Annotated in this window: 220 protein-coding genes, 1 tRNA gene, 5 pseudogenes and 1 CRISPR repeat array (2 of these 227 cut by a window edge); of the genes and pseudogenes, 121 read left to right on the forward strand and 105 right to left on the reverse strand. The window is 67.7% G+C overall.

The features are described 5' to 3' along the window. On the forward strand, positions 1–249 hold the final stretch of the coding sequence (locus ACRXBZ_RS31800; protein WP_433882182.1) for an acyl-CoA dehydrogenase family protein. The gene continues 1311 nt to the left of window position 1, outside the view; the window shows 249 of its 1560 coding nt (coding positions 1312–1560); its start codon lies off the left edge, out of view; it ends in the stop codon at positions 247–249. 54 nt (positions 250–303) lie between these two features. On the opposite strand, the gene ACRXBZ_RS31805 is transcribed toward ACRXBZ_RS31800, so the two are convergent. From ACRXBZ_RS31805 to ACRXBZ_RS31835, 7 genes are all read right to left on the reverse strand, one after another. Beyond that, entirely contained in the window at positions 304–858 is a 555-nt protein-coding gene (locus tag ACRXBZ_RS31805) for a GAF domain-containing protein (RefSeq protein WP_433882183.1), read from the reverse strand. 32 nt (positions 859–890) lie between these two features. Next, positions 891–1463, reverse strand: coding sequence for a GTP-binding protein (locus ACRXBZ_RS31810; RefSeq protein WP_168587510.1), 573 nt, complete (start codon positions 1461–1463; stop codon positions 891–893). After that, complete coding sequence (locus ACRXBZ_RS31815) at positions 1444–1803, reverse strand: DUF742 domain-containing protein (RefSeq protein ID WP_168590268.1); 360 nt, start codon at positions 1801–1803, stop codon at positions 1444–1446. The genes ACRXBZ_RS31810 and ACRXBZ_RS31815 overlap by 20 nt, the downstream gene beginning before the upstream one ends. Before the next feature lie 2 nt (positions 1804–1805). Then, the gene (locus ACRXBZ_RS31820; protein WP_433882184.1) at positions 1806–2246 is read right to left on the reverse strand and encodes a roadblock/LC7 domain-containing protein; all 441 of its coding nucleotides are present in this window, start codon (positions 2244–2246) and stop codon (positions 1806–1808) included. A 59-nt stretch (positions 2247–2305) separates the two neighbouring features. Then, positions 2306–4207, reverse strand: a complete 1902-nt coding sequence (locus ACRXBZ_RS31825; protein ID WP_433882185.1) for a sensor histidine kinase — start codon at positions 4205–4207, stop codon at positions 2306–2308. An 800-nt stretch (positions 4208–5007) separates the two neighbouring features. Continuing rightward, positions 5008–5880: an ABC transporter permease gene (locus ACRXBZ_RS31830; RefSeq protein WP_223840323.1), complete on the reverse strand. Its 873-nt coding sequence runs from the start codon at positions 5878–5880 to the stop codon at positions 5008–5010. Between the two features lie 50 nt (positions 5881–5930). Next, the gene (locus tag ACRXBZ_RS31835; protein WP_433882186.1) at positions 5931–8756 is read right to left on the reverse strand and encodes an alpha/beta fold hydrolase; all 2826 of its coding nucleotides are present in this window, start codon (positions 8754–8756) and stop codon (positions 5931–5933) included. Positions 8757–9285: 529 nt separating this feature from the next. Here ACRXBZ_RS31835 and ACRXBZ_RS31840 point away from each other — a divergent pair. Further along, entirely contained in the window at positions 9286–10263 is a 978-nt protein-coding gene (locus ACRXBZ_RS31840; protein ID WP_433884036.1) for a TerC family protein, read from the forward strand. Between the two features lie 174 nt (positions 10264–10437). On the opposite strand, the gene ACRXBZ_RS31845 is transcribed toward ACRXBZ_RS31840, so the two are convergent. The 3 genes from ACRXBZ_RS31845 to ACRXBZ_RS31855 form a co-directional block, all read right to left on the reverse strand. Continuing rightward, complete coding sequence (locus ACRXBZ_RS31845; RefSeq protein ID WP_433882187.1) at positions 10438–11094, reverse strand: RES family NAD+ phosphorylase; 657 nt, start codon at positions 11092–11094, stop codon at positions 10438–10440. Between the two features lie 40 nt (positions 11095–11134). Further along, entirely contained in the window at positions 11135–11719 is a 585-nt protein-coding gene (locus ACRXBZ_RS31850; protein WP_168587513.1) for a DNA-binding protein, read from the reverse strand. A 371-nt stretch (positions 11720–12090) separates the two neighbouring features. Beyond that, positions 12091–12834: a glycosyl hydrolase family 18 protein gene (locus ACRXBZ_RS31855; RefSeq protein WP_433882188.1), complete on the reverse strand. Its 744-nt coding sequence runs from the start codon at positions 12832–12834 to the stop codon at positions 12091–12093. A gap of 319 nt (positions 12835–13153) precedes the next feature. On the opposite strand from ACRXBZ_RS31855, the gene ACRXBZ_RS31860 reads away from it, so the two are divergent. From ACRXBZ_RS31860 to ACRXBZ_RS31870, 3 genes are all read left to right on the forward strand, one after another. Beyond that, positions 13154–13414 carry an AMP-binding protein gene (locus ACRXBZ_RS31860; RefSeq protein ID WP_433882189.1) on the forward strand — a complete coding sequence of 87 codons (261 nt, stop codon included), beginning with the start codon at positions 13154–13156 and terminating at the stop codon, positions 13412–13414. Between the two features lie 14 nt (positions 13415–13428). Then, positions 13429–14184 carry an SDR family oxidoreductase gene (locus ACRXBZ_RS31865; RefSeq protein WP_433882190.1) on the forward strand — a complete coding sequence of 252 codons (756 nt, stop codon included), beginning with the start codon at positions 13429–13431 and terminating at the stop codon, positions 14182–14184. Positions 14185–14423: 239 nt separating this feature from the next. After that, a complete protein-coding gene (locus ACRXBZ_RS31870) occupies positions 14424–15041 on the forward strand; it encodes a TetR/AcrR family transcriptional regulator (protein ID WP_433882191.1) in 618 nt (205 codons plus the stop codon). An 88-nt stretch (positions 15042–15129) separates the two neighbouring features. Here ACRXBZ_RS31870 and ACRXBZ_RS31875 read toward each other — a convergent pair whose 3' ends face one another. Next, positions 15130–15435 carry a hypothetical protein gene (locus tag ACRXBZ_RS31875; protein ID WP_433882192.1) on the reverse strand — a complete coding sequence of 102 codons (306 nt, stop codon included), beginning with the start codon at positions 15433–15435 and terminating at the stop codon, positions 15130–15132. Between the two features lie 503 nt (positions 15436–15938). After that, positions 15939–17123, reverse strand: coding sequence for a benzoate/H(+) symporter BenE family transporter (locus tag ACRXBZ_RS31880; RefSeq protein WP_433882193.1), 1185 nt, complete (start codon positions 17121–17123; stop codon positions 15939–15941). 47 nt (positions 17124–17170) lie between these two features. On the opposite strand from ACRXBZ_RS31880, the gene ACRXBZ_RS31885 reads away from it, so the two are divergent. Next, on the forward strand, positions 17171–17734 hold the full coding sequence (locus ACRXBZ_RS31885; protein WP_433882194.1) for a helix-turn-helix domain-containing protein: 564 nt from the start codon (positions 17171–17173) through the stop codon (positions 17732–17734). A gap of 63 nt (positions 17735–17797) precedes the next feature. Here the strand turns inward: ACRXBZ_RS31885 and ACRXBZ_RS31890 are convergent, their stop codons facing one another. The 5 genes from ACRXBZ_RS31890 to ACRXBZ_RS31910 all read right to left on the reverse strand — a co-directional run bounded on the left by ACRXBZ_RS31890 (position 17798) and on the right by ACRXBZ_RS31910 (position 26241). Beyond that, positions 17798–20032 (reverse strand): hypothetical protein, encoded by a 2235-nt coding sequence (locus ACRXBZ_RS31890; RefSeq protein WP_433882195.1) that lies wholly within the window; start codon positions 20030–20032, stop codon positions 17798–17800. An 11-nt stretch (positions 20033–20043) separates the two neighbouring features. After that, positions 20044–20517: a GtrA family protein gene (locus tag ACRXBZ_RS31895; RefSeq protein ID WP_433882196.1), complete on the reverse strand. Its 474-nt coding sequence runs from the start codon at positions 20515–20517 to the stop codon at positions 20044–20046. Between the two features lie 6 nt (positions 20518–20523). Beyond that, positions 20524–21567 carry a glycosyltransferase family 2 protein gene (locus ACRXBZ_RS31900; protein ID WP_433882197.1) on the reverse strand — a complete coding sequence of 348 codons (1044 nt, stop codon included), beginning with the start codon at positions 21565–21567 and terminating at the stop codon, positions 20524–20526. 448 nt (positions 21568–22015) lie between these two features. Beyond that, positions 22016–23563, reverse strand: a complete 1548-nt coding sequence (locus tag ACRXBZ_RS31905) for a GMC family oxidoreductase (protein WP_433884037.1) — start codon at positions 23561–23563, stop codon at positions 22016–22018. A 1184-nt stretch (positions 23564–24747) separates the two neighbouring features. Next, the gene (locus tag ACRXBZ_RS31910; protein ID WP_433882198.1) at positions 24748–26241 is read right to left on the reverse strand and encodes an aldehyde dehydrogenase family protein; all 1494 of its coding nucleotides are present in this window, start codon (positions 26239–26241) and stop codon (positions 24748–24750) included. A gap of 440 nt (positions 26242–26681) precedes the next feature. Between ACRXBZ_RS31910 and ACRXBZ_RS31915 the strand changes: the two genes are divergently transcribed. Both ACRXBZ_RS31915 and ACRXBZ_RS31920 read left to right on the forward strand, forming a co-directional pair. After that, positions 26682–27257, forward strand: coding sequence for a TetR/AcrR family transcriptional regulator (locus ACRXBZ_RS31915; RefSeq protein ID WP_433882199.1), 576 nt, complete (start codon positions 26682–26684; stop codon positions 27255–27257). 270 nt (positions 27258–27527) lie between these two features. Then, positions 27528–28472: a coiled-coil domain-containing protein gene (locus ACRXBZ_RS31920; protein ID WP_433882200.1), complete on the forward strand. Its 945-nt coding sequence runs from the start codon at positions 27528–27530 to the stop codon at positions 28470–28472. Between the two features lie 162 nt (positions 28473–28634). Here the strand turns inward: ACRXBZ_RS31920 and ACRXBZ_RS31925 are convergent, their stop codons facing one another. Beyond that, positions 28635–29030: a PPOX class F420-dependent oxidoreductase gene (locus tag ACRXBZ_RS31925; RefSeq protein WP_433882201.1), complete on the reverse strand. Its 396-nt coding sequence runs from the start codon at positions 29028–29030 to the stop codon at positions 28635–28637. Positions 29031–29178: 148 nt separating this feature from the next. On the opposite strand from ACRXBZ_RS31925, the gene ACRXBZ_RS31930 reads away from it, so the two are divergent. After that, complete coding sequence (locus ACRXBZ_RS31930; protein WP_433882202.1) at positions 29179–30546, forward strand: S28 family serine protease; 1368 nt, start codon at positions 29179–29181, stop codon at positions 30544–30546. Positions 30547–30620: 74 nt separating this feature from the next. On the opposite strand, the gene ACRXBZ_RS31935 is transcribed toward ACRXBZ_RS31930, so the two are convergent. Then, positions 30621–31694, reverse strand: a complete 1074-nt coding sequence (locus ACRXBZ_RS31935; protein ID WP_433882203.1) for an acyltransferase family protein — start codon at positions 31692–31694, stop codon at positions 30621–30623. 1951 nt (positions 31695–33645) lie between these two features. On the opposite strand from ACRXBZ_RS31935, the gene ACRXBZ_RS31940 reads away from it, so the two are divergent. Together ACRXBZ_RS31940 and ACRXBZ_RS31945 are read left to right on the forward strand one after the other, a co-directional pair. Next, positions 33646–34755: an ABC transporter substrate-binding protein gene (locus tag ACRXBZ_RS31940; protein ID WP_433882204.1), complete on the forward strand. Its 1110-nt coding sequence runs from the start codon at positions 33646–33648 to the stop codon at positions 34753–34755. Then, entirely contained in the window at positions 34745–35545 is an 801-nt protein-coding gene (locus ACRXBZ_RS31945) for an ABC transporter permease (RefSeq protein ID WP_433882205.1), read from the forward strand. The genes ACRXBZ_RS31940 and ACRXBZ_RS31945 overlap by 11 nt, the downstream gene beginning before the upstream one ends. Positions 35546–35599: 54 nt before the next feature. Here the strand turns inward: ACRXBZ_RS31945 and ACRXBZ_RS31950 are convergent, their stop codons facing one another. The 3 genes from ACRXBZ_RS31950 to ACRXBZ_RS31960 are packed head-to-tail and all read right to left on the reverse strand — an operon-like array spanning position 35600 to position 39845. Further along, positions 35600–36181: a hypothetical protein gene (locus ACRXBZ_RS31950; protein ID WP_433882206.1), complete on the reverse strand. Its 582-nt coding sequence runs from the start codon at positions 36179–36181 to the stop codon at positions 35600–35602. After that, positions 36178–38667, reverse strand: coding sequence for a tyrosine-type recombinase/integrase (locus ACRXBZ_RS31955; RefSeq protein ID WP_433882207.1), 2490 nt, complete (start codon positions 38665–38667; stop codon positions 36178–36180). The genes ACRXBZ_RS31950 and ACRXBZ_RS31955 overlap by 4 nt, the downstream gene beginning before the upstream one ends. Beyond that, positions 38664–39845, reverse strand: coding sequence for a tyrosine-type recombinase/integrase (locus ACRXBZ_RS31960; RefSeq protein WP_433882208.1), 1182 nt, complete (start codon positions 39843–39845; stop codon positions 38664–38666). Before ACRXBZ_RS31960 ends, ACRXBZ_RS31955 begins: the two co-directional genes overlap by 4 nt. A gap of 170 nt (positions 39846–40015) precedes the next feature. Here ACRXBZ_RS31960 and ACRXBZ_RS31965 point away from each other — a divergent pair, with 170 nt between their 5' ends. The 5 genes from ACRXBZ_RS31965 to ACRXBZ_RS31985 all read left to right on the forward strand — a co-directional run bounded on the left by ACRXBZ_RS31965 (position 40016) and on the right by ACRXBZ_RS31985 (position 43551). After that, on the forward strand, positions 40016–40786 hold the full coding sequence (locus ACRXBZ_RS31965) for an ABC transporter ATP-binding protein (protein ID WP_433882209.1): 771 nt from the start codon (positions 40016–40018) through the stop codon (positions 40784–40786). Further along, positions 40779–42128, forward strand: coding sequence for an LLM class flavin-dependent oxidoreductase (locus ACRXBZ_RS31970; protein ID WP_433882210.1), 1350 nt, complete (start codon positions 40779–40781; stop codon positions 42126–42128). Before ACRXBZ_RS31965 ends, ACRXBZ_RS31970 begins: the two co-directional genes overlap by 8 nt. Before the next feature lie 153 nt (positions 42129–42281). Then, a complete protein-coding gene (locus tag ACRXBZ_RS31975) occupies positions 42282–42455 on the forward strand; it encodes a hypothetical protein (RefSeq protein ID WP_433882211.1) in 174 nt (57 codons plus the stop codon). Between the two features lie 62 nt (positions 42456–42517). Next, the gene (locus ACRXBZ_RS31980) at positions 42518–42892 is read left to right on the forward strand and encodes a glycosyltransferase (RefSeq protein ID WP_433882212.1); all 375 of its coding nucleotides are present in this window, start codon (positions 42518–42520) and stop codon (positions 42890–42892) included. A gap of 131 nt (positions 42893–43023) precedes the next feature. Then, positions 43024–43551: a hypothetical protein gene (locus ACRXBZ_RS31985; protein ID WP_433882213.1), complete on the forward strand. Its 528-nt coding sequence runs from the start codon at positions 43024–43026 to the stop codon at positions 43549–43551. 140 nt (positions 43552–43691) lie between these two features. Here ACRXBZ_RS31985 and ACRXBZ_RS31990 read toward each other — a convergent pair whose 3' ends face one another. From ACRXBZ_RS31990 to ACRXBZ_RS32000, 3 genes are read right to left on the reverse strand one after another with little or no spacing between them, the layout of a single operon-like run. After that, entirely contained in the window at positions 43692–44003 is a 312-nt protein-coding gene (locus tag ACRXBZ_RS31990; RefSeq protein WP_433882214.1) for a hypothetical protein, read from the reverse strand. A gap of 45 nt (positions 44004–44048) precedes the next feature. Continuing rightward, entirely contained in the window at positions 44049–44195 is a 147-nt protein-coding gene (locus tag ACRXBZ_RS31995; protein WP_433882215.1) for a hypothetical protein, read from the reverse strand. Next, positions 44192–44602, reverse strand: coding sequence for an HC3 family zinc finger protein (locus tag ACRXBZ_RS32000; RefSeq protein WP_433882216.1), 411 nt, complete (start codon positions 44600–44602; stop codon positions 44192–44194). The genes ACRXBZ_RS31995 and ACRXBZ_RS32000 overlap by 4 nt, the downstream gene beginning before the upstream one ends. On the opposite strand from ACRXBZ_RS32000, the gene ACRXBZ_RS32005 reads away from it, so the two are divergent. Next, complete coding sequence (locus ACRXBZ_RS32005) at positions 44523–45383, forward strand: helix-turn-helix domain-containing protein (RefSeq protein ID WP_433882217.1); 861 nt, start codon at positions 44523–44525, stop codon at positions 45381–45383. The two genes, ACRXBZ_RS32000 and ACRXBZ_RS32005, sit on opposite strands and share 80 nt — an antisense overlap. Continuing rightward, positions 45380–45574 carry a DUF397 domain-containing protein gene (locus ACRXBZ_RS32010; protein WP_433882218.1) on the forward strand — a complete coding sequence of 65 codons (195 nt, stop codon included), beginning with the start codon at positions 45380–45382 and terminating at the stop codon, positions 45572–45574. The genes ACRXBZ_RS32005 and ACRXBZ_RS32010 overlap by 4 nt, the downstream gene beginning before the upstream one ends. 77 nt (positions 45575–45651) lie before the next feature. Here the strand turns inward: ACRXBZ_RS32010 and ACRXBZ_RS32015 are convergent, their stop codons facing one another. The 4 genes from ACRXBZ_RS32015 to ACRXBZ_RS32030 form a co-directional block, all read right to left on the reverse strand. Then, a complete protein-coding gene (locus ACRXBZ_RS32015) occupies positions 45652–48060 on the reverse strand; it encodes a Tex family protein (protein ID WP_433884038.1) in 2409 nt (802 codons plus the stop codon). A gap of 149 nt (positions 48061–48209) precedes the next feature. After that, on the reverse strand, positions 48210–49553 hold the full coding sequence (locus ACRXBZ_RS32020) for a hypothetical protein (RefSeq protein ID WP_433882219.1): 1344 nt from the start codon (positions 49551–49553) through the stop codon (positions 48210–48212). A gap of 148 nt (positions 49554–49701) precedes the next feature. After that, positions 49702–50085 (reverse strand): hypothetical protein, encoded by a 384-nt coding sequence (locus tag ACRXBZ_RS32025; RefSeq protein ID WP_210435051.1) that lies wholly within the window; start codon positions 50083–50085, stop codon positions 49702–49704. 277 nt (positions 50086–50362) lie between these two features. Further along, on the reverse strand, positions 50363–51691 hold the full coding sequence (locus ACRXBZ_RS32030) for a hypothetical protein (protein WP_433882220.1): 1329 nt from the start codon (positions 51689–51691) through the stop codon (positions 50363–50365). 465 nt (positions 51692–52156) lie between these two features. Between ACRXBZ_RS32030 and ACRXBZ_RS32035 the strand changes: the two genes are divergently transcribed. From ACRXBZ_RS32035 to ACRXBZ_RS32060, 6 genes are all read left to right on the forward strand, one after another. After that, positions 52157–52468: a hypothetical protein gene (locus ACRXBZ_RS32035; RefSeq protein ID WP_433882221.1), complete on the forward strand. Its 312-nt coding sequence runs from the start codon at positions 52157–52159 to the stop codon at positions 52466–52468. 498 nt (positions 52469–52966) lie between these two features. After that, positions 52967–53275: a hypothetical protein gene (locus ACRXBZ_RS32040; protein WP_433882222.1), complete on the forward strand. Its 309-nt coding sequence runs from the start codon at positions 52967–52969 to the stop codon at positions 53273–53275. 106 nt (positions 53276–53381) lie between these two features. Then, positions 53382–53705: an MBL fold metallo-hydrolase gene (locus tag ACRXBZ_RS32045; RefSeq protein WP_433882223.1), complete on the forward strand. Its 324-nt coding sequence runs from the start codon at positions 53382–53384 to the stop codon at positions 53703–53705. A gap of 502 nt (positions 53706–54207) precedes the next feature. Beyond that, complete coding sequence (locus tag ACRXBZ_RS32050) at positions 54208–55377, forward strand: lysozyme (RefSeq protein ID WP_433882224.1); 1170 nt, start codon at positions 54208–54210, stop codon at positions 55375–55377. Between the two features lie 263 nt (positions 55378–55640). After that, positions 55641–57290 (forward strand): tetratricopeptide repeat protein, encoded by a 1650-nt coding sequence (locus ACRXBZ_RS32055; RefSeq protein ID WP_433882225.1) that lies wholly within the window; start codon positions 55641–55643, stop codon positions 57288–57290. A 269-nt stretch (positions 57291–57559) separates the two neighbouring features. Then, positions 57560–58801: a tetratricopeptide repeat protein gene (locus ACRXBZ_RS32060; RefSeq protein WP_433882226.1), complete on the forward strand. Its 1242-nt coding sequence runs from the start codon at positions 57560–57562 to the stop codon at positions 58799–58801. 8 nt (positions 58802–58809) lie between these two features. Here the strand turns inward: ACRXBZ_RS32060 and ACRXBZ_RS32065 are convergent, their stop codons facing one another. From ACRXBZ_RS32065 to ACRXBZ_RS32075, 3 genes are all read right to left on the reverse strand, one after another. Then, positions 58810–59121: a hypothetical protein gene (locus ACRXBZ_RS32065; RefSeq protein ID WP_168587544.1), complete on the reverse strand. Its 312-nt coding sequence runs from the start codon at positions 59119–59121 to the stop codon at positions 58810–58812. Further along, positions 59105–59338 carry a DUF397 domain-containing protein gene (locus tag ACRXBZ_RS32070; RefSeq protein WP_168587545.1) on the reverse strand — a complete coding sequence of 78 codons (234 nt, stop codon included), beginning with the start codon at positions 59336–59338 and terminating at the stop codon, positions 59105–59107. Before ACRXBZ_RS32070 ends, ACRXBZ_RS32065 begins: the two co-directional genes overlap by 17 nt. 110 nt (positions 59339–59448) lie before the next feature. Beyond that, positions 59449–60345, reverse strand: coding sequence for a Sco1979 family transcriptional regulator (locus ACRXBZ_RS32075; protein WP_433882227.1), 897 nt, complete (start codon positions 60343–60345; stop codon positions 59449–59451). A 199-nt stretch (positions 60346–60544) separates the two neighbouring features. Between ACRXBZ_RS32075 and ACRXBZ_RS32080 the strand changes: the two genes are divergently transcribed. Together ACRXBZ_RS32080 and ACRXBZ_RS32085 are read left to right on the forward strand one after the other, a co-directional pair. Then, positions 60545–61396, forward strand: coding sequence for an SAM-dependent methyltransferase (locus ACRXBZ_RS32080; protein ID WP_433882228.1), 852 nt, complete (start codon positions 60545–60547; stop codon positions 61394–61396). A gap of 113 nt (positions 61397–61509) precedes the next feature. After that, positions 61510–61692, forward strand: coding sequence for a hypothetical protein (locus ACRXBZ_RS32085; protein ID WP_433882229.1), 183 nt, complete (start codon positions 61510–61512; stop codon positions 61690–61692). A 70-nt stretch (positions 61693–61762) separates the two neighbouring features. On the opposite strand, the gene kstR is transcribed toward ACRXBZ_RS32085, so the two are convergent. Then, positions 61763–62371: a cholesterol catabolism transcriptional regulator KstR gene (gene kstR / locus ACRXBZ_RS32090; RefSeq protein WP_433882230.1), complete on the reverse strand. Its 609-nt coding sequence runs from the start codon at positions 62369–62371 to the stop codon at positions 61763–61765. Between the two features lie 163 nt (positions 62372–62534). Between kstR and ACRXBZ_RS32095 the strand changes: the two genes are divergently transcribed. From ACRXBZ_RS32095 to ACRXBZ_RS32105, 3 genes are read left to right on the forward strand one after another with little or no spacing between them, the layout of a single operon-like run. Beyond that, complete coding sequence (locus ACRXBZ_RS32095) at positions 62535–63788, forward strand: glycosyltransferase family 4 protein (RefSeq protein WP_433882231.1); 1254 nt, start codon at positions 62535–62537, stop codon at positions 63786–63788. Between the two features lie 2 nt (positions 63789–63790). Next, positions 63791–64513: a class I SAM-dependent methyltransferase gene (locus ACRXBZ_RS32100; RefSeq protein WP_433884039.1), complete on the forward strand. Its 723-nt coding sequence runs from the start codon at positions 63791–63793 to the stop codon at positions 64511–64513. Next, a complete protein-coding gene (locus ACRXBZ_RS32105) occupies positions 64500–65573 on the forward strand; it encodes a prenyltransferase (protein WP_433882232.1) in 1074 nt (357 codons plus the stop codon). The genes ACRXBZ_RS32100 and ACRXBZ_RS32105 overlap by 14 nt, the downstream gene beginning before the upstream one ends. Before the next feature lie 138 nt (positions 65574–65711). Here the strand turns inward: ACRXBZ_RS32105 and ACRXBZ_RS32110 are convergent, their stop codons facing one another. Then, positions 65712–66395, reverse strand: a complete 684-nt coding sequence (locus ACRXBZ_RS32110) for a class I SAM-dependent methyltransferase (protein ID WP_433882233.1) — start codon at positions 66393–66395, stop codon at positions 65712–65714. Positions 66396–66770: 375 nt separating this feature from the next. Between ACRXBZ_RS32110 and ACRXBZ_RS32115 the strand changes: the two are divergent. After that, positions 66771–67056: pseudogene (locus tag ACRXBZ_RS32115) on the forward strand (lipid-transfer protein); the annotation flags it as partial. 1036 nt (positions 67057–68092) lie between these two features. On the opposite strand, the gene ACRXBZ_RS32120 reads toward ACRXBZ_RS32115, so the two are convergent. After that, a complete protein-coding gene (locus ACRXBZ_RS32120; RefSeq protein ID WP_433882234.1) occupies positions 68093–69064 on the reverse strand; it encodes a helix-turn-helix transcriptional regulator in 972 nt (323 codons plus the stop codon). Positions 69065–69127: 63 nt separating this feature from the next. Here ACRXBZ_RS32120 and ACRXBZ_RS32125 point away from each other — a divergent pair. Then, a pseudogene (locus tag ACRXBZ_RS32125) lies at positions 69128–69475 on the forward strand (FAD-binding protein); the annotation flags it as partial. 130 nt (positions 69476–69605) lie between these two features. Here the strand turns inward: ACRXBZ_RS32125 and ACRXBZ_RS32130 are convergent. Then, positions 69606–69806 carry a hypothetical protein gene (locus tag ACRXBZ_RS32130; protein ID WP_433884167.1) on the reverse strand — a complete coding sequence of 67 codons (201 nt, stop codon included), beginning with the start codon at positions 69804–69806 and terminating at the stop codon, positions 69606–69608. 278 nt (positions 69807–70084) lie between these two features. Between ACRXBZ_RS32130 and ACRXBZ_RS32135 the strand changes: the two genes are divergently transcribed. From ACRXBZ_RS32135 to ACRXBZ_RS32145, 3 genes are all read left to right on the forward strand, one after another. Next, positions 70085–70498, forward strand: a complete 414-nt coding sequence (locus ACRXBZ_RS32135; RefSeq protein ID WP_433882235.1) for a helix-turn-helix transcriptional regulator — start codon at positions 70085–70087, stop codon at positions 70496–70498. Beyond that, complete coding sequence (locus ACRXBZ_RS32140) at positions 70468–70650, forward strand: WYL domain-containing protein (protein WP_433882236.1); 183 nt, start codon at positions 70468–70470, stop codon at positions 70648–70650. The genes ACRXBZ_RS32135 and ACRXBZ_RS32140 overlap by 31 nt, the downstream gene beginning before the upstream one ends. 172 nt (positions 70651–70822) lie before the next feature. Next, on the forward strand, positions 70823–72049 hold the full coding sequence (locus ACRXBZ_RS32145; protein WP_433882237.1) for a cytochrome P450: 1227 nt from the start codon (positions 70823–70825) through the stop codon (positions 72047–72049). A gap of 130 nt (positions 72050–72179) precedes the next feature. On the opposite strand, the gene ACRXBZ_RS32150 is transcribed toward ACRXBZ_RS32145, so the two are convergent. Continuing rightward, entirely contained in the window at positions 72180–72983 is an 804-nt protein-coding gene (locus tag ACRXBZ_RS32150) for a crotonase/enoyl-CoA hydratase family protein (protein ID WP_433882238.1), read from the reverse strand. 163 nt (positions 72984–73146) lie between these two features. Here ACRXBZ_RS32150 and ACRXBZ_RS32155 point away from each other — a divergent pair, with 163 nt between their 5' ends. Continuing rightward, entirely contained in the window at positions 73147–74790 is a 1644-nt protein-coding gene (locus ACRXBZ_RS32155; protein ID WP_433882239.1) for an acyl-CoA synthetase, read from the forward strand. Positions 74791–74887: 97 nt separating this feature from the next. Here the strand turns inward: ACRXBZ_RS32155 and ACRXBZ_RS32160 are convergent, their stop codons facing one another. From ACRXBZ_RS32160 to ACRXBZ_RS32185, 6 genes are all read right to left on the reverse strand, one after another. Beyond that, the gene (locus ACRXBZ_RS32160) at positions 74888–76303 is read right to left on the reverse strand and encodes a DUF2079 domain-containing protein (protein WP_433882240.1); all 1416 of its coding nucleotides are present in this window, start codon (positions 76301–76303) and stop codon (positions 74888–74890) included. A 223-nt stretch (positions 76304–76526) separates the two neighbouring features. Then, positions 76527–76955 carry a MarR family winged helix-turn-helix transcriptional regulator gene (locus ACRXBZ_RS32165; RefSeq protein WP_433882241.1) on the reverse strand — a complete coding sequence of 143 codons (429 nt, stop codon included), beginning with the start codon at positions 76953–76955 and terminating at the stop codon, positions 76527–76529. A 449-nt stretch (positions 76956–77404) separates the two neighbouring features. Beyond that, entirely contained in the window at positions 77405–78502 is a 1098-nt protein-coding gene (locus ACRXBZ_RS32170; protein ID WP_433882242.1) for an acyl-CoA dehydrogenase family protein, read from the reverse strand. An 83-nt stretch (positions 78503–78585) separates the two neighbouring features. After that, positions 78586–79764 (reverse strand): acyl-CoA dehydrogenase family protein, encoded by a 1179-nt coding sequence (locus ACRXBZ_RS32175; protein WP_433882243.1) that lies wholly within the window; start codon positions 79762–79764, stop codon positions 78586–78588. A gap of 439 nt (positions 79765–80203) precedes the next feature. After that, positions 80204–80647, reverse strand: a complete 444-nt coding sequence (locus ACRXBZ_RS32180; RefSeq protein ID WP_433882244.1) for a hypothetical protein — start codon at positions 80645–80647, stop codon at positions 80204–80206. Between the two features lie 314 nt (positions 80648–80961). Next, positions 80962–81159, reverse strand: coding sequence for a hypothetical protein (locus ACRXBZ_RS32185; protein WP_433882245.1), 198 nt, complete (start codon positions 81157–81159; stop codon positions 80962–80964). A gap of 274 nt (positions 81160–81433) precedes the next feature. On the opposite strand from ACRXBZ_RS32185, the gene dnaK reads away from it, so the two are divergent. The 4 genes from dnaK to ACRXBZ_RS32205 all read left to right on the forward strand — a co-directional run bounded on the left by dnaK (position 81434) and on the right by ACRXBZ_RS32205 (position 85971). Then, complete coding sequence (gene dnaK / locus ACRXBZ_RS32190) at positions 81434–83278, forward strand: molecular chaperone DnaK (RefSeq protein WP_433882246.1); 1845 nt, start codon at positions 81434–81436, stop codon at positions 83276–83278. A 110-nt stretch (positions 83279–83388) separates the two neighbouring features. Continuing rightward, a complete protein-coding gene (locus tag ACRXBZ_RS32195) occupies positions 83389–84036 on the forward strand; it encodes a LysR family transcriptional regulator (RefSeq protein ID WP_433884040.1) in 648 nt (215 codons plus the stop codon). Positions 84037–84258: 222 nt separating this feature from the next. Further along, positions 84259–85212, forward strand: a complete 954-nt coding sequence (gene bla, locus ACRXBZ_RS32200; protein WP_433882247.1) for a class A beta-lactamase — start codon at positions 84259–84261, stop codon at positions 85210–85212. 318 nt (positions 85213–85530) lie between these two features. Further along, entirely contained in the window at positions 85531–85971 is a 441-nt protein-coding gene (locus ACRXBZ_RS32205) for a DUF2871 domain-containing protein (RefSeq protein ID WP_433882248.1), read from the forward strand. A gap of 78 nt (positions 85972–86049) precedes the next feature. On the opposite strand, the gene ligD is transcribed toward ACRXBZ_RS32205, so the two are convergent. Further along, complete coding sequence (ligD, locus tag ACRXBZ_RS32210; RefSeq protein ID WP_433882249.1) at positions 86050–87048, reverse strand: non-homologous end-joining DNA ligase; 999 nt, start codon at positions 87046–87048, stop codon at positions 86050–86052. A gap of 322 nt (positions 87049–87370) precedes the next feature. Here ligD and ACRXBZ_RS32215 point away from each other — a divergent pair. Together ACRXBZ_RS32215 and ACRXBZ_RS32220 are read left to right on the forward strand one after the other, a co-directional pair. Next, a pseudogene (locus ACRXBZ_RS32215) lies at positions 87371–87487 on the forward strand (transposase); the annotation flags it as partial. 89 nt (positions 87488–87576) lie between these two features. Further along, positions 87577–88659 carry an AI-2E family transporter gene (locus ACRXBZ_RS32220; protein ID WP_433882250.1) on the forward strand — a complete coding sequence of 361 codons (1083 nt, stop codon included), beginning with the start codon at positions 87577–87579 and terminating at the stop codon, positions 88657–88659. 38 nt (positions 88660–88697) lie between these two features. Here the strand turns inward: ACRXBZ_RS32220 and ACRXBZ_RS32225 are convergent, their stop codons facing one another. The 5 genes from ACRXBZ_RS32225 to ACRXBZ_RS32245 form a co-directional block, all read right to left on the reverse strand. Next, positions 88698–89060 carry a DUF4440 domain-containing protein gene (locus ACRXBZ_RS32225; RefSeq protein WP_433882251.1) on the reverse strand — a complete coding sequence of 121 codons (363 nt, stop codon included), beginning with the start codon at positions 89058–89060 and terminating at the stop codon, positions 88698–88700. Between the two features lie 27 nt (positions 89061–89087). Next, positions 89088–89765, reverse strand: a complete 678-nt coding sequence (locus ACRXBZ_RS32230; RefSeq protein WP_433882252.1) for an MBL fold metallo-hydrolase — start codon at positions 89763–89765, stop codon at positions 89088–89090. Positions 89766–89814: 49 nt separating this feature from the next. After that, complete coding sequence (locus ACRXBZ_RS32235; RefSeq protein ID WP_433882253.1) at positions 89815–90309, reverse strand: DUF7144 family membrane protein; 495 nt, start codon at positions 90307–90309, stop codon at positions 89815–89817. 82 nt (positions 90310–90391) lie between these two features. Then, positions 90392–90550, reverse strand: coding sequence for a hypothetical protein (locus ACRXBZ_RS32240; RefSeq protein WP_433882254.1), 159 nt, complete (start codon positions 90548–90550; stop codon positions 90392–90394). Between the two features lie 42 nt (positions 90551–90592). Continuing rightward, entirely contained in the window at positions 90593–91372 is a 780-nt protein-coding gene (locus ACRXBZ_RS32245) for a maleylpyruvate isomerase N-terminal domain-containing protein (protein WP_433882255.1), read from the reverse strand. A 309-nt stretch (positions 91373–91681) separates the two neighbouring features. Here ACRXBZ_RS32245 and uvrA point away from each other — a divergent pair, with 309 nt between their 5' ends. Continuing rightward, on the forward strand, positions 91682–94543 hold the full coding sequence (gene uvrA / locus ACRXBZ_RS32250; protein ID WP_433882256.1) for an excinuclease ABC subunit UvrA: 2862 nt from the start codon (positions 91682–91684) through the stop codon (positions 94541–94543). Between the two features lie 118 nt (positions 94544–94661). Next, a complete protein-coding gene (locus ACRXBZ_RS32255; RefSeq protein WP_433882257.1) occupies positions 94662–94991 on the forward strand; it encodes a hypothetical protein in 330 nt (109 codons plus the stop codon). A 148-nt stretch (positions 94992–95139) separates the two neighbouring features. On the opposite strand, the gene ACRXBZ_RS32260 is transcribed toward ACRXBZ_RS32255, so the two are convergent. Further along, a complete protein-coding gene (locus tag ACRXBZ_RS32260; RefSeq protein ID WP_433882258.1) occupies positions 95140–95727 on the reverse strand; it encodes a class IV adenylate cyclase in 588 nt (195 codons plus the stop codon). Between the two features lie 12 nt (positions 95728–95739). Further along, a complete protein-coding gene (locus ACRXBZ_RS32265; protein ID WP_433882259.1) occupies positions 95740–96576 on the reverse strand; it encodes a helix-turn-helix domain-containing protein in 837 nt (278 codons plus the stop codon). A 72-nt stretch (positions 96577–96648) separates the two neighbouring features. Between ACRXBZ_RS32265 and ACRXBZ_RS32270 the strand changes: the two genes are divergently transcribed. The 3 genes from ACRXBZ_RS32270 to ACRXBZ_RS32280 are packed head-to-tail and all read left to right on the forward strand — an operon-like array spanning position 96649 to position 97456. Further along, on the forward strand, positions 96649–96819 hold the full coding sequence (locus ACRXBZ_RS32270; RefSeq protein ID WP_433882260.1) for a hypothetical protein: 171 nt from the start codon (positions 96649–96651) through the stop codon (positions 96817–96819). Next, positions 96816–97310, forward strand: coding sequence for a hypothetical protein (locus tag ACRXBZ_RS32275; RefSeq protein WP_433882261.1), 495 nt, complete (start codon positions 96816–96818; stop codon positions 97308–97310). The genes ACRXBZ_RS32270 and ACRXBZ_RS32275 overlap by 4 nt, the downstream gene beginning before the upstream one ends. 2 nt (positions 97311–97312) lie before the next feature. After that, complete coding sequence (locus ACRXBZ_RS32280) at positions 97313–97456, forward strand: hypothetical protein (RefSeq protein ID WP_433882262.1); 144 nt, start codon at positions 97313–97315, stop codon at positions 97454–97456. A gap of 138 nt (positions 97457–97594) precedes the next feature. Here ACRXBZ_RS32280 and ACRXBZ_RS32285 read toward each other — a convergent pair whose 3' ends face one another. Continuing rightward, positions 97595–98011 (reverse strand): phage terminase small subunit, encoded by a 417-nt coding sequence (locus ACRXBZ_RS32285; RefSeq protein ID WP_433882263.1) that lies wholly within the window; start codon positions 98009–98011, stop codon positions 97595–97597. A 432-nt stretch (positions 98012–98443) separates the two neighbouring features. On the opposite strand from ACRXBZ_RS32285, the gene ACRXBZ_RS32290 reads away from it, so the two are divergent. The 5 genes from ACRXBZ_RS32290 (at position 98444) to ACRXBZ_RS32310 (ending at position 100054) form a co-directional block, all read left to right on the forward strand. Then, positions 98444–98746 (forward strand): SRPBCC family protein, encoded by a 303-nt coding sequence (locus ACRXBZ_RS32290; protein ID WP_433882264.1) that lies wholly within the window; start codon positions 98444–98446, stop codon positions 98744–98746. A 176-nt stretch (positions 98747–98922) separates the two neighbouring features. Beyond that, positions 98923–99348: a hypothetical protein gene (locus ACRXBZ_RS32295; protein WP_433882265.1), complete on the forward strand. Its 426-nt coding sequence runs from the start codon at positions 98923–98925 to the stop codon at positions 99346–99348. Beyond that, positions 99345–99500: a transcriptional regulator gene (locus ACRXBZ_RS32300; RefSeq protein ID WP_433882266.1), complete on the forward strand. Its 156-nt coding sequence runs from the start codon at positions 99345–99347 to the stop codon at positions 99498–99500. Before ACRXBZ_RS32295 ends, ACRXBZ_RS32300 begins: the two co-directional genes overlap by 4 nt. A gap of 186 nt (positions 99501–99686) precedes the next feature. Continuing rightward, the gene (locus tag ACRXBZ_RS32305) at positions 99687–99845 is read left to right on the forward strand and encodes a hypothetical protein (RefSeq protein ID WP_433882267.1); all 159 of its coding nucleotides are present in this window, start codon (positions 99687–99689) and stop codon (positions 99843–99845) included. After that, entirely contained in the window at positions 99842–100054 is a 213-nt protein-coding gene (locus ACRXBZ_RS32310) for a hypothetical protein (protein WP_433882268.1), read from the forward strand. The genes ACRXBZ_RS32305 and ACRXBZ_RS32310 overlap by 4 nt, the downstream gene beginning before the upstream one ends. Before the next feature lie 80 nt (positions 100055–100134). On the opposite strand, the gene ACRXBZ_RS32315 is transcribed toward ACRXBZ_RS32310, so the two are convergent. Continuing rightward, a complete protein-coding gene (locus tag ACRXBZ_RS32315; protein ID WP_433882269.1) occupies positions 100135–102588 on the reverse strand; it encodes a type 1 periplasmic-binding domain-containing protein in 2454 nt (817 codons plus the stop codon). Between the two features lie 103 nt (positions 102589–102691). Here ACRXBZ_RS32315 and ACRXBZ_RS32320 point away from each other — a divergent pair, with 103 nt between their 5' ends. After that, positions 102692–102961 (forward strand): hypothetical protein, encoded by a 270-nt coding sequence (locus ACRXBZ_RS32320; RefSeq protein WP_433882270.1) that lies wholly within the window; start codon positions 102692–102694, stop codon positions 102959–102961. A 55-nt stretch (positions 102962–103016) separates the two neighbouring features. Here the strand turns inward: ACRXBZ_RS32320 and ACRXBZ_RS32325 are convergent, their stop codons facing one another. Continuing rightward, complete coding sequence (locus ACRXBZ_RS32325) at positions 103017–103496, reverse strand: NUDIX hydrolase (protein WP_433882271.1); 480 nt, start codon at positions 103494–103496, stop codon at positions 103017–103019. Positions 103497–103604: 108 nt separating this feature from the next. On the opposite strand from ACRXBZ_RS32325, the gene ACRXBZ_RS32330 reads away from it, so the two are divergent. Beyond that, a complete protein-coding gene (locus tag ACRXBZ_RS32330; RefSeq protein ID WP_433882272.1) occupies positions 103605–104660 on the forward strand; it encodes a DNA polymerase IV in 1056 nt (351 codons plus the stop codon). A 49-nt stretch (positions 104661–104709) separates the two neighbouring features. Here the strand turns inward: ACRXBZ_RS32330 and ACRXBZ_RS32335 are convergent, their stop codons facing one another. After that, on the reverse strand, positions 104710–104868 hold the full coding sequence (locus ACRXBZ_RS32335) for a hypothetical protein (protein ID WP_433882273.1): 159 nt from the start codon (positions 104866–104868) through the stop codon (positions 104710–104712). Positions 104869–104937: 69 nt separating this feature from the next. Between ACRXBZ_RS32335 and ACRXBZ_RS32340 the strand changes: the two genes are divergently transcribed. Together ACRXBZ_RS32340 and ACRXBZ_RS32345 are read left to right on the forward strand one after the other, a co-directional pair. After that, positions 104938–105123 (forward strand): hypothetical protein, encoded by a 186-nt coding sequence (locus ACRXBZ_RS32340; RefSeq protein ID WP_433882274.1) that lies wholly within the window; start codon positions 104938–104940, stop codon positions 105121–105123. A gap of 72 nt (positions 105124–105195) precedes the next feature. After that, on the forward strand, positions 105196–106062 hold the full coding sequence (locus ACRXBZ_RS32345; RefSeq protein WP_433882275.1) for a universal stress protein: 867 nt from the start codon (positions 105196–105198) through the stop codon (positions 106060–106062). A gap of 300 nt (positions 106063–106362) precedes the next feature. Here the strand turns inward: ACRXBZ_RS32345 and mftR are convergent, their stop codons facing one another. Beyond that, positions 106363–106929, reverse strand: a complete 567-nt coding sequence (gene mftR / locus ACRXBZ_RS32350; protein WP_433882276.1) for a mycofactocin system transcriptional regulator MftR — start codon at positions 106927–106929, stop codon at positions 106363–106365. A 155-nt stretch (positions 106930–107084) separates the two neighbouring features. On the opposite strand from mftR, the gene mftA reads away from it, so the two are divergent. The 17 genes from mftA to istB all read left to right on the forward strand — a co-directional run bounded on the left by mftA (position 107085) and on the right by istB (position 122715). Further along, positions 107085–107192 carry a mycofactocin precursor MftA gene (mftA, locus tag ACRXBZ_RS32355; protein ID WP_433882277.1) on the forward strand — a complete coding sequence of 36 codons (108 nt, stop codon included), beginning with the start codon at positions 107085–107087 and terminating at the stop codon, positions 107190–107192. Positions 107193–107194: 2 nt separating this feature from the next. Continuing rightward, positions 107195–107467: a mycofactocin biosynthesis chaperone MftB gene (mftB, locus tag ACRXBZ_RS32360; protein ID WP_168587584.1), complete on the forward strand. Its 273-nt coding sequence runs from the start codon at positions 107195–107197 to the stop codon at positions 107465–107467. Positions 107468–107631: 164 nt separating this feature from the next. Next, on the forward strand, positions 107632–108825 hold the full coding sequence (gene mftC, locus ACRXBZ_RS32365) for a mycofactocin radical SAM maturase (protein WP_433882278.1): 1194 nt from the start codon (positions 107632–107634) through the stop codon (positions 108823–108825). Next, entirely contained in the window at positions 108822–110756 is a 1935-nt protein-coding gene (locus ACRXBZ_RS32370; RefSeq protein ID WP_433882279.1) for a mycofactocin system FadH/OYE family oxidoreductase 1, read from the forward strand. Before mftC ends, ACRXBZ_RS32370 begins: the two co-directional genes overlap by 4 nt. Further along, positions 110753–112696, forward strand: a complete 1944-nt coding sequence (locus tag ACRXBZ_RS32375; protein ID WP_433882280.1) for a mycofactocin system FadH/OYE family oxidoreductase 2 — start codon at positions 110753–110755, stop codon at positions 112694–112696. Before ACRXBZ_RS32370 ends, ACRXBZ_RS32375 begins: the two co-directional genes overlap by 4 nt. After that, positions 112693–113628 carry a mycofactocin-associated electron transfer flavoprotein alpha subunit gene (locus tag ACRXBZ_RS32380; RefSeq protein ID WP_433882281.1) on the forward strand — a complete coding sequence of 312 codons (936 nt, stop codon included), beginning with the start codon at positions 112693–112695 and terminating at the stop codon, positions 113626–113628. Before ACRXBZ_RS32375 ends, ACRXBZ_RS32380 begins: the two co-directional genes overlap by 4 nt. Then, positions 113621–114925 (forward strand): FAD-dependent oxidoreductase, encoded by a 1305-nt coding sequence (locus ACRXBZ_RS32385; protein WP_433882282.1) that lies wholly within the window; start codon positions 113621–113623, stop codon positions 114923–114925. Before ACRXBZ_RS32380 ends, ACRXBZ_RS32385 begins: the two co-directional genes overlap by 8 nt. Before the next feature lie 25 nt (positions 114926–114950). Beyond that, positions 114951–115262 (forward strand): hypothetical protein, encoded by a 312-nt coding sequence (locus ACRXBZ_RS32390; protein WP_433882283.1) that lies wholly within the window; start codon positions 114951–114953, stop codon positions 115260–115262. A 16-nt stretch (positions 115263–115278) separates the two neighbouring features. Continuing rightward, the gene (locus tag ACRXBZ_RS32395) at positions 115279–115572 is read left to right on the forward strand and encodes a ferredoxin family protein (RefSeq protein ID WP_433882284.1); all 294 of its coding nucleotides are present in this window, start codon (positions 115279–115281) and stop codon (positions 115570–115572) included. Position 115573: 1 nt separating this feature from the next. Beyond that, positions 115574–116452, forward strand: coding sequence for a mycofactocin-associated electron transfer flavoprotein beta subunit (locus ACRXBZ_RS32400; RefSeq protein ID WP_433882285.1), 879 nt, complete (start codon positions 115574–115576; stop codon positions 116450–116452). Continuing rightward, the gene (locus ACRXBZ_RS32405; RefSeq protein ID WP_168587591.1) at positions 116449–117231 is read left to right on the forward strand and encodes a mycofactocin-coupled SDR family oxidoreductase; all 783 of its coding nucleotides are present in this window, start codon (positions 116449–116451) and stop codon (positions 117229–117231) included. Before ACRXBZ_RS32400 ends, ACRXBZ_RS32405 begins: the two co-directional genes overlap by 4 nt. Further along, a complete protein-coding gene (gene mftF, locus ACRXBZ_RS32410; RefSeq protein WP_433882286.1) occupies positions 117228–118583 on the forward strand; it encodes a mycofactocin biosynthesis glycosyltransferase MftF in 1356 nt (451 codons plus the stop codon). The genes ACRXBZ_RS32405 and mftF overlap by 4 nt, the downstream gene beginning before the upstream one ends. Beyond that, positions 118580–119320, forward strand: coding sequence for a mycofactocin biosynthesis peptidyl-dipeptidase MftE (gene mftE / locus ACRXBZ_RS32415; RefSeq protein WP_433882287.1), 741 nt, complete (start codon positions 118580–118582; stop codon positions 119318–119320). The genes mftF and mftE overlap by 4 nt, the downstream gene beginning before the upstream one ends. A gap of 33 nt (positions 119321–119353) precedes the next feature. After that, positions 119354–119427, forward strand: a tRNA-Pro gene (locus ACRXBZ_RS32420). A gap of 344 nt (positions 119428–119771) precedes the next feature. Next, positions 119772–120341 (forward strand): hypothetical protein, encoded by a 570-nt coding sequence (locus tag ACRXBZ_RS32425; RefSeq protein WP_433882288.1) that lies wholly within the window; start codon positions 119772–119774, stop codon positions 120339–120341. A gap of 119 nt (positions 120342–120460) precedes the next feature. Beyond that, complete coding sequence (gene istA / locus ACRXBZ_RS32430; protein WP_433882289.1) at positions 120461–121843, forward strand: IS21 family transposase; 1383 nt, start codon at positions 120461–120463, stop codon at positions 121841–121843. 20 nt (positions 121844–121863) lie between these two features. After that, positions 121864–122715, forward strand: coding sequence for an IS21-like element helper ATPase IstB (gene istB / locus ACRXBZ_RS32435; protein WP_433877708.1), 852 nt, complete (start codon positions 121864–121866; stop codon positions 122713–122715). A 142-nt stretch (positions 122716–122857) separates the two neighbouring features. Here the strand turns inward: istB and ACRXBZ_RS32440 are convergent, their stop codons facing one another. The 3 genes from ACRXBZ_RS32440 to cas4g/cas1g all read right to left on the reverse strand — a co-directional run bounded on the left by ACRXBZ_RS32440 (position 122858) and on the right by cas4g/cas1g (position 127181). Further along, a complete protein-coding gene (locus ACRXBZ_RS32440) occupies positions 122858–123268 on the reverse strand; it encodes a hypothetical protein (RefSeq protein WP_433882290.1) in 411 nt (136 codons plus the stop codon). Between the two features lie 103 nt (positions 123269–123371). After that, positions 123372–124816: a CRISPR direct-repeat array (repeat unit 36 nt; unit sequence GCCGCAAGGGAGACCGGCTCTGCGAGCCGGTGACAG). Between the two features lie 465 nt (positions 124817–125281). Further along, positions 125282–125569 carry a CRISPR-associated endonuclease Cas2 gene (gene cas2 / locus ACRXBZ_RS32445; RefSeq protein WP_433882291.1) on the reverse strand — a complete coding sequence of 96 codons (288 nt, stop codon included), beginning with the start codon at positions 125567–125569 and terminating at the stop codon, positions 125282–125284. Between the two features lie 7 nt (positions 125570–125576). Next, complete coding sequence (cas4g/cas1g, locus tag ACRXBZ_RS32450) at positions 125577–127181, reverse strand: CRISPR-associated endonuclease Cas4g/Cas1g (protein WP_433882292.1); 1605 nt, start codon at positions 127179–127181, stop codon at positions 125577–125579. Between the two features lie 684 nt (positions 127182–127865). On the opposite strand from cas4g/cas1g, the gene ACRXBZ_RS32455 reads away from it, so the two are divergent. From ACRXBZ_RS32455 to csb2, 5 genes are all read left to right on the forward strand, one after another. Further along, entirely contained in the window at positions 127866–128081 is a 216-nt protein-coding gene (locus ACRXBZ_RS32455; RefSeq protein WP_433882293.1) for a hypothetical protein, read from the forward strand. 199 nt (positions 128082–128280) lie between these two features. Further along, a complete protein-coding gene (gene cas3g, locus ACRXBZ_RS32460; RefSeq protein ID WP_433882294.1) occupies positions 128281–130836 on the forward strand; it encodes a type I-G CRISPR-associated helicase/endonuclease Cas3g in 2556 nt (851 codons plus the stop codon). After that, the gene (gene cas8g1 / locus ACRXBZ_RS32465) at positions 130833–132989 is read left to right on the forward strand and encodes a type I-G CRISPR-associated protein Cas8g1/Csx17 (RefSeq protein WP_433882295.1); all 2157 of its coding nucleotides are present in this window, start codon (positions 130833–130835) and stop codon (positions 132987–132989) included. The genes cas3g and cas8g1 overlap by 4 nt, the downstream gene beginning before the upstream one ends. Beyond that, on the forward strand, positions 132982–133962 hold the full coding sequence (cas7g, locus tag ACRXBZ_RS32470) for a type I-G CRISPR-associated RAMP protein Csb1/Cas7g (RefSeq protein ID WP_433882296.1): 981 nt from the start codon (positions 132982–132984) through the stop codon (positions 133960–133962). The genes cas8g1 and cas7g overlap by 8 nt, the downstream gene beginning before the upstream one ends. Next, positions 133959–135476, forward strand: coding sequence for a type I-G CRISPR-associated protein Csb2 (gene csb2 / locus ACRXBZ_RS32475; protein WP_433882297.1), 1518 nt, complete (start codon positions 133959–133961; stop codon positions 135474–135476). The genes cas7g and csb2 overlap by 4 nt, the downstream gene beginning before the upstream one ends. A 211-nt stretch (positions 135477–135687) precedes the next feature. On the opposite strand, the gene ACRXBZ_RS32480 is transcribed toward csb2, so the two are convergent. From ACRXBZ_RS32480 to ACRXBZ_RS32495, 4 genes are all read right to left on the reverse strand, one after another. Continuing rightward, on the reverse strand, positions 135688–136911 hold the full coding sequence (locus tag ACRXBZ_RS32480; RefSeq protein ID WP_433882298.1) for a tyrosine-type recombinase/integrase: 1224 nt from the start codon (positions 136909–136911) through the stop codon (positions 135688–135690). 152 nt (positions 136912–137063) lie between these two features. Continuing rightward, positions 137064–137405, reverse strand: coding sequence for a helix-turn-helix domain-containing protein (locus ACRXBZ_RS32485; RefSeq protein ID WP_433882299.1), 342 nt, complete (start codon positions 137403–137405; stop codon positions 137064–137066). 81 nt (positions 137406–137486) lie between these two features. Continuing rightward, on the reverse strand, positions 137487–138533 hold the full coding sequence (locus ACRXBZ_RS32490) for a TRM11 family SAM-dependent methyltransferase (RefSeq protein ID WP_433882300.1): 1047 nt from the start codon (positions 138531–138533) through the stop codon (positions 137487–137489). Then, positions 138530–139423 carry a hypothetical protein gene (locus tag ACRXBZ_RS32495; RefSeq protein ID WP_433882301.1) on the reverse strand — a complete coding sequence of 298 codons (894 nt, stop codon included), beginning with the start codon at positions 139421–139423 and terminating at the stop codon, positions 138530–138532. Before ACRXBZ_RS32495 ends, ACRXBZ_RS32490 begins: the two co-directional genes overlap by 4 nt. A 582-nt stretch (positions 139424–140005) precedes the next feature. On the opposite strand from ACRXBZ_RS32495, the gene ACRXBZ_RS32500 reads away from it, so the two are divergent. From ACRXBZ_RS32500 to ACRXBZ_RS32515, 4 genes are all read left to right on the forward strand, one after another. After that, positions 140006–140953, forward strand: coding sequence for a hypothetical protein (locus ACRXBZ_RS32500; protein WP_433882302.1), 948 nt, complete (start codon positions 140006–140008; stop codon positions 140951–140953). Between the two features lie 116 nt (positions 140954–141069). After that, positions 141070–141369, forward strand: coding sequence for a pilin (locus ACRXBZ_RS32505; protein ID WP_371812698.1), 300 nt, complete (start codon positions 141070–141072; stop codon positions 141367–141369). A 288-nt stretch (positions 141370–141657) separates the two neighbouring features. Continuing rightward, positions 141658–142371, forward strand: a complete 714-nt coding sequence (locus tag ACRXBZ_RS32510; protein WP_433882303.1) for a TrbL/VirB6 family protein — start codon at positions 141658–141660, stop codon at positions 142369–142371. Positions 142372–142397: 26 nt separating this feature from the next. Continuing rightward, positions 142398–143447, forward strand: a complete 1050-nt coding sequence (locus ACRXBZ_RS32515) for a hypothetical protein (RefSeq protein WP_433882304.1) — start codon at positions 142398–142400, stop codon at positions 143445–143447. Positions 143448–143476: 29 nt separating this feature from the next. Here the strand turns inward: ACRXBZ_RS32515 and ACRXBZ_RS32520 are convergent, their stop codons facing one another. The 3 genes from ACRXBZ_RS32520 to ACRXBZ_RS32530 form a co-directional block, all read right to left on the reverse strand. Then, positions 143477–145357 (reverse strand): recombinase family protein, encoded by a 1881-nt coding sequence (locus tag ACRXBZ_RS32520; RefSeq protein ID WP_433884041.1) that lies wholly within the window; start codon positions 145355–145357, stop codon positions 143477–143479. A gap of 9 nt (positions 145358–145366) precedes the next feature. Next, complete coding sequence (locus tag ACRXBZ_RS32525) at positions 145367–145558, reverse strand: hypothetical protein (RefSeq protein ID WP_433882305.1); 192 nt, start codon at positions 145556–145558, stop codon at positions 145367–145369. Positions 145559–145676: 118 nt separating this feature from the next. Next, the gene (locus tag ACRXBZ_RS32530; protein WP_433882306.1) at positions 145677–145928 is read right to left on the reverse strand and encodes a DUF5372 family protein; all 252 of its coding nucleotides are present in this window, start codon (positions 145926–145928) and stop codon (positions 145677–145679) included. Positions 145929–145930: 2 nt separating this feature from the next. Here ACRXBZ_RS32530 and ACRXBZ_RS32535 point away from each other — a divergent pair, with 2 nt between their 5' ends. From ACRXBZ_RS32535 to ACRXBZ_RS32580, 10 genes and pseudogenes are all read left to right on the forward strand, one after another. Beyond that, complete coding sequence (locus ACRXBZ_RS32535; RefSeq protein ID WP_433882307.1) at positions 145931–147046, forward strand: PrgI family protein; 1116 nt, start codon at positions 145931–145933, stop codon at positions 147044–147046. Further along, positions 147043–148937, forward strand: a pseudogene (locus ACRXBZ_RS32540) (VirB4 family type IV secretion system protein). Before ACRXBZ_RS32535 ends, ACRXBZ_RS32540 begins: the two are co-directional and overlap by 4 nt. A 49-nt stretch (positions 148938–148986) precedes the next feature. Then, the gene (locus tag ACRXBZ_RS32545) at positions 148987–151479 is read left to right on the forward strand and encodes a type IV secretory system conjugative DNA transfer family protein (protein WP_433882308.1); all 2493 of its coding nucleotides are present in this window, start codon (positions 148987–148989) and stop codon (positions 151477–151479) included. A gap of 78 nt (positions 151480–151557) precedes the next feature. Beyond that, the gene (locus ACRXBZ_RS32550; protein WP_433882309.1) at positions 151558–152589 is read left to right on the forward strand and encodes a replication-relaxation family protein; all 1032 of its coding nucleotides are present in this window, start codon (positions 151558–151560) and stop codon (positions 152587–152589) included. Positions 152590–152616: 27 nt separating this feature from the next. Further along, positions 152617–153552, forward strand: a complete 936-nt coding sequence (locus ACRXBZ_RS32555; protein ID WP_433882310.1) for a M23 family metallopeptidase — start codon at positions 152617–152619, stop codon at positions 153550–153552. Positions 153553–153807: 255 nt separating this feature from the next. Then, positions 153808–154533, forward strand: a complete 726-nt coding sequence (locus tag ACRXBZ_RS32560; RefSeq protein ID WP_433882311.1) for a MarR family transcriptional regulator — start codon at positions 153808–153810, stop codon at positions 154531–154533. Between the two features lie 616 nt (positions 154534–155149). After that, the gene (locus ACRXBZ_RS32565) at positions 155150–155320 is read left to right on the forward strand and encodes a hypothetical protein (protein WP_433882312.1); all 171 of its coding nucleotides are present in this window, start codon (positions 155150–155152) and stop codon (positions 155318–155320) included. Between the two features lie 70 nt (positions 155321–155390). Continuing rightward, entirely contained in the window at positions 155391–155792 is a 402-nt protein-coding gene (locus ACRXBZ_RS32570; protein ID WP_433882313.1) for a hypothetical protein, read from the forward strand. Positions 155793–155830: 38 nt separating this feature from the next. Further along, positions 155831–156436, forward strand: coding sequence for a PqqD family protein (locus ACRXBZ_RS32575; protein WP_433882314.1), 606 nt, complete (start codon positions 155831–155833; stop codon positions 156434–156436). After that, positions 156436–157476, forward strand: a complete 1041-nt coding sequence (locus tag ACRXBZ_RS32580) for a radical SAM protein (protein WP_433882315.1) — start codon at positions 156436–156438, stop codon at positions 157474–157476. Before ACRXBZ_RS32575 ends, ACRXBZ_RS32580 begins: the two co-directional genes overlap by 1 nt. A gap of 374 nt (positions 157477–157850) precedes the next feature. Here the strand turns inward: ACRXBZ_RS32580 and ACRXBZ_RS32585 are convergent, their stop codons facing one another. The 4 genes from ACRXBZ_RS32585 to ACRXBZ_RS32600 all read right to left on the reverse strand — a co-directional run bounded on the left by ACRXBZ_RS32585 (position 157851) and on the right by ACRXBZ_RS32600 (position 162385). Next, complete coding sequence (locus ACRXBZ_RS32585; RefSeq protein WP_433882316.1) at positions 157851–158204, reverse strand: hypothetical protein; 354 nt, start codon at positions 158202–158204, stop codon at positions 157851–157853. Between the two features lie 131 nt (positions 158205–158335). Continuing rightward, on the reverse strand, positions 158336–160078 hold the full coding sequence (locus ACRXBZ_RS32590; protein ID WP_433882317.1) for a VWA domain-containing protein: 1743 nt from the start codon (positions 160076–160078) through the stop codon (positions 158336–158338). A gap of 39 nt (positions 160079–160117) precedes the next feature. Beyond that, positions 160118–161332, reverse strand: a complete 1215-nt coding sequence (locus tag ACRXBZ_RS32595; protein ID WP_433884042.1) for an AAA family ATPase — start codon at positions 161330–161332, stop codon at positions 160118–160120. A 711-nt stretch (positions 161333–162043) separates the two neighbouring features. Further along, on the reverse strand, positions 162044–162385 hold the full coding sequence (locus ACRXBZ_RS32600; RefSeq protein ID WP_433882318.1) for a histone-like nucleoid-structuring protein Lsr2: 342 nt from the start codon (positions 162383–162385) through the stop codon (positions 162044–162046). A 251-nt stretch (positions 162386–162636) separates the two neighbouring features. Here ACRXBZ_RS32600 and ACRXBZ_RS32605 point away from each other — a divergent pair, with 251 nt between their 5' ends. Further along, entirely contained in the window at positions 162637–163080 is a 444-nt protein-coding gene (locus tag ACRXBZ_RS32605; protein ID WP_433882319.1) for a histone-like nucleoid-structuring protein Lsr2, read from the forward strand. A gap of 146 nt (positions 163081–163226) precedes the next feature. Here the strand turns inward: ACRXBZ_RS32605 and ACRXBZ_RS32610 are convergent, their stop codons facing one another. The 14 genes from ACRXBZ_RS32610 to ACRXBZ_RS32675 all read right to left on the reverse strand — a co-directional run bounded on the left by ACRXBZ_RS32610 (position 163227) and on the right by ACRXBZ_RS32675 (position 175158). Beyond that, positions 163227–163616 carry a hypothetical protein gene (locus tag ACRXBZ_RS32610; protein ID WP_433882320.1) on the reverse strand — a complete coding sequence of 130 codons (390 nt, stop codon included), beginning with the start codon at positions 163614–163616 and terminating at the stop codon, positions 163227–163229. Between the two features lie 223 nt (positions 163617–163839). Then, positions 163840–166797, reverse strand: a complete 2958-nt coding sequence (locus tag ACRXBZ_RS32615) for a LysM peptidoglycan-binding domain-containing protein (RefSeq protein ID WP_433882321.1) — start codon at positions 166795–166797, stop codon at positions 163840–163842. Next, positions 166794–167207: a hypothetical protein gene (locus ACRXBZ_RS32620; protein ID WP_433882322.1), complete on the reverse strand. Its 414-nt coding sequence runs from the start codon at positions 167205–167207 to the stop codon at positions 166794–166796. Before ACRXBZ_RS32620 ends, ACRXBZ_RS32615 begins: the two co-directional genes overlap by 4 nt. Next, complete coding sequence (locus ACRXBZ_RS32625; protein WP_433882323.1) at positions 167204–167638, reverse strand: TadE/TadG family type IV pilus assembly protein; 435 nt, start codon at positions 167636–167638, stop codon at positions 167204–167206. The genes ACRXBZ_RS32620 and ACRXBZ_RS32625 overlap by 4 nt, the downstream gene beginning before the upstream one ends. Next, positions 167635–168060: a TadE/TadG family type IV pilus assembly protein gene (locus ACRXBZ_RS32630; protein ID WP_433882324.1), complete on the reverse strand. Its 426-nt coding sequence runs from the start codon at positions 168058–168060 to the stop codon at positions 167635–167637. Before ACRXBZ_RS32630 ends, ACRXBZ_RS32625 begins: the two co-directional genes overlap by 4 nt. A gap of 18 nt (positions 168061–168078) precedes the next feature. Beyond that, positions 168079–168312 carry a hypothetical protein gene (locus ACRXBZ_RS32635; RefSeq protein ID WP_168588466.1) on the reverse strand — a complete coding sequence of 78 codons (234 nt, stop codon included), beginning with the start codon at positions 168310–168312 and terminating at the stop codon, positions 168079–168081. A 48-nt stretch (positions 168313–168360) separates the two neighbouring features. Then, positions 168361–169254 carry a type II secretion system F family protein gene (locus tag ACRXBZ_RS32640; protein WP_433882325.1) on the reverse strand — a complete coding sequence of 298 codons (894 nt, stop codon included), beginning with the start codon at positions 169252–169254 and terminating at the stop codon, positions 168361–168363. After that, positions 169251–170099, reverse strand: a complete 849-nt coding sequence (locus ACRXBZ_RS32645) for a type II secretion system F family protein (protein ID WP_433882326.1) — start codon at positions 170097–170099, stop codon at positions 169251–169253. Before ACRXBZ_RS32645 ends, ACRXBZ_RS32640 begins: the two co-directional genes overlap by 4 nt. Then, the gene (locus ACRXBZ_RS32650; RefSeq protein ID WP_433882327.1) at positions 170096–171481 is read right to left on the reverse strand and encodes a TadA family conjugal transfer-associated ATPase; all 1386 of its coding nucleotides are present in this window, start codon (positions 171479–171481) and stop codon (positions 170096–170098) included. The genes ACRXBZ_RS32645 and ACRXBZ_RS32650 overlap by 4 nt, the downstream gene beginning before the upstream one ends. After that, positions 171478–171801, reverse strand: a complete 324-nt coding sequence (locus ACRXBZ_RS32655; protein ID WP_433882328.1) for a hypothetical protein — start codon at positions 171799–171801, stop codon at positions 171478–171480. Before ACRXBZ_RS32655 ends, ACRXBZ_RS32650 begins: the two co-directional genes overlap by 4 nt. A 524-nt stretch (positions 171802–172325) precedes the next feature. Then, the gene (locus ACRXBZ_RS32660; protein WP_433882329.1) at positions 172326–173006 is read right to left on the reverse strand and encodes an SAF domain-containing protein; all 681 of its coding nucleotides are present in this window, start codon (positions 173004–173006) and stop codon (positions 172326–172328) included. A gap of 57 nt (positions 173007–173063) precedes the next feature. Further along, a complete protein-coding gene (locus ACRXBZ_RS32665; RefSeq protein ID WP_433882330.1) occupies positions 173064–173519 on the reverse strand; it encodes a hypothetical protein in 456 nt (151 codons plus the stop codon). A 458-nt stretch (positions 173520–173977) separates the two neighbouring features. Continuing rightward, on the reverse strand, positions 173978–174502 hold the full coding sequence (locus tag ACRXBZ_RS32670; protein WP_433882331.1) for a hypothetical protein: 525 nt from the start codon (positions 174500–174502) through the stop codon (positions 173978–173980). Positions 174503–174549: 47 nt separating this feature from the next. Next, positions 174550–175158, reverse strand: a complete 609-nt coding sequence (locus tag ACRXBZ_RS32675) for an A24 family peptidase (protein WP_433882332.1) — start codon at positions 175156–175158, stop codon at positions 174550–174552. Between the two features lie 564 nt (positions 175159–175722). On the opposite strand from ACRXBZ_RS32675, the gene ACRXBZ_RS32680 reads away from it, so the two are divergent. From ACRXBZ_RS32680 to ACRXBZ_RS32690, 3 genes are all read left to right on the forward strand, one after another. Further along, positions 175723–175968 (forward strand): hypothetical protein, encoded by a 246-nt coding sequence (locus ACRXBZ_RS32680; RefSeq protein WP_433882333.1) that lies wholly within the window; start codon positions 175723–175725, stop codon positions 175966–175968. Between the two features lie 6 nt (positions 175969–175974). Further along, positions 175975–176982 carry a ketoacyl-ACP synthase III family protein gene (locus ACRXBZ_RS32685; RefSeq protein WP_433882334.1) on the forward strand — a complete coding sequence of 336 codons (1008 nt, stop codon included), beginning with the start codon at positions 175975–175977 and terminating at the stop codon, positions 176980–176982. 457 nt (positions 176983–177439) lie between these two features. Further along, positions 177440–177778, forward strand: coding sequence for a hypothetical protein (locus ACRXBZ_RS32690; protein ID WP_433882335.1), 339 nt, complete (start codon positions 177440–177442; stop codon positions 177776–177778). 86 nt (positions 177779–177864) lie between these two features. Here the strand turns inward: ACRXBZ_RS32690 and ACRXBZ_RS32695 are convergent, their stop codons facing one another. Continuing rightward, positions 177865–178872: an LLM class flavin-dependent oxidoreductase gene (locus ACRXBZ_RS32695; protein WP_433882336.1), complete on the reverse strand. Its 1008-nt coding sequence runs from the start codon at positions 178870–178872 to the stop codon at positions 177865–177867. A 73-nt stretch (positions 178873–178945) separates the two neighbouring features. Here ACRXBZ_RS32695 and ACRXBZ_RS32700 point away from each other — a divergent pair, with 73 nt between their 5' ends. Both ACRXBZ_RS32700 and ACRXBZ_RS32705 read left to right on the forward strand, forming a co-directional pair. After that, entirely contained in the window at positions 178946–179269 is a 324-nt protein-coding gene (locus ACRXBZ_RS32700; RefSeq protein WP_433882337.1) for a transposase, read from the forward strand. Positions 179270–179355: 86 nt separating this feature from the next. Next, complete coding sequence (locus ACRXBZ_RS32705; protein WP_433882338.1) at positions 179356–180195, forward strand: IS3 family transposase; 840 nt, start codon at positions 179356–179358, stop codon at positions 180193–180195. Here the strand turns inward: ACRXBZ_RS32705 and ACRXBZ_RS32710 are convergent. From ACRXBZ_RS32710 to ACRXBZ_RS32720, 3 genes are all read right to left on the reverse strand, one after another. Next, a complete protein-coding gene (locus tag ACRXBZ_RS32710) occupies positions 180156–180854 on the reverse strand; it encodes a DUF6545 domain-containing protein (protein ID WP_433882339.1) in 699 nt (232 codons plus the stop codon). The two genes, ACRXBZ_RS32705 and ACRXBZ_RS32710, sit on opposite strands and share 40 nt — an antisense overlap. Positions 180855–181409: 555 nt before the next feature. Then, positions 181410–182231 (reverse strand): hypothetical protein, encoded by an 822-nt coding sequence (locus ACRXBZ_RS32715; RefSeq protein ID WP_433882340.1) that lies wholly within the window; start codon positions 182229–182231, stop codon positions 181410–181412. Between the two features lie 157 nt (positions 182232–182388). Continuing rightward, positions 182389–182937, reverse strand: coding sequence for a hypothetical protein (locus ACRXBZ_RS32720; RefSeq protein WP_433882341.1), 549 nt, complete (start codon positions 182935–182937; stop codon positions 182389–182391). A gap of 350 nt (positions 182938–183287) precedes the next feature. On the opposite strand from ACRXBZ_RS32720, the gene ACRXBZ_RS32725 reads away from it, so the two are divergent. After that, on the forward strand, positions 183288–183704 hold the full coding sequence (locus tag ACRXBZ_RS32725) for a WhiB family transcriptional regulator (protein WP_433884043.1): 417 nt from the start codon (positions 183288–183290) through the stop codon (positions 183702–183704). Between the two features lie 306 nt (positions 183705–184010). Here ACRXBZ_RS32725 and ACRXBZ_RS32730 read toward each other — a convergent pair whose 3' ends face one another. The 3 genes from ACRXBZ_RS32730 to ACRXBZ_RS32740 all read right to left on the reverse strand — a co-directional run bounded on the left by ACRXBZ_RS32730 (position 184011) and on the right by ACRXBZ_RS32740 (position 185787). Then, positions 184011–184469, reverse strand: coding sequence for a hypothetical protein (locus ACRXBZ_RS32730; protein ID WP_433882342.1), 459 nt, complete (start codon positions 184467–184469; stop codon positions 184011–184013). A gap of 507 nt (positions 184470–184976) precedes the next feature. Continuing rightward, positions 184977–185333 (reverse strand): hypothetical protein, encoded by a 357-nt coding sequence (locus tag ACRXBZ_RS32735; protein WP_433882343.1) that lies wholly within the window; start codon positions 185331–185333, stop codon positions 184977–184979. Between the two features lie 145 nt (positions 185334–185478). Further along, a complete protein-coding gene (locus ACRXBZ_RS32740; protein ID WP_433882344.1) occupies positions 185479–185787 on the reverse strand; it encodes a hypothetical protein in 309 nt (102 codons plus the stop codon). 536 nt (positions 185788–186323) lie between these two features. Between ACRXBZ_RS32740 and ACRXBZ_RS32745 the strand changes: the two genes are divergently transcribed. Continuing rightward, positions 186324–186611 carry a hypothetical protein gene (locus ACRXBZ_RS32745; protein ID WP_433884044.1) on the forward strand — a complete coding sequence of 96 codons (288 nt, stop codon included), beginning with the start codon at positions 186324–186326 and terminating at the stop codon, positions 186609–186611. 112 nt (positions 186612–186723) lie between these two features. Here ACRXBZ_RS32745 and ACRXBZ_RS32750 read toward each other — a convergent pair whose 3' ends face one another. From ACRXBZ_RS32750 to ACRXBZ_RS32770, 5 genes are all read right to left on the reverse strand, one after another. Continuing rightward, positions 186724–187875, reverse strand: a complete 1152-nt coding sequence (locus tag ACRXBZ_RS32750) for an NUDIX domain-containing protein (RefSeq protein ID WP_433882345.1) — start codon at positions 187873–187875, stop codon at positions 186724–186726. Positions 187876–187959: 84 nt separating this feature from the next. Continuing rightward, on the reverse strand, positions 187960–188301 hold the full coding sequence (locus tag ACRXBZ_RS32755) for a hypothetical protein (RefSeq protein WP_433882346.1): 342 nt from the start codon (positions 188299–188301) through the stop codon (positions 187960–187962). A 132-nt stretch (positions 188302–188433) separates the two neighbouring features. Beyond that, positions 188434–189018, reverse strand: a complete 585-nt coding sequence (locus ACRXBZ_RS32760) for a hypothetical protein (RefSeq protein ID WP_433882347.1) — start codon at positions 189016–189018, stop codon at positions 188434–188436. Positions 189019–189169: 151 nt separating this feature from the next. Further along, on the reverse strand, positions 189170–189562 hold the full coding sequence (locus tag ACRXBZ_RS32765; RefSeq protein ID WP_433882348.1) for a response regulator transcription factor: 393 nt from the start codon (positions 189560–189562) through the stop codon (positions 189170–189172). 763 nt (positions 189563–190325) lie between these two features. Next, the gene (locus ACRXBZ_RS32770) at positions 190326–190580 is read right to left on the reverse strand and encodes a hypothetical protein (protein WP_433882349.1); all 255 of its coding nucleotides are present in this window, start codon (positions 190578–190580) and stop codon (positions 190326–190328) included. 533 nt (positions 190581–191113) lie between these two features. On the opposite strand from ACRXBZ_RS32770, the gene ACRXBZ_RS32775 reads away from it, so the two are divergent. The 3 genes and pseudogenes from ACRXBZ_RS32775 to ACRXBZ_RS32785 all read left to right on the forward strand — a co-directional run. After that, the gene (locus ACRXBZ_RS32775) at positions 191114–192406 is read left to right on the forward strand and encodes a helix-turn-helix domain-containing protein (protein WP_433882350.1); all 1293 of its coding nucleotides are present in this window, start codon (positions 191114–191116) and stop codon (positions 192404–192406) included. 163 nt (positions 192407–192569) lie between these two features. After that, positions 192570–193871: an IS701 family transposase gene (locus ACRXBZ_RS32780; protein ID WP_433882351.1), complete on the forward strand. Its 1302-nt coding sequence runs from the start codon at positions 192570–192572 to the stop codon at positions 193869–193871. 42 nt (positions 193872–193913) lie between these two features. After that, positions 193914–194141: pseudogene (locus ACRXBZ_RS32785) on the forward strand (IS256 family transposase); the annotation flags it as partial. Between the two features lie 510 nt (positions 194142–194651). Here the strand turns inward: ACRXBZ_RS32785 and ACRXBZ_RS32790 are convergent. Continuing rightward, positions 194652–195452 carry a class I SAM-dependent methyltransferase gene (locus tag ACRXBZ_RS32790; RefSeq protein ID WP_433882352.1) on the reverse strand — a complete coding sequence of 267 codons (801 nt, stop codon included), beginning with the start codon at positions 195450–195452 and terminating at the stop codon, positions 194652–194654. Next, a complete protein-coding gene (locus ACRXBZ_RS32795; protein WP_433882353.1) occupies positions 195449–196777 on the reverse strand; it encodes a helix-turn-helix domain-containing protein in 1329 nt (442 codons plus the stop codon). The genes ACRXBZ_RS32790 and ACRXBZ_RS32795 overlap by 4 nt, the downstream gene beginning before the upstream one ends. A 416-nt stretch (positions 196778–197193) precedes the next feature. On the opposite strand from ACRXBZ_RS32795, the gene ACRXBZ_RS32800 reads away from it, so the two are divergent. The 18 genes from ACRXBZ_RS32800 to ACRXBZ_RS32885 all read left to right on the forward strand — a co-directional run bounded on the left by ACRXBZ_RS32800 (position 197194) and on the right by ACRXBZ_RS32885 (position 213081). Then, positions 197194–197616 carry a hypothetical protein gene (locus tag ACRXBZ_RS32800; protein ID WP_433882354.1) on the forward strand — a complete coding sequence of 141 codons (423 nt, stop codon included), beginning with the start codon at positions 197194–197196 and terminating at the stop codon, positions 197614–197616. Further along, positions 197613–198158 (forward strand): hypothetical protein, encoded by a 546-nt coding sequence (locus ACRXBZ_RS32805; RefSeq protein ID WP_433882355.1) that lies wholly within the window; start codon positions 197613–197615, stop codon positions 198156–198158. The genes ACRXBZ_RS32800 and ACRXBZ_RS32805 overlap by 4 nt, the downstream gene beginning before the upstream one ends. Next, a complete protein-coding gene (locus tag ACRXBZ_RS32810) occupies positions 198155–198619 on the forward strand; it encodes a hypothetical protein (RefSeq protein ID WP_433882356.1) in 465 nt (154 codons plus the stop codon). The genes ACRXBZ_RS32805 and ACRXBZ_RS32810 overlap by 4 nt, the downstream gene beginning before the upstream one ends. After that, complete coding sequence (locus ACRXBZ_RS32815) at positions 198616–198867, forward strand: hypothetical protein (protein ID WP_433882357.1); 252 nt, start codon at positions 198616–198618, stop codon at positions 198865–198867. Before ACRXBZ_RS32810 ends, ACRXBZ_RS32815 begins: the two co-directional genes overlap by 4 nt. A 477-nt stretch (positions 198868–199344) precedes the next feature. Further along, positions 199345–199809, forward strand: coding sequence for a hypothetical protein (locus ACRXBZ_RS32820; RefSeq protein WP_433882358.1), 465 nt, complete (start codon positions 199345–199347; stop codon positions 199807–199809). Between the two features lie 107 nt (positions 199810–199916). Beyond that, positions 199917–200945: an NAD-dependent epimerase/dehydratase family protein gene (locus ACRXBZ_RS32825; protein ID WP_433882359.1), complete on the forward strand. Its 1029-nt coding sequence runs from the start codon at positions 199917–199919 to the stop codon at positions 200943–200945. 32 nt (positions 200946–200977) lie between these two features. Continuing rightward, positions 200978–201949, forward strand: a complete 972-nt coding sequence (locus tag ACRXBZ_RS32830) for a thymidylate synthase (RefSeq protein ID WP_433882360.1) — start codon at positions 200978–200980, stop codon at positions 201947–201949. Next, complete coding sequence (locus ACRXBZ_RS32835; RefSeq protein ID WP_433882361.1) at positions 201946–203664, forward strand: carbamoyltransferase family protein; 1719 nt, start codon at positions 201946–201948, stop codon at positions 203662–203664. The genes ACRXBZ_RS32830 and ACRXBZ_RS32835 overlap by 4 nt, the downstream gene beginning before the upstream one ends. Beyond that, complete coding sequence (locus ACRXBZ_RS32840) at positions 203661–204701, forward strand: glycosyltransferase family protein (protein WP_433882362.1); 1041 nt, start codon at positions 203661–203663, stop codon at positions 204699–204701. Before ACRXBZ_RS32835 ends, ACRXBZ_RS32840 begins: the two co-directional genes overlap by 4 nt. A 36-nt stretch (positions 204702–204737) precedes the next feature. Continuing rightward, positions 204738–205253 carry a P-loop NTPase family protein gene (locus ACRXBZ_RS32845; protein ID WP_433882363.1) on the forward strand — a complete coding sequence of 172 codons (516 nt, stop codon included), beginning with the start codon at positions 204738–204740 and terminating at the stop codon, positions 205251–205253. Next, a complete protein-coding gene (locus ACRXBZ_RS32850) occupies positions 205250–206047 on the forward strand; it encodes a class I SAM-dependent methyltransferase (protein ID WP_433882364.1) in 798 nt (265 codons plus the stop codon). Before ACRXBZ_RS32845 ends, ACRXBZ_RS32850 begins: the two co-directional genes overlap by 4 nt. Beyond that, a complete protein-coding gene (locus tag ACRXBZ_RS32855; protein ID WP_433882365.1) occupies positions 206044–206811 on the forward strand; it encodes a phosphotransferase in 768 nt (255 codons plus the stop codon). Before ACRXBZ_RS32850 ends, ACRXBZ_RS32855 begins: the two co-directional genes overlap by 4 nt. Then, positions 206811–207458 (forward strand): histidine phosphatase family protein, encoded by a 648-nt coding sequence (locus tag ACRXBZ_RS32860; protein ID WP_433882366.1) that lies wholly within the window; start codon positions 206811–206813, stop codon positions 207456–207458. The genes ACRXBZ_RS32855 and ACRXBZ_RS32860 overlap by 1 nt, the downstream gene beginning before the upstream one ends. Beyond that, the gene (locus ACRXBZ_RS32865; RefSeq protein ID WP_433882367.1) at positions 207455–208312 is read left to right on the forward strand and encodes a phosphotransferase; all 858 of its coding nucleotides are present in this window, start codon (positions 207455–207457) and stop codon (positions 208310–208312) included. Before ACRXBZ_RS32860 ends, ACRXBZ_RS32865 begins: the two co-directional genes overlap by 4 nt. A gap of 13 nt (positions 208313–208325) precedes the next feature. Then, positions 208326–208667: a hypothetical protein gene (locus tag ACRXBZ_RS32870; RefSeq protein WP_433882368.1), complete on the forward strand. Its 342-nt coding sequence runs from the start codon at positions 208326–208328 to the stop codon at positions 208665–208667. Between the two features lie 693 nt (positions 208668–209360). Beyond that, positions 209361–210590, forward strand: a complete 1230-nt coding sequence (locus ACRXBZ_RS32875; RefSeq protein WP_433882369.1) for an ABC-three component system protein — start codon at positions 209361–209363, stop codon at positions 210588–210590. Beyond that, positions 210587–211087 (forward strand): three component ABC system middle component, encoded by a 501-nt coding sequence (locus ACRXBZ_RS32880; protein ID WP_433882370.1) that lies wholly within the window; start codon positions 210587–210589, stop codon positions 211085–211087. Before ACRXBZ_RS32875 ends, ACRXBZ_RS32880 begins: the two co-directional genes overlap by 4 nt. After that, complete coding sequence (locus ACRXBZ_RS32885; protein WP_433884045.1) at positions 211087–213081, forward strand: DUF3732 domain-containing protein; 1995 nt, start codon at positions 211087–211089, stop codon at positions 213079–213081. Before ACRXBZ_RS32880 ends, ACRXBZ_RS32885 begins: the two co-directional genes overlap by 1 nt. Before the next feature lie 13 nt (positions 213082–213094). On the opposite strand, the gene ACRXBZ_RS32890 is transcribed toward ACRXBZ_RS32885, so the two are convergent. From ACRXBZ_RS32890 to ACRXBZ_RS32900, 3 genes are all read right to left on the reverse strand, one after another. After that, positions 213095–213925, reverse strand: coding sequence for an integrase core domain-containing protein (locus ACRXBZ_RS32890; RefSeq protein WP_433882371.1), 831 nt, complete (start codon positions 213923–213925; stop codon positions 213095–213097). A 928-nt stretch (positions 213926–214853) separates the two neighbouring features. Beyond that, positions 214854–215486 carry a phenazine biosynthesis FMN-dependent oxidase PhzG gene (gene phzG, locus ACRXBZ_RS32895; protein ID WP_433882372.1) on the reverse strand — a complete coding sequence of 211 codons (633 nt, stop codon included), beginning with the start codon at positions 215484–215486 and terminating at the stop codon, positions 214854–214856. 389 nt (positions 215487–215875) lie between these two features. After that, positions 215876–216088, reverse strand: a complete 213-nt coding sequence (locus ACRXBZ_RS32900) for an MbtH family protein (protein WP_433882373.1) — start codon at positions 216086–216088, stop codon at positions 215876–215878. A gap of 227 nt (positions 216089–216315) precedes the next feature. Here ACRXBZ_RS32900 and ACRXBZ_RS32905 point away from each other — a divergent pair, with 227 nt between their 5' ends. Continuing rightward, positions 216316–217305, forward strand: a complete 990-nt coding sequence (locus ACRXBZ_RS32905; RefSeq protein WP_433882374.1) for an IS110 family transposase — start codon at positions 216316–216318, stop codon at positions 217303–217305. 240 nt (positions 217306–217545) lie between these two features. Here the strand turns inward: ACRXBZ_RS32905 and ACRXBZ_RS32910 are convergent, their stop codons facing one another. The 4 genes in view from ACRXBZ_RS32910 to ACRXBZ_RS32925 are tightly spaced (each overlapping or abutting the next) and all read right to left on the reverse strand, a layout consistent with a single transcriptional unit that may run on beyond the window. Then, positions 217546–220467, reverse strand: coding sequence for an AAA family ATPase (locus ACRXBZ_RS32910; RefSeq protein WP_433882375.1), 2922 nt, complete (start codon positions 220465–220467; stop codon positions 217546–217548). Next, positions 220464–221609, reverse strand: coding sequence for a metallophosphoesterase family protein (locus ACRXBZ_RS32915; RefSeq protein WP_433882376.1), 1146 nt, complete (start codon positions 221607–221609; stop codon positions 220464–220466). Before ACRXBZ_RS32915 ends, ACRXBZ_RS32910 begins: the two co-directional genes overlap by 4 nt. Beyond that, on the reverse strand, positions 221600–222895 hold the full coding sequence (locus tag ACRXBZ_RS32920; RefSeq protein WP_433882377.1) for a DUF2399 domain-containing protein: 1296 nt from the start codon (positions 222893–222895) through the stop codon (positions 221600–221602). The genes ACRXBZ_RS32915 and ACRXBZ_RS32920 overlap by 10 nt, the downstream gene beginning before the upstream one ends. Beyond that, positions 222892–225467 carry the 3' portion of a coiled-coil domain-containing protein gene (locus ACRXBZ_RS32925; RefSeq protein WP_433882378.1) on the reverse strand. The gene runs 547 nt beyond the window's last position, so the window shows 2576 of its 3123 coding nt (coding positions 548–3123); its start codon lies off the right edge, out of view; it ends in the stop codon at positions 222892–222894. Before ACRXBZ_RS32925 ends, ACRXBZ_RS32920 begins: the two co-directional genes overlap by 4 nt.

A 225467-nucleotide genomic window follows, 5' to 3' on the forward strand; every position in this document is an offset into this window, starting at 1 on the left:
ACGATCCTCGCCGGTCTGACCGGCGAGACCAGGCACGAGTCCGGGATGAAGGCCCACGCTGCGGCGTGGTGCGAGCGGCACCTGAGCGAGCGCCTGCGCAGCGCGGAACAGGACCTGCCCTTCGCGGATCTGCCCACTGTTGACGAGGTTGCCGGGCACATCGCCGGTTTCGCAACCGCCATCGGCGATCTCGAACAACGTCGCCCAGGAGATCAGCACGATCTCGACGTGTTGCTGCGACACGGCTGACCGCTGACGAGATAGGGCGGGGCGCGCACGTGCGCGCCCCGCCCTATCTCGTGCTCAATGACCTTGCATGTCCCGCTCGCGCTGGTGGATCAGCTCCAGGCCTTCGCTGGCGAGCGTCTTGATGGCGTGCAGGCCGTCGTGTCCCCACGGGCGCGGCTCGCTGTCGATGACGCAGAGCGTGCCGAGTGCGACGCCGGTGCGGTCGATCAGCGGCGCTCCCAGGTACGTGCGGACGTTCATCCGGTCGACGACGTCGTTCCCGGCGAATCGCGGGTAGTCGCAGACGTCCTCCAGGACCAGCGCCTTGCCCCGCGCGATGACGTGCGGGCAGTAGCCGGTACCCAGGGGAACACTGCGAGGATCGGACTCGGTCTCCTCGGACGGGATGTTCATCGAGAAGAGGCCGCCCAGGTACTGGTGTCTGTCGGTGATGAAGTTGACCATTGCGTTGGGCACGCCGAGGGTTTTGGCGACTCGCTTGGCGAAGGCGTCGAACTCTTGCTCGGCCTTGTTGCCCAATCCGAGTTGTCGCAGGCGCGCCGCTCGCTGCTGCATGTGGATGTCCACGGGGTCGAGGTGGCGGTGGCCGGCCGCGTCGAAGGTGGTCACGAAGGCTCCGTTTCCGCTGTGCGTATTTTCGTCTACAAAGGACGGTTGACGAGAACGTGCTTGGTCAGGCGAGCCAGCACCGACGCCGCTGAGCGCCGGTCGCGGGCGTCGCACGCGACGATCGGCACGCGGGGCTTGATGTCCAGCGCCTCCCGAACCTCTTCGGGCTCGTAGCGGAAGCCGCCGTCGAAGTGGTTGACCGCGACGAGGAAGTCGATGCCGCGTCGTTCGAAGAACTCGACCGCGGCGAAGCAGTCCTCCAACCTGCGAGTGTCGGCGAGCACGACCGCGCCGAGCGCGCCGTTCACCAGGTCGTCCCACATGAACCAGAACCGCTCCTGCCCGGGGGTGCCGAACAGGAACAGCACGATGTTCTGCGGGTCGAAGGTGATGCGCCCGAAGTCCATCGCGACGGTGGTGGTGGTCTTCTCGCCGACCCCGGCCAGGTCATCGGTGCCGATGCTGGCGATGGTCAGTGTTTCCTCGGTCGTCAGCGGTTCGATCTCGCTGACCGACCGGACGAAGGTGGTCTTCCCGACGCCGAACCCGCCCGCGACGAGGAACTTGAACGCGGTCGGGAACAGTTCAGAGTTGTTGGAGACCATGGAGCAACGCCTCCAGTTGTGCTCGGTCAGGCATGTCATCGGGCAGTCGGGTAGTGACGGCTCCCCAGTCGATGAGGTCGGAGAGGAGGACCTTGGTAACCACAGCGGGCTGGTGCAGGTGCGCCGAGACCTCGGCGACCGACGTGGCGAACCTGCAGAGCTCGAGCATCTTGGCGTGCATCGGCTCGATTCGTTCGGGCGTCACCCGACCGGTGGACCGGACCATCGACTGCAGCGTCAGCGTGGCGCTCGGCTTGGTCCGGCCGTTGGTGAGCGAGTACGGGCGCAGCAGCGGCCCGGCCTCGTTGTCCAGCCAGGGTTTGTCTGGCGGAATCGACATCATCACCCACCCATCTCGCCCGCGCGTGACGCGGCGGTGGGCTGCCGCATGGGCGTGGCGAGGTGGGACGGGACCTTCTTGACCAGCTGCGCGATCTCGTAACCGAGCACGCTGGCGTCGGCGTCCTGGTAGGCGAGGACGACGAGGACCGCGCCGGGACCGGCGGCCGAGACGAAGAACACGAGGTCGTCGAACTCCACCACGACCTGGCGCACCGCGTCACCCGCGCCGAAGCGCATCCCGCCGTTGCGGGCGAGGGAGGACTGCGCGGCGGCCCACGCGGCGAGCGCGTCCGCCTCGTCGGCGTCCAGGCCGTGGTAGTACCGCTTGAGTCCGTCCGTGGACGCCAGCAGGGCACAGCGGGTGTGCGGAACCCGCCGGAGCAGGTTGGCGAGCAACCAACCGAGGTCCGATGTCTGGCCAGCGGGCAGGTCATTGGCCATGGGTAAACGTCTCCTTGAGATCAATGCGGTGCGAAGGGGTGGCATTGCACCCATGCGGGTCAAGCGCTGTGGTCGCCCGGATTGTCGCCTGCGGTGCTGCCGCCTTGGACGCCTTTCCGGTAAGCCGCCCACAGCCCGGGATTCGGGCCGCCACGCGGTCCGTCGGAGTTCTTGGGCCCGCCGGCGAGCTGGGGCACCACGTACGTCTTGGAGCGGTCGCGCTTGGGCAGCGGGGGACGCTCGGGGTTGGCCGTGTTCTGGACTGGTGCATCCCCGGCCGCAGCGGTCTCGGGAACGACTCCCGTGTGCCGTCCGTACCGCGCACCGTTCAGCGCACCGTTCGACGCACTGTTCAACGCACTGTTCAACGCGCTGTTCGAAGCACCGTTCGACGCGGTGGGCGGTTCCACGTCGAGGTGGCCGAGCAGGCTGTGCGGCTCCGTGCGAGGAGCCCGGTGCACCCCGCGCCGCCCGCTGGAGCGTTCCCGGTCGAACGTCTCGAAAGAGTTGAAGGTCGCGAAGGTCTGCGTGTCCGCCCCGGACAGCGCTGGAACGGCGGCACGGCTCGGCGCCGGTTCCAGCTCGGGCTCCGGCTGCAGCTCCGTCGCCGGCTTCGGCTTCGGCTGCCGCTTCGGGGTGGCGGCCATGGGCGGTGCGGCGACCGCGCTCGGAGCGGGCTCGGCCGCCGCGGGAGCCTGCTCCGGCTCTTCTTCGACATCGCCCAGCAGGCTGCTGGGGATCACGACGTGGGCGTCGATGCCGCCGTACATGTTGTTCTCGAGCTCGACGGCGACGTGGTGCCGCTCGGAGAGCTGGGCGACCACGTACAGGCCGATTCGCCCGTCCTTGAGCCGCTCGTCGCGGTCGACCGCGCCGGGATCGCCGAGCAGGGCGTTCAACGTGGCCCGCTCGCCCGGCTCGATGCCCAGCCCGCGGTCCCGGATGTCGATGGCCAGCCCTGCGGTGACCCGCTGGGTGCTCACCGTGACCTGCGTGTCGGGCTCCGAGAAGGCGGTGGCGTTCTCGACGAGCTCGGCGATCAGGTGGATCACGTCGGCGACGGCATGGCCGTGGAGGGTGCCGCCGACCGGCGGCAGCACCTTGACCCGGGCGTAGTGCTCGACCTCTGCGACGGAGGAGCGCAGGACGGTGTACATCGGCACCGGTCGGCTCCACTGCCGCCGCGGCATCGAACCGCCCAGCACGGCGAGGCTTTCCGCCTGCCGGCGCATGCCGGTCACGAGGTGGTCGACCGCGAACAGGCCCTTGAGCAGGTCCGGGTCCTCCACCAATTGCTCGAGCTCGTCGAGCCGCTGGATCGCCCGGTGCGCGAGGGACTGGACGCGCCGCGCGATGTTCGCGAACACCGCGACGCCGGGATCAGCACTTGCGCCGGCATCGAAACCGGCACCGGAAACCTGCTGCATGCGGGCCACGGCGAACTCCGCCGCGGCCTGCGCCTGCCGGATCTCGTAGGAGAGCAGCTCGAAGGGATGGCTGCCCGCGGCGGGTTCGTCGGCCGGCCACCGCGGCGCGAGGTGCTCGCCCGCGCGCACCTGCTCGACCAGTTGGGGGAACTCGGTCTTGCCCTGCTCGACGGTGGAGCGCAGGTCGCTGATCCATTGCTGCGCGTGCTTCGTGGATTCGTCGAGCCGCCGTTCGGCGACTGCGACGGAATCGTTGGCGTGATCTTCGATCGCGTTCGCCGTGGCGCGGGCACGGAAGACGGCCGTGACCAGAATGATCACGCAACCTGCGAGCCCGCCGCCGAGCACCGAGTACTGGAGCACGGGCTCGGGGTTTGTGGTCAGTACGGCTGCGGCGGCGATCCCCAACGCGGCCATGGCGCCCAAGTGCACCATGACCAGCCGCAACAACCGACTCCGCAGGTCATCGTCCGTGCTGCGCCCCGAAGCCGGCGACTGCTCGGAATCCGTGGCGGGTAAAGGGAACTCAGACATCAGCGTCCTTGGTACGGGGGAATGATCGGCGACGGGCACAGATGCCTGTGTTGGGGGCGTCACCGTTGGGACTACTGGAGCTCACTCATTGATCAACTAATCACCGATGGTGATCCTAGCGACATCAATGGCGGCTGAATAGGTAGGGGGTTTGACCCATTGGGGCTCCGCGTATTACTGGCCGTGACATGGTGAAACTCTTCGTTGAACTGGCGGTATGTCCCGCCTCGGGAGGTTCGGTCGCGGCTTCCGCCGAAGGCCCGCGCGGTCACCGCGCGGCCCGATTGGGCGAGTCTCGTCGATGTCTCGGATTCTCCGCCGAGATGTGTCCTGACCGGCGGAGACGAGCGTTCGAGAGATCGTCCCGGCGAGCACTGGCGGAGCGACCGACTGGCGATTGTGATCTTACATTACTCCATTCGGGTGCATCTTGATCCTGCGGTCGGAACCATCGGCGCGCGGCCGGCCCAATCGGAATGATCTTTCCCGAATCGCAATTGACCCGACCCTTTTGGCGTCCTGACGGCACCCGAGTCGAGGTCGGTTCCGGCTGGTCGGCGTATGGTCTGCGCCAATTGAAGCCAATCCTGGCCGGATTCTTCCCGGACCGGTTCGGCGCCGAGTGAGATACATCCCGTCAACAGACGGAATCCCACGACTCCGCATCGCCCGACGCACGGTGCGCAGGCGCGCGCACGGGAGGAATTGGATGCAGCGATCCGCCGATCGGGAGCCGGGCCCAGTGCGGCTCGCCGGCCGTGAGGCCTCCGGGCAGCAACCAGGAGGACTCACGCCGGCGGTCAGCTGGTGATGTCCTTCCTGTGGAAGCGCCAGATCGCGAGGGTGGTGAAGACCGCTGCGTAGGCCAGGGCGGAGAAGGCCCCGTGCGCCATCGCGGTCCAGTCGACGTCCTCGCTCAGCAGGTCCGAGTAGGCCGTCGAGTAGTGCGTCGGCAGGTAGTCCCGCAGGTCTCCGAGGGCCGTGATCTGGTCCAGGATCGCCGACAGGATCGAGACCACCACCGCGCCGCCGACCGCGCCCAGCGGTGCGTCCGTGCTGACGCTCAGGAACAGGGCGAGTCCGGCGATCCAGGACAGGTGCACCGCCAGGTACGCGGTGGCCACCGCCAGGTTCACCACCCCGCCCGGGAACGGCACCGCCTCGCCGGTGGTGCTGATCAGGTCACCGCTGCCGAACCACACCAGCCCCACGCCCAGGGCGACCGCGGACAGCAGGATCAGCCCGAAACCCGACAGCAGCGCGGAAACCACGGCTTTCTGCCGTAGCAGCCGGGTGCGCGGGACCGGCGCGGCCAGCAAGAACTTCAGGCTCGACCAGGACGCTTCGCTGGCCACCGTGTCGCCGAAGAACAGCGCCACCACCACGACCAGCAGGAAGCCGGTCGACGCGAACAGCGTGAACACCGCGAAGTTCAGGCCGCTGGAGGTAGCCATGTCCGCCAGGGTCCGGCCGCCGCGCCGGCCGTCGTCACCGATCTCGAAGGCCAGCAGCAGCAAGAAGGGCAGCACCACCAGGAAACCCAGCGCCAGCCGGGTGCGGCGGCGCCGCAGCTGGCGGGCCAGCTCCACCCGGACCGGCAGCGTCCGCTTCGCGCGGTAGCCTTCGACGCTGCCGTCGGGCTGGGACGAGTGGCGGCGGCCGGAGCGGACCATCGCCGTCTCGGCCGTGTCCAACCTGACCTTGGGCGCTTCGGCGTCGTCGGTCACCGGTGATCCTCCCCGACCAGCTGCAAGAAAGCGTCCTCCAAACGCCGTCGCGGCCCCACCTGGTGCACCGCGATTCCGGAGGCGACCAGCACGTTCACCGCCACCGCAGCCGAGTGCCCGGCGAGGTCTGCGTGCACCAGGTCGCCGTCGGTCTCCACCGGGCCGAGCCCCTCGATAGTGCGCAGGGCCTCGGCCGCCTGCTCCGGCTCGTCGACCCGGAAGGTCGCCTCGCCGTCGACCGACACGATGTCGGCCACGCTGCCCGCCGTCACCAGCTGGCCGTTGCGCATGACCACCACGTGCGTGCAGGTCTGCTCGACCTCGGCGAGCAGGTGGCTGGACACCAGCACGGTGCGGCCGGTGGACGCGTAGCGGCGCAGGATCTCGCGCATCTGGTGTATCTGGGGCGGGTCCAGCCCGTTGGTCGGCTCGTCGAGCACCAGCAGCTCCGGCAGCCCGAGCATCGCCTGCGCGATCGCCAGCCGCTGCTTCATGCCCTGGCTGTAGGTGCGCGCCGGGCGACGGGCGGCCGTGCCGAGCCCGGCGATCTGCAGCACCTCGTCGAAGCGGGCCTGCAGCATCGGCCGCCCGGTCGCCGCCCAGTAGTACCGCAGGTTGTCAAAACCGGACAGATGCGGCAGAAAACCGGGCGTCTCCACCAGGGAACCCACCCGGGACAGCACCGGAGCCCCGGGGACCAGCCGGTGGCCGAACACCCGGATCTGGCCGGAAGTCGGCGTGAGCAGCCCCAGCAGCATCCGCAGCGTGGTCGTCTTGCCCGCCCCATTGGGGCCGAGCAGCCCGACGATCTGGCCGCGCTCGACGCGGATCGACAGGTCCTGCACCGCCGCGGGCTTGTCGGGGTACGACTTGGTCAGCCCGGCGATCAGCAGCGGCGTGTCGGCCAGCAGCGCGTCGACGTCATCGGTGCTCTTGCGCCGGATCAACGAAAGCACCCACGCCACCAGGGCCGCCGCGATGATGACGACGATGCCGACCAGCGGCGCCACGGGCACCGTGTTGGCGGTCGTCGTCGCGCCGCGCACCGACGGGATCGACACCGAGCTGTCGCCGGCCAGGCCGATGCGGTGCACCGCCGGTTCCCTCGGCACCGCGTACGCCTGGTCGGTGGTGGCCACCGCCAGTTCCAACCGGTGACCGGTCTCCAGCGGGTGCACCACGCCCGGCAGGGCCACGTCCACCTCGACCGGTGTGCCGTCCGCGGGCAGGTCGGCGACGTGCAGCGGGGACACGGCGTTGCCGATCAGGCTGCGCTGCTGGTCCGGGCCGACGTCGTAGAGCTTGGCGAACAGCACCGCGTCGCCGGTCGCGGGCTGGCCCGGCACCGACGCCACCGAAAGGCGGGTCCGCGCTATGCCGGAGATCAGCAGCTGGCTGTCCAGCGGATCGGTGCGGAACACCGCTACCTGTCCGGGCAGGTCGCGGGCCAGCGACCGGCCGAAGCCGCCCGCGGCGTCCAGCATCTCGCCGACGCCGGGCAGCGAGCTGGTCGCGGCCGGGCTGCCGCCCGGCGGGTTGACCACCCGCGTGACCTGGCCGCGCAGCTGCAGCGCGAAACGCGGCGTGCGCTCGGCCTGCACGCCGGGGTAGGCGGGCGCGGACACGGTGCGCACCGGGATCTCGCCGTTGCGCTGCGGCCGCCCGGCGATGTCGTAGTCGAAGCCGGTGCCGGGGTCGGGCACCGGCGGAACCCCGCCGAGGTAGAAGGCGAACCAGTCCGCGATGCGTTCGCGCAGCGCCAGGTCGGGCGAGGCGCCGTCGTGGCCGCCGGCGAACCAGATCGTCTTGACCTTGCCGCCGGCGGCGGAGATCTGCCGGGCGTTGGCATCCGACTGGTCCAGGCCGAACAGGGTGTCGCGTTCACCCTGCACCAACAGCGTCGGCACCTTGATGTTGGCGGTGACGGACTTGGGGGAGACCCGGTCGAGCAGGTCCAGCGTCGCCTGCCCGGCCTGCCCGGTCCGCGCCACCTCGGTGTAGGCCGCGCACACCTGCGGCGTGAAGTTCCCGCAGGTCAAGGGCTGGTTGACGGCCTCGCTGCGGAAGCCGACCGCGCCGCCGTCGGACGGCGATGGGGCCGGCGGTCGCGGGTCGGAGCGCTGTTGCGGCGAGCTTCCCGCCGAGAACAGCATGCCCGCCCAGGCCTGCTTGAACACGCCGTGATCCGCGGTGGCGCCGTCGGCCGGGGTGCTGCCGCCGATCCGGTCCCGCGAGGCGGCGTTGGGCAGCAGTGCTTGGCCGAGGTCGTTGTAGGTCATCAGCGGTGCGATCGCGTCGACCCGGGGGTCGGTCCCGGCCAGCAGCAGGCTCAGCGCGCCGCCGTAGGAGCCGCCCGTCACGCCGACCCGAGGATCGCCTTCGCGGTCGCGCAGCACCTCTGGCTGGCGCGCGAGCCAGTCCAGCAGCTGGCGCGCGTCGGTTACCTCGTAGGAAGGGTCGTTCAACGCGATCTTGCCGGTGCTGCGGCCGAAGCCGCGGGAGGAGAAGGTCAGCACCGTGAACCCGCGGCGGACCAGTTCCTCCGCCTGGGCAGCGGTGTCGTCCTTGCTGCCGCCGAACCCGTGCGCGAGCAAGATCGCGGGCGCCGGGGTGTCCGCCGGGGCGAAAAGCGTGACGTCGATCTGCACCCGCTCGTTGCCGCCGGGGCCGTCCAGCACGTCCACCAGCGCTTCCCGGGGAGCTTCCGGGGCGGCTGCTGGTTTTTCGTCACCGGACCAGAGGAAGGCTCCGAGCACCACGAGGGCTATGCAAGACAGGGCGATCAGGACGAGGCCCTTGCGGCGACGGGGGGATGCGGACACGCATTCGACAGTAGGGGAAGACGAAGGCACCGGTTTCGATCCAGACGCGGGCGAAGACAAGACGCTATGAAGCAGAGACCAAACAGCAACCGGACACATCGTCGTGCCCGGGAGCCGAGGCCGTGCCGCATCCCCGCGTGCGGTCCCGGGAAGCCGGGTGGTGATGATCATAACGATGATCGGGTGAGGCGCAATGATCTCGGTCCCGCCATCGGTGTGATCGCCGGTCGTTCTCATTGCCGCTCGGAAAGGCTCACCGTACGGTTCGCCGCGTGATGTTCGTTGCTTGTGCGACCCCGGGGTGGTGTTCGGGACCGTGCATAAGTGACAATCTTGGCAACGGGAGGGGAGTATTCCTTCGCGGCGGTGTCGTCATCACGGAACTTGCTCGGACAAGCCCGGTGCCGTCGACCGGCCTGAGGCCGGTGGAAGAGACCTCCGGTCCCTGGCGCATGCCCTGAACCGGAGGTGACGAATGCGTGCCGACTTGATGCTGCTCGCCCAGCAGACTCAACCCGCGACTGACCGACTGGACGTCCCGTGGTGGATCTGGGCGGCTACGCTCGGTGGCCTCGCCCTCCTGCTACTGCTCGACCTCGTGATCGTGGACCGCAAGCCGCACGAGGTGACCACCGCGGAGGCCGCCAAGTGGGTCACCTTCTACGTGGCCTGCGCGATCGTGTTCGGGCTCGGGGTCTGGTTCTTCGGCGACTCCCACTTCGCGATCGAATACTTCACGGGTTACATCACCGAGTACTCGCTGAGCGTGGACAACCTGTTCATCTTCATGGTGATCATGTCCAGCTTCGCGGTCCCGTCGATCCACCAGCACCGGGTGCTGCTGATCGGCATCCTGCTGGCGCTGGTGATGCGCGGCATCTTCATCGCGGTCGGCGCCGCGCTGATCGCCCAGTTCGTCTGGATCTTCTTCATCTTCGGTGCGTTCCTGATCTGGACCGCGGTCAGCATGGTCCGCAAGAAGGACGATGACGAGGAGTACCACGAGAACGCCGTGGTCCGCTGGGTCCGCAAGGTGTCCCCGGTGACCGACGACTACCACGGTGCCAAGTCGAGCGTGAAGATCGACGGCAAGCGCCACCTGACCCCGATGTTCGTGGTGATCGTCGCGATCGGCAGCGCGGACCTGCTGTTCGCTGTCGACTCGATCCCGGCGATCTTCGGCATCACCCAGGACCCGTTCCTGGTCTTCGCCGCCAACGCGTTCGCCCTTATGGGGCTGCGTCAGCTGTACTTCCTGCTCGGGGGCCTGGTGGACAAGCTGGTCTACCTGTCGGTGGGCCTGGCGGTGATCCTCGGGTTCATCGGCATCAAGCTGATCTTGCACGCGTTCCACGAGTACCACCTGGTGCCGGAGTGGCTGGAGATCACCAACTGGATGTCCCTGTCGGTGATCGTCGTGGTGCTGGCCATCACGACCTGGGCCAGCCTGGCGAAGTCGAAGAAGGACGCCGAATCCCAGGACGAGGAAGCGGCCGAGAACGCCTGATCCGCAACGAAAGTGCCCGGAGTTCCAAACGGGGAACTCTGGGCACTTTCGTTATTGCTGGGGCTGATGCCGAGAATATGTCTCGGCATTTGGAGCTGGGATCCCGCACAGTGGGAAGGCCTCTGTGGTTCTCCAGCGCGCACTGCCGCGCAAAACGGGCCTGGAAAACCGAAATCAGTCCAACAGCGTGTAGCTGAGTTCTTTGCACACCCGTCCCAGGGGCACGTCCAGGCCCGGGTGGCTCAGCGGGAGAAGGACGTCGGGGGAGTCCGGGAGGGCCGTTGCCGCCGGCGGATCCCAGAGGCACAGCGACGGGTTGCCCGCATCCATCGAAGAGCGGTACCAGAGGCCGTCGAGCTCCGGGTAGGCCGCGCGGATCCCGCGCGCCCACGCTTGGGTGCGCAGCTTGGGGCCGCTGCTGATGGCTTGCGAGGCACCGGCGCGGGTTGGCCACAGGCCCGTCAGGTCCAGCAGCCGGAGCGTCCGACGTGGACGGAACAGGACCAGGTGCGGGCTGCGCGTCCGGCGGTCCACTGTGGAGGTCGCCTGGTAGACCTCGGCGATGCAGGTCTGCACCGACACTGAGAAGTACAGCACGCCGTGCTCCCGGGTGACCGTCGGGCCGCCCTGGGTGTTGGGCAGGTGCGGGTCGAACCTGGCGTGCGGTAATGGGCCGGCGTAGCGGAAGCTGTTCCACTGCTGAGGGTGGTTGCCCCCGGAGGTGAACACGCGCACCAGGCGAGTGCCGGCGGGCACCGCGATCACGTCTTCGGTGCGCCGGAGCATCGCCTGCAGCGCAGCGGGCGCAGGCGGCTGTGGTAGCCGTGCCATGTACGTCCTGGGTTGGGGTCTCGAAGGTTGGGAACGGGGCTCAGGCCGGGGTGCCGATCGTGGCGGCGAGCTCGGCCACCCGCTGCGGGTCGCCACCGGCCAGTAGCCACTCGCGCGGGCTCGCCGGCTGGTCCCCGATTTCGAGGTCCTCCTGCGGCGTGGTCATGAAGTTGGCCAGCACGAGCGCCGGTTGGTCGACGGGCATCAGCGCGAGCACGACGTCCAGGCCGGGCAGCACGTCGGTGTCGCTGAACTGCCACGCGGGTAGCCGCCATCCGCCGCGATCTTTCCAGCCGATCAACCGTCGTTCGCTGATGCGGTGCCGGATCCGGCTGCTGTCCACTCCCACCCGGTCCGCGGCCTGGTTGACCGACAGCGCGGTGTCGCGCAGAACGGCCTGTTCGGCGACGGTCCGCGCGCGGGCGTCGGCTTCGGAGTCGCTCAACGGCGTCAGGTCCAGGCCTGCTTCGGTGAGCGCGAGTCGTTCCGCTTCGGTGAAGTGCGCCCCTGGGTCCACCTGCGGCGAGGTGAGCTTCTTAGCGGCGTCCTCGACCAGGGTCAGGAATTCGTTGGCGGTGACCTTTAAACCGGCCCGTGCCAACACGGTTTCCAGCGCGGCTGACATGACTCCAGGGTAGCGCGGTATAGCGGAAATGCGTGCGCGAACGTGCGCGTAGTGCGAAGAATCACTTTTCGTAGCATGTGGATCGCGCACCGTGACGGACTCGCGGCTCCGGTTGGGGTGTTCTTTGGCGTGATCGTGGATCTGAAGACCCCGACCGGAGGCGGATTCGGCTACGGCAGGCTGTCCAAATGGGTCCGAACTTGATGGACCAGGTCATCACGCCGCTGATCTCGGGGTGCGGCTGGTCCGGGGTGTACTGACCGCAGTCGTTGGCCGCCGCCAGGCAGCTGAGCGCATTGTTGACGATCGACGGATCGACGTACCCGCTGCCGGCCGCCGAGGCCGCCGCCGGCAGGCCCAGTGAAACCTGGTCAGGCCGCAGCACCTTCAGCAGGCTGCATGCCTGTTGCGGTGATGAAGTCGGCCGAGCCCTGGCTGTAGACCTGGCCGTCGCAGCCGTTCATCGAACCCGAGTTGTAGTACTGGGTGTGCACGACCGTGAGGATGTCCTTAACGTTGTCGATCAGCTGCAGGTAAGAGCCGCCGGACTGCACGTCGAGGGACTGCGGCGCCATGGTCAGCACGAAACCGTCGCCCACGCGTTCGCGTAACTGGCGGATCGCGCTGGTCGTGTTGGGGACGTTGAGTCCGCACTCCAGGTCAATGTCCAACCCATTGATTCCGTAATCCGTTAAGATTTTTTCGACCGAATCGACAAAATTTGCGGCATTCGCCTCGCTGCCGAGGTCGACGTTTCCTTTTTCGCCGCCGATTGAGAGCACGAATGTCTTGCCCTCGGCCCGCTTCGCGGCGATGTCTGATTTGAGCTGCTCGTCGCTGTAGCCACCAAGTGCGGCTGACAGCTCCGGGTCGGCGTTGAAGGTGACCGCGCCGGGTCGGGCCGAGTCGGCATTGCCGAATGCCAGTGCGATTACGTCGTAATTAGGCGAGATGTCACTGATCTTCAGCGGCTTGGCGTTGTTGACGAAGTTCTGCCAGTACCCGGTGAGCTGGTGCTTGGGCAGGGCTTGCGGGGTGGCGGCCGAGCCGGCGGGGACGAATGCGAGCGCGGCGGCGAGGACGGCCGGGGCGAGCGCGGCCATTCCTCTGGTCATGCGGGACTCCGTGGGGTGAGAGCCGGATGATGCTCTCGCAAAGTGGACTGGACCAGTTGGCTGGTCAAGGATTTGGCGAGGTTGCGAAGCGGGTTGCGCCGGTCGGAGCAAGGCGGTGCCGCCGAGGCTTGACGAGACCGGGCGTGAGTCGTTGACTGGACGTACCGACTGGTCGGTCTCGATGTGGAGGTGGCGTGTTGGGCAGCGCGCACGACGAACGACCTTTGCTGGCGCTCTACGACGGCGAGGTCGCCGCCGAGATCGAGCCGCGGTTCGACAACATGCTGTTCGCCGCTGCCACCGGGAAAACCCGGACCACATGGCCATCACCTACTGCGACGGCCGGATCAGCTACCGGGAGCTCGACGAGCTCAGCGACGGGCTGGCCGTCCACCTGGTCGAACACGGGGTCGGCAGGGGCGACCGGCTGGCGCTGTACCCGCAGAACGTGCCGCAGTTCCGGTGGTGGAGGCCTTCCGCGAGCGGGTCGGCTACGTGGTGGACCAGAAGAACGACATGCTCCGGCTTCACGGTCAGGCCGCGCGCTGCCAGCGGCGGCCGCCGCGTGAAAAACCCGTGAGAGAAGGGAAACCGATGAGCAAGCGTTTCGACGAGCGGGTCGCGATCGTAACCGGGGCGAGCCGGGGCATCGGCCTGGCCATCGCCGAACGCCTGGTGGCAGAGGGCGCGAAGGTCACCCTGACGGCTCGCAAGCCCGAGCGGCTGGCCGAGGCGGTGGAGGGCCTCGGTGGCGCCGAGAACGCGCTCGGCATCCCCGGCAAGGCCGACGACGAGGAGCACCAAGCCGAGGCGGTCGCCAAGACCGTGGAGACCTTCGGCCGGGTGGACATGCTGGTCAACAACACCGGCATCAACCCCGCCTACGGCCCGCTGATCGACCTGGAGCACGGGATCGCACGCAAGACCTTCGAGGTCAACGTGCTGGCCGCGCTCGCGTGGACCCAGCAGGTGTACCGCGCGTGGATGAAGGAGCACGGCGGCTCGGTGCTCAACGTGTCCTCCGTGGCCGGTCTGCGGCCCGCACCGGGGATCGGCTTCTACGGCGCGACGAAGGCGACGCTGGCGTACATCACCAAGGAGCTCGCGGTCGAGCTCGGCCCGGACATCCGGGTCAACGGCATCGCCCCGGCCGTGGTCAAGACGAAGTTCGCCACGGCGCTGTACGAGGACAAAGAGGACGAGGTCGCCGCGGGCTACCCGTTGAAGCGCCTGGGAATTCCCTCCGACATCAGCGGAGCGGCGGCGTTCTTGCTCTCCGAGGAGGCGTCCTGGGTCACCGGCCAGGTCCTGGTCCTGGACGGCGGCGTGACCCTGAAGGGCGGTGTGTGAGCCCGTGACGATTTCGCGAGAAATTGACCGTCACCCGGGTGAACGTCAATTTCTCGCGAAATCGCCGCTGCCGAAGGCGGAAGCAGGAACGCGCTGCGGACCGCCGAACCGCAGCGCGGGCACGCTGGCATGCGGAAACTCCGGCGCAAACTGAAGTAGGGGTGCGTGTCGCCGCCGGTTCGCGCCAAGCCGGACCGGCAGGTCGATACGCTGAGTAGGCATCGACAGGGGAGGTTGACATGGCGCGGTCGGCGAACGGTCGCACTACTGCCGGACCGGCGGTGGGCGCCGAACCGGTTCGGCAGCGGTTGCTGGCCGTGGCCACGCGGTTGTTCGCCGAGCAGGGCTTCGAGATGACCTCGGTGCAGCAGATCGTGGATGCCGCCGGGGTCACCAAAGGGGCGATGTACCACTACTTCGGCTCCAAAGACGACCTGCTCTACGAGATCTACGCGCGGGTGCTGCGCGACCAGCACGCACGGATGGAGAGCGCGGCGGCCAGCGACGCGCCGGTGCAGGAGAGGCTGCACGCGGTGGCCGCGGCCGTCGTCGCGACGACGGTCGCCAACCTCGACGACACGGTGATCTTCTTCCGCTCCATGCACCTGCTGCACGCGGACAAGCAGGCGGAGGTCCGGGCGGAGCGGCGGCGCTACCACGAGCGGGTGCGGGCGCTGATCGAGGAGGGCCAGCTCTCCGGGGTGTTTCGGTCGGACAAGCCGGCGGACCTCGTGGTCGACTTCTTCTTCGGCGCGGTGCACCACCTCGGTACCTGGTTCCGCAAGGACGGCAAGCTCACGGGTGAGGAGGTCGGCGAGCAGTTCGCCGACCTCCTCCTGGCCTCTCTGCGGCCCTGAGCGCAACCGCCGGGCGCGGTTGTGGTGGACAGCGGATTCGCGCGGACTAGCAGGCTGTCCACGATCGTCGGGTTATGCGGCGGAGTTGCTACCGCTGTAGTGGCTGTTTGAGAACTCGTTTCGTGTGCCAGTGAAACTGGTGGCCTACGGCAGTGGCGGCGATTTCGCGCGAAATCGCCGTTCGCCACGCCTGCATGGTGACGGTTTCGCGCGAAATCGCCGTTCGCCACGCCTGCATGGTGACGGTTTCGCGCGAAATCGCCGTTCGCCACGCCTGCATGGTGACGGTTTCGCGCGAAATCGCCGTTCGCCACGCCTGCATGGTGACGGTTTCGCGCGAAATCGCCCCAGCCGCACGGCCGTCATGCCGCTCGATAGCACCCGCTCGCCCCAAACACATCCCGGCGCCACCACATCCCAAAAAGCTTCTATAGCAACTGAAAGCACTCGCGGTCGGTCGCCTGTGGAACGTCTGCGCCCGTTTCGTTCGTGTTGCGCAGATCGATCAATCTGCTGCCGGGGTTGCGCGGGCCGGTTTGTCGCTAGCCGGGGCAGGCCGGGCCGCTCCGCGTCGAGGTGCGCGCGCAGCCGGTTGAGGTCGAGGCCCGGCAGCTCGCCGGGCGGCGGTTGGGCGTTCAACATCGCGTGGATCGTGGGGGTCGCGTCGCTGGAACCCATTCCCAGCACCGTACCGACTAGACGGTATGTACGCTGACTCCGCTGCTCGCCTCGGGTGGGTCACGCCGCAGGGAGAGCCGCCCAGGTAGATCGGCAGGGTCCGCTGCACGGGCTTGGGCTGGAAGTCGCCGGGGCTGATGGTCAAGAACTTGCCATGGTGCCGCGCCGGTCGGCCGCCCAGAGGCTTGCCAGCTCACCCCGTCCCCGAGCGCTCCGTTCTCAGGTGCGGGCCACCGGTTTCCTGGTGATCAGGTGGGCGGTGACCCCGGCCAGCAGGCCCCAGAAGACCGACGCGATGCCGAAGATCGTCAGGCCCGAGGCCGTGACCAGGAACGCGATCAGCGCGGCGGTGCGACTGCCCGGGTCTTCGGTGGCCTTGGCCAGTGAGCCGCCGATGGTGTCCAGCAGGCCGATCCCGGCGAGCGCGGTGATCAGCGCGAGCGGGAACGCGGCGATGAGGCTGCCGAGCATCGTCCCGAAGACCCCCAACAGCAGATACCAGGCGCCGGAGACGATGCTGGCCTTGTAGCGCTGCCCCGGATCCTCGTGCGCGTCCCGGCCCATGCACAGCGCCGCGGTGATCGCCGCGAGGTTGATGCCGAAGCAGCCCAGCGGGGCCAGCACCACGTTCACCGCGCCGGTCCAGGACAGGATCGGCGACACCGGCGTCGGGTAGCCGTGGGCGCGCAGCGTCACCATGCCGGGCAGGTTCTGCGAGGTCATCGTGATGATGAACAGCGGAACGGCCAGGCTGATCATGGAGTGCAGCGACCAGTTCGGCCAGGTCCACACCGGCGCGGCCAGGGTGAAGCCGACGCCGTCGAAGCGCAACGACCCCTGGGCGGCGGCCAGCACCACGCCGATCACGAGCGCGATGAGCACCGCGTACCTGGGAAGCAGGCGCTTGCCGAGCAGATAACCCACCAGCATCGCCAGCACCAGCCAGAACTGAATCTGCATGGCGGCGAACATGCCCAGGCCGAACTGCAGCAGTACGCCGCCGAGCAGCGCGGACGCGATCGACGACGGGATCAGGTTGACCGCCCGCTCGAACCAGCCGGTGAGCCCCACCAGCACCGTCAGCGCCGCGGCGAGCAGGAACGCGCCTACCGCTTCGGCCATCGAGGTACCTTGACCACTCGTGGCCAGCAGCGCGGCACCGGGCGTGGACCAGGCCAGCATGACCGGCGCCCGGTAGCGGAGGGACAGGGCGATCGAGGTGACGCCGATGCCCGTGCCGAGCGCGAGGATCCACGAGCCGATTTCCGCGGGGCCCGCGCCGAGGGTCCGCGCGGCTTGGAAGACGATGGCTGCGGAGCTCACCACGCCGACCAACGTGGTGATGGCGCCGGAGACCAATGTGGACATCGGCAGGGCGGTGGGGAGCTGTTGCCGTAACTGCACCGGAGCTTCCGTTCTGTTTATGGAACGACCGATGCTAGGAGGTAGCGGTGGAGCTGGTCAAGGTCGTGGGCGCGAACCTGCGCGCCGCCCGAGCGCTGCGCGGACTGTCGCTGTCCGAGACCGCCCGCCGGGCCGGCATCGGCAAGGGCACGCTGTCGGAGCTGGAGGCCGGTCGGCGCAATCCGACGCTGGAGACGCTCTACGCGCTCGCGACGGTGCTCGATGCGCCGCTGGGGCGGCTGCTGGTCGCGGAGTCCGGGGGGAGCGCGGAGGAGGCGGTGGTGGTCAACCGGGCCAGCGGCTCGGACCTCTCCGGGCGGACGGTGGACGTGCAGCTGATGGACCGGGTGTTCAGCGGCGGCCAGCAGCTGGAGGTGTACCGGCTGCACGTGCGAGCCGGGGCCCGGTACGTGTCCAGCGCGCACCGGCCGCGGGTGATCGAGCAGCTGTTGGTGCACTCCGGAACCCTCGTTGTCGGGCCGGAGTCCGCGCCGGAAACGCTCGGCCCGGGTGACTACATCCGCTTCGACGGCGGGGTGGACCACGTCTACCAAGCGCTCGAGGACGACGCCTGCGCGACGCTCGTGATGCGCTACGTCGACCCGGCCTGATGCCTGCGCAACCGTTGTACCTGGGCTGCATTTCGCCGACACGGCCACGTGGTGGATCGTCTGTTACCTGCTCGCCCTCCGCAGCGCCCCGTGGCGGTGCTGGTGGGCTTGCGCCGCCGCCAGCGCGGTGGTGGTCAGTGCGCCTAGCGCCGCGCATATGAGAGCTATGCGGATACCGGGTGGCGACCAGGAAATGCGGATGTCGGAGGAATTCGGCGCGTCGGCCGGGATGTCGACCTGGAGCAGCCCGGCAGGGCCTGCGTGGGCGGGAAGCTGTCTGTTACCCATCTTCGCGGTGTAGCCCGGCCATGCGAGTCGAGCAAAGAGGAGTTGTCCGCCTCTGCCGTCCGACCGGCTGAACGTTGCTGTTTCGTGGCGGTTGTCCAGTGCCGTGTTCGCCGTGACGCGCACGTTCGGTGATGCCCAGCTGAGCCGTCCGCTCGTGCGCGGTGCAGCGACAGTGCGTTCGAGCACGGTGATGCGGTCTGTTCGCTGCACCACGTGCCAGCCTGCTGGCACGACCGGCTCGGGAATCAGCCGCCGTTGGACGACGACGGTGTCCACCCGCAACAGGTTCGCGAGCGGCGCTTCCGTGCCGGGGACGCGCTGCCACAGAGCGGAGTAGGCATCGGCACAAGCGGAACCGTTGTAGGACAGGCACACCGTGTTCGATAGCGCGGAGAATCCCATGCCGGTGTAGGCGTTGATGCTCTCGATCCCGGTTGCTTGGTAGAAGTTGCCGGGCATGAGATCGTGCCACGCCTCGGGGCCCGGCCGTGGTGGGCCGATCCCACCGAGGTCGGATATCTGGAAAACCGCGCCCTGATAGCGGTGCGCGAAGTGAGCGCGCGCCTCGGCGATGTTGGTTGGGTAGTAGTAGGGCGGCGGCGTGTGCCCGTCGACGAACCAGTGCACTTGCAACGCGAAAGTCCCCACCGTGCCGGCATGCACGACAGCGGCCAGTCCTCGTGTGCCCAGCCGCCGGAATGCCCACACTGCCGTGCCGCTCAGCACGGCCAGGCCGAGCACGGTGAGGACTTGGCGCCGGAGTATCGAGGGGTCCGGGTTGGCGGCCCATCCGAGGTAGTAGCAGAACAGCAGCAGCGCGGTTGCGACCATCGTCCGTCGGCGCAGGTGGTCGGTGCGCAGCCCGGCGGACAGCAGGACGGCCAGCAGGACCCCGAGACCGAGGTAGCCGTAGTGCAAAAGCCGCAGCGGCCAACGGAACAACCACAAATCAGACGGGCCGATCGCCATCAGTAGAAAAATCCCGGTAAACACCAGGCAGCCGGCTAGTTCCCGACGTCGCCGGCGCACCACCGACCAGTCGAACCAGGCCGCCAGCGGGATGGCGAACCAACAGAAGAAGACTGCCGAGTCCCCGACGTTGGGGATTTCCGGGACGTAGCCGGGAAGGCTCGCATTCACGAGGTCGCTCAGGTTGGGGGTGAGTTCGCCGGTGTTGCGCGGGGCACCACCGGTGCTGCGCCATGTCACGTGGGAGCTGAGCAGAAGCGGAAGGTATACCAGCGGTGCCACCGCGACGATCGCCGCCGATGCGAGGAACACCTCACCGGTCACCCGCCAGCGCCGGTTGACGGCGGTTTCGATGAGCACGGCGAACAGTACGCCGCACACCCCGAGCATCCCGTATGGGTTGCCGGCGGTCACAGCGAGTACCCCAAGGACGAAGACCCAGACGGCGTTGCCCTTTCCCTTGGCCATTCGGCGCGTAGCCCACCACAGGTACGGGATCCACACGAACGCCAGCAGCGCGGCCGGCCATTTGACCGCGTCGAAGAAGAACAGCGATCCGCAGAACGGTAGGGCAGCGGCGGTCACACTCGCGGCCCATGGGCGCGCCCCGTACTCCCGGAACAGCAGATATGAGCCGAGAGCGATCGCCGAGAACGCCGCCGAGCGGACGACGTCTCCGGCGAGCGCCAGGTCCGGCATGACGGATACGAACACCCACACGAGCGCGTTGACCGGGTTCCACACGCCGAACAACGCCTCGAGGACGAGGTTGCCGCCCATCCACGAGCCAACGTCGAGCGTGACCGGCCAGGATCCGCCGCGGACCTGTTCGCCGAGGCGGAACCACATGGGCAGGACCTGGATCGCGGCATCGTCTGTGTAGTAGGCCAGCGAGTTTCTCAGGAGTGGAAACTGCGCCAGCAAGCCCGCCAAGGCACAGGTCAGCGCGGCGAACCCGCACCGAACGCCGTTCGGCCCGACACGCGGCGTCTTTTGTTCCACCGCAATGTCCGTCTCGTCCGGAGAAACCGTGTTCGCCACTAGCACTCCTCTCAGCAGCCGTTCCCCGAAGACCGGCTCCTCCGTGCCGCACTGCTCGGTTCCTTGCCGGCCTGTCCACCGCTGTCCGCCCTGCCCACCACGAGCGACGTCCGGGTAAGGACGAACCTGGAGACGAGGAAGGTCGCCGGCACAGCGACAACCCCGCCCGCGAATGTCGCGATCCGGGAGTCGACCCCTGCGTACTCGACAAGCGTGTAGACCGCGGCTGCGCTCAACGCGAGATTTGTCAGGTTCGACAGCGGGTACAGCAGGAACTTCAGCAGCGTGGGCGGAACGCGGAAGGTGTAGTAACAGTTCAGCAGGTATGACACCGCCATCGCGACCGAAGCCGCGAGGAGGTGCGCGACCAGATACGGCACCACGAACCACAGTGCGATGTAGATGGCGTAGTGCACCGCAGTGTTCGCCACGCCAACCAAACAGAAACGCACCAACCGCGACCCGCTCCGCCCGCCCGGCACCATTGGCCCTCAACGACCTCTGGACGCCCACTTGGCCGGGTCGTGGCCGTTGACGTTGACCGCCGTCTGTGGTCCGTCACGCTGTTGCGGTGCGTCTCGGTCGCTGATCCAGGGTGCCGACGCTGCAGCCTTGTCCACCGGCCCGGTTTCCTTGACCAGGAACGGCGGCCGTCGTTTCGTCTCGACATAGATCCGTCCCAGGTACTCGCCGATGACCCCGAGGACGAGGAGATTGATGCCGCCGAGGCAAGCGACAGCGACCACCAGCGTCGCGTAGCCGGGAACGCGCACCCCGTACACCAGCGTGTTGACGACAACGAACGTGGCGTAGCAGAACGCAAGAACCGTGATCAGTGCGCCCAAGTGGATGGCCGCCCGCAGCGGTTTGTTGTTGAACGAGAGAATCCCGTCGATGCCGTAGTTCAACAGTTTTCCGGCCGACCACTTCGACTTGCCGCCGCCGCGAACGACGTTGCGGTAGCTGACCGTGGCAGTGTCGAAGCCGATCCAGGAACACAGCCCCTTCGAAAACCGGTTGTGCTCAGGCAGTGACAGCAACGCGTCGACGGCACGCCGCGACAACAGGCGGAAGTCGCCAACGCCGTCCTGAAGGGAGACATCGACGAGCTTGTTCACAGCCCAGTAGTACAGGCGAGACAGAGCCGTCCGCGCGAACGACTCCCCGTGGCGGGTCCGCCGCGCCACCACCTGGTCGTAGCCCGAGTCCAGCAGCTTCACCATGTCGGGCAGCATTTCCGGTGGGTGCTGCAGGTCCGCATCCAGAACGGCGATACGACTGGCTGTTGCATGGCTCAACCCCGCTACTAGCGCCGCTTCCTTGCCGAAGTTCCGGCTCAGCGAGACGAACCGGAAGCCAGGATGCTCGACGCTGGCCCGGCGCGCCTTGGCGAGGGTCTCGTCGGAGCTGCCGTCGTCGACGAGGATGACCTCGTAGTCGCTGCTGATCTTGGGAAGGACGGCCGACAGCCGATCTGTTAAGTCGTCGAGTACGTCCCCTTCGTTGCAGCAGGGAACCACGATGGACAGATCCATAAAGCCTCCCCCAGCAGCTGCAGGCTTAACCCCATCCCATCCCGTAGGACACCCCAGACCGTCACGGTAGGACTGCTCTAGCAATGGCGCAGAACTACCGGGTGTCGTCCTATTGGGCGAGTGGTGCCTCGGACACTGGCCGTCGGTGGCAGATCTCTGCGAACGACGCCAGACATCCACGCACGACGGGGTGTCGGTAAGGACGGCCCGCCGGCCGCAAACGGCGACCATCAGCGCTGGTCAGCAGACGTTTAGTTGATCATTGAGAACGTCGTTGCGGTGATCGATGCGCAAACCACCGCAACATCCGAAAACGCCGGAGGTCCCTCCGGGAAGGGGGACCGGTGGGACCTTCGCAGCGTTCGGACACCGACCCGCGATCGGGGGATGATGCCGGGATCCGTGTCACGGGGGGTGAGCGGCGCGGGTGCTCCTCACCTGCACCGGATCAGCGGTTGTCCTCCTTGAGCATGTCGGAGCACTTCTCGCCGATGGCCATCGTGGTGATGTTGGGGTTCACCGCGACCAGGAACGGCATCGCCGAGGCGTCCGCCACCCGCAGGCCCTGCACGCCCTTGACCCGCAGGCGGGCGTCCAGCGGCTTCGTCGGGTCGTCGTCCGCGCCCATCGGCACCGAGGCCGCCGGGTGGTAGACGGTGTTGTGGGTGCGCTTGATGTAGTCCGCGATCTCGTCGTCGGTGCGCACGTCCGGGCCCGGGAACAGCTCGGCACCGGCCCAGCCCTGCATCGCCGGCTGCGCCACGATCTTGCGGGCCAGCTTGATGCCCTCGGTCATCACCCGCATGTCGTGCGGGTCGGTGAAGTACCGCGGGTCGACCTTCGGCTTGTCCCGGAAGTCCCGGCTGCGCAGCCGTACCGTGCCGGTGGAGCGGGCGCGGGTGACGTTCGGGGTGAGGCAGAAGCTGTTCTCCGAGGTCGGGTAGCCCTGCCGCACGGTGTGCATGTCGAAGGGCACCGAACCGTAGTGGAACATCAGGTCCGGCCGGTCCAGGCCAGGCTCGGTGGTGGTGAAGATGCCGATCTCCCACCACTGCGTGGAGTCGGTGACCATCGGCTGCTTGGCGTCCCAGCTGATCACGCCCTCCGGGTGGTCCTGCAGGTAGGAGCCGACGCCGGGGGAGTCGACCAGCACGTCGATGCCGAACTCGCGCAAGTGCTCGGCCGGCCCGATGCCGGAGAGCATCAGCAGCTTCGGGGTGTCGATGGCGCCGGTGGACAGCACCACCTCGCGGCGCGCGGTGACCGTGCGGGTGTGGATCAGGTCCGCGTCCAGGTACCGCACGCCGGTGGCCCGGGTGCCGTCGAAGGTGACCTTCTTGGCCCAGGCCTGGGTGCGGATCTCCAGGTTCGGCCGGTTCAGGTTCGGGTGCAGGTAGGACACCGACGACGAGGACCGGGTGCCGTCCTCCCGCGCGTTGATCTGGAACCAGTTCGCGCCGTGCACCACGGTCTTGCCGGAGTTGAACTCCGTGGTGGGGAGGCCTTCCTGGGCGCAGGCCTGCAGCAGCGCGCCGCCGCACGGGTCCTCCGGCGGGACGCTGCGGATGGTCACCGGGCCGCTGCGGCCGTGGTGCTCGCCCGGCCCGTCGTTGGTCTCCAACCGCTTGTACAGCGGGAAGATGTCCTTGGCGCCCCAACCGGTGGCGCCCATCGACTCCCACTCGTCGAGGTCCTCGGCCGGGGCCCAGAACGCGATGCAGGAGTTGTGCGAGGAGCAGCCGCCGAGGACCCGGGCCCGCGCGTGCCGCATGAACGAGTTGCCGTTGTCCTGCGGCTCGATCAGGTAGTCCCAGTCGTAGCCGGACTCCAGCAGCGCCATCCAGCGCTTGAGCTCCAGGATTGCCTTGTCGTCGACGTCGGACGGGCCGGCCTCCAGCAGGCACACGGTGACGTCCGGGTCCTCCGACAGCCGCGCCGCGACGGCCGCGCCGGCGCTGCCGCCACCCACCACGACGTAGTCGAACTGATCTGCCATTGGGAATCTCCGTTTCTGGAATGAACCTTCTGGTCGCCTTGCTCTGCGGTGCGGGTAGCGGAACCTCAGAAGCCCCCTCGTCTGCGGGATCCCCGATTCGCACATGTCAATACGCCACATCGGGGCTTGCCTCGCGAGCCGCCCGGGGTGCGGGGTGTCCCCGCAGGACACCGTTGAGAACCCGCGGCGGTGCCGGTCGCGTGCGTGGCGGGAAGCGGCTCCGCCGCTTGCCTGATGCCGGGTGTGCTCGAGTCCGCTGGGCACGTCATCAGCGCGGACGCTCAGGCGCCCGGGCTCGTGGCACCGCTGTCCGAAGTGGACTCCGCAGCGTGGTCGGCGAGCACGCCGACCTTGTGGCGCTGGACGAACCAGTAGTACGCGAACCCGCCTACGGCCGCGACTCCGACGAACAGCACCGAGCTGTACTTGCAGGTACCAGTGGTACGGCGGCTCCGCGTTGGAGACTTCGCGGCGCGGCCACGCCAGGTTGATCGTCATGCCCAAGCCCCAGAGCACGGCCAGGACGTTGATCGGCAACCCCAGCTTGCCCAGGCCGAACCGGCCCGGCTGCTTCGCCTCGCTTTTTGGCGCAGACCACTTGCCGCGCAGCCGCGCGACCAGCATCGGCACGGTGACCAGCAGGTACGAGATGTAGATCAGGATGATCGCCAGGCTGGTGACCGCGGTGAAGATCTGCGGCTGCCCGATGTTGACCAGCAGGGCCACCGCGAGCACGCCGATGACCACGGCCGGCACGATCGGAGTCTGGCAGCGCGGGCTGACCCGCGCCAGCAGCGAACCGGCGGGTAGCAACTGCCCGACGAACACGATCGGCCAGGACCACCAGTAGGCGGGGCCCCCGAAGGACAGGCCGAAGTAGGACAGTTGGAAGGTGCCGGTGAGCACCGAGATGTAGCTGATCCCGGCCGCGAAGGTCGCGAATCCGCCGAGGCTTCTCTTCAGTTTGTTGGTGTAGCCGAACTCGTTGAGCTCGGCGTCGTAATTGGGCGCGCTCATGCCCCGAACTCCTTTCCCGACCATGCCCGCCCGCCGGATGCGGGGAGGGGAACGAATCGGGTGGTTGCTTTGCGTCGCGCGAAGATCACCGCTTACATCGGCGGTTTCGGGCAAAGCGCGGCCCGGACTGGCCGCGCAGTTCCGGCGCGGGTAAAGCGAATTCCTCCCTATTTTCCGGAGAACCAGTTCTGTGGTGCTGGCCGCAGATTCTGGTAGACGTGCTTTGCCTCCTGGTACTCGCCGAGTCCGGCCCGGCCCAGTTCGCGTCCGATGCCGGACTGCTTGAAGCCGCCCCATTCCGCCTGCGGCAGGTAGGGGTGGAAGTCGTTGATCCAGATGGTGCCGTGCCGCAGCCGGTTGGCAACCCGCTGAGCCTTGCCCGGATCGCCGGTGAACACCGCGCCCGCCAGGCCGTAGTGGGTGTCGTTGGCGATGCGCACCGCCTCGTCCTCGTCGGTGAAGCGCTCGACGGTCAGCACCGGGCCGAAAGACTCCTCGGTGACCGCGTAGCTGCCCGGTTTGACGTCGGCGAGGACGGTGGGCAGGTAGTAGTGGCCGTCGGCGTAGCGTTCGCCCTCGGGGCGGCGTCCGCCGGTGCGCAGCACGGCGCCTTCGGCGACGGCCTTCGCGACGTAGTCGTCCACCTTCTTCAGTTGCGCGGCGGAGATCAGCGGCCCCGTCTCGGCGTCGGAGTCGAACGGGCCGCCGATGCGGATCAGCTCGGCGCGGCGGACGATCTCGTCCACCAGAGCGTCGTGCACCTCGTCCTGCACGATCAGCCGCGCCCCGGCCGAGCAGACCTGCCCGGAGTGCAGGAACACCGCGGTCAGCGCGTAGTCCACCGCGGCCTCGAAGTCGGCGTCGGCGAACACGATGTTCGGGTTCTTGCCGCCGAGCTCCAGGGCCACCTTCTTTACCGTCGGCGCCGCGGCGGCCGAGATCTTGCGCCCGGTGTGCAGGCCCCCGGTGAACGAGATCAGGTCGACGTCCGGGTGCTCGGCCAGCACCGAGCCGACCTCGGCGCCGGTGCCCAGCACCAGGTTGCCGACCCCGGCGGGCAGTCCGGCCTCGGCCAGCGCGCGCATCAGCAGGATCGCGGTGCTGGGGGTGAGCTCGCTGGGCTTGAGGACGAAGGTGTTGCCCGCCGCGATCGCCGGGGCGACCTTCCAGGCCACCTGCAGCAACGGGTAGTTCCAGGGGGTGATCATGCCGCACACGCCGACCGGTTCGTACTGCACGCGGCTGATCGCGTCCGGCGACCCGGTGTCGACGATGCGGCCCGCGTCGGTGCCGGCGATCTTGCCGAAGTAGCGGAAGCACGCGGCGATGTCGTCCATGTCGTACTCGCTCTCGACCAGCCGCTTGCCGGTGTCCAGCGATTCGGCGCGGGCGAACTCCGCCTTGTCGCGCACCAGGATGTCGCTCACCCGAAGCAGCAGGTCGCCGCGCTCCCAGGCCGAGGTGGCGGTCCAGGCACCGTCGTCGAAGGCGCGGCGCGCGGCGGCGATGGCCCGCTCGGCATCGGCAGTCCCGGCTTCGTCGACCGTGGCCACCAGCGTGCCATCGGCCGGGCAGCGGATCTCGCGGGTGCGACCGTCAGCGGCCGACGCCCACTCGCCATCAATGAACAGAGAGGGCGTCGAATTCTCAGCTTGCGACATGGCTCGTTTCCCCGTGACGTCGATTGTGCTTTTTGCGCCGGAGCCGCACCAATGCGCACTTCTGGTACAGGTGTGCGCATTGCCACGATCCGATTCGCTCCGCCACACTAAGGCGCGTCCGCCCATTGCGCCGCCGGTAACCGTGGGCGGCGCGCAATTATCCGAATGGGGACCGACAACCCGCGATTTGCGGAATTCACCTCCTGGTGGGCCATTCGGTGGCGGGTTAGCGCTTGTGTCCCGGCGCAGTGCCGCGGAAGACCCTAACATCGATCCTGTACATCTGTACATCATCGGGTGCCGGGCTTCCGGGTGAATCATCGAAAAAGCGTGATGAACAGGACGAATGCGGATCCGGTGACCTGGACCGCATCGCCCTCGCTGGTCAACGTGGCAGGCTAGGTGTCGTTGTGGAGCCCACGGGAGGAACGCCGAAGCGAATGTCGACCATCCCGCCCGCGCCCGCCGCGCGCCGCAAGGACCCGGCCCGCCGCGAGCGCATCGCCCGCGCCGCGATCACGGTCGTCGCCGAGCGCGGGGTGGAGAAGCTCACGCACCGTGCCGTGGCGGCTGCGGCGGATGTTCCGCTGGGGTCGACCACCTACTACTTCGCCACCCTCGACGACCTTCTCGCCAGCGCGCTGCGGCAGGCCGCCGAGGACGATGTCGAGCACCTCCGGCAGTGGGCCGGCCGGCTCGGACGCGACTGCGATCTGGCCGTCGCGCTGACCGACCTGGTGCTGCACTACCTCGGTCCGGCCCTGCCGCAGACCGTCGTCGAGCACCAGCTCTACATCGCCTCGCTGCACAAGCCCGCGCTACGCCAGGTCAGCCAGGAATGGGACACCGCGCTGGCCGAGCTGTTCGCCTCCTACACCGATCCGTCCACCGGGCGCGCGTTGTCCGTTCTGTTCTGCGGTTTGCTGCTGCAAGGCGTCGTCCGGGAATCGGTGCCGAGCCGAGACGAAATCGAGACGATATTCCGCCGAGTCCTCGGGGTGGGCACGAAAACCTGATTCCAGCAGGCAATTCCGCACTAGTGTATGGCCGGTCAACATCGGATGACCGTTGCGTTGCACCGGAATCCGGGGAGTTGATCTCACTCGCCGCGGCAGTGGACAATGGGGCCAGCGACCCGTGGCACCGCGCGTTGCCCGGTGCCCGGGGCTGAACAGTTCAGCCCTGCGGCGGGCATCGCGACACGCTTTTCAGGTGTACAACGGACTTGCCGCGTCGGGGCGTGGCTCGCTCCCAGGCAATGTTGATCAATCGAGCGGGGTGAGACCGTGGGACACATCGAAGACCGCGAACTGGTACCGCTGAAGTCGGATTTCGACACGGTGTGGTACGGGTTCCGGCGATCACAGGTGAAGTTCTACATCCAGCAGACCGAGAACGAGATCCGGCTCGTCACCGAAGACCGGGACTCGGCGCTCAGTCAGGTCGGCGACCTGACGGAGCAGCTGAACCAGGCGCGCGCCGAGGTGGCATCGCTCAAGCAGCAGCTCGACGAACAGGCGCGCTCGCCGATCGACGCCGCGGCGCTGTCGGGCCGGTTACGCCGGATGGTCCGGCTCGCGCAGGACGAGGCGGACGAGATCGTCGCCGCCGCGCAGTCCGCATCCGAGCACGAGTGGGCGCGGTCCGAGCAGGCCGCCACCCAACTCCGGGAACGCTACGAGAAGCTGGTGGCGGAGGCCGACGAGTGGCGCCGCCAGTCCGAGCAGCAGCGCAACGATATGTTGGCGCGCACCCGCGAGGAAGTCCAGGCGATGGCGCGCGAAGCGGAGCAGCGCCGCCGCCGGCTGGACACCGAGGCAGAGGAGCGTCGCACCCAGATCGAGCACGACTTCGAGGTGTCGATGGCGGCGCGCCGCGAAGAGGCGTCGCGCATCCAGGCCGAGCGCGAGCAGAAGAGCCGAGAAGAAGCGCAGCGGCGGGTGCGCGAAGCGACCGCGGAAGCGGAGCGGCGGATCCGGCGAGCCGACGAGTACGCCGAGACGATGCTGCGGATGCGGCAGGACGTCGCGGAGCGCGTGCGGGCCGCGCAGCAGGTGCTGGCTGCGGCGGAGCCGTTCCTGGCGGCGACGGAGGCCGGCGCGGTGAGCGAGGCATCCGACGGCTACGTCGGCGAAGTCGTCCAGAGTGGACAGATGCCGTCCGGTGACGTCAGCGTGCCCAAGCAGCGCGACGAGGAGCCGGTCCCGCAGGGGGCGGACACCGCCGCCTGACCTGAACGGGTGGTGGAGCGAACGGCCTGTTCGCGCCTTCTATCGGAGCAGGCGGTCCGTTCGCTCGGAACCGGTGTCGGGTTGCTGGAGCGAACGGCCTGTATGCGCCTTCTATTGAGGTAAACAGTCCGTTCGCTCCACCCGCACGCGCCGGACCGGCTGTCAGCCGCCCCAGCTGTGCCAGGCGTCCACCTCGATCCAGCCGCTGACCCGGGGCCGGTCGCGGACCGGGTACGGCTCGCCCAGGTAGTGCTGGGCGAGCCGGTCGAGGTCGGTCAGGTCCGGGTCGTCCTCCAATGCGGTGACGCGGCCGCGCAGGCTGACGTGCCGGTACCAGCTCGCGCCGTCCAGCACCGTCAGCGACACCCGCGGATCGGCCCTGAGGTGCTTCAGCCGTGCCCGGCCCGCATCCATGTTGACCAGCACTTTTCCGCTGTCCCAGAGGTACCAGGTGGCCACCGAGACCGGCGCGCCGGCGGCGTTAACGGTGGCGATCACCGCCGGGTTCGGGCGGGACAGCAGCTCCTGCACGTCCGGCGGCATTTCTTCCTTCGTCATCGATTCGTCCTTCCGGGAGGCGGTTCTCGTTACCTGCGGCGAGGATTCCAGCTGGCACAACAGGAAACGGCGAAAACACGCCGAGGCCTTCCCGCTGTACCCCGGCGGAACTAGGTTCGGCGTGATCTCGGGCCCAGCAGGAGGCGGAATGAACTGGCGCGGTCTCGTCACGTTTGTGGTGGTGTGCGGCATGCTCCTCGTCGGAGCCCCGGTGGGCGCGTCCCCGCTGGACGACATCCGGGAGCGGCTGGAGGCGGTGCCCGGGCTGACCGTCGTCGGCGAGCGGCCCACCGAGCCGGGGTTCCGGCTCTTCGACCTGACGTTCGCGCAGCCCAGCGACCACCGGCACCCGAAGGCCGGGGGCTTCCAGCAGCGCCTGACCCTGCTGCACCGCGACCTCGGCCGGCCCACCGTGCTCTACACGACCGGCTACGAGCTGCCGAGCAAGGTCACCCGCACCGAGCCGACGCGGCTGGTCGACGGCAACCAGGTCAACCTGGAGCACCGGTTCTTCGTCCCGTCCTGGCCCGATCCGGCCGACTGGAACGACCTGGACATCTGGCAGGCGGCTACCGACCAGCACCGGGTGATCTCCGCGCTGCAGTCCATCTACCAGCAGAAATGGATCACGACCGGGGCGAGTAAGGGTGGCATGACGGCCGTCTACCACCGCCGGTTCTACCCCGACGACGTGGCCGGCACCGTCGCCTACGTGGCGCCCAACGACGTCGACAACGACCGCGACAGATACGACGAGTTCCTGGCCTCGGTCGGCACCGACCCGGCCTGCCGGGACGCGCTGCTCGCCGTGCAGCGGGAGGCGCTGGTCCGGCGAGTCGAGATGCTGGCGAAGTTCAACGCCTACGCCGAGGCGGAGGGACTGACCTTCGACCGGATCATCGGTGACGTCGACCGGGGCCTGGAGATGGTCGTGCTCGACACGCCGTTCGCGTTCTGGCAGTACCGGGGCCAGCAGGACTGCACCAAGATCCCGGCGACCACCGCGAGCACCGACGAGATCTACGCGTTCTTCGACGAGACCGCGCAGTTCTCCTTCTACACCGACCAGGGCATCGAGCCGTACGCGCCGTACTACTACCAGGCCGGCACCCAGCTCGGCTGGCCCGACGTCTCCGACGAGCTGCTGGCCGACCTGCTGCACCACCGGGAGCTCAGCCAGCCCCGCAACCTGGTGTCCCGCGACATCCCGATGGACTTCAAACCGGGGTCGATGCGGCAGATCGACGCGTGGGTGCGCAGCCAGGGCGCGGAACTGATGTTCGTCAACGGCGAGCGCGACCCGTGGAGCGCGGAACCCTTCCGGCTCGGCCCCGGCACCAGCGACTCCTACAGCTACCTGGTCCCTGGGGCCAACCACGGAGCGAAGATCGAGGGCCTGCCCGACGGGCAGCGAGCGGAAGCGGAAGCGGCGGTCCGCCGCTGGGCCGACGTCCCGGCCCCCGTCCGCGTCCTGACCCCGCTCGACGCGGAACCCCTGACCCGCCGCCCGATCTGACGAATTTTTCGAGGTGAGGGGCACCCTTGAGTGGTTCAACTGCGGTGCAACCGCTGTGGTTCAACCGCTGTGGTTCAACCGCTCGAGGGTGCCCCTCGCGCTTCGCTGGATCGGGTGCGGCGGCGGTTGGCGAGGCCGTCGTAGGTGCGCATCAGGAACTTGTGCGTTGGGCGCTCGACGGCGTGGGTCAAGGCCCAGCCCAGCACCGTGCCAGTAACCAGCATTGCGGCCGTCTGCAGGAGGGGGTCGACGCCGATCTCGTCGAGCTCCTTCATGAGGATGTAGCCGATCGTCTGGTGCACCAGGAACACGCCGTAGGAGATCCCGGCGAACCACCGGATCCGCCCGGCCAGCCACTCCGGGAAGATCCGGTCCCAGTCCGGCCCAAAGGCCGTCAGCGCGACCACGACCATGCCGATGCACACCGCGACCGTCGAGCCCCAGTCGGCGATCAGGCCTTCCGGCGTCTCGGTGTAGTTGTGCAGCGCCTGGCCGAGCATGCAGGCCGCCAGCATCGCCGCGAAGTGCAGGAGGCCGATGCGCCGGGTCGACCACAGCCAGATCGCCACCCCGGCGACGAACAGGTGCCAGCGGTGCACGCCGATGCCGTCGACGATCGTGCGGTAGAGCTCCGACTTGTCGGCCACCCGCACCGGCCACTGCGCGATCGGCACCAGCACCGCCGCCCACAGCACCACGATGATCCGCCGCCCGTGGCCCCACCTGGTACGGAACAGCAACGCGGCCGCGGTGAAGCCCATCAGCTGCAGCGGGACCGTCCAATGTGAACCGTCGACGAACCAGTAGTCCGCCGGCTTCCAGTTCCACAGCATCAGCAGGTTCCACCACAGGTCATTGAAGCTCGGGTAGAACCAGCCTTCGATCGCCGCCCAGCGCATCACCGCGAAGATCACCACGACCGCGCCGGCGAACGGCGGGAACAGCCTGGACATGCGTCCCCACCAGTAACGCAGCACGGTGCCGCGGCCGATGGTGACGCAGGCGAAGTACGCCGAGATCACCAGCAGCAGGCTGGCGCCGACCTGGTAGGGGAAGACGACGTTTCGCGGCGTCATCTCGGGGTGCAGGTAGGTGCCGAGGAAGGTGGCGTGGTAGCACATCACGAGCAGAACGCAGCTGGTCCGCACGACGTCCCAGCTGATTTTGCGTTTGCTCCGGCCCGAGGCTTGGGTTGCACACGTAGTGGTCATCTCGGGCACGCCCGTCACCGTACCAGGGTATTTGTCAGGTTATTTCCGTATTGCGGCCGCTTTGATCAGTGCAAACGGCGTATTAGGTCGACTCGTTCGGCGGATGTCGGGTTGTTCACGGTTTCCGTGCCACGGCGGCATAACCGCGACAACGACCTCTGCACCCGCCACATCGCGCTTGCCTGCTCATCACCGGCGGCCCGAACGGTAACCGCCCGGTGTCGACGATCGCACGTGGACCCACCATCTCCGCAGGTCAGGGCGGGAGACTCCGGGCGAGGAGCGGATTACAAAAGTGACAAAAGTTTCGTTATGTCCTTAAAGGCGACAGCGGGGTGCTGGCGCGGAAGCATGACCTCACTCACGTTCCGACACCGCGACGGAGACGGATTCCCGGTGCGCCCTCCTGGTGCGCTGGCCGCAGTCGCAACCGTGCTGCGATCCCCCGGACAGCGCGGACAGCGCCGAGGCTCGTCCCCGATCCTGCGCGGCGGGTTCTTCGACGGCGTCGGTTTGTGCGGTCGGCCGGCAGCTCTGTTGCGGCTGGCGCTTCCCGAGCGATTCCGCAGCGTGGTGCGCAGGCTGCGGAATCACGGGAGGAAGAGCGGGTGGACGCCTGACACCCCCCAGGCAACCACCTCTGAGTGGCCCGGTCGCACGTCCCCCGGCGACCGGGCCACTGCTCTCCCGCGGGGCGCTTGCGTCCCCCGAACTCGGGAACCGGTTACACGGCACGGTGATGGACCCGGCGGTGGTGATCGAGTTGTGATGGCGTCTCCCACGGCAATGCCCACCCACAGGGAGGTTTTCGATGCGTCGTCCACTCGTCACTGCGCTGCTCAGCGGTCTGGTCGTGCTGTGAGCGGCCGGTACCGCTGCGGCGGCCGAGCGCCCCTCGGGGCTGGACAAGATCCTCACCGCGACATTGTTGGACGTGTCCACGCATGACGGTGAGTCCCAGAACGGAACCGCACACAGCAGTTCCTCCTCGCAGGCCGATCCCGAGCCCCAGACGAAGCCGCAGCCCCAGCCGAAGCCAGGGCTCCGGCCCGAGGCGGAGCCGCAAGCCCAGGCCGAGGCGCAATCTCAGGACTAGAGCCCGGAACTACCGCGCCGCGCCCGGCACGTACGGCCGCGGCGCGGGGCCGGTTCTGGCAATCGTTCCGAAGGTCGCGACGTAGCCGATGATCTCTCGGCGCGGGTCCACCGATTCGAACAGGTCCAGGTAGCGCTCGCCGCAGAACCGCGCCGGGGACGGTGACCAGGCCGCCGATGTTCGAGCTCGCGTCGGGCAGGGCGGCCGTGCGGGAGCGCGCACTCCGCAAGGGGCTTCGGGCGCCCCGGAAGTACCTGCCGGGGTGGCAGCCGGCCGAGCCGGGCACCAGGCTCGCGGGTTTCCGGCCCTCGACGCCGGACAGCCTGCCGATCCCCGTGAGTGCTCTTGGGCGCTGTAGAGGCTGTGCCTTGCCAACCGGTGTGGGGCGAACGGCCTGTTCACGTCGGTAGGCGGCACAAACTGTTTGTTCGCTTCACTCAACACCTTCCCAACCAACCGCTATCACACCCAAAAGTACTCACGGGGCCCGACCAGGCGAAACGTGTCGCCGCACCGAACATGTCCTGTATGGACTCGTGGCGGCTTCTCAGCGAATGGGATGTTGTTCCCTGGCCGTGGTGGACCGTTTTATCCTCGGCTCGTGATCTCGCCCAACACGTTCGTCGAACGACGCGCCATTGATCTGATGCGCGTCACGTGTTGCAGCTGTCGTTGATCTGACGGCACTTCACCCTTCGCGGCCGGTCGGCCGTTGCGCCACTGCTCCGCACCCGGGAACGTTCGCCGGGTGTCTCTCCCTGCGCTGAAGAAGCGCTGAAAAGTAGGTAGCTCATGCCTTCGTCGGCCCCTGCTGGGCGGATTCGCCCGGCTCGACACCGAAAAACCATCGCCCGAGCCGCCGCGGGCTTCGCCGCGCTGCTGGCGCTCGCCGGTTGCGCCTCCGGCGGCGGAACCGGCGGGCTGGCCGCGGATGCCCCGCTGCCCACCGAGATCCCGCCGGGGACCAAGCTCGTCGTCGCGGATCAGCAGGAGCGGTTGCAAAGCCTGTTCCGCGCCTCCGGCGAGTTCGACAAAATCCCGGTCAAGCCCGCATTCGCCAACTTCACCGGCGGCCCCGAGGTGCTGGAAGCGTTCCGCTCCGAGGCCGCCGACATCGCCATCGTCGGCGACACCCCGCCGATCTACGCCCAGGCGTCGGGGGAGGACGTGCCGATCATCGCTGCGTACCGCATCGATCCCAACTCGACCCGCTTCGCGGTGACCCCGGGCGCGAACGTCCGCACCCTGTCGGACCTGCGCGGCAAGAAGATCGCCTACGCCGAGGGCACCGCGCAGCAGTCGTCCGTGCTGCGGGCGCTGGAGAAGGCGGGCCTGAGCACGAACGATGTGCAACTCGTCCGGCTGCAGCTGGCCGAGTTCAACGACGCGGTGCGCACCGGAGCGGTGGACGTCGCGCCGCTCAACGAACCCAGGCTCACCCGCTTCCTTACCCAGACGGGCGGGCAGGGCACCACTATTCCGGTCGCCGAGACCGAGGGCACCAGCACCGGACTGAGCTTCCTCTACACGCGTCGCGCGGCGCTGGAGGATCCCGCGAAGGCAGCCGCGATCCGGGCTTTCGTCGACCACTTCGTCGCGGCCCGGCAGTGGGCGGCGACCCACCCGAGCGAGTGGATCGACTTTTACTACGTCAAGAACCAGGGCGTCACCCGCGCCGACGGCGAGCGGATCGTGGCGTCCGAGGGCGAGGTCGTGTTCCCGAAGATCGACGACGCGCTCATCGCCACGCAGCAGCACACCATCGACCTGCTCCGAGCCGACGGCGGCTTGCCGAAGCCGTTGAACGCCAACGAGCACTTCGACCGGCGGTTCGACGCGGTGGTCGACGAGTCGGTGCGCCGGATCGGTGCGAGCCGAGCGGAGAACGGCCATGGTGGCTGAGCGCCGGCGATTGGGGCCCGGCCCCAAGATCCCGTTCTTCCGGCTGCTCGGCCCGGTCGTGCTGCTGCTGGCATGGCAGCTGACCTCGAGCATCGGCCTGCTGTCGCCGCACACGCTCACGCCGCCTGCGCAGGTCGTGTCGACGGCTGGGGAGCTGCTCACCGACGGCCGGTTGCAGTCGCACCTGCTCACGTCGCTGTGGCGGGCATCGGTGTCGTTGCTGCTGGGCGTGCTGATCGGGCTGGTGCTGGCGCTGGTGGCCGGGCTCAGCCGCTTCGGCGAAGCGCTGGTCGACGGACCGGTGCAGATCAAGCGGGCGATCCCGACGCTCGCGCTGATCCCGCTGGCGATCATCTGGTTCGGCATCGGGGAGGGCATGAAGATCACGGTGGTGACGCTGGCGGTGCTGGTGCCGATCTACCTGAACACCCATGCCGCCCTGCGCGGTGTCGACGGGCGGTTCGTGGAACTGGCTGAGACCGTGCGGTTGAGCCGCTGGCAGTTCGTGCGCCGGATCGCGATTCCCGGTTCGCTGCCGGGTTTCTTCACTGGCCTGCGGATGGCGGTGACGATCTCGTGGCTGGCGCTCGTCGTGGTGGAGCAGATCAACGCGACCAGCGGCATCGGCTCGCTGATGACGCAGGCCCGGAACTACGCGCAGACCGACGTCATCGTGGTGGGCCTGGTCATCTACGCCCTGTTCGGGCTGTTGTCGGACAGCGGGATGTTCTCCGCGGGTCCGCCCTGTGGTGGAGGTCGTTTCCTCGCGTTTGCGCAGCTCAGAGGCTGATGGTGATGATGTTATTGGTGCGACAGGTGTGGTGCAAGTGGCTGCTGGGGTTGTTCACCTGTTGGTGTTGGGGGCGTTGAGGCGGGTCATGAGTTCGCGGTTGGCGGCGCGGGCGGCTTCGAGGTCCTCGTCGCGTTCGGCGAGTTGCAGGCGTAGGTCGACGACCTGTTGTTCGAGGTGGGTGATCTGCTGGTGGAGGGCGTCGATGTCGGTTGGGGTGCCGAGTCCGGATTCGCGCCAGGCCTGCTCCCCGAGGGCCTCGGAGAGCCGCTTCTCGAGGTGTTGAACTCGTGTGTTGAGGCGGGCGGCGCGTTCGTGCGCGGCGAGCAGATCGGCTTGCAGCGAGGCCCGGGTGACCGCTGGCCCGGTGCCCTCGTCGGTGGCAGGTGGCTCGGCGTCGGCGGCGTGGATCTTCTCCAGCAGGTCACGGTGTCGGTAGAGAAAACTGCGATCGACGCCCGCGGCGCGGGCGATGGCGGATGCGCCGAGCTCGGAGCCCTCGGCGACGGCGCGGTCGAGGGCGGCCAGGACGCGTTGTCGACGACGTGCGGTGTCGGCGTGACGACCGTCGCGCATCGCTTGGGTTCTCCTGCTTGCCGGCATGGTGTTGACTGGCTGGCTCGTCGTGGCGGTCATGCGGTGGCCTCCGCGGTGGTAGCCGGCGCCGGGACTGCGGCGGTCCGGGCGGTGGGCATGCCGAGGGCAACGGCGTGCGCGGCGCGGTGACGGCGCACCACCGCGACCGCGTCGTGGATGCGGGCTTGCTCGGTCTGGTCCAGGTCGGCGAGGTCACCGTTGATGCGGTTGATCAGCTGCCGGATCCGGGTGATTTCCTCTTGCGTGGGGGTGGCGTCGAGGCGGGCCCACTCGTCGACCCCGTCGACGGTGGCGGCCAGCCGCTCACGGGTGTGCAGCAGGTCGTCGAGGTAGGCCTGTAGGTCGGGCAGGTGCGCAACCGTTGTCCGGAAGTGGGAACAGCCAACACATCGGAAGCGCACCGGGCAGGCTCCGCCCCCGGCCTGCACGTTGGATGGTTCGCTGCAGGTGCCGTAGGGCACGGCAACTTCCCCGATCGCGTAGCGAGCATGTTCAGAGTCCAAAAAGGACTGCGCGTCACGCCAGATCCGGTTGCCGTGCCGGTCGAAGCTGAGCGCGGTGACCGCGTCAACGGCGGCGCGGCGCCGATCTTCCCCGATGCGGTAGTAGCGCCGAGTCGCGCCCCAGTCCCGGTGATCAAGTAGCTCAGCCAGCACGTCGATCGGCACCCCTGCATCGGCATGGCGCTGGGCATAAGAATGCCGCCAGGCATATGGGGTGATCTTGGTCTTGTCGAACTCGGCGCCCTCGCGGGTGCGCAGCATCGGCAGCGCATCAACCCATTCGCGGTGGCGGTTGTCCAGCATGTCGATGCTGATCGCCTTGCGCCCGTCGGGATTACGGCGTGGTGAGGGCAGCAGTACCAGCCGGGCCGGTGGGATAGCGGGGAAGCGGGCCCGAACCCGGTCTTGCTGCTCGGTGATCACCGCGGCGGTGGCCTGGCTGATCGGCAGACGCCGGCCCAGCCGGTCGGCCTTGTGGTTGTCATAGACCAATACGGGGCCACCGTCCTTGTCGCGGTCCAGGCAGTCCAGCGGCAGGCCGAGGATGTCTTCGGGCCTGCGTCCGGTGTCGATACCGAGCTGGGCGGCAACCCTGACATCGACGGGCTCGAGGGTGGCGAGGTTGGCGCACAACGTGGCCATGATCTCCGGCGGCAGGTCCCGGCCGGGCTCACCGCGCTCGGGTTCGGCCGGGATGTCACTACGCCCGAGGGCGAAATCGCCGGGCAGCCCCGCCGCGGGCTGACCGGGCCGGGTCAGGCCCAGGGCGCGGATCCCGGCCAGGACCGCCCGCACGTCGCGGCAGAGGCAGTTCCGGCGGTAGCGGCTGATCTGATCGCTGGATTCCAGGTAGGCCAGCCGATTGAGGAATCCCTCGACGTCCCGGCGGCCCAGCGCGGCAGGATCGCCCCCACGGTCCGATCGGCAGCCGAGATACTCCGAGAGCAGCCCCAGCGCGTTGACCTTGCTGCGGACCCGGGCGGCGCCGCGGCCACGGTGGCGGGGCAGTTGCTCGGCCGCCCACCGCTTGACGGACCGGCGCAGCCACGGCTGCCCGATCCCGAGGAACGACAGGGTTCCGCGGTGACCGAAGATCGCCAAATCCCAGACATCCTTGCCCTGCTCGACACCGGGGTCAGCCAGCGCGCGACGAACATGCTGGGTCAGCGCGGTGAGCAACACCCGAACCGGCTTATCGCGGACAACCTCACCGTCCTCGATCGAGCCGACCTGTTGACGGCGCAGCGTGTCACAGAGCACCCGCAAACTCACCTGCGGGATCTGCGCCCCGCCACGGACACGCTGCTGGATGCCGAACAGCACCTCCACGGCCACCCGAACCGGCAGCGCTCGCAGGTTCACCTGCCCAGGCTCGGCCACACCCGATTCGATGGCCTGCCACTCCCGCTGATCCAGCTCGGGGTCGCTTCCCTGGGCCGCGCGCCAGCGCTGATAGTGGGTATTGCAGTAGCCGCACGCGCCGTCCGCCGCCCGGGTGCACGCCGCCACCTGGCACGGCCGCATCGGCGGGAAAGGTCGCACCCGCGGATCAGCCAGGAACTCCTCCAGCGACCTCCGCGGCCGCCGGACACGGAACTTCTTGGCGTGCGGTTCGCACAACACCGCATGCCGCATCGTCGGCACGCACTGGCATCCCGGCACCGCGCAACGCTCCGCCCGCGCAGGCTCTCCCGGCAGCTGCGCAGCAGCAGCGATCTCCTCGGCGCTCATCCCCAGCCCGGTCAACCGGGTGGAACAGCGGTGACACACCACGCGGAACCTGCTGTGGGCGGTGCCCTCACACCCCTGCGCCCGGCAGACCCGCCTACCCAGCAGCCGATGCTCCGCGGGTGGAGACAACACCCGCATCGCCGGGTCCCACCCCGCCTCATCCAGGAAGTCGCGCTCCACCATCGAGGCCAGGCGCGCCGCCGGGCCGTCCAACTTGACCCCACCCAACACGTGCGGGAACTCACGCGCATCCTCGGCGACCGCGACGGCGCGCGCCACGACGGTGCTCACCGACCCACCTCCGCCTGCTCGCGCGGGCTGGGCACCGCGTCCACCGCAGCCCGCAGGCGGGACGGGTCAGGATGCACGTACACACTCGACGAGGAGACCGCAGCGTGCCCCAACACGTCGGCGACCACATCGATCCCGGCGCCGGCATCCGCGAAATTGCTGCCGGCGGCATGCCGCAACTGGTGCGCGCGGACCGGCCCGTCGAGCCCCGCCCGGCGAGAGGCCGCCGCCATCAGCTCCCCGACCGCGTCCGGACGCATCGGCGCGCCGAGCCGGCCACGGAACAGATTGACAAACACATGGTCACTGTTCCTGGCCTGCGGCACCCTCATGCGTTCGAACTCGTAGGTGTCGAATGCCTGCACGACAAGGAAATCCAGCGGCACCGCCCGCTGACGGCGGGACTTCGCCCACGCCCCGTTCGGATTGTCCTCCCTGCGCACCACGTGCAGATGCGACCGAGACACCTCGCACCCCAGTGCACGCGAATCCATCAGCAAGTGGACATCGCTGCGGCGCAGCCCGCACACCTCCCCACGGCGCAGCCCTGCCCGAGCCATCAACAACACGATCAGCCGGTCCCGCGCCGAGCGGCACGCCCGCAACAGCGCGACAATCTCGGCGTCACTGACCCGATCGATCGTGGTTTCCGGCTCCCGCAACCGATGCCGCGCTCGCAGCCGCCACGCCATCCGCCCCTCCGCATCCCGAGCGGCCTCCGGCAGATCACGGTCGTCGGCCACCTCATAGAGCAGCGACACCAAACCAGCCGAGGCCTGCCCGGCGGCGACCGCGTGCACCACCAAGCCCCGCACCGCGGTCAGGATCGCGTTGATCCGTGACGGGGACCGCGCCAGCGCGGCGCCAGGACCCGCGAACACCACCCCACCGCTACCGGAGGCCTCAGCGCTCGAGGTGTCCGGCCCGGCATGAGCCAGCCAGGTCATGAACAACGCCATGTGTTCGATACCGGCCTGCCAGGACCGCCCCGTGCGGGCACACCACCGCAGGAACAACGCGATCGCATGCGCATACGCCTTCGTCGTGGACTCCGCCCCGTCGCGACCGAACCGCTGCTGCCGCAGAAAGTCATCGGCGACGGCCACCACCTGCAGATCCTCATCCAGTACCGTCCAATACTGCTGGCCGGACGGCAACCTCACCCGGAATGCCCGCATGCGTTTCTCACTCTCAAGTGGACAGTGTCGTGAACGACTACCAGCCACGAGCACCACACCCACGGAGAACCGCCGCACCACCAGCAAGATCACCCGGTTCAGGCGACATCATGCAACAGGGTCAGGAACCCGGGAGAAGTTGTGCGATTCGCGGAAGGACGGGTGCTGTCATGGCGCCGAACATTGGACAGCTGACCGAGCGACCCACCGAGATCCACAGTGGACAAATCTGCGTTCGCGGACTGGTGCGCCGGTTCGGTGATCGGGCGGTGCTCGAGGGCATCGACCTCGACATCGCGCCCGGCGAGTTCGTGGCCCTGCTAGGGCGCAGCGGTTCCGGCAAGAGCACGTTGTTGCGCGCGCTGGCCGGGCTCGACCACGACGTCACCGGCAGCGGGTCGGCGACCGTCCCGGAGAAACGCGCAGTCGTCTTCCAGGACTCGCGGCTGCTGCCATGGGCCAGGGTGCTCGACAACGTCACGCTGGGCTTGTCCGGTGCCGACGCCGCAGAGCGGGGTCGAGCGGTCCTGAGCGAGGTCGGGCTCGCCGGGCGCGAACGTTCCTGGCCCAACGCGCTGTCCGGAGGCGAGCAGCAGCGCGCCGCACTAGCCCGTTCGCTCGTGCGGGAACCCGAACTCCTGCTCGCCGACGAACCTTTCGGCGCGCTCGACGCGCTGACCCGGATCCGGATGCACCGGCTCCTGCGGGAGCTGTGCGCCCGGCACCGACCGGCGGTGCTGCTGGTCACGCACGACGTCGACGAGGCGATCACGCTGGCCGACCGGGTGCTGGTGCTGGACGGCGGAACCATCGCCGTCAACCGGGAAATCGACCTGCCCGTGCCGAGATCGCACCGCGATCCGCGATTCATCGACCACCGGGACGCCCTGCTCGCGGCGCTCGGAGTGACCGAAGACGATTCGGAGAATTCCAATGGGTGAACGGAAGCTGCACCTCAACGCGTTCCTGATGAACGTCGGTCACCACGAGGCGGCGTGGCGGCTGCCGGAGAGCGATCCGGCCGCCGGCATCGGCGTGGACCACTACGTGAACCTGGCGCGGATCGCCGAGCGCGGCACCTTCGACTCGGTGTTCCTGGCCGACACTCCGGCCCTGCGCGCCGACGTCGGCCAGCGTCCGGCGACCTCGCTGGAACCTACGGTGCTGCTGACCGCGCTGGCGACGGCGACCAGCAGGATCGGGCTGATCGCGACCGCCTCCACCACCTACAACGAGCCCTACAACCTCGCCCGCCGCTTCGCGTCGCTGGACCACGTCAGCGGCGGCCGGGCGGGCTGGAACATCGTCACCAACGCGGTGGTGGAGGCGGCGCGCAACTTCAACCTGGACGAGCTACCGTCGCACCACGCCCGCTACCGGCGGGCGGAAGAGTTCGTCGAGGTGTCGCAGAAGCTCTGGGACAGCTGGGAAGACGATGCCGAGGTGCACGACAAATCCGGGGTGTGGGCGGATGACCGCAAGGTGCACGCCATCGACCACCGGGGCGAGCACTTCACGATTCGCGGGCCGCTGAATGTACCGCGCTCGCCGCAGGGCTACCCGCTGCTGGTGCAGGCCGGTTCCTCGGAGGACGGCAAGGCGGTGGCCGGGCGGTTTGCCGAGGCCGTGTTCACCGCGCAGCAAACCCTGGACGAGGGCAAGGCGTTCTACGCCGACCTGAAGGAACGCGCTCAGCAGCACGGCCGGGACCCAGGCGACATCAAGATCCTGCCAGGGATCGTGCCGGTCATCGGGTCCACCGAAGCCGAGGCTCGCAGGCTGGAATCGGACCTGCAGGACCACATCGTGCACAGCTACGCGCTGCACCGGCTGGCCACTCTGCTGGACGTCGAGCTGACCGAGGAAGACCTCGACCGACGGCTGCGGCCGGAAGAACTGCCCGGTGAGGACCAGATCGAGACCGCCAAGAGCCGGTACACGCTGGTGGTCGACCTCGCGAAGCGGGAAGACCTGACGGTCCGGGAGATCATCCACCGGCTCGGCGGCGGCCGCGGCCACCGCACGTTCACCGGCACGCCCGAGCAGATCGCCGACACCATCGAGCACTGGTTCACCTGCGGCGCGGCGGACGGGTTCAACGTGATGCCCGCGGTGCTCCCATCGGGTCTGGAGTCCTTCGTGGACCACGTGGTGCCGATCCTCCGCCGGCGAGGCCTTTTCCGCACCGAGTACACCGGCCGGACCCTCCGCGATCACTACGGCCTCCGCCGCCCGGCCAACCAGTTCGCCCAACCGGCAGCGGTGCCCGCGCAGCAGTCCTGAACCACCCGCCACACCGCCCCACCGGGCGGCGGAAACCGAGCGAAGGGCACTTCTGGCCAATTGAGTTGGCTGCCAATTGAGTTGGCAGCAGGTGTCCTTCGCGCTTCATCCGGATGGTTAAGCCGTCGAGACCTGGCGGGTCGGTGCCGTGCGGTGTTCGGCGAGTTCATCGCGGCGCTCGAACCACTGGCCGACGATCGCGATCAAACCCTCGCCGAGGTGCTCTGGCGCGTCTTGCACGGCCTGGCCGCCCTGACCTGCGGCGATCGGCTCCGCGCCAGCCACCACAAGGCCCGCCTCGATCTGCTGATCGCCCGACTCGTCTAGCCGGTTCGCCGTCGTGCCGGGCTGCCGCCTCGGAGCCGGATGTACCGCCCACCGGCGTCGGTGTGGTCGGACATACTAACGCGGTGCGAGTTCTGATCACCGCCATTGGATCGCGCGGCGATGTCGCCCCGTACGCCGGGTTAGTGTGCCGGATCCGGGATGCCGACCATCCGGTCGCCATCGCCGCGCACCGGCAGTTCGCCGGGATGGTCCGCGAGCACGGCCTGGAATTCCGCGAGATTCGCGGCGAGCTGCACGACCTGCTCCCGCAGCTGGCGGAGGACCCGATAACGAGGGCTGATGCTTCCCGCCGCGTAGCGCTGGTGCGGGGAGCCCCGGCGATTTCGCGCGAAATCGACACCTCGCCTGAAGGGCGAGCGTCGATTTCGCGCGAAATCGCCAGACCGCAGGTGCCGGATCAAGTCTCGCCGAGCTGAACCGGGAAATCGCCACCGTGCAGACGCAGGGCAAGCTCGCGCCGGACAACGCCCCGGGTGATCCTCACCGCGGCAGACCGCGTCGCCGAGGACGTGCGCACCATCCCCCGCTGCCCGAGCCCCTGCAGCCGGTGATCGTGACCGTCACCCCGGAGCCCCTGCCCGACACGCACGACGAGGGCGACTCGGCAACAACATCGCTGAAGACCTCGATGCCCTGGAACTGTTCTGGCAGCACGTCGCTTTCGGTGACGAAGCGTTGTTGTCGGCGATCCCAATCGCTTGTGGCGCTGTGGCGAACAGTTGTAGCGACTACGCCTTGGCAGTCCAGAACACCACAACAAGATCGGCGACATCGTCGAGGAGCCGAGCCTCGAACTTGCGGCGGTCACCGGCATCGCCTTCGTCGCGTCGCTGCTGAAGACGCCGATCGTTGGTATCGCGTCGAGGGCGGGGCGGGTGCCGCGGTCCTGGACGCTGCGGGCATCCGGATGGCCGCAGTCGGCACCGAATTTCTGATTACGATCAGTGGTGCAGTGACGATTGTGGCTGCTGTCGAAGCTACCGGCGTGCTCGCCATCGCCATCAACAACACACCTGACCCCAAGGTCTCGCAAACGGAATCCACCAACGTTGGTCAGTCCACGGGCGAGCGCTAGTAATGCCGAGTCGAGGCATCCATTGTGGATTCTTGGTTTGGGGTGCGGCCGGGCGGCGCCGGGGAGGGGCGGTGCGTCGCCCGGCGGCTCGGCTCGATGCCTGGGGTCGGAGGAAGTGGCATCGAGCCGGGTTCTGGGGGCTAGAGCCGGTGCAGGGCTTCCAGGACTCGGTGGTGGAGTTCCAGGGGTGGGGGTGCTTGGGGGCCGGGAATCGGGATCGTGTCCACTGCGGATGGTTCGGTTGGTTCCCGGGGTTCTCGGAGATGGTGTTTCCCAGTCGGGGTGGCGTTTCTGGTCGCTTCGGCTTCCACGTGCTCGATCAGTTGCCAGACGTTGGTCGCGCCTTCTCCTGCTCCCGTGTGTTGGGGGAGGCGCTTGCGGTAGGCGTACATCAGGGTCATGCCGAGGAGCATCGAGCACATGCAGGACAGGGCGGTCCACAGCGGTGTCATCAGGCGGTTCCTTCTGGTCGGGCGGCCGTGGTCGGTCGGTTTCCCTCAGTGGACGACTTCTTCGAGGGCTGCGGCGGTCTTGTCGATGTCCTCGGCGTCGAGGTGGCCTGCGCCCGCGTGGAACGCGAGGTCGTCGAGCAGCCATTGGGTTCGGCGCAGGAACATTGCCAGCGCGGCGGTTTTCGGGCTCACGGGCCGACACCGGCGAGTCGCCGAGCCTCCCGGTTGCAATCCGGGCAGGTCTCCCAGAGCCAAGCCAACTCGCTGTTATCGGCCAAAAGCTCCTGGCGGCACAAGGTCGTCACCTGAGTGCCGGGCGGATATGAGCAACCGCAAGGTCTTTCGTCCAAGCTCGCATGCCGCCGCCCCGCAGCAGGCACCCAATGAAACGGATACATCGGCGACCCCGTCAAAAAGGCTGGTGCATCTGGTGTGCACCAGCATGCACCAGTTCGTTTTACCTGCGCAATGCCACTATTCGGTGATCCAAAATGGTGCGTCGGAGGATAAGATTGGTGCATGACGCGCACCACTGGAGGAAGCCCAAAGGCGCGGATTGCCGGCGCTGAGCTGCGAAAAGCCCGAGAGGCATATGGCATAGGCGTGCGAGAATTGGCGCGTAGGCTTGGTATGGATCACTCGAAACTGTCTCGTTGCGAGAGTGGAAGGACTGTTGCCACACCCGAATTCGCGGCGAGTGTGCTTGCTGCCGTCGGCGTGCCAGAAGCCGAACGTGAACGGGTTATCGAGCTCGCACGTGGAGCCGAGCGGGCCAACTGGATGTCTCCTGGTGTTCCTGGCGTGCACCACGAGTTGACCACGCTGATCGAGTTCGAGAAGACTGCCAAGCAGATCACGGAGGTCTCGCCGTTTGTCATCTCTGGGTTGCTTCAAACAGCGGACTACGCACGTGCCCTGATGAGTGCGGGTGTCGGAGCACCGCCCAGCGATCTAGAAACCCGAGTGACACTGCGCATCGGACGCCGTGACGTCTTGACTCGCAAGAAGGGCCCGCGCTTCACGTTCCTTGTCCTGGAGACCGCGCTGCGAACTGCAATTGGCGGGCCGGAGGTCATGGCTGACCAACTCCGGCGGATCCTGAGCATGTCCGAGTGGCCAAGCGTAACGGTGCAGGTGATCCCAGCTGACCTCGATGTCTGGCATCCCGCGCTGCTCGGTTCCTACATCCTGTTTGAGTTCCCGAAGGCGGATCCGATTGTTCATCTGGAGCAGTACGCGTCTGCGGTGTTCCTTTACGAGCAAGAACAAACGGACGCATATCGGTCGGCTACAGATACGCTGCGCGAGTTGACGATGAGTCCGGCTGAGTCGGGCGAGCTCATCGCCAAGGTGGCTGAGGAGATGGAGAGCAGGACATGACCCGAGAGCCTACTGGCTGGCGAAAGTCGAGCCGTTCACATCAGCAGACCGCGTGCGTCGAGGTCGGCCGGGCGGAGTATGGCGCGGCGGTTCGGGACACGAAGGACCAGGCTGCCGGGTACTTCACCACGACCGCTCAGCAGTGGCGGTTATTCGTCACCGCCGTCAAGTGCGGGCGGTTCGAGCCCTGACGGTGCTGGGGTCGTGAGTGCGAAAACGGGCTACGACCCGCTTTCGCACTCACGACCACTGACCAGCTGAAACGCGCCTATTTGCCGAAGCCCGCCCGGCGGAGGGCGTCGGCCATCGATCCGGCGGGCGCGTCGTTGCGCTGACCGCGCTGGCCTCCGCGGCCCTGGCCGCCCCGGCCTTGACCGCCGCGACCCTCACCGCCGCGACCCTGACCGCCCTGACCCTGACCGCCGCCCTGACTGCCACCTTGGCCACGGCCGCCGCCGCCCTGGCCCCGGCCGGTGTCGCGGTCCTGGCGGCCACCGGCACCCGGCTCGTCGTCCAGGCGCAGCGTCAGCGAAATCCGCTTGCGTGGGATGTCGACGTCGAGGACCTTCACGCGGACGATGTCGCCGGACTTCACCACGTCGCGTGGGTCGCTGACGAAGTTCTTCGACATCGCCGACACGTGCACCAAACCATCCTGGTGCACACCCACGTCCACGAACGCGCCGAACGCCGCCACATTCGTGACCACGCCCTCCAGCGTCATGCCCGGCTTCAGGTCGGCGATCTTCTCGACACCGTCCGCGAACGTCGCCGTCTTGAACTCCGGTCGCGGGTCGCGGCCCGGCTTGTCGAGCTCCGCGAGGATGTCCGTCACCGTCGGCAGACCGAAGCTGTCGTCCACGAAGTCCTGCGGCCGCAACGACTTCAGCAATCTGGCGTTGCCGATCAGGCCGGTCATTTCACCGCCGGTGCTGCCCAGGATGCGGTGCACCACCGGGTAGGCCTCCGGGTGGACCGCCGACGAGTCCAGCGGGTCGTCGCCGTCCGGGATCCGCAGGAAGCCCGCGCACTGCTCGAACGCCTTCGGCCCAAGCCGTGCCACGTCCTTGAGCGCCGTGCGGGTCCGGAACGCGCCGTTGGTGTCGCGGTGATGGACGATGTTGTCCGCCAGACCCTCGCTGATGCCCGACACCCTGGTCAGCAGCGGCGCCGACGCCGTGTTCACGTCGACGCCGACCGCGTTCACGCAGTCCTCGACCACCGCGTCCAGGGAACGCGACAGCTTCGTCTCCGAAACGTCGTGCTGGTACTGGCCGACGCCGATCGACTTCGGGTCGATCTTCACCAGCTCCGCCAGCGGGTCCTGCAGGCGCCGGGCGATCGACACCGCGCCGCGCAGCGACACGTCCAGGTCCGGCAGCTCGCGCGACGCGTAGGCCGACGCCGAGTACACCGACGCGCCCGCCTCGGACACCGAGATCTTGGTGAGCTTCAGGTCCGGGTTCTGGCTGATCAGGTCGCCGGCCAGCTTGTCCGTTTCGCGCGACGCCGTGCCGTTGCCGATCGCGATCAGGTCCACGTGGTGCGCCTTCGCCAGCGTCGCGAGCTTCGCCAGCGCCTGGTCCCACTGCCGCTGCGGCTGGTGCGGGTAGATCGTGTCCGTCGCGACGACCTTGCCGGTGCCGTCGACGACCGCGACCTTCACGCCGGTCCGGTAGCCCGGGTCCAGACCCATCGTGGCGCGCGATCCGGCCGGCGCGGCCAGCAGCAGGTCGCGCAGGTTCGCCGCGAACACCCGGACCGCCTCGTCCTCGGCGTTCTGCCGCAGCCGCAGCCGGATGTCCACGCTCAGCCGCGTCAGGACGCGGGTCCGCCACGCCCAGCGGACCACATCGGACAGCCAGCGGTCGGCCGGGCGGCTCTTGTCGGCGATGCCGAACTGCTGCGCGATTCGCAGCTCGTAGTCGGTCGGGCCCACCTGCTCCGCGCCGTCGTCGGGCTCCAGCGACAGCTCCAGGGCCTCTTCGTTCTCGCCACGGAACAGCGCCAGGATGCGGTGCGATGGCAGGTCCGCGAACCCCTCGGAGAACTCGAAGTAGTCGGCGAACTTCGCGCCTTCCTCTTCCTTGCCCTCGCGCACCTTGGAGACCATCCGGCCGCGCGTCCACACCTTCTCGCGCAGCTCGCCGATCAGGTCGGCGTCCTCGGAGAACCGCTCGACCAGGATCGAGCGCGCGCCCTCCAGCGCGGCCTGGCTGTCGGCGACGCCCTTCTCGGCGTCCACGAAACCGGCCGCGGTCTCCTGCGGGTCGTTGCTCGGGTCCGACAGCAGCTGGTCGGCCAGCGGTTCCAGGCCCGCCTCGATGGCGATCTGGGCCTTGGTGCGGCGCTTGGGCTTGTACGGCAGGTAGATGTCCTCCAGCCGCGCCTTCGAGTCCGCCCCGTTGATCTGCGCTTCGAGCTCGTCGGTCAGTTTGCCCTGCGAGCGGATGGAATCCAGCACAGTAGTGCGCCGCTCTTCGAGCTCGCGCAGGTAGCGCAACCGCTCCTCGAGCGTGCGCAACTGGGCGTCGTCGAGGGCCCCGGTCGCTTCCTTTCGGTAGCGCGCGATGAATGGCACAGTCGCCCCGCCGTCGAGAAGCTCGACGGCTGACTGCACCTGGCGCTCGCGGACGCCGAGCTCCTCGGCGATCTTCTGATGAACAGTCGTCACGATGCTAATTCCGCCTTCTCTGCGAACTTCGCCAGATCCGACCGAGCATTCTGCCGGACACCGGTCGCGCCCGGCGTCGGCACTCACGTCGGCGTGTCGGATCCTCGCGTATTGAGACCACGCGATCACCGCGGGTCCACCGAGAAGCGGCGCTAACTGCGTTCTAGCGCGCGGCGGGCTCGCCAACTGCCGACAAATCGGACGAACTGTCGTGCCAGGTTGGTCAGGACCAGGGTGATGCCCGCCCACGGCAGCACCAGGAGGGCCAGCCGGAGCACGCCGACCGCGGCTCCGGCGGCGTCGCCTGCCTGGAGCGAGCTGCCCACGCCGTTCCACTGGAGGGCCAGCGCCTGCCACACGGTCGGCAGCACGTACGGCGCGAGGACCAGGAACGCGACGATCCAGTACGCCATGAACGGGATCACCAGCACCACCCAGACCGTGATCACCCGGCGGACCCACGGCTTCAACTCCTGCACGCGCAGGTGCGGGCGGCGGCCCGGCAGCAGGCTGCGCAGGATCGGCCCCATCCGGTCGAACAGGTCGGGAACGCCCACCAGATCGCTCAGGATGTAATAGCCGTCGAAGCGGATAGACGGCAGCAGTTGCCAGACGCTCGTCGCCTGCCACGCCAGCAGCGCGGCCAGCAGCCACGGGAAGCCGGTCTGCGCGTAGGTGACGATCATGACGAGCATGGCGATCACGTTGAAGTAGAGACCGCCGAGATCGGTGCGCAGCCGGCCGCCGCGGCTGAGGCGGTAGGACTCGGTGACCGTGCTGTACATCGCGGGCCACACCAGGTAGATGCCCACGCCCATCGCGCCCGGCCGCGCGCCGCCGTACCGGCAGGCGGCGACGTGGCCGCACTCGTGGAACATCCCGGCGACGATCAGCACGCCCACCACCAGCAGGATCTGCTCCGGCTGGTTCAGCAGGTCCTTCGCGCCCGCGACCACCTGCTCGGCGCCGCCGTGCACGGCCAACAAGACGTCGGCGACGACGAAGGCCAACAGGACGACGACCACCACCGGCGGCCAGAACAGCGGCTGGAACACGCGCGCGATGATCGCGACGGTGTGCTCGGGCACCAGCGCGACGCGGAATTTCAACGCCAGCAACCGATCCCGCCCCTTCGGCGCCGCCTCGGGAGGACGGTCGGTCTCGGAGTCGGCCGCCACGATCCCGGCGAGCCGCAACCTGTTCTCGACGAGGAAGAACACCTGCCCGGGGGTGACGCCGCGGCCCGATTCGTCGCTTAGGCGCGTCGCGAGTCCGGCGAAGCTGCGCCGCCCGTCGAGCCCCGCCGCCACCAGGTACAGCAGGTGCGACAGCTGCAAGATCTGACCATCGGGCCGGCGGACCAGGTACGGCGCTTCGCGATGCCCGGAACCTTGGTAGCGGCCGATCAGCTCGGTGCCCGGCACGAGCGCTGGCACCGCCAGGCCCGCGACGTCCTCGTCCGCCGGGGGCGACCCGGCCTGGTGCGGGGCTGCCATTGCGACTCCAGGGTATTAATCCGGTCCGGAAATGGCCGACGGGCGCGACATCGTCCCTGGTGGAGGAGGTCGCGCCCGCCGACTGTGGAGCGTTCAGTGGCTGGCCAGTGCTTCGCCATGAACGCCGTACTGCTCACATCTCTCGACGTCAGCCGGGGTTGCCGCCGCCGGTGCCACCGAAGCCGGGGCCGCCGTAGCCGTTGCCGCCGATGCCGTCGCCGCCGTCGCCGCCGTCGCCGCCATCGCCGCCGATGCCGCCGTTGCCGCCGTTGCCGCCGTTGCCGCCACCCTGGCCGCCACCGTTGCCGCCGCCGGTGCCGCCGGAGCCGCCGTTGATGTCACCGGTCGTGGTGACATTGGCGTCCCCGGACACGGTTCCGGTTTGGGTGTGCGCGGGCGGGTAGTACGGGGCCAGCACGTCTTCGCCGCTCCAGGGGAGCCAGAACGTCGACATGACGGTGCGCGCCGGGAGGAACTCGACGCGCTGGTCCGCCAGTTCGGCAGCGCTCAGCGACCGAGAGGTCTGTGGCATCTGGTGCTCCTTCGCGATTCGAGGGGATTAACAGGGAAAAACCGGGATTCGGCCACCCCTTGGATGCGCCGCGGCGGCACGTTCCTGGCGCACGGGCAGAACCTAGAAGCACCGAACGCCTGACGCACTTCGGTTCACCCCTACGGGCAAACGGCTTTCCGTCGCTCGTGGAGGTGTGCGCATCGTGCCGGGTCCGACCGTCGATCGACCACCGGACGGGGGGAAGGGGACGGCGGAGCGCGGGGCCGCCACGGTTCGTTCGGGTTCGCGACGCTCATCAGGGGTTCCGCCGAGCATCCTCAGTGGTGCCGATGTGGCCGCCGCGGCCGCCGGTGCCACCGACGCCGCCGGTGTCCGCAATGGAGTTCAGGCCGCCTTGGCCCTGGAGTCCGGGCGTGCTCCCGATGCCGTCGCCGTCGCCACCGTCGCCGCCGATGCCGCCGTCACCGCCGACGCCGTCGAGGACGTCGACCGTGGCCCTGCCGGCGCCCTCGGACATGATGTTGCCGGTGTTCGCGGCTCCGCCACCGCCCCCGGTGCCGCCGGTCCCGCCGTCGCCTTCCACGTCGACGCCCATGCGGAAGCTGCTGGCGCTCGGCGCGCCGTCACCGCCCTTGCCACCGGTGCCGCCGCGGCCGCCCTTGCCGCCTTGCACGGTGATGTCGTCGTCGCCGGTGCTGACGATCGTGCCGGTCGGGCCGTTGCCGACACCGCCGTTGCCGTTGTCGGTGTGGCGGCCACCGCCGCCGTTGCCCCCGACACCGCCGTTTCCGCTGCGGGTGTCCGCCGTGCCGGGGCCGCCGTTGCCGCCTGCGCCGCCGTCGCCGTTGTCGCCGCCGGTGATGGTGATCTTGTTGTTGCCTTCGCCGGGGTAGATGCGGCCGAGGTTGCCGATGCCGCCCGCGCCGCCGTTGCCGCCCGCGCCGCCGCGCGCGTCGGCGGGGTTGGTGCTGCCCGGACCACCGTCGCCGCCTTCGCCGCCCGTACCGCCCTTGCCGCCGGTGATGGTGATCGTGTCGTTCCCGGGTCCGCCGTTGATGATGCCGGTGGAAGTCACCGCAGGGGCGCCGCTGCCGCCGGGGCCTCCGACACCTGCGCTGCCGCCGGCCCTCGCGCTGCTCCTGGCGTCGAGACCGTTCAGGCCAGCCGTACCGCCGGTGCTACCACCGTTCTTGCCGCCGTTGGCGCCTCGATCACCGCTCCTGGCGCCGGGATAGCCGAGATATCCGTTGCCGCCCTTGCCGCCGTTGCCGCCGCTGCGACCGGTGATGATGATCGTGTCGTCGCCACCGCCCGCGTTGATGGTGCCCGCCAACGCCCCGTTGAGCACGATCCGGTCGTTGCCGTCGGTGCCATCGAGCGTCATCCCGGCCGGCACACCCCGGCTGCAGTAGATGTTCTCCCCGGAACCGTTGGGGGTCCGGGTGCAGGTGGGCGCCGCGGCGTCGGCCTGCTGGACCGCGATGAGGCTGAACGCCGCGGCGAGCATGGCGGCACTGGGCAGCGGCCACCGGTCGACCCAGCGCGTTCCCGAGATGTGACTGCCGCCGGAGAGCGCCGTGCTCGGCACCTCGGCGGGAACGGCCCGGCGTGGACGGTTACTCATCGACGCAACTCCTTTACACGATGTGATCACTGCTGGGCTAAACAGTCGCCGAGCTTAGGCCAGGAGGACTGGCATTCCTGGAATTCGAAAGAGTGATGTCGGGTGATCGTGCGCGTGCTCTGTTCGCGCCACCGCCGCCCGTTCGAGTCGATCTTCATCCGGTATTCGGCGGCGTGTCGTTTCCGCCGCGGATCTCCGCATAGCGCAGGGTCTGGGCCGTTTTGCATTGCCGGGTTTGCCCGAACCGGGTTCGCCCGACGCTCCCGGCCGCCGAAAATTACGGGACGCCTCTGGCTCCCGCTGGCGGAGATTTTCGAGATGCGACGGATTGACGACGACCCTTAACATTCGTTCGGATGCCAACGAATCTGGGGCGTTGGAATGGGGATCTTGGGGGACTTGGACCTTGTTTCGGCATCGATCTCCTCGCGCGGCTTCCAGGCCCAGTCACGAAGGAGGAAATAAGTGTTCGACGAGATTCGACTGTTTAGCGATGCGGAACTCGATGGCCAGCGTGTGGAGTTCCTGCCCGCGCGCACGGTTATGTCGACGTTCCCGTGGGGTGGCGGCTGGAACCCGATCGTCATCAACGGCGGCGGTGGCGGCGATGGCGGTGGCACCGGTGGTGGCCAGGGCGGCGGTGACGGCGGCGACGGCGGCAACGGCGGGACCCCTGGTCGCGGCGGTGACGGTGGTCCTGGTGGGCCCGGCATCGGCGGCAACGGCGTCGGTGGCGGCGGCATCGGCGGCAACGGGGACAGCATCTTCGTGCGGTAAGTCGTAGCCGGGGGCGGCGGGGCCGTGGCTCCGGCGTTGATGACGCCGGTGCGCGTCGTCCTCAGGATGACGACGTCGCGTTGCCTCCGCCCCGCGCTCCAGGCCTGGGCCGTTTCGCATCGAGGGATTCGCCCGACGCTCGCGGTCGCCGAAAATTACGGGATGCGACGTAGTGGAATACAATTTCCGCGAGAAGTTCCCGAACAAGGTTGCGACCTCGCTCCGTTCGCGGAGCGGAGACGATGTCGATCCGAATTGATCTCGTCCGCCTCTCCGGAGTGCGTTGCCGATGTCGTGGCGGATTGCGTTGGTCGGCGGTTTGCGCGTTTGCGATTCTCCTCGTCGGAGGTTTTCGGGCTGCGCTGGATCGCGGATGCTCTTACCCTCCGTGCTGATGCCAACGAATCTGGGGCGTTGGGATGGGGATCTGGGGGTTTGACCTTGCTGGGCATCGATCTCCGCGCGGCATCCGGGCCCATTCGGACGAGGGAGGATCAAGTGCCCGAAAACAGCGAACCATTGAGCTCCGCGGAGCTCGGCGACCAGCGTGTGGAGTTCCTGCCCGCGCGCACGGTCATGTCGACGTTCCCGTGGGGCGGCGGCTGGAACCCGATCGTGATCAACGGCGGTGGCGGTGGTGACGGCGGCGGCACCGGTGGTGGCCAAGGTGGCGGCACCGGTGGTGACGGCGGCAACGGCGGGACCGGTGGCAACGGTGGTCACGGTGGTCCTGGTGGGCCCGGCATCGGTGGTAACGGATTCGGTGGCGGCGGCATCGGCGGCCACGGGGACCACATCGTCGTGTAACTCTTGCTGGTCGCACCGGCGGGCCCGTGCTTGCGCATGGGCCCGCCGATTGCTGCCAGCCCTCGAAAAACCCGTCGGCGGTGGAGATCCGTCCCACGTGCGGCCGTTGAGTACCGCACGCGGATGGCTAAGTCGCGGAAGCTGGACGTCGAAACCGACCAGGGGCTGCTGGTGGTCGACCGGGCCGAACGCCGCTCTCGTACCGGACGCGCTCGCCGACCTGCGGCAGCACACCCACGCCCCGATCCGCTGGATCGTCTACAGCCACGGGCACATGGGCTACGACTACGGCGTGCCCGCGTTCCTCGCCGACGGCGAACGCCGCGGTGACGCGGGGCCGGCGATCATCGCGCAGGAGAACGTGGTCCGCCGCTACCGCCGGTACGCCGAAACGGCCGGTTGCAGGCCCGCCTCAACTCCATGCCGCTGACGCTCGGCATCACCGGCCGCGCTGGCGCCGGGTGAGACGCCGGAGGTCGACGAGGCGTGAGCTGGAGGCGGAGGTGTGCGAGCTGCGGGCGAAGCAGGCGTCCAGCCGCGTGTCCCGGAGCCTGTGCCGGATCTAGTCGGTATGGGCGTTTTGCCTGGTCAGTGCCCGTGAGTGTCGTGGTGCCATGGCGAGTCAACGCGCCTACGGCCTCTGACCTGCGGCTTTACTGTCCGGCGCTGACGGGTGTGGACCTGCGGTGCGGGGCCTGTGACATGGGCCGCTAGGATGCTGTCAATAACTCGGGGTCACTAATCGTGACGGATCAAGCGGCCGACGTAGCCTGATGGAGTCAATCCAGGTATTCGCGTACGTAAAAACCGCGATGCAGGTACACGCTCCGTGCTGGAGTGTGGGGCTCGTGAACCCCGAATCCTCCGACCAAACAAGATCCCCCGAAAACAACGATCGCGCCTCGGCCCCGAACGAGGCGACTGACCGCGGGTTGCGTTCCGCTGCGCTGCGTGCCGACCAGGCCCTGCGCACGGCAGTGGATCGTGTGCGGCCGACGGCGCACCGCGTCGGCGAGCGGGTCGCGCCCCTGATCCAGCGAGTCCTGCGGTGGCTGGCACCGCTGCTGCAGCGGATTCAGGAAGTACCCGTGGTGCGGCGTCTCCGGGAGAGGGTTGCGCCGCACGTGGAGAAGCTCCCCGAGTCCGTTCGGCGGGCTCCGCGCACGCGGTCCATGCAGGCGGGTGCCGCCATCGCCGCCGTCGGCGTGGTGGGCCTGGTGATCGGCAGCGCCGTGGCAGGCTCGGACCAGACCAAGGTCGATGACGCCGCGATGGAAGCCCCGATCCAGGCGCAGCAGGCCCCGGCGCAGGCCGGGCAGCTGATCCCGGCCCCGCCGGAGGCCCCGGCGCAGGCCGGGCAGCCGATCCCGGCCCCGCAGCAGACCCCGGCGCAGGCCGAGCAGCCGATCCCGGCCCCGCAGCAGGCCCCCGCGCCCCAGGCGCAGCCCGTCCCGCAGGCCCCGCTGGGCCCGCCGGTCGAGGGCATCGACGTGTCCAACCACAACGGCGCCATCGACTGGAGCAAGGTCGCGGCCGCCGGCAAGAAGTTCACCTTCGTGCTGGCCACCGACGGCACCGGCTTCAGCAACCCCCGCTACAGCGAGCAGTACCACGGCGCCAAGAACGCCGGCCTGATCGCGGGCGCCTACCACTTCGCGCGGCCCGGCTCGTCCTCCGCGGAGGTGCAGGCCGAGCGGTTCCTGAACATCGCCGACTACCAGGCCGACGGCAAGACCCTGCCCCCGGTTCTGGACCTGGAAGTGGACCCGAACAGCGGCGGCTGCTACGGCCTGTCCGTCGCCGACATGCACCTGTGGACCAAGACCTTCAACGACAAGGTCAAGGAGCGCACGGGCAAGGATCCGATCATCTACGCCAACCCGTCGTTCTGGCGGCAGTGCATGGGCGGCACCGACACCTTCGGTGGCCACGCGCTGTGGCTGGCGTCCTACGGCGTGGACAGCCCGGCGGTGCCCAACGGCTTCAACGACTGGGACTTCTGGCAGTACACCGACCAGGGCAGTGTCGCCGGCATCGGCGGCAACACCGACCTGAACCAGTACCAGCAAGGCTTCGAACGGCTCAAGCAGCTCGCCGGCTGACTTCCGGTTCGTGCCGGAATTTCGACGGGAGCGGGTCGTCCGCACATCGCGGGCGACCCGCTCCCATTTCTGTGCGCCGGAAGGGATGTCCACTTCGGACTCCCGAGCCGGGGCCAGTCAAGTGGGACTTGCGACCCGCTCCGCGGGTTGCCGCCGGGACGGGTGATCTTCGTCGTGCCTCCGATACAGGGGATTCACCGGAACTGTGAGTGGCGGACCGATATCCTCGCCGCGATCGATGATCACCTGATCGGAGGCGCGGCATGTCACTCTGGGAACAGCGGGTCACCCAGGCCCGGCAGCTGTGGATCAATGGTGATCATGCCGCCGCCGAGCGGGAGTTGCGCACCGTGCTCGCCGACGGCGACTTCGACAGCGCCGTGCACGCGAACTGTCTGCTCGGCGCGCTGCTGGACGAGCGCGACGACGCCGCCGGCGCCCGTGCGATGTACCAGCGGGCGATCGACTCCGGGCACCCGATCTACGCCCAGCTGGCCGCGATCTCGCTGGGCCCGCTGCTGTTCGACGCCGACGACCTGACCGCCGCCCAGGCGGTGCTGCGCTTCGCCGCCGATGGCGCACTCAAGCTGGGCAACCTCCGCGCGGAGCTGGGTGACGTCGGCGCTGCCGTCGAAGCGTTCCGCCGCGCGGAGTCGGTCGGGGGCCGGATCGAGGGTACCCACGCCACCGCCAACATCGCGGTTCTGCTTGCCAAGCAAGGCGAAGCCGCGCGGCGCGCCTTCGAACGCTTGATCGCCTCAGGTGTGCCAGGTGTGCAGGCGACCGCCGCGTTGGAACTCGGCAACATGCTGCGCGACACCGGGGACGAGGGGGCGGCGAGAACGGCCTACGAGCGAGCGCTGGAGTTCGACGAACCGGCCGTCACGCCGTACGTGTACCAGCATATGGGCGCCGAAACCGCCGAGCAACGGGGATTCCGGTTGATGAGGCAAGGCGACACCGAAGGCGCTCGGGCGGCGATCGGCGAGCACTACGGCTCGGCTCGCGTCACCGCCTTCTGGTGCGCGGCGTGGACCGGACCGGCGGCTGCGGCACCGATCCTGGGCGGGGCATCCGGAGATGACCTGCAGGTCTGCTCCGAGCTCGGGCTCGTCTTCGGCCGGGCGATGGAGGACGACGCCTCGGAGGCCCGGGAATTCTTCCGGATGGTCGCCGACCACGGTCATCCGGCGCTGGTCCCGAAGGCCCATATAGCGCTCGGCGAACTCGCCGAGCGGCAGCGGGAGAACGCGCTGGCGCTGGCCTGGTACCGCCGCGCGAGTTCAGCGGACGAGCCGGAGACCAACGCGTTGGCAGGCGTGCTGCTGGCCCAACTGCTGTCCCGGCTCAACGACCGGGAGGGCGCGAAATCCGCTTGCCGGCACGCCATCTCCGCAGGTTCCGGCGTCGCTGCCGTGGACGCGGGCCTGCTGCTCGGGCAGCTCCACCACGTCGCCGGCGACGTGGTGGAGGCGCAGGTGATCTGGGACCGGGCCGAGGAATCAGCCGAATCGCCCGAGCAGTTTGGCGTCGCACTGCACCACCGCATCGGGCAGATCGGCGAGACCGCCGACGAGTCGCTGGAACTGCTGCGCCGGTCGACGAAATCGACCGATCCGAGCACGGCGATCATCGGGATGGGATTGCTCGGGGAACGCGCCGACGACCCGGCCGAGGCCATCCACTGGTTCGGCCAGGCCGCGGAACTCGGGGTGCCAGGGCATTCCGACGCCGCGCGCGGACGGGTTCCCAGTTTCCGGAAATCGGCGGGCATCCCTCGCGAACCCCGACAGCACCAACCGCGAGCCCGGAAACGCCAGCGTGCCCGAAGCAGGCCCCGTCACCCGGGGTGGGCGCAATTTCGTGAGAAATTGCGCCCACCCCGGGTGACGGCGCATCGTTGCGCTTCGTGATCGCCGCGGTGCGTTCGTGCAGGTGGTGACAATTTCGCGAGAAATTGACCGTCACCTGGGTGAACGTCAATTTCTCGCGAAATTGCGCACGTGGCCGAGCTGCACGATGCACAACCGGCTGGCAGCTTCGACGTCCTGCTGCTCGATGTGGACAACGGAGCAGGCTTCGTCGTCTACGACGGTCTCCGCGTTCTACCGGCGAACAGCTGCTGGCGCAAGGAGATCGGGACGCGGCGCGGATCGAGTTCGAACGGGTCAGCCGGTGCGACGTGCCCAGCATCGCGGCGCGCGGCGAATTCGGGCTAGGCCTGATCCGGTACGAAGAGGACGATTTGGCCGGTGCGGTCGCGGCTTTCGTCAAGACCGCGTCCTACGCCTCGGACGACGACCTGGGCGAAGACGCGCTGAACAACGTGCGGGTCGTGCTCGACGGGCAGCGCGCCGCCGGCGACCACCTCGGCGCGGCGACCACCCTGCGCAGACTGGCCGAAGTGGTCCCGGAAGCCCACGTCGCGGAGTGGGCCTACGAGACCGCCACCGAGTTCATCGAGGCCGAGGACAACGACGCCGCGCTGATCTACCTGCGGTGCGCGGTGGAGATCGGTGCCCCGGAGCCCGCGCCGGAAGCGGTGCTGGCGCTGGGCGAGGTGCTGCACAAGCGCGGCGAGCCGGCCGGCGCGCGGCAGGCCTACGAGCGGGTGCTGGCCACCGGCGACGAATACAGCGCAGAGGTCGCGAAATACCGCCTGGTCGAGCTGATGAAGGACGACGACCCGGCCGCCGCCGAGGAACTCATGCCCGCTCCGGACGGCGTCCTGACCCCCGCGATGAAGGCGATGCTCGGGCCTAAGCGCCGCGACGAGGGCGACACCGCCGGGGCGATCAAGGCGTTCCGCGAAGCGGCGGGCAGCGACGACGACCGGTTCTCGCCGATGGCCACCTACCCGCTGGCGCAATCCCTGCGCCAGGACGGCGATCTCGACCAGGCCCGGCAGACCTACCTGCGGCTGATCGAATCCGCCCCGGAAGACCGGTACGCGGGGGAAGCGCTGCTGGAGCTGGCGTCGATGGCCTACCACGCCGGGAACGACTCGGAAGCCCGCGAGTGGAGCTTGCGGGCGTGGGACTCCGACGACCCGGAGCTGTCCGCGAAGGCCGCGATGAACCTCGGGGTGATCGCCAAGCGCCGCCGCAACCTCGACGACGCGAAGCCGTGGTTCCTGGCGCTGATCGACCTCGGACACCCGAAGGCCGCGCTCGCCGCCGCTCACCTCGCGGAAATGCACTACTGGTGCGAGGAATACGCCGAGGCGATCCAGCACTACGAGTACACGCTGTCGAACACCGAGGACGCGGAACTCGTCGCAGAGGCGGCCTTCCGGGTCGGCGAGATCCGCTACCGGCGCGGCGAAGTCCAGCAGGCGCGCGAACTCCTCGACCGGGCGGCGCGCACCGAAGAACCGTCCTTCGCCCACCAGGCAACGCAACTCCTGGCCAAGTTGAGCGGCTGAAGGCGGCGTCAGGCTTGGACCGTGATGAGTTGTTCAGGGAGGGCAAGGACCTGGTCCAGGACGTCGCACGCCGAGCCAGCCGTGCGCCAGTACGCGTCGTCGTCCCGGAGGTGGTGGTCGCGGGAGACCCGCGCGGCGCGCACGTCGTCCTCGCCGCGGAGCTCGACCACGTCGACGATGGCGCCGTGCGGTCGCACGTAGATCAACGCCATCAGCTCGCCGTCGGAGTCCCGTACCGGCGGCATCAACCGGAATCCCCGGTCCACCAGTGCGCGCAGGCGGGCGCAGGAGTCGGCGTGGCCCTCAGCTGACGAGGTCATCGAACTCACCGTCCTTGACGCCGCGCAGAAACGCGGCCAACTCGGCTCGGGTATAGATCAGCGCGGTTCCCCGCGATTGGCGCGATTGGCGCAGCGCGATGGTTCCGTCGGCCAGGGGCGCGATCTCGACGCAGTTGCCCCATTTCCCGCTGTGGCGCGACTTTCGCCAGGTCACGGCTCCCAGCGCGGCGACCGGGACCTCTAACTGGCCACTCATCGGATCTCCCTCGGTCGACTGCACATGCAATTGCATACGCCATTGCGGAGGAAGGTACCACAGCGCTACGCACATGCGCGATCACTGTGAGTAGCACGAATGATCTAGCTTCAGATGGTGGCGCGGAATTTCAGCAGCAACTGGCGGGTCTGCTCGGGAGTCCGGGCGTCCACCATCAGCCGATCGAGCGTACGGCCGTATCGCTCGATCTCTTCCAGCTTGTCCAGGTACAGCGCCCCGCTCAGGTGCTCCAGGTACACCACGTCCGGCAATTCGGGTTCGGCGAAGCGGAGCATGGTGAACGAACCCTCCGCCGCGTACCCGCTGAGCGCGAACGGCACCACCTGCAGCGCGATGTTCGGCAGCTTGGACATCTCCAGCAGGTGGTCGATCTGTGCGCGGAGCACGGCGGCGCCGCCGATCGGCCGGTGCAGCACGGACTCGTCGATGACCGCCCACAGCCTGGGCGCGCCCGGCCGCGCGAGCAGCTTCTGCCGCTTGATGCGCAGCGAGACCCGGTGCCGGGTCTCGTCGTCGGCCAGCTTCGGGTGCCCCGAACTGGCGATGGCCAACGCGTAATCCGTGGTCTGCAGCAGGCCCGGCACGAACTGCAGCTCGTAGGTCTGGATCCGGGCTGCCACGCCTTCGAGTCCGATGTAGTCCTGGAACCAGTGCGGCATCGTGTCCGCGTACCGGTTCCACCAGCCGGGCTGCTTGGATTGCGAGACCAGCTGGAGGAAGCGGGCCCGCTCGACCGCGTCCGTCACGCCGTACATCGTGAGCAGGTCCGCGACGTCGCGTTCCTTGAAGCCGACCTTGCCGAGCTCCATCCGGCTGATCTTGGACTCCGAGCCGCGGATGGCGTAGGCCGCCTCGGCGGGCGGGATCTCTGCGGCCTCCCGGAGCCGGCGCAGCTGCGCGCCGAGGATGATGCGCCGGGCCGTCGGACTGCCGTCCGGCCCGGCCGCGTCGCCGCCCGCGGATCCCGGATCTTCGTCCCGAGCCATCGTCGCACCTCCCGATCTACCGCCGTCCGATTCTCGCACCACGACCGCGGAAACAGCCGCACCGACAGATCCACCCGTTCGGATCAAGATCGACTTGCGGCTCTCACATTGATAGCACGCCAGACGTTTACTCAGAGCAACGAAGCTCGTACCCTATGCAATCCCCGAGCACCCGACCCCACGCCGTAGCGAGGACCACATGGCCGCCGAACTGACCGCGTCCGACGACGAAATCCCCATCCACATCGATACGAACAAGGCGAGCATCGCCCGCGTCTACGACGCGTTCCTCGGTGGCAAGGACAACTACGAGGTTGACCGGGAGGTCTTCCGGCGCGTCCAGGAGGTCACCCCCGAGGCTGCCCAGCTGGCGTGGGACAACCGCCAGTTCCTGATCAGGGTCAGCCGGTTCATCGCCGCGGAAACCAGTGTCACCCAGTACCTGGACTGCGGATCCGGCCTGCCCACCGCGGAGAACACCCACCAGGTGGTCCAGCGGATCAAGCCCGAGTCGCGGGTGGTCTACGTGGACAACGACCCAGTCGTCCTCGCCCACGGCCGCGCGTTGCTGGAGGAGAACTCGAAGACCCACTTCAGCCCGGCGGACATCTTCGAACCGGCGCAGATCCTCCAGGACGAGGTGGTTGGCCGACACTTGGACTTCTCCGAGCCGATCGCGTTGTTCCAACTGGGCACGCTGCACCACTACGACGGCGAGCGACCACCCGCCGACATCATGCGGGAGTACATCGACGCGCTGCCACCCGGGTCCTATGTGGCCATCAGCCACTTCCTCGACCCGGGGGCCGAAGAATACTGCGAACTCGCCCGGCGGATGGAGCAGGCGTTCCTGTACAGCCCGATGGGCACAGGAGTGTTCCGCACCCGCGCCGAGATCGAGTCGATGTTCCAGGGCTTAGAACTCGTCGACCCAGGCCTGGTGCTCTGCGCGGACTGGTGGCCGACCGGCCCGCGGCTCAACCCGCTCCACCCGGTGCAGCACTGCATCGCAGGAGCAGTGGGCCGCAAACCGTCAACTTCTCGGTCCTGAAGGGCCGAGCTTGCGGCTAGCGGTTGGTCACGGACGGCAGCCGCGGTAGCCGAGCCAGGCAGTAGCCCGCCTCACCAATCACGGCGCCACCACATCCGAAACAGGCCCAGCAGATGCAGTTTTGGAAGCTCGGCTGGACCCACCGCAACCGCAAGCTGCTCGACCTCGACCCGTCCAACCAGGTTCTCGCCGTCGGCGAGACCAACGCGCACCTGGATGTCCTTGTCACCCGTGGAATCCGGACGTCATCCGCGCCGGACGGAGTAGTGGATTACGCGGTTCCGCGCGAGGGCTGAGCCTGCGGCGGCCGTACGCCGGTGTCGTGATTCTTCTGGAGCAGCAACCCAAAGATTCACGATTGCCGGCTCACGCCAGCAGGAGGCGGACGGTGAGCTCCAAGCGGTTGGAGAGGTCGGAGGCCGACGCCCGGCGCGTCACCCAGGCGACCAGGTTGGACAGCCACACGTCGCCGATCACGCGCGCGATCGCCTTCTCCTCGTCGGTGGGCTCGTCCTGGGTCATGGCGTTGGTGAAGAACCGCTCCACCAGCGTCGCGACGGTGTCCACCTCGACGGACGCCGAGGTGTCGGCGAACATGAACGCGCGGGTCATCGCCTCGGTCAGCTGCGGGTTGCGCTGCAGCGTCCGGGTGGTGCGGTTGAGCACGAACATGACCCGCTCGTAAGGCGTTTCGCCGGGGTTCTTGGCGCGGTCCATCTTGTCCTGGGCCCGCTCGAACTCCCGGGCCAGGCCGGTTACCAGCAGGTGGATCTTGGATGGGAAATACCGGTACAGCGTCCCCAGCGCCACGTCGGCCTTCTCCGCCACGGTGCGCATCTGGACCGCGTCGTAGCCGCCCTTGGTGGCCAGTGCGATTGTGGCGTCGATGATCCGCTTGCGGCGTTCGTGCTGGGCCGTGGAACCGGTCTCGTCGTCCCGGAGCGCTTGCAGCACATTCCGCGAGGTGCTTGCCATGCAGCGTCGGTCCCCTCGAAGACTCGTTGGTCGAAAACCGCGTGTTGGTCGCCACGCGGCTCGTTGCCGCACCACCCTGGAGGGTTAAGGTGATCGACGTGGTTCGATCGAAACATGTTCCAGTCTACCCAGCCCGCCGGGCGCGGGCTGTGTGAGGTGAGCCGTGCGGATCGCGTTGCTGTCGTACCGGAGCAAGCCGCACTGCGGCGGGCAAGGCGTCTACGTCCGCCACCTCAGCCGGGGGCTGGCCGAACTGGGGCACCACGTCGAGGTGTTCTCCGGCAAGCCGTACCCGGAGCTGGATCCCGGGGTCGACCTGACCGCCGTGGACAGCCTCGACCTCTACGACGAGGCGGACCCGTTCCGCACCCCGGACTGGCGGGAACTGCGTGACGCCGTCGACCTGCTGGAGGTCGGCACCATGTGGACCGCCGGGTTCCCGGAGCCGCTGACCTTCAGCCTGCGCGCGGCGAAGCTGCTGCGCGCCCGGTCCCACGAGTTCGACGTGGTGCACGACAACCAGTGCCTCGGCTACGGGCTGCTGTCCCTGCAGCGCGCCGGGATTCCACTGGTGGCGACGGTGCACCACCCCATCACGCACGACCGCCGGGTGGACTTGGCCGGCGCCACCGGCTGGCGGCGATTAGGCGTGCGCCGCTGGTACGGCTTCACCCGGATGCAGGGCCGGGTGGCCCGCCGCATCCCGCAGCTTTTGACCGTTTCGGAGTCGTCGGCCCTCGACATCCGCCGCGATTTCGGGGTCGGCGCGCAGCAGCTTCGGGTGGTGCCGCTGGGCGTGGACGCTGAGGTCTTCAAGCCGCCGACCGCGCCCCGTGTGCCGGGCCGCATTGTGGCGATGGCCAGCGCGGACACCCCGATGAAGGGCATCGGCACGCTGCTGGAGGCGGTCGCGAAGCTGCGCACCGAACGCACCGTGGAGCTGGTGCTGGTCGCGAAGCCGACCCCCGGCGGCCCGACCGAGCAGCGCATCGAGGAACTGGCCATCGGCGACGTGGTGCGCACCGTCAACGGCCTCAGCGATGCAGCGCTGGCCGAGCTGCTCGGCTCTGGCGAGGTGGCCTGCGTGCCGTCGTTGTACGAGGGGTTCTCGCTGCCGACCGTCGAGGCGATGGCCTGCGCGACCCCGCTGGTGGCCAGCCGGGCCGGAGCGATCCCGGAGGTGGCCGGGCCGGACGGCGAATGTGCCGACCTGGTTCCGCCGGGCGATGCCGAAGCGCTGACGGCGGCGCTGGCCGGACTGCTCGACTCGGACGATCGGCGGCAGCGGCTCGGCGCGGCGGGCCGGGCGCGGGTTTTGGCGAAGTACAGCTGGAAATCGGTGGCAGCGGCGACGGTCGACTGCTACGCCGAGGCGATTGCGCGGAGGGCGCGCGCCGGGGAAGGAGCAACTTGCTGACGGTGGACTTCGACAAGCTCGGCGTGCGACCGGGCCAGCGGGTGCTGGACCTGGGCTGCGGCGCGGGGCGGCACGCTTTCGAACTCTATCGGCGCGGGGCGGACGTGATCGCCTTCGACCAGGACGTCGCGGAGCTGGAGAACGTGGCGGCGATGTTCGCCGCGATGAAGGCCGAGAACCAGGTGCCCGACGGCTCCGCCGCGCAGACCGTTTCGGGTGACGCGCTCGCGCTGCCGTTCCCGGACGAGCACTTCGACTGCGTCATCGCCTCGGAGATCATGGAGCACATCCCCGAGGACGAGAAGGCGATGCGCGAGATGGTGCGCGTCGTCAAGCCCGGCGGCCGTGTCGTGGTGACGGTGCCGCGCTGGTGGCCGGAGAAGATCTGCTGGGCGCTGTCGGACGAGTACCACCAGGTCGAGGGCGGCCACGTGCGGATCTACACCGCCGACGAGCTGATCGGCAAGCTCCGCGACGCGGGCCTGCGCCCGGCCTTCCACCACTACGCGCACGCCCTGCACTCGCCGTACTGGTGGCTCAAGTGCGCGGTGGGCACCGGCAACGACGACCACCCGCTGCCCAAGGCCTACCACCAGATGCTGGTGTGGGACCTGATGAAGGGGCCCTGGATCACCCGCACCGCCGAGCGCCTGCTGAACCCGGTGATGGGCAAGAGCATCGCGGTCTACCTGGGCAAGCCGGGAGCGGCCCGTGCCGGGGCCTGAGGTCCCGGGCGTGCTGTCCGCCGAGGCGGCCGTCCAGACCGGCAAGGCCATCGCGGCGACGCAGTTGGCATCGGGTGCGGTGCCGTGGTTCCCGGGCGGGCACGTGGACCCGTGGGACCATGTCGAGTCGGCGATGGCGATGGCCGCGGCAGGTCTGCTCGCCGAGGCCGAGTGCGCCTACGAGTGGCTGCGCGGAACACAGCGCGCGGACGGGTCCTGGCCCTTGCAGGTGCGTGACGGGCGGATCGAGGACGCCGGCGCGGACACCAACTTCTGCGCGTACCCCGCCGTCGGCGTGTGGCATTACCTGCTGATCAGCGGTGACGACGCGTTCGCGGAGCGGATGTGGCCGGTGGTGCGGGCCGCGATCGAATTCGTGCTTACCGCGCAGCGGGAGCGGGGCGAGATCGACTGGGCGGTGGGCGAGTCCGGCATCCCGACCGGCGAGGCGCTGCTGGCGGGATGCTCCAGCATCCACCACAGCCTGCGCTGCGCGCTCGCGCTGGCCGACTACCTGGACCAGCCGCAGCCGGGCTGGGAGGTGGCGCTGGGCCGGCTCGGGCACGCGTTGCGCCACCACCCCGAGGCGTTCACGCCGAAGCACCGGTACTCGATGGACTGGTACTACCCGATCCTCGGCGGTGCACTGCGCGGCGAGGCTGCGCGACAGCGACTGTTCGCCCGCTGGTCGGACTTCGTGGTCGACGGGTTGGGGGTGCGCTGCGTCGATGACCACCCGTGGGTCACCGGCGCGGAAACCTGCGAACTGGTGCTGAGCCTCGATGCGCTGGACGAGCACGACCGCGCCCGCGAGCTGCTCGCGGCGATGCAGCACCTGCGCGACCCGGACGGCTCGTACTGGACGGGCCTGGTATACGCCGACGGCAAGCGCTGGCCGGAGGAGCGCTCCACCTGGACCGGCGCCGCGGTGGTCCTAGCTGCGGATGCGCTGTCCCGCGCGACGCCGGGCAATGGCATCTTCCGAGGTGAGAGGCTCCCGACGGGCCTGCCGGTCGAGAACGTTCCCTGCTGCGAACTCGAGTACGTCCCCGGTGCCTGACCGATCGCGTACGGATCCCGTCCGCAAGTTCAATGGAAATCAGACCTCTGATTTCCATTGAACTTGCGGTGGTCGTCCACGGCCTTCGGCGTGTCGTGGTCCGACACGCCGAAGGAGTTCAATTTGATTCGCGGGATCTCACGGGAAGGAGCCCGGGGTTCCGGTGGTGCGTTGCAGGACTCGAAGGGAGCCGACGACTCGGGTTTCGCGAAACGCTCCCGTTTCCAGGGCTCGGCAGTACATGCGGTACGGCGCCTGGCCTCCGTCGTTGGGGTCCGGGAAGACGTCGTGGATCACCAGGGCACCGCCCGGCGCCACCCAGTGCGCCCAGCCTTCGTAGTCGGTGTTGGCCGCCGCGTCGGTGTGGCCGCCGTCGATGAACAGCAGCGACAGCGGGGTTCGCCAGAACTCCGCGACCGCGCCGGAGCGGCCGACGATCGCGGTCACCTCGTCCTCCAGTCTGGCCCGCGCGATCGTTCGCCGGAATTCGCCCAGCGTGTCCAGCTTCCCGACGGCCGGGTCGACCAGGTTCGGGTCGTGGTACTCCCAGCCGGGCTGGTGCTCTTCGGAGCCCCGGTGGTGGTCGACGGTGACGATCCGGCCGCCGGTGCTTCGGGCCGCTGCGCCGAGGTAGATAGCGGATTTGCCGCAGTAGGTGCCGATCTCGACCGCAAGACCGGTGCCGAGGTGCTCCAGCGCGGCCTCGTAAAGCGCCTGTCCTTCCTCGGGCGGCATGAACCCGGTGGCCTGCTCGGCGAGTTCGCGCAGATCCGCTGGGATCGGGGGGTGCTGCTCGCGGTCGGTGGCCGATCCCTGCGTCACGTGCGTCCTCCGTCTGGTCCGGTTCGGTGCCGCCGGAATACTACCTTCTGAACTGCGCAGTTCCGGTAGAACCTGTTGTCGTTCGCTCGCCTGAACGCCGCCATCATCGTTGTCATCGGCATCCGGCTGCTTGCGTCGCGGCGCACCCGCCGGGTCCTATTAGAACAAGTTTCAGTATCTGCTGGTGCTGAGGCTGGTCGGATGGAGTTCGCCTTCGGGTAAAACGCAGCAGTCGGTACAAGAACCGGCCGCCGAGGTGCTGCGACGCGGGTCGCAACAGCGATGGAACCGGTTTCGATGAGGCGACTTGGAAGGCGCTGGCCGATGCGGGGCTGCCGTCTCTAGCGGTGCCGGAGCGGCTGGGCGGTGCCGGGCTCCGGCACGGCCAAGGTCGTGGTCTGCTACCGGGCGTTCAACAAGTGGTCCGGGAGCCGGTTCGGGCAGGTGCAGGCGGCGGCAGGTGCGCCGACCTCGGCGGGGCTGGACAACTGCTGGTCCTACCCGGTCGGGGTGGCCACCTCCGGCGCGCGGGTCGCGATGTTCGCCCGCCGCTACCTGCACACCTACGGCGCGCGAAGACTTCGGCCGCGTCGCAGTGGCCGACCGCGAGCACGCCGCGAGCAATCCCAACGCCTGGCTCTACCAGCGGCCGATCACCCTGCGACCACCAGGGGTCGCCACCCCGCCGTCGCTGCGGACCGTGCCCTCGCCTCGCTGGAATCCGGTTTGGTGAGGCGAGCCAGCGCGTCTGGGTGATTTCGCTCGATGCGGGTGTCAGCAGGACGCGCCGCACTTGATGCAGATCCGGCCGCCACCGCCCTGCCTCGGCACCGGGGCGTGGCAGCCGCCTTGCGGGCATTCGTCCATTCTGGTGACTTGCGGGGGTCTGAGTCGGAGTGCGACCTGGCCGCCGAATTGCGCTGACTTGGCCCGGAACACGCCGACGCTCATGGTTCGCTCCCGCTCCTCGTACTCTAGGAGTTCACGTCGGCCGAGATCGCGTCGAAGAAAAGGTGCAATCGGTCGGTTTCCCGGGGGAAATTCGGGCACGCGCAGTGGTCACGGGCCGTGGTGCTGCGGTTTTCCCGGACGCGCTCGACCCCGGTTTAACCCCAATGCCGGTCGTTCAGATTGTCGCGTGGCCGGTAGCCTGCGCACTTGTGGTTCTCGGGGCAGGTGCGCGGGCGCGGGTGTCAGCGTGGCCGATCAGGCCGCCATCGGCGTGCTGACCCGAACGTTCCCTGTGGGAATTGGTCGATCGAGTTATTGATCAATACAGCGGATCCGCGCAATGCCCGCCCGGCTGATTTTCTACGTCACGCTGGTCTCGCGCCTGTTTCCGTCACGAGTCCTACCGGTCGGCAATGAAGGTCCGATGGAAACGGCGGTGCGCGCGGTGACGACGCCCCGCGCGCGACCGGACACGCGCGGCGCGTGGTATCAGGACTGGTTATTGACGGCGGTGGACGGGAACCACATTCAACGTGCCCGATACCGAGGACAACGATCGGGAGTTCGGTCGCCCGGGTTCGGGCCGTGGTGAGGGCAAGACCGGGGTATCCGCAGATTCAGGCGACGCCACCGCCAACAGCGCCAGGACAGCAGGCCATCCCGCTCCGCGGTCGTTATCACCGCACCCAGCAAGACCGGACACCGACCTCGACCAGCCAAGATCACTTAAACGACCGGCATTGGGTTTAACCCTGCAGGGCGTCGAGCAATCCCCGGAGTCGGGATCGCAGGTGATCGCGCAGGTCGTCCGGGGCGTCGATGCTGAAGTCGGCGTCCAGGACCGCTAGTTCGAGGATGCGGCGGATGATCGCGGGCAGCGTGTCCTCGCCGAGCTGGACGGTGCAGCTGCCGTCGTCGATCGCGGTGACCCTGCTCGGCAGCAACGGGTGCAGGTGCTCACGCACGGTTGCCGCGGAGGCCTGCACCGTGACCCGAGCGGCGTATTGGTAGGGCGCATCGATGATCGAGCGGCGCAGGTAGTCGGCGGGGCTTTCGGCCGGTAGCGGTCGCGGGTCGAAGCGGCGACCCGTGGCCAGCGGCTGGTCCAGGCGGTCGACGCGGAAGGTGCGCCAGTCGTCGCGTTCGGGGTCGAAGGCGATCAGGTACCACAGGCCGCGCACCGCGACCAGGCTGTCCGGTTCGACGCGGCGAGATTCCGTTGCGCCGCCCCGCTTTTCGTAGTTGAACGACAGAACTTCGTGGTCCCGGCAAGCCGCCGCGACGACCGCCAGCGTCCCGGCGTCGACCTGCGGTCCCTCGCGCACCAGCACGGGCACCGTTGCGCCCGCGACGGCGCTCACCCGGCGCAGCCGGGCCGGGAGCACCTGCTCCAGCTTGGCCAGCGCGCGGATCGAGCTCTCCTCGATGCCGGACACGCTCCCGCTCGCTGCGGTGAGCAGCCCGGCCGCCACCGCGACCGCCTCGTCGTCGTCGAGCAGCAGCGGCGGCAGGTTCTTGCCCGATGTCAGCCGGTAGCCGCCCGCGGTGCCGGTGGTGCTTTCGACGGGATAGCCGAGTTCGCGAAGCCGGTCGATATCGCGGCGCACGGTGCGGCCGGTGACCTCCAGCCGGTCCGCGAGTTCGGCCCCGGACCACTCCCGCCGACCCTGCAACAGCGACAACAAGCGGAGCAACCGAGCGGGGAGCGTCGTCGTCATGTTCTCCAGAATCCCACGCCTTTAGGACAAGATCTGTCCTCAAGTCGGTTTAGCGTGCTCGGCATGGCTCCGAACGAATTCGCCGCACTGACCGACCTCGTGCAAGGACCAGTATTCCTGCCGGGCGATGCCGACTACGACACGGAACGCTCCGGGTTCCAGACCTTCGGCCAACGCCGGCCGCAGGTCGTGGTGGCCGCGGTCGACGCGGTCGACGTGACAGCCGCGATCGGGTTCGCGGCGGCGCGCGACCTCCCGGTCGCGGTGCTGAGCACCGGTCGCGGTGTCGCGGCTGAGGTCGAGGGCGGAGTGCTGATCACGACCGGACGCATGTCGGATGTCCGGATCGACGGCGAGCGGCACACCGCGTGGTTCGCCGCGGGCGTGCGGTGGGGTCAGGTTGTCAAGGCCGCGGCGGAGTTCGGGTTGGCGCCGCTGTCCGGTGGTGCGCCGCACGTAGGAGCTGTGTCCTACACCGTGTCAGGAAACGTGCAAGAACGTGTCCTGACTCGGCAACTTACGTCGCCGAGGTTGACCCGAGCTAGAGCAGTGAGAGCTGTCGTGGATGCCTGGTGTGCTGGGGGCTGTTCTTCTCCACCAGCACCCCGGCTCCGCAATGCCCGCACCGGATCGGGCACAGCCCCGAGCGCAGGTAGTCGTCCCGGTCGGCGGCCGTGCTTCGCGCACCCTGGCCAACGTCTGCGGCTGGTCGGCGAGATCCGGTGCTTTTGGCCCAGGACATCAGCGCTCCGCCTTCTTCCGTGCGAGATTATCCGCGACTTCCCGCTCCCAAACCTCGTTCGCGCGACTGGTGTCCACTTCGAACTCGAACCGCGCCACCATGTCCGCGCGGATTGGGCGAAGAGGGGGTCGAGCCCGGCTTTGCGGGCCCGCAGCTGCGCCTGCGCGGATCCGCATTGCGCGTCTACCGTGGTGCGGTGGTTGCCGGGACCGATGCGGACCGGACGGCCAAGCGGCACTGGCAGTTCGTGCACGTGACCGGCTGGGTGACCCGACCTGGTGTGGCAAGCCGGAGTGCAGCCACGCCGCTACGGCGGATACCGGCTGATGCCCGGGTACAAGCTGCCGCCGCTGATGCTCACCGGCGACGAGGCCACCGCGGTGGTGCTCGGCCTGCTGACCGGTCGGCGCCTCGGCCTGCCCGGGCCGGCGGCCGAGTCCGTGCTCGCCAAGGTGCAGCGCGTCCTCCCGCCCGCACTGCGCGACCGCATCCAGTCGTTGCAGGAGATGCTCGGCTTCACCATGGGGACGCGGGAGGGTGCGGCTCAGGCGACAGCGGCGGTGCTGACCCTGGCCGAGGCGGCGCGGCATCGCCGTCGGGTGCGGCTGCGCTACTTGTCCTGGAAGGGGGTCGACAGCGAGCGCAGTTCGACCCGCACGGGTTGGTCTTCCACTCCGGACGTTGGTACGTGACCGGCCACGACCACCGCAGCGGTGAGGCCCGCACCTTCCAGGCCCGAACCCGGATCCCGCCCTTGGTGCGGGCCAGTGGCCGTGAGTGGTTTTGGTTGCCATGGCGCCCAAAACCACTCACGGATCTATTCCCGGGCACGGGCCAAAAATAGAACATGTGCTACTTATCGTGCAAGCGTGCCAATCAAGTTTGATCGAACGTGTTGGCGCTCACTCGATGCAACGATAGTTACAGGGGTTTACTGAACCTTGGAAGTGTGGTTCTCTTGTTTAGAACTCGTTTCATTTAACCGGTCGGATAACGCGTCGCTGTAGGAGGTTGCCGTGGTCGCACCGCGCATTCCGGAGGGCTTCGACTTCACCGATCCCGACCTGCTCGCCGAACGGCTGCCGCTGGCCGAGTTCGCCGAGCTGCGCAGCACCGCGCCACTGTGGTGGAACCGGCAGCCCGACCGTCGAAGTGGGTTCGACGACGGCGGCTACTGGGTGATCAGCCGGCACGCCGACGTCAAAGAGGTATCCCGGCGCAGCGCCGTGTTCTCCAGCTGGGAGAACACCGCCGTCATCCGGTTCAACGAGAGCATGACCCGCGAGCAGATCGAGCTGCAGCGCTTCATCATGCTCAACATCGACCCGCCGCAGCACACCAAGCTGCGCAAGATCGTGCAGCGCGGCTTCACCCCGCGGGCCATCAACAGCCTGGAATCGGCGCTGCGGGGCCGGGCCCAGCGGATCGCCACCGAGGCCCGCGAGCGCGGCAGCGGCGACTTCGTCACCGACGTGGCCTGCGAGCTGCCGCTGCAGGCGATCGCGGAACTGCTCGGGCTCCCGCAAGAGCACCGCAAGGAGATCTTCGACTGGTCGAACCAGATGGTCGGCTACGACGACCCGGAGTACGACATCCAGCCGGAGGTCGCCGCTGCCGAGATGCTCGGCTACTTCACCAACATGGCCGAGGAGCGCCGCGGCTGTCCGATGGACGACATCGTGACCAAGCTGGTCCAGGCCGACATCGACGGCAGCGCGCTGACCGCGGACGAGTTCGGGTTCTTCGTGATCCTGCTGGCGGTGGCGGGCAACGAGACCACCCGCAATGCCATCACCCACGGAATGCTCGCGTTCCTGGACAACCCGGAGCAGTGGGAGCTCTACAAGGAGCAGCGCCCGGCGACGACGGCCGACGAGATCGTCCGGTGGGCGACTCCGGTGGTGGCCTTCCAGCGCACCGCGACGGAGGACGTCGAACTCGGCGGCGTCGAGATCAAGCGGGGACAGCGGGTCGGCATGTTCTACAGCTCCGCGAACTTCGACCCGGAGGTCTTCGCCGAGCCGGAGCGCTTCGACATCACCCGCGACCCGAACCCGCACGTCGGGTTCGGCGGCACCGGCGCGCACTACTGCCTCGGCGCGAACCTGGCCCGCCTGGAGATTGACCTGATCTTCAACGCGATCGCCGACCACATGCCGGACATCAAGCGGATCGGCGAACCCCGCCGCCTCCGCTCCGGCTGGCTCAACGGCATCAAGGAAGTCCAGGTGCAGTACACCTGATCGGCGGGAGTACGCCCGATCCGGCGAGATCTCCCGCAATTTCGGGCTCTTCTGCTTCTTCCGTGGGTGAGTTAGGCGCGTCCGGGGAGGGGGGCGGTGGCCGCCGAGGGCGAGCGTGGCGTTGTCGGTCCTACTTGCCCCGGAAGTTCGGTTTGCGCTTCTCGGCGAAGGCGCGGGGCCCTTCCTTGGCGTCCTCGCTGGAGAAGACCTCCATGCCCAAGCGAGCGTCCACGGTGAACGCCTCGTTCTCCGGCATACCCTCGGTTTCCCGCATCGTCCGGAGGATCGCCCGCACCGCGAGGGGGCCGTTGGTGGCGATCAGATCCGCCAGCTCCAGGGCTTTGGCTAGGGCTTGGCCGTCGGGAACCACGTGGCCGATCAGGCCGAGGTCCTTCGCTTCCGGTGCGAGGATGTGCCTGCCGGTCAGCAGGATGTCGGCCGCGACGGTGTAGGGGATCTGGCGCGGCAGCCGGACCGCCGAGCCGCCCAGTGGGAACAGGCCCCACCGGGCCTCCGACACGCCGAACCGCGCGCTCTCGCCCGCCACCCGGATGTCGGTTGCCTGCAGAATCTCCGTGCCGCCCGCCACCGCGGGCCCCTCCACCGCCGCGATCAGCGGTTTCGTGAGGCGGCGGCCCTTGAGCAGGGGCTCGATCACGGACAGGTCCATACCGCGCGCGGTGTCGCCGGGGTGGGCCTGCGTCATCGCCTTCAGGTCCGCGCCGGCGCAGAACGCGCCGCCCGCGCCCGTCAGCACGCACGCCCGGATGTCGTCGTTGCGGTCCACCTCGTCCCAGGCCTGCCGCATGATCTCCAGCATCGGCCCGGACAGAGCGTTGCGGACCTCGGGTCGGTTCATCGTCACCACGAGCACCGCGCCGCGCCGTTCGACCAGGCAGTGCGGTTGCTCGACGACCTCGGTTGTCGACGTCATGGAAACCCTTCCACTGGGTGGAGAACGCTGCTTGCGTCGCGGGATCTGCGGCAGGAAAAACGACTTCGCCGGCGCTGCGCCGCGACCGACCGTCACCGACGCGAGTTGTGGTTCGGCTTTTCGGGTTCTTGCCGAGGACGATAACACGTTCTAGTTTCACGGGGTGGCATACAACATCGCAGATCTCTTCGAGCACGCCGTCGATCTGGTACCCGATCGCGTCGCCGTGGTCTGCGGCGACCGTCGCCTGACATTCGCGCAGCTGGACCAGCGGGCCAACCGGCTGGCGCACTACTTCACAGCCCGCGGGCTCGGGCCGGGCTCGCACATCGGGGTCTACTCGCGCAACTCCATCGAGGCGCTGGAGACCATGCTGGCGGCCTACAAGGTCCGCGCGGTGCCCATCAACATCAACTTCCGCTACGTGCCGAACGAATTGCGCTACATCTTCGACAACGCCGACCTCGCCGCGCTGGTGCACGAACGCCGCTACAGCGACCACGTGGCCAAGGTCCGGCCGGATTTCCCGCAACTGAGCGAGGTTCTCGTCATCGAAGACGGCACCGACGCCGATTGCACCGGGTACGGCGGCGTCGAGTACGAGTCGGTCTTGGCCGGTCAATCCGCCGAACGGGACTTCCCGGAGCGCAGCGCCGACGACCTCTACCTGCTCTACACGGGCGGTACCACCGGCATGCCCAAGGGCGTGATATGGCGCCACGAGGACGTGTGGCGGGTGCTCGGCGGCGGCATCGACTTCATGACCGGCGAAACGATGCGCGACGAGTGGCAGCAGGCTCGCGCCGGTGCCGAAAGTGGTGGCCTGATCAGGCTGCCCGCCGCACCGTTCATCCACGGCGCCGGGCAGTGGGCGAGCTTCGGCAACCTCTTCGCGTGCAGCACCGTGGTTTTCATGCCGCAGTTCGACGCGCACGAGGTGTGGCGCGCGATCGAGCGGGAGCGGGTCGACGTGCTGGCGATCGTGGGCGACGCGATGGCCAGGCCGCTCATCGAGGCCTTCCACGAGGGCGGCTACGACGCCTCGTCGCTGGTCGCGGTCTCCAGCAGCGCCGCGCTCTTCTCGCCGTCGGTGCAGCGCCAATACCTCGACGCCCTGCCCAACGTGGTGATCACCGACTCGATCGGCTCGTCGGAGACCGGGTTCAGCGGAATCGGCGTCATCGGCCGCGACAACGCGCAGACCGGCGGGCCGAGGGTCAACGCGGACGCCTCCACCACAGTGATCCGGGACGACGGCAGCTTCGCGCCGCCCGGCGAGATCGGGTGGCTGGCGCGCACCGGGCACGTGCCGCTGGGCTACTACAAGGACGCGGAGAAGTCCCGCTCGGTGTTCCGGGAGATCGACGGCAAGCGCTACGTCGCGCCGGGCGACTACGCGCGGATCGAGGACGACGGCACCGTCACGATGCTGGGCCGCGGCTCGGTGTCGATCAACACCGGCGGCGAGAAGGTCTTCCCGGAGGAGGTCGAGGCCGCGCTCAAGTCGCACCCGGACGTGTTCGACGCGCTGGTTGTCGGGGTGCCCGACGAGCGCCTCGGCCAGCGGGTCGCGGCCGTCGTGCAACCTCGGGCGGGCTCGGCCCCGGGACTCGCCGACCTCGACGCGCACGTCCGGGAATGGATCGCCGGCTACAAGGTGCCGCGCCGCCTGTGGCTGGTTGACGAGGTCACCCGCTCGCCCAGCGGTAAACCCGACTACTCCTGGGCGAAGCGGCACATCGAGACGCACGAGCCGACCGACGCGCGCGAGCCGTCGCGGCGCGAGACCGCCACCGAACCCGGCTGAACTCCTATTCTCCTTTTTGAAGCGCCGAGGGCGTTTGGCGCGCCTTTGCAGCTTGCACCGCCGCGGGTGCGGTCGACCTGAACACGCTCCGCTGAACTCAGGTGGTGCGGCCCAGGGCCCAGAATCCCGAGTCCTCCAGCAGGACTTGGTACGTGGTTCCCGGGGTCCACTCGGCTGCTTCCTCGCGCACGTCCGCGGCCGTCTTGTCCGGCTCGTAGATGGCGACGTAGTCCGGGACGATCCCGTAGGTGTTGCCGGGCCAGAAGACCCGGCATCGCCCGGTGAGGTGCGCGATCGTCGAATTGTTGGCTACGACCGTCGCGCCATCCGGGATCATCGCGAGCACCCTCGACGCGGCCTCGGGGTCCTGCTGGAAGCGGTCGCTGCCGTTCTGGAGCTGCTTGCCGATCGGAAGCGTGACGGTCAGTGCGACCGCCGCCGCCAGGACGAGCCCCGGCAGGTGCGACGCGTAGCCCCGCAACCAGGACAGGCGGGTCGCGCGCACCCGGACGATCGCGTCGACCATCGCAAAGGTGAGGATCGGCATCAGCACCGCGTTGTAGTGCCAGTCCGCGCTCCAGTAGTGCTCCTCGAGGGAGGCGAACCGCCAGCCGAGCGTCGGGAGAACGGCCAGCAGCACCGGCGACCGGAGCGCGAGCAGCCCCGTCGTCGGGATCAGGAGCCACAGCGCGGTGCTGAACTTCTCGTCCCAGCCTTCCAGCAGCGAGGCGGGGAACCCCACGTCGCCGGAGATCTTGTCCCAGTAACGGTATTCGCCTGTCGCGTTGAACGACGGGATGACCAGCAGGGTGATGCAGAACCAGGCGACGACGAACAGCACGGCGCTCACCACGGCGACCCGGGCGAACCGCTTGTCGTGCTGCCTGGCGAGCCACGCGAGCACGAGCGCGATGGCGGCGCCGGTGAGCGCGAGGTCATCCTTGACCAGCACCAGCGGTGCGGTCAGGAGGAGGGCGCGCCACCACCGCTGCGACAGCGCCGCTTCGAGCGCGAACGCGACGAGCGGGACCGCGAAGCAGATCTCGTGGAAGTCGAAGTCAACGGCCCGTTGCACTCCCCAGGCCAAGCCGTAGGCCACGCCCACGGACCGCCCCCTGGTGTCGCCGAGCAACCGCGTTGCGGCTCTGGTCACCGGAACGATCGAGAGCGCGAACAGGGCAGCCTGCGCGACGAGCAGCGTCTGCGCGGAGGGGAACAGGAAGTAGAGCGGCGCGAGCAGCGCCAGCGCGGGGCTGAAGTGGTCGCCGAAGATGACGAACCCGGGTCCCAGCAGGTCTGCCACCGGCGTCCGGCCCTCTGCGTAGGACCGCACGACCTGCTCGAAGATCCCCAGGTCGAACGACATGGACGCGTACCCGGCGTAGCGCGCCAGCGAGATCCACGCGTAGCAGGCGAAGAACGCCGCCCACAGCAGGAACAGGACCGCCTGGTTCGACACCGCGCGGCGGTCGGAGCCGGCAGCAGTGGTGGGAACGAAGGTGGTGGTACTCATCGGGACTCCGTCGGGGTCAGCGTGTTGGAGGAGGCGGGGCGGTTGCGAGGTGGACGAGGGGTGCGGTGTCCGTCATGAACCTCTGTACTCCGCCTACGACGGTCCGGTTGACCGCGCACTCTAATTTCCCGGTTGAATATGATCACTGTCACTTCGCAGGTAGGCCGCACGGCGGGACGTCCACACAAGTCCACATTGGACAGCGAGTCTGCGAGACAGGCGCTTAGTGTGGCGTGACGAGGGCTTGCAGCAGATCGCGCAGGGTTTCCTGCTGGGCTTTGGTGAGCGGGATCAGCGGGGACCGGGCGCTCAGGTGCTTGAGCACGGTGGCCCGGCTGCGCCGACCGCTCGGGGTCAGCACGATCTGCTTGGCACGCCGGTCCGTCGGGTGCGGCTTGCGCTCGATGAGGCCCTGCTGTTCGAGCTTGTCTAGCACAAACGTCGCGTTGGAGGCCTCGCAGGACATCCTGGTGGCCAGTTCGCGGGCGGTGATCGGCTCGGACAGCTCGCGGAGCGCGACGACCTGCGACGCGGTGCGGCCCAGTTCCTCGGCGACGCGGCGCACGTGGACGTCGAGGGTCTGCGCGAACTGGTGCACCAGCCTGCGCACGTCCAGGTCGATCTGGCTGCTCGCCGACGGATCCCTCGCCATGTTCCGATTCTAGCGGCGATGATTTGAACTGCGGTAGTTCTAATTCACATCATCTGAGTTCGAGCCAGTGAGGTGTCGTGCCGTTACCCGTTCTCTCCTGATGCTGGTCGTTTTCAGCTTCACGACCGGCGAATTCGTGATCGCGGGCATCCTTCCGGACGTCGCCACCGACCTGTCATGCCGCTTTCCGCGGCGGTCTGCTGGTGACGGCCTGCGCGCAAAGCATGATCGTCGGCGGCCCGGTGATCACCGTGCTGACCGCGCGGCTGGCCCGGAAGCCGCTCATCGTCGGCCTCATCGCCGTGTCCCCTCGGGAACATCGGATCGCTTCTGGCGCCGAACTATCCCGTGCTCCTGGTGGCGCGGTTCGTCGCCGGTCTCGTGGTGGCCACCCAGCTGTCGTCGGCGGCGCGGGCCAGCAGGAGCTCGGTCACCGTAGGCGTCATCGGTCAGCCCGCCAGCACATCGCCGAGCCGCCCCAGCTGCGCAGCCGCACCGCCGAGGGAGAATTCGTTCCGCTTCGCCGCGACGAAGTAGCGGTGCAGCCGGTGGTCGAGATCGATGCCGACGCCGCCGTGCACGTGGACGGCGGTGTGCGCCACCCGGTGCCCGGAGTCGGCGGCCCAGAACTTCGCGGTGGCGACCTCGGCCGCGCACGGCAGCCCCTCGTCGACGCGCCACGCCGCCTGCCACAGCGTCAGCCGCGCGGCCTCGACGTCGATGAACGCGTCCGCCAGCCGCTGCGCGACGGCCTGGAAGCTGCCGATCGGCCGCCCGAACTGGACCCGCTTGCGGGCGTATTCGCTGGTCAGCTCCAACGCCCGCTCGACAACACCCACCTGGTGGGCGCACGCACCGACGGTCGCCCGCGTGAGCAGCCAGTCCAGTACCGCCGAATCCTCGCCGAGCATCTGGTCTTCGCCGACCTGTACGCCGTCCAGCGCCAGCCATGCCTCGCTGTCGCCGTCGACGATGCGCTGTCGCTCGATCGACAGCTGCTCGGGCTCGACGAGGAACACCCTCGATCCGTCCGATGTGGACGCCGGAACCAGCACGAGGTCGGCGAAGGTGCCGGCCGGGACCGTGGTCTTGGTGCCGGTGAGCGTCCAGCCGTCGGCCACGCGTTCGGCGCGGCACGCGGGGCGGTCCGGGTCGGGGTTGTTCTCCTCGGCCAGCGCGGCGGTAAGCACCAGCTCGCCCTTCGCCGCCGGGACGGCCCAGCGCTGCTTCTGCTCCGGGGTGCCGAACTGCGCCAGCGCGGCCGCGGCCGTGGTGATCGAGGCGAGGTAGGGCACCGGGGCGACCGCGCGCCCCAGCTCGATCAGCACGGAGCACTGTTCCAGCAGCCCGAACCCGCCGCCTCCGGCCGTGCTCGGCAGCGCGGCCGACAGCACCTCGGCCTGTGCCAGTTGTGTCCACAGTGCACGGTCGAAGCGGTCCGGGTCTTGTTCGACTTCGCGCAGCCGCTCGGCGGTCGCATGATCGTCAAGGATCTGCCTGGTCAGCCCGGACAGGTCGCCCTGGGCCTCGGTGCACGAGAAGTCCATGAATCCTCCCTGGAGGTCGTTTTGCCGCGGACATCGGTGTCGTGAGCGGGAGATCCGGTTCTTACCGGAGCGAGCACTCACGACTAACGTTTCGCCGGGGGGAGGCCGAGGCCGACCGCGGCGACGATGTCCCGTTGCACCTCGTTGGCTCCGCCGCCGAAGGTCAGGATCAGCGACGAGCGGTGCATGCGTTCGATCCGGCCGCGCAGCGCGGCGCCCCGCGAGCCGCTCCGCACGTAGGCGGCGCTCCCGAGCACCTCCATCAGCAGCCGGTAGGCCTCGATGGCGAACTCCGTGCCGTACACCTTGGTCGCGGACGCGGTGGCCGGCGCGGGCTGCTCCTCGACGGTGGCGGCGATCTTCCAGTTGACCAGCTTGAGGAATTCCACCCCGGCGTGCACGCGGGCCAGGTGGCGCCGCACCCACTCCTGGTCCAGCACGCGTCGCCCGTCGGCGAGCCGCGTTTCGCTCGCCCACTCCAGCACCTCGTCCAGCGCCAGCCGCAGCGGGGCCGACGAGGTGAGCGCGACGCGCTCGTGGTTGAGCTGGTTGGTAATCAGCGGCCAGCCCTCGTTCTCGGCACCTACCAGTGCCGACGCCGGCACGCGCAGGTCCTGGTAGTAGGTGGCGCTGGTGGACGGCCCGGCGACGGTGTGCACCGGGGTCCAGGAGAAGCCGGGCGCGGCGGTGGGCACGATCAGGATGCTCAGGCCGCGGTGCTTCTTCGCGTCCCGGTCGGTGCGGCAGGCCAACCACACGTAGTCCGCGTACGAGATGAGGCTGGTCCACATCTTCTGGCCGTTGATCACGTATTCGTCGCCGTCGCGGTCGGCGGTGGTGCGCAGCGAGGCGAGGTCGGTGCCTGCCTCCGGCTCGGAGTAGCCGATCGAGAAGTGGATCTCACCGGAGGCGATCTTCGGCAGGTAGAACGACTTCTGGTCTGGGGTGCCGAAGCGCATGATGGTCGGCGCGATGCTGTTGAGCGTCAGGAACGGCACCGGGGCGCCTGCGATCGCCGCTTCGTCGGTGAAGATCAGCTGCTCCAGCATGCTCCGGTTCTGCCCGCCGTACTCCGGCGGCCAGCCCAGTGCGAGCCAGCCGTCCGCGCCCATCTGCCGGACCAGCTGCTTGTAGGCGACTCCGTGGCCGTAGTCGCCGTGCGCGGTCAGTTCCTCGCGGAGCTCCGGTGTCATGAGCTTGCCGAAGTAGCGGCGCAGCTCCTTGCGCAGCTGCTCCTGCTCGGGCGTGTAGGCGATGCGCATGCATCCCTCCTGCATCGACGGGGGAGCGTGTGGAACGTGTTTCATCAACCATAGACCGGATGCTTCGGAACGGTCGACGCGTCGCGAAGTTCCAGGTGGATTCCCGGCGGATCGGCTGGCGGGCTCGCCGGTAAAACAAGTTCTATGTCGACGTAACATCCGGATCCGCCCCGAATGGAGCAGTGACCCGGGCTACTAGTCCGGTGCTGCTCGCGTCGCTGCTGGTTTCCGGATGCGCGCCGTCGACGGTCTCAACCGGCTCTCGTCGACGCTGCGCGGGCAGACCGACGAGATCGCGGGCGCGCTCGACGGCCTGGGGCCTGGAAGTCCGAAAGGAGATGGCGGCGATGCCGGCCCCCTGCGGACCTGGTCCCAAACCTGGAATCTCTTGCCCCCTGAACGAGGTGTGATCGGCACCGAGTGGCCGAGCACCTCCCGATCAGGGCGAGGGCAGGTAGAGCACCAGATACATCGCCCAGATGAGAACGAAGATGACGGTGCCGACCGCCGCCGCGGCAAGACGTCCTCGTTTCCGCTGCCCGGCTCGCCGGGTAGCGAGTTGGTGCGCGCCGAAGGCCAGGAAGAGGGCGATCCCCGCCACCAGGACGACCGTTGCGGCAGGACTGTGCTGCCAGCCCCAGGCACCTGCCGCCAGCACGCCGGCGAACAAGGCCAGCGCCACCGACGCCAGGAGCGCCTCGGCGAGGAACTCGCCGAAAAGCTCACCGATTCTTCTCGCCAGTCGCCGCCTGCGCCCGTGGTCGGAGGAGTCGCGCCGCTGCTGCCGCAACGCACGCTGGGCCTGCCGAGCGCTACGTGCCCGGCTCGGCAGGCCCTTGTTGGTACGTCCTCCGGGATCAGGCACGGAATGCGGCATGCCCATCTCACGCCACCCTCGGCAATAAGGTTGCCCCACGGCCGGCGCTCTACAACGCCGTGAATCGGCAGGTCTCCTCGAAACGGGGAAGCTGCGGCGCTGCGGACCGCTCGTGGCACAGGTCGACGATGGCGGGGTGGCTCCCCCGGCGGGCACGACCCGGGCGACAACGTTGTCGTCGCGCCACCGGTACTGCAACGGTCCGCAATGGGTCCAACCTTCGGGTGGCGGACCGGCCCGCACCACGTGCGTCTGACCGGTTGGCGCGTGCCGGAGCACCGCAGCGAACGCCGGCCACGCAGGGTGACCCTGCTCGTCGGTCACCACGACGCTGGTGCCCGTTTCGGGACGGTGCAGCAGCGGCGCGGCGGTGGCGAGCACGGCGTCCCCGGCAGTGACGTCACCTTCCGCAGCCACTCGGCGGTCCGCGTCGCGGGCGCGATCGGCACGAGCTCGCTGCCCAGCAGGAAGCTGCTGAGCAGAGCCGCGACCTGCCCGGGATGGGCGTCAGTGCCCATTCCCGCCGTAGTCGCGCAGGTACAGGTTCTGCCGGGGGCCGGGATTCGTGCGCATCGACCTGCTTCCACTGCTCGCCCGGCGGCACCTCGGGCCACAGCCTGCCACCCCCGCTGACCCGGTGAGAACGGCGGCCTCCCCGCACCGCGCAACGCAGGAACATCCCTCACGTACCGGCCGGTCTTTGCCCAGGTGGACGCTTTCGTGGGGGCTTCCCATACTGAAGGTGTCGGCCTCGCAGGATCCGCCCGGTGGCGGGTCGGAGAGGAGTACGTGATGGGGCGCGCGGTTGGAATCGACCTGGGTACGACGAACTCGGTGGTGGCCGTGCTGGAAGCCGGCGAGCCCACGGTGATCGCCAATTCCGAGGGTTCCCGGACCACGCCGTCGGTGGTGGCCTTCGCGAAGAACGGTGACCTGCTGGTGGGGCAGCCGGCCAAGAACCAAGCGGTCACCAACGTGGACCGCACCATCCGGTCGGTCAAGCGGCACATGGGCACCGACTGGAAGGTCCAGATCGACGACAAGACCTACACACCGCAGGAGATCAGCGCCCGCGTGCTGATGAAGCTCAAGCGGGACGCCGAGTCCTACCTGGGGGAGGACGTGACCGACGCGGTGGTGACGGTGCCCGCGTACTTCGACGACTCGCAGCGGCAGACGACCAAGGAGGCCGGGCAGATCGCCGGCCTCAACGTGCTGCGGATCATCAACGAACCCACCGCCGCGGCGCTGGCCTACGGCCTGGAGAAGGGCGAGAAGGAGCAGACCATCCTGGTGTTCGACCTCGGTGGCGGCACCTTCGACGTCTCGCTGCTGGAGGTCGGCGAAGGGCTGGTCGAGGTCAAGGCCACCTCGGGGGACACCCACCTCGGTGGTGACGACTGGGACGAGCGCGTCGTCGAGTGGCTGGTGGACAAGTTCCGGGCCTCATCGGGCATCGACCTGACCAAGGACCGGATGGCCATGCAGCGGATCAAGGAAGCCGCCGAGAAGGCCAAGATCGAGCTGTCCAGCTCCTCGCAGACCAGCATCAACCTGCCGTACATCACCGTCGACGCGGACAAGAACCCGCTGTTCCTGGACGAGACGCTGTCCCGAGCCGAGTTCGAGCGGATCACCTCCGACCTGTTGGAGCGCTGCCGCAAGCCTTTCAACAACGCGATCCGGGACGCCGGGGTCAAGGTCGGCGACATCAACCACGTGGTGCTGGTCGGCGGTGCGACGCGGATGCCGGCCGTGACGGACCTGGTCCGCGAGCTCACCGACGGCAAGGAGCCGAACAAGGGCGTCAACCCCGACGAGGTCGTCGCCGTGGGTGCCGCGCTGCAGGCCGGTGTGCTGCGCGGTGAGGTCAAGGACGTCCTGTTGCTCGATGTCACGCCGCTGTCGCTGGGCATCGAGACCAAGGGCGGCATCATGACCAAGCTGATCGAGCGCAACACCACGATCCCGACCAAGCGCTCCGAGACCTTCACCACCGCCGAGGACAACCAGCCGTCGGTGATGATTCAGGTCTTCCAGGGCGAGCGGGAAATGGCCGCGCACAACAAGAAGCTCGGCATGTTCGAGCTCACCGGTCTCCCGCCGGCGCCGCGTGGTTTGCCGCAGATCGAGGTCACCTTCGACATCGACGCCAACGGCATCGTGCACGTCAACGCCAAGGACCTCGGCACTGGCCGGCAGCAGTCCATCAAGATCAGCGGCGGTTCGGCGCTGCCGAAGGATGACATCGACCGGATGGTCAAGGACGCCGAGGCGCACGCCGACGAGGACCGCAAGCGCCGCGAGGAGGCCGAGACCCGCAACCAGGCCGAGACCTTGGTCTACCAGACGGAGAAGGTGCTCACCGACAACGCCGACAAGATCCCGGCCGACACCCGGACGCAGGTGCAGGACGCGATCAAGGATGTCAACGAGGCACTCAAGGGCGACGACGTCGACAAGATCCGCTCGGCCGTCGACCACCTCGCCGCGAGCTCGCAGGCCGTCGGCCAGGCCATCTACGGCCACCAGCAGCAGGCCACGGCCGACACCAGCGGCGACGGCCAGGCGAAGCAGGCGGACGACGACGTGGTCGACGCCGAGATCATCGACGAGGACGAGAAGAAGAAGGACTGACCTTTCTACAGTGGATCACGGGGACGATGAGTTCGGGTGCCGTACACGGCGGGATCCTGCTTGTTGATTAATGCGTGGATTTGCTGCGCCATCTCCGGTACTTCGTCGTCGTGGCCGAGGAAGGTCACTTCGGACATGCCGCGGACCGGCTCGGGATGACGCAGCCGCCGCTGTCGCAGGGCGTCCAGCGGTTGGAGGCCAGGCTGGGCGTCACCCTGCTGACGAGGGGATCTCGCGGAGTGCGGTTGACCACCGCCGGGGCAGAGCTGCTGCCCAGGGACCGAGCCCTGCTCGACGGCCCCGAGCAGTTCGAGGAGGAGGCACGGCCAGCGGGAGAACCGCGGCGCGGTGCGCATCGGGGTCGTCGCGGCGTTGAGCGATCGGCAGGTCGCGGCACTGACGGCCGCGGTGCGGGCTGCCGCGCCCGATCCGGCGGCGCGCACCGTGATCACCACCACGGCTGCCACGGTCGACCTTGTCGATGCCGTCACCGCAGGTCGGCTCGACTGTGCCGGGTGCACCCCCCGGCGCTGATCGGCGCCCTCCAGTCCGGGCCGATCCGGAAGATCCCGCGTTCGCCGCTGGTGCCCGCCGATCACCCGGCGGCGCGGTGCAGCAGTCGCTGCGCGCGCTGGCCGGCCTGGCCTGCGCGACCGCGCCACGCAGCCACGGGACGGCGGCGTTCGACCTGGACACGCTGCGCAGCAAGGGGCTCGACCCGGAGTTCCTGCCCGCAGCGGGTGACCGCGACGCGTTGACTGCCGTGGCCGCCGGGCGCGCCTTCGCGCTCACTGCGTTCCGGCCGGTTGTGATCGAGTTTTTTCGCGGGTTCGCCGCGGCGGCGCGGCGCTCTGCAGCTGGATACATATCGATCCGCTATCGCTCGAGAGGCCGGCGCGGTTTGGCGCTATCGCCCGGGGGGTGCTTCATTGGGCGGCAGGCCGGCTCGTCCGGCAGGCCAACCCGAAAGGAAGACTTCCTTGCAGCACAACGAAACCCGCGTCGGTCGTCGATCGATCCTGGGAGCGTTCCTGGCCGCCCCGGTGGCGGCCGCGTGCGGTGCGAGCGGCGTGGCGGCAGCACCCAGCGGCGCCGGACCCGCCCTGAACGGCAAGTACGCCCCGGCGTTCGCCGACCTGGAGCGCCGCTACGACGCCCGGCTGGGGCTGTTCGCGGTCAACGTCCACACCGGACAGTTCCTGGGGCACCGCGCGGGCGAGCGGTTCGGGATGTGCTCGACGTTCAAGACCTACGCGGCCGCCGCCCTGCTGCGCGAGCACGGGCTGGACAGCGGCTACTTCGACAAGATGATCCACTACACCGAGGCCGACCTGGTGGACGGCTCGCCGATTACCAAGCCCAATGCGGGCACCGGCATGATGGTTCACGAGCTGTGTGCCGCGGCGATCACCCGCAGCGACAACACGGCGGCCAACCTGCTGCTCGCGGAGCTCGGCGGCCCGGCGGCGATCGCCCCGTTCGCGCGCTCGATCGGCGACGGCAGCACCCGCCTGGACCGCTGGGAACCAGACCTCAACATGGCGATCCCCGGCGATGAGCGCGACACCACCACCCCGGCCGGAATCGCCGCGGGCTACCGGGCGCTGGTGGTGGGCGACGCCCTCCGCTGGCCCGAGCGCGACCGGCTGACCGGGTGGCTGTTCGCCAACACCACCGGCGGCAAGCGGATCCGCGCGGGCCTGCCGCCGACCTGGCGCACCGGCGACAAGACCGGCACCGGTGACTACGCCTCGGGCAACGACGTGGCGGTGACCTGGACGGACAAGGGCCACCCGATCGTCATCGCGGTCCTGACCAGCCGCCCGAGGAAGGACGACGAGGTGAACAACGGTCTGCACGTCGACACCGCGCGCGTCGTCGCCGAAGCGCTGGGCCGACCGCGAAGCATCGCCGCCGCCCGGCTTGGCGGATGATCACCGCGGCCCGCCGGCTGCGCGAAACCGATGCGGCGCTGTCGGCGATCGCCAAAGAGGTCGGCTACGCCTCGGAATACGCCTTCGCTAAGGCCTTCAAGCGGACCCACGGCACGGCCCGGGGCCACTACCGCCGCCGCCAGCTCCCCCCGTCGTCGAGTGAGCCCACCTGTGGGCTCCGCGCATCGTTCGAACGGTTGATTTCCGGTGCACCGTTCGATTCCGGAGGGCCAACCCGCGGTGCGATGTGCCGCGCGGCGGCTGCGGCCAAAGTCGGTGTCGGCGGAATCCCCCGTTCTGGAAGGAAGCGCGACGGCGATGAAGAAGCTGTACTGGTCGGCACTGATCTACATGATCCTCGGGCTGGCCGCGGGCCTGTACTACCGCGAGTTCACCAAGGCCCTGGACTTCACCGGCGACACCGAGCTGTCGGTGCTGCACACCCACCCGCTCGCGCTGGGCATGCTGTTCTTCCTGGTGGTGCTGGCGCTGGACAAGGCGTTCGCGCTGTCCGGGAACAAGTTGTTCACGCTGTTCTTCTGGTTCTACAACTCCGGCCTGGCACTCACCACCGCGATGATGCTGGTGCACGGCACGTTGACGGTGCTGGGCGAGGAGAGTTCCGCCGCGATCTCCGGGATAGCCGGCCTCGGCCACATCCTGATCACGCTCGGCCTGATCCACCTGTTCCTGTCGCTGCGCAAGAGCCTTCCAGACGCGAAGGAGGAGTCCGAGCAGCGAACCGAAGCGCTCCGGTGACCAGCACCGAGCAGGGGAGCAGGCGGTCGGGCCGTCCGCTCCCGGGTCGAACTCGCGAAGCTGGTGCGGTGACGCCGGTCAGGGCTTCTTGGCGCGGCTCGGGGCGACGCGGGGCGGCTCGTTAGGCTGCTTCGGGTACACGGGCGGCCACGGCGCGTCCTGCAGTCCGCTGGCCATGTCCCGCTGCGACTGCTCCAGCAGCGGCTCGATCGACTGCGGCTGCCGGTCGGCCCACGGGTCGCCGCGCTCTGCGACCCTGCCCGGCACCGTCGCGATGGTGAGTTCGTTGGGCTCGGTCGAGGCGAGTTCGTCCCAGCCGATCGGGGTCGACACCTGCGCCCCCAACCGGGGCCGGACGCACCACGCACCGAAAACCGTCTTGTGCGGGGCGTTCTGGTTGAAGTCGACGAACACCCGGGAGCCCCGCTCCTCCTTCCACCACTGCGCGGTGATGAGGTCGGGGTGGCGGCGCTCCAGCTCGCGGGCCAGCGCCACTGCCGCGGCACGCACCTCGTAGCTGTTCCAACGCGGTTGCAGCGAAACATAGATGTGCAGGCCCCGGGATCCGGACGTCTTCACGTGTGCCTCGATGCCCTGCTCGGCGAGCAGTTCCCGGGTGGCCGCGGCGGCCTCCAACACCTGCGGGTACCGGACGCCTGGGGAGGGGTCGAGGTCGATGCGCAGCTCGTCGGTGATCTCCGGGGTGTCGGCGTGATACGGCCAGACGTGGAACCCCAGGCACCCGAGGTTCACGGCCCAGATGATGTGCGCCAGGTCGGCGGCGACGAGCGCGTCGCTGGTGGTGCCGTTCGGGGTGGCGACGACGGTGGTCTGCAACCACGGCGGGGCGGACTTCGGCACCCGCTTCTGGAAGAACGACTTGCCGCCGGCACCGTCCGGATACCGCTCCAGCAGCAGCGGCCGCCCCTGCAAGGTGCCCAGCAGCGGACCGGCGACCGCCTGGTAGTAGCGGACCAGGTCGAGCTTCGTCTCGCCGCGCTGGCTGAAGAAGACCTTGTCGGGGTGCGACACCGAAACCTCGGTGCCCCCGACGTCCAACTTGACGCCTTCGCTCATCGCCGACCCTCCACCCGTTCGGTCACGCAGCAAGCGTAGGTCGCCGATCACCCCGTCGCAGGCATGTTCGGACGCTCTTCCCCGGCCCACGGCTGCTCGCGCTGTTCGCGATGCGGTCATACCGCCCAGCGGTTGTACTTGAGACCCGATGGTCCGGGGCGCGAGTCGGCAAAGGCACTCGGGACCCGCGCGAGGTGATCAGGTAGACGTAGTGCGCAGACCCCCGGATTTGTCCGTGGGGTTAGCACGTCAAGTTCGATCCTGACGCGCCCAGCCGTAACTCTGCCAACATTAGGTAGCTCGGTGCTGTATAGTGCTGGGTATGGTCGTCACGCTGCGATCGAACGCGAACGTCACCTTTCAGTGCGCGTTCCGCGTCGTGTGGTGCCCGAAATACCGGCGGCGGGTCATCGGTGGCCGGATGGAAGAACGCTTGAAGTAGCTCATCCGGGAAGTCGTCGAGGAGAAGGGGGCGTGGCTGAAGGCGTTCCACGCGTCCGCCGGGCCTCGGCCGGGAAGGTGGCTGGCATGAGCGGTGCCGACGACGGCGAGGTCCCGGCGAGCGCCGCGAGCGATCGACCGGGGCTCACGCTCCTCGACCACGCGAAGATCGCCTGCGTGTACCTGCTGGTCGGGGTCTTCGCGGTGCTGGCCTTCAACGTCCGCGAGATGCTGGTCCTGATCTTCCTGGGTTTCTTCCTGGCGCTCGGTGTCGAACCGGTCGTCGCGTGGCTGCACCGGCACGGTTGGCGGCGCGGGTTGGCGCTCCTGGTGCTGGTCGTGGGGCTCGTGCTGGTAGTCGGCGCACTGGTGCTGCTCGCGGTGGTGCCCGCCGTGGGCCAGATCGGGCAGCTCGCCGCGCACATCCCGGAATACCTCTCCAGCATCGGCACGAAGTTCGGCGGCGGCACCGAGCTGCGAAAGCACCTCGACGACCCGAGCGTTCAGGAGCAGTTGAAGAACACCGTCAGCGCCATCTCGAACGCGGTGACGAGCGCCCTGGCGGCAGGATTCGCCGCGATCGGAGCCTTCCTGGGCGGCATCTTCGCCGCCTGCACCGCGGGGGCGCTGATGGTCTACTTCTCGCTCTCGATGCCCCGGATCGCCGCCGCCGTGCAGCGCGGCGCGGTCGGCCACCCGGGCCGGGCCGAGGCGCTGCGCGCCGCGATGGGCCGCGTCGGCGGCTACGTCACCGGGCAAGCCGGGGTCTGCCTGTGCGCCGGGATCGCCTCGTACCTGTTCTTCCTAATCGCCGGCGTGCCCTACCCGGCGCTGCTGGCGCTGGTCGTCGCGGTGCTCGACGCGATACCGCAAGTCGGAGCCACGCTGGCGTCGTTGGTGGGGATTTTCGTCGCCCTGAGCCAAAGCCTCTGGCTGGCGGTGGCGACGCTGATCTTCTTCTGCCTGTACCAGATGGTGGAGAACTATCTGATCGCGCCGCGCATCTTCGCCAAGACGGTCGAGCTGAGCCCCCTCGGCGCGTTCCTCGCGATCCTGCTCGGTGCCGCGCTGGCCGGGGTCCTCGGCGCGCTGACGGCGCTGCCCATCGCGGCTGCCCTGAAGGTCCTGATCCGCCAGTACCGGGCCGAACACCCGGCGGGGTCACCGTGAGCCTTGCCGGGCTGCCCGAAAGGCTCACGGGAGCGGCTTCAGCCCGCTACCGCCGTCTCGTGGAGGTGGCGCCAGCGGATGCCCTGCGATGTGCGGCGCAGGACCGCCGTGGTCCGGCGCCGGGTGGTCCTGCCCTCGTGCTGGTGGATTTCGCGGAAGTGCACCACGACGAGATCGGCCGCGTCCGCGGCTACGGTGACCTCGTCGACCTCGTCGACCTCGATGCCCAGGCCCGGTGCCGCGTTCCGCGCGCCGGAGAGAGCACCGAAGAGATCGTCGACGGTCAGCTGCTGACCGTCGATGGTGATCATGGTGAAGTCGTCGGCGTGCGCGGCCCGCAGCGCTTCGAGCACCGCGGGTTCGCCGTCCGAGCCCAGCCATTTCACGAGCAGCCGGTGCACCCTCGACTTCGGCCGTGAAGTCCGTTGTCACCAGCCGCGCTCTCGCCACTCGGCGAGCTTGGGGCGCTCCGCGCCCAGCGTCGAGTCATCGCCGTGTCCGGGGTAGAACCAGGTGTCGTCCGGCAGCTCGGTGAAGATCCGGTTCTCCACGTCGTCGATCAGCGACCGGAAGTTCTCCGGGGAGCTCGTCTTGCCCACGCCGCCGGGGAACAGGGAGTCGCCGGTGAACAGGTGCGGGTGCCCGTTCGGGTCGCGGTACAGCAGGGCGATCGAACCCGGCGTGTGGCCGCGCAGGTGGATCACCGACAGCTGGGATTCGCCGACGTCGATGGTGTCGCCGTGCTCGATGAGGCGGTCCGGCGGCACCGGCAGCGCCTCGGCGTCGGCCGGGTGCGCCAGCGTGAAGCACCCCGTCTGCCCGGCGACCGCGCCGAGGGCCTGCCAGTGGTCGGCGTGCTGGTGGGTGGTCACGATGGTGCGCAGGCGCGGGCGCTGCGCGTCGTGGCCGAGCAGGTCGGCCAGCCGCTCCGAGTCGTTGGCGGCGTCGATCAGCAGCGCGTCACCGGTGCGGCGGCACACCAGCAGGTACGCGTTGTTGTCCATCGGGCCGACCGAGATCTTGGTGATGGTCAGCGCGTCGAGCTCGCGCCGCGCCGGGGCGCCGCCCGGTTCGACGTGTCCGGTGTACTGTCCTTGAGGCTCCACGGGCCGAGCCTAGCGCCCCGCGCTCTCGGCCTCGGCGGATGATCGCCGGTCAGGCGGTCGCCCCCCTGGGAGGCACCATCAGGCCGTAGATCACCAGCACCGACAGCGCGATCACCAGCAGCGACCAGAGCGGGAACGCGGCGAGGAACGCCAGGTGCGCGATCGCGCTCAGCGCGGCCAGACCGATGCCGGTCATCCGCGCCCACATCTGCCCGTACAGGCAGCCGACGCCGGCCGCCACCTGCACGACGCCCAGCGCCAGCCAGAACCAGCCCCACGCGTTGAAGTCGAAGACCAGCAGCTGAGCTGTTCCGACGAGGTAGTAGGTGGGTCGGAACAGCGCGGTGATCCCGCCGATGATGTTGAAGACGCCGACCATCGCGATCAGCGAGCCGGCGAACGCCATCCACCCGGACATCGAGGTAGCTGGCTGTGCAGGCGCCATCGCCCACTGCTTCTGCTGCTCAGGTGCTGTCGTCTGTTCGGGCGTTGTCGTCCCCTCGGCCTTCGCCTGGGATTCGGGCCCGGTCTGCGGACTGGACATCGTGCGCCCCCTCAAGTTGCTCTATGACGTGTCCACCGCCAGAGTCGCGCTTTCGGGGCATTCGTGCAGCTCGACCGGGTGCTCAGATCGGCAGCGCTGCGGAACCGAGCAGCGCGAGCGTCCACCGTGGACGCAGCGGCAGGCCGCGGCGTGCGTCGCTGCTCCGCGTGACCACGCCCTTTTCCCGGACGTTGGCCAGCGCGGCCGCGGGTCGACGTTTTGCCTGGTCAGGTGCCTTCATCTTGCACCCAAGAGCGCTCGGTGAACGGAGGAACGGCCGTCCTCAGAGCCAGCGCGGGAGGTTCGGGAAGTCGCCGTCCAGCCGGTCCGGGCCGGTGCGGCCCAGCAGCCAGCCGAGCATCGGGCCCGGCTCACCGCGCACCCGGCTCGGCGGCGAGGTGGTCCCGCGCAGGTCCCAGCTCCGCCGGTGGTCGCCGAAGTCGACCTCCACCGACAGCGCCGGCACGTCCGGCCGACCGCCGAACTGCTGCACCACGTCCTCCAGCAGCTGCTCGGCGTCCGGCTGCGGGATGTCGGCGAAGTCCACGTCGTGATCGAGGTCGACCAGATGCGTCCAGACCTCCAGCAGGCGCAGGCGCAGCATGTGGTGCGCGGGCATCGGGTCGCCGACCGCGTCGGCGATCTCCGCCGTCCACGCGGCGGCCGGCAGCGCGTGGGCGGCGTGGGCGAAGCGCTCGCAGGACGCCGCCAGGTCCTCCAGCAGCAGCCGGTGGCTGCGCACCGCTCCTTCGGCGATGGCCTCGTCACGGTCGTCGCCGCTGGCGTACATCGCGTGCTCGACGCCGGTCCGCGCCCAGATCAGCAGGTTGTGGAAGCCGTCGGCGTTGCGCGCCAGGTGCGTGATGACGTGCGCCCTGCTCCAGCCGGGCAGCAGACTGGGCTGGCGCACGGCCAGCTCGTCCAGCTCGGCGACGGTGTCCAGCAGCCGACTGCTCGCTCGCTCTACGGCGGTCAGCTGTGCGGTGATCTGGTGGGCGAGGTGCGCGGCGGCCGCCGGTTGGGTACTACTGCGGCCACCGGTCCCGAGGACGATGTCAGCCATGAGTGAACCTCTGCATGCAGGGGGTGTTTTCGCGACCGGTGAAGAGTCGAGCTTAATTGCGCAGGCCACAGCGGCGACAGTGCCCATTCCGGGGGAATTTGCGTATCGTCGGAGGAGCCGCGGCCGACCTGCCCGTATGTCACTCGTCCGAGTGGGTGGGGGGTTGTTGCGCGGACTGCGCGCCGCACGCGCTCCGGGTCTGTCAGGTGCCCCGAATAGCATGGGCGGGCGACGTCGCGTACCTGCCGATGCGCTGCTTGCAGCCGGCGCGCGTCCACGTCAACACCAGAACTTTTCGAAGGGATCACAGTGGCTGACCGCCTTGTCGTTCGCGGCGCCCGTGAGCACAACCTGCGCGGGATCGACCTCGACCTGCCCCGTGACAGCCTGATCGTGTTCACCGGGCTGTCGGGCTCCGGGAAGTCGAGCCTGGCCTTCGACACCATCTTCGCGGAGGGGCAGCGCCGCTACGTCGAGTCGCTGTCCGCCTACGCCCGGCAGTTCCTCGGTCAGATGGACAAGCCCGATGTGGACTTCATCGACGGCCTGTCCCCGGCGGTGTCGATCGACCAGAAGTCCACCAACCGCAACCCGCGGTCGACGGTGGGCACCATCACCGAGGTGTACGACTACCTGCGACTGCTGTACGCGCGGGCGGGCAAGGCGCACTGCCCGACCTGCGGCGAACCGATCAGCAAGCAGACCCCGCAGCAGATCGTCGACCAGGTGCTGGAGATGCCCGACCGGGCCAAGTTCCAGGTGCTGGCCCCGGTCGTGCGCGGGCGCAAGGGCGAGTACGCCGACCTGTTCGAGCAGCTGCAGTCGCAGGGCTACGCGCGTGCCCGCATCGACGGCGTGGTGCACTCGCTGGACGCGCCGCCGAAGCTGAAGAAGCAGGAGAAGCACGACATCGCGGTCGTCATCGACCGCCTCACGGTGAAGGCCAGCGGGAAGCAGCGGCTGACCGACTCGGTGGAGACCGCCCTGCGGCTGGCCGACGGCCTGGTGCTGATCGAGTTCATCGACCTCGACGAGGACGACCCGAACCGGGAGCGGAAGTTCTCCGAGAACCTGGCCTGCCCCAACAGCCACCCGCTGGGCGTGGATGAGCTGGAACCGCGGTCGTTCTCGTTCAACTCGCCCTACGGCGCCTGCCCGGAGTGCGCGGGGCTGGGCATCCGCAAGGAGGTCGACCCCGAGCTGGTCGTGGCGGACGAGGACCTGTCGCTGGCCGACGGCGCGATCGCGCCGTGGGCGGGCGGGCACACCGCGGAGTACTTCACCCGCCTGCTGACCTCGCTGTCGGAGGCCATCGGCTTCCGGATGGACGCGCCGTGGCGGCAGCTGTCCACCAAGGTCAAGAAGGCGGTGCTGCACGGCACCAACGACCAGGTGCACGTCCGGTACAAGAACCGCTACGGGCGGACCCGCTCCTACTACGCCAACTACGAGGGCGTCATCCCGTTCCTGGAGCGGCGGCTGGAGCAGACCGAGTCCGACTACGCCCGCGAGAAGTACGAGGGCTACATGCGGGACGTGCCGTGCCCGGCGTGCGACGGCACCCGGCTCAAGCCGGAGATCCTGGCCGTGACGATGGCGAACGACGAGTTCGGCGAGCTGTCCATCGCCGACGTCAGCGCGCTGAGCGTGAGCGCGTGCGCCGCGTTCCTGAACGGGCTGGTGCTCGGGCCGCGCGAGCAGATGATCGCCGGGCGGGTCCTCAAGGAAGTTCAGGCGCGGCTGGGCTTCCTGCTCGACGTCGGCCTGGACTACCTATCGCTGGACCGCGCGGCCGGGACGCTCTCCGGCGGCGAGGCGCAGCGCATCCGGCTGGCCACCCAGATCGGTTCGGGCCTGGTCGGCGTGCTGTATGTGCTGGACGAGCCGTCGATCGGGTTGCACCAGCGGGACAACCACCGGTTGCTGGAGACGCTCAGCCGGCTGCGGGACCTGGGCAACACGCTGATCGTCGTCGAGCACGACGAGGACACCGTGCGCAGCGCGGACTGGGTGGTCGACATCGGCCCCGGTGCGGGCGAGCACGGCGGCCAGGTCGTCCACAGCGGACCCTACAAGGCGTTGCTGGAAAACAAGAAGTCGCTGACCGGTGACTACCTGGCCGGGCGCAAGCAGATCCCGCTGCCCGCGGTGCGGCGCCCGCGCGACCGCAAGCGGCAGCTGACGGTGGTCGGGGCGCGCGAGCACAACCTCCGCAAGATCGACGTGTCGTTCCCGCTGGGCTGCCTGGTGGCGGTCACCGGCGTGTCCGGATCGGGCAAGTCGACGCTGGTCAACGACATCCTCGCGTCGGTGTTGGCGAACAAGCTCAACGGAGCCCGGCAGGTGCCCGGCCGGCACACCCGGATCAGGGGCCTGGAGCACGTCGACAAGCTGGTGCAGGTCGACCAGTCGCCGATCGGCCGCACCCCGCGGTCGAACCCGGCCACCTACACCGGCGTGTTCGACCACATCCGCAAGCTGTTCGCGGCGACCACCGAGGCGAAGGTGCGCGGCTACCAGCCGGGCCGGTTCTCGTTCAACGTCAAGGGCGGCCGTTGCGAGTCGTGCGCGGGCGACGGCACGCTGAAGATCGAGATGAACTTCCTGCCGGACGTGTACGTGCCGTGCGAGGTGTGCAAGGGCGCCCGGTACAACCGGGAGACCCTCGAGGTGCACTACAAGGGCAAGACGATCGCCGAGGTCCTCGACATGCCGATCGAGGAGGCCGCGCACTTCTTCGAGCCGATCAACGCGATCCACCGGCACCTGAAGACGCTGGTGGACGTCGGCTTGGGCTACGTGCGGCTCGGGCAGCCCGCGCCGACGCTCTCCGGCGGTGAGGCGCAGCGCGTGAAGCTGGCGAGCGAGCTGCAGAAGCGGTCCACCGGCAAGACGGTCTACATCCTCGACGAGCCGACCACCGGGTTGCACTTCGAGGACATCCGCAAGCTGCTCGGCGTGATCAACGGCCTGGTGGACAAGGGCAACACGGTGATCGTGATCGAGCACAACCTGGACGTCATCAAGATGTCGGACTGGGTGCTGGACATGGGCCCGGAGGGCGGCTCGGGCGGCGGCACCCTGGTCGCCGAGGGCACCCCGGAGGAGCTCGCCGAGGTCGACGAGAGCCACACGGGCCGCTTCCTCGCCCCGGTGCTGTCCGGGGACTGACCCCGTCGAGGTGGAGGGCGCCTCTTGCCGACGTGCTCGGCAAAAGGCGCCCTTTTCTACGTGGGCAAGGTCAAGAGGCAGACGACCCGTACGCCGCCACGTGCAAACAAGTTTCGGTATGCCGGTAATTCAGGCGAACGCGGTCACGCTCGGCGTGGAGCTGCGGCGCGGCGGGGAAGCGTTGCAGGCGGCGAACGTACTCGACCCCGGCGACATCGTGTCGGTGCCGCGCCGGTCCCGCCACCTGATCGAAGTCGCCCGCGTTCACGCGCTACAGGGCGATTGGGCGGCAACGCTGGCCACGCTTGACCAGGCGGAGCGCACAGCGCCGGAAACCGCCAGGTTCAACGGGTGGGCACTGGAGTTGACGCACAAGCTCATGGATCGCCCGCCGGGTGGTGAAGCGGCGGCGGTGCGGTGCCTGGCGGGACGCGTCGGGGTCCGCTGATCGGGTAGGGGTACAAACCGTACCTATCGGCAGTGCCCGGCCGGGCGATCTTGGCGTCATGCATGAAGCGCTGGGGATATTGCCTCCCTTCCTGATCGGTGGCCAGCCGCGTACGGATTTGGGACCCACGTTTGCCCCACGCTGTTGATCACGGTTTGCCCCACGAGCGGAAGGTGGCTCCATGACGTCGTGCGGCGACGGCGTCGGTGTACTTCTCCGTCGTGAGGTCGTCGTTGGTGATGCCGAGCGAGTCGAGCACGGCCCGCACTGCGTCGAGACCGGCGGTGATGTCGGTCTCGTCCGCGACGATTGTCTCGACCTCGATGAAGGTGCCGTCCAGCTCTGGCACGTGTACCAGGGTCGCGAGCACGTCGCGGCCGCGTTCGGTGAACCGGAAGTTCCGGCAGTGCTTCTCGAACGCGATGTACTCGACCAGTCCGAGCGTTGCTAGCAGGGCGGCAACCGGTTCGGCGTCGGCGAGTGTGGTCTCGTTCTCCGGTTTCGACCCGCTGTAGTGCACCGGGGGTTCTTTGAACGTGAGCAGGGTGGTGCTCGTCGTGGCCGTTTCCGCTACGCGCAGACGGACTTCGTAGCCCTGGCCGTCGAGGCTGCCGGACGGCCAGTCGAAATACCGGTCGCGGTAGGTCTGCACCTGCTCTTCGGCTCGCTGGCGGAGCCGCTCCCGGACCGTTTCGGGGTCGCTGACACGAGCCTTGAGTTCTGCCTCGACCGCCACCGTGGAACCTCCCTAGATCACCTGCCGGGACTGCGCCCGTAGTTCGTCGGTGAACCTACGGAACCCACGATGCAGCGCGCCATGCGCCGACGCTGCGATCTTGTACATGGGCGAGGTGTGCCCCTCGTGTTCTCCGCCGAACGCGGAGACGAACTGCACATCGTCGAGTGCCAGCACCCGCCAAGTCGGCAACATGTCGTAGAAGTACACCTCGACCTGAGCGCCGGTTTGCTCCCGCAGTTCCCGCAGCCGAGCGACACACAAGCTGACACCGGAGGCGAACGACTCGTGAGATTCGCCGACCTCAGCGGCGCGACGCCGGGCGGCGGCGCTGTCCGGGTCCAGCAGCAAGGCCCGGAACGCGGGGCGGTTCTGGGCGACGGTGGCGCGGAGAAGCGAGTCGTTCATGCCGATGATGCCGAGCCCGCGCACGGCGAGGATGTCGATTCTCTGGGCTGTCGAGGCAGCCTGCCGGATCTCGGGTGTCGCGTCGGCCTGCGAACGGTAGGCGGCCAGCATCTCGGCACCTCCGATCGATCCGAGATGGTCGAGCCCGGACGGATGCACCGGGGCGAGGCCGAGCAGTACGCGAGTCTCGTCGGGCATGGCGAGCCCGTCAGCGATGCGTTCGAACACCTCGAACGCGGTCACCGTGCGGGTTCCCCGCAGGATCTCGGAGATGCGGCCTTGCAGGATGCCGGTTGCCATTGCCAACTGCGTCTGGCTCGCTCCGGTGCCGCGCTGGACTGCACGGAGGATTCCGGCGACGTCGCGTTTTTGGCACGCCTCCCGCATGTGGTCCGCGTTCCACACGGTCGGGGGAATGATCAGGGTCTCCCAGTTGGCCATCAGGTAACTATCTCACGGTGAGATACCCGGCGTGATATGGGCTAACCGGGCGAAACTGGCGATGTTCAAGACATGCATGAAGCGCTGGGGATATTGCTTGGGTTGCTGGCCTGGTCGGTGATCTTCGTTCCGCTGTTCATCGTGTGGTGGCTGCCAGGACATCGCGAGAAGCAAGCACTCAAGGCAGCGGCCCGGCGTCGGGAGGAACGGCTTCGCCGTCGCGCTCCGGGGCGTGCCGCGTGATCGGGCAGCGTTCCGGACTGGTGGTCCTGTTGCGCTTGCGGTCGGAGTACGCCTCGCCGGGCGGGCCGCCGGAGGTGCATGCCTACCCGGTCCCCGCCGACAAGCTCGGCGAGCCGGTCGTGTTGACCGCGCCGTGTGGCCACGTGCTCGAACCGGGCAAGGGCGAACAGGTCGCCGTGTTCGTCGGCGTCCCATGTGTGCCGTGCATGCTGTACACGCTGGGCAATGACGCGGCAGACGAGCGTCCCGCACTCGCCACCGAACCGGAGCGTCCGGTCGGCGACATCGCCGACTCCGGCCGCTACGCCGTCGGACTCCGGGGCGATCATATGAGGCACCTCGTCGCCGACAACGCGATCCGGTCCACGTTGGATGGGCGCGACGTGGTGCACACGGCGTGCGGTCATCTCGGGTGGGGACCGCTGGAGTCCGCACCGGAACACTGGCCGATCTGCCCGGAATGCTGCGAAGCGGCGGGAGTGGTCGCGTAGCCGTGCGACCGACACAACATCGCGGCGGGATCATCGCGGCCGGGTCCAGCGTGACATGGTCCGGCGACCTCGCCGACGAGCTCTCCACGCCGACGCGGCCGGAATCGTCCGCCTCTGCCCTGGTACACGTCGACGAGCGCTCGTAGCTGAACGTGCTGCCGCGAGACACGTCGCCTACGGCCGTCCCCAGATCACGCGGAAGCTACTCGCCGACGTGCTCGCTGGACTGCAACGACTGTAGAAGCCGGTGCGGCTACGGCCATTGCTTGCTGAGTGCTCTAGCTCTAACTCCGATCGCAACCGCTGTCGGTCCAATGCGGACAGTCCGAAGCGTTGTCCCTGAAGGCGGATCCTGCGGCAAGAGCGATCTTGTCCCGCACCCCGTCGACCCGCCAATACGAGTCGACCAGGTCCGCGAGCATGAATAGCCTGTGGCGATCGGTGTAGTCGTACTGCGTGGCCATTGGAGACGCCCACAGGTCCTGCCGGGACTGCACCGTGCGCGCATCCCACGGGATATGCCGTTCCGGGAGCTCCGGCGCGGTCACGTCGTGCTCATGGGTCAACGTCGCCCACTGCTTGATCGTCTTCGGACCGCGCTTGGGTCGGCTCGTCGGGTTGGCCGGGCAGTGCTGCGCTGAAGTCAGCGACGCTGCCCCGGGGCACTGATCCGACGATGGCTTCGCCGAGCACGGGGTCATCGCGCGGGTATCCCTTCCTGATCGGTCGCCAGCCGCGTACGGCGTCGCTGGCCGGAGTCAGTTGCCCGGCGACGTGCAGGCGGCTGGTGACGTCGGGGCATTGGCGGGTGCGTTCGTCGGCTCCCCAGCACTTTGGAGTGATCTTGGTCTGCCCGCTAAAGTGCCCTTCGCGCTTCGTCCGGACGTGGCAGGACGGCGTCGACGGGACGAGTGGTAAGGCCGGTTCGCCGCACTGGCCGGGGTCGGTCGGTTTGCCGTTTCGGGTTCGTTACCCGGGACGATTACGTTCGGCGGCATGGTGCACAACGAGTTCTCGGTTTCGGGCAGACGGCGGCCCTATGGCAGTGGTGGCGATTTCGCGCGAAATCGCCGCTCGCCACGCCTGCAAGGTGACGATTTCGCGCGAAATCGCCCCCAGCCACGCGCGTGATCGTGCAGGCTCCGCCAGAGGCGGTGTTCGCGGTGCTGGCGGATCCGCGCAAGCATTCGGTCATCGACGGTTCCGGCACGGTGCAGGGGGAGATGAGCGGCCCGCAGCGGCTGGTGCTCGGATCCAAGTTCGGGATGCGGATGCGCAGGGGCGTCGGCTACCGGATCACCAACACCGTGGTGGAGTACGAGGAGAACCGGCTGATCGCGTGGCGGCACATGCTGCCCGGCCGGTGGCGGTACGAGCTGGCGCCGGAGGGCGACTCGGCGACCAGGGTCACCGACCCTACGACTACACCGCGATGATGCCGAAGCTGGTGGCCCGCACCGGCTTGCCCAAGCAGAACCAGCGGTCGATCGACGCCACCCTGCAGCGCCTCAAGGCATACGTGGAGGGCGAGCAGGGCTGACCCCCCCATCTGCGGAAAGTAGGTGCCCTTACGACATCTACTTGACAAGAAAGTAGCTGCGAACCTGGCTGCATGGACGAGGTGCAGGTTGAGGCCGCCGCGCAGCTGGCGCGCGCGGACCGGTTGGGGGCCGAGGCCCGTCGCGGCGGGCGCTGGTACGTGCGGTACTTGCTGGTGTTCGGGGTCGCTTCCTTCGTCCTGGCCGCGGTTTTCGCGTTCGTGGACAACTCGGCCGCGGTCGTCGTGGGTACGCCGCTGTGGATCGTGTTCGTCGTCGGCATCTCCGTGTGGGCGGCAACCCGCAGGGTGGGGCTACGTGGCTTCGGGGCGCTCCACGGCATGGTCATGTCGGCGTGGACCTCGGCTTGGATCGCAACGGTCGTCGTCGGCGGCAATTGGATGTCCCAGGTGTGGCAGTGGTGGCTCGGCGGAGGGGGCGTGATGGCGGCGATCGCGTTCGTCGGCGCCGGTGTCGCGCACAGCCGGAGCCGGGGATGAGCGGCGGAGCGCATCCCCGGCACCAACTGGATGAGCTCATCCACTCGCCGGTGCGGTTCTTCATCGCCGCGACGCTCGCGGCGGTGAACCAGGCCGAGTTCAGGTACGTGCGCGACATCATCGAGGTCAGCGACTCGGTACTCTCCAAGTAGGTGTCGACGCTGGAGGATGCGGGCTACGTCAAGGTGAAGAAGGGGTACGGCGGCAAGCGCCCCGCACCTGGCTCAGCCTCACGGCGAAGGGCCGCCGCGCGTACGAGGCGCACCTGGCGGCGCTGAAGGCGATCACCACGCAGCCGGTCGCGGAGCCGATCGGGGAGCGGAGCTGACGTGGGTGCCGTGAGCATCGCCGCGATCGCGGCGGAACTCGTCATCATGATCTGCGGCCCGGTCGCCGCGGCCATCTGGATCCGCTGGCGGTTCGCCGTGCCGGGCCGCGTTTTCTGGATCGCCGCGGGTTCCTCCTCGTCAATCTCGTCGTCAACGTGCCGCTCGTGACGCTGCTGTGGCCGTCGCTGTTCGGTGCAGGCAGCTGGGCGCTGCTCGCGGCGACCGCGATGACCTACGCGGTCTGCGAGGAGATCGCGCGGTACCTGAGCTTCCGCGCCGGCCGGAGCATGCGGGCCAACTGGGCCTTCGTCGCATGTGCTTCGGAGTCCGTGACAGCGGTCTCCCCGGCTGACTTGACCGGCTGCCTCGCCCCATAGGACTGCGGCCTGAAGGGCACCTTGGAGCAACCTCGAAGCAATCTCGTTGCTCGAAGGTGCCCTTCACCGCTTCTGGGCGATCACGGGGGGCATTGGCCGGTTTGGTGTGGGGTGTTCCCGCAGTGCATCACGAGTACGGGTTTGCGGTCGTTGGGCTGAGCGCTGTCCGGGCCCGCCTCCACGACTCGCATCACCGAGATCGCCTTGCGGACCGGGACCTGTCCGGCCGGGGCGCCGAAGTCGATGGCGCCGCTGTTCGCGCGGATACCGCCCGGGTTCTCGCCGAGCCGGGCGATCCCGTACCAGACGGCTTGGCCGTTCAGCGGCGTCGTGCCGACCTCCACCTTCTCGTCGGTCACCTTCCGCACCGCCTGCCGGACGAGGTCGACCGCGTCGAACGCGAGCAGTCCCCGCCCCACCAGGCCGTCGGTGCCTTCTTGCACGCGCAGGCCGGTGAAGTCGATGTAATCCAGCTGGACGCCGGGCGGCAGCTGGCGGTCGAGCAGGAACTTCGTCGTGTCGTCCCCGGCCATCAGACGTGGCCGCATCTTGGGGTCGACGCACTTGTCCTGCACCGTGTTCAGGTACTTCCCGAACTGGTCCGCCCTTCCGGAGAAGAAGACCAGCGAATCGGGACTGCATCGCACGGCGTCGGAGGGGTTGGAGCGCTGCGGGTCCACTAACCGCGCCGAATCCTCCAGCTGCGCCCCGATGTCCTCGGCCAGGTTCTTGCTGTAGAGGTCGCCTTCCTCGTAGTACACGGCGACGTCGTGGACGCCAATGTTGCGCACGTGTTGCGCGACGACCTGGGACTCCCAGAGATTGGTCGGCCCCACCTGGTGGTAAAGCCTGCTCAGCTTGGGGAAGTCGTCGGCCGAGGTCACCGTGCCGACCATGGTCAGCCCGCTGCGCCCCAGTGTGCTGATCGCCTTTGCGGTCCCGTCCCAGCTGCCGCCCAGCCCGACGACCGCCACCACGGGCGGTTCGCCCGGCGACGTGCCCCTGGCGTATTCGACGATGCGCTCGGCGACGTCGGGAGCGTGGCTCATCGAGGCGCCGCCGTTGGCGAGCACGACCCGGATGGCCACGCCGCCGTCCAGCCGCGCCTTCTCCTGCGCCTTCGCCAAGCCCTCCAACTCGGCGGCGACTCCGTCCAGAGTCGACGAATCGGGGTCCTTGCCGGTGAGGGTGCTGAAGTAGACGACCGAGACGTAGGGCAGTGGCTGATCCTGGTCCACCCGGTTCTTGCCCTCAGCCAGGTCGTTTTCGCCTTCGATCGCCTGCTGCGCGTCGATGAGCCGATTGCGCAGGTTCTCATCCTTGATGTCGCTGGAGAAGTGGTAACCGGGGTCGGCGATACCGACGCATTCGTCGCCAGCCGACCACAGATCGGTGTTGGTCCACGGCCACCAACTCCGGCCGCAGTGCTGCTGGTACTGCTGGAGGTAGGCGGCCCCGCCGCCGAGGACCAGCAGGGCCACCAGCAGGATCGGGATGCGCCGCAGCAGCTTCGAGCGCTTCAGCGGCAGGCTCGTCTGGCCCAGCGAAACACCGGGTTCGTCGTCCGCCGAATGCGGCTCGCCGGCCACCCGCAGCGTCACGTACCAGGCGGTGTTCGAGCGCTTGCGCCGCGCTTCCTGCAGGGTCTCGGGCCAGCTTTCGAGGGTGACCGGTGCGCTGGGCGTCTCGCTGTCCTGCAGCGGCTGCGCGCCGCCGCCGATCACCAGCAGCGGGTCGGGAACGCCGGTCTCGTTGCGGACGTCGTTGATGAGCCGCACCAGGATCTTGCCGGCTGTCTCATCCCCGAGGTTGCGCAGCAGCAGCACCGGGTAGCAGTCCTTGGGCACCCACTGCCACCGCCACAGCCTCCTGGTGTACGACTCGGCCAGGTCGGTCAGGAACGCGTGCACCAGGAGTTTCCGCACCTGCTCGGCGTTCTCCCAGCGCGATGGCGTGGTGATCAGGCGCTGGGCGAAGCTGGGGAAGTCCGCCGATTCGCGCGGGGACAGGTAGCGCTGCCGCATGAACCAGCGGGCGACGCGGCCCCGGCGCACCCACCAGGCGTAGTACAGCGGGAAGAACGTCAGCGAAAGCGCGAAGAGGTACCAGGGCAGGCTCTGGGCGGCCGACTCCCAGAGTGCGGCTTCCTGCTGGGGCTGCTGTCTGTCCCGCCGGGGTCGGCGGCTTCGGAGGTATTCGCGCAGCAGCTGCCGGGTGTGCGAATGCGGGGCCTGGGCCAGGTTCGTCGGTGGCAAGTTTTTCTTCAGCAGCCAGCTCAGCAGCGCGTAGCGGCGGAAGCGCAGCCGGCCGATCCGCGGCCACGAGTCGGCGTCGCGCAGCCCTTGGGCCCCTTTGTCCAGCAGCTTCCGGATCTGCACCGACTTCTGCCGCGGGGTTTCGGCGGGCGTCCCGCCGACGTCCAGCCTCACGTGCGGCACGACGGTTCCGAGGTGGCCGGAGAGCTGATCGATGAGGGCGCCGGAGTCGTTGTCGCGCAGCAGGTGGACGATCGGCTGGTCCGGGATCTTCTCCATGCGACGTCGCCTGATCCACCGCCGGTCGAGGCGCGATGGAAGCTGGGAGACCGGAACTCCCAGGCTCACCGATGCTTCCGTCATCCTCACCCCCGGTGATTGATTGATCATTCAATGCGACGTTACCGGGCGGGATGGCGGATTCACACCTGTTTCAAGGGTTTTCCCCGCGGCCCTGGCTACCTCGGTCGGCCAGGTACGCCGGGGCGGGTTTACCACGGGTGCGGGCCGCCGCGCGGCCGTACTCGACGCCGAAGGCATCCAGGCGGGGCGAGTGGTGGTCGACCAGGCGCCGCCGGAAGTCCGCGAAGTCGCGGTCGGGGCTGCTTCAGGCGACCTCGGCGAACGCGGTCGGCCGGGGGAGGCGGCGTAGTCCACGGGGCTCGGGGTGTTCAGGTACTCGGTCCAGACCTGCGCCTACCCAGTTCTCACGGCAGGCGTCCGGAGGCGCGCAGCAGGTCGAGCAGTCGGTCGACGAACTCGGCTTGGGCAGGGTTGAGCTTCTCGCGGGCGGTTCCCGGGTCGCACCACAGGGCGCGGTCGACCTCCGGGAAGCTCTGGCGGCGGCCAGACTTCGGCGGCCACTCCATCTCGAACTCGTTGCTGCGCAGGGCGTTCGCATCGAAATCGCCCTCGATGGCCCAGGCCGTCACAAGTTTGCCGTTGCGCTGCTTCGCCTCGCCGAGCGGCGAGAGCTCGCGGTCGGTCAACGGCATGCCGGTCTCCTCGGCGAACTCGCGGGTGGCCGCGGCCAGCGCGTCCTCGTCCGGCTCGTACTCGCCCTTGGGGATGGACCATGCCCCGGCGTCCTTCTTCTTCCAGAACGGACCGCCCGGGTGCACGACGAGGACCTGCGGTGATCCGTCCTCGATCTTGAACAGCAGGATGCCGGCGCTTCGTTTGCTCACCCCACCAGTGTCACGCACCCTGGCCGGTACCGAAGCACGGCGTCCGAAGCGGATGGTCGCGCCGGACACGTGGTTCGGGTCCGTCGGCGAGCCGCTCTGGCGGAATTCGTGAAATCCATCGATGCTGGCAGCGTGGAACGGGTCGTGCTGCACGTGGATCTCGATCAGTTCATCGTCGCGGTCGAGCTGCTGCGACATCCCGAGCTGCGGGGACGGCCGGTGCTCGTCGGCGGGTCCGGCGACCCGAAGGAGCGCGGCGTGGTGGCCGGGGCGTCCTACGAGGCGCGGGAGTTCGGGGTCCGCTCCGGGACACCGCTGCGCACTGCGGCAGCCCGTTGCCCGGAGGCGGTGTTCCTGCCCGCCGACCGCGAGACCTACCTCGTCGCGTCCGCCGACGTGATGGCGGCGCTGCGGGAGGTCGGCGGCATCCTGGAGGTCGCGGGGTGGGACGAGGCGTTCATGCTGGTCGACACCGAGGGCGCCGAGTTCACCGCGCGATCGGTGCAGCGGCACGTGCGGGAACGCACCGCCCTGGCGTGCTCGGTGGGCATCGGCGACAACAAGCTCCGCGCGAAACTGGCCTCCGGGTTGGCCAAACCCGCCGGGGTGTTCCGGCTGGACGTGTCCAACTGGGTCGAGGTGATGGCGTCGCGTCCGACGGACGCGTTGTGGGGCGTCGGGGCGAAGACGGCGAAGAAGCTCGCGGCGCGTGGCATCGCCACCGTCGGCGACCTGGCGCGGACCGCGATGGCCGACCTCGTGGGCGAATTCGGCCCCAACATCGGGCCCTGGCTCGTCGCGCTCGCGCACGGCTACGACTCGACGCCAGTCACCGACGAGCCCTACCAGGCGCGCTCGCACGGCCGTGAGGTCACCTTCCAGAAGGACCTCCGCGACGAAGCCGAGATGCGCTCGGAGATCACCCGCCTGTCGCGCGTCGTCGCCGATGACCTGGCCGTCGAGGACGCCCTGGCCCGCCGGGTCGTGGTGAAGGTGCGCGATTCCCGCTTCGCCACCCACACCCACGGAGTGTCGCTCCCGGCTCCCACCCGCGAAGCCGACGCCATCGAGCGCGCCGCCCAGACCGCACTCGGCCGGTTCCCGCTGGACCGCCCGGTCCGCCTGCTCGGCGTCCGCGCCGAGATCGCCCGCACGGCGAGCTGAGGCGAACGGACCGCCCGTCTCGCTAGGTGGCGCGAACTGTCCGTCCGTTTCAGACCTCTGGTGCGCGTTCTGTGAGGGCCTTGTTCAGCAGCTGGGCCAGGTGGTAGTCGACGCGGCTGCGCATCGCCAGCGCATCGCCAGCGATCGACTCGGCGAGCTCGCCGGGCATCTGCTGGGTGACCCCACCGCGCTCGACATCACCGACCACGCCTGATCCCGGTTTCCGCCAGCCAGGTACCGATCGTGCTCTTGGCCGCTGCAGAGCGTGTTCCGGAACGTGTTGGTTGAAGCGAACGGGCCGTTCGTGCCGTCCTATGAGGCTGTTGCGTTTTCGACGAAACGGCCGAACGGCCATGTACCGCGAGCTGTCCTTCAACGACCCGCACACGACCTCGCGCAGCTCGGCGAGCTCGCCGACCGCAACACCGAGCTGCTCGTCGCCGGGCGCATGCCGACCCGCTGAGTTCCGGCGAGCGAGTCCGGGCGGGCTGGACCACCCTGGTGCCGTGATGCGGACAGCACCGGGGAGGCGGGCATGAGCGGCAGTCCAGTGATCGTGGGCGTCGACGGTTCGGCGGTCGCGCGGAACGCGGCCCGCTGGGCGGCGTGGGAGGCGGCGCGGCGTGGGGTCGATCTCCGAATCGTCTATGCGGACGCGACCGCCCAACCCGCGCTGGGCGAAGCTGAGCCGGCGCCCGTCCGCGGCGAGGTCGCGCACTGGCTGGACGCCGCCGTCGAGAGCGCGCGCGAGCAGGCGCCGGAGGTGTCCGTCGCAGCCGCGTCCGTGCCCGGCACGGCGGAGAAGGTGCTGGTCGCGGAGTCCGAGCGCACCGGGCTCCTGGTGGTGGGTGATCGCGGTTTCGGCGGCTTCACCGGCCTGCTCGCCGGTGCCGTCGCGGTGAAGGTGGCCGCGCACGCGCACTGCGCGGTGGCCGTCGTGCCGGATGTCGGTGAGCCGCTGCGCTTCCCGGTGACCGGACCGGTCGTGGCCGGGGTGGACGACGCCGCGTCGGCAGAGCCCGTGCTGGAGCACGCCTTCGCGGTGGCCGCCTCCCGGGCTGTGCCGCTGCACGTCGTGCACACCTGGGAAGTGGTCGGGATCGATCTCAAGTGGCTGCGCAGCCGGCTGCCCGAGCAGGAGGTCAGCGAGAACGAGGAGCGGTACGTCGCCGAGGTCCTGGCGGGCTGGGAGGAGCGGTTCCCCGACGTCGAGGTGCTGCGGTTCGTCGGCCGCGGATCACCGACCGCGGAGCTGCTCGCCCGCGCGGCGGCTGCGCAGCTCGTGGTGGTGGGCGCGCGCGGCCGCGGCGGCGTCGCCGGCGCCCACCTGGGCTCGACCAGCCACAAGCTGATCCACCACTCGCCCTGCCCGGTCCTGGTCGTCCGCAACATCGCGCGTTGAAAATCCCTTTGTCGCAACGAGTTCGAGGTCCGGCAGGCTCCGGGGATCGCTGATTGTGTCACCCGGTATTTCCATGCTCGGGAGGCCATACGTGACCTTCAAGGCCATTCGACGATGAGTGGGATATGACCCCGACGTCTCCGGTTTCAAGGAGGGCGACCACGGGCATCGGCGGCGTCGGCATCAACGCCGCGCAGGGTGCCGCGGCGGCGGCGCGCGCTACGTGGTCGCGGTCGACCCGGTCGCGTTCAAGCGGGAGAAGGCAGCGCCTACTGATCCGGGCCGATGCGGGGCGGGATGTCACTCGGCGTCCGGCCGCCCGAATGCTGCTGCAAGTTCGCGCATCGCGGTGTCGAGCAGTTCGGTGAGCTCGGAATCCGTTCTGCCGAGCCACCGTTCGTAGGCGGCGATGGCGACGCCGAGCGTGGCGTGGGCGATGGCCTGCGGCGTGAGGGCGTCCTCGGGCTGGCCGAGGCGTTCGCCGACGAATTCGGCGATGACCTGACGCCAGGCCTGGAACCGCAGCGTCGAGTGGGCCTGCAAGGCGGGCACTCCGAGGATGAGCTGCATCCGGCGGCGGTGCGCCGGAACCTGCTCCGGGGCGACCCGGTTGAACTCGACCAGGCAGTGGCGGATCGCGTCCATCAGTGGGGTTTCCGGCGGCGCGGCGTGGAAGTCCGCGCGCATCCGGTCCAGTTCACCGTCGAAGTCGCCCCACGGGACGTCGTTCTTCGACGGGAAGTAGTGGAAGAACGTCCGCCGAGCGATGCCCGCCGCGCGGGCGATGTCGGCGACGGTGGTGTTCTCGAAGCCGCGTTCGTCGAAGAGTTCGAACGCGACCTGCTCCAGCTCGGCGGCGGTGGTCACCTTCCGTCGACCACCGAGGCGGTGGGCTGCGCCAATGGTGTTGTGCCCCAAAGGATGCATCTCCAGGTCTTTCAAAATGCACTCGGTGCAAATATGGTAGCCGGAGTGGCCAGGGCGGCCGACTCGGTTCGGCCCTCATCGATGAGGAGCATCGCATGGCTGACGAACAGCACGAGATAGGCACTGCCGCCGCGGACCCGGCGGTCGAAGAGGACCTGCTGGTCGAAGAGGTCTCGATCGACGGGATGTGCGGGGTCTACTAGTGGTGGCCGGTGCAGCGGAATTCGATCCGAGTCGCGGTTACCGGCTGAACCCGCAGGTCGCGTTGCGCCCGGAGCCGTTCGGGGCGCTCGCGTACCACTTCGGCAACCGCAGGCTGTCGTTCCTGAAGGTTCCCGAGCTGGTGGATCTGGTGCGCGGGCTCGCCGAGCACGCCAGCGTCGAGGACGCCCTGCTGGACGTCCCGGCGGAGCGCCGGGCGCAGTTCCGGCGGGCGCTGTCCTCGCTGGCGGCCACGGACATGATCCGGCCCCGATGATCGGTGGCGATTTCGCGCGAAATCGCCGCCTCCCCTGCACGGGAAGCGTCGATTTCGCGCGAAATCGCGAGTCCGTACCCGACCGGAGTCCGTACCCGACCGGAGTCCGTACCCGACCGGAGTCCGTACCTGGTCCCGAGTCCGTCGAACCCGTGGAGTCGAAGATGACTGCTGTGCAACCGGCGCCCGTGCCTTCGCTGGTGGAGCAGTTCAAGGGCGGGCTGGCCGCCCCGATCTGCTTGACCTGGGAGTGGACCTATGCCTGCAACCTGGCTTGTGAGCACTGCCTTTCGTCGTCCGGGCGGCGGGATCCGCGCGAGCTGAGCACGGCCGAGATGAAGGCCGTGATCGACGAGATGCAGCGGATACAGGTCTTCTACGTCAACGTCGGCGGCGGCGAGCCGACGGTGCGCCCGGACTTCTGGGAACTGCTGGACTACGCCATCGAGCACCAGGTAGGTGTGAAGTTCTCCACCAACGGGCTGCGCATCGACGCCGAGCGCGCCCGGCAGCTCGCGGCCACCGACTACGTGGACGTGCAGATCTCCCTGGACGGCGCGACGCGCGAGGTGAACGATGCCGTGCGCGGTCCCGGGTCGTTCGGCATGGCGATGCGCGCGCTGGAGAACCTGTCGGCGGCGGGCATGCGGGACTTCAAGATCTCGGTGGTCATGACCCGGCAGAACGTGTCGCAACTGGACGATTTCAAGGCCATCGCCGACCGGTTCGGCGCGCAGCTGCGGATCACCCGGCTGCGCCCGTCGGGGCGCGGCGCGGACGTGTGGGACGAGCTGCATCCGACGGACGCGCAGCAGCGCGAGATCTACTCGTGGCTGGTCGAACACGGCGAGCAGGTGCTCACCGGGGACTCGTTCTTCCACTTGAACGCCCTTGGGTCGACGTCGCTGCCGGGTTTGAACCTGTGCGGCGCCGGTCGGGTGGTGTGCCTGATCGACCCGGTGGGTGATGTGTACGCGTGCCCGTTCGCGATCCACGACGAGTTCAAGGCCGGAAACGTGCGCGATGTCGGCGGATTCGCCCGGGTGTGGCGGGAATCTGAGCTGTTCACCGAGCTGCGGCAGCCGCAGTCCGGCGGTGCGTGTCAGTCGTGCTCGGAGTTCGACGCGTGTCAGGGCGGCTGCATGGCAGCCAAGTTTTTCACTGGCCTGCCGTTGGACGGCCCCGACCCGGAGTGCGTGAAGGGGCACGGGCAGACCGCACTGTCCGTTGTGGACCGTTCGGGGTTGCCGAAGGCGTCGCGGGACCATTCCCGGTCGTCGCGGCGGCGGGTCGGACTGGGCATGCCATCGGTGCCGGCCAAGCCGTGCGACTCCAGCCCGCTGGCGAGCCAGTCGTGAGACTGACCGACGGCGTCCGGCTGGGCGCGGTGCCGGCCCCGTCGCGGGTGCTGTTCGGGCCGCACGAGACGAATCTTGGCCGTAGCCGCGGCATTTCCGACCGGCATGTGGCCTACTACGCGGCGCGGGCGGCCGGCGGTGCAGGCGTGATCGTCACAGAGATCGCCAGCGTGCACGCCTCCGACTGGCCCTACGAGCGCGCACCGCTCGCCGCGGAGTGCGGCCAGGGGTGGGCGGCTGTCGCCGAGGCCTGCCGGCCGCACGGCGCGGTGGTGCTCGCCGGTCTCGGGCACTCCGGCTCGCAGGGAGCTTCGGCGTTCTCGCAGAGCGCGCTGTGGGCGCCGTCGAGGGTGCCGGACGTGGCCAGCCGTGAGATGCCGATGGAGATGGAGCAAGGCGAGATCGACGAGCTCGTCGCGGGTTTCGCCGCCGCGGCGGAATCGGCGGTGCGGGCCGGGTTGGACGGCGTCGAGATCGAGGCGGGCCAGTACTCGCTGCTCCGCCAGTTCCTGTCCGGGCTGACCAACCAGCGCGACGACGCCTACGGCGAGGACAAAACACGGCTGTTGAGCGATGTTCTGGCTGCCGTTCGCCGCACGGTCGGTGACCGCGTTGTGGGGCTGAGGCTGTCCTGCGACGAACTCGCGCCTTGGGCGGGAATCACCCCGGAGCAGGCCGCCGGGATCGTCGAGGCCGTGCTGGACCGGATCGACTACCTCGTGGTGGTGCGCGGATCCGCGATGGGGACCTCGGCGACGCGGCCCGACCTGCACACCGAGCCGGGCTTCAACATCGACCTGTGCCGCCAGATCCGGTCGGTCGTGAGTGAAAAATCCGTTAAGAACCGGAACGAACACTCACGAGCGTTGGTGGTGCTGCAGGGCAGCGTCGTCGAGCATCAGCAGGCGCAGCAGGCGCTGGACGGCGGTGTCGCGGATCTGGTCGAGATGACCCGGGCGCAGATCGCCGAGCCACGGCTGGTCGAGCTGGTCCGCGCCGGGCACGCGGACCGGGTCCGGCCCTGCGTGCTGTGCAACCAGAAGTGCCGCGTCCGGGACAACCGCAACCCCGTCGTCTCGTGCATCGGCGAGCCCTTCAGCGGGCACGAGGGCGAAAGCGGCAGCGTGGCCGGGCCGCCGCGTAACGTGCTGGTCGTCGGCGGCGGGCCTGCCGGGTTGGAAGCAGCGAGGGTGCTGGCCGAGGGCGGGCATGCCGTCGAGATCGTCGAGCGCTCCGATCGGCTCGGCGGCACGGCGTCGCTGGCGGCGGAGGTCGGCGGACGCGGGCGGCTGCGCGGGCTCGTGGACTGGCTGGAGGCGGAGGTGCGCCGGCTCGGCGTGCGCGTCATGCTCGGCACCGAGATCACCGAAGCCGACCTGGACACCGAACGGGAAGTGCTGGTCGCCACCGGATCGGTCCCCGGACCCCGCGCGTACGAGGTCCTCGGCGGCGCGGTCATCGACGTCGTGGACCTGCTCGGCGGACGCTCCCCGGCGGCTGGGCCGGTGGTGGTGTTCGACCCGGTCGGGGACGCGGTCGGGGTCGGAGTCGCCGAGCTGCTGGCCGGGCAGGGGCGGGAGACGGCGATCGTCACGCAAGACCAGGTCGTGGGCACGCAACTGGCCCTGACCGGCGACCTGGCCGACGCCAACGGGCGGTTGCAACGCGCCGGGGTCCGGCTGGAGAAGCGCTCGCTGCTGCGCGAGGTCCATCCCGATCACGTGGTCCTGGAAGACACCTTCACCGCCCAGCGCCGAACCCTGCCGTGCGCGACACTGATCCACTGTGGACATAGGCTGCCGGACCCGCAGCTGGCGGCGTGGCCGCGGGCCGGCGACTGCGTGGCGCCCAGGACGATCCACGAGGCGATCCGGGAAGGACGCCGTGCGGCGCGCGCCATCGCCGCGCTGGTCGGAGGAGGGGTGAGATGAGCCGCTACCTGTTCTCGCCGCTGCGGATCGGCCCGGTGACCGTGCGCAACCGCATCGTGTTCTCGGCGCACCTGACGAACTACGCCGAAGACGGCCTGCCCAGCGAGCAGCACGCCGCCTACTACGCGGCGCGCGCCGCCGGTGGCGTCGGCCTGGTGATCACCGAGGAACATTCGACGCACCCGACGGACTGGCCGTACGAGAAGCTGATCCACGGCTTCCACCGGTCGGTCGTGCCCGGCTACCGCCGGATCACCGAAGCGGTCCACGCCCACGGTGTTCCGATCTTCGCCCAGCTCAACCACAACGGCGGCCAGGCGTCCTCGATGTACTCCAGGCTGCCGGTGTGGGCCCCCTCCGCCGTGCCGGACCCGATGTTCCGCGAGGTGCCCAAGGCGATCGACAGCCGCGAGATAGCCGAGGTCGTGGCCGGGTACTGCACCGTCGCCAGCCACTGCGTGGAGGGCGGATTCGACGGCGTCGAGCTGCAGTGCTCGCACTCGTCGATCGTGCGCGGTTTCCTTTCCCCGGCGACGAACAAGCGCACCGACGCCTACGGCGGAACGCTGGTCAACCGCGCACGAATCCTGCTGGAGATCATCGACGCGGTGCGCGAGGCGCTCGGTCCCGACCGGGCGCTGGGCGTGCGGTTGTGCGGCGACGAGCTGATCGAGGGCGGCACCACCATCGACGAGGCGGTCGAGGTCGCTCGCATGGTGGAGGCCACCGGCAAGGTCGACTACATCAACACCTCCATCGGCGTGGCCACCTCGACGCTCTACATGATCGAGGCGTCGATGGCGATCCCGCCGGGCTACGCGCTGTTCATCTCCAACGCCATCCGCCGCGCCGTGCGGCTGCCCGTGGTGGGCGTGGGGCGGATCAAGGACCCGCTGCAGGCCGAACGCGCGCTCGAAGAGGGCCACTGCGACCTGATCGGCGTCGTGCGCGGCCAGATCGCGGACCCGGACTTCGCGGCCAAGGCCCGCTCCGGGCACGCGAGCGACATCCGGACCTGCTTGTCCTGCAACCAGGAATGCGTCGGGCGGATGGGCCTGAACCGCTGGCTCGGCTGCATCGAGAACCCGCGGACCGGCAAGGAATCCGTGGCGCTGCCGATACCCCGGGCGCGCAAGCGGGTGCTCGTCGTCGGGGGCGGACCGGCGGGCCTGCAAGCCGCGTCGACCGCGGCCGAGCGGGGCCACCACGTGACGCTGTTCGAGCGGGAACAGGCGACCGGCGGGCAGGTCGCCGTCGCCGCGACGGCGCCCAGCCGCGCCGAATTCCTCGACGTGGTCCGGAACCTGCGCGCGGAATGCGAGCGATACGGCGTGGACGTCAAGACCGGTGTCGCGGCGACGGCGGAGATGCTTCGCGACGAGCATCCGGACGTGGTCGTGCTCGCGACCGGGGCCCGGCCGCAGCCGGTGCACTGGGCTGGCGGCCTCGACCGGATCGTCGACGTCCGCGATGTCCTGGAAGGCCGCGCGGCCCCGGCGGGCGACGTGCTGGTCGTCGACGACCTGGGGTTCCACCAGGCGGCCTCGGTCGCCGAGCTGCTGGCCGACCGCGGCTGCCGGATCCAGATCTCCACGCCGGGCATGGTGGTCTGCCAGGACCTCGGCGTGACCCTGGACCTGGAGACCTTCAACGTCCGTGCACATGCGAAAGGCATCGGGCAGCGCACCGACGAGGTCGTAATGTCGGCATCGGCCGAGTCGGACGGCGTCGCGCTGCAAATCCTCAAGCACACCACCGGGGAGATGACCGAGGCCCGCTTCGACTGGGTCGTGTGCGCGGCGCACCAGACCCCGGACGACGCCCTGTGGCACGAGCTGAAGAAAGCCCCGTTTCCGGTGCACCGGGTGGGCGACTGCATCACGCCGCGTCGCGCGCACGCCGCGGTCGTCGAAGGACATCGAATGGCGGTGAGCCTGTGAATATACTGCCGGAGATGCTCGCGGTCGTGATCGTCCGCGACGGGACGCTGCCCTGCGGCGCCGACGAAGTGGCGGCCGAATGCGGCGGCGCGGTCCTCGTGGCCGGCACCGGAACACCGGAGGCGGCTAGCGCTTTCACGGCGGCGCAGCGCATTTGGACGGCCGAGGCTCCGAGGATCGCGCCCGGGGCGCTGGCCGCAGCGCTGGCGCCGCTGCTCGAAGCGGTCGACGTCGTGGTGCTACCGGCCTCGCCGGACGGCCGCGACATCGCCGCCCGCCTTGCCTTCCAGAGCGAACGACCGCTGTTCGCCGGCGCGACCCGGTGCACCCCGAAGCACGTCGATCTGTCCAGGCTGGACGATTCGCTGAAAGTCCCGGTCGCCCTCGACGAACCGGCCGTGGTCACCCTCATCCCGGGCGTGCGCGGCACGCCGCGTCCGGTGGCGGCCCCGGATCCGGTCGAGCTGACCATCACCCTGCCGGACGTGCTCGACGCGGAGGTCGTCGAGATCCTCGAACCGGAGCCCGAAACCGTCGAACTGGCCGAGGCCAAGCGGATCCTCGGCGGCGGAGCCGGGCTGGTGCGACCGGGCGAGGACGGCGCGGCGGTGATGCGCACCCTGACCGAGGTGGCCGCCGCGCTCGGAGCCTCCGCCGGCGCGACCCGGGTGATCACCGACGCGGGCTGGGCCGGGCACGATCGCCAGATCGGCACCACTGGCGTCGTCGTCGACCCCGACCTCTACGTCGCCTTCGGCGTCTCCGGAGCGACGCAGCACGTCGGCGGCCTGGGCCGACCGGCGCACGTGGTCAGCGTGAACACCGACCCGTCGTGCCCGATGACCGCGATGGCCGACCTGGGCATCGTCGCCGACGCGCCCGAAGTCCTGCGCGAACTGGCGCGCCGACTGAACGGAGCCGCCGATGGCTGAACAGTCCAGTGTGGACGCCGTGGTGGCCGGGGCGGGCCCGGCCGGTTCGGCCGCGGCGTTGGAGCTGGCCCGGGCGGGGCGCAGCGTGATCCTCCTGGAACGCGGCCCGTTCCCCGGGGCGAAAAACGTCTACGGCGGTGTCGTCTACGGCCGGGTGCTCGACGAGGTCCTGCCCCGCTGGTGGGAAGACGCGCCGGTCCAGCGGTGGGTCACCCGCCGCAGCACCATGATGATGACCCCCACCCAAGCCCTCACCGTCGACTTCCGCACGCAGGACTGGGGAAGCGCGCCGTACAACGGCATGACGACCTACCGCGCGGACTTCGACGCATGGCTGGCGGGCAAAGCGGTGGACGCCGGTGCGCGCCTAGTGACCTCCACCGTCGCCACCGAGCTGCTGCGCGACGCCTCCGGCCGCGTGGTCGGCGTCCGCACCGACCGCCCCGACGGCGACATCCGGGCGCAACTCGTCGTCGCCTGCGATGGAGTCAACTCGTTCCTGGCGAAGCAAGCCGGGCTGCTCCCGCGAACGGACCCCGAACACCAGACTCTCGGCGTGAAGGAAACCCTTTCCCTGCCGAGGAGAACGATCGAAGAGCGCTTCGGGCTAACCAAAGACGAGGGCGCGGACTTCGAAATCGTCGGCTGCACCGGAGAAATCCCCGGCGGCGGCTTCCTCTACACCAACCGCGACACCATCAGCGTCGGCGTGGTGCTGTCGCTCACCGGCCTGGCCAAGTCCGGCCGACGCCCCGAGGAAGTCCTCGCGGACCTCAAGGCTCACCCGGCGATTGCGCCCTACCTGCGCGGCGCGGAGCTGAAGGAGTACTCCGCACACCTGATCCCGGAGGGCGGCTACCGCAGCATGCCGCCGCTCACCGCGGACGGCCTGCTGGTCGCCGGGGACGCGGCCGCGATGTGCCTGGCGGCGGGAATCTGGCTGGAGGGCGTCAACTTCGCCATCGGCTCCGGCCTGGCCGCGGGCCGGACCGCCGCCGAAGCCATCGCCGCGGGCGACCCCACCCGGCTGGCAGGCTACCGCAAGCGGCTGGAGGACAACTTCGTGCTGACCGACCACAAGAACCTGCAGGGCGCCCCGCACCTGGTCCTCTCCGACCGGGTCCAGCAGCAGTACCCGCGGCTGCTGTGCGACTTCGCCCAGGAGGTCTTCACGGTCCGCAACCCGGTACCAAAACCCGGGCTCGGCAAGCTGTTCCGCCGAACCGCCGCCCGGCACGGCGTCCGGCTGCGACAACTCGCCGCCGACGCCTGGGCCGGCTTCCGGGTCTTCGGCTGAGGAGAGGCGACCTGGTGTGTGTTTCTTGTTCGCTGTTGACCATCGTCGGCAATGTTGGTCGGGACGTATCCCGCTGGCGAATTCGCGCGGACGGCAGGTCGCTCGGCTGGCACTGCGCGCCGGCAGGAGCGAAAAGGATGCGCCACCGTTCGGTCTGGCCCTGCCGGATGCCGATGTGCGGAAAGTTCTGCAGCTGGGTTTCGACGAAACGGTAGCAACCGTGAAAACCATCGTGCGGGAACGGGCCGATCGCCGACCGGATCAGACTGCCGATCCAGCACTCCAGCCTGCGAGCGGAGAGCGAAGCATCCAACTGACGATCAACTCTGATCAATAAGTAGGAAGCAGTGCAAATGCACCAGTATCCCGAAGTGTCGTTCGAGGACCGGATGGGTACCATCGACTTCCAGGTCGGCGGCCGCCCGCACATCACCGTGGACGCCGAGATCTGCCGGTCCTGCACCACGAAGGAATGCGTCCACGCCTGCCCGGCGAAGCTGTTCGTGCCCACCGGTGACGGCGGCATCCTGTTCAACTACGAGCAGTGCTTCGAATGCGGCACCTGCTACCAGATCTGCAACAAGGCCGGCGCCATCACCTGGACCTACCCGGATGGCGGGCACGGCGTCGTGTTCCGGAGGGGCTGACATGGGACCGCAGATCGTCGTGGCGCTGAGCTGGTCCTGGCTGCGGGTCCGCGTGGACCCGCTCACTGGCGCCCTCGACGCGGAGGACCGGGACCGGGGCGGCAACGCCGCCGAACTGGCAGCGCTGGAACACGGCCTCCGGCTCGCCGAGGAACTCGACGGCCGGGTGACGGCGGTGACCGTCGGACCGGTGGCGGCCGAGGAGATCCTGCGCACCGCACTGGCGGCCGGCGCACACGAGGCGATCCGCGTCGAGCGGGACGACCAGCTGGAACCCGGCGCGCTGGTGCGCAACGGTGCCGACACGGCCAAGGCGATCGCATCCGCGCTCCGCGAACCGGATCTCGTGCTGTGCGGGGACAGATCGGCCGATGGCGGGACGGGAGCGACGCCCGCATTTCTCGCGGCCCGGCTCGGCGCAGCGCAGGCGCTCGGCGTCGTGCGGCTCGAATGCGACGACGGGTCGCTGCTCGCGCACCGCAGGCTCGACGGCGGCAGCCGGGAGGTGCTGCGGCTGCCCAAGCCCGCGGTCGTGTCGGTCGAAGCCGCCGGTGTGCGCCTGCGCCGCGCGAGCCTGCCGGCGGTGCTTTCGGCGCAGAAGGCGGCTATCGAAACGATCCCCGGCGAGCCCAAGCGGCCACCCCACGTGGTCGCTGCCCATGCGTTCCGTCCACGCCCGCGGGAGTTCCCCGCCCCGGCCGGAACGACGGCGCATGATCGTATGCTCGAACTGACCGGAGCGCTGCAGGACCGCACAGCACCGACCGTCATCGGACCGCTGCCGGCTGCCGAAGCGGCCGACGAACTCCTGGCCTACCTGCGACGCTACGGCTACCCCACCGGTTCGAGCTGTGCTGCAGAAGAGGAGGCGGCCAAGTGAGCAGGGTCGCGATCGTGACGGGTGCGGCGCGCGGAATCGGCGCGGCGGTTGTGGAGCGCCTCGCAGCGGACAGCTGGCGCGTGGTCGCAGTCGACATCTGCGCGGACATCCCGGGCGCTACCTATCCGCTGGGTACCAGGGACCAGCTGGCGGCACTGGCGGAGAAATGGCCGGAGTCGGTCCGCGACGTCGTCGCCGACGTCCGCGACGAAGCCGCGATCAGGCAGGCAGTCGCGGTGGCGGAGACCGAGTTCGGTGGCCTCGACGCGGCGGTCGCCTCCGCTGCGGTCATGGCAGGCGGACAGCCGCTGTGGGAAACGTCGAACGACGAGTGGGACGCCCTGTTCGATGTCGGTGTCAGGGGAGTGGCGAACCTGGCCCGCGCCGCTGTCCCACTGCTGCTGCAACGACCGCAACCCCGCACCGGCCGGTTCGTCGCCCTGGCCTCGTCGGCGGCCCACCGCGGCCTCTACCACCTCGCCGGGTACAACGCGGCCAAGCACGCCGTGGTCGGCCTGATCCGCGGCCTCGCCGCCGATCTCCGCGGCACCGGCATCACGGCCACCGCGGTATCGCCCGGCTCGACGCGGACGGACATGCTCACCGCCACCGCCGCCTACTACGACCTGCCGGACGTCGAGGAGTTCAGCCGGCACCAACTGGTCGAGCGCCTGCTGGAACCCGACGAAGTGGCGGCCGCGGTGTGCTGGCTGTGCAGCGAACAGGCCTCGGCCATCACGGGAACCGTGGTGCACGCCGACGGGGGGTTCACGGCATGACCCTCCGCCTGGTGCCGGACCCCAGCCTGCACCGCTGGGACGACGGGCAAACGCTGGCGGGCGGATCGCCGTTCCGCGTGCTGCGGCTCAACGCCAGAGGAGCGGGCATCGTCGACGCCTGGATCGAGGGCGAGCCGGTGACCGACAGCGCCGCCGGCCTGGCGCAACGGCTCGTCCGGACCGGAATGATGCACCCGCGCTACGACGAGACCCACCACGGGCCCAGCGACGTGACCGCGGTGATTCCGGTGCGGGACGGCGACCTGACCAGCCTGCTCGCGGCGCTCGGCACGCCCGCCATCGTCGTGGACGACGGCTCCCGGCAGCCGGTTCCGACAGCGTTAGTGCGCCACGAGACCGCCAGAGGCCCGGCGGCGGCCCGCAATGCTGGGTGGCGGCTGGCCCGAACACCGCTCGTGGCGTTCCTGGACGCCGACACGGTCCCGACCCATGGCTGGCTCGAACCCGTGCTCCGCCACTTCGAAGACCCAGCCGTGGCGGCCGTGGCACCGAGGGTCCGCAGCACACCGGGGAACACGGCCCTCGCCCGCTACGAGAGCACCCGTTCCCCGCTCGACCTGGGCGGCGAGCCGGGCCTGGTACAACCCGGCAGCAGGATCAGCTACGTCCCGACGGCAGCGCTGGTGATCCGCGCCTCGGCGCTGCGCGAGCTGGACGGCTTCGACGAGAAACTGCGCTTCGGTGAAGACGTCGATCTGATCTGGCGGTTGATCTCCCGAGGACAGCTGGTCCGCTACGAGCCGGAGTCAGTCGTCGAACACGCGCCGCGAAAGAGCTGGACCGCCCTGCTGCGCCAACGTTTCGACTACGGCACTTCGGCAGGGCCGCTGGCGAAGCGCCACGGCGACGCCGTCGCGCCGGTGCGGGCATCGCTTTGGAGCGCGGTGGCTTGGGCCCTGATCCTCACGGGCAGAACGGGTGCCGGACTGGCCGTGGTCGGCGCAACAGCGGCCCTGCTGACCCGCAAGCTCGGCAAGACCGGAATCCCCGCCCACGAGGCGATCCGCTTGGCGCTGCAAGGAAATCTCGGTGCCGGACGCTACTTCGCCGACGCCATCGGAAGGGCCTGGGCACCGGTGGCCGTACCGCTGCTGCTCCTCAGCCGCCGCGGCCGTGCGGTGCTCGGACTGGTGGCGCTCAGGCACCTGCTGGACTGGACCCGCGAACGACCGCCACTGGGCCGAGCCCGCTGGTGCCTGGCGCGCATGGCCGACGACCTGGCCTACGGCTGCGGAGTCGCACGCGGCGCGCTCAAATCCAGAAGCCTCGCCCCACTGCTGCCCTTCCTAACCGACAAAGGTGGGCGCAGCAGCGTCCAGGTTTCGCGATGACTGCCCGCATGGCGGATCTGACCTGGCCAGAGGTCGCAGAACTCGCGCCACGAAGCCTCCTCGCGGTCCCGGTGGGCGCCACCGAACAACACGGCCCGCACCTGCCCTTCACGGTCGACACCGAGATCGCGGCGGAACTCTGCGACCGGCTGGCCCAGGAGCGGCCCGTCCTGGTGGCGCCGCCGGTGACCTACGGCTCCAGCGGAGAGCACGCAGGCTTCCCGGGCACGCTGTCGATCGGCCAAGAAGCGGTCGAGCACCTGCTCGTGGAACTCGTCCGCTCGGCGGACGCCTTCGCGGGAGTGGTGCTGGTGTCGGCCCACGGAGGCAACGCCGAACCGGTCCGCCGCACGATCGAAACCCTGCGAGCGGAAGACCGCCGAGTGCTCGCCTGGGCACCAACGGGCCGCCCGGACGACACCCACGCGGGCCGCACCGAGACTGCGGCGATGCTGGCGATCCGCCCGCGCGCAGTGCGCCTCGACCGAGCGGAGAGAGGCAACACCACGCCACTGCCGAACCTGATGAGTACCCTCAGAGCCAACGGCGTGCGAGCGGCAACGGCCAACGGAGTCCTGGGCGACCCGACCGGCGCGACGCCGGAGGAGGGCACCCGGATCCTGACGGCCTGGACGAAGTCCCTCACGGCAACCGTGGACGCCTGGACACGGCCTGACCAGGAAGAACGCCAAGCGGAGGGCCCCGGTGATCGTCCATCCGGAGGTGCGGTAAGCTAACCGCATACCCCGAGAAGGGTGAAAATCGAACAACGGGCTGTAGCGCAGCTTGGTAGCGCACTTGACTGGGGGTCAAGGGGTCGCAGGTTCAAATCCTGTCAGCCCGACGTTGGCGGAAGCCCGCTGATCGGCACGTAAGTGCAGGTCAGCGGGCTTTTTGTTGTTTGTCGTGGACCTTGGTGGGATCGCAGAAGCAAGATCGAATCGACGGTCCAGGAGCAAATCAGGAGCGCGGGCGTCAGGTTTTTGACGGAACGTGCAAATGGGGTCGGATTCCGTGGTGACGCAGTGTAGCGATTGGTCAAGGTTCGATAACGGACCTGAACTGAGTTGAAGAGGCGTCGGCGGTCATGTGTCAGTTGGTAGCTTGATGAGAGTGCCTGGAAGACGTTCTGTTCGGATAGCGTCTGTTCGTTGGCGCCGGAGCCCGTTCGGCGCAGCGCTGTGAAAAGTGCCCAGACTGCCCGATTGCCGGTGCAACAGCAACCCGGACGACACGGATTCCTGGCTGGCGATGTGGACGGACCAGCGCTCCCGGGCATCCTGTGGGCTGATCACTCTGCTGGTCATTCATCCCGTGATCATGCAGCAGGTGATCAATGTCTACGAGGAGGCGATCATTTCCCGAGTCGCACATTCCGAGCAGTTCCGCGGCCAGATCCCAGAAGAGGATCTCGCGCTGATGCGGAGCCCCCAAGCGCTGTCTATTTCACTTCTCGGCCTCATCACAGAAGACGCCATGATCAGCCCACGCGTGGCAGGCCGGCTCTGCGAGCGGGTGACAGGCATGACCTGGCGCGGGTTGGAACTCAGTGCCAGCTACTGGCCGCAAGGGAGACCGGCTCTGCGAGCCGTCAACAGGACAGGTGTCCGCCGCCGTCGAGGATGCCGACGATGCCGCCTTTCACGGTGCGGACGAAGCCTTCGCGAATCGGGCTGTGCTCGTGGGCACCGTGGCGCCGTGATGGGCACGGTGACAGGTTCGTCGGCATGGTGGGATTCGCTGACGGCGCTCAGGTGAATCTCCCCAGACCTGCTCATTGAAATTCCCCACCCGGCGTGGCTCCGCCGAGACGGGCGGGGCTCCTTCGAGTCTGGCGGTCTCTGACCACACACCAGCTCGAAGGAGCCCCACGTCTCATGCTCACACGGGAGGAAGACATCGACGCGCACGCCCTGCGTGCCCGGGGTTGGACGATCTCGGCGATCGCCCGTCACCTGGGGCGGGACCGCAAGACCATCCGCGCTTATCTGTCCGGTGTCCGCGAGGCGGCGGCGCGTGCCCGCGCGAGGCCGGATCCGTTCGAGCGGTTCGTGGCCTACTGTTCGGCGCGGCTGGCCGAGGACCCGCATCTGTGGGCCACCACCCTCTACGACGAGCTGCACGAGCTGGGCTATGCGCACTCGTATCCGACGCTGACCCGCCAGATCCGCGACCGGGGTTTGCGTCCGGCGTGTGAGCCGTGCCGACCGGCGAAGGGCCGGGCGGTGGCGGTGATCGAGCACCCACCGGGGGATGAGACGCAGTGGGACTGGCTTGATCTGCCCGACCCACCCGAGCACTGGGGGTGGGGTGGATGCGCGCATCTGCTGGTGGGGGCACTGTCGCACTCGAGCCGGTGGCGCGGTGTCCTGTGCCCGAGTACTGATCAGCCGCACCTGATCGATGGGCTGGACCGGGTTACCCGCGCGTTGGGCGGGTTGACCCGGGCGTGGCGGTTCGACCGGATGGCCACCGTCATCAACCCCGAGTCCGGTCGGGTGCAGGCCTCGTTCTCGGCCGTGGCCAAGCATTATGGCGTCGCGGTGCGGGCATGCCCACCACGGCGAGGTAACCGCAAGGGAGTCGTGGAGAAAGCTAATCATGTTGCGGCGCAACGGTTCTGGCGCACCCTGCCTGACGATGTCACGCCCGAGCAGGCCCAGCAGCGGCTCGAGGCCTGGTGCTCCACGCGCGGTGACACCCGGCTGCGCGCCACCGCGGATGGCAAAGCCAGCGTGGCCACCGTCGCCGCGGCCGAGCCGCTGCGCACCCCACCCGCGGACCCGTTCCCGGCGACCCTGACGGTCACCAGGATCGTCTCGGCGCAGGCGCTGGTGTCCTTCCGCGGCAACCGCTACAGCGTCGCCCCCGAACTCGCCGGCGCCACCGTCACCGTCTCCCACCGGCTCGGCGCCGGCCACGTGGATGTCGCCACCGAGTCCGGGACGGTGATCGCCCGCCACACCCTGGCGCCCGAGGGCGCCGGCGTTATGGTCCGCGACCACGGCCACGTCCTAGCGCTCGAGAAAGCCGCCCTGGCCGCCACCACCACTGCGCGGCCGCACCGCAGCAAGCAGCGCATCCCACCCGGACCGGACGCACGGGCAGCCGCCGACGCCCTGCGCGCCCAGCGCACCGACACAGCGCCGACCAGCGGCGTGGACGCCAGTGGTGAGGTCGTGATCGATCTCGCCCGCTACGCCGCCGCAGCCGCCGCCCGCACCACCCTGCCCCCGGCCGACCCGGCCGACGAGAAGTAACAACGAGAGAGGAAAACACAGTGACAGCAACAAAAACAACCCCGAACACGACCCTCGACGCTGCCCCGTCCACACCGGCGCAGGCCAGCCTCTACCAGCAGCTGCGCGGTCACCTCGCGACGCTCAAGCTGCACGCCGCCGCCGAGGCACTGCCCGGTGTCCTCGAGTCCGCGACCGCCGAGGGTCTCACCCTGACCGCCGCCCTCGAACGGCTCTGCTCCATCGAGGTGTCCGCGACCGAGGCCCGCCGCCTGGCCGGCAGGCTGCGCTTCGCCTCGCTGCCCACCCCCGCCACCCTGGAGGACTTCGACTACGACGCCGCCCCCACCGTCGATCCCAAGCTCATCGCCGAGCTGGCCACCTGCCGCTACATCGAGTCGGCCACCAACGTCCTGCTCATCGGCCAGCCCGGCCTCGGCAAAACCCACCTCGCCGTCGGGTTGGCACGCAAAGCCGCCGAAGCCGGCTACCGCACCTACTTCACCACCGCCGCCGACCTGGCCGCCCGCTGCCACCGCGCCGCGATCGAAGGCCGCTGGGCCACCACCATGCGCTTCTTCAACGGCCCGGCCCTCCTCGTGATCGACGAGCTGGGCTACCTCCCGCTGCCCGCCGAGGCCGCCTCCGCGTTGTTTCAGGTTGTCTCCCAACGCTATCTGAAGACCTCGATCATCCTGACCAGCAACCGCGGCGTCGGATCCTGGGGCGAGGTCCTCGGCGATACCACCGTCGCCGCGGCCCTGCTCGACCGGCTCCTGCACCGCTCCGTCGTGCTCACCCTCGAGGGCGACTCCTACCGCCTCCGCGACCACCAAGCCCGCGCCGACACGCTCCGCAAAACCACCACCGGCACCCACCAACCGCTACGCTAACCACCGCCCCCGAGTGGGGAATTTCAGCGAGCAACTCTGGCCAAAATCAATTAGCGGCGTCATCGCCGGGCGTGTTCTGCGCACACAACGGCCGCGACGACCGTGATGGTGGGCAGGGTCGCCCCTGGAAAGCCTGTGCTGGTTACGGTGACGGTGCCAGGAGTCGACCGCGGGTGAGCACGTTGACGCTCGCCCACAGGTTCTGGATGGGCAGTGAGAATCGGTCGGCGGAGGCCGCTATCGCGGCCGCGAGTGCCTCCAACGCGTCCCCGAGCATGGTGGGCCGCGGGGTGCTCGTAAACCGGTCCTGGTCGACGGCGACCACGGTCTGCACACCCAGTCGATACAGCGCCGCCGCGTTAGCGCGAGCGCGTCGCAGCCAGGACCGCACGGTCGCGGCTGGCACCTCGAGCCGGGCCGCGATCACTCGGTGGCCCACACCGAGCCCGCCCGCGGCCAGCGCGGGACCGATCAGCCCGAGCGTGTAGGAGCGGCCAACCCCGCCGGAGGGATCCCTCCCCGCATTACTGCTCAGGCGTGTCCCGGAGATCACACGTCCGCACACCCGGAAATTTCATGTCCGCCGATCCGGACCAAACTGTCCACCCACCCAGATTTTTCCGTGTCCGCTGACAGTTTTCCTGCCCGTTTTGCACGCCGCAAGGGAGACCGGCTCTGCGAGCCGGTGACAGGTCGAATGCCTCGATGTCGCGGGGTGGCCCTGGCAGCCGCAAGGGAGACCGGCTCCGCGAGCCGGTGACAGCGCGAGGTTGCGTGCGGCGTTCAGATCCCGATCGAGCCGCAAAGGAGACCGGCTCCGCGAGCCGGTGACAGCACCCCTGGCGCGCTGCTCGTCGAGTTCGGCGCAGATCTCGCCGCAAGGGAGACCGGCTCCGCGAGCCGGTGACAGCTGAAAATCTGGTCTAAGACCGGGATCAGGACGGGCCGCAAGGGAGACCGGCTCCGCGAGCCGGTGACAGGGGGTGGCGCAGCAAACCGCCAGCCGTGCCTACAAGGTGCTGCCGCAAGGGAGACCGGCTCCGCGAGCCGGTGACAGCCCGTTTGACTGGGAGCGGATGGAGACCACGAAGGACGCGCCGCAAGGGAGACCGGCTCCGCGAGCCGGTGACAGGCGACCAGTGCCTGCAGGCCAACGTGCCGTTTTTCTTCGCCGCAAGGGAGACCGGCTCTGCGAGCCGGTGACAGGGAACAACGCCGTCGGCGCAGCAAGATGTGTAGGAAGGGCCGCAAGGGAGACCGGCTCTGCGAGCCGGTGACAGTCCACCAGCGCCAAGGCAGTCGCCGCCTCATCGAAGTCGCCGCAAGGGAGACCGGCTCTGCGAGCCGGTGACAGCACCACCACCACCGGAGGGACAACAGCAATGGGCATCGCCGCAAGGGAGACCGGCTCTGCGAGCCGGTGACAGGCGTCCGGTAAGCCCGCCCCGAAACCCACTGCCCCCACCGGGCCGCAAGGGAGACCGGCTCTGCGAGCCGGTGACAGCGGTGCTTCCCGCGCCAGAACTCGCGGGCCCGCTTGTTCTGGCCGCAAGGGAGACCGGCTCTGCGAGCCGGTGACAGATGCCGCCCGCTCCCTGGGCCCGCCGTCGCCGATCTCGTCGCCGCAAGGGAGACCGGCTCTGCGAGCCGGTGACAGGCGTGGCGCAGTGGAGTTTCACCTCCAGCGGAGACCCGCCGCAAGGGAGACCGGCTCTGCGAGCCGGTGACAGGTTTTCGTTCCGATGTTCCTCGCGCCAATTTCGTGGCCGCAAGGGAGACCGGCTCTGCGAGCCGGTGACAGGGAAAGGATCAAACTTCCCTTCCGCTTTGCCATCAAAGCCGCAAGGGAGACCGGCTCTGCGAGCCGGTGACAGTCACGCCCAGCGCCACGGATGGGTTCACCGTCGAGGCGCCGCAAGGGAGACCGGCTCTGCGAGCCGGTGACAGCGGCGGCCGGATCATCGGCTACGCGCCCTCGGAGATGTCCGCCGCAAGGGAGACCGGCTCTGCGAGCCGGTGACAGTGGTGCGCGCCATCTGGTCGAGCAGCACGCCGAATGTCGAGGCCGCAAGGGAGACCGGCTCTGCGAGCCGGTGACAGGACTCGATCGACCGGGACTCGCCGCAAGGGAGACCGGCTCTGCGAGCCGGTGACAGATCGCGGCGTTGGGTGGCCGCCTGGTGGCCGTGCTGGTCGCCGCAAGGGAGACCGGCTCTGCGAGCCGGTGACAGGGCCGTCGGTGTGCCCTCCATCCGTGCCGTCTGACGAAGGAGCCGCAAGGGAGACCGGCTCTGCGAGCCGGTGACAGGGTCGCCGTCAGCCGACGAAATGGGCAGCCCGGGAACCACTGTGGGCCGCAAGGGAGACCGGCTCTGCGAGCCGGTGACAGGGCTAACTATATCCGGTGGGGCTGAACTGGGGCTTTGGAGATCAACGCGAGTGGCTGCGGGTTGTGGATCAATTGGGATCTCTATCGCGCTGCTCATTGGGGCTGTAGATGGGTTGACCTGCGGGTTTGTTGTGCGAGCGGTTAGGCGTAGAGGTGTTTGTGTTTCGTCGCTCGCGTTTAGATGATCTGAGGTCCGGTGTGGGGGAGGTGCCGTGGGCGGCCGATTTGGTGGACGTCTGCGGGCGAGTGTTGGGGGCCGAGGTCGATGCGAATGATGCTGTCTTCGGTCGGGTCGATGATGTTGATGAGCCGGTATTGGAGGATCTCAAGTTCTGCGCGGGTCAGGTGGCAGAGGAAGACGGAGTACTGGAGCCGGGTGCCGTGGCTTTCGAAGACATCGCAGGTTTTTCGGAGTCGGAACGGGTTGGCGATGTCGTAGGCGAAGAGGTAGCGCCTGCGGGACATGTCTTTGTCACCGGGTGGTCATGGGGCGGTATTCGGGAAGTTCGCCGATGAGGGTTGCGGCGAGGATGCGAGCTTGGATGTCGAGTGTTCGGCGGTAGCTGATCTGGTATCCAAATAGTGGATGGGTAATTGTGGTGTCGAGGCGGCGTTCGTATGCGTGCAGGAGCGCGCGACGTCCGTCCGGGGTGAGCGCGACGCCGCCGGCCCTGGTGATGAAGTCGTTGGCGGAGATCTTGTGGTTGTTGACGACGGACAAGACGACGGAGTCCGCGATGAGTGGCCGGAACTCTTCGGCGAGGTCGAGGGCGAGGGCCGGCCGGTTGTGTCGGGTGCGGTGGTAGATCCCGAGATAGGGGTCCAGGCCGACACCGAGGACTGTTGCGACGAGATCTTTGGTGAGTAGGGCGTAGCAGAAGGACAGCAGTGCGTTGATCGGATCTCGTGGGGGTCGGCGGTTTCGGCCCGTCGCGGCAAAGCGTGAAGCAACCTCGGTTTGATCAAGAAGGGACGGGAAGGCGTCGAAGTAGAGGCGCGCCGCCGTGCCTTCCAGACCGAGCAGGGTCGAGAATGACGTGCAGGACTGCGTTTTGTCCGCCAATGTTCGTAAAGCGTCGACCGGTCCGGTTTGATCGGCTCGGTTGCGTCTCAGTAGAGTTCGGCAGTTGCGGATCTTTCCCGTGATCATGTTCGCCGCAATGCCGAGTCCGCCCTGGGCGTGGGCCAGGGTCTGGCGCCGGCGTAGTTCGGCGTAGGAGGTGGGTGGCGAGTGCGCCCACCCTCTAAGCCAGCCGCCAAAGGTGAACCAGAGGACTGGCACGTTGTGCTCGAACAGTTCGTGTAGCGCTTGCGTGGTTACCTGGACGCGTCCGAAGAGCGCGAGCTGGGATACGTCGATCAAGCGGAAGCCGGCGAGGACCTTGTTCTCCTTGCGGACGGTGATCTGGCCGTGGTCGATACCGACGGTACTGCCGGCTTCGGTGACATACACCGGCCTGCTGTCCGGGTCGCGAGGAAGAATCCTGTGCGGTGCGTGTTGTAGATGGCCGATAAGAAGGTTCGTCTCATCGGGTAGGCAGATTCCCGCAAGCGAGCAGCGGGTGCATTTGGGGCTATCGATCAGTGGCGGCGGAGGCTGAATCTGATCGCTTGTTCGCCGTGCTTCGTCTATGACCGAACGCGCCCAGGAAGCAGCCGCGTCGGTGATCGGAACCGTAACCCGTCGACGAGGAGTGGCGTAGTACACCTCCGCGTGATCGCACGTGTACCCGTGCTCGCGGAGGATCAGTGCCTGAACGATCGACTGGATCCGGTCCGATGGCCACGGCTTGCCGTCGGCTTGTGGCGAACCTTTCTTGACGTCCAGCGGGATTACGCTGTTGCCCTTGCCTTCCAGTACGTCGATGCGCGCGGTGACGCTGAGTTGCTCAGAGCTCAGCCATACGGAGCGCGCACGCTTGAGCTGCTCTTCGCCCGGCAGCGGTGCCCGCCCACGTTCCTGGTCGACCGTGCGGTGAGCGGCTCGGCCGATGACGGTGTCGTCGGAGTCCTCGAAACGTCCCTGGACCCACTCCAGGAAAAACAGCCGAGGACAGTAAACGAACTCGTTGAGCATTCGAGCGGGCAGGGGCTCCATTTCCATGACCGGCACTCCCTGATTCGGGCGCTTGCAGCTGACCTCAGCCGAGCGCGGAAGCGCGCCTGAAGCAAGTCCCCGAACGCGTGTCGGGTTCGACGGTTGCGAACACGGTGTGTAGTTATCTGGGGATGCTTCAGTGATGTGCCGCGGATCCTGGATGTCGGCACAGCGTTAAGGGAGCCGGACTCTGGAGCCCGGAGAGCGTGGGCTGGTTCGTGTCAACTTGAGTTGTCAATGAGCGTGGGTTCTTGCCGTTGGCGAAGATCGTACCTGTGGCAGGCCGGGGGAAGTTTCCCGCTTGTACGCTTGCCGTTCCCAGTGGGGCTTGGCTCCGGCGGCTCCTCGCGGGGGATGCGATGCGTGTAGCTCCCCAAGGGAGACCAGCCTCGGGAGGCCGGTTGTGAGGACCATGCCTCGTTTGGGGCACAACAGCGTCCATGCCGCAAGAGAGCCTCGCCTTGGAGCCGCCGGGTTCGATGGTACAAGCTGATCATTCAACAGTGAGAGGCTGCAAGGTTCCTGTCCGATCCTGCTCCAGATGCCACTTTGATGGAAGCTGTAGTAACAAGATCCAACTGCTGGTACGCTGCGATCGGTCGATCACGCACAGTTATCGATCGCTTCAGGATCGGCGCGTGGGCTTATGGAAGGAATGCAGTGATGGTGGCGGAGTACCTGCCTGAGATCGTCGTCGGATTCATAGGGCTTCTCACCCTGGCGGCGATGGGGTATCGGGGTCAGCCTGAGCAGGTGAAATCGAGTGAGTTTGCGAGGCTTGATGCCGAAGTGGCAAGGCTCCGGGATGACCTGCGTCATATGGAATGGGAAAGTCGTGATCTGAGGCGTCAGGTCAGCCTTCGCGACAAACAAAATTGAGGCGCGACGCGGCCCCTGATGGAGTTGCTGGCTGCTCCATTTGGTTGATCTATGTCTGGTGTGGGTCCGTGGCGGGCCGGATTGTCGGTGGGGTTGGGGAGGCTGTGCTCTGTTGGTGATGTTGCTCGCTGGGAAGGCAGCGGATGTCTGGGGTTAGCTGGTGTCCGTTTGTTCTTGGTGGTCTGGGGTTGGTAGGGAGATGACCGGCATCGTGGGGGACGGGTTCGAGGTTCTGGTCCGGGAGGCGACGCGTAGCAGGGAGCCTGATGGGTCGGAGACCTGGAAGCGTCCGTGGCCGTTTCAGCGGCGGTTGGCGGATGAACCACTGGGAACGGTGTTGAAGGTTCCGCCGGGAGCGGGTAAGACCGCGGCCGTGGTGCTGGCGTGGGTGTGGCGGCGGTTTTGTCACCCGGATCAGGGGGTTCGGGCGCGGACACCGAGGCGTTTGGTGTTCGCTTTGCCGATGCGGGTGCTGACCGAGCAGGTGCATGGCGAGGTCGTTGGCTGGGTGGAGCGGCTGGCGTCGTCGCGGGAGGCTGTGCGGCGGTGGCCGGAGCTGGCCGGGTTGACTCGGCAGGATGTGTATCTCGCGATGGGTGGCGCTACGTCGTCGCTGGCGCGGTTGCGGTGCCATCCGGATCGTTCATCCATTGTGGTCGGAACGATCGACATGCTGGTGTCGCGGGCGTTGAACCACGGGTATGGGCTGGGGCGCGGGATGTTCCCGGTCGATTTCGCCTTGTTCACCAATGATTGCTACTGGGTGTTGGATGAAGTGCAGTTGTGTGGTCCCGCGGTGACGACGTTGCGGCAGCTGGATGCGTTCCGGGAGTCTCTGGGGACGGTGGGGGCTGCGGCGACGACGTATATGAGTGCGACGATCCCGGCGGGTGCGCTGAGTACGGTGGACAACCGTTCTGTGCCGGATGATCGGGTGATTGAGCTGTCGGAGGAGGATTTCGGCAGTGAGCTGGGTGATCGGGTGGGTGCCGTGCGGAGGGTGGGCGAGCTGGTTCCGGCGCCGGCCAAAGACGCGCCGTCGGTCAAGGAGGTCGCCGCCGGGGTGGCCAGGGCGCATCGCCGGGAGTCGTTGACGCTGGTTGTGTGCAATACGGTCAAGATGGCACGGGAAATCTATCGGGAGCTGCAGAAAAACGCACTGTGGGCGGATGACGGTATCCCGGAGTTGTTGTTGCGGCATAGCAGGTTCCGCCCGTGTGAGCGGAGGAAGTGGGATTTCGCGTCCCTTGCACAGTGCGTACAGGGCTCGGCGGGGCGCGTCGCCGTGACTACGCAGCTCGTTGAGGCTGGCGTTGACGTCAGTGCTCGGACTTTGGTGTCCGAGGTTGCGCCGTGGCCATCGATTGTGCAGCGCACCGGCCGGTGTAACCGGGCGGGCGAGTTCGACGATGCGTGCATGTGGTGGTTTGCCACGACGCCGCCCGGGAAGCCTGCGCGCGGCCCGTATACCGACGCCGATCTGGTCGTGAGTGCGGGGATGCTGCGGGGCCTGGAAGGTACTGCGGTGTCGGTTGTCGATCTGGCGGCGCTGGGTGAGGACGTCGAGTCGCACCAGGCGGAGCCGATGACGTTGCGGCGCCGCGATCTGCTGTCGTTGTTCGATACCGCGCCGGATGTGTCCGGTGCGGATGTGGATGTCTCGGCCTATATCCGTGACAGCGATGATCTGGACTTGTCAGTGGGTTGGGTCAGCGTTCCGCCAGAAGATGAGGGCTTCACGGTGCCGGCGGATGAGGCGTTGTGTCCGGTGTCTCTGGGAGAGTTCGCGTCGTTGCGGTCCCGGATGGCCGGGCGGGGCCGTGACAGGATCTGGGTATTCGACGCGGTGGAAAGTCAGTGGCGTTCCCCGGCGGCGTCGCAGCGGCTACGCCCGGGGATGGTGGTGCTGGTCGACGCCCGTCTGGGCGGCTACACGCCGGATGGGGGATGGGATCCGGCGTCGACGACGCCGGTCGAGGTCATCGCGGCCGAAGATGACGTCACCGAGAGGCTGGAATCGGCGGGTGATGCCGTTGATCGCGACGCGGGCGGGGTGAGTCTAGGCGTGTGGGAAACGCTGCGGGACCATTCTCTGAATACGGCGGACCACGCGCGGCGGCTGACGTCCACGCTGCCGGAGTTAAGTGACCGGGAACGGGAAGCGGTCGTGCGCGCGGCGGTGTTGCATGACATCGGAAAGGCCTGCGCGGTATGGCAGAAAGCACTGATCTCCACCGAGCCGGACGAGAATCGCAGGGTCGATTTGGTGGGGTCTGGCCCGTGGGCGAAGTCCGACAACCACCGGCGGTTGAAGTACGGCGACGGTGTTGAACGGAACGTGCGGCGGGGGTTCCGGCATGATCTGGCGACGGCGGCGTGGTTGCGCGGTCCGGGTGCGGATGTGGTGTCGGATGTCGCCGATCCGGAGCTGGCGGTGTATCTGGCGGGGGCGCATCACGGTCATGTGCGGATGACCGTGCACGACACCGTGTCTCGCGGCGACGATGTGTTGTGCGGGGTCTGCGAAGGTGATGTCGTGCCGGACCTGGAGTTGGGTGAGGTCACGGTGCCTGGTGGGGTGCTGTCGGTGACTTCGTTCCGGCTGGGTGGTGCCGAAGCCGATGGGGTGTCGTGGACCGAGATGGCTACGCGGCTGCGTGACCGGTACGGGCCATTCAGGTTGGCGATGCTGGAGATGCTGGTCCGCAGTGCGGACTATGCGGCCAGCGCCCGGGAGCCGGAGGCTATGCGGTGACGGTGCATGCGTTGCCGGGTCTGCGGTTGCGTCCTCTGCTGCAGTACTTGGCGGGTTTGGGCTTGGCGCGTGTGGTCGCCGAGCAGGCCGATCCGCGGGCCCGGGTGTGGTGGGAGGCCGGTGAGCTCCGGCTGGACACCACGGTCGAGGATCTGGCGGAGTGGCTGCTGGCGGAGTACGTGCCGTCACCGGTGGTGAGCCCCTGGAATGGTGGCTCGGGGTTTGGTCCGAAAGACAAGACCCCGAAACAGGTTTTGGACCGGTTGCTCGGTCTGGACGAGCCGCGGCTGGTGCCGTTGCACGAGACGGTGTGCTGCGCCCGGAAAGTCATGGAGTCGCTGCAGGTCGGCGGTGCGACGCCGGACAAGGCGGCGGTGTTGCGCCGGTGCCGCAACGAGTTCCCGGATGCCGCATTGCCCTGGCTGGACGCGGCCGTGGTGCATACCGCGGACGGGCTTGCCTTCCCGCTGCTGCTGGGTACCGGTGGCAACGACGGGCGGCTGGATTTCTCCACCAACTACCACCAGCATCTGCTCGCGTTGTTCGATTCCCGCCCGAAGCAGCAGGCGTTGGCCCGGCAGCAGGCACTGGGATGTTTGAAGGGGGTGGCCGGTGTCCGGCTGGCGTCGGCGGCAGTGGGGCAGTACGACCCGGCCGGGGCCGGTGGCGCCAACTCGGCGCCGGATGGTGCGGCGCCATCGCTGGTGAACCCGTGGACGTATGTGCTGGCGGTCGAAGGTGCCCTGACGTTCGCGAGTACCACGACCCGCCGCCACGGCCTGTGGGCGAACAATCACAGCCGTAAGTCGGCGGCCTCACCGTTCATGCTGCATACCGATCCGATCGGTGCGCAGACGTTGAGCAGCGGAGAGGACGCCCGCGGTGAGGTGTGGGCGCCGTGGTGGAACCGGCCCTGGAGTCTGGGTGAAATCACGCAGCTGTTCTCCGAAGGCCGCAACCAGTGGAACAAGCGGGCCGCCCGGTCAGGGGTGGAGATGTATAAGGCGGCCGCGGCCAAGGGCACCGCACTCGGGGTGGGCGGCTTCACCCGATTCGTCGTGCTGAAACGCAACGGACTGGCCTACATCGCGGTTCCTGCGGACGAGATCGCCGTGCACACCAGACCCCTGACGGCCCTTCTGGGCCACACCGACCGGTGGGTCGACCGGCTGCGCGGGCGTGAACTGGGTGCCGGGCCACGACGCGCGCTTGCCGACTACGACCGCGCATCCGTCGATCTGACCAGACATGGAAGCGTCACCACCGCACTTGCCGCGTTGGCGGGCTACACCAGGCTGATTCAGACGGTTTCCCAATCTGGGAAGGTTCGTCGGGACGTTGTCCCGCCGGCGCCACTGCCGACCACAGCATTCGCCGAGTTCGCCGCTGAGCTTTCCATCGACCCGGCAGTGCGGATCGGGTTCGCACTGGCTTCCCTGCGCGCCCGGTTCCCGGTTCACGGGGTGCGCGGGCTGCACGAGCTTCTGCTCGCGGTCTCCCGTGAACACCCCACACGTCCACAGTGGCGTGATGCCCCGGAGATTCCCGGATTCGGGACCCGCCCGCTGGTGGATGTGCTGGCCGATGCCTTGGCATGGTGGGGCCGCAACGGTCCCGCCGCTGATGGGAACCCAGGCACTACCCGGGGCACCGCGCTCCCGCCCTGGCGTGGCGACCGCCGGATCCCCGCCAGAACCGTCTGCGCGTGGCTTTATGGCGACATCGACGATGACGACGTGGAACGTGCGCTGTGGGCAGCGCTCGCATTCGATACGCGCTACGTCTCGCTGACCGAACCGCCTGGGGGTGCTGTCCCTTTCCCGGCGTACGCGGTATTGGCGCCGTTCATGCACGGTATGAGTGCTGCGGCCGACCACACCTTGGGGGCGCGGAGCTGGTGGGGCGCGCAACTACGTGCCGGACGTAGTGAGCCGGTGCTCGACGATGCGCTGCGCCGAGCACGCCAAGCCGGGCACCGCCCGGTCGCACGCGCACGCTTCCTCGCCCGCGGCGCCGATGGGCCACGGTTGGCTGCCGCCCTGCTCATCCCGGTTCACCGTGAAGGGCTTCCGGGGCTACTGGCCTCGGTAGCCCGCCCACTATCCGCTGACAATGCCGAATCGCGAGAATCTGAAGAGGACTTTCATGACTGACGCGCGCACCATCCTGAACGTGGCTCTGCGGCCGGTTGCTGGAAGCCGGTTCCAGCCCACCGGGTTCCCTGATCTCGGCGCGGCCGAATTCGACGCCCCCGGTCAGGACGGTCGCTCCCTGCTGGTGGAGTCCGTGCAGTCGATGGCCAACCGCCTGGAAGAACAAGCATGGGACGCGGTCGCCAACGCCCCGCGGGCTCCATTCGACCGGCTACCCTGGGTCCGTGTCAGCCATGCCGAAGACGCACGGTTCCTGACCTCCAGTCGTATCGAAGCCCACCGCCTGGCCTCGGCCTACATCCGCCACGGCCAGTTGCCCGACGGCACACCGGGTATGGACTTCCTCCACGACGCCCTCGGCCTGCAGCCCGGTCGCCCCCTGGACCGCGTGCAGCTGACCCGCGCCGTGTTCCGCCTCGACCCGTTCAGCCTGCTCCACGGCGTGTTCTTCGCCATCAGCGCCTGGCCTTGGCAGCCGCGTGTCCAACGCGCGGTGACAGCTTTCATCGAGGCACATAATGTGCGGCCGGCAGTGTCCGGCGGTGTCAAACGAGAACTGGTCCGCAACAAAAACGAAGCCGGCACCGACGACGAACCGTCGCCCGGCGCGGACACCGGCTATGGCTCGATCCCGCACCAGCGCATCGAATACACCGCCGAGACCATCCTGTTGTCCGTGGTGATCGACAAGCAGCAATTCCGTTCCTACGGGCTGTCCCCGGAAGCCACCGAACTCCTCCACACACTCGCCCAATGGGAACTGCGCAGCTTGCTGAATTCCGGCCTGCGGCTGCGCACCGCATGCGACCTGATCACCGCCGAGACGATCGACCTGCCGGACCTGGATGAGCTGACCGCCAGGATCGACAAACTCGTCGACGTCACCGCAGACGAGCACGGCGGAACCACCCACGACATCACCTGGACCTCGGCGTCGGCCAAGACGCAGATGAAAAGGGACAAGAGCAAGTGATTCCCACCCTGTCCTTCCGCTTCCCACTCGGCCGCTACCACGCCACCCCCTGGGACCACAGCGCCAACGAAGGCCGGCTGGAGTGGCCGCCCTCGCCCTGGCGGCTGCTTCGCGCCCTACTGGCGGTCTGGCATCAACGCGCCCCCGAAATCGGAACCACGACCATCACAGGACTGCTGCAAACCCTGGCCGGCACGGCACCGCGCTACGTACTGCCGAACACCACCCACGGACACACCCGGCACTACATGCCTGGCGTCGACCTCGACCACCAAGGCCGCGAGAAACGATTCCTCGCATTCGACAACTTCCTGTCCCTACCCAAGGAACCCCAGGCCGACGGGCCCGGAGCCCTGCTGGTGACGTGGGATACCGAACTCACCGACGACCAGGCCAAGGCACTCGCCGTACTCGCGCAGCGGATGCCCTACCTCGGGCGGGCGGACTCGATCTGTGTCGCCGAACTCCTCGACACCACGCCTGAACGCGACACCTGGATCACCCCTGACCCGGGGGGAGAACTACGGCTCCTCGCACCGGCACCGGACGTCACGCCCGAACAGGTGGAAATCGATACCCGCACCATGCGCAAAGACCGCATGGTCACCCCACCCGGCGCCTGCTGGATCGGCTACACCACACCGGGCGAACAGACACGAAAACCCGATCGTCCCGTTCGACACCGACCGCGACCGACCGCAGTCCGCTTCGCCCTGGAAAGCCCAGCGCCCCTGCACTTCGCCGACACCCTGCTGATCACAGACACGCTCCGCCGCGCCTGTCTGAGCCTATACGGGAAACAGCACCGCAACCCCGATGGAACCGGTGGCCAATGCCCACCACTTTCGGGCAAAGACCACGCCGACAACATCAGCCGAAACCAGCACCAGCACGCCCACTACCTCGCCTACAACAGCGACACCGAATCGCCCTACCTGGACACCGCAGTCATCTGGCTGCCCGCCGGATTCGACCCCGACGTTCTCCGAGCCGTCACCGCCCTCCGTCGCCTCAGACCACGCCACAGCCGCAGCGAGGAACGAAACCAAGCAGCGGACATCCGTGTCGCCCTGGAACACGTCGGTGACATCGCGGACGCCACACCCGAAACCACCACCGCGGCACCCGTCACCACGTGGCGCACCCTCACCCCAGTCTGCTTCCGGCGACACCGCAAGAAAGAAACCACCGAAGAGTTCGTCACCCACGAACTCCGCGCCGAACTCGCCGCCGAACTCGACCTCCCCACCGACGACGTCATCACGAAGATCCACCCCACCCCACACGGGACCAACGCGCCCTGGCCGGCCGACCTCTCCGACCCCTGGGCACGCCGCTACCGACGCCACCGCCCCAGCCAAACCATGAACCAACGACTCCCCGGACTCGGCCTCACCCTCGAACTCGCCCCCACAACAGCCCGAAAGATCACCGAAAAACCCCGGCCCCTCATCCTCGGCGCCCACCGCCACTTCGGCCTCGGCCTCCTCACACCCGTCCGGTCAGCAAGGTGATCACGGGAGTTTCGGCCCCATACGGCGGCGGTAGCCGTCCCTCAAGGCCGGACCGATCGATCGCCGCGCGTGACGCCTAAGCGTTGCCACTGGCCTCCGGAGAGCAGTTCGGGTCTGTAGCGGGTACACCGTTCCCGCTACAGACCCATGAAGCCCCGACGGACGGAATGTTGTCGCGCGGCGGTTCGCTGCTGATCTGGGTTGCGTCAGTTCATGCTGGCGTCATGGCAGGGAGTGTTTGTAGTCCGATGGCTTCGGTTGTGGTCGTAGCGCTGCGGGTGCTCTGCTGGTCGAGCAATACGGTGAGCGCTGTAGCCCAACGCTGTTGGAGTCCTTGGAGAAGGCGGGTTTCGATTTCGGGGGCTACGTGGGAGTAGATGTGTTCGATCTTGTCCGGGATGACGTGGCCGAGGCGGCGGGCTTGGGCGACCTGTGGAATGCCGTCGGCGATGAGCCAGGTTTTGTGGCTGTGGCGGAAGCTGTGGAAGACCAAGCCCGGCACGATCGCCTGGAGATGGTGCCGTGCGCAGGGCTTGTGGAGAGTCCCGTCGGCTGCGGGGCGCGTCGCGCGACGGGAGAAGTTGCTGCGGCGCAAGAGCTCGTTGTCCTTGGTGACGAATACATGGGAATGGGAGTGGGTGTCGAGATGGGCTCGGAGCATCTCGATGAGAAACGGCGGGAGGGAGATGGTGCGGGCGGATTCCTCGGTCTTCGGCGGGCCTAGGCTCAGGACACCGTCGACCTCGTGGAGAGCGCCGATCTCCGGGTCGATCACGATGCAGCCATCGTCCAGATGGGTATTGAAGCGTTGCAGGCCAGCGAGTTCACCCCAGCGTGCCCCGGTGTAGGCAGCAGCAATCATCAATACTCCTGCACCCGGCCATGCTGTGACAGCAGCTTGCAGGGCGATCCTGAGGACTTGATCAGGGGTGGCCCAGAGAGCTTCGCGACGGGGTGCGCGTCGGCGTTTGCCTCGTCGTTGGGGCCGGACGGGGTTGGCGGGGATGAATCGCTCATGAGCGGCATCGGCGAGCATCATCGAGAGGATCTTGACGATCGTGACGACGGTGGAGTCGGCGTAGCCCTTGGCTCGGAGTTTTTTGGACCAGCCGTGTACGGCGGATCCGGCGATGTCGTTCAAGGAGGTGTTTCCCCATCGGGGGAGGATGTGGTTGCGGATGAGACTGCGGTACTGCGATTCGGTCGCCTGTTCCACGTCGAGGGAATCGAGCCATGTGGTGGCCCAGTCGGCGAGAAGGAGTCTCCCGGCGTTGGGGTCGAGGAAGGTTCCGTGGCGGCGTTCGCTGTCGATCTCGTTTGCTTTGTTTTCGGCGGCTTTTTTCGTGGCGAACCCTGGGATAGAGCCGTGTGTGCCGTCATCTTTCCAGTATCGGACACGCCACGTGTTCTTGCCTGATTTTTCCACAAAGGACATGACAGGGCTTCCTGGGAAACTTGCGCCGTATTGGCTGGGGCGGTGTTGTGACGGACACATGGACGCTCTGTTACTGACCGGTGTCAAGTAAATCCGGTGGGTAATGCCCTGTTTGGGCGTATGTAGTCGTGTGGTAACTGCGTTGAGTTTTCCTAGGTATTGCTCGCGGTAGGAGGGTCGATTCCTGCGATCTCTGCGATATCGCTACGCGAGAACCGCAGGTGTTTACCAAGGAACCGGCAGGGGATGGCGCGAGCGGAGGCTTTCCGTCGCAGCCACGAAGGGCGGACGCGCAGAAGGTAGGCGGCTTCTTCAGCGGTGTAGAGGAATGTGCCCTGGTTTTCGATACTGCTTGCGTGCTCGGCCTGTTGTCCAGGTGTGGTGTTTTCTTGCGAGACCTCGGTCGCAGGGATGCTGGGTTTACTTGCCGGCGTACTGCGAGGTGTTTTCAGTCCGGCCCGGCGTGGTAGTGCTGATCTGCCTACGTTTCTCATGAGATAAACGTCCTGTCTGGATCTGACTTCGGTGATCGCCGTCGTGCTCGCCGTGGATGCGGGTGTCTTTGCGGACAGTACCTACGCCGCAGTAAGTGGCGCGTGCACCGAGTCTCGGAGCTGTAGCTGAGGGGTTCCTTTTTCTGCGGTGGCTCTCGACGTGGTGGGTTTGGTGAAGATGAGGACGTCTTCGTGGGCGATGAGGTGCAGGGGGAGTCCGTTGTCGCGTTGTTTGCGGATGAAGTCGCGTTGGAAGAAGCTGCCGCGGGCAACGAGGTCGGTTTCGGCGATGCGGGCCAGCAGTGCGACGCAGCGTTCGGTGGGGATGAGTCCTGCTTGGCGGCCGCAGGTGAGGATGTGGGCGGGCAGGTCGATGAGTTCGGCGTGTTCGCGCCAGGGGCGCAGTGTGACCGCGACGTGCCCGCCGGGCTTCAGGAAGACGGCCGCGTGGGTGAGGATCCGGGTGAATCCGGCGAGGAGGCGGTGGTGGCCGATGTTGGCGAGGTTGCCGCGGTCGAGGGTGTTGCCGTAGCGGTGGTGGTGTTTGTGGACGCCGGCGGTGCCGGTGCTGACCTGGCCATGGGTGGAGGGTCCGTACGGGGGTGAGGTGACGACCAGTGCGACCTGGCCGTGAAGATCGGCTGGCAGGAGCGTGGCGAGTTGGCGGGCGTCGCCGTGCACCACGCGGCCAGCGGCAATGCTGGTGTGGTGGGCGAGGTCGAGGTTGGTTTGGGTGACGGTGACCCAGTGGGGTTCGTATTCGACGCCGATCGCGCGGCGCTCGAGGTGCAGGGCTTCGACGAGGGTGGTGCCGATGCCGCACATGGGGTCGAGGACGAGGTCGCCGGGCCGGGTGTAGTGGGCGATGGCGTGGGCGGCCACGGCGGGCAGCATTTTGGCGGGGTGTGCGGTGGAGTCGGGGCTGTAGCGGCCTTTGCGCTGGGTGGCGGGAGAGGTTTGCGCGGTCGCCCACACCGACACCGCCGGCGGGCACGGGGCAGGCGGTGTCACGGTGATCCGGCGGTGCGACGGGGAAGGGGGGCGGTGTCCGGTGGGGGTGTGATCGCGCATAGGGATGTCCTTCTTGTCGAGGTGGTCAGCGGTGGGGTGTCGGTGGGGGTACGTCATCGGATGGCGCCGGTGTCGGGTCCGGATTGCGGGAGCGGGTCGGCGTGTTGGTGTGGTTGGGCGAAGACGAGGACGTCGGCGTGGACACGGCGATGCCGCACCGGCTTCGCGGAGGCGCCTGGCGCGGAGCCGTGTGGGTGGTCGTTATCGGTGTGGAGGCGGCCGTGCCGGATCGGGACGAGCAGGGCGACGATGTGCTGGAGGTAGAGCAGGTCCGCGCTTTGTGCCGCCGCAACGACGGAGCCGGTGGGGTCGACGAGCTGTCCCTGTGCGGTGCCGGTGCGGGTGAGTACGGCGAGGATCCCGCCGGTGCGCAGCAGCCGGGCCGCGACCTGGGCGAGGTGATCGCAGGTCCGCGCGTCAGCGTGCTGCGGTGGCAGGCTCGCGATGACCAAGTCCGCGCGGCGCTTGCCTGCGTCTTCCGCTGACAGGAGGTGGGGCAGCGGTGGTGTGTCCGGGATGCCGTCGGGTGCGAAGCCGGGCCGGGGCTGGCCGGGCGAGTGCCGGGTGCTGGGCTCTGCGGCGGGGGTGACGCTGACTGTGCGGTCGAGTTGGCTGACGGCGGCTTGTGCTGTCGCGAGGCCGCCGGATTCAGCGGAGCGGGTTGCGGGCTTGGGACGGGTGGTGGCTTGCAGGTCGAGCAAGACGACCTTGTCGTGCGGTGTGGTGAAGGATGTGACGATCTTGTCTAGGAGCGTGGTGGGCCAGGGATTGTCGGGGTCGATCGGGGGCGTCTGGCAGGCCCATACGGTCGCTGGTGTGCTCGCGCCAGTCCGCTCGCGCGGGTTTCGTGGGGTTCGGCGGGGTGCTGATGGATAGGCCGGGCCGCTGACCTCCGGCTGCGCGCGGCGTGCGCGGGGGGTGTGTGGTGTGGGCTGTGATGGGTTCATGGAATGCCTCCACGATGCTGGTGACATTCCTGAACTCCGTCCTACGCCCCGGATAGGGACAGAACGCGCCCGGAATTTTCACAGAAAGATCAGCGTCGGGCAGAATCTCTTTCCGGAAATTCACGGGCAGCTCTTGTGCTGAACGCACGACGCCGGCGCGTGGGACGCGTGTGAGGGAGACTGCGACGCCAATTCCGGGCCGCGTGCACGATTCCTGGGAGCTCTGAAATTTCCGCGCGATTCCGTCCTTGTGGACGCGCGCTCGTGCTACTACACGGCTACTACCGCAGGGTGTTGGCCCAGCGTACCGGCTACTACCGGTGCGATCTCGCGATCAAGCCAGCGCTGCTCGTGATGATCGACTTCGCGATGGGATAAGGCTCAAGGATTTCGCGGAAGGGTACCGGTGAAGATCGGTGGTAGTAGTGCGCGTGGTGTTGGGTAGTAGTGTCGTAGAAATTCGGTAGTACTGGGTGTGGCGTCCTTGCCGGGTCGTTGTATCGGCTCGCTGCGAGGAGTCGCGAAATGGTTAGGGGTAAGGATTTTCGGGGATTCACGGCGTCGGGTGCTGGGCGTGGTGGGATGCCGCTGGATACGGCGAGGGCGGCGTTTTCGTGGTTGGTGACGGGGCCGCATCCGGTGTGTGTGGACGGGCGCTTGTTCGCCGGGTTGCCGGATCGTCTGGTGCCGTTGAACGAGGTGCGGGATCTGTTGCTGCGCCGTCGGTGCGGGCAGGCCACGCGGGATGCGGTGTGGGCGCATCTGGTGCTGCGTTCACGCACCGAGGGTACGACGTGGACGGTCGGCTGTGTGGGTGTGGCGCTGCCCGGGTTGACCCGGATCGCCTCGTGCTTGTCGGCCCGGTTCGCCGGCGATACCGCTGACATTCACGCCGCCGTACTCGTCGGGTTCCTTGCCGAGCTCCCTCGTGTTGATCTGCGTCGGCCGCGGATCATGTTGCGGCTGCGGTGGGCGGCCTATCGATCCGGGCACGCGACTGTTCGTGAGGCTTTGGATGCGCCGGTTCCGTCGGGCAGTGGTTTCCGGCCGCTGCCGAGCCAGCCGTGGGGGCATCCGGATTTCGTGCTCGCCCGGGCGGTCGCCGACACGGTGCTCACCGCCGAGGAAGCGGAGCTGATCGGCTCCACCCGGCTGGAAGGCCTCCCGCTCGCAGAGGCCGCCCAGCAGCGCGGGGCCACCTACGAGGCCATCAAGAAGACCCGGCGACGTGCCGAGCTGCGACTGCTGGCTTACCTCTGCGCGGAGAACGCCGACGGCGCGCGGGACGCCGGCGGGGACGTCGCGGTTCAGGTCGCGGACACCCTGGCCGTCACCGCCGCCGCACGCACCACCACTGAGCTGCCCGCAGCCGTGACACACCGTGGGGGTGGGGCCGGGCAGAAATCCCGGGCACGAATGTCCCGGCGGGGCAGCGACAGCGGAGTTCAGGGATGCGGGGGACACCCAGCAACTCCCTCCGCGATCTCATCGCCGGCTCCTTCGACGCAGGAGGCTCCCCGATGCGCCTGACCACCCCCTCACGCTCCCGCCAATTCCGGCCCCGCCCACCCGCTTCAGTACCCCGAGATCCCCGTCGGCGTGCCCGCCTGGCATCGACGCACCGGTGGCTGCTGGTCGGCGAAATCGTGGCTGTCGGGCTTGTGCTGACCGGGTCGGCGGCGCAGGCCGAGACCACACACGTGCTCGCTTTGGCGCCCAATTTGGAGGTTGTGCTGACCAACGCCCGGAACTGGATCATGGGGATTCTCGCGTTGGTGGCGACGGTGTTCCTGACCGTCGGCGGACTGCGCTACCTGATGGCCGGCGGCAACCCGGGCGAGGTGGAAAAGGCCAAGCAGGCGTTCAAAAGCGCCGGCATCGGCTTCGGGCTCACCGCATTGGCACCGGTGGTCGTGGAGATCCTGCGCGGGATTCTGGGGATGTGATCGACAGTGTCGATCCCACCCCCGGCCACCTGGCGAGCCGTAGCTGTCGTGAATGCGGTGGTGTGGTGTGCGCTGACCGGCAGCCCCATCACCGCACAGGCACAGCAGTCCCTCGACCAATCCCCGAGCCCGAGCTCGACCGCACCAGCGACGGAATCACCCCCGCCGCCAGTTCCCGTACTGCCGGCCCCGGAGCCGCAACCGTGTGACGGGGAGTACTGCATTCCCGAAGCGCCGACCGCGCCTGCGGTTCCGGGGGCGGGGGAGAGTGAGGATCATGGTGGGTGGTTGCAGCACTTTCTGACGGACTGGTTCTGGGATTTCTTTTCCGACCTGGCCACCTCCGCGCTCAACGGCGTGCTGGATTGGCTTGGCACCTCGCTGTTGGTCACGCCCCGGCTGGATGAGATTCCGGTCGTCGGGCAGGTCTGGGGCAGTTCGCAGCGCATCATGATTGCCTGCTCGGTGCTGGTGGTGATGATCGCCGGGCTGGTGGTGATGGCGTATCAGTCGGTGCAGAGTCGTACCTCGCTGAAGGAAACGCTGCCTCGGCTGGTGGTGGGATTCACCGCCGCCAACTTGTCGCTGTTTTTCGGCGGGAAAGGAATCGAGTTCGCTAACGCCCTCTCGGTGGCGGTCCTCGGTGGTGATCAGGCAGGGATCGATCAGACCGCGCAAGCGTTCACCGACACGCTCCGGGGAAACCTGCCGATTGAAGACGCGCAGTACAGCGATCTGTATGCCGTTTTCACGGCATTGGTGCTGGCGGTCATGATCATCGTGGTGTTGCTGACCTATGTTGTCCGGGTCGCGTTGACTGTCCTGCTTCTTGTGGGTGCCCCGTTGGCGTTGATGTGTCATGCGTTGGCGCCGGTCGAATCGATCGCGTTCTGGTGGTGGAAAGCCTACTGTGGACTGCTGGCCATTCAGGTCGGCCAGTCGCTGGCGTTTATCGCCACCATCAAGATCTTCTATCTCCCTGGTGGAGTCACGCTGTTCTGACACCCCCACGAAAAGGGTGGTTGAGAATGTCGAGTTTCCTTGTCGCTATCGCGATGTGTTACATCCTGATCAAAATCCCGTTCTGGGTCCTGAGTTCTGTTCGCGGTGGCGGCCGGTCCCGCGTCGGGTCGCTGATCAAAGGATTCCTTGCCTACAAAACCTTCGGTCTGCTCCGGGGCGGCATGGCGAGCATCGCCGGATTCCAGCGTTCTCGCGGCGCCACATCGGCCAGCGCGGCGGATCCTTATGAGAACTCCCGTGCCGGCGCGGACGGCCAGTATGTGTTGCCGCTGCCCGGACTCACGCCGGGCCGTTTGCGGCAGCCATTCCGGAACCGCACGAAACCTGCCCCGGTGGCACGCTCTGCGCGGAATGCTGGGGGCCGGCAAGGGGCCTTGTTCTCCGTGGATGGCACGCCGGTGCGTTCGGCGCTGCCACCGGATTTGGGGCCGTCCGGGATGCGTCTGAATCCGCGCCCGGGTGAGCAGCACATGCTGCCGATCCACGCCCGCCACGATCCCGACCGCACCACCCTCGACACCCCATCTTTCTCCGAGGCCGGCCCTCCGGCGGGCGCGGTGCAGCCGACGTTGTGCACCCGTTCGGGGCGACCGCGACCGCAGGCCTTGCCGCCGAAACCGGGCAACCCCGGTGCGATACCCACCCGGATCCCGCCGGGCGGCCAGTACCCGCTGCCGCTGGTGGGACCGTTCACCACGCAGTCCGTCCCCACACCACCACCACCACCGCCTACTGCCCAGCCGGAGCCCGGGCCGGTGCGGGTGCCGGGGCAGCGCCCGTTGCTCACCCCCGGCGGTGAGGTGCACCCGCAAGCACGCGCCCGCCTGCCGCGCCGCGTTCCCCCGAAACCCGCCGCACCCTCGGCATACAAGGGCATTCGCCCCGACAAGCACGGCCAATACGCCCTGCCGCTGGATCTTCCGCGCCCCGCCCGCAGCCGGCCCCGGCCGGCCACCACCGGCGCGAGCTTTGCTGGAGCGGACCCGAGCCAGCCTGAACTCCCTCTGGACCTCCCCGCTGCACCATCGACACCTGCGGAAGGTGATCCCACATGACCGAGCCCATCCGTATTCCGACGGTCGTTTCATACTGCACCTCCTGCGGGTGTTGGGTTGTGTCGTTGGACGCGGGTCGAGTTCGCGACTTGTTGCCGGTAGAGGTCTTGGGTGGCTTCGTCCCAGGGGATGCACCAGCGTCCGGCCGCACCGCGGCGGGCGGGCAGCCATCCTTTGCGGATCCAGTTACCGACTGCGTGGGCCGAAACACCCAGCTGAGTGGCGGCTTGGGCGATGCTGACCTCGCCTTCGCGGACTGCCACGGTGCGTGGGGCGTGGATGCCGTAGGTGTCACGGACTCGCGCGACGGCCTCGGTGTTCCAGGGACGTCCCTTGCCGGTGGTCAACCCGGCGGCGTTGAGCTGCTCGGCGAGCTGCTCGCTGGTCCTTGTCGCACCATAGCGGCGGATGATCTCCAGCGCCGTGGCGGGGGTGCGTCCGGGTCCCTTGCGGTTGATGGTGATCTCGTTGGTGGCACCGGTGTGCCAGCGCACCCCGATCCGGACCTGCCGGGGATCCTCGGTGGACAGCAGGGTGACGTCGGCTATGAGGGTGCGCAGCAAGCGTTTGCGGTCGCGGGGGCTGGTGTCCGGGTCGTCCCACAGCCGCGGCAGATCCGCCGCCAGCGCCTCCAGAGTCGAGCGGGCCGGCAAGGGCGGCTTGGCTGCCCGTGCGGTCTCCAGCGCTGCCTCCGCCTCGGCCAGCGCAGCAAGTTTGGTCTCCCAGCGAGACTCCAAACTCCTTGCGACCAAACGGTTTTCCGGATCAACTTGACTGAAGGCGCGTTCAGCACGGTCAGCCTCATAACGGGCGCGTTCAACGGCGAGCTCGGCAGCCCGATGCGAACGCACGTGCCGCTCGGTGACCTCGTCGGCGACGGCCAACGCCGCAGTGATCTGCTCTGGAGTGACCGCGTCCAGCAGCAACCGGCCGACCACGTCGTCCACGGTGGACACCGCGACCGAGCGGCATTCCGCCGATTTCGCGTGGTCGCGGGCGCTGCTGCAGACGTAGAACACGTAGTGGCGCTTGCCGTAGCGGGTGCCCATTCGTGCGCCACATGCCCCGCAGTAGACGATGCCCTGGCACAACGCGTTTCCCTCGCGGGGTGGGCGGGCGCCGGCGTTGGTCTGGTTCGCAGCGAGTTTGGCCTCGTTGTCCAGGAACTGCTGCCAGCTGATGTAGCCCTCGTGATGGTCGGGGATCAGCACGGTCCACTCATCACGGGTGCGTTTGCGCCGCGCCGAACGCACCGTGCCATCCGGCTGGACACGGCGTTTGTCGTAGCTGCGCCCGTAGGTGTAGGCCCCTGCATAGGCTGGGTTCTTCAGCGCCTGCAGTACGCGGTAGTGGCCCAGCTTTCCCCACTTCAGCTGACCTGCCCACGCACCGCCGTAGGCGCGTTGCGGGAACAGCCGCCCGGTTTCGGCGAACGCCTTGACCACACCGAACGCCGAGCCGGTGCGAGCGAACTCGGCGAAGAGGTCTTCCACCGCGGTGCGGACCTGCTCATCGGGGTCGATCACGACCTGCCCGTCGAGGTCGTAGACAAACCCGACGGGCAGTTGAGCGCGCAGTTCACCGCGGTGCGCGGCGGCCAGCTTCGCGCCGTGCAAGCGGCCGGCGAGCAGGTGGAGCTCGGCCTCCGACATGCTGCCTTTCAACCCCAACAACAGGCGATCGTTGACGTCGCCCAGGTCGTAGACGCCGTCGCCGTCGATGAGCAGCGTGTCGGTCAACCGCGCCAGCTCCAACAGCCGCGCGAACTCGGCCGACGAGCGCGCCAGCCGGGACACCTCCAGCCCGAAGATCGCCCCGACCTCGCCCAGACACACCCGCGAGATCAGCTCGCGGAAACCATCGCGCTCCGAGCCGAACCGGCCCGACACTCCGAGGTCGGCGTCGACGATGACGACCTGTTAGGCCATCCAGCCGAGTTCGACCGCCACGCCCGACAGACCGTACTGGCGGGCGGTCGACTCGGCGTGCTCGCGGACCTGCATCACGCTCGACTGCCGCACATACACCACCGCCGTCCGCGACCGGTGGTCCGTGCTGATCTTCAACGCCCCGTTCACCAGCACCACCGCCGCTGCGGGACTCGCGACCAAGCACCGATTCGACCATGTTCGCCACGGCCATCACCGCCTCGCCACACCAGGCCGCGGCCACCACGCCTCACTCCCGGCCCAGCCGAGCCGTCGCTGTCGAGTTTGATCACCGAGATCATCATTCACCCGCCTGGGTGGTGCCTGAACGGCGGCCCAGCACCGCGTCGGTCACCTCGCGCAACGCCGCCAAGCCGTCGACCGCGAGCCGCTGCTCGGCGGCCGGAACCCCGCGATCGGTCCACTCCTGGCGCAGCGTAGCCCGCCGCTGACCGTCGACCTCGCACACGAACCACAGCCCGCGCCGTGTGTGGCGCTCGAACAGCACCACCAACTCCCGACCCTGCAACGGATGAAAGGGATGGGTGACCACCAATGAGCTTCCACGAGACCCGGACAAGCGGGTCGTATACGGTTCGCATCCCGTCTGATGTGGACAGAGAAGACCGCATCCTGGCGAATTTGACCGCGCGGCAGCTGGCCATCCTCGCCGTCACCGGCGCGGCGCTGTATCTCGGCTGGCTGACGACGCGGACTGTCGTGCCGCTGCCGGTCTTTGTGGTGCTGGCGCTGCCGATCGCCGCGCTCGTCGTGGCGCTGGTGCTGGGGCAGCGCGACGGAGTGTCGCTGGACCGGCTCGCCGTGGCCGCCCTCCGGCAACGCATGGCCCCCACACACCGCGTCACCGCCCCCGGCGGGGTGCAGCCCGCCCCGGACTGGCTGACCGCCCGCGCGCACCACGCCGCCCGTCCAGGGCTGGACGCGTCCCGGCTGGGGGCCGTGGAGTTGCCCGCGACAGGCGTGCGTTGCGCATCTGCTGCCGAGGCCGGTGTGGTGGATCTCGGCGCGGACGGGCTGGCGGTGGTGGCCGTGGCCTCGACGGTCAACTTCGCGCTACGCACCCCGGCCGAACAAGCCGGTCTGGTAGCCGGTTTCGGGCGTTATCTGCATTCCCTGACCGCCGGGATCCAGGTCCTCATCCGCGCTGAACGTCTCGACCTGACCACGCAGATCGCCGACCTTCGAGATCGTGCCGGGGGATTGCCGCATCCCGCGCTGGAAGCCGCCGCGGCCGAACACGCCGACTACCTCGCCTATCTCGCCGGGCACGCGGACCTGCTCCGCCGTCAGGTCCTTCTCGTTCTGCGTGAACCCGTGCAACACGCCACCACGAAACCGGTCTTTCTCGCCTGGCGGCGCCACAAGCGCACCACCAGGAGCGTCCCCGGGGATGCGGCGCGGCGGGCCGCCGAAGCGCGTCTGGTGCGACGGCTGGACGAAGCCACGGATCTCCTGGCGCCTGCCGGGATCGTGGTGACGGTCCTGGATGCGGGGCAAGCCACCAGTGTGCTGGCCGCCGCCTGCAACCCCGACCGCGTCCTGCCCACTTTCGCCGCCGCTGTGGCCGGTGCGGAGGACATCATCACCACCCAGCCCGAACGGCACACCGATGACATTGCCGGCGAGGACGAGTGGGGGCGTGCGGCATGAGGGCCCGCACACGGCAGCGTGCCGCACGGGAGGCGAGTTCGGCGGTGTTCGCGCCGGAGGCGCTGAGTATCGGGGCTCGGCATGTGGAGGTCGGCGGGGACTGGGCCGCGTCTTTCGCGATCACCGGGTATCCCCGCGAAGTCCATCCGGGGTGGCTGCAGCCCCTGCTGACCTACCCCGGTCGGCTGGATGTGTCGCTGCACGTCGAACCGATCGATCCCACGACCGCCGCGAGGCGCCTGCGGAACCAGTTGGCGAAACTGGAATCCGGTCGTCGGCACACCGCCGAGCATGGCCGCCTCGCGCGGACCCGCAGATGGACGCGGCCACCGAGGACGCCTACGAGCTCTCTGCCCGGATCGCCCGCGGCGAAGGCAAACTGTTCCGCTTCGGCCTCTACCTCACGATCCACGCCAGCACACAGGAGGCCTTGGCTGACGAGGTTGCCGCGGTCCGGGCGTTGGCGGCGTCGCTGTTGCTGGACGCCGCACCCGCCACCTACCGCAGCCTGCAGGGCTGGGTGTCCACCCTCCCCATGGGACTGGACCTGCTGGGGATGCGTCGCACCTTTGACACCAGTGCGCTGGCCGCGGCGTTCCCTTTCACCAGCGCCGACCTCCCTCCGGCCGATCCGACGTCGGTGTCGGCGCCGGCGGGGGTGCTCTACGGGTTCAACGTGGGCAGTCAAGGGCTGGTGCACTGGGATCGCTTCGCGGCCGACAACCACAACAGTGTGATCCTTGGCCGCAGTGGTGCCGGGAAGAGCTACCTGGTCAAACTGGAGACGCTGCGTTCGCTGTATCGCGGGGTCGAGGTCGCTGTCATCGACCCCGAAGACGAATACCGGCGCCTGGCCGAGGCCGTCGGCGGCACCTACCTCCATCTCGGTGCTGACGGTGTGCGCCTCAACCCCTTCGATCTGCCCATCGCTACTGGTGCCGACGGCATGCGCACCGCGCCGAAAGATGCGCTCGTGCGCGCAAAGAGGGTGTTCCTGCAGACCGTGATCAGTGTGCTCCTCGACGCGTCACTGTCGGCGGGGGAGCGGGCAGTGCTGGATGAGGCGATCGCCGCGACCTACCGCCAGGCCGGAATCACCCCGGATGCCCGCACCTGGACTCGCCCCGCTCCCACGCTCCGCGATCTTCGCGACACCCTCACCGCCACCGGCCACACGGTCGCGGCCGATCTCGCCGGGCGGCTGCATCCCTATGTCGACGGAGCGTTCCAGGACCTGTTCAACGGGCCCACCACGATCCGCCCCGACGGGCACCTCGTGGTGTTCTCGCTGCGGGATCTGCCTGAGGAACTCAAACCCATCGGCACCCTGCTCACCCTGGACGCGGTGTGGCGGCGGGTCACTCACCCCGTGCTCCGCCGGCCGCGGCTGGTCGTCGTCGATGAGGCGTGGCTGCTCATGCGGCAACCCGCGGGCGCGGAGTTCTTGTTCCGTATGGCCAAGGCGTCCCGGAAACACTGGGCCGGGTTGACCGTGGCGACCCAGGACACCGCCGACGTGCTCGGCAGCGATCTCGGCAAAGCCGTCATCGCCAACGCCGCCACCCAGATCCTGCTGCGGCAGGCCCCGCAAGCGATCGAGGAGATCACCCGCACTTTCGATCTTTCCGCCGGCGAACGCCAATTCCTGCTCACGGCTGAACAAGGCCAAGGCCTGCTGGCCGCTGGCACCCAGCGCGTGGCCTTCCACACCGTCGCCTCACCCACCGAACACACCCTCGTCACCACAGATCCCGCCGAACTCGCCGACACCACACACCAGGAATCCACTATGGACTCCGGGTACGTCGAGCTCGGTCAGACCACGACGCACCTCGCCGGCGATGAACCCGGGACTGGCGCGAGCGACATTCGCCTTCCGCGCTCAACCTGACCACCCGCGTGCCGAATGAACTGGACACGTCACCTCGAGGAGGTGCGGTATGCCCGCCTTGCCGTCTGCAGTGATCAGCCTGGTCGGTGGAGGGATCGAAGACTACTTACGGGACCCGTGGGGTGCTCTGCAGCTCGTCCTCGGGCGCCTCGGTGACGTGGCTAGCTCCGCCGCTCCTGTCGCGGTGCCTGGTCTCATCGTCGGGCTTGTCGGCGTGGTGGGCGGGCGTTGGTGGTGGCGCGGTCGCTGCCGTCAGCGCCTCATCGAGAACGCCCGCATGGTGACGATCCTCGCCCCGCCCACAGTGGACCCCGCGGGTGGAGCGGCGTTGTGGTCGCACCTCGTTGGCCTGCTGCGCCCACGATGGAAACGCCTTCTCACCGGCCAACCCCACCTGGCGTGTGAGTACGTGTTCTCCCAGGCTGGTGTTGCGATCCGGTTGTGGGTGCCTGGCGTTATTCCCCCTGGTCTGGTCGAGCGGGCGGTGGAAGCGGCCTGGCCCGGCGCACACACCCGCACCAGCCCCGCCGAACCACCCCTGCCCGCGCCCGGTGCGGGAGGGCGGCGAGTGCTGGTCGGGGGAGAGCTCCGGCTCGCGCGCCCGGACGCGCTGCCGATCCGGACCGACTTCGACGCCGACCCGATCCGCGCGTTGATCGGCGCACCGGTCGGCCTGGACCGCGAAGAGCACGCCTGCGTGCACATCCTCGCCCGCCCCGTCACCGGGCGCCGCCTCGCCCAAGCCCACCGCGCCGCCCGCCACACCCACACCAGCAGCCACCTGGTAGGCCGGGTCCTGGACCTCATCACCCCCGGCAGGGCCACTATCCGCCCTCGCGACAGCGGCCGGGAGATGGCTCGTCGTGATCCGCAGACGTCGCTGGAACACTCCGCGGCCAACCGGGCGATCGTGACCAAACAACGCGGCAGCCAGTACGAGACCGTCATCCGCTACGCCACCGCCACCCTGCTTTCCCACACCGCGACCACCACGGAGGTCGACGCGGCGAGAGCGGCGGCACGAGGCCGGGCGCACGCATTGGCGGCCTCGTTCGCCTCCTACACCGGCCACAACCACTACACCCGCCACCGACTCCGCCACCCCGACACCGCCTTCACCCAGCGATCCCTGCGACGGGGCGATCTGCTGTCGGTCCCGGAGCTCGCGGCACTGGCACACCTGCCCACCGACGACGCCATCCCCGGAATCCAGCGCGCCGGAGCCAAAGCCATCGCCCCACCACCCGGCGTGGCCACCCCCGGCCCGCAAGCCAAGCCACTGGGCGTCACCAACACCGGCCATCCCCGCCCGGTGGCGCTACGGGTGCCTGATGCCCGGCACCACCTGCATGTCCTGGGCGCCACCGGATCCGGCAAATCCACCCTGCTGGCCTCCATGATCCTCGCCGACGCCGAAGCCGGCCGCGGCATTGTGGTGATCGATCCCAAAGGCGACCTGGTCACCGACGTCCTCTCCCGCCTACCCCGCGCCGCAGCCGACCGTGTGGTGCTCTTTGACGCCGACGCCCGTACCCGCCCACCCTGCCTGAACCCCCTCGATGGTGGGGAAACCGACCTCACCGTCGACAACCTGGTGTCGGTGTTCCGCCGTGTCTATTCCGCGTTCTGGGGCCCGCGTACCGACGACGTCATGCGTGCCGCGTGTCTCACCCTGCGCGCCCAGGACGGCACCGCCACCCTCGCCGACCTGCCTACCCTGCTGGCCGAGCCCGCCTTCCGCGCCCGGGTCACCGCCGCCGTCACGGACCCGGTCCTCAGAGGATTCTGGTCCTGGTATGAGGACCTCACCGACGCCTCCCGCAGCCAGGTCATCTCGCCGCTGATGAACAAACTCCGCGCGTTCCTGCTGCGGCCGTTCGTGCGCGACGCCATCGCCGCCGGACCCTCCACCATCGACATGACACACATCCTCGACGGCGGGATCTGTTTGCTGCGGATCCCGAAAGGCACGCTCGGCGAGGAAACCACCCGGCTGATCGGATCGCTGGTGGTGGCACGGGTCTGGCAGACCACCACCGCCCGCGCCGCTATTGCGCAAGCCCAGCGCCGGGACGCGGGCATGGTCATCGACGAATGCCACAACTTCCTCAACCTGCCCTACCCCATGGAGGACATGCTCGCCGAAGCCCGCGGATTCCGCCTCGCCATGACCCTGGCGCACCAGCACCTCGGCCAACTCCCACGCGAGCTCAAGGAAGGGATCTCCACCAACGCCCGCAGCAAGATCTTCTTCAACGCCAGTCCCGAAGACGCCCGCGAACTCTCCCGCCACACCACCCCACGGCTGTCCGACCACGACCTCGCGCACCTGGACGTGTACCACGCCGCCGCAAGGCTGGTCCTGCACGGCGCCGAAGCCGAACCCTTCACCCTGACCACCCAACCACTCCCACTACCCATCCCCGGGCGCGCCCGGGAGATCCGCCGCATCGCCCGGAACACCCACCACCAACCCGCATCACAGCCCACCACCGAAGACGAGCACCAGGCGCGCAGCGCGGATCCCCGCCGTAACACCTGACCACCACACGAGCCTTCGACGCGACGCTGCGCTCGTCGTGGCGATTCAGCTTGCCCATGATCTGGAGGTGCTTTTCCCGTGATCATCAAACCCACTCGGCAGCGCGCGTTGCACGGACTCAAACCCGCACGCCCGACCCCGCGCGTCGCCAACTCCGTTGAACACCAAGCCATCTTGGCCTGGCGGCTGACGCCCCGCGACAAGTGGATTATCCGGATGCTGCACGAACACCGCGTGCTCACCGCTACCCAGATCACCGGCTGTGCGTTCCCGTCGTTCCGCTCCGGCCGCCAGCGCCTGCGCGAGCTGTTCCAGTGGTCGGTCCTGGACCGCTTCCAGCCCGCGATCGTGCTCGGTACCGCGCCCATGCACTACGTCCTCGGTCCCGCCGGTGCTGCCGTTCTCGCCGGCGAATATGGGCTGGATATCAAAGATCTTGGCTACCGTCGCGACCGGACCATGAGCATCTCCCACCACCAGCGCCTGGCCCACACCGTCGGCGTCAACGAATGGTTCACCACCCTCATTAGCCGCGCCCGTTACCACCCTGGGGAAGTGCTGCGTGCGTGGTGGTCGGAAACCCGCTGTGCCCGTCACTTTGGTGACCTCGTCCGCCCGGATGCCTACGGCCGTTGGCGTACCGCGAGCGGGGAGACCGAGTTCTTCCTCGAATTCGACCTCGGCACCGAGACCGTGGCTCGCGTCGCCCGCAAACTCCACGGTTACGCCCACCTGGCCACGGCCACCGCCATCACCACCCCTGTGCTGGTGTGGCTGCCTTCCGGTCGCCGCGAAGTCACCGTCCGCCGCCAACTCCACCGCATCTGGCGAGACCTCGACCAACCCCACCGAGTCCCCGTCGCCACCGCCGTGGCCGATCATCTCGACCCCGACACCGGCCACCCCAGCCCGGCCGAACCCCTCTGGGCACCCCTTACCGCCACCACCGGAGGCGACGCTCGGTACCCGTTGCAGGACCTCGCTGGTGTGTGGAACCTCCCGGCCCCCAACACGGTGAATGACCCCGCGGCGGGCGTGACTCCGAAGGGCGTGCTCCCGCCGCCTGAGCCCATGCCTCCAGCTCCCGGGCCTCGCAGGGTTTCGAGGTGATCAGCCCTGTCCGCCCTTGTCAAGACTGTGCTCGCCGTCGTGGGCGGGTTGGTCGTTCTCATCGTGTTCATGGCCGCTGGCGCTGCCGGGGTCGTCACCACGGTCCTCGGCGGTGCCCATCTGACACGCTGCACAGTCGCCGGGGACGAGACGCCCGCCGTATCCGGCTACACGCCTGAGCAACTCGCCAACGCCACAACCATCATCACGGTCGGCGAACAGCTCAACGTGCCCGAACGCGGATGGATCATCGCGCTGGTCACCGCCATCCAGGAGTCCCGGCTGCGCAACCTCGACTACGGCGACCGCGACAGCCTCGGACTGTTCCAGCAACGCCCATCCCAAGGCTGGGGCCTGCGAGAACAGATCCTGGACCCCACCTACAGCGCCACCCAGTTCTACCGGCACCTACTCGCCGTGCCCGACTGGCCGGCGATGAGCATCAACGACGCCGCACAAACAGTCCAGCGCTCCGGCTGCCCGAACGCCTACGCCCGCCACGAACCCGCAGCACGACAACTCCTCACCGCCCTCCACGGACGCACTTGCACCAGGACACCAGCAGCGGGGGAGTGGACTGTGCCCGTGCAGGGGCACTGCACCTCAGGTTTCGGGCCCCGCGGCACCGGTTTCCACCGCGGACTGGATATCGCCGCCCCACTCGGGACCCCGATCCTCGCCGCCGGCAGCGGCACCGTCCTCGACTCCGGACCCGCTACCGGCTACGGCCTCTGGATCCGCATCCAGCACCCCGACGGCACCATCACCACCTACGGACACAACAACCGCAACCACACCCGACCAGGCCAGCAAGTCCGCACCGGAGCGCTCATCGCCGAGGTCGGTAACCGAGGCGAATCAACCGGACCGCACCTCCATTTCCAGATCGAAGAGCACGGGCAGCCAACCGATCCGGTCGGATTCTTCCGGCGGCACGGCGGGCCGGCCCTGTGCGACCAATGACATCCGTGCCCCAGAACATCACCGCGCCCGGGGCCGATCGCGATTCGATTCGCTGCGGCCGCGGAATGGGCACCGACGCGCCCGATCGGAGGAATGTCCACACAAGACAGTCATCTTGTTTCGGAATCCGCTTGACAGGACCGGGCCAACGAAGCGTCCATGTCTGTGTAGCCCACTCGACCGGCAGCGCACCGGGGGCTGCAACCGCCCCCGGGGGCATGACCCACCACCCATCCCAAACAGGAGCGAACCGTCATGCCCAGAAAGAACGACAACGCCCGCACCACAGCCAAGCAGCGCCCCCTGAAAGCCGTTCCCACAGCCGACACCGATAGCAACCCGATGCCCGAGCGCACCGAATCCCAGGACAAGGTGTGGGCCGCACTCCACGCCAACCCGGGCGCCACCACTACCGACATCGCCGAAGCTGCCGGAGTCGGCCGGTCCACCGCCGGAAAGATCCTGGCAACGTGGGCCAAAGACGGCAGCGTCACCCGCATCTCCGGCATCGGCGACGGCGGACGCCGCAGCGCCGACTGCTGGACAATCACCCACACCGACCAGATCACGCCCCCGCAAGGACCAGCTTCCCCCACACACGACGACACCACGCCACAACCGGCCACCGTGGAGGAGCCAAGCCAGCCGCAAAGCCCCGGCCAGAACGACGCATCTACCGCGGAGGAAAAGGAATCTGCGGAAGACGCACGAGAGGCCAGCGGCGTCGACGATGCTCCCGGCCCGATCATCAAGGGACCCCGCCTGAGTAAGGGTGAATTGCGCGGCATGGTCGAGGACTACCTCACCGAACACCCCGGCGAAGAATTCAGCCCCAACACCATCGGCAAAGCACTCAACCGCTCCTCCGGAGCCGTCAACAACGCACTGGAAAAGCTCGTCGCCGACGGCTACGCAGTACAAACCCAGGACAAACCCAAGCGGTTCGCCGCCAAACCACAAACCGACGCGCCCGCCAGCTAAGCCACCGACGACGGAAGGAAATTACGTAGCAGGGCCAGGCTCCCGGAGGGGAGCCTGGCCCTGCGGTGCATTGGTCGTCGAGCTTGCCGCCACGGCCGAATTTGCGAGGGTGAATTATGGGACACCGTGGACTGGCATGAGCGTTGCCTTGCCCGCCGGTAGGGCACGTCGACCCCGAAGGGTTGATGCCCGACTGGACGTGCTGTGCTCGGTGTCGTCCCGGTGCCGCCAGCATGGGCTGGATCGCCTGTGACCCGGCTGGCTGGGATGGTGAAAAACGGCGTCAGTTGTCCGCGAATTCGGGCATCACTTGGCGGGCAGGACCATGATCAATGTTGGTGAAAATGACGCAGGTTGCTGCGGGTGGCTGGCTGACCGCGCAACGATGTCGGCGTACTGACCAGACTGCTCGGCGGTGGACGGATGAACGTGCTCACGTGTGGGGCTAGTCACTAGTTCGATCGCCCGGTCGGCGATCTGGACGCGGTTGTTGGCTGGTGGCTGGGAGCCGACCTCTTGCTCCGGGGGCGAGGACGGGCAACCGAGGTGTCGTGGACTTACCGGACGTCGAAAATGGGGTGAGGAGTGCACGGTCGCGGGCGTAGCGTCGGCGACCGTGATCGGTGAGGCGAACGCGGGAGATGACCCGGCGGACGGCTGGTTCCCCGAGAGCGTGGCCGCTGGCTACGACGCTCCGGGCGGGGCGGACGTGCCCGAGGTGGTGACGCTCGCAGTGGACGTCCTCAAAGACCTGGCCGACGGCTGCATGGCTAGCTGCGGCAGCTGATCGCCTACGGCCGCGAGTTCGTCGGCCGGCGGCCTTATCCGCTGGCGACCCTGGCCAAGGCGGCAGGCCTGTGGCCCGCAACCTCGCACTGTCCACCATCGAGAAACGGGCGGTCGACTACGTGCGTTCGTCGAGCACACCGGCGGAAGGTTTCCCTGGCGCCAAGGTCGTCGATGGCTTGCGCGGTGATCACCGTGCAGGTCACCAGCCACGCGGCGGGATCGCCGTCGGCGACTGCGGCGCGGAACGCTCCGCCGCCGCTGCGACACCCGGCCCACACCTGTCCGACTACGCCCACGTCTGCGCCGGGCGGCTGCCGACCGTCGCCGAGTTCACCGACTGGGTGACCCGGGGGGTGCATTGCGCGGGATTCGGGCACCCTGACGTCGCGGGACTCGCGGTTGCCGAACTCCGTCCGACCCGCTCAGCCGGGGCTTGCGCCGGGCGCTGCGCATCAACCCAGTGTCCGTGACGGCAGCTGATGCGGTGCAGAGGGGATGTGTGTCAGACGTGGAGAACCAGAAGAGGCTCAAGCGAGCGGAGGACATCCACTTCGCCGAGGTTGGCGACGAGTTCTACCTCACGCTTGAGAATCGCCAGCTGGTGGCGTGCATCAACCAGCCAGCGTTCGTGCTGTTGGAAAATCTCGATGGCTTCGCGGCCCCCGACGGCGTGGCCAGTGCCCTCGCGGAGCGCTACGGCGCGGCGGCAGAGGAGGTCCAGCGGGCCGTCGCCGCAGTATGCGAGGAAGCGGAGCGGCTCGGCATCATCGAGGCGGTCAGAGGGGACAGCGGTTCCAAGCGGGGACCGTTTGCCGTCGAGGGAATCGACCGCTGGGACCTTCCAAAAATCTTGCGGGTATGGCAGGGCGACGAACTCGAGGGCGGGATGTTCGTGAACAGCGATGGCTGCGACATCCACGTAATCGTTCCGAACGTGACCGACGGTCCGATCAAGACGTGTCCGCCGCACACATGCACTATCCCGGCCGGCCTCTTCACACCCGAGACGATCATTCGCACCTTCGACAGCCAGTGGCGCCGGAACTTTGAGCGGTTCCGGCGCTCGGGCATTGTGCACTTCTCACAGCGCAACCCGCCGAAGGGAGAGCGCTGATGCCTGACGGAATCTTCGGTTACTCCTGCCTTGGCATCTCGGTCACCATGACGTGCCCGCTGAAGTGCGCGCATTGCATTACGAAGTCGACCCCTCACGTTCGCGACGACATGTCGGTCGACGAGGCGCTCAAGTACCTGTACGACGCCCAAGGCGCGGTCGACCATGTCAGCTTCACCGGAGGCGAGCCGTTCCTGAAGCCTGCCCGCCTCAGGACACTCGTGCGCGAAGCGAAGGACGCGGGTTATGTCGTGTCTGTCATGACCAGCGGTTTCTGGGGCCGCGACAAGCGGCAGGCCACGCGTCAGCTCGCCGAGCTGCAAGAGCTCGGACTCGACATGCTGGGCGTGAGCCTTGACCGCTATCACCTCGAGTTCATTGACGAAGGTCGCTGCGTCAACATCGCCGAAGCCTGCGATGCCCTGGGGATCCACGTTGCCGTCCGCGTGATCACAACCCCAAGCGACAACTACGGTGACCACGTCAGGACGCTTCTCTCGCACACGGGCGCGGAGGTGCACGTCAACTTTCTTGTCAAGCTCGGGCGGGCCGAAGAGTTCGCCGAGGAGGACTTCAAGTTCTCGTCTCGTCCACCACGGGAGACGTGCGAGACGGTGACGGCGGCGGACGTCGTCCCCGGTGGGGTGGTTTACGCCTGCTGTGGCCCGGGTCTCTACATGCACGAAGCGAACCCGCTGATCCTTGGCAACGCGCAGGAAGAGAGCCTCGGCCTCATCCTAGAGCGGGGGCTCACGAACCCGTTCATGAAGGTCATCAACACGCGCGGACCGGTAGGGCTGCTCGAGGACCTCCAGGAGAATGGGTTTGGCCATCTCGTCAAGCTTCGCGAGCGCTACACCGATGCGTGCCAACTCTGCCTCGACATCTGTAACTCAAGCGAAGCGGTCGAGGCGCTCCGCCGGATCTACGCCAGGCCGGACATCCGGCGTGACCAGAATGCGATGCAGTTCTTGAAGATGGTGCGCGAGAGTCAAGCCGTCAGACGGATCCGGCGGCCGATGGATCGACCGCATGCTTGAAGCGGTCAGCTTTGCGGAGAACGTCGAACGTGCCGCAGCAGAGCTAGCCTGAGTTTCCCTCTTAGCATGATCAACATCAGAGTTTCGGCTGATCAGAGGGAACGTTTCATGATCCCCGGTGTATTACCCAACTCGCTCGATCACCGCTGTGGCGTGCTCGCAGGTCACCGACGTGAGGCCGCGGAAACTCGATGTTACGCCATGGGCCGTCGGGACTGGCCGCTGCCGTACTGGGTAATACAGTGGGCCGGGTCGAAACCTAAGCGCCCCGAGGAAATGCTGTCGAGCAATCAGCTAGCGGGGAAACTCAGGCTAGTTCAGAGAAGCAAGCGTGCTCGTGCTGTTCTCCGGTTGTGGGTTCGTAGTGTGTTCGGTCAGGTCGCGGTGTTGGTGTCCTGGGGTCCGGTGCGGTGCGCCTGCCGGTAGGCGTAGACAGCGGCCGCGAGAGGTTCTCGCAGGGCTTGCATGCTCGCGACGGCCGCGTCGTAGTTTCCCGAGTCCGAACACGATGCGAGGCTGAAGAGGTGACGGTTGCCGTCGGCGACGCCGTGCAGGTAGCGGGAGATGCCGTCGGCGATTCGCTTGGCCGCGTCCTGATGGTAGGCGAAGTTCTCTGCGATCACCTTCAGCACGATGTCGACGGGGTGGGTGTCGTCGAGTTCTGCGCGGGTAATACCCGCGACTTCGGTCAGGATCTTGTCGGTGCTGTTGACACGGTTCTCGGGCAACGCTCTCTCCTGTTCTGGGGTTTCCACTGTGGTCAGTTGGTGCCGTGGTACCGGCTTTCGCTTGGGGTGGCGACCGGGTGCCAGGTGGCCGGGTGCCAGGTGGCCGGGTGTCCGGCCACCTGGCGGGGCGGTTAGCGGGCGGCGCGCAGTGCTGCGGTGGCGGCGTGGCCGATGGCGTGTGCGGTGGCGGTGGGATCGGCGAGCGGGTGAACGGTGACGCCGTGCAGTGGGTTCACGCGGGGGCTGTCGGGTGCGAGCCACAGCACGGCGCATCCGTTGGCGCGCAACCGATCGACGCGGCGCTGTCCTTCTGCACGTGGGTCGTCCCGGAACCGGCCGTCGGAGACGATCACCAGCAGCCGCGCGGCTGCGGGGCGGGAGAGGTCCAGGGCTCCGTCGAGGGCGTCGATGGCGCGAGGGATGTCCTCGTAGTTGTCGTCGGCGTCGAACTCGGTCACGTGCGTGGGGGCGGCATCGGGGCGGGTGATGGCGCGCACCCGGTTCCCGAAGATCACGGTCGCGGCGGCGGCCGGTATCTGGGCGTGGTGGGCGGCGTTGCCGAGGATCCAGGCGGCGGAGGCGACCGGTCCGGCGAAGGCCCGCATGGATCCGGACACGTCGCAGGCGATGCCGAGCCGCAGGGGTGGGCTGGGCGCGATGCGCCGGGTGGTGCGGGTGAACGGTTCGGCGGTCGGTAGCGCTCCGGCGGCGCGTTGCGCGTCGGCGGCCAGTGCGCCGCGCATGCGCAGCCGTCCGGGTGGTGTGGGCGAGGTTGTCTTTGTCGCTACACGGTCGCGGATTCCGGCGGTGCTCAGTGCGCGACCGAGGCGGCGCGCGGCAGCGCGTTCCTGCCCTGTGGGGGGTCGTGTTCCGGTGATGGTGGTTTTCCCTCTACGCGGTCCGCCGGTTGCGGAGAAGACCTTTCGCGCGGCTTTCGCGGCGTCTTGTTGTGCCTGGCGTTCGGCGCCCGCCGCGTCCGTTTCGGCCGTCGCGGGGTCGGCGGGAGCCTCTTCGGCGGCGACGGCTACGGCGGTTCGCGCTGTGGCGACGGCGATGGCGCTGGCCAAGGGTGATGGGGTCCCCGTTTCACCGGGGGTGGCTTCCTCACCGCCTGCCCCGGTATCCGGGTCGGTGCCGAGGGCTTCGCACCAGCGGCGGCCGAGGTCGATCATGGTGTCGGCGTCGTTGTCCTCGACGTGGTGGGCGGCCAGCCACAGGTCCCGTAGCTCGTCCAGGGTTGAGGTGCCGAGGAGGGAGTCGACGACGTTGCCGACGATTTTGGTTTCGTCGGGGGTGAGGATTCCGGCGTCCGTGCGGGCCAGCAGCAGGGCGGCGGCGTGGGCGGCCGCGTGCGGTGTCATGCCGGGGGCGCGGGTGGGGTCGTTGGCGTGGGTGTCGGCGAGGATGAGGTGGGTAGCGGAGGCGCGGAGCCAGTGCCGGTCGTCGGGGCGGCGGCGGATCTGGTGGGCCTCGATGCGGGATTCTTCCAGCAGCATCGCGGCGTCGACCGCGCCGGGTGGGGCGTCGCGGGGCGGTTCCCAAACGGAATGGCGGGCGTGGGCGCATTCGTGGGTGAGCAGGCCCCACGCGGTGGCGTAGCGGGCTCGGTCGCCGAGGCGGTCGGGGGTCATGGTGGCGGGGTCCACTGTGCCGAGGTGGGCGCCGTCGATTTCGATCGTGGCGTGGTGCGGGAAGTAGCAGGCGGGCGACCCGTGCCCGGCCCCGGGGGCGATGGTGACGAGGAGGTCTTCCCGGTCGGCGATGACCGGAACCTCGTCGGTGAGTGTGGCGGACAGGCGCAACCACACGGCGTCGCGGGAGGAATCGAGGCGGGTCTTGCCGACAGCGGTATCGGTGATCTGATGCGTGCTCATGGGGATCGTCCTTCCAGGACTTTCGACGTGGCGGGTGGGTTAGATGCGTGCGCCGAGTGCGAGCGGTTCGATCACGGTGCCGAACGCGTCGCGCACGGCTGCCGCTACGGTGTCGCGGTCCTCTTCCGGCGCGATACCGACGAGGTTGGCGGCGGCAGCGTCTGCGCCGAGTACGGCGGAGATCCGTTCGAACGCGATCAGTTCGCGAAGCTGCGGGGCCCAGCGGACCTCGCCTTTGCGTTGGCGCGTCGCGAGATTCCGCGCCACGCGCACCGCACGCCGGTCGATGTTCAGTTGCTTGGCCAGTTCGAAGTCCGTGGAGACCTGGATCTGTGCGGAGAACCGTGACGAGAGGGCGTCGGTGAGGACCGCGCCGTGCACGCCGGGGTTGTGTCCGGCGACGACGTAGAAACCGGGCTCGGCTGTCACCACTTCGCCGCCGTTGGCTTTCACGGTGATCTGGCGGCGTCCGTCCATGGCCGGGTACACCACGGCCAGCACGGTGGGCGGGATCAGGGTGGCGTCGTCGATGAACAGGCACCGGCCTTCCCGCATCGCGGTGACCAGGGGGCCGTGGACGAAAACGTAACGGCCGTCCGGGGTTTGGGTGTATTCGCCCACGATGTCCGCGACCGTGGTGTCCCCGTCGCCCTGCACTGTGATCAGGTCCGGGAAGGCGGCCTCGACGACTGAGGTCTTCCCCGTTCCGGGGGGCCCATACAGCAGGGAGGACACGCCTGCGGCGCGTAGCTTGCGCAACGCGGTGACATCCGGCAACCCGGACAATTGCCTGGGGTGGTAGGTCTGCCCGTTCGGGCGGGTCACCGGACCCGACACGGGCTCCTCCTCCGAGGGCACCGGCGTCGGGTGCGGCGCCTCTGGTTCCGGTGCGGCTGGCGTGGGTGCGGCTTTCCGGGGGCGGCGCGGGGCCTTGGCGGGGCTTCCCGCTGGTGTGCTGGGGGCGGAGGCGGCACCGGCGGTCGCGGCCGTCGCCCGGTAACGCAACGGCGTGAGGGAGGTCCTCTCGGCTTCCCCGCGATCGGTGAGCACCTGCAACGCGTTGCCGACCGCGCCGGACGAGCGACCCAATTTTTTAGCTATGTCGCGTGGCGTGAATTCCGTTCCCGCGTGATCGGCGAGGCATTCGGCGACGATCCGCCGCAGCTCGCCACTGCGCAACCGCCCACCCGCCGCAGTACCCGAGGGCACCGGAGCGGGCGCGGGCGTTGCTGGCGAACCGGCGGGCGGTGTCATGTGCAATTCCCCTTCCCAGGCGGTGGGCCACACAATCGGCGTCCCGGTTTCGGCGGCATCGCCGGATTCGCAGGTTTCGGCGGCAGGGTGGATCGCGGCCATCGGCACGGTAGCTCCCTCGGTGAACATAGCTCCGCCAGGGGCGGCATTTCGGTGATTTCCCGGTTCCCCCGGTGATGGTTCAAAGATAGCTCTGTGCCGCGCACGATTCAACAAATAACGCCCCATTTTCAAAGACTCTTCTCGAATCACCCAATAGGGGCCGACCTGCCGTTATTTCGAAATCGCCCACATTTCCTATTCAAATCCCAAACGCCGGCGAATAAGTCACTGAAAGCGGTGGCTTGAACAGTTTCTGAAAAATGAAATGAAAAACAATAATAGTGGAGGGGAGGTTATTTATCGGGATACGGGCCGTGAGAGGTGTAGTGGGAGTGTCCTGACGTGATGCCTGGCCGCCCGCCCGCCTCGATGTTTCTCCCGGCCTGTGGCCAGGCCAGTCGGGGATACCCGCGGATCCCCGGTAAGGCCCGCTACGCAGCGCGGGACCGCCGCCCGAGGGGGTGGTCGTCTAAGCGCCGCCTCCTGCGGATCCCCCTGGTGATCCTCCCTATGCACCCCCATATCCCCGGCGCAGACCCCGCGGCCCCGCCGTCGACCGTGTGCTGCGGGGCGGGGCCGCGGACCTGTGGCCGGCGGCCCCGCCTTCGATTATCGAGCGTTGTCGTAGGCTTCGACGATCTCCGCGGGGATACGGCCTCGGTCGGACACCTGAAAACCTTGTTCGCGTGCCCACGTGCGAATAGCCAGGTTGCGTTCTTTGTCCGTCGTCTGCGGCGCGGCGGCTTTCGCGGGCTTGATGGTCGCGCGCTTTCGCCCTCCGGTCCGGCGGGCATGAGACACATACGGTGTGAGGGCGTCCCGGAGTTCAGTGGCGTTGTCCTGGGACAGGTCAATCGTGTAGCTGACTCCGTCTAGGCTGAACTCGACTGTGGTCTCAGCGGGCGTGCCGTCGATGTCGTCGACGAGCGCAACGGTAACTTTCTCAGCCATGTAGTTCCTTTCGTTTGCCCGGTATCGTGAAATGCCGGACGCCGGTACGGAAACGGATTGTAGGGCAACCGTTCGAGATAAAATCCACGGAGCGCCGCCGCGTCCGGGTGGATTACGGTCACAGCTTTTTCTGGGGTGTCACAGGTGCTGGCTGTCGCGGGCGGCGGTGTTCTATGCTTTCGCGGCAAGGAGTACGTGCTGACTTCAGGGTCCCTGTCATGGATCTCTGGACTTGATATGTGGATGGTGCTGTGGCTGAAAAGATCGTGGTCGAGTTCGTCGATGACATCGACGGCTCACCTGCCGAGCAGACCGTGACGTTCTCTTTGGACGGGGTGGTCTATGCGATCGACCTTAACGCCCACCACGCGCAGCACCTTCGGGCCCTGCTTCAGCGCTACATCACCCACGCGCGTCGGGAACCGGCCCACAGCGGGAACCGGCGCGGCGAGCGTGATCAACGCCAGGTACGCGAGACCAACAGGGGCCTGACAGCGCAGATTCGACAGGCGGCCCAGCGTACCCGCGAGCACCTCAGCCACAAGCCTGCCTCGGCGCGGACAGACCACACCGAACCCCAGCCCCCGGCGGAGATCGCGGAGTTCTCGGTGGTGGACTCGCACACCACCAAGAGAGAGCGGCGGAATCCCGTGGGTGCCCCTGAGTTGGCGCCTCCGCAGTTTTCATCGATCTAGCAGCTCCGGCAGGCTGCCCTGCTGGCCGCGCAGGGCGCTGCCGGAGCCGGGCGGACTTGTTGTGCCGACGGTCAGAGCGCCCCTCGCCACCTATGGGGCGGCCTGACCGTCGGCACCGCTGGCCGGTGCATCATGGCGACGGGCTTCTATGTGCGGCGGGCAGGTACGGCGCGCAGTCGTGGTGAGCTTGCGGTGTTCTGGGGTGCAGTGCCGGCCTGTGGTGCTGCGCTGGCCTGTGGTGCGGGCAGGGCGGCGTGGATCAGCGGCGCGGCGCGGTAGGTCCAGCCCGGGCCTGCGTTCTTCCAGCAGCCCAGCATCAGCCAGCGTCCGTGACGGGTGAGCCACAGCCAGACGTCGACCAGGTCGGGATCGTCGCCGTCGGCGGGGGGAAGGAGTTGCAGGACAACGGTTCCCGCGGGGAGGGTGGCAGGGCTGAGGTTCGGCTTCCAGGCCCCGGCGAAGCCGGTGAGGGCCTGGTGGGGGTCTCGGTCGGTGGAGGTGATGACGATGCCGCCGGTGTTGCGGGGCATGCGCATGGGCGGCGGGGGCCCCAGGGTGCAGGTGACCCGGGTACGCGCGGCAGGTGAGGGGCACGGCGGTGCCGGCGCCCGGTTCAGCCGTGGGCCAGGGGCACGCAGTTGCTGTGCCGGTGGTGTGTGAAGCCGCGAACGGTCTACTGAGGACATTTCTGTTACCTCCATTGGTGACATTCGATTCGTCGGGGCCAGTGATATATGGACGCTCCGGTCAGGGACGCTGTCAACCGGGGTGTGGCGTGGCGGGGTGAACTGCACCGGTGTGGCGTATGCCGGTGTCGGCGTGCGGCGGTGGGGGAACCGACCGGATCACGTGCTGGGCGTGGCGGTGTTGCAGCGCGGTAGCCAGGGCCTGGGTTTCTGGTGCGGGTTCGCAGTCGATGTCCCGCAGCCGCACTTCTAGCAGCGCGAGGGTGCGGGGGATGCCGTCGTGGATGCCGAGACGGTCTTGCAGCCGCATGATGTCGCGGTAGAGATGTTCGTTGTAGGGGTCGAACCCGGTGGCGGTTTCCAGCAGTTCCAGGGTGTGCTGGGGATCGTCGGCGACGTGGTGGCGGGCGAGTTCGCTGATGGCATTGATGGCGGTGCGTTGCGCGGCGTGCCGCACGGGGTGGATCCATTCGGAGTCGATGCCCGCACCCAGCTCGCCACGGTAGGCATCCACGATCTCGCGTAGCACGGTGAGCCGTTGCGTCGTGCTCTGTGCACGGCGGCTCTCGGAATCGGCGTCGGCGAAGTGGTGGTAGTCCACGTCGACGAGGTCAGGGTTGAGCCGTAGATGCCGGTTGTGGGTGTCGACGATCTCGCCGGCCAGGCCGTGGGTAGCGTGGGCGAGGGTGGCGCGTAGCCGGGAGAGGGCGGTGTTGAGCGCGTTGGTGGGCCGTGCCGGGGGACTGGTGTGCCACAGGTCGGCGATCAGTGTGTCGCGGGCGACGCCCTGGGGATGTACGGCGAGGTAGGTGAGGAGTTCTTGCTGGCGTGGCGCGAGTTCCCCGGTGATCTCCCACCAGGTACCGGATTCGTCGCTGCACGACAGGGCAAAGCAACCCACAACCCGCAACGACAGCACCCCAGCGCTGGTGTCCCGAGCCTCGGTCATCCCGAAGGATTCCGTGCTGGATACCGGGTCGTCCGTGCCGGCAGCGGTGTCGCTGTCCGTGGACCGGCAGGTTCCTTCAACCTCTGGCAGTGAGGTTGATACGGGAGCTGTCGGAGGCGTTGCTGCCTCGGCTGCATCGCTTCGTTGCCGCTGGGGTGCGACGTGGTGGGCGAGGGTGAGGAGGTCGTCGGCGGCGGGCGGAGTCGCGGTGAACATCCGGACGCCCACCAGATCTCCCGTGGTGGCCTCAGGAATCGCTGCGGTCACGATCCCGCTGGCGTCGATGGTCAGCGTGGTTCCCGAGACCGACGGTCCGAGCGCGAGCACGACCACACCGCCGGCGGGCGTGTGCAATCGCCTCAACAGGGCAGCGGTCTGGACCGGCAGTGGTGTGCGCACCACGAAAACCTCCAGGCGCTGGTCGTCCTTGCTGGGGCTGCTGGCAGTGGTGGTGAGGTCGTCGGTCACCTCCAGCGGGTGAGGCAACCCGCCGTAGTCGGGGAACAGTTCGGTGGCGAGGGATTTCTGCAGCACAATTCGCGGGCCGTGGCGGTGCTGGAGATCGAGGATGAGCGCCCGCATCGCGTCCTCGGCGCCGGGCCCGGTGAGCCCGAGCCCACCGAGGGCCGCAAGGTCCAGCCGCACGGTCGCGTTGTCGTCGACACCGAGTTCCGCGACGACGTCACCTGCTGCTGCGGCACTATCACCGGTCTCGCGCTCGTGTTCGTGCTTGTGATCGGCGGTGGGGGATTCGGTGTCGAGGCTGGGTTGGGTGGCGCGAAGGTGCGCGAGTTTGAGCTGATACACCGTGGGCGCAACGGGGTAATCCGGCGTCGGGGCGGCCCCGGGGCGCTGGGTGCGGCGGTGGCGTGTGCGGGCGAGGACCAGCGCGGCACTCGTGGCCGCGGCCAGCCCCAGGCCGAGGAACACCCCGGGCGCGATCTCCACCCCCGGCCCCTGTTCCAGCGCAGCGGCCGGCTGTGCAGCCGACCGGCCATGATCCTCAGGGGACGGATCCTGACGGTGTGACGTGGTCTCGGGCGGCGTGTGATCGACAGGTGTGGGTGCGGGCGCAGTGTGCTCTGCCGGGGGCAGTGCGAGGCGCCAGCCGGGGAAGAGCATGTCCGGGTCGCGCAGAACGCGCCCGTCCGGTTGTGGCTGGTGGGCGTTGAGCTCGGCGATCTCCTGCCATCGGTCGGGGTCGCCGAGCTCGCGTCCGGCGATCGAGGTGAGCGTGTCACCGGGTCCGACAGTGATCCACCGCGCGTCCTCGGGAATGACCGCGGGGGCGGGGAGATGGGTGGCGTCGCCCGGCAGCAGGAGGACCGAACCGGTGAGGAGGCCATGGTCGTCGCCGATGCGGTCGGTGTTGAGGTCGGCGATGTCGGGCCAGCGGTAGGGATTGCCGAGGTGGCGTGCCGCGAGGCCCCACAGGGTGTCGCCGCGAGCGACCTCGTAGCGGGGGTAGTCCGGGCGCAGGTCGTCGCTGATGGTGGTGGGGGTGCTGGGTTCGGGCAGGCCGGGGGGCCCGCCCGAACCCAGCGGGACGGTGGTGTCGGTGTCGTGGGGCGGCGACAGGACACCACCGGGGTACTGGGGTGCGGTGACCGCGACCGGATCTGCCACCGGGGCGGCGGAGACGGTGGAGGGTGTGCTGGCGAAGGTCGCGGCGGTCACGAGCGTGGTGATCCACCCGCGGGGCCCCATCGCCGCGACACGCTCACGCGCACGGCCGGCGCCGTAGCGCACGAGGAGCAGGAGATCGCAGAGGCTCCACCACAGCATCACCAGCCAACTGCCCCACCCGGTAGCGACGATGAGCAGGAGGAGGGCGCCGTCGGAGCCGAGGTCGAGGCGCAGGGCGTGCCAGGTGTCCTCCAGCCAGGGCCGGAGCTGGTCGATCAGCGGTGGCGCCCACGGGGAATCGTCGAGCACCGGCCACGTCAGCTTCGGCATCGTGATGACCTGCCCGGCGAAGGTCAAAACGACGGGCAGTCCGATGAGGAGCACGGCGAGGCCGAGAACGGCGGCACCGGCGCGAATCCGGCCGGCCGTCGTGGCCCGGGGCGGGGTGGTGGTCATGGTGTGCTGCCGGGGGTGTTGGTGCCGACGGCGAGTTGCGCGGTCGCGGAGCCGGTGACGGTGTGGGTGTTCCAGAGCAGCCCGATCGCGGCCGACTCGGAATGCCAGACGGTGACGTGCACGGTCCCGGCGCCCTCCAGGGTCACCGTGCCGGTGTGGTGGGTGGTGGTGAGGTAGCGGCGCGCGGCGGTGGCGGCGTGAACGGGGTCGAGGGTGATGGCCGTGCCGCGGGTATCCAGAGCGGTGAGCGCGGCGCGGGCACTCTCGGCGGCGATGGCGTCGGCGCGTGCGAGCACGCGGAGCCGGTCGGCGCCGTCGACCAGGACCGCGAACACCAGCAGCAGACACGGCACGAGCACGGCGATGAGCACGCTGACCGAACCACCGTCGCGTGTGGTGTGGCTGGTCATGAGCGTGTCCGGTACGGGTCCACAGGACTGGTACTGGCCGCATCGAGCCCGACCGTGCCGGGCAGGCCGGGCAGGCTGGTGAGGTCGGACAGCGTCACCGTGCAGCGCAACCTGATCGTGACGACCCCCGCGTGTCCCGGGCGGGTACCGAACCTGCGGGTGTCCAGGGTGTGCTGGATGTCCGTGCACGACAGGTGCTGTTCGCCGAGCACTCGTGTACCGGTGCCGACGGCCGCGGCGTGAGCGGCGGTGGGAGTGCGGGCCAGGGACGCGGCGCGGGCGGCGGCGGTGGCGGCGTGCTCCAGCGCGGTGTGGGCGGTGACGATCCGGCCACCAGCGACCATGAGCACCAACACCAGCAGCACAACCGGAGTCAGGACGGCCAGTTCCACACTGGCCGAACCCTCCTCATCGAATGGGTCCAGTGTCATCGTGTGCTCCCGGGGGTGGTGAAGCGCTCTTTGACGCCGCGGGCTTCCTGCTCGATCCGATCAAGCCCGGGGATGGGCAGCAGGCGGGGTGCGGTGGCGGCCACCCGCACCGTGACCAACCGGGCACCGATCTCGGCGGTGACCACCGGGGCGTCCACGACCGTGCCCGCGCGGGCCAGGAACGCGGTAGCGGCCGTGTGGGCGTCGCCGGCGGTGCCGGTGACGGTGCGCGCGGCCTGCACCCCTTGCTGGGCGGCGGCGAGGCAGAGGGTGCGGGTGTGCCACCACAATCCGGCCTGCAGCACCGTGACGAGCAGCAGCAGCGCCAGCGGCGCGAGCACGGCGAGCTCGACCGCCACCGACCCGGTGTCGTCCTGAGTGGTTCGGCACCTGATGTGGCTGTGGACAGACGTGGCCTGCATGAGCGCATCCCGGGGCGGTTAGTGGATTTGGCCTTGGTACTTGGAGACCACCGCGGTAATGGCGGCACCGAGGCCGAGTGCGGCGGCGAGCGCGATCGCGGTGAGCACCGCTTTTTCGGTGCTTTCCGATCCACGGTCATCGAAGCGTGCCCGCATCCAGCGGTCCTGGACGGCCTGGCCGGCGATGACGATCCAGGCGGTCACGAGCATCACTGCGGTCATGACATGGCGACGGAGGTGTGTGATCAGCATGGCGTTTCCCTTCCCGTTTCTGTTGGTGCACAACGGCACACTCTGGGCTCATTCCCCGAGAAGACGGACGACGGCGGGGTAGAGGACGAGGAGGAGGAACCCGAGCATGAGCGCGGTGACCGGGAGCGTGAGTCGTTCGGTCCGCGTGTTGGCATCGGCCTTATCAGCACTGATGGCGGCGGCGCGCAGGCTCGCGGCCTGGGTGGTGAGGCTGGTGGAGATCGCGGCACCGTCGGCGGCGGTGGCCGCCAGGTCCGCGACCGCCACCAGCTCCCGCACCCGAATTCGTTTGCCGAGGTCGCGCAGCGCATCCCACGGGGAGTGTCCACTGTGCTCGGCGTGGGTGAGGGTCCGGCGCAGGCGCGTGAACAGCCAGTGCTCGCCCACGCCGGCGGCCTCCCGCAACGCCGGACCGGGGGCGTGGCCGGCGGCGCGTTGCTGGGCGATGAGCTCCAGGTACACCGCCAGCGCACGACGTCCGTCCTCCCGCGCCCGCCGTGCCTGGTCCCGGATCTGCCAGACCGGCACCATCGCCCCCACACCACCCGCGACACACACCACCAGCACCGACACACCCAGCGGGAACACCACCCCGACGACGGCCGCACCGAGGGCGAGAACGGCTGCGGCGGTGAGGCTTGCGGCCGCCCACCGCGCCCGCGCGGCCACGTAGCCGGTGGGGGTGCGGTCGAGCAGGTCGAGATCGTGCACGGGAATGCCCAGCCACGGGTGCCGGGCTTGGTGAGCACGCTCGGTCACGCGGGCGAGCAGACCAGCCCGCCGTGCTTTCCAGCCGACGGTCGGGCGCGTGCGCGTGGTGAGGTGGCGGACGGCGGCGGCGAGGTCCATCGGCGCCGGCCCGGCCACGACCCGCACCCCGGTGGCGAGCCCGAGCCCGAGCATCGCGCCCAGGCCGGCGGCGGCCTGGAGTACGGGGTTCATGGCCGGCTCCCGAGGTAGCGTGACCTGGGCGGCGTGGTGGACAGGCGGTGCATCCGCCACAACGCTCCCGCGAAAATCCCGACGACCCCGGCCAGCACTGCCTGCCCCTCCCACGTGGAAAACGGGGCGAGGTAGGGGTGGGCGAAGACCAGCAGCCCACCGGCCATGACCGCGGTGATGGCCACCAGAGTCCGCACCGTGGTGCGGGGTTTGGCGCGGTCGGCCTCGATCTCCCGTTGGGCCGCGACGCGCGTGTTCAACGCAGCGGCCAGAGCATGCAGGTTCTCCACCAGTCCACGGCCACCGGAACGCACGCGCAGCAGCAACGCCAGCACAACCTCGTCCACAGCCGGGTCGGCAAGCTCGTCGGCGAAGACCCGCAACGCCCGCTCCGGTCCGTCACCCGGCAGCCGGTCAGCCAACCTCTGCAGCGCCCCGGTGAGAGGTTCGGGCGCGGTGTCCGCGGAGCGGGCGAGCGCCTGATGCAGACCGCCGGCGCCGGAGGCCAGCAGATCTCCCACCCGCCGAGTCCACACCGCCAGCGCGTCCTGCAGCGCAATCGCATCCCGCGGCCCGGCCGGTGCCAGCAGGACCGGCACACCCACGACAGCCGCGACCGCAGCGAGACCCGCAACCGGCCACCCGCTGACCCACCACACCCCGCACGCGACGGCCGTGGCGAGCAGTCCACGTCGCCACCAGCGGCGGACACGCCGCCACACCGAAACCCAGAAGCGCCCCGCTGGACGCCAGCCGAGACGCGGCGGTGCCGCACAGGTGAACAACCCCAGCACCAGCCCAGCACCCAGCGCGAGTCCACACAGGACAGAAAAGGTGGAGATCACCGGTCCTCGCCTCCCCCGTGGTGGGTGTCCCACCTACCGTGGTGATGCTGGAAGATGCCGCGGTCCAGGCCGCGGGCTTCCAGCCGGGCCAGCAGTACAGGGCTGGGGGCAGAGACCGGTATAGCGCGTCCGTCACCTGGCCGGGGCGCGAACAGGCTGGTGAGATCCGGGATCGCCGCGTCACCGACCTGGCCGACTTCGGCGATCTCGGTCACGAACCGCTCCCGCCTGCCTGCGTGGTCACGGCGGGCGAGGTGCACGATGAGATCCAAGGCGGAGGCGGTCCACCGATACGCGGCCTCCACCGGCAACGGTGGGGTAGCGAGCTGACCGAGCGCGGCGATGCGGTCGGGCACGGCCCGCGCGCAGGCCGCGTGCAGGGTGCCCATCCCGCCGGCGGCACCGTTGCCCAACGCACGCAGCAACGCGGTGATCTCACCACCGCGGACCTCACCCACCACCACCCGCGACGGCGAATGCCGCAGCGTCTGCTTCAGCAGGTCGTCGAGACTGACCTCACCGACTCCTTCGGCGTTCGCGGTGCGTGCCTCCAGGGGTGTGACCAGGGGATGTTTCACCGGGTTCAGGTGCAGCCCGAGCTCGTAGTCGTCCTCCACGGTGACGATGTGCTCCCCGGCGGGGATCTCGTCGCACAACGCCCGCAGCAACGTGGTCTTGCCCGCATACGGACCCCCGGTGACCACAAGGTTGAGCCCGGCGGCCACAGCGACCTTCAGGAAATGCAGCAGATCGGCATCCAGGCTGCCCTGGTGGTGCAGGTCGGTGAGGGTGGTGTGGGCCAGGCGGTGGCGGCGGATGGCCACCCGTGGCCGGCCGCTGATCTCCCGCACCGCCGCCAGCCGCGCGCCCAACGGCCCACCTGCGGGAAGGCGGAGATTCCCGATCGGCCTGGCCGGTGAGAACTCCCGGCTGGTCTGCCCCAGCCGCGCGAACATCGCCTCCAGCAACTCCACCAGCTCCGCATCCGAGGCGGCGACCGCATGAGGCCAGCGCTGCAGACGACCATCGGCCAGCTCCAGCAACACCTGGTCGTGGCCGTGGATGTGGATGTTCTCCACATCGCTGCGTTCCAGCAAAGGCTGCAGCCCACCCAGCCCCGCCAACGCGGCCAGCACCGCGGCAGCAAGCACCCGCTCGTCCTGTTCGGACAACGGCGGATCCCCGCGAGAGGCGCGTTCGTGAGCCCAGGCGGTGATTTCCTCCGCCACCAGCGACGCCCGCTCCACGCCGTGCGAACCCTCGCCCTGCAGCCGCCGGGCCACCCTCGCGCGCAACGCCCGCACCGTCGCCTGATCGGGCACGAACCCCGGCCGATCCACACCGATCGGGGGCTGCCGCTGCTCGTTGATCCCCGTGCTCATGCCGCGCCTTCCTCAACGACGCCGCTGGTGACCGTGGTGTTCGGCGGTGGAGGCGGGTTGAGACGGACGTGGAGGCGACGCGCGGCCATACGGCTGGCGCGCGCCAGCGCCGAGTGGTGAGGCTTGAGGGAGTGCGCGCACCCATCCGAGAGCACACGCGCCGCGGCCGGGTCGTCCGGCAACTCCAGCCCGACCGGGATCCCCAGTGCCCGCGCCACCCCGTCGGCTTCCCGGCTTGTGGTTGCCGATACCGCAGCCCCCAGCCGGGTGATCGGCACCAGCTCCCGCAACGCTGTGATCAACGGCAGGGTGGCCGACACGTGCCGCAAGCTCGGGCGGACACCGACCAGGACAAGGTCGGCTTCGGTGACCAGGGCCCAGGGGGGTCTCGGGCACCCACCGGCCCGCGTCGATGAGGACGTCGGGGCTGTCGTGGGCGGTGAGGTCCCGGGCGGCGCTGGCCAGCCGCCGCCAGCCGTCCTCACCGATCGCACCCGCCTGGGCCCGGTTGGTCACCCCCGCCAGCAGCCGGAGGTGATCGTGCCCCGGAACCTCCTGCACATGCCCCGCCAAACCCTCCGACGGCACCGCATCCAAATGCCGGGTCGAGGCGGCGAAACTCACCACCCCACGGCCGGGCGTGAGGCGCCCATCGACCCACCACTGGCCGACCCAGCCCGACAGCAGATCACCCCCGCCCGGGTCCGCATCGACCGCCAGGAGGTGATGCGGCCACACGGTGGCCAAAGCCGCAACCGCCGTAGTCACACCGGGGGAGCATTTCGCGGACAGCATCGTGATCACAGCCATGACAATTCCCTTCACCATCAACAGAAAATCGGTTCTACGAGGAAGGGCCGAGCAGTTTCACGAGCGCTCCGCCGGCCGCGGCAGCGTCGGCCTGCTCGGCCAGCGAGTCAGCAATGAGCAAGTCCGCGACGATCGCGCCCTCGGCATCTGGCGGTGACACCTGCACCACCCGCGCCCGGAACCCGCTCCCACTCGGGACCGTCTCCGCCGTCGTGCCGGCGGTCGACAGCGTCACGACCTCGACCGGGTCATGGGGAAACAGCCCGCGAGCGGGAAACCGGCCCTGCGGCAGCCGGACACCGATCACCTGCTGGCCTACCGCAGGCACCCCCTGGGCCATCACGTCGCTGTAAGACAGCAGCTGCCCGGCACGCAAATTGCCCGCTGCCACCTGACCCACCACCCGGCCGCGATCAGCATCGGCGACCACAAACCGGCGAGCGCTCGGCGGAAGCTCCACAGTGGTCACATCCGCACCCGTCACCGGCTGACCCCAGGCGACGTCGCGGGCCAGCAGCAGCATCGGCTCACGCTCCCACGCAGCCGACACCACCATCACCGTCACGACCGTCGACGCAGCCACCAGCCCCAGCGAGGCACCCAAAAGCCACCACCGCCGTCGCCGAGGCACCCGAGGCAAACCCGCAGACACCCTCGTTTCCTCCGAGGACCCGGAATCCGGCTTGATGACCGCGAAAATCCCACTACTGGACATAGACCTCTCCCCATAAGTGAATTCGCACAAAGAGAAAATGAGAGAACGAGAAATGTGTTAGCGGGTGCGGAGAGCTTGGGCCTCGGCCACCGCGAACCGCGCCACCGCCCGCGACGTCATAGGCGCCAGCTCACCACCGACCGGCGCGCTGCCGTCCCATCCCTGCCACACCACCCGCCATGTGATCGACCACTGCGCCGTGACCTGCTCACCGGGCTGATCCATCGACGAACGCTCGTACACCACATCGCAATCCGGCGACGCCGCATGCAGACCAAACGACCGGTCATACGGTGTCCCCGGGCCGCTACACGATGCCACCGGCCCTCCCATTCCCGGTGCCATCGACAACCGGACCGGCACCGCCGTGACCTCGGCCCACACCACGCCGGCCTGCACCCTCTCCCGCTGCGGACGCCAGTCCTCCGGAGCCGTCCAGAACCAGGTGTGCTCACCGACCACCGTCGCCGAACGACCATCCGGCAACCGCACATCCGGGGAATGCCGAGGCATCGGCAACGGCAACCGCAAACGCCGCGTCGCCTGCTGTGCCAGGACAGCGGAATCTGACGCCGGGACACCGGGTGATCCTGTCGACGGTGGTGCGGCTTTTGGCCGCATGCACCGTCCGTCATACAGCGGTCCCCGGCACCACAGCGGCCGTGAGGCGGGTATGAACGTCGGATCCTGTGACTGTCCCGGGGCATCGCACAGCAACGTTGGGCACATCCGCAACGGTGCAGGCGCAGCACCCGCGGTGGGGCGCGTGCTCGCATGGCTGCTGGGCTTGTTTGACGAGGGCTTTCCTGGGCGTCCTGGGCTCGTCGCGTCGAGATCGACTACCGGTGGCGCGTACAAGTTGCCTCCGGGGGATCCGGGGCGCACGACCACGTTGTCTTGCGCTTGAGCCACTGGCGCAGCAGCCAAGCCCACCGCTGCGGCAAGGGCAAGGAGTCCGAGGTTGGAGCACATCAGCAGGGTCCTCCTGGAAAGTCCAATTGAGACACGCGCCACACGCCGGATTCGCGGATCAAAGTGACTCGGGCGGAGTTGCGTTCGATTCCCACCGTCTTCGGTGTGCCGGTAGCAAGATCGGACTGCCCCGCTCGGCTCGTGTCTTGGCAGTCGGTGATCGTGGCCTGATCACCTTCGATGTGCACGTCGGTCACGCGGGGTGTGATCTCGCCGTACAGCCCAGTCCCTTCGGCACGTTGCTGCCGAGCGGTGGAGGAAATGTGGCTCGCGAGATTGCCGGAGGTGACCCGCCGCAATTCGTTTTCCCATTGAGCGTCTGGCTCGTCGTGCGACACCCATGAGATGCGCCAGAACTCCCGGTACACGCCTTCGACGGCCGCCCGCTCGCCGGTATAGCGACCGGGAGGTGGAGCGATGCTCGGCTCGGAGGGCTCAGGTCCCGGATCGGGCGTGCTCGCACACCCTCCCGCCAGGACACCCACGGTCCACAGCACCAGACCAGATGTCCGGGCGAGCGCCATCGTGGCGGTCATACCCATTCGACTTGTCCTTTCTGCATCAGGATTGTTTACGACAGGACACCGATCCAGCCGCCGAGGATCAGACTGGGGCCCGCGGCGATCCGGGCTTCGCTGTCGCGGTGGCGGATCCATGCCAGTGCTGCGGTGATACCAAGAAGGAGGAGGGAAGCCGTGATGCCACGAAAGACGGCGTGCCAACCGATCCAGCCCCAGTACAGCGCCAGCGCACCGTAGAGGGTGACGTCGCCGAACCCCATCCAGTTCGGAATCACCAGGTAGGCCAGGACACCCACGGCGAACACGACGACGGCTGCCAGCAGGGAGCGCACCAGAGCCACACCATTCGCCGGGTCGGTGACGGTGAGCATCGCGAACACCGCGAACCCGCCCGCCGCCGTCGTCACTACCCACGCCCGGGGAAGCCGGTGACAGGACACGTCGATCACGGACAGCGCCGTGCCGGTGATGCCAAGCCACCACCATGCCGCCAGCGCGGGATCGGTCGCGAACCGGCAACCCACGCCGAGGGAGACCACGCCGCCGACAGCACTGAACCCGACCATCGGCCAACGCCGCGTCGACCACACGACCCACGACCGCACCCTCCACGCCAGCAACGAGCCTGCCGCGATTCCCATGCCGGCAAAAAGAAACACCGCACCCATCGACGAGCACAGCATCGCCGGGAAACGTATCGCGCCACCCACAGGCGCAAGGACGAGATGACGAATCCAGCACTGCGTCTCACCTCCCATGCCGGAATGAACCGCGACGAAACAGAGAGGGCTGATTTAGCGTCGCGAAATCAAGGAAGACCGAGCCTGACATTCACGGATGCCTCGTGTCAGATTTTGACCCCGGTCAACTGTCGCATACACCCGATCGAGCGAGAGCCTGTGAAGACCAGCCGCCCCCTCTCCGCAGACTCCGCGAAGCGCATGGTGATCAAAAACCCAGCAGCCGCCACCAGATTTACCGCCCGCCCCAACGCCTCTCAGCCGTGGCCGGGCTCGTGACATCAGGCAACGCGACTCACCCGGTTGGGTGCATCTGGGCCTTGGGTGAGGCCAAAATCTGACGCGGCACCTGCGGCCGTGTCACCGTAGCGAAACCCTCAACGCGGAAACCCCTTATCCCGGTCACACCGCGCTTTCCTGAGTGGGTGGACTCCCCGCATTTCTTTCTTCTTCCCGCGCTCACCGTGGGGAATGGAGTGCATTATGCGAACCGTCCCCGAAACCAACAGACCCCGAACGTTGTTCATCCTGCGGTGGCAAGACGGAGAGGACTGGGGCCACCTGTCCATGGTCACCCACGCAGCCAAGCCGGTCTTCCTTGGCTTCGTCAACCGCGCCGTACACCCCGCCTTTCATGCCCTGAGCAGTGACTGCTCGATCGGCACCGACGGATTCCGCGAAGTCTGGTTCACCGGCCGCCTCTCCCACGCAACGCATGCCCCGAGGTGATCGGCGATGAAGCACCACCGGATCACGATCAACGGCATCGGAGCGGTCACCGGAGGCCTCGTACCCGTCGCCGATGGCATCAACGCCGGCCGCTACAGCCCCGAACAGGCCCGCCGGAACCAGCAGGACTCCGTTGCTGTCGCACCAGGTCGCACCGGTCCTGAGCTGGCGGCACACGCAGGCCGCCAAGCCCTCCGCGGCTTCTCCGGCCGCCTGGCCCTGCATCTGCACGCCACAATCCACGACCCCGGCCTCGATTTCTGGTCGCACAACTCCTACGTCGCCGACCAACTCGGGCTCGACACCACCATGACGCTTGCGCTCAACGGCATGTCCAACAGCATGGTCGCAGGCCTAGAGCTGGCCGCCACCCTCCTCGCCGGCCAACACGGCCACGCCGCGCTCCTCACCGCAGGCGACACCTTCCATGCCCCGCTGTTCGACCGCTGGCAAACCGATCCCGGCATCACCTACGGCGACGCCGGCGCCGCAGTCCTACTCCACCGCGACTCGCCCAACGACGCCGCGGCCGAACTGATCGCCACCGCCTCCCACGCACAGCCGTGCCTGGAAGGCCTGCACCGCGGAAACTCCCTGTGGTACAGCGGAAACACCCACCGGCCCCCGATCCAGCTGCGCCACCGAAAAGCCCATTGGCTCGAAACCCACGACGGACCCGGCAGCATCGAGGCCCTCAACGCAGCCGCCACCACCGCCGTCGTCAAACGGGTCGTCTACGACGCCGAGCTCGAACTCGATGACGTCCGCTGGGTGCTCTGCCCCCACTACGGAGCCCCACTGGCCCACCGGCACTGCCTGGCACCACTCGGGATCCCCGAACAGCGCAGCAGCACCTTCCTCGCCCGCCGGTACGGCCACATGGGCGCCGCAGACCACATCGTCGACCTCCACTACCTCCTCACACGACACCAGGTCACCACTGGCGACCACGTCATCCTGCTGGGCATCGGCGTCGGAATGACCTGGACCGCCGCCCTCCTGCGCATCGCATAAGGCGTGAAGTCGCTCCCGCACGTATTTCCGCCCAGGGCGAAGCGCGCCCAAAAGAGAAAGGAAACGAAATGAGAGACAAAAACAATTCCTCGAAGGCGACTACGACGAACGTCCCAGCCTCCGCCATCCGGTACCGCTCCGCGCTCGTGACAACACTGTTCACGATGACGGGACTGCTCGCCCCGCTCACCGGCGCCACCGCCACGGCAGCACCCAGCATCGGCTCCCAAACCATGGCCATCGCTAGCGACGCCGTTCCGGACGACGGCTGCATCGCTGGCTGTTGTGAACTGGCGTGTTTGGGAGATTAAAAGCCTCCTTCCGGTGCCCGCCCATAGAACTGTAATTCGCCAAACATTCTCGGCGTCTACTTTGGTGCCGGCAACCTGCTGTGCTCTTGGCTGGAAAATCCTTCTTTCGCCGCGAGGTCGAATTTACTTCCTGGAATGGAGAGAAAATGTTGAACAAGGAAAAATGTGGTGCAATGCTGGGAGTGTTGTCCGTTGTTGGCGTTCTGATGCTGGGGGAGGCAGGCGTGGCTCAAGCAGAGGGCGCCTGCCCGGCGGGGTACGCGATGTCCATCGGAGATGGCGCCCGTATCCACAGGTCGCCCGACCTGAACTCGCCCGTCGATGGCATCTACTACACCGAACACGCGTTTCGCGTGCACCAATTCGTCGGCGGCACCCCGGGGTTGCCTGACTGGGTCAACATGACCAACGACAACACCGGTGTTACCGGCTGGGTCCACGGCAGTATGGCTGCCTGCCTCGGGCTCACGCCACCTCAAGTGTAGAACCGACAAGGTCCACACGCGGGACGAGCCCCAGCCGCCAAGCCAAGGCTCGTCCCGCGCCTGGACGCCTTCGATGCATGTCCACATTAGATGCGGACGCCGAGTGCTCTGGTGGAAGAACTGAGCGTGAGCGAGCTGAGGAGTTCGTAGGATCGGCGACGGTCAGAATGGTCGTAGACCGGCGTGGTGACCATGATCTCGTCCGCGCTCGTCTCGTCGAGTAAGGCTTCCAGCTTGTTTCGTACGGTGGTGGGCGAGCCCGCCACTACGCTGTGGGATCGTGCGGCGATCTCCTCGCGGTCTGCGGAGGTGTAGGGGTAGGCGGCTGCGTCTTCTGGGCTGGGCAGCAGGATCCGCTTGCCCCGTACGCGGCTGAGTACCTTGAGCCGAGTTGATCCTGCGAGCCATTCGGCGCGCTCATCGGTGTCCGCGGCGATGACCGACACGCTAACGATGATCTGCGGGATTTGTGACATCGAGGAAGGCTGGAACGAGTCCCTATACACCTGGACGGCCTCCAGGCCCTCGGGGTTGAGGTGGTGGGCGAACGCGTAGGGCAAGCCGACCGAGCCTGCGAGCTCGGCGCCGGCGGTGCTTGAGCCGAGAATCCACACCTGCGGCCGGTTTCCGACGGCGGGCACTGCCGTAACGGTCTGGTCCTCCGGTGGATCGAAGTAGCTGAGCAGCTCGTGCAGCCGCTCGCCAAATGACATGTCGTCGAGTGTGCGTGTACCGCGGATTGCGGCGGCGGCGTGTGGCGGACCGCCGGGAGCGCGGCCGAGTCCGAGATCAATCCGTCCGGAATGCAGTGCCTCCAGCGTCCCGAACTGCTCAGCGACCACCAGCGGCGCGTGATGGGACAACAGAACTCCGCCGGATCCCACACGCATGCGGCCAGTAGCGTCGGCGATCTGGCCCACCAGCACTGCGGGAGCAGAGCTCGCGACCCCGCGCATGCTGTGATGCTCGGGCACCCAGTACCGGTAATAGCCCAGTTCGTCGGTGAAACGGGCCAGATCGAGCGTGTTGCGCAGGGCTTGCCGAGCCGTGGAGCCCTGCACGATCGGCGAGGTGTCCAGGACGGATAAACGCACGTCAGTTGAGGTTCCCCCCGGCGAGTGGACACCGAGTTAGCAGGACGACCGTCCTGCTGGAAGGATGTCCATCGTGCCTCCTCGCAAACGCCGGTCCTACACAGCCGAGTACAAGGTCGAGGCCGCGCATCGTGTGATCGATTCCGACCGCACGATCGCCGAGGTCGCCCGCGAACTGGGAATCGACGCGGGGATGTTGAGCGTCTGGGTCAAAGACGAGCGGCGCAGGATCGCCGCCGCCGAAGTCCACGGGGACAAACCCCTGGAGCCCGCCGAACGAGCCGAACTGCAGCGATTGCGCAGGCAGGTGGCCGAACTGGAGAAGGACAACGCCTTCCTGGTAAAAGCCTCGGCGTACTTTGCCGCGATGCAGAAGAAACCGCACGGTTCGATCTGATGGTGAAGTACGCCGGCCCCGACAAGCACGCCGAGACCGCCGGCACCACCCCACCACCAGAGGGCACGCGATTCTCCGTCCTGCGCATGGCGCGGCTGCTGGGTGTCTCGACATCTGGCTACTACGCGCACGTGAAACGCGCTACGGCAACGGTGTTGACGCCGCGGCAGCAGCGGCGTGCCGATCTGGCGGTGAAGATCCTGGACGTGCACGCCGAGTCCGACGGCACGTACGGGTCCCCGCGGATCACCACCGAGCTGCGGGAGCGCGGCGAGACGGTCAACGAGAAGACCGTCGCGGCGATCATGGCCGAGATCGGGATCGAGGGTATCAGCCCGCGCACGTTCAAAGTCCGCACCACGGTGGCTGATCCGGCGGCGTCGTTCCCGCCGGATCTGGTGCGGCGGTGCTTTGACCAGGGCCGGCTCGATGCCGTGTGGTTAACCGACATCACCTATCTGTCTTGTGGTGAGGGCGATATGTACTTGTGCGCGATCCGGGATGGACATTCCCGCCGGGTGCTCGGGCATGTCGTTGCCGACCATATCGGTGCTGACATGGTCTGCCAGGCCATCGATGCCGCGGTGGCCTGTCGTGGCCGCAGCGTCGCCGGCACGGTGTTACATTCCGATCGTGGCGGCGAGTTCACCGCGGCGTTGACCGTCGAGGCCTGCGCCAGACATGATCTGAAACGGTCGATGGGTGATACCGGGATCTGCTGGGACAACAGCCCCGCGGAATCGTTCTGGTCGACGTTCAAGCACGAATACTACTACCGCCATACCTTTGCTACCAAGGCAGAACTCGTTGCCGCGGTTGACAATTGGATCGATCGGTACAACAATAGAAGGCGTCACTCCGCTATAGGGATGTTCAGTCCTGTTTGTTACGAGCAGTCCCTGACAGGCCCAGCGAAAGCTGCTTGAAGACCTGTCCACTGTTCGGGGGGAACCTCAAGTTCTCCGACGGTGCCACGCTCCAGCTCCTTTCGGATCGCGCCGCGCTTTGTCAGCTCGTCGCAGAGTCGGATCATCCACTGTGCCCGGCGGCGCCAATTGCCGTGGAAGTCGGGCTCCAGGCGCGGGTAGGGCGGCTCGATAGGCTCGGGCTCGTCGCCGGCCCACCGCGCGTCACGAGCCTGCGCACGCCGTCGCAGCGCGGCTTCCACTGTGTTTGCCGCGGCGACTGGGTCGCGGGGATCACCGTTGGGTTCCGGGCAGTCTCGGGCAAGCTCGGCCAGGCCATCGGTGATCTCGGCGCTGATGCGTTCGAAGTCGTCATCGGTGCTGCGTTTGTCGCTGCTGTGGTGTGTGTCCAAGGCGATGTGTGGGAATTCCGTGGTGAGTGCTTGCCACAGCGGATGCATCTCGTTGGTGTAGCGAGTTCGGAGAGCTTGCTCGTAACGCGTCCTGACCGTCACAACGGCGGTAGCCAATGGTGCCAGTGCCAGCCCCAACGCCAGCAACAGTTGCCCACCGAGCTGGCCCGTGGAGTACAGCGTGCTCAGGACCTCCAGCTTGGCATGGGGCGCGAATGCCCGAATGGCCTGCCGGATCAGCGGGACCGCGTTGACTCCTAGTGCCATTGCAGCGCTGCCCACGATCACGACCCAGAAAGCGGCTCGTGCCCAGGGATGCTCCAACCGTGTGAGGTATCGGGCTGGCTCGGCGGATCCCGAGAAACCAACCGGCCAACGAGTACCCGTCAACGGCCAGGTAGAACACCGCACGCTGCCATGTTTGGTACTGGCCACGCCCGGCTTCGACCGGCCACACCTCCCGCACGACCACCATCGTGGTCACCGCGATGGCTAGCACGCCGAGTTCGATCCACGCGGCACGAACCCGCGCAGACGCGGGCTTGCGGGTGTCCGCTAGCAGGAAGTACGCGGCCCATGCGTAGGCCATCGCCATCCAGCACCCGTTGATCAGCGGCGTCCACGCGCTGCCGAAAAACTCTTTGACCGGAGCCAACAGGGGTGTGCGGATGCCGACGGTCGCCGCGAAGGCCAAGCACAGCAGGCCGGGCACCAGGACTCGTAGTGCGAGATCGTGCCGCCTTCGCGTCAGCTGGAGGAGTTCCCAGGCCGCGATGGCCACGATCACGGCGGCCTTGAACCACCGCAGCGCCAGCTCGAAGCTCATCTTCGGCCCTGATCCCGGTCGACGAAGCCGAACGCGGCAGCGATACTGCGCTCCGCCGCGCCCACGCCCGTGGGAAGATCATTCGGCCGTGGTCGTTGCCGCGACATCGTCACCAGGAGGCGGGCTCCGACCTCGGCCTCCCACTCGCGCCAGTCGGCGTAGGAGCCCTGGGCATTCGTTGCTCGTGAGGCTGCGATCCCGCACGTCAGAGACTCGCCGACATTCAGGTGCTCGCGGACGAGGTGGATCACTTCGTGAAAGATCACCAGGTCGCGTTGCGGTGTCGGGGCAGCCCGCTCGTAGAGGATCGAGTCCACCCGCCGCTGTTGTGCGACGTGGCCAACCGAGGTGGTAGCACCGAGATCGACTCCCCGGACCTTGATACGCCGGCCACGATGCTGCCCGAGTCGATGGCACAGCTCGACAGGGTCCAGTGGCGGTCGCATCCCGAGCGCGGCAATCAGATCCTGGCACAACGCCTGCATCTGCGACACGTTCACCGACCCGGTCCGCGCCGAGCTCCAGATGCGGCCGCTGTCAACACCATCACGCGACGCATGAGCTTCGGCCCCGACACCTGACGGCGTACGAAGTCCCAGACCCCAGCCGAACCCGCCCCAGCGAGAGACGGCCGACGGCGCGAATCCCCGGCAGATCCGGAAACCGCTGAGGCCGCAGTCGCGCAGCGCACGCCTGAGAACGTCCTCGTGCGCGCGAGCAACCTCGGCGGGATCGTCCCCGAAGAAAGCAGGATCGACTCCGAAGAAGTTGGCGATAGCATCGAGCAGTCCCGGGTTTGTGTCCTCGCTAGCACGCAAACGGCCGACATCATCGCCGCTCGCCCCACAGCCTGACCGACCTCAGAATTGGTGTACGGCCGCCAGCCGACAACGGGATCCGGGTCCATCACCTCCGCCACGTTGAACAGCCAATTCAGCCGCCCCGCTACTGAGCCGGCGTCGTCCTCGGCATCGGTCATGCACGTGCCCTCCCCCCAGCCTCCTCGTCATCCTCGTCGTCGCGAAGGGCACGAGCGAGAGCGCGCATCATCGCCGCCTGCTCGCGCGCGGCCGTGATGTTGCTCGTACCGCGGTGGCCGACCTTGGTGACGCCGGACTCCCGCATCGCCTGCTGCAACTCCTCGGTCGCTGCCCGCAACTCCTCTCGGGCCTGACGATCAGCCGCGATCTTGGCACGCAGTCTCTTCTCCCGCACGGCCAACTCGGCCTCGACCTCCGCAGCCACGTCGGGATCGGTGAAGTAGCCAATGCGAATCTCGAAGAACCAGGCGATGGCTTCGAGGGTGCGCACAGTGGGGTTGGTCTTCACACCCCGGCGCAACTCGGAAAGATGCGATTCGGACAGCTCTCGGCCGGACGCCTTGCAGGCAGCGATGACTTCCCGATTGGTGAACGTTCGCTCCGGGGCCTGCGGTGGGCGTTGCACCTCGAACAGGCGATTCAGCTGCCCGCTCAAGGTCGGCTGAGACGCAGCCGAAGACGTTCGCTCGGAGCCGCTTGTCATGACATCTCTCCACTTCAGCGTTACCCGCAAGCATGCCACCAACGCGTCCAGCGCGCCAGCGGCACAAAACTGGAGGTTGCAGCACCGCTGATACGTAGTAGCGTAGTAATCACGAAAACTCTCGAGATCATACTTCGCTGTTCGTTCATGCCGGCCGCCACACGCGAATCGCACTGAAACGAAGGAGGTGTCGGACTCGGAGACCGCCCATGCGTCCTCGCCCAGGCAGGACAAGGAAGTGAGCGCTCAGCCGCCGCCCATTGATCGCTGACTGATCCGATCACGGACAGGCGAACCCGGCTGGGCTTCATTCAGCACCGCAGGGGGTTGTCATGTTTCGCGATCTAGAAATGGAACATTTGGAAAGAAAAGTGCGCCAGAAGGGGCAATGCGTCTCGTCGCCTACCCAAAACGCATGGTTTCCCGCGCCTGCCCGCGGCGCCGAATCCTTGGAGTATCAACGCCGTCAGGCTGCCAACGCGTGCGCTGGGTGTCCAGTTAGGACCAGCTGCCTGACAGTCGCTCTCGAATACGAGATCGATGAAGGCGCAAGCTGGGGAATTTGGGGCGGCGTATGCCCCCGTGACCGCCGCCAAGCCATCCACGGCGCAACACAGCGACCCCACTGCAGGCCGGACGCCACCTATCTGGCACATCGGCTTCTGGAGGCGCTGTCCCAAAGCCCGTGCACCGAGCTCGATCCCCTGACCGAACTCGGTATATGGTCACTTCGCCGCGAGGTCCACTCGAATGGGCATATCGCTTGAATCTATGCGGTCGCGATGGTCACGTTCATCGCGCTGACGTTGTGGACGATCTCCCGGGCCAGGTGCATATGTCCGGCGACTGGTTTCTCCTCCGCCAACCCGGATGTGATGGACCAAGCGCCCGGCGGGTTCCACTTCGGCAGATGCCTTGACCGTGATCGAGTTGGACGGTATCGAGGTTCGTGGGGGCGAGGTGGGGAGCCGCCCCAGTGGAGGGGCGCGTTGGGGCGGCTCGACCCTCGCGGAGCGTGCGCTGCGGGGAAGTGACGCGCGCACGCTCGACGTTCAGCGATGTGATCGTGTGCGTTAGCAGGGACGATCAATGGCGCGGTTGGTTGCGGTGATCACGGTTGTCCACGGTGGGAGCCGGCTGCCGGGTTCGGGTGCACGACGCCAGTGGGGCGTGTCCAGTGGGTGGGCAACGATGACCTGCCCGCCGCGTGGGATGGCGTAGACCCGCCGGTTGCGCAACTTCGGGGCGATGTCGGCGTGTGCTCGTGGGCAGGGTTCGGTGAGGATGGTCCACCAGGTTGTGGTGGTGTCGATGCACACCGGACCTGCGTGCAGGTTCTGTTCGAGGTGTTGGACGACGGTGTCGGCCAGCCAGTCCGGCAGGACGACGGCATCGAGCGCCTCGCCGGTGCGCAGGATCAAGCGGCGATGGACTGTATCGAAGGTCACTGGCCAGCCCAACTTCAGCCGGTACCAGTCCGCGGCGCCGGCCAGATCACGCTGCCGGGCATCGGCGGCTTCCTGCGTCGGCATACCCAGAATCCTTCCGTGTTGGGGTGGCATGACTTTCGTCCTGTTCCCTGGTTGACGATGGCCGGGGTGCGTCCTTCGTGGGTACGGCCTGGTAGTCCGTGCCGAACTCGAAGAACGCCCCGAAAAGCGGTGTTCCGGTGCGGTGATGCCGAGTTCGGGCTCCCGGCGCTGCCAGCGGAGCGTGCGTAGAGAGGGCTTCGCGCACGGCGGCCCGCAGCCGGCCGGCTTCCAGCGGCGCCAACGTGATCGGCCCATGTCGGGTGACCGTCAGCGTCACCCCGCCCGGGGCCAGCCCCAGGCGCAGCCGAGCCCGTCTTCCTCGTGCGTCGCGGCAGGGGATCGTCCACGTGTAGCGGTCGGGTGGACGCCCGAGGCGGGAGAGGACTGCCAGTACTGAAAGCCGTTGGTTTCGGCGCCACATCGGCCTCACTCCTCTGCTGGAAACCTGGCGGACCGCAGGTGTTGGGGTCACCGTGGTCCGTCGGAAGCTTTGACAGGACTCCGCCATCAGTGGCTGGGGGCACGCGAGAACACAGGACGCGTACCGTCCGGCGGGAGCCGCAGTTTGGTGCGCAAGGCGAGCTCGGCGGGATCCGGAAGGCCAGCCGTCGCGAGGTAGCCGACGCACTGCTTGCACCGGGGCAGTGGGCTGCTGGGCGGCTTCATCGCACAGGGTGGCTGGATCCAGACCTGGCACCACGCCACGGGCATCCACTCGCCGGACTGCACCTCGATCACCCGCGCATACCCGTCGTCGACACCGGGGATGTGCACGGTGGTTGCGGTGATGTCCGGCCACCAGTCGAACAGCACGTCCTCGACCAGCCGTTCCACGAACTCCTGGGCAAGCTGAACGGAAACCAAAGCGTGCTCCTTGCGGAAAGGGCCCGGCCGGCGACACGTCGTCGACGTCATGGCTGTTCGGGGGTACAGCCCGGCGACGTGCCGCCAGCCGGTAGCTCGGCTCCCGGGCCGGGGGAGTGCTGGGAGCCGAGCCAGCTCATGGGGGTCAGCGCAAGGCGTGACGAGGCTCATCGGTCTCGTTGAACAGGGCCCGCCGTGCCGCGAGGTAGGGTTTGCACGGCGATTTCGGTCGCCGCCACGGTTTCTGCCACTGCCACAAGGTTCGAGAGCATGCCGGGCACTCACCGATCTCGTTCGGCTCGTGTTCGGCCAGCAGGGTCCGTACGGCGTCGATGAGGTGCGGTACCTCGGAACGGGCAACTGCGGTCACCGCCCGGTCATCACCGTCGCTTACGACCCGCGCCACGGCGTCCAGACGCTGCCGCACCGATTCGTAGAGCTCCCTCAGAAACACGTGCCACCCACCACGGGCGTTCGAGGAGTGGGGTCGTAGTTCACGTGTGACTCCCAGATCGCCTCCCGGGCCGCAGCGAGCAAGTCACGAAACTGGTCGGCGTTCACCTCGAACCACTCACCGGGCGGCGGTTGCACAGCCACACGGCCATGAGCAAGCGGCGAGATTCGCAAGACCTGACTACGGCCCATTGCGTCCGTGCATCGGACTTCCTTGCATGCTTTCGCATCCATCTTGAACTCCTTTATGGTCATCGGATCGTTTAAACGGGGAGTCGACCTCCGTCTATGTTTGATGCATTCGCAATGAAACCATAAATCTCAAGGATTCATGTTGGCTAGGACCTAATTGGGTTAACTTGTTTCCGCGGGGCTCCACATTGAACTCTTAGAGCGTTGGAGTCGTGTTGTGCACGGTGAAAGGGAGACCGTCTTGGCTCGGCAAGTCGCTATTCAGATCCTTCGGCGACATCGACGGCATGCCGGCTTGAGAGTATTGTCGAGTTCAGTTCGGATGGTGCGAACTATGCAATTGGCCTGTCCTCCGAGAATGCTGCCAAACTCCGTGACTCGCTGGCGTCTTTCCTGGTCAATGCGCGGAAGACCGGTGGCCGCAGCGCGCCGTCACCAAGTCCGGCAAGTCCGCAGCGACGGCGACTACGGCCGGCCGGGAACGTAGCCAGGCCATTCGGGATCGGGCCCGGAAACAGGGGTGCGGGTTTTAGATCGAGCCGGCATTCCGGTCGAGGTTGTCGAATCCTACGAGAACCAGAACTAAGTTTCGCGCGATGTTGGGGGCTTGGTGCGCGATGCTTGCTGGGCTAGCCATAGGAGCGCCATGGGAGAGGAATCACCGAATTCCGTTCTCTGGGGGTCGAGGATGTCTGACGTGGCTGGCCTTTCGGTGACAATGCGCGTCGCGATCCTCGTCAACGCGTCACGCGGCTGCTCGCCGTGGCGTGGAGCTCACTCCAATGCTGTGTTGGAAGGTGATGTGTTCGCCCTGTTCGATGTCGTTGAGTCGTTCGAGTTCTCTGGGGTCGAGCACGTCCGCGGCTTCTTCCGGCGTGGCCCACTTGTAGTCGGCGATCTCGGTGCGATCGGGGTTGATGGTGAGTTCCTCGGGGTCGATGTGCCCGGCATCGAAAGTAAAAATGATCTTGTTGCTGCCGTCGCGTCGGGTCTCTTTGTGTGACCAGGCGGTGTTGACCAGGTCGTGTTTGCTGAGGTTTAGAGTGATGCCGAGCTCTTCCTGGATTTCGCGGACGGCGGTGGCAGCGGGATCTTGCGGGAAGAAGGGGTGGCAACGTCCGCCGGGTAGGTAGTACTTGCCGTGATCGCTGGGGCCGGTGGCGATCAGAATGCGGTCGTCGAGGTCTCGGATGAGCATCGCCCCTCGTACGGCGAGCCTGGGGTTGGTGTCGTGGTCCTCGTTGATCCAGGTCCGCAGGGTCTGGGCGGCGTCGATGATGGTCGCCGCGGCGCGGTAGCGGTCGGGTCCTGCGGGGGCGTACTCGACTAGGTCGGCGTGATCGGGGTGGACTAGCATCGCCGCGCACCCTTGTTTCAACGCGGCTTCGACGTCGTCTTCGAGCTGGTCTCCAATGTGGATGATCTCGTCGAGGTACACTTGGTGATCGTCGGCGATTTGAGTGAAGGCCTGGTAGTGGACTCCCTTGGCGAAGCCGGTCTCGCAGGAGATGTAGGAGTCGTCGATGATCCCGGCGAGCGCGCGCTTGACGGTCATCGTCTGGTGTGTGGCGGCTGCGGTGGCGTTGGAGTTCAGGACGATCCGGATGTCGGGGAACGCATTGCGGATTGCCGTCAGTGCGAACTGGGCGCTCGGGTTCACACTAAGATCGCCTTGGTTGTCGACGATGTCGCGGACGGTGCTGGTGTCGAGTTCGAGGTCAGCGGCCACCTTGCCGATCACCTGGTCGGTGATCTCGGAGGCGCAGTGCAGGCGAGTCCGGACGGTTTTCGCCACGATGTCCCCGGGCAGATCGGCTGCGTCGCGGAGGGCGGCGGTGAGGCTGGGGCCGGTGGCGAGAGTGTCGCCGATGTCAATGGACAGAAGCCGCTTCGGCATCAGTGGTTCCTTCTCTCGTGGGTGGGTGAGCTGGTGAGGTTGCTGATCAGCCGGCCATTGCGGGACGATCCGGCGTGGGCGTCGTCAGGACCGCTTTTTCCGCATCAGAGCAGCCTTCTCAATCGCGTTGATCACTTGGTGGAGTTGCACGCGGTCGGAGAGCCAGCCGTGGACGGCTTCGGTGACGTGGGGAAATCGGGGTTCGGCGAGCCGGTGCCCGAGATTGTTGCCGAGCCACCCAGGGCCCCGCATTCGCCACGTGTCGATGTCGTCGTCGTGGACCTGGTCGCACAACATCTCGCGGATTCGCCAGACGGCCCATTCGGACCGGCCGACCTGTTTGACGATGTGGTAAGGCCGGACGCCGTCAAGCAGTAACTGCTCGATCCTGGCGCGTTCCTCGGCGGGGACGGGAGGGGGTGGCATCGCCGCATCACCTCGTGGTCAGGGAGACGGCGACCGATGCGATCGCGTTGCGCGGCAATGCCGCTCCGCAGCCGATGGCACCTGCACGACAGCCGGCTGGGTTACCGCCGTCATCGATGTTCAGCGGGATGATCAATGGACTGCCGTCCAAGGAAGTACTCCTGTCTCTGCTGCTTCGCGTTCGTGGGCGGTGAGATGTTCCAGTACGAGCTGCGGGTATGGCCGGGGTTCGATCCGGCAGTCGGACAGGCCGAGCGAGTGCTCGGCGGCCGCCAGCCGCTGTTGCGCGTTCGTCACGGTGGAGGCGGTGACCTTGGTCTCGGCGAAGCAGCTGTGGAGGTCGGTGAGTTCGTCGACGGTGACGGTGATGGTCTCTCGCACGTGCTGGAACAATGTTCGGACTTTCTGGACCCGGACCAGGCGGTGAAGGCCGAGTGCGGACAGCAGGTCGTTGGCAGCCACAGCCTGGTCTCCGGAGAGCAGCACGACGCTGGCCGTCAGGTACGTGCCCCCAGTGATGTGCTCGTGTTCCGCGGCTGCCATGGTGCGCGTGATCTCGGCGTAGCCGTTGCGCTGGCGAACCCGGGTGCCGTCGCTGTAGTAGGTGTCGACCTCGAAAGCGCGATACAGGCGGTGAAAGTGGAGTTCGGTTAACCGTTGGGTGAAGGCATTGCCAGCACCGCCGGTCAGTTCGTGCGTGCGCTCGCGATGGAACATGGATGTCGCCCTTGGGGTCACAGGGAGTGCAGCAGCAGCCTGCTGCGGCCTTGGAGAGATGGGTTCGCCGGCTGGCTAGAGCGTGCAGCGTGGCGGTCATCCGAGGGGCGGCGGCCCGAGTGCGGCTAAACCGCGGTCCTTTTCCCCGGACTCATGTCAATTCGAGGTCCAGTTCTGGTTCTGGCGATTTGGCTTGCTGCTTTCTTTGAAACGGGAAATGATCCCTTCCTAGCTTCACCTGGTGCAGGTCGACCTGACGACCAGCCCATCCCGGACGGACAATTCCTACTTCGTAGGCGAGAACGACGAGCTCCGCTCTGTAGTGGAGGTCAAACTTTCGAAGCAACTTGTAAATTTTCGTTTTGATTGTGTGCTGAGTAAGGAAGAGCGCTTTTGCGATTTCCGCATTGTTCATGCCGGCAACGACGGCGAAAATCACCAGTTCCTCCGCTGGTGAAATTCTACTAAGATGCCACGGCTGAAAACGGCTTCGTGAATCGCGGGCTGCAGGGCTCATCTGCTCGACCTGGGACGAGTGCGTCACTGATTTTACCTTTCGCAATATGTGCCGAAGGACGCTTCCGCTTCGGGGCCAGAGGGCGGCCAGCGCGGCGGTCATGCGGTCGGCGTTCGTGGTGTCGGCGACTGCGGCGAACAGGTGTTCGCCACCAGACCACCCATGAGTCGGCAGTTCCGGAGTGGGTGATGAACATGTGCGCGATCCCGCCGTCGTCGGAACAACTGTGGTACCGAACATTCGGCATCGCTCTGTATAGCGCCGTGCGGAAGTCGCCGAGGTACACCGGAGGCAGCAGCGTACGGTGATGCTGCTGCCCTCGCGCTTCCTCCAGCACGGATGACGGGTGCTCCATCACGAGCATGTCGATCGACCTCGAATACCAGATTGTCGGTGAGCGGAACTCGGGGAAGTAATCCGGTGGCGTCGTGGCGATCCATCAGCCGTGCGCCGGTCAGCGGTTCGCGGCTGATGAGATGCCGTTCGATGCGCAAGGCCAGCTCCAGCGAAATCCTGGGACTGGCCAAGCACAGCGGGCACACCGACAACCAGCTCGGCAATGGAACCGAACGGCGGAGACGAACCCAATCGTCGCCGAGCCGCAGATCACACAACGCCCGGTGAACGCCGAGTGTCGAGGTAGGGGACTCCGCGGTGCACACGAGGTGCACGTGGACCACTCGGTGATCACCGTGCCGCACGATCCATATGCCGCGCGGGGTTACTGGTGGCGCTGAATAGCGGCGCGGAGATTCAGACGACACCGGAGTTCGAAAGGGCAGGCTCATAGTCACACGCACTCGGCCGGTTCCGGCGCGTCCGGCTCTGGCGCCGGGATCCGTTTGGCTCGCGCATCTTCCGGTGTAACCAGGTACTCGGCGATAGCCGCGAGTATCTGGTGCATCGCGCTCTCCGCGTCCGCCCCAACACCCGCGAGCGAAGCGACAGCGTCGTCGATGCAAGCCCGGCACAGTGCAGCCCCGGCGGCGGCGGTGCGAGGCAGCCGCGCCCGGCGCCTGCACCGCGCGATGACCAAGACCTGCACGGCCGCGCCTCCGCTAAACAAACGGTCCCTGCCCGGCATCGTGACGGGCTCCCCTGCCACCAACCTCGGCAAATGGAATACCGAAGCGGTCACGTCAGGACACAGCGTTCCCGCGCTGCCCCCGAGCACGGCCGGGGCTCGTTCACGGGAGTCGCTAGATCGGCTGCGGTTTGTCCGGCTTAGCAACGGCATGAGAGGAACAGTGCCGAGGATCAACTCCCGAACCAACAACCATGGTTATATAACTGTGGTTATTGCACACCACGCGCAGGCCGACTACGGAGTTCGACTTCTTCCCGCTACGCTACGAGACCATCTGCGTTCTCCCGGTAACGGCGGTAGTGGTGAGGCAACTCGTGACCCCGATGCAGCGGCGGTGCACCGAATGTGACTCGTGGCTGCGCGTAGGCAATGCCGACTCGGTATGCGCGCCGTGCCGTCGCAGAACGCCAGTCATCCCTGCCTGCACGTACGACTCTCCCGAGCTCCGGGCCGCGCTCGGGAACTACGACTTCCGCCCGGTGTTTCGCGCCGTGCGCAGGGCAGCAGGGCTGTCCCAGCACCAGCTCGGCGAACTCGTCGGCCTCACACAGCCGATGGTGTCGTATGTCGAATCGGGCGCGAAGCGTCTTCAGAACATCGAGCAAGTCGCGAGAGTTGCCAACGTCCTAGGAATACCCGCTCGCCTGTTGGGTTTTGACGCCGAACCTGGCAGCCTGGACGTCGACAGGGAGGTGAGCGACGTGGAACGCAGGGACTTCCTCTCACTCGTCCTCGGAATCACGATGACCTCCAGCCTCCACCCCGACATCGCCCGGCTCAGCGAGATCCTGCCAGCACAAAGCGACTCAACCAGGCGCCGCAGGCTCGGCAGTGCCGACGCACAAGCGATCGAGCACATGACCGAAGGATTCCGGTCCAACATCTTCGCGCGGGGCGGCGAGCTGATGCATTCGGCCGCGCTCGCCCAGCTGCATGCTGTCCGCGGCTTCGACGATGCAGTCTGCACCGACGAAGTCCGTGCACGCCTGGACCTGGCGAGCGCCGACCTGGCCTGGGTCACTGGATGGGCTTCCTGGGACATCGACGACCACGACCAGGCACAGAAGCTGTGGGCCTTCGCGCTCAATCGCGCGAAACGCGCTGAACACCACCCACGCAGCACCGACCTGACAATCGGCGTACTGCTCGACGCCGCGTACCAATCCCTGCAACGACGCCAAGCCCGCACCGCCCTGCGCCTAGTGGAGCACGGCGTCACCATAGCGAACACCAGCGCTCACGAGGCGAGCGCGAGCGCACACGCCGACCTCCATGCCAACCGCGCCTGGTGCCACGCCGCACTCGGCAACGCAACCAAGTGCAGGGACGCCCTGAGCGAGGAAACCGACGCGTTCGCGCGAACAAGGCCCGAGACCGTGCCGCCATGGGCCCGCCACGTCACTGCCGCCGAAATCGCCTCACACCGAGCACACGCGCTCGCCCTGCTCGCCCACGCACAACCCACGTACGTGCCAGCCGCCATCGAGGAACTGGCCTCCGTCGTGAACAACACCGACCTGACGTTCGCGCGGACACGGGCAATCCACCTGCCTGACCTAGCCGCTCACCACTTTCACGTAGGCGATGTCACCACCGGCATCGAGATCGGCCAGCAAGCAATCGCCACCGTCGGCGAGCTGTCGTCCCGGCACGCTCGCGAGCGTTTGCGGGCCATCGCCAAGGCAGCCGAGCCGGTCGCCGCGACATCGTCCGAAGTCACGGAGTTGTGCGCAGCGGTCTACGCCACGGTCGACGACATCCCGACATTCTCTGAAACGCGGTAAGAGAACCAAAACGGCTGAACCCAACAACTGAGGTTTCTCAGTTATTGGTGAGTTGATCTGGTGGGTGGATGCCGAGGTGCTCGGCGTGGCGGCGTGACCTGGCCTGAAGATGGAGGAAGCATCGGCGTTGCTTGCAACCGCCCGTTGTCCGGGAGATTCGCCGATGCTTCCTGTGGGAACCATACCGTCTTGTTTGCTGTCGGTGTTGGAAGGGGTGCGTTCGGTGTTCACCGCGCCGACGTTCGCCACGTTCGTCTCGTTGGTGACCGGCCTGCTGGCAGCCACAGGCCCCCGGACGGTGACGGGAATGTGGAGCGCGGCCGGACTGGCGGGACGCTCCCATCACGCTCGGGCGCACCGGTTTTTCTCCCATTCCCGCTGGGATCTGGATTCGCTGGGGTTGCTGCTGGCCCGTCTGGTGGTGGCCCGTTTCGTCCCGGCCGGGCAGGCGGTGACGGTGGTGGTCGACGACACGTTGTTTCACCGCTATGGCGCTAAGACTCACGGGGTGTTCTGGCAGCACGACGGCTCGGCGAAGGGCCGCGATGGGATCGGGCGGGGTAACTGCTTCGTGGTCGTCGGACTCGTCGTGACCGTGCCGTTTTTGACCAGGGCGGTCTGCCTGCCGGTTCTGTTCCGGTTGCATATCCCCAAATCCGGTGTCTCCAAGCCTGATGCGGCCCGGGCGCTGGTGGGGTTGCTCGCCCGCGCGTTTCCCGAACGCGGCATCCATGTGGTGGCCGACGCCGCTTACCGGGGGCCGGCGTGGCGCACTCTGCCCGGCAACACCACGTTCACCACCCGCCTGGCAGCCAACGCCGTGCTGTATGCCCTGCCACCGGAGCCCACGGGTAAGCGCGGGCACCCCAGATGGAAAGGCGAGAAACTCGGCACCTGCACCGACCTCGCGGCCACCGCCACCTGGCGAACCACGGAAGTCACCTGCTACGGCAAGACCGAAACCGTGCACATCGCCACCGTCACCTGCCTGTGGTGGGGCTCGTTGCACCGCCGGCCCGTCACCGTGGTGCTGATCAAGGAGACCGACTCGGCCCGGCCCTACGACATCGCGCTGGTGTCCACCGACACCAGCGCTTCAGTCGAAACAGTCATCGCCCGCTACGCCGACCGCTGGAGCGTGGAGCAGACGATCAAGGACTCCAAGATCCTCATCGGCGCAGGCGACGCCGCCAACCGGCTGCCTCGCGCTGTCGAGCGCACCGTGCCCTTCGCGATGCTCGGCCTGACCATCCTGACCCTGTGGTACGCCGCCAACGGCACCGCCGAGGCGGACCTGGCCGCCGCTCGCGCCCGAGCACCCTGGAACCGCAAGAAGTGCAACGTCAGCGTCGACGACATGCTCATCGCCTTCCGCCGGGCCCGAATAACTGCCATCAGCGCAGGCCAGAACACAGTCGATCAAAATCCCGCCAGGCCCTCGACCAGCACCTCATCCGCCGCATAACTGAGAAACCTCAGCAACAAGAGACAGCCTTTTATTATAACAATGGAATCTACGTTCGCGACCGTGCGGCACCGCAGCAAAGTCACCAAGGGACCAGGCTCTCGCGCGGCCGGGCTGGCGATGGCCTTCAAGCTGATCGAGTCAGCACAGACACGCTGGCGCGCGGTCAACGCACCCCAACTCGTCGCGCTCGTGCGCGCAGGAGCACGCTTCGTGGGCGGCAAACTCGTCGAACGTCCCGACGACCACGCCCTACCCACCCCCGCCTAAACAATCTTGATCCACAGGTATTGACAATTTCTCTCACCAAGCTCGACTGCCTGCCGGAGGTGCTGACGGTCTGCGTCGGTCGGGTGGGGGGCGGGTGGGGGTCAGGCACGGTTGTTCCCAGGAAAGTAACGCAGCAGCACGACGTCGCCGATCTTCCGTACTCCGCTCAAAGTCATACGAGTGGTCGGGGTCCTGGGGAAACACCGCCGGGTGGACAAACCGTGGGGCGTCGGCTTGCCCGAGGAAGAACGGGGCGTAGACGAGATGGAGTTCGTCGACGACACCGGCCTGGCTGCATCGCTGCGCCGCCAGGGCATCATCCCTGGCGTCAGCCCGAGCGGATCTGGCTGCGGAACAGGGAAAATCGGTGGATCTAGGCACACTCGCTTGCACGCCAGACAGGCAGGAGGAGTCCGGCATTGGGCTGTAGGTCTTTGTGCATCGACGCTTTAGCGTTGCCCAGAGGGTGTCAACCCATCTGGCCCGGTCGGTCTCTTTGGCCGACGTTGGCTAGGTACTGCCCAGGAGGATGCCGCCTCGGCAGTTGATGTGGAAGGCTCCCTTGCGGTTGATCAACTCGTGGAGCCGCTGGTGTGCGCGTTCCAGGGTGGCATCGAAAGGCACGCCAACGGAGTCGGCCCAGGTGCGATAGGACGCCAGGTGGGCGATCACCGGTTCCGGCTCGGTCACGGTGATCACGCCGGGTAGCTCCAACACGCGGATCTCGGTGAAGTAGGGCTGTAACCGGTCCGGCGCATCGTCCAGTGCGAAGCGGTTGCTCAATGAGATCCGTCGTGGTCCCTGGTCGGTGCCGAGGACGTCGGCTGCGGCGGATGCCCAGAGGTCGTCGAGTTCTTTCTTGTCGTCTCGGGCGTTGGTCGAGGCGATGAAGGTGCCTCCTGGTCCGAGTACCCGGGCGATCTCGGAGAGGGACGTGTTCAGATCGTCTACGTGGTAGAGCATGTGCATTGCCAAGAGCGCTGCGGCACAGGCATCTGCTGCGGGCAGAGCTGCGGCATCCGCGACGACCACGGGCTGTGCTAGGCCTGCCAGGATTCCTGGAGAAATGTCCATCCCGACGACGGTGAGATCGGGGCGGTGGGTGCGGATGCGGCTTACATACTTGCCGTTTCCGCAGCCGACGTCGAGCACCACACCAGCCTTGGTCGGCAGGTGTTCCAAGACGATGCCTGGCAAGTCATGCCGTGGGTGTTGCCAGCTGTATAGGGACTGGCGGGCGGCTAGATGCCGCTCGTCGCTGTACGCGCTTCCGGCCAGGACTGCGCGGCTGGTGGTGTCGGGACCGTTCACGCCTGCTCCATCACCGTGGCGGCCGGCAAGGCTGGCGGGGGTGCACAGAAGGCTGTGATCGCTGACCGCATCTGCTGGCCCTGCGCAGCGTTAGCGTATCGAGAGCGATCGAGGCGCTGGCCAATGTCGGCTGCACGCTTGACGATACTGGCTGTCCGTCGAACCGGTGGGACGGCTAACACCGTGTCCAGTTGGTCACGAAGGCCGTCCAGGTCATCCTGCAGGAGGTAGGCGCTGCCCAGGTCGAGTCGAGCCGCGAGTATGTCTCCCGACGAGCGATCAGATGGCGCTGCTGCTTCGTAGAGCTCCAACGCCTGTGACGACTCATGCGCAGCCCTGGCCGCCGATGCTCGGTCACCAAGGGCAAGCAGTGCGGTTCCGGTATAGACGGCTTGTTTGGCCCTCGGGAACGTGAACACTCCCGCGTCGTCGTCCTCGTCTATGGTGGCGCGAGCCCGGTCGGCTCGATCGAGAGCCGCCAGCGTGTTGTCCTTATCTCCCAATGCCGCACACGCCCGTGCTTCAAGACTCGGTAGCCGAGCCGCCACCGAACCGCGGGCACAGTAGCCGACACCGTCATGGGCGAACTTCACGGCAGCAGCCAGATCGCCGTCCCAGTAGGAAATCAAGCTCTGAAGCCCGCGGACCCACGCGCGCATTCCGTTGTGTCCAGCCAGGTCTGCGCAGAGAAAAGCGGTCAGGGCATGGGTGTGTGCCGCGTGATAGTGCCCGAGGTCCAGGCAGATGTGTGAGTGCAGACCGGCCACTCGGCTAGCGTCCAGATAGAGCTGCCGCAATTGCGTTGGGGACCGGTTGTTCTGTGCAAGTTGAAAGACTTCACAGCGCAGCTCGCGGATATCGATGAAGAGTTCTGCCAGAGGCTTGAAGACGTAATTTACGGCAAATCGGTCAATCTCCGCGCCAATCTGATCCAAGGTCTGCCGGCTAACCGTCGCCGCCGCGACCTCACGGGCGAAACGGTCCGCATCACGGGCGTCGGCGGCGACAGCGGTGCCGTCAAGTCGTCCGGCAAGCCCACCGAGCTGAGATGCGTTGCCGTGCCGTGCACTGCCAGTGTCCGTGACCGTTGCTGTCAGCAGCTCTTCCAAACGTTCCAGCGAGACGCCGAGTGCCCCTGCTATCAGGGAGCGGCGCCACGGCTGAGGTGTCAGCGTGCCCCGTTCCCATCGGCCAACGGTGGACAGCTCCACACCGAGCCTGGTCGCGAAACCTTCCTGCGTAAAGCCCATCGCCTCGCGACGGGCGGCAAACGCCTCACGCCGCTTCGCCACGGCCACCTCCCCGAGCATGAACGTCCCCACCATAGCGGGCCACCATTAGTGCGGTTCACTCCGTTTACGGTGGACACCCGTTTGGTCTAATGGCGCTGTTTCGCGGGCAAGTTATAACGCTTAGTGGTCAAAGGGGCGATAGATGGACACGTCGGGAAACAATCCAGACCGTCTCTGTCCGTATGCCCAGGAAAGTGCTCGCGATCGCTCGGGTGGCTCAACGTTGATGTGGCTCGGAGCGTCCGTGAACCTCGCGGTCGACGGTTGCCGCCGGTTTGTGCTGCTCGCGTGGGATGACGCCGCGTCAGCGCCTCATTTTCGCCCTACGCGCGCTCTGGTGAGTCGGGCCGACTGACGATCTACTGTGCTTCGAATAGCGCTCGGCGGCCCTGTCATTGCCCCCGACCTTTGGCAGGGTCGCCGCTTCAATCCGAGGAAGCGATACGCAGGTGACATCCACCGACAGGGACACGCCGCACATAGCCGTGATCCGGCGCAGCATGGACGCAGGATTCCGGTTTCGTTACCTGCCCGAACCCGGGAGCCAGGGACTTGCCGCGATTTTCGCCGAACGCCGGTACGGCGGAGTCGTAGAGAACTACGCCATCCGGGACACCGACGAAGCCGTCGCCGCTCGGTTCCGAGCGGAGGACTACCCCAACGGCAACACGATTTGGCGGACGAACGGCACGGTAGAGGAGGTCATCACCGCGCTGCTGGAGTTGTCCGCACCGGATACATCTGGGGCTCCGAGCCTACCGACGGCCGAGCGGTCTCTGCCTGTGGCCGGGATGAGGGGTAGTGCCGGCCGCGGCGGAGGCGTGGCGACCGCGGCCGCCCTGGACGGTGCCAGGGCGGTGATCGACCGGTGAGCCGGCTACGGCAGGCTGCCCACGGTCTGCGGGCCGTCGCGCTTCAGCTCCCGCCCAGCACGATCGGCCTGCTCGACGACGAGTTGGAAGCGTGCCTGGCGTTGGTGTCGGAGGTGCTGACCGCCAGCGCCAGGCATGACGAGATTTTGGGGGAACTGGGGCAGCTCCGGAGCTCGCTGATCGGGGAACTCACCGAGCTGTCGGGGATGGCGAAACAAGCCCTTGAGGACAAAGCGGCTGAGTTGGTCACAGAGGACGGTGCGGGGGAGACGGCGGCTGTGTCTTCTTCCGTTTCGGTCGGGCCGAAGGCCGAGCGGTTGCAGGGGCAGAAGCTTCCCCGGACCAGTAACAGGGATGTGAACGCGGCGATCTCGGCTACGTCGGGGTCGCCGTGGGTGGTGGCGAAGCAGGGCAACAACCATATCGCGTTCCTCGGGCCGAACGGCGAGGTCGAGCGGTTGCCGAGCACCCCGAGCACGGGGACCACCATGTGGCGAGCACGCAGGTTGATCGAACGGATCGAACGGAGCAAGCAGACGTGACCGAGGAAAACCACGAACAGCCCGAATCGTTGAGTTGGGTCGCGATCACCACCGGTGAACCGACGTTGGATGATGCGCGGCTGCTCGCCGTCGCGACGGCGAGCGCGACCGATGGAGTGCCTGCGCGCGACGAGAAGAACCCGCCCGGTGATGCGGTCTTTGTGATGCTGACCCAGCGCTATCCCGGTGCGGACCGGGAGTTGCTGGAGAACATCTCTGATGCCTGGTTCGTCCATTCTGGACTGTACCCGGCGCTGGCGACCTGCGATCTCGATGCGGTGTCGGTGACGTTCTTCAAGGCGGTGTCGGTCCGCGACCTCCACCACGCGGTCCGGATCGCCTGGGAAGGCGTTTGCCGGGCGCTGGAGGCCGTCGAGCTGGGCAAGGTCGTGCCGGTCGACGGCTATGTGGCCGACGTGTCCCGCGAGCGGGACTGGTGGCCGACGGAGGACGGCGAGTGACCAGTGTCGACGATCTCGTTCACTCGCTGGGGCTGGCGCGGGAGGCGTTGCCGTACTCGGCGGTCGAGACCTACCACGACGAGTTGGAGGTTATCGGTCAGCAGGCCGCCGCTGTGTTGCGCACGAGCAAGGACGAGGCGGCGATCACTGGGGTGATCGAGCACGCCCGCGCGCACGGCGGCACGGCGATCACTGTGCACCTGGACCGGATGAGCGAGGTGATCGGGTCGGCGTCGTCGACCTGGTGAAGATGGTGAGTGACGGGGTGAAGATGGGTGAGTGACGTGGTGATCAGTCGTGTTCGGGAGTGGGCGGCCGGCATCGCGCCGCTGAGGATTCTGGCGGTGTGCGTGGGAGCTCCCACGTTCATCGCCTTGCTGTGGGCTGTCTATGCGCTGGCATGTTCTGGGCTCTCCGGACGAGAAACCGCAGGACCGCGTGGATTCTCAGAGCTGGCCTGTTCGCGATCGGGTTTCCCGCCAACAGCGGGCTTCTTGAGGCGATCGTCGAGTACGCAGCAGTGAAGTGATCACGAAGAACCGTGCCTGGACCTGGCCGTGGATGAGTGGGGTGATCGGGTCGGCCTCGACGATCCGGTAATGACCTCGCGCCGCGACTCGGCTGGTGACCGATCGAGAACCGCAAGCACTTCGCACTCGTCGAAAGGACATTCTCGATGAGCACCGGTCATGGAATCCCAGCTCTGTACCGTCCCACGAGTGTGCTTGGTCACCACGACACAACCCACGTTACAAGGTAATCGGCACACGAAGAAACCCCTGGGAAAGCGCGCTCCGGCCGGACTTCCTCAAGAACGGATGGCCGGCGAGCGCCTTCCCCGGGGCCGCAGACAGCGGTGGGTCGACCGTGCCCCCGACCCGGCCGATCCACCGTCCACCACCTTCAGGAAGGCGGAAACGATGACACCGGCGACTGATCTCAGCCCTCAGTGCAGCCGCGCAGTGGCAAGACCCGGGACGGCCATGGTCATCAGTCACGAGTACGCCGCTGTGTGGACTGATCATCTCGGCGTTGTTCACGAGCGTCAGCGCAACGAGCGTCATCGCACGCTATGCGACATCAATGCCGGTGAGTCGAATCATGTCGTCGGTCCCCGGGTGTGCCGCGGCTGCGTGATGAAGCACTTCGAGATCGAAGCCGACCTCGAACCGGTGTCCCGCGTGGCCTGATCAGCCAGGCCCGTGGTGCCGGACAGTTTCCACGCCAGGTCAGCGCAGCGCCGAATCAGCTTGATCGCACCACCCCTTTATCCGGACTCAGACGATCGAGGTCTTTCATGTCACCTGCCGCTATGACCGACTCCCACGCCGTTCCGTGTTCTGTTCGCGACGTCGCTGTGAACCGGTTGCGGCGGGTGGTGGTCACCGGGGCTGCTGGATTCATCGGTGGGCATCTCGCTGAGCGGTTAGTCAAGGCCGGGGTACTGGTGATCGGTGTCGACCGGCGAGACCCGAAGCACGATGCTGTGGCGGCGACGAACATGGATGCGGTTCTGAGGGCGCCGAATTTCGTGTTCGTCCCCGCTGATTTGGCCAGCTGCCCGGTTGAATCGTTGCTGCTGGATGCGGACGCGGTGTTCCACCTGGCAGGAATTCCCGGGGTACGGCCATCGTGGGGCCCGCGATTCACCGACTATGCCGAGAACAACATCGTGGCAACCCAGCGGCTGATGGAAGCAGCCATACGACTGGGGGTGCCGCGGGTTGTGGTGGCGTCATCGTCGAGCGTGTACGGCCCCACCTTGGGAGCGGCTGAGGAGACCGCGGCCACGGCGCCGTTGTCGCCGTACGGGGTGAGCAAGCTGGCGGCCGAGTCGCTGTGCCTGGCGTACGCGCGGCGGGCCGACTCGGTTACCAGCGTGGCGGCGCTGCGGTACTTCACCGTCTACGGGCCGCGCCAACGCCCCGACATGCTGATCGGCCGGGTGCTGGCGGCGGCGCTGGGCGGGCCGCCCGTGCGGTTGTACGGCGGTGGTGATCAGTGCCGCGACTTCACCTTCGTCACCGATGCCGTCGCGGCCACGGTAGCGGCGGCGACCGCCTCGGCAGCGGGTGTGTTCAACATCGGCGCCGGCCGGGCGGCCAGCGTCGCCGAGGTCGTGCGCATCGCCGGGTGCATCACCGGTGCCCGCATCCCGACCAGTCCTGCTACGGCCCGGGACGGTGATGTACCCGCCACCCTGTCCGACCCGGCCCGCGCCCGCGACGAGCTCGGCTGGTCGGCACAGGTGGATCTGGTCGAGGGCATGACCCGGCACTGGCAGTGGCTCAACACCCCGGCCGCACCCAGTGTGGCCGTTTCCTGATCCCACCAGCACGAAAAAGGGGGCTTGAGGCGATGCACTCGCTGTCAGCCGGATCCGCGACCGGGTTGTTTGTCAAGGCATGCCGAGCCATCCGGGCCCACGGCACGCCGGTCGCACCACGCGGGCTGCATACGACAGAGCTGCTGGGAGCGCACCTTCGGCTGGCGCGACCGCGATATCGTTTTGTCGATGCGACGCCGGCCCGAATGCTCAATCCGGCTTTCGCCGCTGCCGAGGCGGTGTGGATACTGTCCGGGTCTGACGATCCGTGGATCTTCACGTTCAACGAGCGGCTGCGGCGCTTCGCCGACCACGGGCGCCTGCAGGGCGCGTACGGTCCGCGGCTGCGGAACTGGAGTGGCTGTGATCAGCTGGATACGGTCCGGCGCGTACTCGAAGGTGACGGGGCATCACGGCAGGCGATGATCCAGTTGTTCGACCCCGCCCGCGATTTTGCCGGGTACCGGGATGTGCCGTGCACCCTGGGATACCGCTTCTACGTCCGTTCCGGGCGACTGGTGATGTTCACTACCATGCGCAGTCAGGACGTGTGGCTCGGGCTGCCTTACGACATCTTCACCACCACCGTGCTGCAGGAACTGCTGGCGGGATGGCTGGAGGTCCAGCTCGGCGACTACCACCACCTGGTCGACTCGCTGCATCTCTACGACCAGCACGCGGAACACGCCGCCGTCGCGGACCAGCCCGCCGCCGACGCGGGAGCGGAACAGCCGTCGCTGCGGGTGCCGTGGGAGGACTTCGACGCGATGCTGGCCCAGATCATCGCCGGCGAAGCGGTCGGGCATGGCGGCTGGGACGACTTCGCGACCGTGCTGGCGTCCTACCGGCTGTGGAAAGACGGCGAGTTCGACAACGCCCGTGCCCTGCTTCGGCCTACCGGCGGGCCGTTGTCGTCAGCGCTGGCCCGGTGGTACGAGCTGCTGAACACCGCGCCGGGAAGGATCGCGCCCGCTCCCGTCGCTGGAACGGGGCGGCTGGCATGACCGCCGCGTCTGCTCGCGTGGTGCTGGGACTGTGCGCGTTTACCCACGATTCGGCCGCCGCGCTGCTGGTAGACGGACACCTCGTGGGGTTCGTCGAAGAAGAACGGCTCAGCGGAATCAAGCACGACCACGCGATGCCCCGCCGCGCCGTCGACTGGCTGCTGACCACGTACTCCTTGAGCGTCGCCGATGTCGACGAGGTCGCCTACAACTTCGTGCCCGCTCGCTATCTGCCCGCGGCACTGCCCACCCCGGCCCACCTGCTCGGCGATCCGCCTCGGGCGGTGGCGCGGTCGCGGTCGTTTCTCAAGGTCGCCGCCCGTACCCACAACCGGTTGGGCGAGCTGCGGCGCTGGTTCCCCAGCGCCTCGGTGCGGGCGGTGCCGCATCACCGGGCACACGGCCTGTACGCCTTCGCAGCCTCCGGCGCTGATCACGCGGGAGTGCTGGTAGTCGACAGCCTCGGGGAGACCGCCACCACCACGATCGCTGAAGCTCACCGCCAGCAGGGCGGACGGCTGTCCTACCAGCAGCGGGAAGCGCTCAGTGATCCGGCTTCGCTCGGCTACGTCTATGGCGCGGTAACCGAGCATCTCGGTTGGCGCCGCGGTGATGAGGAGGGCACGGTGATGGCGCTGGCCGCCCTCGGCGATCCGGCCCGGTTCCGGGACGTCATGTGCGAGGCGGTGCGGTTGACCGAGCGCGGGTTCGCTGTGGATACCCGGCTGATCGCACTACGGGTGCTTTCCAGCCGGACACGGCGGCTCACGCCCGAGTTCGTCCGGCGCACCTGCCCGCCCCGCCGCGCTGACGAGCCAGTCACCGCCGAACACCAGGATCTGGCCGCAGCGCTCCAGGAACGCACCGAGGAGGTCATGCTGCATCTGGCGCGGCGTACCCAGCGGCACGTTGGCGCGAGCACGCTGTGCGTGGGCGGCGGCGTGGCGATGAACTGCGTGAGCATCGGCAAGATCGCCGAGACCGGCATCGCGGACGCCGTGTCCGTTCCACCAGCGCCGGGCGATTCCGGCACGGCGATCGGCGCTGCGCTGGCAGTCTGGCACCAGCGCACCGGGTCTCTGGCCACCGGCGCGGAGAACGCCTGCTACCTCGGCCCGGACTTCACCGGTATCACGCTCACGCCCGCGCCGCGCCATGGGATGCGGGCCGACCGCGTGAGTGATCGGGCCCATCATCTCGCCGAGCGCCTTGCCGAAGGCCGGATCATCGGCGTGTTCACCGGCGCGCTGGAAGCCGGTCCCCGAGCCCTGGGGCACCGGTCGATCCTGGCCTCGCCGCTGGATCCGGCGGTGGTCGACCGGCTCAACCGCACCGTCAAATACCGCGAACCGTTCCGCCCGTTCGCACCGGTCATCCTCGCCGACAAGGCCAACGACTACGTGCGCGTGGGAGCTCCCTCCCCGTTCATGTCCCGCGCCCACACCGTCACCGACCTCGCGCGGACGCGGATCCCGAGCATCGTGCACACCAACAACACCGCCCGGGTCCAAACCGTCGATGCGACCCAGAATGCGTTTCTGACTGAAGTGCTCAGCGAGTTCGAGGCGATCACCGGCACACCCGTGTTGATCAACACCAGCCTGAACATCAAGGGCAAACCGATCTGCGGAACTCCGGAGATGGCGCTGGACTGCCTGGCCGAATCCGGCATCGACGCGCTGTTGTTGGAGGACTGGTGGGTGGTGCGCCAATGAGGATCGGCTACAGCTTCTGGGGCTTCCTCGGCGACGGGATCACCGACACCCCCGACGGCGGACGCAGCCATCGCCGCACCCTCATCGACGGCCTGATCGCCGCCGGACACGATCTCGTGTTCCTCCAAACCAACCGCGACCTCACCGAGGCCGGAACCGACCTGCGATCCCGCTACCGTTGGGACACGGGGTTGCCCGAGATCGATGTGCTGGTCCTGGAATGGCGCTGGCCGATCCCCGGTCGCAACACCACCCCGTGCGGGTGGCCAGGGCATACCTGCGACCTGCATCGCCAGCAGCAACTCGTCGAGCACTACAGCCACCGCGGAATCCGGACCATCCTCTGGGACAAAGACCAGCAACTCCCCGCCGATGATCCACTGCGCGCCTGTCCCGTGGTGCGGGTGTGTGAACCGGCGCTGTATCCCTCGGCGGGCGCGCACAGCCTGCTGTTCCCGGTCGCCGACACCGTGCTCGACACCGCAGACCCCGCCGAACTGGCGGCGGGGCATCGGCCCTGGCCGCTGGTGTATGTCGGCAACCAGTACGGCCGCGACGACGCGTTCGACACCTACTTCGCCCCGGCCGCCGCCGAACACCCGCACCGCGTGGCGGGCAAGTGGACCGACACCCGGCGGTGGCCGCACGTACGCTTCACCGGCCGGATCCCGTTTCACGACGTGACGCGGCTGTATCGAAGCGCGCTGTCCACGGTGCTGCTGCTACCACCGCGCTACGCGGCCAGTGGGCAGATGACGCAGCGGATCTTCGAAGCCGTCCTGGCAGGATGTCTGCCCCTGGCCCCGGACACCATCCGCGGCATCGACCGCTACGTACCCTCCGCGATGCACGTCACCAGTGGCCGCCACGCCGCCGACCGGATCAAGCAGCTGCGCTCAGCCGGAACCGCGCGGCGCGCGGATCTACTGGCCGCGTGCCTGGAGAAACTGGAGATCTTCCGGTTACACCACCAACTGGATCGCCTCCACACGCTGCTGCGGCGGCCCGATCCCACACCGGTGGACCTGCCACGGTAAGCACCAGGGCACGCTGAACGACGGGAACGGAGGACCATGCGCAAGATCATGATCTGCGGGTGTGGGGGCAGCGGGAAGTCCGCACTGGCCCGCCAACTCGGTGAACGGCTGAACCTACCGGTCACCCATCTGGATATGGAGTACTACGACGAGTGCTGGCAGCCCCTGGACAGCGAGGCGTTCACCCAGCGGCAGCGCGCGCTGGTCGCCGAAGGTGAGTGGGTCCTCGACGGCAACTACGCCTCCACCATGCCCATCCGGCTCACCGCCGCCGACACCGTGATCTTCCTCGACCTGCCCGGACTCACCTGCTTGTGGGGCATCCTGCAACGCCGCCACCAGCACCACGGCAGCGACGCACTGTCCCGCCACCTGCGCGGCCGGATCACCTGGGGATTCATCCGCTACATCCTCGGTTACCGGCGCACCATGCGCCCCAAGGTCGACGCCCTGATCGCCGAGCACGCCAGCAGCCACGTGATCACGTTGCGCAGCCGCCGTCAGGTGCGGCGCTTCCTCAACGACCTCCACGTCGGATCGGGACGGGCATGACGGGCACCAACCCGTTCCTCGGCGCACAGGAGGCGCTGTATGGCGGCAGCGACCGACTGGCCCAGCGCACCACGGCGCTGCATGCCGCGAAAGTCCGCGGCCGGCCCGTAGCGGAGGTCATCAGCGAACTCGTCGATCCCGGAGGGACACGCGGGATCGTGGTCGACGTCGGCTGCGGCCGTGGATCGACCACGGCGCACCTGGCCCGGTCGTGGAACCCGCGGTCGCTGACCGCCCTCGACCGGTCCCCGGCGCTGCTGGCCGCCGCGCGGCGGCGTCTGCCGCCAGAAGCCCAAGCGTCATTGGTGTGCGCGGACTTCCACGCCCTGCCCCTGGCCGAGTCCAGCGTGGATGTCGTGGTGGCGGCGTTCTGCCTCTACCACTCGCCGCATCCCCGCCAGGTCGTCGCCGAGTTCGCCCGATGCCTGCGCCGCGGGGGCCAGGCGGTGCTGGTGACCAAGTCCGCCGACAGCTACCGCGAACTCGACGAACTCGTGGCCGCCGCCGGACTCGATCCCCACGCCCCCCAGCGGCGCAGCCTGTATGAGACGTTCCACAGCGGCAACGCCGCCGCCACCGTCGCCGCGCACCTGGACCTGTGCGCCGTGGTCGATCACCAGCACGTCTTCGGCTTCCGCGACGCCGAGCACACGGCGCGGTATCTCACGACCACCCCGAAATACGCATTGACCAGCGATCAAGCGGCCGTCGCCGATCGGCTGCGGCCCCTGATCGGTCAGACTGGAGTGACCGCGACCTCGACGGTCTCCTACCTTGTGGCCCGGCGACGATGAACACCCGCCGCTTCGTCAAGACCTACCCCAGCTCGGCCGCCGCACGGACAGCACGGGCGCACTACCGTTGGCTGGCCTCTCTCCAACCCGATGTCGTGTTTCCCGATCTCCTCGGCGGCACTGGCGACACCGTGGAATTCGCCCATATACCAGGGCGCACCGCCGGGATCGGCGATCTCGTCACAGTCTCCGCTGCGCTCGGCCGCCTGCACCAGGCCGCCCGCCGCGCCGGCCTCGATCGCGCCCAGGTCAACTCCCGTTTTACCACCAGCGGCGGACTGCGCCTGACCCCGTTCGCCGGGCCCCGCCGCCAGCGACTGCACCAGCTACGCGCCCGCACCGCGGATTGCCCGCTGGGGCACCAAGACATCGACGCCTGGCTCGACCGCGCGGCGCTGCTCCCCGCGGCCCTGTACAAGGACGCGAACCCCCGCAACTTCCTCATCACCCCCGGAGCCGATGTGGTCCTGGTGGACTTCGACTCCCTGACCCTGGCCCCGGTCGGCTACGACCTGGCCAAACTTCTGGTCACTACCGGCATGACCCACGGCCGGCTTCCCCGCAACGCCGCTGACGACACGATCGCCGCCTACACCCGTGAACTCGCCCTGGAGCTCCCGTTCTCCGAGCTCGCCGTCTGGGCGGAAATGCACGACCTGCTGACCCGCAGCTATCTCGGCCGCCACGGCTACGGCCACCCCTGGCCGGCCGTGCGGCCCTGGCCCGTCCCCGACCTCGCCATCCCCACCGCAGGGAGCCGCTAATGCCTGTGACCACCGAACTCGTCCTCGCCCGCCACGGCGAAGCAGCCTGCAACACCGCCGGCCTCGTCGGCGGGCCACGCACCTGCACCGGACTCACCAAACGCGGCCGGGACCAAGCCGCGCGCCTGGCCGCGCGACTGACCACCGAACCGGCCTTCGACGTGCTCTACACCAGCCCACGCCGACGCACCCAGGACACCGCCGCCACACTCGGCGCCGCACTGAACCTCCGCGCCCGCACCGACAACGAACTCCGGGGCCTCGACCACGGCACAGCCGACGGCCACGACTGGACCAGCATCAAAACCCGCTTCGGCGGCCGCCCCCAGCGCTACCCGCACCGGCCGATCGCCGACGACGCCGAAACATGGAACACCTACCTCACCCGCACCCGACAGACACTCGCCCGCCTGATCACACGGCACGAGGGACAGCGCATCCTCATCGCCGCCCACGGCGAAACCATCGAAGCCACCTTCGCCCTCCTGCTCAACCAGCACAGCTCCGAGACCGAACCAGCCGGCATCATCACCGGCCACGCGAGCCTGACCCGCTGGCAGCAGCACCGCAACCGATTCGGCCACAGCGTGTGGATGCTGGCCGCCCACAACGACATCCAGCACCTGGCCACCCCCACAACCGCATGAACGATCACCGGCTGGAACGCCTCATCGCCCTCGCCGAGGGCTCTGGACATGGCCGTGTCGAGATCACCTCGCCACCGCTCACGCACGCCACCGGCACGGTCGTGCGCATGGCCGGCAACGGAACCAGCCTCATCGGCAAGATCCACCGCTCCCGCACACACCACGAACACGAAGTGCGCGCCTACCGGGACTGGACATCGCACCTCGCCGACGCCACGCCCGAACTCCTGGCCGGCAACCCAGATCTGCCCGGCATCGTGATCACCGCAGTCCCCGGCCAACCGCTCGACGAACTCGATCTATCGCCGGCAGCCGAGCACACCGCCTATCACCACGCTGGACGGATCCTCCGAGCCCTGCACCAGATACCCGTGGCCGGCACCGCCACTGCGATCACGAGCTACTTGGCGGCACGCGCCGAGCACTGGATCAGCTGCGTCACCGGGCACCTCACCGCTGACGAAGTCCAGCTCATCCGCGACCACATGCGGCAGCTCACGCGTCTCACCACGGCGCGCGTCGCAGCCTGTCACCTCGACTTCCAGCCCCGCAACCTGCTCTGGCACCCCGAACATGACCTGCGCCTGATCGACTTCGAACACGCCCGCATCGACCTCGCCGCACGTGACCTGATCCGGCTGGCCACCCGCCACCTGCCCGACAGGCCCGACCTGCACACCGCGTTCTTCACCGGCTACGGCCCTCTCTCCACAAGCGACAGAGCCGTGCTCACTCACTGCACCGCGCTCGAAGCCGCCACCACCCTCGCTTACGGCCTCCGCCACGACGACGCACTACTCACCCGGCACGCCCGTACCCTGCTGGACACACTCGGCGCGCCAGAATCTCGATGATCATCCGCCAGGGGTGCTCGCACAGCCCCATGTCGACACCTTCATCCGCAGCCTCCTCGTTCACGCAGGCGTCCTGTCTGAACGCGACGAGTACCTCGAACGCATGACGCCCTGGCTCGCTGGGCTGCTGGCCAAACAGCCCGCACACCACCAAGTCCGGACCCGCATCTGCAGCGCCGTGCAGTTCCTCCACTGGCTCGACGATCAGCAGCTGTCCCTGGACCATTTCACCCAAGGCCACGTCGATACCTGGCTCGCTCTTCCAAGAACAATCATCCCAGGCCAGAGGGTCCAGCCCATCGGCAAGCACCTTCCGGTCACGGTGCTGGAGGTCCGGTTCCCGGCCCTGTCGTAACCGGACTCGCGGGTCCGGAGCGCCTTCCCCGCGGTGTCCAGGTCCCAGGTGCTGACCAAACGTCCTGCCAAGTCGTAGCCGTAGGCGGTGGTCACCCCTGAGGGCTCGATGATCGACGTAGCTCGACCCGCCGCGTCGTAGCGCGCAGTCGTGGTCAGCCCCGCCGGGTCCGTCACAGACAGCCGATTGCCGAGATCGTCGTGGCTGTACGTGGTGGTCAGGCCGGTCGGGGTCGTGGCCTTGGCCGGGTTACCCAGCGGGTCGTAGCTGATCCTGGTGGTCAGGCTCCTCGTGGGGCCAGGTTCTCGCTCGACCACTGTGGACGTTAATCTGACGGCCGAGGCTGTCGTACGTGGCATGCGTCTGCGCGCCCGTCGGAGCGATTGCCGTCAACTGCTCACCCAGCGGATCGAACGTTGCCACCCACACTTCACCGGTCTCCGCGCCGTGCATCGGCGGATCGGTGCGGGGTGAGCACGATATGTATCGCAACGACACCGACGAGGCGGTACACGCTGGTCGGAGCGTCGTGGTCGGCACTCCAGGTCGCTTAGGTCATTCGTCCCAGACGGATTCCCGGAGGAACGACATGGGCCAGCGGATCGCGTGTGCTTGGTCCACTCGGGTGGCTCTCGTCACGGGAAGCGGCCTATGCACGCGCGTTATGCTCGTACGCTGATAACTTCATGCGTTGTGAGCAACGTCATCGCAAACCGGTTCAGTGCTGCGGGGGCAGCGATCGGTTACCTCGCGCAGGTCGAGTACGCGCTGCTCATCGCGCTCCAACGGATGGACCGAGAGGAGAGTCTGCGTCTGTCGTTGGAGACGGTGGACGACATCACCTTCGCAACAGAGGGAGGATCGTACGAGCTGTGGCAGACCAAGCACCATGTGCACCGTCAGGGGTCCCTCAGCGATACGAGCCCGGATCTGTGGAAGTCGCTCCACAATTGGATCGAGTCGGTAGATGAGCGTTCCACCTGTTTCCTGTTCACTACCGTGACAGCCGCAGATGCGACTGCATCAAGCATGCTACGTCCGAGCCGTACAGCACGAGACGTGGTGGCAGCCCGTGAGAAGCTTGATGGTGTCGCGCGGGCTAGGAGTAACAAGTCACTGTTTCCCTACTACGACCGGTACCTAGGCCTCCCTGATGAGGAACGAACGGAGTTGCTTTCGCGGATCACTGTCCTGGACGGGCAACCCCTAGGGGACGACATCACCGGTCAGCTTGTATCCGCCGTCCGTAAGACGGTTGTCGCGCACCGGCGTAAGCCTTTGATCGAGCGTCTCCGGGGCTGGTGGCATGACCGAGCCATGGCGCATTTGACCCGCATCGCGCGGGGTGGGATCGACTGGATCACCATGCAGGAGATCGAGGACCAGCTTCATCTCATCGCACAGTCCCTCCGCGATGACAACCTCCCCCTTGACTACGGTCGCGAGCGCGAGCCGACCAAGGACGAGGTAGATGAGGACGATCGGGTCTTCGTTGAGCAACTGAAACTCATCATGCTCCACCACACTCGCATTAGGCAGGCTGTCTACGACCACAACCGCGCCTTCCTTCAGCGGTCCAGGTGGCAGCGCGAGCAACTACTCGCGGTTGGCGAACTCGACGCCTATGATCAACGCCTCATCGAAGAATGGCAGCGCGTTTTCCTTCCTTTGGAAGAGCCATCCAGTGACAACCAGCCCAGCGAGGAAACCAAACGCCGCAACTCCCGGGGACTGTATCTGCGCCTGCAGGAACGAGCCCTTCCGGAGATCCGTTCGGAGGTTCGCTCGGGCTACATTCCCCTGGGCACCCTCCACCTCCTCGCCGACCGGCTTCAGATTGGCTGGCATCCGGACTGGGTTGACCTACTCAAACACCGTCTCGATGACGTGCAAACTGTTGCTGAGGCAGAGGGCGTTGCATGAGCTTGAGCACTTCCGGGCTTGTCTGGGATTCCGAGACGAGCACTCTGTTCAACCCCGCCTTCTGCGCGGTGCTGCTCCAGAAGGCGACGAAGAGCTACGAAGCGAAGTCCGGCGAACGAATGCCGGTGACCTACGCGTTCCTCATCCTGCCGTGCGCGCTGCACATGCCCACGCGTGATGCGCTTCCGTCTACAACAGCAGCATCGATGTGGACCTGGTTGCGATCCCACCCAGTTCTTCTCATGGACTTTGCCGATCGCGTACGAACTTTCCGATCGTTCACCGCCGCCGCTATCCGGTATGGGCTCCAGCATGGAGCAGTGGTCGGAGCGCTCGGTTCGCTCGCTCCCGGCACGCTCTTACGCCGGCCCCGCACCCTCGACCCGACACAGGACTGGCTGGGCTGCGTCCAGGCTGCTGAATTTCTTGGTCGGTGGTTCGGAGGAACTAGCGCAGACGAAGCCACCGTCCTTGCCCAGTGGGGAGTCCGACCGTGATGCAGCTCGACGCTCTTGTGCTTTACAACTCCGATGGAGATGTGCGACAGATCCGGTTCCGCCCCGGTCAGCTGAACATCATCACCGGCGAGTCCGGGACTGGGAAGAGTAGTATCATCGGGATTCTCCGGTTCCTGCTCGGAGGCGATAGCCCTCATGTCCCGCTCGGACCGATCCAGAACACGGTCCACTGGTATGGACTGCTCGCTCATGTCGGCGCCACCCACTTCTTCATCGGCCGCCCAGCGCCAGGCCATGGCGCCACTACTTCGCAAGCGTTTCTGGCCATAGGAGAGACGGCTATCCCGCCACTCGCGGACCTCCACACCAATGCCAACGTCAGTGATCTCGTCGACTACCTCGGTGGTCTCATCGGTATCGCGGAGAACCTTCACGTGCCTGCTGCGGGGCAGACACGACGCCCGCTGGCGGCGAATCTCCGCCATGCGCTCTACTACTGCTTCCAAGGTCAAGGGGAGATCGCCAATCCTGAGCTTCTCTTCCACCACCAGAGCCGCGAACACCAGAAGCAAGCCATCCGTGACACACTGCCCTATTTCCTTGGCGCGCAAGATTCCGACGCCCTCCGTAAACGCCAGGAGCTTTCTGATGTTCGGCGTGAGCTTCGTCGCGCCACGGTGCGTCTGGGTGAAGCTCGTACCGCCCGTGAGCTCGGGGTCGGGCGCGCCGTCGGACTGATCGCCGATGCCCGGGCTAGCGGCCTGCTCGCACCCGACACCGTGCCGACGGACGCCGGTGAAGCGTTCGAAATCCTCACCAGGGTCCTCAACAGCGAGGAACCTTCTAGCGATGTCGACGATCTCGACAGTGCTGGTGAGATGGAGCGTTTACTCGCACGTCGAAGTGAACTCCGCAACACCTTGCGTGATCTAAATGAAAAGATACGTGGCCTCGACGAGTTCGCCAGGGTCGGCACCGAGTACAACGCCGAACTCGACGAGCACCGCGTTCGACTTGCCTCGATTGGCCTCATTCCTGACGAGCAAGAAGCCGCCGCCACGTGCCCGATCTGCGAGAACAGACTCGACACCCCGAGCGCTCACGCCGCTATTACCCATAGTCTCGAACGTGTCGCTCGACGTATTGAGCTTGCTCACCGCGATGAACCCCGCGTCACCCAAGCCCGCGCCGAGCTCATTCAAGCACGCAGTGCCGCCCGGACCGAACTCGCGGACATCTACACTGCTCTCGACGATCTCGCACAGACAGATCAACTACGCGAGACGATGCAGCGCAGCTGGGAGCAGCAGAGCTTTGTGCGTGGCCGCATCGCGCAATACCTGGACACCGCCACTCTCGCAGATGACGACGTCATGACTGCCTTGGAGCATGCCGTAGAAAACCTCGAACGACGAGCAGCACGGCTCGACGATGAACTCGATCCAGAACAACTGCGCTCGGCCGTCAATTCGCTGCTGAACATCGTCGGGCGTCGCATGACCTCGCTCGCGCGATCACTCCCTCTCGAACACTCTGAGAACGGCGTAAGGATTGATCCCTACCGCCTTACCATTGTTGCCGATACCCTCCAAGGGCCGGCCTACATGGATGCTGGAGCGATCGGAAGCGGGATGAGCTGGGTCGGATACCACTTAACTGCCTACCTCGCGCTGCAGGACTACTTCATCGAAGCGAACCGTCCCGTTCCAAGGTTCATTGTCCTCGATCAGCCCAGCCAGGCATTCTTCCCACGTGACCGAGACACGGGCGGAGACCTCACGGAGCTATCAGACGTGGATCGCACGAACACCCGCAAGCTCTACGAGATGATATTCAACGTCGTCACAGAGCTGGAAGGGCGACTGCAAGTCATCGCCTTCGACCACGCCGACTTCCCAGAGCCCTGGTTTGAGGAATCGGTGGTCGAGATTTGGCGCGACGGCAACGCACTCATTCCACAGAGCTGGCTTCATTCCGGTGAATCAGGTCACCGGCCCGAGCGCGAGAAAAAAGACAACGGAGGAACCCGCTAGCTGGGACCTCCCATCACAGCTCACAGCAAGTCCCTTCGATCCGAGGTGGCGGCAGCGGTATGACGTTCGGGTCGTCGAGGGGTGCCCGCTGGTCGCGGGCTTGGTGGGGCCGATGGGTGTTGAAGTGGCAGGCGTATTCCTGGAGGATCTTCTCCGCGTGACCTCTGTCGAAGATCAGCACTCGGTTGGTGCACTCTTCGCGAACGGAGAGTATGAATCGTTCCGCGTGCGGGTTGCAGTTGGGGCTGGGCGGCGGGATCTTCGTGACCGTGATGCCTTCGCTGGCGAAGATTGTGTCGAAGGCGGCGGTGAACTTCGCGTCGCGGTCGCGGATGTCAAAAACTTGGAGGTGTGTAAATGTGGCGGCGCGGTCTCCGAGCTGCCACAGCAGCTGCCGGGCGTGTTGAGTGGCCCAGGCGGCGGTGGGGGTGGGGGTGACGCCGAGGATGTGAACGGTGCGGGTGCGGACCTCCATGACGAACAGGGCGTATAGCCGCTGCAGCCCGATGGTGTCGATGTGAAAGAAGTCAGTGGCGAGAAGACCGTTTGCCTGGGCTTTGAGGAACGTGGTCCATGCGCGGCGCGCCGTCTGTCGACGTTGTCCGGGCCGGAACCCGGCGGCTCGCAGGACGCGGCGAACGGTGGCTGCGCTGACCTTGTATCCCAGTCGGCGTTGTTCGCCGTGTACGCGTCGGAACCCCCAGGGGGAGTTGTCGGTGCCGAGCCGGGTGATCAGGTCGCGGAGCTCGTCGGATACCGGCGGGCGTCCTGGTGGGGGTGGCTGGGTCCATTTCTGTTTGACCAGCCCGCCGATGCCAGGCGAGCAAGGTGCGTGGTGAGACAATCCGGTGGCCGCGGAGTCGCTGAGGCAGGAGCCGAGCGAGCGTGGCCAGCAGCGCCCGATCCGGCCAGGCAGGCTTCGGCGCGGTGACCTGTCTGCGTAGCACTGTGACCTCGTGCCGCAGGATGAGTATCTCGGCGTTCTTCGCCGCGGTAGACCGACATAGTAGAGCGAGCCACGCGAAGGTCCGCGTAGCGAGCAGGTAGATCATCTGTACGAGCACAAGGACGGATCCTGCCCGACCACGGACAACGCCCAGGTCAGCAGCACTGAAGGATTTCTGAATCGCTACGGGGGATGATCGGGAAGATTTCGCGCCAGTGGGAACGATGTGTCAACCTGGATAGCGCGGCGAACCAGAATCGGTCTGTGGGCTTGTAGCGGATCGGGCCTGCAAGTTGCCGGCGAAGCACGGTGTACTCGTGCCGCAGCAAGAGAAGCTCCGCAGCCTTCCCCGCCTCACTGCGGAGCAGCGCCAACGGAACGGACAGCAATTTGCAGGTCACCTTGCACAGCAGGGATATGACCATCCGGGCATGCTTCCAGTCGGTGCACTTCGCTGCTCAGCGGCGACGATGACTTTCCGGGTGGCACAGGCCAAGTCTCAGTCGGAGCAAGCCCCCAAAACCCAGTAGGTTGCGCGACGGCTCAGGGTTCTCCTGCGGTGGCCTCAGGTTCACAGTTGAGTGACGTACCGGGATCGACTGCTGAACTGCAAACAGATTCGGCGGGCGATCTTATCTTGTGTCCGGTGTGGACGATGGCGCGCTGAACTGGGGCCTGAAGAACCGCGACTGCGGTCGCGGTTCTGCTCCAGGATTTGGCACCCCGCCTGGGGCATGTTCGTTACGCCTTCGGAATGCCCGCTGGCGCTGTGCGTGGGCGTAGCTCACGGGTGCTGTTGATGGAGGGTTGGTCGTGGCCCGGCCTGTCAGGGTTGGAGGCGTTCGGCGGTCCAGCCCGCGGCCGTCCTGGTGTACGCGAGGCGGCGGTGGAGGCGAGTGGATTTTCCTTGCCAGAACTGGATTTCGTCCGGGACGAGGACGTAGCCGATCCAACCTTCTGGGCGGGGGAGGGGGTTGCCGGCCTCGATGAGCTTGTTGGCTCGGGCGTGGAGGTGGTCTTCGTCGAGGAGGCGGGTGCTCTGCTTCGACACCGCGGTGGTGGCTTGGGCCGCGACCGGGCGTTCGGCGAAGAGCTCGTCGGAGAGTTCGGGGGACAGGGGGGTCACCCGGCCGGTGGCGGTGATCTGCTGGAGGGTCTCGCGCCAGTAGAAGTTGACCGCCGCTTGGGGATTGGCTTCGAGATCACGGCCCTTACGGCTGCCGGAGTGGCTGGTGAAGACGAAGCCCTCAGCCGTGATCTCCTTGATCAGGACGACGCGGGTGGTCGGCTTTCCGGACGCGTCCGCTGTCGCCAGGGAGATCGCCAGAGGCTCTCGGACGCCTCGGGTCTTGGCGGTGGCGATCCACTGCTGGGCGAGGGCGATCGGGTCGGCGGGCGGGGTGTCGAACTCGGGCAGGACGATGGTCTCGTCCCCGCTGAGGGTGTTGGACTGCGGCACGGGGCCCTACCTTTCAAGCGCGGGTTTGATCTGGTTATTCGTAGGAACAGGGGCCTCGGGGTGTGGCTGTCGTGGTCAAGCCGTCTGACGGCCTGGGACCGGTGTTACCGCCGGCCAGCTACAACATTCCCGGCGCGATTCGACGTGCCGGCGTCAAGGGCATCGAGACCTGGCTGCGCGATCGCAAGCTCCGAGGAGCCGCCTGGCCGGGACGGCCGTGCGGGCCCAGCACACGACGCTGCCCGGCATGGGCAAGCCCTGTTCGTACCGGCACGCCGACGACTCGACGTGCTGTGGGCGAGGGGCGTGCCACCACGCTTCCTCTCCTGTCACTGCGAAGGCTTGTCATCACGACTGTGAAGTCCTCTCGCCGTCTGCCTGTCAGGATGTCAGGAAGGGAGACCGTGGTCGCGGGTGGAGCGGGGGCGCAGGTCGGTCCAGTTCTGCTCGACGTAGCCGAGGCAGTCCGCGCGGCTGGCTGGGCCGAACGCTGTCCGCCAGCCTGCGGGGACGTCGGCGAAGGCGGGCCACAGCGAGTGCTGGCTTTCGTCGTTGACCAGGACGAGGAACGCGCCGTCCTCGTCCTCGAACGGGTTGGTCACTAGTGCACCCTCTTTCGTGCGGGGCCTTGGATGGGGCTTGTGGTAGGAACTAGGCGGAAGCCGGGGTGACGGCCTGGTTCGGTCGCCCTTCGAGGGCTTGCATGACACTGCCGCCCCCGGCTTCCCCGGAACCGCGAAGCGATGACAACGGGATGCGCCGTAGAGCGCCGGTTAGTGACCACTCTGCTGTCGGTTCCCTCGCCTCCGTCTGGTGCCTGCCCCGGACTGTGATCAGGAAGGCGACATCGTTGTTGTCGCAGCACGACGGGCCGTTGTTCTTCGTCGGGATTGACTGCGCCGCGGTCGAACACGCTGTGTGTGTGCTGGACCGGGACGGCCGCAAGGTCGCCGCGTTCACCATCGATCACACCGCCGCCGGGTTCGCTCGGCTGGCCGCCCGGTTGGGCAAGCTCGGCCAGCCCGAGCAGATGCCGATCGCGATCGAGCGCCCGGACGGGCGGTTGGTGGATGCGCTGCTGGAGGCAGGGCATCCGGTTCTGCTGGTCAAACCCAACGCGATCAAAGCCTGGCGTGAAGCCGAGGTGCTTTCCGGCGCCAAGAGCGACCCCGGTGATGCCGCTGTGATCGCGGACTACCTGCGGGTGCGCATCCACTGGCTGCGTCCCGCCGCACCGCTGGCCCGCCTGCGTGCCGCACCGGCTGGCGTGACCGACCCCGAACTCTGCGCCGGGGTGCGGGACGCGGTGCTGGCCCAAGTCGCCCTTCTGGCCACACTCAATACCGCGATCAAGGACCTCGACCGCTCCATCGCCGACAAGATGGATACCCACCCCGACGGGGAGATCTTCCGGTCCTTCCCCCGTGCCGGCACCATCAACGCCGCCCAGATCCTGGCCGAGTGGGGCGACGCTCGCGCCGCGTTCGACCATCCCGACGCTATCGCCGCCCTGGCCGGAATCACCCCCGTCTCCAAGGCATCCGGCAGACGACGCGGCGTGTCGTTTCGCTGGGCCTGCAACAAACGCCTGCGTCTGGCCATTACCACCTTCGCCGCGAACAGTCGCTTCTCCCGCCCCTGGGCCGCCGACATCTACAACCGGGCGCGCGCCTCGGGCAAGGACCACCCCCACGCCACCCGCATCCTCGCGCGAGCCTGGGTCAGGGTGATGTGGCGCTGCTGGCAAAACGAAACGCCCTACGACCCGACCCTGCACGGAGGCGCCCAACACCAGGTCGAACAGCAGGCCGCAGCCTGACTTTGATCTTGAGGTCGACACAAGGGGTGTCATGCGTTCTCCTCCTGCGGCTGCTGGGTGGTGGGCAGGAAGCACGTGCACACGCTCGGTGATCAAGGATGACCTGTGTGGACGGTCGTGCCCGTATCAGGGCAGGCGCTGCGCATGGCTCCGAGCAATACGGCTCACTGCACAGCCCCCTGGGGCAAACCCCACTTCTGTCGGTGTGCGGATATCTGTCAACGCCGTGCGTGGTCTTGTTCAAGCATCTTGGGAGGTAGGAGGCAACGAGTAGCGGGTTCCACGCTTCTTGCCAGTGACCAGGACGCGTCCGTCTTGTTTGAGCACTGCGATGGCGGTTTGCCATTGCGCGCTGGTCAGGCCCGTGTGGTCGAGGATGTCCTGTCGTGCGAGTGGTCCGGCGGCTGTCCGGAGGCATTCGATGATCCGCTGTTCCGGGGAGTCGTCGGTATGGGGGCGGTTGCGGTCGATTATTAGAAGAGGACGCGATTCCGGAGTCTCGGGATGCTCCGGAGTTGGCGCTTGGAGACGGACGCGGTGGGCGCCGCGAATGCCCCGGAAGCGCGTGGGCATGCATGTGAACAGGATGACCTGGCACTTGGCCGCTGCGGTAGACATGACCGCGGCGAGAAGGTCGAGGCGTTCGGGGTCGCTGTGGCCGAGGGTGTCGTCGAAGAGCGCGGGTACGCCGGCTGACGGGTCGACGAGGGTGGCGCAGGCCAGGCGGGTGAGTACGCAGAGCTGTTCCTGGGTGCCCCCTGACAGCGACGTGTAAGGCACTGTGATCCCGTTGAGCGTGCGCGTGGTGATCGCCAGGTCGGTATCGAGATCGACGGCGAAGTCGTTGCCGAAGAGCACGCGGCCCAAGTCCTCGATACGTGCGCGGAACGGAGTGCGGTAGTGCTCGTGGGCGCGCTCGCGGGCGGAGTGGAGGGTGTCGAAGAGTAGTTTGGCGGCGTGGGCGCGGCGTCGCTGCGTGTCGTGGTGGGCTCGTGCTTCTGCATGTTCGCGTTGGGCGTCGGCGAGGCGCTCAGCGAGGCCACGTACTCGCGGGTCGGAGAGTCGGCCGCGGATTTCGTGACCTTCCGCGTCGAGTTCCTTGATCTCCTTGTCAAGTGATTCGATCGCGGACTTGACGGCGTCCAGCCGGGCGGCGAGTTGCGGACCGCCGAGTTGATCCAGTTCGGCGATGGCACGCCGGTGCTGTTGTTTGAAGTCGGCGAGGTTGTCGCGGGCTTCATCGGCCCGTTTGCGTAGAGCGTGGTCGTCTTCGACACTGCGGTCGTGGGCTAGCCGTCCTTGCGCGGCGTTGATCTCCTCATTGAAGGTCGTGATCCGGCTGTCCAACGCCGTCTGCTCAGCCCGTAGTGCTTCGAGGTCCTTTTCACATTTCGCGAGTCGTGTCTGGGCCAGCCGTGCCCGGTGTTTCGCGTTCTTGACGGCTGCGACCACGTGCTCATGCTGCCTCCGAGCCTCGTTGAGGCCGCAGGGGTGACCAGGCTCGTTGGACGTGTCGGTATAGCGCTTGATCCGCGCCCGCACACGAGTGATCTCATCCTCGGTGTCGTCGGCGGAGCGGAACGAGTAGAGGCTGTTGAGGGTCTTCTTCGCGCTCTTGGCTTGGGCTTCCCGGGCTTGTCGTTGGCCGTTGAGATCTTCGGCGTCGGCGATCGTTTCGACCCCGGCCTCGCGTCGGAGTCGGTTCCAGTTGTCTCGCGCGGCGCGAAGTATCTCGGCTCCCTCCCGTTCACCAAGCCCTGGTGTCAAGCGGAGTCGGAGCTGGTTGGCGACGGTGATGTCGGTGTCCCCGGTCAGGACGTGCGTCTGCACCTCGCCCCTGCCTAGATCACGACGTTGATCGTCGATGTCGACCTGGGTGTCTGCGATCGCGGTCAAGGTCAGCCTGGCAGCGGCGGCGTTGGCTGCTGCGGCTGCTTGGGTGAGTTCGTCGTGGGCTTTCCGGAGCTTGGACATCATCGACTTCGTCAACTGGCACCCATCGAGCCAGACAGCGCATTCCTGGGCGATAGCCTGCGTTTCCCGGATCTGCTGGGCATGCCGGGTAAGGCCATCAAGTGCGTCAACGTCCACTGCGTGGTCTTTCGCAGCAGCCGCACGACGTTCTTGTTCTTCTGCAGCATTGACCGCACGATCAGCTGCTTCCCTCGCCGTCCTGGCATTCGTCGCGGTCGTCAGAGCCGTATCGTGTCGAGCCGCGAGCGCCTCGCGATCGGTTGCCAGCTCGCTGAGGTGCTGCGCCCGTTCATCGAGATCACTGATCAGCTTCTCACGTGATGCCAATGCCGCTTGTGTTGCTTGTGCTTCGATCGACGCCGTATCGACGTGCATGCCCAGCGCGTCGACCTCGCGCTGTGCCCTGTCGACCTTGGTTTGTTGGGTGTGTAGTTCTTGAGCGAGCGTGTTCCGCTCGGCTTGCTGTGTGCGAAGGTCATGCAACTGGCATTCCACTTCCGCCGCGCGCTCGGTGTCGATGCGGATGTCGTCGATCACATCCGCGACCTGCCGCTCGGTGGCCTCCGCTTGTTTGAGGACGTCGACCGCCTGCTTATAGTCGCCGGCGGGGGCTGCCTTCTTCTCTGTGAAGTACCTCAGCATTTCCTTCCGGCTGGAGTCGTACAACGACTCCTCCAGTTGGCTGTTGTCGTGGTCAGAGGATCCGCCGGCAGCTTGGTCCAGCGCATGCGCGAGGCCACGTGCGGTGGTGAAGTCGGCTTCCCGAAGTGGGGCGCGCTGGTTAATCCGGAGCGCTTCCCACAGGTTCCAATCGTGTGTCTCCGTAAGGATTTCCGTCATGCGGTCGTGCGCGGCCCGGCCAGTGAGTTGTTCCGCGCGTGGTATGTGGACGGTAAGCTCCGTCTTGGCTCCGTGGAACCAGCGCTTACGGATCGTGAAACGGTAGGTGCCGCTGGTGATCTGTGCTTCGACCTCGGGGCTGACGTCGCGGTGGTGTGGCTTGACGGCGCGCAAGGCCCGTTTGGTAGAGGAGTCCAGCTCACCAAGCACTAGATCGAGCGCTTCGGCGAGACTCGATTTACCCACTTCGTTCGGGCCTTCGACGATCGTGACACCAGTGTCTGCGAATTGCACCGTCCGATGGGTGACGCCGCGAAAATTCGTAAGCGTCAGCGAATGCAGGATCATCGGGCGTGTCCTCCTCCGGCAAGTCGGTACAGCAGCATCAGCGCGTCTTGGGCCTGACTGGCAGTCACCGCGTTCGCCGTTGCCTGTTGGGTGAGTTCGTCGAGGGCTACGGAGGCGAACCCAGTGAGGCCCAGGTGGTCGAGGTCCGAGAGATCCGGCAGAACGTGGAGATCTGAGTGCCGCTCCCACTGCTCGACGGCGGCGAAGAGAGTGCTTGCGGTGCCCAGGACGGTCTGCAAACGCGCGTGGTCGGCAATGCCGAGCGTCCCGCTGAGTGCGAGTTTCACGACTGTCCGTGTCTTGTCGGATATGTCGCTGAGCTGCTGACCGATGCGCTCGACGTCGTCGGATCGCGTGGCCTCGAACTGCAACTCGTGGAAGCTCCATTGTCCGACCCTTGACGGAGCGACGTGAGCTGCGGCGCCGTCGAGTTCGACTATCAAGATATTTCCGGGCTCCTTTTCGGTGTATGAGGTGACTTCCGGCGTGCCGGAATACCAGATCCGTCCTGTCGTTCCCAGCGGTGTGGTCGAGTGGCGATCGCCGAGTGCGACATAGTGCACGAGACCGTTGTGGATCGCTTCTTCGAGGTCGTCGAGCCGCACCAACGTCGGATCGAGCCGGTTGGGGTTCAAAGTGTCGACCTGTCCGTGGCCGATAACGATGCGGGTGCGTCCGGGTATGTGTTCGAGACCGTCGAGTACGGGTGTGACCGGGTCGGTCGAGGGCCTCTTCGCTGTCCATGGCGCCGGCACGAGATCGACATGCGGGGCCGCCTCCACGATCTCCGGACTGCCGAGCACGTGCACATTGGACGGGCAGCGGGAGAGGAACTCCGGGCTGCGGAAGATCGCTGTGGCGTCGAGGGGGTCGTGGTTACCGGGCAGGAGGTAGATCGGCAGTGGGTCGAGTTCGGAGAGACACTCCAGTCCCCGCAGGACGATCTGAGGTTCGAGTAGGTTGTCGTCAAACACGTCGCCAGCGGCCACCATGAACGCGCAGCCGTGTGCCGCGGCGACGCGGCCGGCCTCGTGCACGGCGTCGAAACGCGCCTGGGTGTATCGCGATTGGGCCTCTCCCTTGAGGAAGTGGCGAGTCATACCCCATTGCCAGTCGCTGGTGTGCGCAAACTTCAGAGCCATCGGTTCGTTTCCTGGTGATTGTGGTCGTTGGTGGGCAGGTCGGGCTCATAGACAGCGCGCAGGGCGGCGCGGATGGGAGCTTCTTGTTCGATCGCGTAGCCGCGTTGGAGACAGCTGGCGGCGAACGCTCCGACCGCGTCGTCGCGTTCGGCGATCCGTATCAGCTCGTTTTGTGCGTGCTCGCCGAACATTGCGCCTCGGGGGTGGGCGACGGTGCCGGCGTCGACCACGATCCGCTCGGTTCCGGAGGGGATGACGTCGTGGACTCGGGCCGTGATGCGTGCGCCGCCGAGGTCGGCGTCAGCGCAGATGATGACTCGGTCAACGGTGCTCGCGGCCTGGCTGATGACGTCAACGGCGGCGTCGGCTGGCTGGCCGTGACACCAGATGAGGGGGGTTTGCGGCCATCGGTCGCACGCGGTTTCGGCGGCTTGCCGGTTTTCGACGACCAGGAGCGTTGTTGCTTTGTCGTGAGTCCGGACGGCGATGCTGCCGTCACTGGGTAGCCGGATGTCGTGGGGACCTGGCCAGCCGGACCAGTCCAGTGTTCGACCGTTGTGTTCGGCGTTGATCGGTCCCCCGAGTCCGATGTACGGGCTGCGGTTGATGCCGAGTTCGGTGACCGCGTCTGGTTCCCAGCCGGAATCGAGGAGCAGCTTGTGGACGTCATCGCGGGCCTTGGTGTGGCCGGCGTGGTGTTGGACGAAGGCGCGCAGGCTGTCGTAGGTCGTGCCGTCACAAAGATCAGTGGCCGCGGCGACCAGCCACGGCAGCCGTGGGTCGTGTTGATCGGTGTGCAGCGAGTGCGCCGCACCAGGCCAGTGCGAGCTCAATCGAGTGCGGAGTCGCTCCGCCTGTTCGGCGAGGTCGCGTTGGCCTTGCCGACGTCCGTCCCGCCGTTGGCTTTCTTCGTCGGCAAGAGCCGGGTGCGGGAGCCAGCGGCGTGGCGGGGTGACGATGCGGCCATCGGTAAGGCCGCACTCCAGGGACACGCAGCCAGATGCGGCCAGGGCTCGTGCCACGGCAAGGGCGCGGTTGCCGAACTTCTTGGACACCGTTGTCCATCGGCGTGTGGTGCTGATCGCCCAGCGCCATTCAGCGTCCGTGAGCCCCTCGGGCCTGCGCGGCTCGGCAGGGTCGGGAGACCGCAGGTGCACCCGGCGGGCTTTCGGGACGCCGTGGCGATCGGTCGGCATGATGCCATCGGGGCCGGGTTGAGCGAACGCGAGGAGCTCAGGGTAGGGGCTGAGGCCGCGCATGGGGAACTCTTCCCGCACCTGGGTCACGCTGCGCCCTCCGCGTCGTCACGGAGCTCGGTCAGCCAGTCCTGCAGCATCTCGATCCGGGCGGAGTTGCTGTCCTGACCGACTATGACGGGAGGATCGTTGTAGGGGCGAGAATCAGAGCTGCGACGCAGTTTGATGTATTCACCGCTGGCATGAATGGCATAGCGCTCCATGTCGTCCTGCAAGGCTCCGAGGACCGTGATGCCGTGGTCGGCACCGATGTTCTGGAACAGGGCGACGGCGTCCTTGCGGTGCTGCGCGCCGAGGTTGCGGCCGAGCTCATCGAGAATCAGCACCATGGAGCGGCCACTGGAGCTGGCGAGCGCGGCGGCGCAGACCAGCTTGACTGCCTTGTCGTCGAGCTGCGCGGTGTTGGCGCGGGCTTGGTAGGTGACCATTCCGTCGTGATCATCGGATCGCCGCCATTTCGGTGTGACCTGCCAGGGCCATATCTGTGTCGGGTCGGCTGGCGGTTCGGGGTCGGGAAACTCCAGTGCTGCCCCGTGACCGCCGTAGGCCCGGTCCAGCTCGTCGAAACGGTGGGCGACTGTTTCCAGACCTCTCTTGATCGCGGCGCGCAGCTGGCTGCGCACAAGCTCGGTGGTGCGGTGCTGTTCCTGCAGAGCCTGCGTCGACGCCTCTAGGGCCTTGGTGCGCCGCTGGCGTTCAGACTCGATCTGCGACCGCCTGTCGGCGTCGACCTTCGCCATTTCCGCGAGATAGCGCCGCAACGCCCTGAGATAGTTGGGAAAGGCCGCCTGCGCGCTTTCCTCCCGGCTCTTCCCTCGCCCTTCGTTGCTCTCTTCTCGTAGAGTCCTGATTTCAGCAGGGACACCTTCGGGCGCGGTGTCGCGGGGAAAGCAATGTTCGTCGGCTTCCCTGAGTAGGCGCTCGGCTTCCTTCCACCAATCCGTTTCGTCGAGGACCTGGTCCTCGTCCAGTAGGGCCGCGAGGTGTTTCTGTGCGTCGGCTTCGGTGCCCTGCCACTGGGTCAGTCGACGGTCCACGTCAAGGGCTTGGACTTCCTCGCTCAGCGAGCTCCGCTGCTGTGACAAACTCCCTCGGGTCTCGCGGAGTTCCTGCCTTTGTCCGGTGATTCTGCCGATCTCGCTGTCGCGCTGATACCGCTGTCGCTTCATCTCCTCGTGGTGTTCATGAGTCTGCTGCAGTTGTGGCCGTAGCTGTTCGCGTTGCTCGGAGAGTTCTGCGACGAGGGTGGCCTTGTCGGTGATCTGGGCCGCAAGTTGTTGTGCCTGGGTAGCGGCTTGGGCAGCTTGGAGGCGGTTTTGGGCGAGCGTGACTGCACGTTCGGCCGCGTCGACTTGTTCCCGTGCTTGCTGGTACGCGACTGCTGTGGTGTCGGCTGCTTCCCGTGCCTGCGCGATGCGGGTGGCGCGCCCGGTAACGGGATCACTGAAACCGCCGAGGGTGATGACGCCTGCGCCGGTATCCAGCGCGCGTGCCGGGTCGGTGCTGTGCTCGTGGCGGTCGCGCAATGCGGCAAGGAACCGGTTGACGGTCATGGCGCCGTCTGCGGTCGTCGGAAGTCCCTGCGATTCGGTGGCGTGTTCATCCGCCCGGATGATCGTGGACCCCGGGATGTGGGCCAGTAGGCGCGCGGCCTGATCGAGCGGAGCACGCGTGACCACGGCATGGCGATACGACGCCAGCCGTGGTTCCCACTCCTCCCGCTCAGCTTCGGTGAGCACTACGAGGTCAAGTAACGCGACCGCGTCTACGTCCTCCTGATCGAGGGCGGCGACTTGCTCGGGTGCGAGGTCGTCGCCGCTTTCCGCCGCTCGCAATGCCTCTTGCGACTTGCGGTGCTCGCTGGCGGCCACGCCCCGGTGTTCCAGCGCGGAACTGTGTGCGGCTTTGGCGGCGGCGAGTTCCTCGCGGGCGGTGTCCTCGTCGCGACCGTCAGCAGCGAGGGCACGCTCCTCAGCATTCCGCTTGTCGCTGCGTAACCGTTCGAGGTCGCTCGACGCGACTTTCCGGTGTTCCGACAGCTTCTTGTCTTGCCCTGTGAGCCGCTCGTCGTCGGCAGCGGCTTGTTGAAAGCGAGCGGCAAAGGCTTCGTCGTTGGTCAGATGTCCCAGTTGGTCAGAGAGCGCCTTTTCCTGCTCCGCCGTGGACTGAAGCTTCGCCGCGATGAGTCCTTGCTCGTGTTTGATGTCGTGTTGTCGCTGGACCGCGGTGACGACCCGACGTGCCAGTCTGTTGCGCCATGCCTCGGCGGCCTGGTCGGCTTTCTCCCGGGCGTGTTCGCGGCGAGCGATGGCTGCTTCCGTGGTCACGGCGTCGGCTTCCCACACTTCGATCGCCTTACGAGTCTCTCGCGCGTCGCTGTCCAGCGCATGCTCGGTCGCTCGGAGCTTCTGTTCTTCGTCAAGCTCACGGTCCAGGCCGGTGAGGGTGGCGATCGCGTCGAAGATACGGTCCGGGCCAATCTCGTTGAGCGGCTGCGCGAGCAGGTTCGGGGTCTTCGTCGCACGGACGGACGTGGACAGAAACGACACACACCGGACGTGGTCACCGAACAGTGCCTCGGCCATGCCCCGAGCGCCGATGT

The sequence above is a fragment of the Saccharopolyspora hattusasensis genome (assembly GCF_050972075.1).
GTDB lineage: Bacteria > Actinomycetota > Actinomycetes > Mycobacteriales > Pseudonocardiaceae > Saccharopolyspora > Saccharopolyspora hattusasensis.

Bases quoted from the DNA above. Each gene is read 5' to 3' on its own strand.
- ACRXBZ_RS31810 (WP_168587510.1), bottom strand. From the start codon at position 1,463: ATGGTCTCCAACAACTCTGAACTGTTCCCGACCGCGTTCAAGTTCCTC.
- ACRXBZ_RS31815 (WP_168590268.1), bottom strand. From the start codon at position 1,803: ATGTCGATTCCGCCAGACAAACCCTGGCTGGACAACGAGGCCGGGCCG.
- ACRXBZ_RS31820 (WP_433882184.1), bottom strand. From the start codon at position 2,246: ATGGCCAATGACCTGCCCGCTGGCCAGACATCGGACCTCGGTTGGTTG.
- ACRXBZ_RS31825 (WP_433882185.1), bottom strand. From the start codon at position 4,207: ATGTCTGAGTTCCCTTTACCCGCCACGGATTCCGAGCAGTCGCCGGCT.
- ACRXBZ_RS31830 (WP_223840323.1), bottom strand. From the start codon at position 5,880: ATGGTCCGCTCCGGCCGCCGCCACTCGTCCCAGCCCGACGGCAGCGTC.
- ACRXBZ_RS31845 (WP_433882187.1), bottom strand. From the start codon at position 11,094: ATGGCACGGCTACCACAGCCGCCTGCGCCCGCTGCGCTGCAGGCGATG.
- ACRXBZ_RS31850 (WP_168587513.1), bottom strand. From the start codon at position 11,719: ATGTCAGCCGCGCTGGAAACCGTGTTGGCACGGGCCGGTTTAAAGGTC.
- ACRXBZ_RS31855 (WP_433882188.1), bottom strand. From the start codon at position 12,834: ATGACCAGAGGAATGGCCGCGCTCGCCCCGGCCGTCCTCGCCGCCGCG.
- ACRXBZ_RS31860 (WP_433882189.1), top strand. From the start codon at position 13,154: ATGGCCATCACCTACTGCGACGGCCGGATCAGCTACCGGGAGCTCGAC.
- ACRXBZ_RS31865 (WP_433882190.1), top strand. From the start codon at position 13,429: ATGAGCAAGCGTTTCGACGAGCGGGTCGCGATCGTAACCGGGGCGAGC.
- ACRXBZ_RS31870 (WP_433882191.1), top strand. From the start codon at position 14,424: ATGGCGCGGTCGGCGAACGGTCGCACTACTGCCGGACCGGCGGTGGGC.
- ACRXBZ_RS31895 (WP_433882196.1), bottom strand. From the start codon at position 20,517: ATGGTGCCGGGCGGGCGGAGCGGGTCGCGGTTGGTGCGTTTCTGTTTG.
- ACRXBZ_RS31900 (WP_433882197.1), bottom strand. From the start codon at position 21,567: ATGGATCTGTCCATCGTGGTTCCCTGCTGCAACGAAGGGGACGTACTC.
- ACRXBZ_RS31905 (WP_433884037.1), bottom strand. From the start codon at position 23,563: ATGGCAGATCAGTTCGACTACGTCGTGGTGGGTGGCGGCAGCGCCGGC.
- ACRXBZ_RS31910 (WP_433882198.1), bottom strand. From the start codon at position 26,241: ATGTCGCAAGCTGAGAATTCGACGCCCTCTCTGTTCATTGATGGCGAG.
- ACRXBZ_RS31915 (WP_433882199.1), top strand. From the start codon at position 26,682: ATGTCGACCATCCCGCCCGCGCCCGCCGCGCGCCGCAAGGACCCGGCC.
- ACRXBZ_RS31925 (WP_433882201.1), bottom strand. From the start codon at position 29,030: ATGACGAAGGAAGAAATGCCGCCGGACGTGCAGGAGCTGCTGTCCCGC.
- ACRXBZ_RS31930 (WP_433882202.1), top strand. From the start codon at position 29,179: ATGAACTGGCGCGGTCTCGTCACGTTTGTGGTGGTGTGCGGCATGCTC.
- ACRXBZ_RS31940 (WP_433882204.1), top strand. From the start codon at position 33,646: ATGCCTTCGTCGGCCCCTGCTGGGCGGATTCGCCCGGCTCGACACCGA.
- ACRXBZ_RS31945 (WP_433882205.1), top strand. From the start codon at position 34,745: ATGGTGGCTGAGCGCCGGCGATTGGGGCCCGGCCCCAAGATCCCGTTC.
- ACRXBZ_RS31950 (WP_433882206.1), bottom strand. From the start codon at position 36,181: ATGACCGCCACGACGAGCCAGCCAGTCAACACCATGCCGGCAAGCAGG.
- ACRXBZ_RS31960 (WP_433882208.1), bottom strand. From the start codon at position 39,845: ATGCGGGCATTCCGGGTGAGGTTGCCGTCCGGCCAGCAGTATTGGACG.
- ACRXBZ_RS31965 (WP_433882209.1), top strand. From the start codon at position 40,016: ATGGCGCCGAACATTGGACAGCTGACCGAGCGACCCACCGAGATCCAC.
- ACRXBZ_RS31970 (WP_433882210.1), top strand. From the start codon at position 40,779: ATGGGTGAACGGAAGCTGCACCTCAACGCGTTCCTGATGAACGTCGGT.
- ACRXBZ_RS31990 (WP_433882214.1), bottom strand. From the start codon at position 44,003: ATGACACCGCTGTGGACCGCCCTGTCCTGCATGTGCTCGATGCTCCTC.
- ACRXBZ_RS32005 (WP_433882217.1), top strand. From the start codon at position 44,523: ATGACGCGCACCACTGGAGGAAGCCCAAAGGCGCGGATTGCCGGCGCT.
- ACRXBZ_RS32000 (WP_433882216.1), bottom strand. From the start codon at position 44,602: ATGCCATATGCCTCTCGGGCTTTTCGCAGCTCAGCGCCGGCAATCCGC.
- ACRXBZ_RS32010 (WP_433882218.1), top strand. From the start codon at position 45,380: ATGACCCGAGAGCCTACTGGCTGGCGAAAGTCGAGCCGTTCACATCAG.
- ACRXBZ_RS32020 (WP_433882219.1), bottom strand. From the start codon at position 49,553: ATGGCAGCCCCGCACCAGGCCGGGTCGCCCCCGGCGGACGAGGACGTC.
- ACRXBZ_RS32025 (WP_210435051.1), bottom strand. From the start codon at position 50,085: ATGCCACAGACCTCTCGGTCGCTGAGCGCTGCCGAACTGGCGGACCAG.
- ACRXBZ_RS32030 (WP_433882220.1), bottom strand. From the start codon at position 51,691: ATGAGTAACCGTCCACGCCGGGCCGTTCCCGCCGAGGTGCCGAGCACG.
- ACRXBZ_RS32055 (WP_433882225.1), top strand. From the start codon at position 55,641: ATGTCACTCTGGGAACAGCGGGTCACCCAGGCCCGGCAGCTGTGGATC.
- ACRXBZ_RS32065 (WP_168587544.1), bottom strand. From the start codon at position 59,121: ATGACCTCGTCAGCTGAGGGCCACGCCGACTCCTGCGCCCGCCTGCGC.
- ACRXBZ_RS32070 (WP_168587545.1), bottom strand. From the start codon at position 59,338: ATGAGTGGCCAGTTAGAGGTCCCGGTCGCCGCGCTGGGAGCCGTGACC.
- ACRXBZ_RS32075 (WP_433882227.1), bottom strand. From the start codon at position 60,345: ATGGCTCGGGACGAAGATCCGGGATCCGCGGGCGGCGACGCGGCCGGG.
- ACRXBZ_RS32080 (WP_433882228.1), top strand. From the start codon at position 60,545: ATGGCCGCCGAACTGACCGCGTCCGACGACGAAATCCCCATCCACATC.
- ACRXBZ_RS32085 (WP_433882229.1), top strand. From the start codon at position 61,510: ATGCAGTTTTGGAAGCTCGGCTGGACCCACCGCAACCGCAAGCTGCTC.
- kstR (WP_433882230.1), bottom strand. From the start codon at position 62,371: ATGGCAAGCACCTCGCGGAATGTGCTGCAAGCGCTCCGGGACGACGAG.
- ACRXBZ_RS32120 (WP_433882234.1), bottom strand. From the start codon at position 69,064: ATGACGACGACGCTCCCCGCTCGGTTGCTCCGCTTGTTGTCGCTGTTG.
- ACRXBZ_RS32130 (WP_433884167.1), bottom strand. From the start codon at position 69,806: ATGTCCTGGGCCAAAAGCACCGGATCTCGCCGACCAGCCGCAGACGTT.
- ACRXBZ_RS32150 (WP_433882238.1), bottom strand. From the start codon at position 72,983: ATGACGTCGACAACCGAGGTCGTCGAGCAACCGCACTGCCTGGTCGAA.
- ACRXBZ_RS32160 (WP_433882240.1), bottom strand. From the start codon at position 76,303: ATGAGTACCACCACCTTCGTTCCCACCACTGCTGCCGGCTCCGACCGC.
- ACRXBZ_RS32165 (WP_433882241.1), bottom strand. From the start codon at position 76,955: ATGGCGAGGGATCCGTCGGCGAGCAGCCAGATCGACCTGGACGTGCGC.
- ACRXBZ_RS32170 (WP_433882242.1), bottom strand. From the start codon at position 78,502: ATGGACTTCTCGTGCACCGAGGCCCAGGGCGACCTGTCCGGGCTGACC.
- ACRXBZ_RS32175 (WP_433882243.1), bottom strand. From the start codon at position 79,764: ATGCGCATCGCCTACACGCCCGAGCAGGAGCAGCTGCGCAAGGAGCTG.
- ACRXBZ_RS32180 (WP_433882244.1), bottom strand. From the start codon at position 80,647: ATGGGCATGCCGCATTCCGTGCCTGATCCCGGAGGACGTACCAACAAG.
- ACRXBZ_RS32185 (WP_433882245.1), bottom strand. From the start codon at position 81,159: ATGGGCACTGACGCCCATCCCGGGCAGGTCGCGGCTCTGCTCAGCAGC.
- dnaK (WP_433882246.1), top strand. From the start codon at position 81,434: ATGGGGCGCGCGGTTGGAATCGACCTGGGTACGACGAACTCGGTGGTG.
- ACRXBZ_RS32205 (WP_433882248.1), top strand. From the start codon at position 85,531: ATGAAGAAGCTGTACTGGTCGGCACTGATCTACATGATCCTCGGGCTG.
- ligD (WP_433882249.1), bottom strand. From the start codon at position 87,048: ATGAGCGAAGGCGTCAAGTTGGACGTCGGGGGCACCGAGGTTTCGGTG.
- ACRXBZ_RS32220 (WP_433882250.1), top strand. From the start codon at position 87,577: ATGAGCGGTGCCGACGACGGCGAGGTCCCGGCGAGCGCCGCGAGCGAT.
- ACRXBZ_RS32235 (WP_433882253.1), bottom strand. From the start codon at position 90,309: ATGTCCAGTCCGCAGACCGGGCCCGAATCCCAGGCGAAGGCCGAGGGG.
- ACRXBZ_RS32240 (WP_433882254.1), bottom strand. From the start codon at position 90,550: ATGAAGGCACCTGACCAGGCAAAACGTCGACCCGCGGCCGCGCTGGCC.
- ACRXBZ_RS32245 (WP_433882255.1), bottom strand. From the start codon at position 91,372: ATGGCTGACATCGTCCTCGGGACCGGTGGCCGCAGTAGTACCCAACCG.
- ACRXBZ_RS32255 (WP_433882257.1), top strand. From the start codon at position 94,662: ATGCCGGTAATTCAGGCGAACGCGGTCACGCTCGGCGTGGAGCTGCGG.
- ACRXBZ_RS32265 (WP_433882259.1), bottom strand. From the start codon at position 96,576: ATGGCCAACTGGGAGACCCTGATCATTCCCCCGACCGTGTGGAACGCG.
- ACRXBZ_RS32270 (WP_433882260.1), top strand. From the start codon at position 96,649: ATGCATGAAGCGCTGGGGATATTGCTTGGGTTGCTGGCCTGGTCGGTG.
- ACRXBZ_RS32285 (WP_433882263.1), bottom strand. From the start codon at position 98,011: ATGACCCCGTGCTCGGCGAAGCCATCGTCGGATCAGTGCCCCGGGGCA.
- ACRXBZ_RS32295 (WP_433882265.1), top strand. From the start codon at position 98,923: ATGGACGAGGTGCAGGTTGAGGCCGCCGCGCAGCTGGCGCGCGCGGAC.
- ACRXBZ_RS32300 (WP_433882266.1), top strand. From the start codon at position 99,345: ATGAGCGGCGGAGCGCATCCCCGGCACCAACTGGATGAGCTCATCCAC.
- ACRXBZ_RS32315 (WP_433882269.1), bottom strand. From the start codon at position 102,588: ATGGAGAAGATCCCGGACCAGCCGATCGTCCACCTGCTGCGCGACAAC.
- ACRXBZ_RS32345 (WP_433882275.1), top strand. From the start codon at position 105,196: ATGAGCGGCAGTCCAGTGATCGTGGGCGTCGACGGTTCGGCGGTCGCG.
- mftA (WP_433882277.1), top strand. From the start codon at position 107,085: ATGGCTGACGAACAGCACGAGATAGGCACTGCCGCCGCGGACCCGGCG.
- mftC (WP_433882278.1), top strand. From the start codon at position 107,632: ATGACTGCTGTGCAACCGGCGCCCGTGCCTTCGCTGGTGGAGCAGTTC.
- ACRXBZ_RS32375 (WP_433882280.1), top strand. From the start codon at position 110,753: ATGAGCCGCTACCTGTTCTCGCCGCTGCGGATCGGCCCGGTGACCGTG.
- ACRXBZ_RS32385 (WP_433882282.1), top strand. From the start codon at position 113,621: ATGGCTGAACAGTCCAGTGTGGACGCCGTGGTGGCCGGGGCGGGCCCG.
- ACRXBZ_RS32395 (WP_433882284.1), top strand. From the start codon at position 115,279: ATGCACCAGTATCCCGAAGTGTCGTTCGAGGACCGGATGGGTACCATC.
- ACRXBZ_RS32400 (WP_433882285.1), top strand. From the start codon at position 115,574: ATGGGACCGCAGATCGTCGTGGCGCTGAGCTGGTCCTGGCTGCGGGTC.
- mftF (WP_433882286.1), top strand. From the start codon at position 117,228: ATGACCCTCCGCCTGGTGCCGGACCCCAGCCTGCACCGCTGGGACGAC.
- mftE (WP_433882287.1), top strand. From the start codon at position 118,580: ATGACTGCCCGCATGGCGGATCTGACCTGGCCAGAGGTCGCAGAACTC.
- istA (WP_433882289.1), top strand. From the start codon at position 120,461: ATGCTCACACGGGAGGAAGACATCGACGCGCACGCCCTGCGTGCCCGG.
- cas2 (WP_433882291.1), bottom strand. From the start codon at position 125,569: ATGTCCCGCAGGCGCTACCTCTTCGCCTACGACATCGCCAACCCGTTC.
- cas4g/cas1g (WP_433882292.1), bottom strand. From the start codon at position 127,181: ATGCTCAACGAGTTCGTTTACTGTCCTCGGCTGTTTTTCCTGGAGTGG.
- ACRXBZ_RS32455 (WP_433882293.1), top strand. From the start codon at position 127,866: ATGGTGGCGGAGTACCTGCCTGAGATCGTCGTCGGATTCATAGGGCTT.
- cas3g (WP_433882294.1), top strand. From the start codon at position 128,281: ATGACCGGCATCGTGGGGGACGGGTTCGAGGTTCTGGTCCGGGAGGCG.
- cas7g (WP_433882296.1), top strand. From the start codon at position 132,982: ATGACTGACGCGCGCACCATCCTGAACGTGGCTCTGCGGCCGGTTGCT.
- ACRXBZ_RS32480 (WP_433882298.1), bottom strand. From the start codon at position 136,911: ATGTCCTTTGTGGAAAAATCAGGCAAGAACACGTGGCGTGTCCGATAC.
- ACRXBZ_RS32485 (WP_433882299.1), bottom strand. From the start codon at position 137,405: ATGAGAAACGTAGGCAGATCAGCACTACCACGCCGGGCCGGACTGAAA.
- ACRXBZ_RS32490 (WP_433882300.1), bottom strand. From the start codon at position 138,533: ATGACGTACCCCCACCGACACCCCACCGCTGACCACCTCGACAAGAAG.
- ACRXBZ_RS32495 (WP_433882301.1), bottom strand. From the start codon at position 139,423: ATGAACCCATCACAGCCCACACCACACACCCCCCGCGCACGCCGCGCG.
- ACRXBZ_RS32500 (WP_433882302.1), top strand. From the start codon at position 140,006: ATGCCGCTGGATACGGCGAGGGCGGCGTTTTCGTGGTTGGTGACGGGG.
- ACRXBZ_RS32515 (WP_433882304.1), top strand. From the start codon at position 142,398: ATGTCGAGTTTCCTTGTCGCTATCGCGATGTGTTACATCCTGATCAAA.
- ACRXBZ_RS32535 (WP_433882307.1), top strand. From the start codon at position 145,931: ATGAGCTTCCACGAGACCCGGACAAGCGGGTCGTATACGGTTCGCATC.
- ACRXBZ_RS32545 (WP_433882308.1), top strand. From the start codon at position 148,987: ATGCCCGCCTTGCCGTCTGCAGTGATCAGCCTGGTCGGTGGAGGGATC.
- ACRXBZ_RS32560 (WP_433882311.1), top strand. From the start codon at position 153,808: ATGCCCAGAAAGAACGACAACGCCCGCACCACAGCCAAGCAGCGCCCC.
- ACRXBZ_RS32580 (WP_433882315.1), top strand. From the start codon at position 156,436: ATGCCTGACGGAATCTTCGGTTACTCCTGCCTTGGCATCTCGGTCACC.
- ACRXBZ_RS32590 (WP_433882317.1), bottom strand. From the start codon at position 160,078: ATGAGCACGCATCAGATCACCGATACCGCTGTCGGCAAGACCCGCCTC.
- ACRXBZ_RS32595 (WP_433884042.1), bottom strand. From the start codon at position 161,332: ATGACACCGCCCGCCGGTTCGCCAGCAACGCCCGCGCCCGCTCCGGTG.
- ACRXBZ_RS32600 (WP_433882318.1), bottom strand. From the start codon at position 162,385: ATGGCTGAGAAAGTTACCGTTGCGCTCGTCGACGACATCGACGGCACG.
- ACRXBZ_RS32610 (WP_433882320.1), bottom strand. From the start codon at position 163,616: ATGCGCATGCCCCGCAACACCGGCGGCATCGTCATCACCTCCACCGAC.
- ACRXBZ_RS32615 (WP_433882321.1), bottom strand. From the start codon at position 166,797: ATGACCACCACCCCGCCCCGGGCCACGACGGCCGGCCGGATTCGCGCC.
- ACRXBZ_RS32620 (WP_433882322.1), bottom strand. From the start codon at position 167,207: ATGACCAGCCACACCACACGCGACGGTGGTTCGGTCAGCGTGCTCATC.
- ACRXBZ_RS32625 (WP_433882323.1), bottom strand. From the start codon at position 167,638: ATGACACTGGACCCATTCGATGAGGAGGGTTCGGCCAGTGTGGAACTG.
- ACRXBZ_RS32630 (WP_433882324.1), bottom strand. From the start codon at position 168,060: ATGCAGGCCACGTCTGTCCACAGCCACATCAGGTGCCGAACCACTCAG.
- ACRXBZ_RS32635 (WP_168588466.1), bottom strand. From the start codon at position 168,312: ATGCTGATCACACACCTCCGTCGCCATGTCATGACCGCAGTGATGCTC.
- ACRXBZ_RS32640 (WP_433882325.1), bottom strand. From the start codon at position 169,254: ATGAACCCCGTACTCCAGGCCGCCGCCGGCCTGGGCGCGATGCTCGGG.
- ACRXBZ_RS32650 (WP_433882327.1), bottom strand. From the start codon at position 171,481: ATGAGCACGGGGATCAACGAGCAGCGGCAGCCCCCGATCGGTGTGGAT.
- ACRXBZ_RS32660 (WP_433882329.1), bottom strand. From the start codon at position 173,006: ATGTCCAGTAGTGGGATTTTCGCGGTCATCAAGCCGGATTCCGGGTCC.
- ACRXBZ_RS32665 (WP_433882330.1), bottom strand. From the start codon at position 173,519: ATGCCTCGGCATTCCCCGGATGTGCGGTTGCCGGATGGTCGTTCGGCG.
- ACRXBZ_RS32670 (WP_433882331.1), bottom strand. From the start codon at position 174,502: ATGGCGCTCGCCCGGACATCTGGTCTGGTGCTGTGGACCGTGGGTGTC.
- ACRXBZ_RS32680 (WP_433882333.1), top strand. From the start codon at position 175,723: ATGCGAACCGTCCCCGAAACCAACAGACCCCGAACGTTGTTCATCCTG.
- ACRXBZ_RS32685 (WP_433882334.1), top strand. From the start codon at position 175,975: ATGAAGCACCACCGGATCACGATCAACGGCATCGGAGCGGTCACCGGA.
- ACRXBZ_RS32690 (WP_433882335.1), top strand. From the start codon at position 177,440: ATGTTGAACAAGGAAAAATGTGGTGCAATGCTGGGAGTGTTGTCCGTT.
- ACRXBZ_RS32705 (WP_433882338.1), top strand. From the start codon at position 179,356: ATGGCGCGGCTGCTGGGTGTCTCGACATCTGGCTACTACGCGCACGTG.
- ACRXBZ_RS32710 (WP_433882339.1), bottom strand. From the start codon at position 180,854: ATGGCACTAGGAGTCAACGCGGTCCCGCTGATCCGGCAGGCCATTCGG.
- ACRXBZ_RS32720 (WP_433882341.1), bottom strand. From the start codon at position 182,937: ATGACAAGCGGCTCCGAGCGAACGTCTTCGGCTGCGTCTCAGCCGACC.
- ACRXBZ_RS32725 (WP_433884043.1), top strand. From the start codon at position 183,288: ATGGAACATTTGGAAAGAAAAGTGCGCCAGAAGGGGCAATGCGTCTCG.
- ACRXBZ_RS32730 (WP_433882342.1), bottom strand. From the start codon at position 184,469: ATGCCGACGCAGGAAGCCGCCGATGCCCGGCAGCGTGATCTGGCCGGC.
- ACRXBZ_RS32750 (WP_433882345.1), bottom strand. From the start codon at position 187,875: ATGCCGAAGCGGCTTCTGTCCATTGACATCGGCGACACTCTCGCCACC.
- ACRXBZ_RS32755 (WP_433882346.1), bottom strand. From the start codon at position 188,301: ATGCCACCCCCTCCCGTCCCCGCCGAGGAACGCGCCAGGATCGAGCAG.
- ACRXBZ_RS32760 (WP_433882347.1), bottom strand. From the start codon at position 189,018: ATGTTCCATCGCGAGCGCACGCACGAACTGACCGGCGGTGCTGGCAAT.
- ACRXBZ_RS32780 (WP_433882351.1), top strand. From the start codon at position 192,570: ATGCTTCCTGTGGGAACCATACCGTCTTGTTTGCTGTCGGTGTTGGAA.
- ACRXBZ_RS32795 (WP_433882353.1), bottom strand. From the start codon at position 196,777: ATGGTGGGGACGTTCATGCTCGGGGAGGTGGCCGTGGCGAAGCGGCGT.
- ACRXBZ_RS32825 (WP_433882359.1), top strand. From the start codon at position 199,917: ATGTCACCTGCCGCTATGACCGACTCCCACGCCGTTCCGTGTTCTGTT.
- ACRXBZ_RS32830 (WP_433882360.1), top strand. From the start codon at position 200,978: ATGCACTCGCTGTCAGCCGGATCCGCGACCGGGTTGTTTGTCAAGGCA.
- ACRXBZ_RS32835 (WP_433882361.1), top strand. From the start codon at position 201,946: ATGACCGCCGCGTCTGCTCGCGTGGTGCTGGGACTGTGCGCGTTTACC.
- ACRXBZ_RS32840 (WP_433882362.1), top strand. From the start codon at position 203,661: ATGAGGATCGGCTACAGCTTCTGGGGCTTCCTCGGCGACGGGATCACC.
- ACRXBZ_RS32845 (WP_433882363.1), top strand. From the start codon at position 204,738: ATGCGCAAGATCATGATCTGCGGGTGTGGGGGCAGCGGGAAGTCCGCA.
- ACRXBZ_RS32850 (WP_433882364.1), top strand. From the start codon at position 205,250: ATGACGGGCACCAACCCGTTCCTCGGCGCACAGGAGGCGCTGTATGGC.
- ACRXBZ_RS32855 (WP_433882365.1), top strand. From the start codon at position 206,044: ATGAACACCCGCCGCTTCGTCAAGACCTACCCCAGCTCGGCCGCCGCA.
- ACRXBZ_RS32860 (WP_433882366.1), top strand. From the start codon at position 206,811: ATGCCTGTGACCACCGAACTCGTCCTCGCCCGCCACGGCGAAGCAGCC.
- ACRXBZ_RS32865 (WP_433882367.1), top strand. From the start codon at position 207,455: ATGAACGATCACCGGCTGGAACGCCTCATCGCCCTCGCCGAGGGCTCT.
- ACRXBZ_RS32880 (WP_433882370.1), top strand. From the start codon at position 210,587: ATGAGCTTGAGCACTTCCGGGCTTGTCTGGGATTCCGAGACGAGCACT.
- ACRXBZ_RS32885 (WP_433884045.1), top strand. From the start codon at position 211,087: ATGCAGCTCGACGCTCTTGTGCTTTACAACTCCGATGGAGATGTGCGA.
- ACRXBZ_RS32910 (WP_433882375.1), bottom strand. From the start codon at position 220,467: ATGATCCTGCATTCGCTGACGCTTACGAATTTTCGCGGCGTCACCCAT.
- ACRXBZ_RS32915 (WP_433882376.1), bottom strand. From the start codon at position 221,609: ATGGCTCTGAAGTTTGCGCACACCAGCGACTGGCAATGGGGTATGACT.